Source organism: Paenirhizobium naphthalenivorans, assembly GCF_007992095.1.
GTDB lineage: Bacteria > Pseudomonadota > Alphaproteobacteria > Rhizobiales > Rhizobiaceae > Allorhizobium > Allorhizobium naphthalenivorans.
In genome coordinates this window covers 1-225,377 of the sequence record NZ_BJZP01000002.1, presented here as the reverse complement: position 1 = coordinate 225,377, position 225,377 = coordinate 1, and the positions used below count along the sequence as shown (strand labels likewise).

Sequence of the window (225,377 nt, the reverse complement as noted above, 5' to 3'; positions counted from 1 at the left end):
ATTGTGCGCGGTCGCGCCAATCTGCTCGAGGGTTTGGCCGGCTCCGAAGACGTCGATCGGCTGCGACTGCTGTTCGACGACCTGGAGCGTAAGGAGAGCCTGATTGAAATCCTCAATCTGGCCGAGAGTGGTCCGGGCGTGCGTATTTTCATCGGCTCGGAGAACAAGCTCTTTTCGCTCTCGGGCTCGTCGCTGATTGTCGCGCCTTATCGCGACGGCGAGGACCGTATCGTCGGGGCCGTGGGAGTGATCGGTCCCACCCGGCTCAACTATTCCCGCATCGTGCCGATGGTCGACTATACTGCGCAACTCATGGCGCGGCTTTCGCGTTCCGGGCTTTAGGTAGGCTGTGGCACGAGACTTCTTTTGCTCAAGCCTTGATTTTTCCACTTCAAACCCTGATATCGGGCACGAATTCCCAACACTGTCACTCGGAGGACGTCATGACCGACGAAGCCAACAACAACGGACCTGACGCAACGGCTGGCGATACTGCTGCCAGCGATGCGGAGCAGAATTCAGCAGATGTCGCGACCGAAGCGTTGGTCGACCAGTTGGAGGCGCTGAAAGCGGAAAATGCTGAACTGCGCGATCGTTTCCTGCGGCTTGCCGCGGAGATGGACAACCTGCGTCGCCGTACCGAGCGCGAGCTCAAGGATGCCAAGACCTATGCCGTCACCGGTTTTGCCCGCGACATGCTGTCGGTTTCGGACAATCTGCGCCGTGCGCTTGAAGCCCTTCCGGATGAAGCGCGTGGCGCGGCTGATGCCGGGCTTTCGGCTCTGATCGAGGGGGTGGAGATGACCGAACGTGGTATGCTTTCGACGCTTGAGCGTCATGGCGTCCGCAAGATCGACGCGGAAGGCCAGAAGTTCGACCCGAATTTCCATCAGGCCATGTTTGAGATCCCCAATTCGGAGGTACCGAACAATACCGTGGTTCAAGTGGTGCAGGCCGGTTACGCGATCGGTGACCGAGTTTTGCGTCCGGCCATGGTCGGCGTCGCCAAGGGCGGGCCGAAGACAGAGGCCAATGGCGATGCCACGGATGGAAATAAGACCTGAGACGCCGCTCGCTTAGTAATCGAACAAAAAAAAGCGCCCGATGGGCGCTTTTCCTTTGGCTGACTTACGCTGCCGTCATGCGGCGTTCGATGCCTGTTCCTCGTTAAGGAAGGCATAGATGGCCGAGGCCGAATCAGTTGCCCGCAACTTAGCCACCAGTTCCTGATCGCGTAGGATGCGGGCGATGCGCGACAACGCCTTCAGATGGTCGGCGCCGGCGCCCTCGGGGGCCAGCAGCAGAAAAACCAGATCGACCGGTTGATCGTCGAGAGCTTCGAAATCGACCGGTGTTTCCAGTCGGGCGAAGATCCCGGTTATGGAATCGATTCGATTGAGCTTGCCGTGCGGAATGGCGATGCCGTTACCGACGCCGGTGGATCCCAGCCGCTCGCGCTGCAGGATGACGTCGAAGATTTCCCGTTCCGGAATTCCTGTCAGCTTGGCGGCCTTGACCGCCAGTTCCTGCAATAGCTGCTTCTTGGAGTTCACCCGAAGGGCGGGAACGACCGCATCTTGTTGCAGTAAATCTGCCAAGGCCATTTCAAAATCCTTCATTCCGCCGAGACAAAGGTGGGGCGAGCGGCGGCGGACCGCCGCGCGCCGTTGGACGTGTCAGCCCTTGATATTGGCGGGATCGATCCATCCGATGTTACCGTCATTACGACGATAGACGATGTTGACTTCTTGGTTGCCGGGGCTGCGGAACAAAAGCACCGGCTCGTCCGTCATGTCGAGTGCCATGACGGCATTGGCTACCGACATGGTACGCAGCCACTTGGTGCTTTCCGCAACGATTGTCGGAGCAAAGTCCTCCGGCACTTCCTCATGTTCGTCCGGGACCGCGTCCATGACCGTATAGGCGATCTCGATCGACGCACTTGCCTGATCGTTTGCATGGTGGTCCTTGAGCTTGCGCTTGTAGCGGCGCAGGCGCTTCTCGATCCGGTCGGCAGCCATGTCGAAGGCGATCTGCGGATCGTTGGCAGAACCAGTCGCCTGCAAATTGGTTCCTGCGTCCAGGTGCACCATGCAATCGGCGACAAATGACGCGTCAGCAGCCGCCGACTTCGTAACCGTAACCTGCCCTGAATACCCTCCGTCGAAGTACTTCGTGACGGCCTCTTCGACCCGCTCACCGATCTTCTGCCGGAAAGCGTCGCCGATTTCCATATGTTTGCCGGCTACACGAACACTCATGGCGTTTCCCTTCTTATCATTGGTTGGCGAATAGCAGTTTACGCCAAGCCCTTCCCGCATCCAAGCTTTTCGAGCGCTAATGTCGGTTCGATTCCTCTGTGCCTGGCGTCGTCTGGGGATAAGTCGGAACGTCTGTGAACCTGTGTCGATCGGCGCGGGCTTCTAGCCCTGCCGCCCGCAAAAGTCAACGGTTTCTTAAGGTTTCCTCAACCTGCAGCTATATGGGCGATCCTAAATTGCAGGGATTTTGGCCCGCGCCCGCTTTTCGCGGCGGCGTTGGACAGAAGAGGGGATATTCATCGCCTCGCGGTACTTTGCAACAGTCCGGCGAGCGAGATCCACGCCTGTGGATTTCAGCGTGTGAACGATATCGTCGTCGGACAAAACGGCATCGGGGCTCTCTTGGGCGATCATCATGCGGATGCGATGGCGGACTGCCTCCGCCGAATGATTGTCGCCGCCTTCCGCGGAGCCGATCGAGACGCTGAAGAAATACTTGAGCTCGAAGAGGCCGCGCGGCGTCAGCATGTATTTGTTGGAGGTCACGCGGCTGACAGTCGATTCATGCATCTTGATCGCATCAGCCACGGTCTTGAGATTGAGCGGTCTGAGGTGATCGACGCCGTGCTTTAGAAAGGCGTCCTGCTGCCTCACGATTTCGCTCGCGACCTTGACGATCGTTCGCGCCCTCTGGTCGAGGCTTCGGGTCAGCCAGTTGGCATTCTGTAGGCATTCCGACAGGAAGGCTTGGTCCTTATCCGAGGCCTTGCTGCCTTTGCCGACTGCCGTCACGTAATCCTGGTTGACCAGTACGCGGGGCAGGGCGTCCGGATTGAGTTCGAGGCGCCAGCCTCCGTCCGGCGCCGGACGCACGACGACGTCGGGAATGATCGATTCCAAGATGGTATTTTCGTATCCGCTGCCAGGCTTCGGGTTAAGCTTGCGGATCTCGGCCAACATGTCGACCAAGTCTTCTTCATCGACGCCACAGAGCTTTTTGAGCATGTTGAAATCGCGCTTGGCGAGCAGTTCCAGATTGTCGACCAGGCTCTGCATTGCAGGGTCGAGCCGATCACGCTGTCTGAGCTGAATTGACAGGCATTCGCTCAACGAACGCGCAAATATACCGGGAGGATCCAGGGCCTGCAATGTCTCCAGCACGCTCAAGACGCGTTCAGCCGTTTCCCCCAGACGTTCGGCAATCTCGGCGAGATCGGCACGCAGATAGCCCGCCTCATCGAGGTGGTCGGTCAGGACCGCAGCGATCAACCGATCGGAGGGTTTGGAAAAGGCGAAGGGGATCTGCTGATCGAGATGGTCGCGAATGCTGACCTGACCCGCGACGAAATCGTCAAGATCGTAGCCCTCTCCCGTTTCCGCTCCGCCGCCCGGCATCGACTTCCACTGGCCGAGCAGTTCCGGCGCGTCCGCACGGCTGGCGGTCCCTTCGTCGGATAGGGCTGTGTCGAAATTGGTGTCGAGGCGCTCGTTGAGGCCGTCTCCATGGCCGGGCTCGTACCACTCGCTGTCAAGTGAGGCGCTCGGATGCTCCCCTTCATCGGCCGTATTGCCTTCCGTCTGGGCGCCAGCGAATGTCTCCTCGCTGCCGCCTGCCCGCGGCTCTGCCATGGGTTCACTGTCATCCGACGCCATTTCCAGAAGCGGGTTCTTCTCCACCTCCTGCGAGATGAAGCTAATCAATTCGAGATGGGTCATTTGCAGCAACTGTATGGACTGCATCAGTTGCGGCGTCATGACCAGGGACTGATTCTGGCGCAGGAACAGGTTGGCCGATAAAGCCATGGCGGACGCTATACTCCCTACATTCTCCAGGGCCGTCCCGGCGCGATGGCGCCGAAAAAGGTCGCGGAACTCCACTTGGCCCAAAAATTGCTTTTTTGAAGGATTTGGTCAAGTCGAACCGTGGGATGCGGTGAATTTCTTGAAATCAGGGTGTCAGAGGCTGAACTTGTCGCCCAGGTAGAGGCGGCGCACGTCGGGATTGTTGACGATGTCGTTGGCGCGCCCGTGGGTCAGCACCTCGCCGGCATGGATGATATAGGCGCGATCGATCAGGCCCAGTGTTTCCCGGACGTTATGGTCGGTGATCAACACGCCGATGCCGCGGGCCGTCAGGTGGCGTACGAGGTTTTGGATATCGGAAACCGAGATCGGGTCGACGCCGGCAAAGGGCTCGTCAAGTAGCATGAAGGTCGGATCGGTGGCGAGTGCGCGGGCAATTTCCAGGCGACGACGTTCGCCGCCCGAAAGTGCCACCGCAGGCGATTTGCGCAGTTTTTCGATGTGGAACTCGTCGAGCAGTTCGTCGAGTTTGGCCTCGCGCTTCTTGCGGTCGCTCTGGTGCAGCTCAAGCACGGCACGGATGTTGTCTTCGACCGTCAAGCCCCGGAAGATAGAGGCTTCCTGCGGCAGGTAACCCACGCCGAGACGCGCGCGCCGATACATGGGCATGCTGGTAACTTCATTGCCGTTGATGGCGATCGTGCCGGCATCGACCGGAACGAGGCCGGTGATCATATAGAAGCAGGTCGTCTTGCCGGCACCATTCGGTCCCAGTAGGCCTACGGCCTCGCCGCGGCGAACAACCAGCGACACGCCGTTGACCACGCGCTTGGTATCATAGCTCTTGGTCAAGCCGTGAGCAATCAGCGTGCCTTCGTAGCGCGTCTTGTCAAGGCGCGCCTCCGCAGCTGGAAGCTCCGGCGCGCGTTTCGCACCGATCAGTTTTGAGACGAAGGGAATCTTCACGTTACGGCCGATGCTGTTATTTCTTCTGCGACTTCGGGTCTAGCTGGATTTGCACCCGTCCGCCGCAGCTGTCGAGCTTGGCCTCTCCGGAATTCATCTGCACCGTCAGCTTGCAGCCGACGAAGACGTTTTGCCCTTCGGAGAGGACGACCCGGTCGCCTTCAAGGACGAAGATCTGGGAATCGAGATTGAATGTGCCTTTGTCCGCAGTCGCCTGCTGGGTTCCCGAAGACAGGAACACCTTGTCCGTCACATCGATCTTCTCGATATCGGCATTGCCGTTAGTGACGCTGGTTCCTTCTCCGCGATAGTGCACGGTCATATTGCCGGACTGCAACGTGGTCGTGCCCTGGACAACCTTGACATTGCCGGAAAACAGCGCGGTCTTGTCCTGCTCGCGGATCTCCAGCGCATCACTCTCGATCTGGATCGGCTGGTCATTCGACAGCTTCAGGCCGTTCAGGTTGCTCTTGGTTGCCTGCGCGAGCGCTACTGGAGATCCGGTCAGCAACATAAGGCCGGTTGCGACCAGCAGGCCGGCTTTCAAATGCGATATGCGGCGTTCGAAGTTCATGACTGGCCTGGCTCTCAATTGCCCGTTTTGCGAATGGCGGACGGTTCGATGTTCACTCGAACGGCCCCCTCAAAAGTAATGATGCGTCCCTTATCCGTTATCTTGAGGGACTGCGCAACAATGGACGCCTCTTGCGCTTTTATGGCGACTGGCTCGGTCGACTCCATCTTGCCGCCTTTGATGTCGAGATGGGCTGACTGAAAGCTCGCCTCAATCCCGGTCGACAGCTTGATGGTGAAAGGCTTGTCCATGTCGAGGAGGTCGGAAGACCGGTCGAACACACCGCTTAGTGCCTCGACCCGCGCGATGGTCTTCTCGTTTAGCGGCACGGCGGCGGTGATGGTCTCAAGCGCGATGATGTTCGGGTTCTTTATGTCCTGAAGTGCTCGCTCGGCTCGCATCGAATAGCTGATGCCGTCTCCGTTGCGCCCGGCAATCGCCGGCTTTTCCATCACGACCTTGCCGTTCTCGATCTTGGCGGAGGCGATCTGGAGGTTTTCCGGCAAATAGGCCCGCACCACCGACACGCCGGCGAAGGCAAGGGAGATGACGAAAGCAATGACGGGTAACAGGACTTTCAGTCGCTTAACGCGCGCTGAATGGCTGACAGCCAGGCGATAGGCATCGCCGCCCGGCGGGTTGTCAGCGGTCATCGTACCATTATCCACGCGATTCAGCATAAATGGGGCCTGTTGGTGTTTGCCCGCCCGGAAACGCTTTGGGGGCAATCCGGCCGACATCTCGCATTATTGCATTCGCTTGCCAATATGGAAATTGCGCATGCGAATACAAGCAGGGGTTCCTGCATGGGGCAGGGGTGTCCAATTGGCGCTCCCCCTCGCCTTTCCGCTTCGGATTGAACGCCAAAGCCGGTACAGGTTGATTATCGCGCCACATTGTGGTGTTTTACCGACGGCCGGGTGCAATGCCTCGTGCTGGCTAAGTTGTTTCTTGACGGTGCTTTTTTGGTTTGGCACGTTTGGAGCGGTCAAGGTTTCCTTCAATCATTCAGGGGGCGCGCGTGATCAAATCGGAACTGGTGCAGATTGTCGCGGCGCGCAATCCGCATCTCTATCATCGTGACGTGGAAAACATCGTCAATGCGGTTCTGGACGAGATCACCGACGCTCTGGCGGCGGGCAATCGCGTCGAACTGCGTGGTTTCGGCGCCTTTTCGGTAAAGAACCGACCGTCCCGGTCGGGGCGTAACCCGCGCACCGGCGAGACGGTCTTCGTCGAGGAAAAATGGGTGCCGTTCTTCAAGACCGGCAAGGAGTTGCGTGAGCGACTCAATCCGGGCATGGGCGACGAAGGCGACGAGTGAAATTGGCTATCCGCGTGCGTTTGAAACGCCCGCGGGCGGGAATAATTTGTGAATGCATCCGATGAGTTGGGCGGATGCAGGGCGACGAGCCGCCGAGGAGTAGTGCGCTATGATCAAGAGAGTCGTCAGCCTGGTTGTTTTCGTGCCTCTGGCAATCGTACTGATCGTGCTGTCTGTCGCCAATCGGCAGATCGTGACGCTGGCGCTCAATCCCTTCAAGCCGGACGACGCGCTGCTGTCGTTGTCTGCGCCATTTTTCGTTTTCCTGTTTCTGTCGTTGATCCTCGGACTGCTACTGGGCTCGGCCGCGACATGGCTCGCCCAGGGCAAGCATCGCAAGAAGGCGCGCGCTGAATCTCGCCAAGTGGTACGCTGGCAGGCGGAAGCCGATCGTCACAAGAGCCGCGCCGAGCAACTCGCCGGCAGTAGCCAGCCACAGATTTCGGCGAAGTGAGGCGCGTCAAGCGCAAAGGGGTGGCCGCTTTGTGAAAGCGCTTTTCCCTGCAGTGCGGGGGTGCTAAGGCGTTTCGCTCAGTTTCAGGACCGATAAGCAGGATCAGCGCGTGAAGAACAAGGAACGCCGGCCGATGCAGAAGGCATCCGCCGGAAAGGCCGGGAAGGTGACGAAACCCGTCAAGGCGGGGCCCCGCGAAGCGGACAGGGCGGCGCCCTACAAACCGCGCGGTAGTCGCCGGTCTGAAGGCGCGGCTCAAACGCCACGAGCGACCGAAGCGCCTTCGCCGGACGACAGCGCGCGCGCTCCCATTGAGCCGCAGCGTACGCTGATTGTACGGACCGGCGAGCGACCGGCCGAGCGCGTCCCACTCATCCTCGAGTCCCAGGGCGCCGGCGATTTTCATCTTATCGACAGTGGTGCGGGCGAAAAGCTCGAGCAGTATGGTCCGTATAGGGTCGTCCGCCCTGAAGCTCAGGCGCTCTGGCCGAAAGCTCTGCCGGCGCATGTCTGGGAGAAGGCGGATGCGATCTTCACCGGCGATACCGACGAGGATGGCATGGGTCGCTGGAAGTTCCCACGTGAGGCGCTCGGTGAAACCTGGCCGCTATCGCTGCTCGGCGTGGATTTCCTCGGCCGCTTCACCTCTTTTCGTCATGTCGGCGTGTTCCCGGAGCAGATCGCCCATTGGAGTTGGATGAAGGAGTGTGTCGAGACCGCAGGTCGCCCGCTCAAGGTGCTGAACCTCTTTGGCTACACTGGCGTTGCCTCGTTGGTCGCGGCCGCGGCCGGAGCCGAAGTCACGCATGTCGATGCCTCGAAGAAGGCCATCGGCTGGGCTCGTGAAAACCAGTCGCTGAGCCGCCTCGACAAGGCGCCGATCCGTTGGATCTGTGATGACGCGATGAAGTTTATCCAGCGCGAGGAACGCCGCGGGCATCGCTATGACATCATTCTGACCGATCCGCCGAAATTCGGCCGTGGCCCGAATGGTGAGGTCTGGCAATTGTTCGAGCACCTGCCGCTGATGCTCGACATCTGCCGCGAACTGTTGGCGCCGAAAGCGCTTGGCCTGGTGCTTACCGCTTATTCGATCCGCGCAAGCTTCTATTCGATCCACGAGCTGATGCGGGAGACGATGCGCGGCAAAGGCGGGCTGGTCGAATCAGGCGAACTGGTGATCCGTGAGGCCGGTCTTGACGGCAAGACGCCCGGCCGGGCACTTTCCACCTCTCTCTTCAGTCGCTGGGTGCCGAAATGAACGACGAACTCCGCAACGACGGCCCGCGCCGAGTCGGGCAGGTGAAGGAGATCACCAGCCTCGCCAATCCGATCATCAAGGACATCAAGGCGCTCACGCTGAAGAAGGGGCGCGATGCGACGAAGAGCTTCATGGCGGAAGGCCTGAAGCTCGTCATCGACGCGCTCGAGCTTGGCTGGACGATCCGCACGCTGGTCTACTCCAAGGCAGCCAAGGGCAAGCCGATGGTCGAGAAGGTCGCTGCCCGTACCGTCGCCTCCGGCGGCCTCGTTCTCGAGGTTAGCGAAAAGGTCATGTCGTCGATCACCCGGCGCGACAATCCGCAGATGGTCGCAGGGGTCTTCGAACAGCGATGGACCACGCTGAAAGATGTCCATCCAGCCGGAGTAGAGACCTGGGTGGCGCTTGATCGGGTCCGTGATCCCGGCAATCTCGGCACCATCATCCGCACCGCCGATGCGGCAGGCGCGTCCGGCGTGATCCTTGTCGGAGACTGCACTGATCCGTTCTCGCTCGAGACCGTGCGTGCGACCATGGGCTCGCTTTTCGCCGTACCCTTGGTCAAGGCCACACCCGCCGACTTCCTGCGCTGGAAGAAGGATTGCGACGCGCGCCTTATCGCGACCCATCTTGCGGGTGCGGTCGACTATCGCACGATCGACTATCGCAGCAAGCCCGTTATCCTGATGATGGGTAACGAGCAATCCGGCCTGCCGGATGAATTGGCGGGTGCAGCCGATGCGCTCGCCCGCATTCCGCAGGTGGGTCGGGCCGATTCCCTCAATCTCGCTGTCGCGACCGGTGTCATGCTGTTCGAAGTGCGTCGGCATTTGCTGAGCCTAGACGCCCCCAAATGAGTGAATTCCTTTCCCCCTTCAGTCGCCCTCTTCCGGCCGCCCTGTTCATTGTCGTGGCCCTTGTGCTCGATCAGGTGATCAAGCTCGCGGTCGAGCTCTATCTGCCGCTGCATGAGATCGTCCCGTTGACGCCCATGCTGGCGCTCTATCGCACCCATAATCTCGGCGTGGCCTTCTCGATGCTCGCCGATGCTCATGGCTGGTTCATCGTCGGGCTCAGGATCGCGATCGTCGCATTCGTTCTTTGGCTCTGGCGACGCACGGGGCCTGGCCACCATATTGCCCATCTCGGCTTCGCCATGATCATTGCCGGCGCTCTCGGCAATATCATAGACCGCTTCGTCTACGGCCACGTCGTCGACTACGTCCTTTTCTACACCCAGACTTGGTCCTTTGCCGTTTTCAACCTCGCGGATAGTCTCATCACCATAGGGGCGGGTTTGATCTTCATCGACGAGATACTGGCGCATCGGGCTTCGAAAGCGTAAACTATTATATGCCGCAGACTGGATGCTGAATGGCGCCCTTGAGAGGGGTGGAATTTGCCGCATGCGTGCTGCGGCTGCTGCGTGATCTGTCACTTTCTTGTCGCACAGCCATGGTTTATGGCCCTGAAACGCAACCGGACGAGTCGCTATGAGCATTGAACTTTTGGATCGAGTGTCCTCTGTCGATGGCGGCGCGCAGTCCACTGCGGCTGCGGGGCGTTCGACGCAAGGCCTGCTCGGCCGTATCGGCAATTTCGAGACACGGATCGCCCGTAACGAGCGCGAAGTCGACGCCGCGCAGGCGGTTCGTTATCGAGTGTTTGTCGAGGAGATGGGTGCACGGATTGCCCCGGAGGCGACACGGCGCAAGCGCGACATCGATGCTTGGGACGTGATCTGCGATCATCTGCTCGTGTTCGACCGCTCGGTCGAGGGCGACCCGGAGGACCAGATCGTCGGCACTTACCGACTGCTGAGGCACGATGTGGCACGGGTGAGTGGCGGTTTCTACTCGGCGACCGAGTTCGATGTCGAAGCGTTGATGGCGCGCCATCCGGAAAAGCGTTTCATGGAGCTCGGCCGGTCCTGCGTGTTGCCTGAGTATCGCACCAAGCGTACCGTCGAACTGCTGTGGCAGGGCTGCTGGGCCTATGCGTTGGCCAATCGCGTCGATGCCATGTTCGGCTGCGGCTCGTTCCCGGGCATCCGACCGGAAGAGCATGCGCTGGCGCTCTCCTTTCTCTATCACAATGCCGTTGCCCGTGGTGAATGGGCGGTCCGGGCGCTTCCGGAACTCTACCGTGAAATGGATTTGATGCCGGTGGAGGCGATCAACCCGCGCAAGGCGCTCGCCGCCATGCCACCGTTGATCAAGGGCTATCTGCGGGTTGGCGCGATGATTGGCGAAGGTGCCGTCGTCGATCACGCATTCAACACGACCGACGCGCTGATCGTCCTGCCGATATCCAGCATTTCTGATCGTTATCGTAATTATTACGGTGCGGACGCTGGCCGTTTCGCCAGCTGATATTTGCGTCTCGGATGCGTGACGCAAGAACGAAGCCCCCGTCCTTCCGGTCCGGGGGCTCTTTTTTGGGTGCTGGCGCCTTAATCTTTTGGCTTACTCGCCGGCATTGTAGGCAGCGATTGCCGCCATGTTGACGATGTCGGTATCCTTGGCGCCGTATTGGGCGATCTGCACTGATTTTTCCAGCCCAACCAGCATTGGCCCGATGACCGTCGAGCCGCCGAGTTCCTGCAGCATTTTGGTCGAGATCGAGGCGGAGTGGATCGCCGGCATGACGAGCACATTGGCGGTGCCGGACAGTCGGCAGAACGGATATTGTTCCATCCGGTGCGCGTTGAGAGCGACGTCGGCGCCCATTTCTCCATCGTATTCGAAATCGACGCGGCGCTTGTCGAGGATCTTCACGGCCTCACGCAGGCGTTCAGAGCGCTCGCCGGTCGGGTGGCCGAAAGTCGAGTAGGCGAGCAGCGCCACGCGCGGTTCATATCCGAGGCGGCGGGCAAGGCCTGCGGCCTCCTCCGCGATGTCGGCAAGTTCTTCCGCTGTCGGCATATCGTGCACGGCGGTGTCGGCGACGAGAACCGTGCGGCCACGGGTCAGAGCCAGTGATACGCCAATCACTCGGTGGCCCGGCTGCGGATCGATGCAACGGCGTACGTCTTCGAGCGCGGTCGAATAGTTGCGGGTCGTGCCCGTGACCATGGCGTCGGCATCGCCGAGCGCCACCATGCATGCGGCGAAATGGTTGCGGTCGGTATTGACGAGCCGCTGGCAGTCGCGCAGCAGGTAGCCTTTGCGCTGCAGTCGGGAGTAAAGATATTCGGTATAGGCCTCGACGCGGGTCGAGACACGGGCGTTGACCACTTCGATACCGGGGCGATCGAGGTCGATGCCGGCGCGTTCCGCGGTTTCCTTCAGCGGCGCGTCGCGGCCGAGCAGGATTGCGGTGCCGAGCCCCTGATTGACGAAGGAGATTGCCGCCCGCATGACTTGCTCCTCCTCGCCTTCGGCGAAGACGACGCGTTTCGGGTTCTGCCGGACGCGCTCGTAAAGCCTCTGTGTCGTGGCGGCGATCGGATCGCGGCGGGCGGAAAGCTCGCGGCTGTAGGCATCGAGATCGTCGATTGCCTTGCGAGCCACGCCGGTTTCCATCGCGGCCCTGGCGACGGCCACAGGAATGGCCGAGATCAGACGCGGGTCGAAGGGGACGGGAATGATATATTCCGGCCCGAAGCGCGGACGATTGCCCTGATAGGCGGCGGCGACATCATCCGGCACGTCTTCGCGGGCGAGGCTCGCGAGCGCCCGCACGGCGGCGATCTTCATCGCGTCGTTGATCTGCGAGGCGCGCACGTCGAGCGCGCCGCGGAAGATATAGGGGAAGCCGAGCACATTGTTGACCTGGTTCGGATAGTCCGAGCGCCCCGTTGCCATGATCGCGTCGTCGCGGATCTCGGCGACCTCCTCCGGGGTGATTTCCGGATCCGGATTGGCCATGGCGAAGATGATTGGATTGGCCGCCATCGAGCGGATCATGTCGGCGGAGAAGGCGCCCTTCTGCGACAGGCCGAGCACGACGTCGGCTCCCTTCATGGCTTCCTCCAGCGTGCGGTGGTCGCTCTTGACTGCGTGCGCCGATTTCCACTGGTTCATGCCTTCGGTGCGCCCTTGGTAGATGACGCCCTTGGTGTCGCATAGAATGACATTGGCCGGATTGAAGCCCATGGCCTTGATCAGTTCGATGCAGGCGATGGCCGCCGCACCTGCGCCGTTGCAGACCAGTTTGGTCGATTTGAGGTCGCGTCCCGTCAACTCGAGTGCATTGAGCAGGCCGGCTGCGGCGATGATGGCGGTGCCATGCTGGTCATCGTGGAAAACCGGGATGTCCATGATCTCACGCAGGCGGCTTTCGATGATGAAGCACTCGGGCGCCTTGATGTCCTCAAGGTTGATCCCGCCGAACGAGGGGCCGAGATAGCGCACGCAGTTGATGAATTCCTCAACATTCTCGGTGTCCACCTCAAGGTCGATCGAATCGACGTCGGCGAAGCGTTTGAACAGCACCGACTTGCCTTCCATCACCGGCTTTGCGGCGAGCGCCCCGAGATTGCCGAGGCCGAGGATCGCTGTTCCATTGGTGATGACGGCGACCATATTGCCACGGGTCGTGTATTCGTAGGCCATCGCCGGGTTGGCGGCGATCGCTTTGACCGGCACGGCAACGCCGGGCGAGTAGGCCAGCGAGAGATCGCGCTGGGTAGCCATGGCCTTGGTCGGGGTGATTTCCAGCTTGCCGGGACGCCCTTTGGAGTGGAAATCGAGCGCTTCCTGCTCGGTAACGGAGGTTTTGCTGCGCTCGTTGTGGTCCTTGCCTGCCATGTTCCCTCGACCTAGTTGTGGGCAGCCGTCGCTTGGCCGTCCTTCGTGGTTGTTTTTGTTTGGCATAAGTCGTTAGTGTTGCACGACTTCTTTTTCAAGAAAACACTAGACAGTGACAGTAAGCAGCGCCCCCATGAACGAGGTCCTGAATGCCGCCGAGCTTGCCTCGGAGGAAAGCCGCGCATCGGCGACGCCGATGATGGAACAGTATATCGAGATCAAGGCCAACAATCCGGGCAGTCTATTATTTTACCGGATGGGCGACTTCTATGAGTTGTTTTTCGAGGACGCGGTCGAAGCCTCTCGCGCACTCGGTATCACGCTGACCAAGCGCGGTCAGCATCTCGGTCATGACATCCCGATGTGCGGCGTGCCGGTCCATGCCGCTGACGACTATCTGCAAAGGCTGATCTCGCTCGGCTTTCGCGTGGCCGTCTGCGAACAGATCGAGGATCCGGCAGAAGCGAAGAAGCGCGGCTCGAAGTCCGTCGTGCGCCGCGATGTCGTGCGTCTCGTCACCCCCGGGACGCTGACCGAGGAGAAGCTGCTCTCGCCTTCGGAATCCAATTACCTGATGGCGCTCGCCCGCATCCGCGGTGGCGCCACGCCACAGCTGGCGCTCGCCTGGATCGACATTTCGACCGGCATCTTTCGTCTCGCCGAAACGGAGGAGGGGCGGTTGCTTGCCGACATCCTTCGGATCGAACCGCGAGAGCTGATTGTCGCCGATGCGCTTTTCTTTGATCCGGAGCTGAAACCCATCTTCGACGTGCTGGGCCGTGTCGTCGTGCCACAGCCGGCGGTGCTGTTCGACAGCGCGACCGCCGAGGGGCGCATTGCCCGCTATTTCGGCGTCAATACGCTCGACGGTTTCGGAACATTCAACCGAGCCGAGATCGCGGCGGCGGCGGCGGCTGTGGCCTATGTCGAGAAGACACAGATCTCCGAGCGCCCGCCGCTCGGGCTTCCCGAGCGCCAGAGTGCGGCCTCGACGCTTTTCATCGACCCGGCAACGCGCGCCAATCTCGAGCTGGTGAAGACGCTTTCGGGCGACCGCAACGGTTCTCTTCTTAAGGCGATCGACCGCACCGTCACCGGTGGCGGCGCCCGTCTCTTGGCTGAATGGCTGATGTCGCCGCTGACCGATCCGGAAGCGATCGCGCGGCGTCAGGACTCTGTTGCCTTCATGTTGTCCGAAGCTTCGCTCTCCGACCGGTTGCGCGATGCGTTGAAACGGGTGCCCGACATGCCGCGCGCCCTTTCGCGCCTGGCTCTCGATCGGGGCGGTCCGCGCGACCTCGGCGCCATCCTGCAGGGAATCGCCACTGCCGGCGAAGTCGCTGCTCTGCTGGGCGCTACGGCGCTGCCCGAGGAACTGGCCAAGGCCGTTTCCGATCTTTCGGCCCTGCCGGGGGGCGTGGCCGATCTCCTCGGCACGATGCTGGCGGAAGACCTCCCTCTATTGAAACGCGATGGCGGATTTCTCAAGCAAGGTGCCTCTCCCGAACTCGATGAAGTTCGGGCACTTCGCGACCAGTCGCGCCGGGTGATCGCCGGGCTTCAGCTGCAATATGCCGAGGAAACCGGTATCAAGTCGCTGAAGATCAAGCACAACAATGTGCTCGGTTATTTCATTGAGGTGACGGCGGGAAACTCCGGCACGATGACCGAGGGGGAGGTGGCCAAGTCCCGCTTCATCCATCGCCAGACCATGGCAAGCGCGATGCGCTTCACCACGACCGAACTGGCCGACCTCGAAACACGCATCGCCAATGCCGCCGGTCAGGCTCTGGCGATCGAGCTCGAGGCCTTCGAGCGTATGACGGCCGAGGTTGTGTCGAATGCCGAGCCGATCAAGGCCGCAGCGCGGGCTCTGGCGATGATCGATGTCGCGTCGGGGCTTGGCGCCCTTGCCGAGGAACAGGGTTACTGCCGGCCGCTGGTTGATGACAGCTGCATGTTTTCAATCGTTGCCGGCCGCCATCCGGTGGTCGAGCAGGCACTGCGCCGCCAGGCGGCCAGCCCCTTCATCGCCAACGACTGCGACCTTTCGCCGTCCGAGGCTGGAACCGACGGAGCGATCTGGCTTTTGACCGGTCCGAACATGGGCGGCAAATCGACCTTCCTGCGGCAGAACGCGCTGATTGCCATCCTGGCGCAAATGGGCTCCTTCGTGCCGGCGGGTTCGGCCCATATCGGGGTGGTCGACCGCCTGTTCTCGCGCGTCGGTGCCTCCGATGATCTGGCCCGCGGACGCTCCACCTTTATGGTCGAAATGGTCGAGACGGCGGCCATCCTCAATCAGGCGACCGAGCATTCTCTCGTCATCCTCGACGAGATTGGCCGCGGCACGGCGACTTTTGATGGCTTGTCGATCGCCTGGGCTGCCGTCGAACACCTGCACGAGGTCAACCGCTGCCGGTCGTTGTTCGCCACGCATTTCCATGAGCTGACCGTGCTTTCGGAGAAGCTTGACCGTCTTTCCAATGTCACCATGCGGGTCAAGGAATGGGACAACGATGTCATCTTCCTGCACGAGGTTGGGCCCGGCGCGGCCGACCGGTCCTACGGCATTCAGGTGGCCCGTCTCGCTGGCCTGCCGGCCTCCGTCGTGGCCCGGGCGCGTGATGTGTTGAGCCTATTGGAGGATGCCGACCGCAAGAATCCGGCAAGCTCGCTGATCGATGATCTGCCGCTGTTCCAGGTTGCTGTTCGTCGTGAAGAGGCGAAGAAGGCGGGGCCGTCGAAGGTCGAGGAAATGTTGAAAAGTCTCGATCTTGATGACATGACGCCGCGTCAGGCACTCGACGCGCTCTATGACCTGAGGAAACAACTTGGCAAGTCTTGACCGCTAATATCCTTGTCCAAGGCGCCTGAAAGGCGTTATAGCGCCATCCGTCGGTGGTCTCTGGGCGACCCGACAAGCCAGGAAAGCATGCCGCAACAATGGCCATGACCGAACTCGAATACGGCGAACTACTCGATGTTGCCGCCCTCAAGGCTGACTGCGAGGCCGTCGCTTTGGCGCATTCCGGCCAGTTGCTCGACATCCGCACCAATCTCTTGCCGATCCTGAAAAAGGCTAGCGCCGACGGACGCGAACTGGCCAGGGTCAAGCTCTTCGCCGATGGTAGTGGTATCAACTGCGCGCGGCGGATTTCCTGGATCCAGGATCAAATAATCTCGGTGGTCTTCGATCTCGTCGTCCGTCATGCTTATCGGGACAAAGCCGACAGGATCGCGGTTTCTGCCGTCGGTGGCTACGGCCGCGGCACGCTGGCGCCGGGTTCGGACATTGACCTATTGTTCCTGACGCCGCCCAAGTTGACCTCCGACATGCACAAGGCTGTTGAGTTCATGCTCTACCTGCTGTGGGACATCGGCTTCAAGGTTGGTCACGCGACCCGTACGGTCGATGAGTGCATGCGCCTGTCGAAGGACGACATGACGATCCGCACCGCCATCCTCGAAACGCGTTTCGTCTGCGGCCAGGAGGAGCTCGTTACCGAGTTGCAGCACCGCTTCGATCAGGAGGTGACCAACAACACAGCGCCGGAATTCATCGCCGCCAAGCTTGCCGAGCGTGACGAGCGCCATCGCAAGGCCGGCGATAGCCGTTATCTGGTCGAGCCCAACGTCAAGGAAGGCAAGGGCGGCTTGCGCGACCTGCAGACGTTGTTCTGGATCGCCAAGTACAAGTACCATGTCAGGGAAGCCAGTGATCTGGTTCGTCTTGGCGTGCTGTCGCGCCAGGAATGGCGCTTGTTCGAGAAGGCGGACGACTTCCTCTGGGCCGTACGCTGCCACATGCACTATCTGACCGGAAAGCCGGAAGAGCGGCTCTATTTTGACATTCAGCCGGAAATCGCCCGCAATCTGGGCTACCAGCCACGTCCCGGCCTTTCCGCCGTCGAGCGCTTCATGAAGCACTATTTCCTGGTGGCCAAGGATGTCGGCGACCTGACACGCATTTTCTGCGCGGAGCTTGAGGATCAACAGGCGAAAGCGGCGCCTGGTTTGAGTGGCGTCATAGGCCGTTTCGCCAACCGGCCGAAGAAGATCTCCGGTGCGCCAGAATTCATCGAGGATCGTGGTCGCATCGCTCTCGCTGATCCGGAGGTCTTCAAACGCGATCCGGTCTCGATCATGCGTCTTTTCCACGTCGCCGACCTCAAGGGGCTGGAATACCATCCAGACGCTCTGAAGGCGGTGACGCGCTCGCTGTCGCTGATCAACCACGAGTTCCGTGAGAGCGAGGAGGCGAACCGCCTGTTCCTCGCCATCCTGACCTCAAGACGCGATCCGGGCTTCGTTCTCAGGCGGATGAACGAGGCTGGTGTGCTTGGCCGTTTCGTTCCCGAGTTCGGCAAGATCGTCTCGATGATGCAGTTCAACATGTATCATCACTATACGGTCGATGAGCACCTGATCCGCACGGTGGAAGTGCTGGCCGAAATCGACAAGGGCAAGGCCGAAGACATTCATCCGCTTGCGGCCAAGGTGCTGCCGGGTATCGAAGATCGCCAGGCGCTCTATGTGGCAGTATTGCTGCACGACGTTGCCAAGGGACGCCAGGAGGACCATTCGATTGCCGGGGCCAAGGTGGCGCGCAAGCTCTGCCCGCGCTTCGGTCTCAACGCCAAGCAGACCGAATTGGTCGCCTGGCTTATCGAGCAGCACTTGCTGATGTCCATGGTCGCCCAGACGCGCGACCTGCACGACCGAAAGACGATCACCGACTTCGCCGAGAAGGTGCAGTCGCTCGACCGGCTGAAGATGCTGCTGGTCCTCACCGTCTGCGACATTCGTGCCGTGGGGCCTGGGGTGTGGAATGGCTGGAAGGGCCAATTGCTGCGCACGCTCTATTACGAAACAGAGTTGTTGCTGTCCGGCGGCTTCTCCGAAGTGTCGCGTAAGGATCGCGCCAAGCGCGCCGCCGAAATGCTGACTGAGGCGCTCGGAGACTGGAGCCAGAAGGACCAGAAGGCCTATGTGAGGTTGCACTATGAGCCCTACCTGCTCTCTGTGCCACTTGAGGATCAGGTGCGCCACGCCCACTTCATCCGCGAGGCAGACAAGGCCGGCAAGGCGCTGGCGACCATGGTGCGGACCCATTCCTTCCATGCGATCACCGAGATCACCGTGCTCTCGCCCGACCATCCGCGCCTTTTGTCGATCATTGCCGGGGCCTGCGCTGCTGCCGGTGCCAATATCGCCGATGCGCAGATCTTCACGACCTCCGATGGCCGGGCGCTCGACACGATCCTGGTCAATCGCGAGTTCCCTATAGACGAGGACGAGATGCGCCGCGCCGCGACCATCAGCAAGATGATCGAGGACGTCCTGTCGGGCCACAGGCGTCTGCCGGAAGTGATCGCCACGCGCAGCAAAGGCAAGAAGAAGAACAAGACCTTCCCGGTCCAACCGCATGTGACGATCTCGAACACCCTGTCCAATAAGTTCACCGTCATTGAGGTCGAATGCCTCGACCGTATCGGTCTGCTTGCCGAGATCACCGCTGTACTGTCCGACCTGTCGCTCGACATTCATTCGGCCCGCATCACCACCTTCGGCGAGAAGGTCATCGACACCTTCTATGTCACCGACCTGGTCGGCCAGAAGGTGACCAATGAGAACCGTCAGGCAAGCGTCGCCACTCAGTTGAAGGGTGTGATGGCCGAGCAGGGGGACGAACTGCGCGATCGGATGCCGTCGGGAATCATCGCGCCGCAGGTTCAGCGTTCCGTGTCGGCCCAGAAGAAGGCCAAGGTCTGACCATGGGGCTGATGAAGAAGTTCGTCACCGTCGGCGGTGCGACGCTCGGCAGCCGCGTCTTCGGCTTTGCCCGCGAAACGCTGATGGCCGCCGCGCTTGGTACGGGACCGATGGCCGACGTCTTCTACGCCGCCTTCCGCTTTCCCAACCTCTTTCGCCGGCTCTTTGCCGAGGGAGCCTTCAACGCCGCCTTCGTGCCGCTGTTTGCCAAGGAGATCGAGGCGAATGGTGTCGACGGCGCCAAGCGGTTTTCGGAGGAAGTCTTCGGCGTTCTGTTTTCGGTGCTGGTGCTGATCACCATCGTCATGGAACTCGCTATGCCGCTCATTGTGCAATGGGTGATCGCGCCGGGCTTCTCGGATGACCCCGTCAAATACTCGCTGACGGTGCGGCTCGCCACGGTGATGTTCCCCTATCTGATGTGCATGTCGCTGACGGCGATGCTGTCCGGCATGCTGAATTCGCTGCACCATTTCTTTGCCGCCGCGATTGCCCCGGTCTTTCTCAACGTGCTGATGATCGGCGCGCTGTTTTGGGCGCTCTATAGCGGCGCCGATCCGGCAACCACGGCCTGGTATCTGTCGTGGTCGGTTCTCGCAGCTGGTGTGCTGCAAATGGCTGTCGTCTACGCTGGCGTGCGCCATGCCGGAATGAGCCTCTCCTTCAAGTTTCCGCGCTTCACGCCGAATGTTAAGCGCCTGCTCGTTCTCGCCATCCCGGCGGCGGTGACGGGGGGGATCACCCAGATCAACCAGTTGATCGGTCAAGCGATCGCCTCGGGCAAGGAAGGCGCCATCGCGGCACTTCAATATGCCGACCGTATTTACCAGTTGCCGCTCGGTGTTGTCGGCGTCGCTGTCGCCGTCGTGCTGCTGCCCGAACTCGCCCGTGCGCTCAAGGCCAATCATATGAAGGAGGCGGGCACCATCCAGAACCGCTCGATTGAATTCGTGCTGTTCCTGACGCTGCCGGCCGCCGCAGCTCTCTGGGTTCTGTCCGACGAGATCATCCGTGTGCTCTACGAGCGCGGCGCCTTCTCCGAGCAGAATACCGGTGTCGTCGCGTCGATCCTCGCCATTTATGGAATCGGCCTGCCCGGCTTCGTGATGATCAAGGCGTTGCAGCCGGGCTTTTATGCCCGCGAGGATACCCGCACGCCGATGCGCTTCACGGGCATTTCCGTGGTGATCAATTCGGCGCTGGCGATATCGCTATTTCCGGTTCTTGCCGAGCGAGGCATCGCGCTTGCCGAAGCGACGGCCGGTTGGGTGAATACGGTTCTGCTTTTCGCCACGCTGCATCGCCGCGGTCATCTCGATTGGGATTGGGGCCTGTTCAGCCGTACGCTGCGCCTGATGGCGGCGGCGGGGATCATGGCGGTGATGCTCGTTTATCTGTCGGACCACTGGTCGTCCTGGCTGACGCCGCAGGCGCCGCTTCTTCGCCAGTTGACGGCGCTTGGCGGCCTGGTCGCTATCGCCATGGTCACCTACTTCGGCATCGCCTTTGCGATCGGCGGCGCCGATCTCGGCATGCTGCGCCGGAACCTCAAACGCAAGCCCAAAGGGTAAGCATCATTAACAATGGCTCCAGATCCGCTCGGGGGGGGGGGCGATGTCAGTGCGGAAAGGCCGTTGCAAGCGACCCCACTGCCGCCGGTGCCCGACGTGCTAATATCGACGCATAGCCGTCGCTGTGCTGTGATGCGCCCGAATGCGGGCGGTGCTCAATAATATGACCTTCGCTATGGAGTGGGATTTCTGCGGCGTTGATGCCTAATTTGGATTAGCCGTGGCAGGTGGCATGGTTTGCTCCACGGTGCGCCTCCGACCCGTACGCCGTGTACCGGGACGGTAAACTGGCCCTTGATTGTCGATGATCCGGGGTGCATAAGCCGCTGGCATATTTCGATCGACAGATCGTGCCCTCCACCAGCCTGTTGAGGACAAACATGGGTGAGTTCAAGCCACTGGTTTTTTCCGGCGTTCAGCCGACCGGCAACCTTCATCTCGGCAATTATCTCGGTGCGATCAAGAAGTTCGTGGCGCTGCAGGAAAACAACGATTGTATCTACTGTGTCGTTGATCTCCACGCGCTCACAGCCCAGCTCGTACACGAGGACATGCCGGCTCAGATCCGCTCGATAACCGCGGCGTTTCTGGCGGCCGGTATCGATCCGAGTAAGCATATCGTATTCAACCAGTCGGCGGTGCCGCAGCATGCTGAGCTGGCATGGATTTTCAACTGTGTCGCCCGCATCGGCTGGATGGAGCGCATGACGCAATTCAAGGACAAGTCAGGCAGCAAAAATGCCGAGCAGGTGTCATTGGGTCTGCTCGCCTATCCGAGCTTGATGGCTGCCGACATCCTCGTCTACCGCGCGACCCACGTGCCCGTTGGTGACGACCAGAAGCAGCATTTGGAGCTGACGCGTGATATAGCCCAAAAGTTCAACATCGACTTTGGCGGCCACATCCGTAAGGCAGGCCTCGGGGTCGATGTCACGGTGGGCGACGAACCTGTTCATGCCTATTTCCCGATGGTCGAACCGTTGATTGACGGGCCGGCTCCGCGCATCATGTCCCTGCGTGACGGCACCAAGAAAATGTCGAAATCCGACCCATCGGATCTTTCTCGCATCAATCTCATGGACGATTCCGATGCGATGTCAAAGAAGATCAGGAAGGCGAAGACAGACCCCGATGCGCTGCCAAGCGAAGTCGAAGGGCTGAAGGGGCGGCCCGAAGCCGACAATCTTGTCGGCATCTTCGCGGCCCTTTCCGACAAGACAAAGGCCGAGGTGCTCAGGGAGTTCGGCGGTCAGCAGTTTTCCGTCTTCAAGCCTGCACTAGTCGAACTCGTTGTGTCTAGTCTGGCTCCCGTCAATGGCGAGATGCGCCGTTTGATGGATGACCCAGGCTATATCGATGCGGTGCTGCGTGACGGTGGTAAGAGAGCGCGGGTTCGTGCCGAGAAAACCATGAAGGAAGTCCGCGACATTATCGGCTTCGTGCAGTAAAGTCGCGGCCGTTCGTTCGGCTGGAACAGCAATCCGGCCGCGAATGCGGCTAAGATCAACCATCCTGCGGCGGGGTACCTATGGTTTCAACACGCCTGTCACGTCTTGAGGGTCACCGTCGCAAGTTCATGGCGGTGATCGACAATACGCCCGAGTGTTCGCGCGCGGTACACTATGCCGGACGGCGCGCCAAGAATTCCAACGGTGGCCTCGTGCTAATCTATGTCATCCCGGAAGGCGATTTTCAGCAGTGGCTGGGCGTCGAGGAGATTATGCGTGCCGAGGCACGCGAAGAGGCGGAGGCCGTGATGGCCAAGGCTGCGCAGACCGTGCGTGAGACGATTGGTATCGAGCCGGAGATTGTCATTCGCGAAGGCAACGCCAATGCCGCTATCAATGGACTGATCGAGGAGGACCGCGACATCGCCATTCTCGTTTTGGCAGCGGGTTCGTCCACCAAAGAGGGCCCTGGACCGCTGGTTTCGATGATTGCCGGTCGCGGCGCGGCCTTCCCGATCCCTGTGACGGTCTTGCCGGATTCGCTTACCAATGAGGAAATCGACGCGCTCTGCTGATCGATACAGACGTCGAATATCAATGACGGCTTGAAGGTGCCTGCTTTCGCGCCTATTTTGGAAGAATTCTAAATCAAGCGGCAGCGGCCAGATCGCTGTTCGGAGGTTCCCATGTTCATTCAGACCGAAGCCACGCCGAACCCGGCGACCCTGAAGTTCCTGCCCGGTAAGGTGGTCATGGAAACCGGCACCGCCGAGTTTCGAGATGCCGACACCGCGGAAGTCTCCCCGCTGGCTGCCCGCCTCTTCACGATCCCCGGCGTGACCAGCGTCTTTTTTGGCTACGACTTCATCACCGTCACCAAGGACGGTCCTGAATGGCAGCACCTGAAGCCGGCGATCCTCGGCACGATCATGGAGCATTTCATGAGCGGCGCAAAGGTCATGGGTTCGGCCGCTACGGCCAATGACGAAGATGGGGACGAGGAGTTCTACGAGGATGGCGATGAAACCATCGTCGCGACCATCAAGGAGTTGCTGGAGACCCGCGTACGCCCGGCCGTCGCCCAGGACGGCGGCGACATCACCTTCCGCGGCTTCAAGAACGGCAAGGTCTACCTCAACATGAAGGGCGCCTGCGCCGGTTGCCCGTCCTCGACCGCGACATTGAAGCATGGTGTGCAGAATCTGCTGCGCCATTTCGTCCCCGAGGTCCAGGAAGTTGAAGCGGTCTGAAGCTGGTCGTGCAGGGAGCAGGGAATGATCGTACTGGCGATCGATACGGCCGGAGTCGATTGTTCCGCGGCGGTTTATGACGGAACCGCCGGGCGGTTGCTCGGCGAATGCTCGGAAATGATCGGTCGTGGTCATGCGGAAAAGCTGATGGCGACGATCGATGCGGCTCTCGACGCGGCGAGTATCGATCTCGCGGCTGTGGATCGCATCGCGGTGACCGTTGGCCCCGGCTCCTTCACCGGCATCCGCGTCGGCGTTGCTGCGGCTCGCGGCTTGGCTCTGTCGTTGGGCATAGAGGCAGTTGGCATCTCAACGCTTCCAGTTCTCGCTCACATGGCGGCGGACGAGGGAGCCCCTTTGCTCGCGGCCATGGACGCTAAGCGTGGAGAAATCTATTTGCAGCGCTTTTCTGCGGCGCGGGAGCCCCTTTCCACAGCCGAGATGGGCACCCTTGATGATTTCAAGGTGCTTGCCGCTTCGGGGGCGTGGCAGGTCACCGGCTCGGCCCGGCAGTTATTGTCCGATCCGGGCGCCGCGACGGAGACGGACCGCTTCGCGATCGCAGTTGTTGCCAAGCTCGGCGCGGAAGCGAAAGCTGCGGGCAAGCCGAAGCCGCTATATCTTCGCGGGCCCGATGCCAAGCCGCAGACGGGCTTTGCCGTTTCCCGAGCGTGAAAGTCGATGCTGGATACCTATCTCAAGCGCAAGCCAGAATTCGAGATCGTGCCGATGGCGGGCGAGCATTGCGCGCCAGTGGCTGAATTGCATGCCCAGCGGTTCTCCAAGGCCTGGAACGACGGCGAGTTCCTGAGCCTGCTGCTTCAACCGAACTCCTTTGGTTTCGTCGTCTGGCAGACCAATACGCTGATCTTCAGGTCGCCGCTCGCTGGTTTCGTTTTGGCACGTGAGATGGCAGGGGAGGCGGAAATCCTCACCATTGCCGTCGGCGAGAAGTTCGGCCGCTTCGGTCTCGGCTGGCGGCTGATGCAGGCGGCGATGCGCGAGGCCGGTGGCCGCGGCGGTGAAGCCATGTTCCTCGAGGTCGATGATGGCAACACGGCAGCCCTCGGCCTTTATCGCAAGCTTGGCTTCCAGAAAGCAGGCGAGCGGCCGGCCTATTATACTGACGCCAGCGGCCGTCGTTCCTCGGCGCTTGTCATGCGTCGCGATCTTCGATAGTTGCCTCTGTCATAAGACCGACACGCGCGGGAATACTCTGGTCATGAGCGAAGCACCCAAATCGCTGGAAGAATTGTGCGTCGAGCGCGGTATGCGCATGACAGAGCAGCGACGCATCATTGCGCGGATTCTTGAGGAATCTGCCGATCATCCGGATGTCGAGGAACTCTATCGCCGTTCGGTGACGGTGGATGCGAAGATCTCGATCAGCACTGTCTATCGTACGGTTAAACTATTCGAGGACGCTGGCATCATCGAGCGCCATGATTTTCGCGATGGCCGCTCGCGATATGAGACCGTGCCCGAAGAGCATCACGACCACCTGATCGACCTGAAGACCGGCGCGGTGATCGAGTTCCATTCACCTGAAATCGAGGCGCTGCAGGAGCGTATCGCCCGTGAGCACGGCTTCCGTCTCGTTGACCATCGTCTTGAGCTTTATGGTGTCCCGCTTACTAAGGACAAAGGCTGATCCATGCGTCCGTCTTCGGGAGCGAGTGCGTGATCAATTGGTTGAGGGTGGCGCTTGTCCTGCTCGCCATCGCGATCATGACGCTGTTCCTTGCTCCGCTTCAACTCTTGGCTCTCCGTTTCGACTGGCGGCTCCGCCGTCGGTTACCTCGGGTCTGGCACAGCGCCGCCTGTCGTCTGATTGGGATCCGGATCCGCTCGCATGGCCGTCTCGAGAGTCATCGTCCGTTGATGATCGCCGCCAACCACGCTTCATGGAAAGACATTCTGGTACTTGGCGCATTGGCCGATGTCGTGTTCATCGCCAAGACTGAAGTGGCCAGTTGGCCGGTTTTCGGATTGCTCGCCAGATTGCAGAAGAGCATTTTCGTGATGCGTGAGCAGAGGCGTCGTACTGGCGATCAGGTGAGCGAGATTGCCGAACGCATGGCCGATGGCGAGATCGTCGTTCTCTTTCCCGAAGGTACGACCTCTGATGGCAATCGCGTTCTCGACGTCAAGACCTCGCTCTTCGGTGCCGCAGCTGCTGCCCTGCCGCTGGCGCCGCAGGGTGTCGTCTATGTGCAGCCGGTGGCGATCGCCTATACGAGGGTGCATGGTATGCCGATGGGGCGCTATCACCGGCCGATCGCCGGGTGGCCCGGTGATGTTGGCATGGTGCCGCATCTCCTGGGGGTGCTGCAGGCCGGCGCGATCGATGTCGACGTCAGTTTCGGCGAGGCCGTAGAGTACCGCGAAGGGAGCAATCGCAAGCAAGTTGCGGGGCAGGTCGAGAAGCGCATGCGCTGCATGTTGCTCGACCATCTTCGCGGCCGGCTCTGGAGCTAGCCGTGCGCGGCATTTTTCGGTTTAATCTGCCGGGAAAAACCACTAAACAGCCCGCATGACACAGGACACCGCACCTCTTGCCGCCACGGACCTCCCGGAAGGCGCCGCTGCCCAGCGCAAGGTCTTCATCAAGACCTATGGCTGCCAGATGAACGTTTATGATTCCGGTCGCATGTCCGATGCGCTGGCCGCCGACGGTTATGTAACGACCGAGGATATGGACGATGCCGACCTCGTTCTGTTGAACACCTGCCATATTCGCGAGAAGGCGGCGGAAAAGGTCTATTCCGCGCTCGGCCGATTGCGTGAAACGAAGAAGGCGCGTGCCGCGGAAGGCCGCGAATTCATGATCGGCGTCGCCGGCTGCGTAGCTCAGGCCGAGGGAGACGAAATCGCCCGACGCGAGCCGGCGGTCGACGTGGTGATCGGCCCGCAGACCTACCATCGCCTGCCGCAGGCGCTTCGCCGTGCGCGAACCGGTGAACGGGTCGTCGACACGGAATACGCACTCGAAGACAAGTTCGAGCATCTGCCCGACCCGACCAAGGTCAAGGGCAGAGTACGCAGCGTGACCGCTTTCCTCACTGTTCAGGAAGGGTGCGACAAGTTCTGCACCTTCTGCGTTGTGCCCTATACCCGTGGCTCGGAAGTCTCGCGTCCTCTGGCGCAGATCGTCTCGGAGGCGGAAAAACTGGTCGCCGACGGCGTGCGGGAAATCACCTTGCTCGGGCAGAATGTGAACGCCTGGCATGGCGTTGACGGGACAGGACAGGCCATCGGTCTCGGTGAACTTTTGTATCGGTTGGCCGAAATCCGGGGCTTGGCGCGGCTGCGCTATACGACCAGTCATCCGCGCGACATGGACGACCGATTGATCGAGGCACATCGCGATCTTAAGATGTTGATGCCCTACCTGCACCTTCCGGTGCAGGCCGGTTCGGACCGGATCCTGAAAGCGATGAACCGCCGCCACAAGGCCTCGGAGTATATCGCGCTGGTCGAGCGTATCCGCGCGGCCCGCCCCGATATCGCCCTGTCGGGAGACTTCATCGTCGGCTTTCCCGGCGAGACGGAGGCGGATTTCCAGGCGACCATGGACCTCGTCGCGACTGTTGGCTACGCTCAGGCCTATTCGTTCAAATATTCGACCCGTCCCGGTACGCCGGGCGCCGATTTGCCCGGTCACGTGGCCGAGGAGGTCAAGGTTGAGCGCCTCGCGCGGCTCCAGGAATTGTTGCTGAAACAGCAGCAGAACTTTTCCCGCTCCTTGATCGGACGCGAAATCGACTTACTTCTGGAAAAGCCCGGTCGCATGCCCGGTCAATTGATCGGACGGTCTCCTTGGTTGCAGTCTGTGAATGTTGATGCAAACGACTCGAAAATCGGTGACATTATCAATGTACGAATCACCGCAGCCGGCCCGAACAGCTTGTTTGCCGAGGTGGCAGAGGGTTAGAGTGAGGGCCATAACCTGATCGAACAGGAGCCTGATCGCTTGAACGCACAAGACGTGGTTACTTCATCCTCGCGCAACAACCTTAGCGCCCCCGTGACCGACGCCAATCACTTCATCTTGACGTTTGAGAACAATCGGTTCGCCCGCGAGCTTTTCGGCCAGTTCGACCAGAACCTCAAGCTCCTTGAAGACCGCCTGCAGATCGAGGCGCGGGCTCGTGGCAATTCCGTTTCCATTTCCGGCGAGCTTCTCGCCACCAATCAGGCGCGCCGCGCCTTGGATTTCCTCTATGCGCGGTTGCAGAGCGGCGGTTCGGTGGAAGCCTCTGACGTCGAAGGTGCGATCCGTATGGCGGTTGCTGCGGACGATCAGCTGACGCTGCCGACAATGGAGCGCAAGGGCAAGCTGTCGATGGCGCAGATCGCCACGCGCAAGAAAACGATCTCGGCCCGTACGCCGACGCAGGATGTTTACATGCGGGCGTTGGAACGTTCCGAACTGGTCTTCGGCGTAGGCCCTGCTGGTACTGGCAAGACCTATCTGGCGGTTGCCCACGCGGCGCAGCTGTTAGAGCGCGGAGCGGTTGATCGTATCATTCTGTCTCGCCCGGCCGTCGAGGCCGGCGAACGCCTCGGCTTCCTTCCCGGTGACATGAAGGAGAAGGTCGACCCCTATCTCCGGCCCCTCTATGACGCGCTCTATGATATGATCCCGGGCGACAAGGTCGAGCGGGCCATTACCGCAGGCGTTATCGAGATCGCGCCGCTTGCCTTCATGCGTGGGCGCACGCTTGCCAATGCCGCGGTCATCCTCGACGAGGCGCAAAACACCACGTCGATGCAGATGAAGATGTTCCTCACCCGTCTCGGCGAAAACGCCCGGATGATCGTCACTGGTGACCCAAGCCAGGTCGACCTGCCGCGCGGGGTCAAATCCGGCTTGGTCGAGGCCTTGCAGATCCTGAAGGGCGTGGACGGTGTTTCGTTCGTGCGATTCAAGGATGTCGACGTCGTTCGCCATCCGTTGGTCGGGCGGATCGTTAAGGCCTACGATTCGCAATATGCGGTGCAGGATGAAAGCGAGCAGACCGACCGCTAGGCCGGAACGACGAATGATACAGAAGCTCGACATACAGATCGCCGTCGAAGCCGAAGGCTGGGCAGGTGAAGACGAACTCGAACACTTGGCAGGGCGCGTGCTCGAAGCCGCGGCCGAATATTTGCGCAGAGAGGAAGATCAGCCCTTTCCCGGTATGCCGATCGAGGTCTCACTGGTTTTTTCCGACGATGAGCAGGTGCGTGCGATTAATGCCGAATGGCGCGGGCAGGATAAGCCGACCAATGTGCTATCCTTCCCGGCTTTTCCGCTCGTGCCCGGCGGAAAGCCCGGGCCGATGCTAGGCGATATTATCGTGGCGCGCGAGACGGTGGAGCGTGAAGCGGCAGAACTCGACAAGAGTTTCACGGATCATCTGACCCATCTTATGGTCCATGGTTTTCTGCATCTCTTCGGTTATGATCATATGGTGGTCGAGGAAGCCGAAAGAATGGAGAGCCTTGAGACTCGTATTTTGGCCTCACTTGGCTTATCTGATCCCTATGCGGGCTAGGACCCGGTTTGACAGTTTGGAATAATGAGCGATTTTGCGACGAGAGTGGCCTCGGAGGCCAATGAGGGATCGGAAGGTTCCTCTTCGGAAGAAGGCGGAAGTTCTGCTAGGCCGGAGAGTTCCGGCCGAACACACACCTCCTTGTGGGCGCGGGCCGCCCGAATCCTGCGGCCGCCGCAGACATCGAGCCTGCGCGAGGATCTGCACGACGCCTTGAAGGCCGATGCCGGCACGAGTGAGGTGTTCACCCCCGAAGAACGCGCGATGTTGCACAATATCCTGCGCTTCCGCGAAGTCAGGGTGGAAGACGTGATGGTGCCCCGCGTTGACATCGAGGCGGTCGACCAGAGCATCAGCATAGGCGAGTTGATGGTGTTGTTCGAGGAGTCCGGCCGCTCCCGCATGCCGGTCTATTGCGAGACACTTGATGATCCGCGCGGCATGGTCCATATCCGCGATCTACTTTCTTATGTGACCAAGCAGGCGCGCAACAAGCGGCGCAGCGGGTCGCGTGCATCCCAGGCTGCTGCGGACAAGGCACAAAAGGCGGAAAAGCCCGCGCGGGCAGCCAAGACGGATTTCGATCTCAGTCGGGTAGATCTGTCGAAAACGGTCGCTGAGTGCGGTATTGTGCGTTCGATCCTTTTCGTGCCGCCGTCGATGCTCGCCTCAGATCTTCTCAGCCGAATGCAAGCGGCGCGAACCCAGATCGCGCTGGTGATCGACGAATATGGCGGTACTGATGGCCTGGTTTCGCACGAGGACGTGGTGGAAATGGTCATCGGCGATATTGAGGACGAGCACGACGATGAAGAGGCAATGTTCACCAGAATGTCGGACGACGTTCTGGTGGCGGATGCCCGCGTCGAACTCGAGGAGATCGCCGAGGCGATCGGCCCCGATTTCGATATTGCGGAGAAACTGGAGGACGTCGATACACTCGGCGGCTTGATCTTCGCAGCGCTTGGGCGCATTCCTGCGCGCGGTGAAGTGGTGCAGGCGCTGCCCGGTTTTGAATTCCATATTCTCGATGCCGATCCCCGACGCATTAAGCGGGTGCGTATCGTGCGTAAGCGGCCGCCGGCACGTCGCCGCGCGGCAAAGGGCGAAGCAGAGACGCCGGTCAATGCCGCAAAAATGCGGTCGACGCCGCCGGTCGCGCCCGTTGTCGCCGACGAAATCGCCGCGACGGATATCGACGGCAGCCCCTGAACTTCCGTCCCGTCAGTTCCTTTCCTAACCGCACGACAAGCACGGTGTTTTTTGGGACAGTGCTGTCGAATTGATTCGCGGAGCGGGAAGGGGACTTGGATGGAACGGCTGGCCGGTAGGATCATGCTGCTCGGGCGCGCGAGGCGCGCATGTCTAGCCTTCCTGGCTGGGGCGTTGGGCGCGTTCGGGTTGCCGCCTTTCGGTTTTTTTGCCGTGTTTTTCGTATCCTTTCCCATACTTGTCTGGCTTCTGGACGGAATTGCTGGAAACCCTGACAGAAGTCATACCCTCGGCCTACGTTCGGCCTTCTTTATCGGTTGGTTGTTCGGCTTCGGCTATTTTACCGCAGGGCTTTGGTGGATTGGCAACGCGCTGCTGTTCGAGGCCGATCAGTTCGCCTGGGCGTTACCGCTTGCGGTGCTGGGACTGCCGGCCGTGCTCGCCCTCTTCTATGGCCTGGCGACGATGCTCGCCCGGCTGTTCTGGTCGGATGGCCTTTCCCGTATCGCGGCGCTGGCTGCCGGCTTCGGTCTTGTTGAATGGCTGCGCAGCTTCGTTGCCACAGGCTTCCCCTGGAACGCGATCGGCTATGGAGCCATGCCGATCCCGTTGATGATGCAGTCGGCCGCGCCACTCGGCCTGTTTGGCGTCAGCACGCTTGCGGTACTCGTCTTCGCCATGCCCGCCCTTCTCGGAACACGCAAGGGAATGGTTTCCGGGTTCGCGCTTGCAGGGCTACTGATTGTCGCCCATCTTGGCTATGGCGCCCTGAAGCTTGTGGAGCCTTTGCCGGCCGGTGGAAAGACGCTGACGGTGCGGCTCGTACAGCCCGCCATCGACGAGGCCCGCAAGCTTGAAAATTCCGACCGTATCGAGATCTTCAATCATCATCTGGCGCTGTCGGCGCAGCCGGTCGAACCCGGCAAGCCCGAGCCCGACATCATCGTCTGGCCGGAGACCTCCATTCCCTTCATTCTGACCGACTATCCGGATGCGCTGGCAAGAATTGCCGATGTGCTGAAGGACGGTCAGGTCCTGGTGACAGGCGCGGTGCGCGCCGAGGAGCAGGGAGCCGGCCAGCCGCCGCGCTACTACAATTCGATTTACGTGATCGATGACAAGGGGCAGATCATCTCGGCCTCGGACAAGGTCCATCTCACTCCCTTCGGTGAATACGTGCCCTATGAAGGGGTGCTGCGGCGGATTGGTTTTGATAACCTTATCAGCCTGCCGGGCGGGTTTTCCCCGGCTGCGCAGCGTACACTTCTGTCCCTGCCGTCTGGCATGGGCTTTTATCCGTTGATTTGCTACGAGGCGATATTTCCCGACGAGATCCAGATCCCCAGTCAGGCAAATGCGATTGTCAATCTCACGAACGACGCTTGGTTCGGAATGACGCCCGGTCCCTATCAGCACTTTCTCCAGGCACGAATTCGTGCGGTGGAGGCCGGTCTGCCCCTCATTCGTGGCGCCAACAATGGCATTTCCGCCCTGGTCGATGTTCGCGGGCGAATTATTTCTGGTTTGTCTTTGAATGCCCAAGGGGTCGTTGATGCAACCATGGATATTATTCGTGTATCAAAATGGAACAATTCGGATCGGAAGCTAAACTTCTGGTTGGTTATGCTTGTCGTCGTATTGGCTGCGCTGATTTCACGCATGGGTTTTATTTTCAGGAAGAATTGACCAAAAACCCCTAAAATTGCATAGTGGAATGAACCATAGGTCCGTCGGTATGCTTAAAGTTCCTGAATGGCGTGTGCAACGCCACGTTATGGTCCGTGCGGAGCGGAGGGTTATGGTGGAATTGCCAACACTTGTCAGGATCGCAACATGATCGAGAATAAGAAGAAGCCGAACCCGATTGACATTCATGTCGGTAGCCGGATTCGCCTTCGCCGCACCATGCTGGGTATGAGTCAGGAGAAGCTGGGCGAGAGCCTGGGCATCACCTTTCAGCAAATCCAGAAATACGAAAAGGGCACCAACCGCGTTGGAGCCAGCCGTCTGCAGAACATATCAAGCATTCTGAATGTCCCTGTCTCATTCTTCTTCGAAGATGCACCGGGCGATCAGGCTTCGGGTGCGTCGGGCATGGCCGAGGCGTCGAGTTCCAACTATGTCGTCGACTTCCTGTCCTCATCGGAAGGGCTTCAGCTCAACCGTGCTTTCGTCAAGATCACTGATCCCAAGGTCCGCCGCAAACTGGTGGACCTGGTGAAGGCGCTGGCTGCGGAAGCCGACGCTGATTGACCTTCCCTATTGGGTGCCAGGGGGAAAAGCGGCTTCGGCCGCTTTTTTTCTGTTCTGAGTAAGGATGAAATGCCGACATAAAGATATATTTATGTCGTTGTCTGCTTGTCTTTTTTATGTGAACTGACTAACAAGGGCGAGGCCTGTTCTTTGAGGGGAATCCCGCATGCGCGCGAACTATCTTTTCACCAGCGAATCTGTGTCCGAAGGTCACCCGGACAAAGTCTGTGACCGAATCTCCGACGAAATCGTCGACTTGGTCTACCGCGAGGCAGCGAAGACTGGAGAGGATCCCTGGAACGTGCGCATCGCCTGCGAAACGCTGGCGACCACTAATCGTGTCGTGATTGCCGGCGAGGTTCGCTTGCCCGATAGCCTGATGAAGGTCGACAAGAACGGCAATAAGGTCATTAATCCCTCGAAATTCAAGTCAGCCGCCCGCAAGGCAATCCGTGATATCGGCTATGAGCAGGACGGCTTTCACTGGAAAACCTGCAAAATTGATGTTTTGCTGCATTCGCAGTCGGCGCACATCGCCCAGGGCGTTGATAATGCCGCCGACCACAACAACAGTGAAGGCGCAGGCGATCAGGGCATCATGTTCGGCTACGCGTGCCGGGAAACGCCGGATCTCATGCCGGCGCCGATCTACTACGCTCATCGTATTCTTCAACTGCTTGCCGCCGCTCGCAAGAAGGGTGAGGGTGAGGCCGCCAAGCTTGGGCCTGACGCCAAGAGCCAGGTGACCGTGCGCTATGTCGACGGAAAGCCCTTTGAAGTGGTCTCGATCGTTCTGTCGACCCAGCACCTCGACGAGAGCTGGGATTCAAATAAGGTTCGTTCTGTCGTTGAGCCCTATATTCGCGAGGCACTCGGCGATTTGAAGATCGCTGACGATTGCAAGTGGTACGTCAATCCGACAGGCAAGTTCGTTATCGGCGGCCCTGACGGTGATGCGGGTTTGACCGGTCGCAAGATCATCGTCGACACCTATGGCGGGGCGGCACCGCACGGCGGCGGTGCCTTCTCCGGCAAGGATACGACCAAGGTCGACCGTTCCGCTGCTTATGCCGCTCGCTATCTCGCCAAGAACGTTGTTGCTGCCGGACTCGCCGATCGCTGCACCATACAGATTTCCTACGCTATCGGCATTGCGCAGCCGCTGTCGATCTATGTCGACCTGCACGATACCGGCAAGGTCACCGAGGACGCGGTCGAGGCCGCGATCCGCAAGGTCATGGATCTTTCGCCATCGGGCATCCGCCGCCATCTTGACCTGAACAAACCGATCTATGCTAAAACGTCGGCTTACGGCCATTTCGGCCGGAAGGCTGGCCGTGACGGGTCTTTCTCGTGGGAAAAACTCGATCTGGTCAAGCCGCTCAAGGATGCTCTCAAGGCTTGATTGAATGACGGAAGCGGAACGCAGGACACGGTCGACCGAGGCTTTCTTCGGTCGGCGTAAGGGAAAGCCTTTGCGCGACCAGCAGGTCGAGCGCATGGAAACCCTCCTGCCCGAGTTGAAGATCGATCTGGCATCCGAAGCGCCCGGTGACATCAAGACGCTCTTTCCCTTGCCTGTGGATAGGGTCCGTCTCGAAATTGGCTTCGGCGGCGGCGAGCATCTGGTCCATCGCGCTCGTACCAATCCCGAAACAGGGTTTATCGGCGTCGAGCCCTTCGTCAATTCCATGGCCAAGCTACTGGCTGTGGTCGAGGCGGAGGGCTTGAGGAATATTCGTGTCCATGACGATGACGCCACGCAATTGCTGGATTGGCTTCCGGAGGCATCGATTGATCAGATCGAACTGCTCTACCCTGATCCCTGGCCCAAGAAAAAACACTGGAAACGGCGCTTCGTCTCGCAGGTCAATCTCGACCGCTTCCACCGCGTGCTGAAGCCCGGCGGACTGTTTTGCTTCGCATCCGACATCGACACCTATGTGAACTGGACGCTGCAACACTGCGGCCAGCATGGCGGGTTCGAGTGGACGGCGCTCAATGCGGCCGACTGGCTGACGCCGTTCGACGGTTGGCCGGGCACGCGCTATGAGGCGAAGGCGAAGCGCGAAGGCCGGTCCTCCGCCTATCTTACATTCCGCAAGCGATAATGACGTTGGTCAGTGCAAGCTGACCGTCTTGAGCTCGTCCTCGGCCGCCTTGTAGAAGGTGCTGGAACGGTTGTCGGTCAAGAGGATCGGCGTGCCGTCAGCCGCAAACAGGGCCCAGAGATCAAGGTTGGGATTAACATCCGGGGCCTCGGGAAAGCAGCGCGACACTTCGTCTGAGCGCATTTTTCGGATATATCCGACCTCCCCGGCGCCAAGATGTGCCAGTTCGGATTGGGTAAGTCGCGAAGTCACTTCTCTCATCAACATTCCGGTCCTCCACCAGTGAGGGAGCTGCGGCATGATCATGCCGTTAACTCTACTGTGCAGCGGAAATGTTAATTTTTCTCACCACTTGCGCCGATTGAGGACGGATCAGGTCGATCGAAAGAAGGCCATTGCGCAGGCTTGCGCAGAGAACGTCCATGCCTTTTTCCAGAAGAAAGACACGCTGAAACTGGCGCGCCGCGATACCACGAAAAAGGAACTCGGGTTCAACGCGCGCGGCCTGGCGACCACGAACGACGAGCTGTTCTCCCTCCACCGACACGTCGAGTTCGCCTTCGTCGAAACCTGCCACCGCAAGGGTGATGCGCAGGCGGTCGTTTTCCCCGGAGCCGATGGCGAAAAAACGCTCGATATTGAACGGAGGGTAACCGTCATTCGGCCGGGGATGCCGGCCGGGCGCTGGATCTGCCTTGTCTAAACCGACAGGCAAAGGGAAGCCAGGCGTCTTGCTGTTTCGCATCGAATGGTCCTGTCGCATGGCCGGTCCACGGGACGGCGGCGCGATTGTATCGACTGAAATATGGGATCGCCGGGCTGCTCCTGCAAGCAGGCGGATGCTTGACAAAAGGTGCCGGCAAGCTCAACTGACCCGCTCTTTGAACAGGACGGCAGGCATGACGGAACGCAGAAAAATTATCATCGACACTGATCCGGGGCAGGACGATGCGGCAGCCTTGATGCTCGCTTTCGCCAGCCCGGACGAAGTGGAAATCCTCGGTATCTGCACCGTTGCGGGCAACGTGCCGTTAAAGCTCACCAGCCGCAATGCGCGGATCATCTGCGAACTGTGCAACCGCACGGACATTTCAGTTTATGAGGGAGCCGACCGGCCGATCAAGCGGCAGCTGGTGACCGCCGAGCACGTGCACGGCAAGACTGGACTCGACGGCGCGGTGCTCGACGAACCGACAATGAAGGTCATGCCCCAGCATGCCGTCGATTTTATCATCGAGACGTTGCGCCGCGAGCCGGAAGGCAGTGTCACGCTCTGCACGCTCGGACCATTGACCAATATCGGCATGGCGCTCACGAAGGCGCCGGACATCGCACCGCGTATCCGCGAACTGGTGCTGATGGGCGGCGGCTTCTTCGAAGGCGGCAATATTACGCCGGCGGCCGAATTCAACATCTATGTCGACCCGCAGGCTGCCGACATCGTGTTTCGCGCCGGCATCCCGCTTATCATGATGCCGCTCGATGTCACCCATCAGTTGATGACCACCAAGGCGCGTGTCTCGCGGCTTGCCGCTATCGGCAGTCGCCCGGCCATGGTTATGGTTGACTGGCTGGCATTCTTCGAGCGTTTCGACGAGGAGAAATACGGCTCCGATGGCGGGCCGCTGCACGACCCGACGGTTATCGCCTATTTGCTTAAGCCGGAGCTCTTCTCCGGTCGCCACTGCAATGTTGAGATCGAGACGCAGTCGGAGTTGACGGTCGGCATGACGGTGGTCGACTGGTGGCGGGTGTCGAAGCGCGCGCCGAACACCCGTGTGATGCGCCACGTGGATGCGGACGGTTTCTTTGATCTTCTGATTGAGCGTTTCGCCCGTCTCTGAAGGTGGAAAGTGCAAAGGCCGCCGGATCGCTCCGACGGCCTTTGCACTGCGTCTTTCGGGACTACTCAGAATTCCTGCCAGTCGTCGACGGCTGGAGCGGCGCCGCCAGCGGCCGCTCGTTTCAATGCCGGTCGGGGTGTGGTGACCGGGCCCGGAGCGGCTGAGCGCATGGTGCGGGCGACTGCGGCAAGCGGCGAAGCCGATGCCGATGCCGGGGAGATGGCCTTGTGAACATTCGCCCCTGACGTGCTGAATTGCGACACCAGCCCCTTCAGGTTTTCGGACTCGTTGCGAAGCGTCATGCTGGCAGCGGTGGTTTCCTCGACCATGGCGGCGTTCTGCTGAGTCACCTGGTCCATTTGGTTGACGGCCGAATTGATCTCCTTCAGCCCTGAAGCCTGCTCGCTGGCCGAGGCGGAGATCTGTCGGATCAGATCATTGATCTGCATGACCTGGTCGGCGATCTTGTGCAGCGTCTGGCCGGCCTGACCAACCAGTTCGACGCCATCCTTGACCTGTGCGCCCGAGGTGTTGATCAATGTCTTGATCTCCTTCGCGGCATTGGCGGAACGCTGAGCCAGTTCACGAACCTCCTGGGCGACGACGGCAAAGCCTTTACCGGCCTCGCCCGCCCGCGCCGCCTCGACGCCGGCATTCAGCGCCAGCAAGTTGGTCTGGAAAGCGATCTCGTCGATGACGCCGATGATCCGCGAGATTTCCTGTGATGACTGGGCAATGCCGTGCATGGAGGCGACCGCCTTCTTCACCACTTCACCGGACTTCTCCGCATCCTGACAGGCGAGGTTGACGGTCGCGGCCGCAGTGTTGGCGTTGTCGGCGCTGGCGTTTACCTGCTCTGTCAGCTCATTGAGGGCGGCGGCAGTCTCCTCAAGGCTCGCCGCCTGTTGTTCGGTGCGCTTTGACAGGTCGGCGGCGCTGTCGGCAATCTCGCCGCTGCCGGCGCCGATATTGACCACGCTAGAATTGACCGCTGTGATCGTCGACTCGAGGCTTGCGAGCGCTTCATTGAAGTCGCGCTTGAGTGCGGCATATTCGCCCGAGAAGTCGTCGGAGATGCGGTAGCCGAGATTGCCCTGCGACAGTTGCGCCAGGCCGGCGCCGAGTACGCTGACGACATGCTGTTGAACTCCGAGCGACTCACTGCGTTCCTGCTCCGAACGACGACGTTCGGCATCGGCTGCGTTGCGTTGCTGTTCGGCCTCCCTCTCCAGCGCGCGGCTATTGGACAGCCGATGGCGGAACTCCTCAAGTGCCTGGGCAACGCGCCCAAGCTCGTCGCTGCGTTCCTGACCCTTGACTGCGGTTTCGTAATTTCCCTCGCTGAGTTGGCCGACATCGTTCAGCAAGGCTTGCAGGGGCTTCTGGGCAAAGGCGCGGACCGCGAAGAACAGGCTGGCCATCACGGCGCCGAGAACGATCAGGCCGGCGATGATCATGAGCATCGTCTGGGCTTCGACCGCGGCCCCGGTCGCGCTATGGGGAATATCGACGATGACGGACCAGGTGGCGTTCACGCCCGGTACCTCGAAGGGGAAAAGCAGACGATCGAAGCCACTGCCGTCTTTCTCTTCAAGATCCCTGACGAGGCTGCTCTTGCGGTTGGAAAGTGCCGTCTTCAGGGCGTCTGCGCCAGCCGCCTCATAGGGCTTCATCAACAGGTCGTCCGAAGGGGCGACCAGCCATTGGCTGTTTTCCGCCACGAGCATGACGCGGCCTGTCTCGAAGGGCCGAAGGGCCTTCAGCTTCTCCGACAGCGAAGCGAGCGAGATGTCTACCCCCGTCACACCGATCATCTTGCCACCCGAGACGACCGGATAGGCGATCGAGCTCATTGTGGTCGGGACATCGGTGCCGTCTGCGAGATAGGGAGCGGTGATCGCGCCCTTGCCGCTCTTGGCGACAAGCGCGTACCATTCGGCGGTATAATCATTGTTGAAGGTGGAGAACTGGATCTCGCCATTGCGGTCCTTCGACCAATAGGGTGTGAACACGCCGTTGGCATTGGCGCCCAGTTCGATGTTGTTGATGATGTCGTCCTTACGCCCATCGAAGGCCTTTTCTTCTTCGGCGAACCAACTGCCGAAGGCGAACGGATTCTGCTCGAGATTGGCCTTGAGAAGGTTCATCGCGCCTTTGCGATCGAACGACTTTCCTTCATGACCGCGGCTCAAGACGCCTGACATTGTTCGCGCGGCGCTTGCCAGCTCACCGATATCGCCTGCGATTTCCTCGGCGATGGCTGCCGCCTCTGCCGTAGCCTGCTGCATGGTCAGCGCCTGGACGCGGTCGCGTGTCTCAAAGATGAGAAAGACATTGGAGAGCATAAGGACGAAGGCGATCGCCACGCCTGTCACGACGAGCAGCTTCGCCGCGATGGAGCGCGAAATAAACTTCAACATGAAAACCTCGAAACGCATGGGCCATAGAGGAGGGCAAGGGATGCAATCGGGCGATCCGCGCCATCATGGTGCGTCAGTACATCCCCAGTTTCGTGCAGAGGGTGTACGCCAATTAACGCCAATATGGGGCCTAAGGTTTAACGAGATTTGAAGCCGCCGCGCTGTTTCTAGCGTGCTTCCAGTAACGCTTCTGGTGCGACTGTCGCAGGGCGAATTATGCCTGTCCTAAATGCGGCGTTCCACCTCATCCGCAGTCGGAATCGAAGGTTGAGCACCTGGCTTCAGGCAGGCGAGCGAGCCGGCTACGGCAGCGCGTCGAAGTGCCTGCTCGAAGGCTATTCCCTGGTCCAGGCTTGCTGCCAGGTAGCCGCAGAATGTGTCGCCCGCGCCGACGGTATCGACGGGTTCAATCGCCAAGCCTTCGGTTCGGAAGATTCGTGAATTCCGCGCGGCAATCACGCCATCTGCGCCGAGCGTGACGATCAGCGTCTGCCCCGTTTCCTTGTGCAACTGCATCAGTGCTTGCTCACGCTCGGATGTGCCCATGCCGTCATGGCCGGCGAGGCGCTCGAACTCGGTTTCATTGGCGATAACGATATCCGCCATCCGCCCGAGGCGGGCGGCGTCATCCGTCAGAGGCGCAATATTGAGAATGGTCGTTACGCCGCGAGCCTTGGCATCGGTTAGCGCGCGCTCGACCGCCGCGGACGGGACCTCGAGCTGCAGCATCAGCACGTCTCCCGGCTGCATGGCGGCGAGGCTTACGCCGGCGTCGCCATCGTCGATTGTACCGTTGGCGCCCGCCACGACAGTGATCATGTTCTCGCCATCGCCGCCGACCAGGATGAGTGCTGTACCGGTCGGCCCTGCGACATGGCGCACAGCGGAAAGATCAGTGCCTGCGTCTGCCAGCAGCGCAAGGGCGGGCGCAGCAAATTCATCGCGCCCCACGGCTCCGACCATGCGTACGTTTGATCCGGCACAACGCGCCGCGAGTGCCTGATTGGCCCCCTTGCCTCCGGCCGCAGTGGTGAAGTCGGTCCCTGCCACGGTCTCTCCGGGCTTCGGCAGCCGCGCTGTCGTGGCGATGAGGTCCATGTTAATGGAGCCGAAAACAGTAATCATGCGAAATTCCATCCTTGATCTGGACCATCCGGCCCTCTCTCAATCCTCGTCGACGATCCTGAGCTTCAGCAGCCCCGTCCGGCTCTCGACCACTTTCTCTCCCTCGTCAGGCGGCTCCGCAGCCGTCTGGAACTCGAGCGCTTCGATCTTGGCCCCGCGTCTCGTCAGCTTGTCGGCTGAGGTCAGGATCATGTCCACATCTTTCTGGGCGGCAAGGAAGTGGCCTTGCAGTTTGCGCGTCCGGTCATCGAGGCGGACGAGGTCTTCCATCAGGTGGACCACTTCGCTTTGAATCAGGTGCGCCTGTTCTCGCATGCGCTGGTCCTTCAATACCGCCTGGATGACCTGGATCGACAACATCAGCAGGGAGGGCGAGACGATCACCACCCGCAGGCGGTGGGCCTTTTGCACGATTGCCTCGAAATGCTCGTGGATTTCCGCGAAAATCGATTCCGACGGAACGAACAGGAAGGCCATGTCTTGTGTCTCCCCGGCGATCAAGTATTTCCCCGCGATGTCGCGGATATGGACCTCTATATCGCGGCGGAAGTTCTGGCCGGCGATCTTTTTCTCCTCCGCCGTTTGGGCGTCACGGATGGCGTTCCATGCCTCAAGCGGGAATTTGGCATCGATCACCAGCGGCGGCGAACCATTCGGCATGCGGATCGTGCAGTCCGGGCGCATACCGTTCGACAGGGTCGACTGGAAAGTATAGGCGCCCATTGGCAGCCCGTCGGCGACAATCGTCTCCATTCGCGACTGGCCGAAGGCCCCACGCGTCTGCTTGTTCGACAGGATCGCCTGCAGGCCGACCACGTCCTTCGCCAGCGACTGGATATTGTTCTGCGCGGCATCGATCACCGCTAACCGTTCCTGTAGGTGGCGCAGGTTCTCGTGGGTCGACTTCGTTTGCTCGCTGATCGTTGTTCCAAGGCGGTGGGTCAGTCCGTCAAGCCGTTGATTGATTGTCTGGTTGAGCTCTGATTGGCGTTTGCCGAAGACATCGGACATCGCCGCGAGACGTCCGTGCATTTCCGCCTGCGCCTTCAGCAATTCGGCAAGCCGCGCCTCCGCCATCGTCTCGCGGCGTGCCGCCTCCATTTCGAACTGGGCGCGGATCCGGCTGGCGCGGCGGATTGAAAGTAGAATGAGGGCAAGTGCGACGAGCAGCGCCGCGCCGAAGATGCTGGCAAGGGCGATCGCGGAGAGGCCCAGCTTGCCGGTGATGAGCGCTATGAGGTCGGTGCTGTTCATGGTGTCGGAGACTAGCAGATTCGCTTGTTCGCGATAGATCAAATCAGGAACATGGCTTCGTCGCCTCAACGAGGCGGCACCACGCCAGTATGTTTCGTAGAGCATGTAGGAAAACGAGCGGCGGGCGGTCCGACAATTTGTCCAATACCCTTTGGCGTATGTGGCACAACCAACTCCCCATGATCTGAAATAGGCGTAATTTTAAAATTAGTTAAATGAAATATTTACGCTTTTTCGAAGATTATCATGCACTAATTAGTGCGTCGCGAAAGCTAAGTACAGTCACGATCTCAATGCGCGGGGGCCAATGACACATCACGATGAAAAGAGCGAGCTTGGTGCCCGCCTTGACTTTCTTGGGCTCGATGAGAAGGGAAAGCGGATGCTGCGGGCGCTCGCGCCATCAGTCAGCAAGAATATCGGCGCGGCACTCGAGGTCTTCTACAAGAAAGTCCGTAGCACCCCGCAAACGGCAGCGTTCTTCCGCAATGAGGACCACATCCAGGGGGCCAAAAAACGGCAGGAGAGTCACTGGGGCGTCGTGACGACTGCGCAGTTCGATGAGCGCTATGTCGAAGGCGTGACAGCCGTCGGCAAAGCGCATGCACGTATCGGACTGGAGCCCCGCTGGTACATTGGCGGCTACGCCCTCCTCGTTGAGCAATTGATTCACGCCGTTGTGCGGGAACGCTGGCCGTCTCGCTTTGCCCGAAAGGAAGGTAAGGTTCTGGGTGAGGAAATCGGGGTGTTGGTCAAGGCTGCCCTGCTGGACATGGACTATTCCATTACCGTCTATCTCGACATTCTGGCCGCCGAGCGCAAGGCGGCCGAAGACGCCCGCGCCAAGGCCGAGCAAGAGCAGGCGGTCGCACTTGCGGCGCTGAGCGACGTTCTCAATAGACTGTCCGGTGGCGACCTCGAAGCGAAGCTTTCTCCCGAGCAGCCGGAAAACTTCGTCGGCATGGCACACGACTACAATTCCTCGGTCGAGACGCTGCGTGGGACGATCGGCACGGTCCGCAGCGCTGCCGAGGAAATTCTACGCTCGACCACCGCCATCTCAGAGGCGTCCAATCATCTTGCCCAGCGCACGGAGCAACAGGCGGCCGGGCTTGAGGAGAGTACGGCCGCTGTGCACGAGTTGACGCAGAACGTCGCGCTGACTGCGGACGGTGCTCATCGAGCGGCCAATGTGGTCAGTGTTGCCCTCGGCGAGGCCCGGGTATCAGGCGAAGTGGTAATGCGCGCGGTGACCGCCATGGGCGCAATTGAGAAATCTTCCGACGAGATCTCCAAGATAATTGGCGTCATCGACGAAATTGCCTTCCAGACCAACCTGTTGGCCTTGAACGCCGGAGTTGAGGCGGCCCGTGCGGGTGAGGCCGGCCGAGGCTTTGCTGTCGTTGCGCAGGAGGTGCGTGAGTTGGCGCAACGCTGTGCCAGTGCGGCGCGGGAGATCAAGGCCCTGATTTCGCAGAGTTCTGGACAGGTGCAGGCCGGGGTCGGCCTTGTGAATAATGCTGGCGAGGCACTCGATCAGATCATCAGTCGCATCGGCGAGATCAATGGTATCGTCACCGGTATAGCCAGCGCCGCATCGGACCAGTCCGTCGGTTTGCGCGAGGTGAATGCGGCGGTGGCCAGCATGGACACGATTACGCAGCAGAATGCCGCTATGGTCGAAGAGACCTCTGCGCAGACGTTGACCCTGCGGGACGAGGTCGAGCGCCTGGTGAATGCGCTGAGCGGGTTCAAGACGGGAAACACAGCGAGCATGAATGCGTCTTTTCACGAACGTCACATGCAAGATCCCACACAGAACCATCGCCGTGCCGGTTGAAACGACAATCTAGCCCGACGTGCGCCTTGGCCCCTTGTTGCAAACTGGGCCAAGGCGCTGCCAAATCTAGCAATGGAAGTTCATGTTCCGTTTAGGAATTTCAAGAATTGATACTCCCCTACTAATGATAGTATCGGGGACTCGCGTGAGTCTCCCTGGGGGAATTGCGAGAGCATGAGTGCCGAAGCTGACAAGAACCTGAGCGAACGTCTGGCGTTTCTTGAAATCGACCAGCAGACTTCCAAAACGTTGAACTCGCTGCGGCCGACCCTTGGCGAGATTCTTGGCGGCACGCTCGACAAGTTCTACGCTAAAGTCGGTTCCACGCCGCAACTCGCTCGCTTCTTCAGCAGCAAGGAACATATGGCGGGCGCGAAGCAGGCGCAGATGAACCATTGGGACCGGGTTTCCAAGGGGACCTTCGATCCGGACTACGTCAAGGGCGTTACCGCGATCGGCAAGGCCCACGCCCGCATCGGTCTTGAGCCGCGCTGGTACATTGGCGGCTATTCCAAGTTGATGACCGAACTGGTCGCCGGTGTACTCGTCAAGCATTGGCCTTTCCCTTTCGGCAAGCATCACGCGGAGGCGCTGGGTGAAAAGCTCAATGCGCTCATTAAGGCCTCCATGCTTGATATGGACTATTCCATCTCGGTTTATCTCGACGCTCTCGAGCAGCGGCGCAGGGACATGGAGGAGGAGCGCATTCGTATCGAGGCGGATCAGCGGGTCGCCATGGAGCACCTGCGCCGTGGTCTTGAAGCGCTTGCCCTTGGCGACTTCGAAAGCAAGATGTCGACTGATCTTCCGGATAATTTCAAGCAGATGGCCGTCGACTATAACGAGACGGTTGTACGGTTGAGCGAGTCTTTCTCTTCGATCCGCCGGGCGTCGGAAGAGATCCTCGATGGGACCGAGATGATCGCCAAGGCGTCCGACGACATCGCCATCAGCACAGCCAAGCAGGCGGCCGGCGTGCAGGAGAGCTCGTCCGCCCTCCAGCAACTTTCGGTGAGCGTCGGCCAGACGGCGAGCAATGCGGAGCGTGCCTCGCAGGCGGTGCAGGACACTCAGCAGCAGGCTCGCAGTTCGGGCGATGTCGTGTCACGCGCAATTGCCGCGATGGCGGAAATTGAAAAATCGTCGACCGAGATTTCCAAGATCATCGGTGTCATCGACGAGATCGCCTTCCAGACGAACCTCTTGGCACTCAATGCCGGCGTCGAGGCGGCGCGTGCCGGAGACGCTGGCAAGGGCTTCGCTGTGGTTGCCCAAGAAGTTCGCCAGCTCGCCCAGCGCAGCGCGGATGCGGCCAAGGAAATCAAGCGACTGATTTCCCAGAGCAGCAATCAGGTCAATGAGGGTGTTGGGCTGGTCTCGAATACCGGCACGGCACTGACTGACATGATCAGTCGCATCGACACGATCCACGCCATCGTCTCCGAGATCGCCACCGCGGCCAAGGATCAGGCGACCGGCCTCAAGGAGGTCAACCAGGCCACCCAGAGCATGGATACGCTCACCCACCAGAATTCTGCGATGGTGGAGCAGACTTCTGCCGAGACGCAGCGGCTGCGCAGCGAGGTCGTTGGTCTGGTGCAACTCCTCACTCAATTGAACACGCGCACGAACGCCGACGCGAGATTTGTCACCGATCATAGCTCTAAATCATCCAGACAAGCTGCGTGATCTGCCACTCGGCTGGCGACTTGTCGGAAACGCGGACCTTGTCCGCGTTTTTCGATTCCATCGCCGGAAAAGATGCGTTATGGGAGCCGCATGACGATCAAGCCTCTTATCATTCTTCCCGATCCCCTGCTGCGTCAGGTGTCCGCACCGATCGAACGCGTCGATGCGGAGCTTCAAAAGCTTGCCGACGATATGCTCGAAACCATGTATGAGGCGCCGGGCATCGGTCTTGCCGCCATCCAGGTCGGTGTCGCGCGCCGGCTGCTGGTCATTGACGTGGCCAAGGAGGGGGAGGGCAAGCGCCCGCAGGTCTTCATCAATCCGGAGATCATCACGTCGTCCGACGAACGTTCGGTCTACGAGGAGGGCTGCCTGTCGATTCCGGATTATTATGCTGAGGTCGAGCGCCCGGCCTTTGTCACGGTCAAGTCGTTGGATCGCGAGGGCAAGGAGCAGTTGACCAAGGCCGACGGGCTTCTCGCTACCTGCCTGCAGCACGAGATCGACCATCTGAACGGCATCTTGTTCATCGATCATATTTCCCGGCTGAAACGCGAGATGGTGATCAAGAAGTTCACCAAAGCCGCAAAGGCGAAGGTGCTCTGATCATTGGCCGGCGGTTCTCGCCGGCAGAACGAGGCGTGCTTCGCAGAAGGGGTGAATTCCATCATGGCACTTCGCATCATCTTCATGGGCACGCCGGAATTCTCCGTTGCCACGCTTGAGGCCCTGGTTGCTGCTGGCCACGAGGTCGTCGCCGTCTATACCCAGCCGCCGCGCCCGGGCGGGCGACGCGGTCTCGATCTGCAGAAATCCCCCATTCACCTCGCTGCCGAGCGGCTCGGCCTGCCGGTTCTTCATCCGCTCAATTTCCGCGCGCAGGAAGATCGCGTGCGCTTTCAGGCCTTTGGCGCTGATGTTGCCGTCGTTGTCGCTTACGGGCTGCTATTGCCGGAGGCGATCCTCAGCGGCACGCGACTCGGAGCCTATAACGGCCATGCTTCGCTCCTGCCGCGCTGGCGCGGTGCCGCTCCGATCCAGCGTGCCATCATGGCCGGCGACGCCGAGACCGGAATGATGGTGATGAAGATGGACAAGGGGCTCGACACCGGCCCCGTGGCGCTGGCCCGTACGGTTCCGATCGGGCCGGACATGACCGCCGGTGAATTGCATGATCGCCTGAGTACGGTGGGTGCTGAGGCCATGGTCGAGGCCATGTCCGCGCTTGAGGCCGGGATCCTTGAGACGGTGCCGCAGGCCGAAGAGGGCGTGCTCTATGCGGCGAAGATCGACAAGGCGGAAACGCGTATCGATTTCTCCCGCGACGCAGCGCACGTCCACAATCATATCCGCGGCCTGTCGCCCTTCCCTGGTGCATGGTTCGAGCTTGAGGTGAATGGCAAGCCGGAACGGGTCAAGGTTCTCGGCGCGACGCTGGCCGACGGCGAAGGCAGGGCCGGCGAAGTTCTGGATGATGCACTGACCATCGCCTGCGGCGGTGGCGCCGTTCGGCTGACCCGCCTCCAGAAGGCCGGCGGCAAGCCGCTTGACGCGGCGGATTTCCTGCGCGGCATGCCGGTCGTGCCCACAACGGTCCTGCGCTGATGCCGCGTTTCCGCATGACCGTCGAATATGACGGTTCGCCCTATGTCGGCTGGCAGCGCCAGACCAATGGAGCCTCGGTACAGGGTGCCTTGGAAAATGCCGTCCTGTCTCTGACCGGCGAGACCGTGTCGATACGAGGGGCCGGGCGCACCGATTCCGGCGTGCACGCCAAGGGACAGGTAACCCATGTCGATCTTTCCCGCGACTGGATCCCCCACAAGCTCCGCAACGCGCTGAACGCCCATCTGGCGCTCGCGGGAGAGCGCGTCGCGGTTTTGGACGTACAAGCCGTCGCTGAGAGCTTCGACGCCCGCTTTTCCGCCATCCGCCGGCACTATCTCTACCGGATCATCACCCGGCCGGCGCGCCTTGCGCTGGAAGCCGAACGTGCCTGGTGGGTGTCAAAGCCACTCGATCACGAGGTCATGCACGCTGCCGCGCAGCGGCTGGTTGGCCACCATGACTTCACCACCTTCCGTTCAGTCCATTGTCAGGCCAAGAGCCCGATGCGAACTCTCGACCGGCTGGACGTGTCGAGAACCGGCGACCTGATCGAAATCCGTGCCACGGCTCAGAGCTTCCTGCACAACCAGATCCGCTCCTTTGCCGGCACGCTGAAGCTCGCCGGCGAAGGCAAGATGACACCGGACGAGGTGCAGTCCGCTCTGGAGGCGCGCGCCCGCACGGCTTGCGGTCCGGTAGCGCCGCCGCAAGGTTTGTTCTTCATGCGGGTGGATTACCCCGGTGACGAGCAAGGCTGAGGATGGTTTCGTCGCTTGAGTGGCACTTGCCAGCCGCAGTGAAATAACATATCCACATTTCAAGAAATCTAGAAATGTGGAGAGTTCTGTGGCTGTCACCATTTATCACAATCCCGCCTGCGGCACGTCCCGCAACACGCTCGCAATGATCCGCCAATCGGGCGAGGATCCGGTCGTGGTCGAATATCTGAAGACCCCGCCGAGCCGCGAGCGGCTGGTCGAACTGATCGGCAAGATGGGTATTTCGGCACGTGAACTGCTGCGCAAGAAGGGCACGCCCTACGAAGAGCTCGGCCTGGATGACAAGAACCTCTCCGACGACCGGCTGATCGACGCGATGATGGCCCACCCCATCCTGATTAATCGACCGATCGTGGAGACGGACAAGGGTACGCGGCTGTGCCGTCCCTCGGAAGCGGTGCTGGACATTCTGGACAATCCGGTAAGCGTCTTCACCAAAGAAGACGGGGATGTCGTAAAGGCGGGCGGCACTGCCGAATGAGCGTCGAGGACACCGATACCCCGAACATCGACGACAGCCAGTTTCGCCTGGTTGACGAGGCGCGTCTCTTTCAGCCCGAGCGCATGATCCATCCGCCGCGCATCCTGATGCTCTACGGCTCTCTGCGGGAGCGCTCCTTTTCCCGTTTGCTGACGGAGGAGGCGGCTCGCATTCTGCGCCGTTATGGCGCCGAGGTCCGCATCTTCGATCCGCATGGCTTGCCACTCGCCGACGAGGTCGAGGCGGCCCATCCGAAGGTGCAGGAACTGCGTGACCTGTCGCTCTGGTCGGAAGGCCAGGTCTGGTGCTCGCCCGAACGCCATGGCTCCATGTCCGGAGCGATGAAGACGCAGATCGACTGGCTGCCACTGTCTATGGGGGCGATTCGTCCGACGCAGGGACGCACCCTTGCTGTGATGCAGGTCTGCGGCGGCTCGCAGAGCTTCAACACCGTCAATCAGATGCGCGTGCTCGGCCGCTGGATGCGGATGTTCACTATCCCAAACCAGTCTTCCGTGCCGAAAGCCTTCAGTGAGTTCGATGAGGCGGGACGAATGAGACCCTCGTCCTACTACGACCGTGTCGTCGACGTGATGGAGGAACTGGTCAAATTCACGCTGCTTTTGCGTGAGCGCTCCGACTATCTTGTCGAACGCTATTCCGAGCGCGTTGAGACGGCGGTGGAATTGTCGAAGCGGGTCAACCAGCGCTCGATCTGAGACTTTCAGCCCGGATAGACGCCGAGATACCGTTCTAGCACTTCCGAGAGGATCATCGTCGGAACGAGCAGTACCATCGCGACTGTCGCGATGGTCAGACTGTGGCCGCCAAGCACCATGCGCAGGATGCGGAACAGCGCGATGACCAGCGCTAGGGCCAGCGCAAAGGACAACAGGACGGCGAGCCCGGCCAGCCCAGGCATGAGCATCATCACGAGCAGAACGACGGCGTAGGCATAGGAGACCGGCAAGGTCAGCCAGTTGGCAATGACCACGATGGCGGAAAACCGTGCGCCGATCCCAACCATCCAGCACACCAGTCCGACGAGAACCAGCGGGACGATCCAGTTGGCGATCTCGACCAATCCAAGGCGGAAGAAGAACAGGAAGCCAATCTGCGTACCCTCGGGCAGGATCTGGAGATAGAGTTCGCGCCACCAAGCAAAGGTGAGAAGCATCGTCGGCAGGGCGAAGAATGCCGCCCAGAAGGAGCGCAATGCGCCCCTATCGGAGAAATCGAGATGGGCGAGGCCTTTCGGATCCTGTTTAAACAATAACCAAAGGCCGGTGAGATAGATCTCGACCTCTTTAAGCGTCGGCATTCGCAAACCACTGTTCGATGAAGGTCTTGTAGATCCGGGTCAGCGTTTCCAGATCCTCGACAGAAACCCTTTCGTCGACCATGTGCATGGTCTGGCCGACCAGGCCGAATTCCACGACCGGACAATAGTCCTTGATAAAACGCGCGTCCGAGGTGCCGCCGGTGGTCGACAGCTGCGGTGTGGCGCCCGTCACGGTCGCGATGGCGCCCGACAGGGAGTCGATCAGTGCGTTGTTGCGGGTGAGGAAGACGTGGCTTGGCCGTTCCGACCAGACGATGTCGTAGGCGATAGGTTCGCGACCGGGCCGTAGATGGCTTTCCGCTGCAGCTGTGTCCAGTCGATGCAGGATCTCGGCCTGCACGCTTTCCGCCGACCACAGATCGTTGAAACGGATATTGAATTTGAAATTTGCCGCAGCCGGAATGACGTTGGTCGCCGGATTGCCGACATCAATCGAAGTGACCTCTAGGTTGGACGGCTGGAAATTATCCGTGCCATGGTCGAAGGGTGGGTGCATCAGCGCGTCGGAAAGGCGGACGGCGCCGCGTACCGGGTTGTCGGCGAGGTGCGGATAGGCCGCATGGCCCTGCACGCCGCGCACGGTGACTGTCGCCGAGATCGAGCCGCGCCGGCCGATCTTGATCATGTCGCCGAGCTTGTCCGGATTGGTCGGCTCGCCGACCAGGCAGGCGTCCCAGTGTTCGCCCTTTGCCTTTGCCCATTCGAGCAGCTTGACCGTGCCGTTGACGGCCGGTCCCTCTTCGTCTCCGGTGATCAGCAGGGAAACGGAACCTTTCGGTGCTCCCTTTTCCTCGACCAGTCGAGCCATCGCGGCGATGAAGCAGGCAATCCCACCCTTCATGTCCACCGCACCGCGACCAAAGAGCATGCCGTTTGCGATCTCCGCCGCGAAGGGCGGGTGGCTCCAGTCTGCTTCATTGCCGACCGGAACTACATCGGTATGACCGGCGAACATCAGGTGCGGTCCGCTGTCGCCGATCCGGGCATATAGGTTCTCGATGTCCGGCGTGCCGGACTCGTGCATGGTGACCCGTTCGACCTTAAAGCCGAGCGGTTCGACAAGCGCCTGAAGCGCGGTGAGCGCGCCGCCTTCGGCGGGCGTCACGGATGGGCAGCGGATGAGGGCCTGAAGGACGTCGGCGGGATTGGTGCTGTTCATGGTCTCGGACACTGAATGAGGTCCGGCAGTTTTTGGCGCTGCCGTGACCGTCTGGGGTGGTGCAGGTTTAGCCGATCGGCCGGCACCTGTCACGTGGCGGGAGGGATCAGGTCTGCGGCCAGTCGGGTGCGGGCCCATACGAGTTGGCACCTGACTGGGATGGCCAGAGACACAGCACAAAGAGCATGACCAAGGAAACGGCCGGGATGAACAGGACGAAGACCAGCAGGCCCGGAAGACCCATGTCATGCAGCCGCTTGATGCTGAGCATGATAGTTGAGGCAGACGAGGCCGCGAGACCGGCGAAGAACAACAGGCTGAAGAAACGGAACAGCTCTTCGTCCTCCTGATGGAGGGCAAGCGAGGCGACAGTATAGCTGTTGATCGCCAGCCAAAACAGCCAGCCGAGGATGAACACTTGCCGTCCGGCGCGACCGGAAGGGCTGAAGAGTAGCCAGTTGACGGTCGGCCGCCGGGTGGGCGCTTGCATCCAGGTCAGTCCCGGAGAAGCTCGTTGATGCCGGTTTTCGAGCGGGTCTGTGCGTCGACGCGCTTGACGATCACCGCGCAGTAGAGATTGGGAGCCGGCTGGCCGTTACCCATCGTTTTGTCTGAGGCGAGAGAGCCGGCAACGACGACGGAGTAGGGTGGGACCTCGCCATAGGAAATCTCGCCGGTAGCGCGGTCGACGATCTTGGTCGACTTGCCGATGAACACGCCCATGCCGAGCACGGAACCTTCGCGGATGATGCAGCCCTCGACCACCTCCGAGCGCGCGCCGATGAAGCAATTGTCCTCGATGATGGTCGGGCCGGCCTGCATCGGCTCCAGAACGCCGCCGATGCCGACACCGCCGGACAGGTGGACGTGCTTGCCGATCTGGGCGCAGGAGCCAACGGTCGCCCAGGTGTCGACCATTGTGCCTTCGCCGACATAGGCGCCGAGGTTGACGAAGGAGGGCATGAGGATCGCGTTCGGGGCGATAAAGGCCGAGCGGCGGACGACCGCGTTCGGCACGGCGCGGAACCCGGCGCGCTCGAATTCATTGGTGCTCCAGCCGTCGAACTTGGAGGGAACCTTGTCCCACCATGTCGAACCGCCCGGACCGCCGCTGACCACTTCCATCGCGTTGAGACGGAAGGACAGGAGCACCGCCTTCTTCAACCACTGATGCACGGTCCAATTGCCGTCGTCGCCGCGCGACGCGACGCGCGCCTTGCCGCTGTCGAGCAGGTTGAGTGCCGTTTCGACCGCATCGCGGATTTCTCCGCGTGTCGTGGCCGTGACCATATCGCGGTCTTCGAAAGCCGCTTCGATGACGTGTTCGAGGGCGCTGAGATCCGTGGCGTTCATCTGAAATCCTTAAACTTCGTTGTCTATCGTTGAACCGGACGATATCCGCATTTGCAATCGGAAACTGGAGACTGCTCTAGCGCATTCGTCCGGGGTTGAAAACAGCCGCAGGCGCATTCGGCCCGTCCGATCGCGGCAAAGAAAGGCATGGCATATGGCAAAATCATCCAACGGTCGGGAACGCAGAAAGGGCGGGTCTTGGGGCGCACTCAAGGACAGCCAGACCGATCGCAGGCGTGCCGCCGAAGTGCCTCGCACGCCGCAGTCGGAATCGCCGTCCTATCGACTCGCCTATGCCGACGACGATTTCATGATGCGCGAGGAGCTGCGCCCGGTGCGGCTGCAGTTGGAACTGCTGAAGGCCGATTTGATGCTGACCGAGCGCGGTATAAAATCGACCGTCGTCATGTTCGGCGGCGCGCGGATTCCCGCTCCCGGAAAGGATGCCTGGGCGGCACGCAACGAGACGCAGCGCGCCAACCTCATGGCCGCCTCCGTCTACTATGAGGAGGCGCGCAAATTCGCCCGGCTCTGCGCCGAGTATGCGGCCACCCACGATCATCACGAATATGTCGTGGCGACAGGTGGCGGTCCGGGCGTGATGGAGGCCGGCAACCGCGGTGCTGCCGAAGCCGGTGCGCCGACTATTGGCCTCAATATCGTCTTACCGCACGAGCAGGCGCCGAACCCCTTCGTCACGCCAGAGCTCAGCTTTAACTTTCACTATTTCGCCATTCGCAAGATGCATTTCCTGATGCGAGCGAAGGCGATCGTCATCTTTCCAGGCGGTTTCGGCACGCTCGACGAACTGTTTGAATCGGTAACGCTGATCCAGACCAAGCGCATGGCGCCGATCCCGTTGATCCTGTTCGGCGAGGCGTTCTGGCGGCGCATCATCGATTTTGAGGCGCTGGCGGAATTCGGCACCATCGCCCCCGAAGATGTGCAATTGCTGCATTTCGTCGAAACGGCGGATCAGGCCTGGAAGATCATCGCCGACCACTACGAGCACTGAATGAAAAAGGCCCGCGACGGTGCCGCGGGCCTTGCTGTCTCTGACGCTTTCTGAGCTTTAGCGGCCCCACAAGCCGCGCTGTGGCAGATCGTCGGCAGTGATTGCGCCGTCCTTGTTGGTGTCCATCTGCGTGAACATCTTGTCGGCGAAAGCTGCAGCCTCGTCCTTGCTGATCTGACCGTTTTCATCGGTATCGGCCATCTGCATCATGCCGCGCGGTCCCATGCCACCCATGCGTTCGCCCCTCGGACCGTCACGTTCCATGCCGGGGCCACGATTGTCGTCGCGCATGCCGTGGTGCCTGCCCTGGCGCGGACCATCGTCATCGCCCCAGCCGCGCCCCATGCCGTACCGAGGACCATCACAATCACCGCGCGGACCGCGGTCGCTGTTCCGGTTCCAGCCGAACTGGTTTCCGGTGGCATCACGTGGCGGCTCCGCATTCATCGGACCTGTGCCATCCTGCGGGCCTTGTCCCTGGCCGGCGCCGGGGCCGTTGCCCTGACCCTGACCGCTCTGGACAGGCGCGTTGGCTTGCATTTCCGCCTGACGCGCGGCGCGCATCGCCTCGCGTTGCTTGCGGAACTCACCGGGTGTCAGGACGCCGTCGTTGTTGGCGTCGACGGTCGCGAACATCTTGTCACGCGCGGCGATGGCTTCGTCCTTGGAAATCTTGCCATCCTTGTTGGTGTCGAATTCCTGTAACATGTGCACGAACATCGCCGCGCCAGGGCCACGGTCCATGTCTTGCTGGGCGAGCACCGTTGTTGCCGAAGTGCCGATCAGGAGGCTGCCGACCAGGGCCGCGAGCGTGAGGGTCTTGCCGGTCATTGGTGTGTCCTTTCATCCTTGTTGATAAAAGGAATTTAGGACGCGGCATGGCGAGAGCCTACTTAAACATCGGTAAGCTGGGTGAAGCTTTGGTAATGTTCGAATTCCGTCAAGCCGCTGCGTCGATCAGACGGCCGAGGAAGCCGGAAAGGTCGTCGGTTACGAAATCGATGCTTGCCGGATCGCTATTGTCCGCCAGTTCCCAGCTTTCCAGAACGACATCGCCGAGATTGCGAGGCACCAGCAGGACCGTCTTCATTCCCAGTGTTTTCGGGACCATCAAATTGCGCGGCAGGTCCTCGAACATGGCCGCCTGGCGGGTGTCGATGCGGTTGAGGCTGGTGAATTTGTCGTAGGTGCTGCCGGCCGGTTTCGGCTGGTAATCGGCGGCAACGATGTCGAAGATATCGTCGAAATGATCGAGAATGCCGAGCGCCCTGGCGGCAGCCTCGGCATGTGCCACGGTGCCGTTGGTGAAGATGAACTTGCGGCCCGGCAGTGCCTTGATCGCCGCTCCGAGGTTATCGTCGGGCAAGAGCGCCGAATAGTCGATCGCGTGGGCCTTCTCGAGGAAATCGTTTGGGTCGACGCCGTGATGCTGCATCAGTCCGGCAAGCGTCGTGCCGTGGTCGTGGTAATATTTCTTCTGCAAGGCCTTTGCTTCGGCCGGGTCCATCTGCAGCAGTTGCGCCACATAGGCGGTCATATTGCGGTCGATCTGGGCGAAGAGGTTTATGTGATGCGGGTAGAGCGTGTTGTCGAGATCGAACACCCAGTCGCGGACATGGGCGAAATCGTCTTTGTGCGGGCCAAGAGCTTTGTCGGTCATAATGGCGTTATGACTACCATGACTGATTTCCGCAAGGGCGGAACAGGCCGCAATCAGTTGCCGACATACAGGTTGACCTGTCCAACGAGAGAAGCCCCTCGCAGCTCCGGCCGCGAGAGGGAATGATCTCGACCGATCAAGGCCGGGCGATCACTTCATTTCGTAGATGTCGATCGGGAAGTACTTTTTGTTAATCTCGGCATATTTGCCGTTGGCACGGATCGCGTCGATGGCCGCGTTCAGCTTGCCCAGCAGCTCGGCGTCTTCCTTGCGGACCGCAATACCGGCGCCTTCGCCGATGAACTTGGGATCGGCGATCGGCGCGCCGACCAGTTCGCAGCACTTGGCGCCGTCGCCCTTGGACAGCCAGTCCATCATCGGGAGCATGTCGCCGATCTGGATGTCGAGGCGACCGTTGATCATGTCCATGTTGACCTCGTCCTGGGTCGGATAGAGCTTGATCTCGAGGTCAGGATAGGTGGCGGTGGCATATTCGGCCTGCGTGGTGCCCGACTGCGCGCCGATCACCTTGCCCTTCAGGCCCTCGTTGGAGAAATCCGTGATGTTCGCCCCCTTCTGGGCGATATGGGTCATCGGCGCCTTGTAGTAGGACTTGGTGAACGCGACCTTTTCGGCGCGTTCCGGCGTGATGAACATCGAGGCGATCATGAAATCGAATTTCTTGGCCTGCAATGCCGGGATGATGCCATCCCAGTCCTGAGTGACGACGTCGCACTCGACCTTCATCTCGGCGCAGAGCGCCATGCCGATTTCGACGTCGAAACCGCCGACCTTACCTGCCGAATCGACGAAATTGAAGGGTGGATAGGCGCCCTCGGTGCCGATAACCAGCTTGTCGGCAGCCTGTGCCGAAAAGGCGGTGAGGGCGGTGAAGGCCAGAGCCAGAATGGTGTTCTTCATGGTCGTTCCCCTTGTTTTTGACACCTGTTGCGATGCCTTGCCGGCCAGTCTATGCAGCGCCGTGGCATCAGCGAAATAGATAGTTGCAATAGTCAATATCAACGTGATTTATTCTCTCTCGGACTTTCAACGGGATGCCCATGGCCAACAAACGGCTCGAACGCTTCGCCCACAATCTCGACTGGAACCTGCTGCGGACCTTCGCCGTGGTGGTGGAGGAGGGCTCGATCACGGCCGCCGCCAGTCGCCTGTTGTTGCAGCAGCCGGCCGTTTCCATGGCGCTCAAGCGGCTCGAGGAGACAGCCGGCCACCGGTTGATCGATCGCCGCCCCGGACGGTTTGAAATGACCGAGGCTGGCGAACGGCTCTATCGGCAGGCGCGCGATATATTCGCCGCTGTGATCCGTCTGCCCGATACCCTGGAAGGGGCCGGTGCCGATATCGCCGGCCATGTCTCGGTCCATGCCGTTTCGCATGTGCACCATCCCGGCTGGGATGAAAGGTCCAGCCGTTTCTTCACGGCCCATCCGAAGGTCACGATGAATGTGACGATTGAGACAACGGCGGACGTGATCAGCTCGGTCGAACGCGGGATTGCCAGCATCGGCATCTGCGATGGCATCATCCCCGATCATCTCACCAAGGTTCCCTACAAGCTCGAGCGCTATGCGCTCTATTGCGGAAGGGGTCACCGTCTGTTCGGTGTGGAGGGCGCATCGCTCAATGACCTGCGCGGGGACCCCTATATAGCCTTCACCGCCGATGTTCTGGGAGGCAAGCACATGAATGCGGTGACGGCGGTTCGCGCGATCGGCTCCTTCGGCCAGGAGGTGCGGGCGGTTTCCAGTCATGTCGAGGAGGTGATCCGCATGGTCGCCGCCAATATCGGCGTTGGCATGTTGCCCGCCCATCTTGCCGGCCCCTTTGTCGATGCCGGCAAGCTCTGGCAATTGCCCCCCTATGACAGTCTGCCGGTCAGCGAGGTCTTCTTGATCTCTAACCCCAACGCCATGCTCAATCCGGCGGAGCAGGCGTTCGTCACGATGATGGAGGGGCTCGACCTCTTCGAGGATTCGCAGAAACATCAATCTAATTGATGGCAATATTTGTCGTTATAAATTTGAATGCAGGTCGCCTTGGTGGCTAGCATGCGCCTTCGTTCAGGAAGATATGCATGCAGACCTATGACATTGCCATTATCGGCGGCGGCATCGCCGGACTTTCTCTCGCCTATTTCCTTGGTGCCGACCGCTCGGTGGTGGTGCTCGAACGCGAGGAAAGCCTCGGCTATCACTCGACCGGACGGTCTGCCGCGGAATTCGTCTTGCGCTACAATAGTCCAGAAGTCTGCAAGCTTGCAGCCATTAGCCGCGATTTCTTCGATCATCCGCCGGCGGGTTTTAGCGATGTCCCCCTGCTTTCCCCGCGCGGCGGATTGATGATCGCCAATGTGGAGAAACGCGAGCGCTTCGAGGCGCATTTCGCCGCAGAGCAAATGAAGACAGACGGCCTGCAGCGGCTGTCGGTCGATGAGGCCGTGACGATGATGCCGATCCTTGATCCTGCCTATGTCGCCGATGCTTACTACGACCCCGAATTCTGGGACATCGAGGTTGAATGCCTCTTGCAGGGCTATGGCAAGGGCGTCCGCCGTGCCGGCGTCGAGATCCGTCAGAAAGCCGGCGTGAACGCTGCCCGTGATGATGGCCGGCACTGGCGGATCGACACCGAAATTGGCTCGGTCGCGGCCCGGATCGTGGTCAATGCGACAGGCGGCTGGGTGGATCCGACGGCGCGCCTCTTCGGTCTGGCGCCACTCGGCATCATACCGCATCGACGCACCGCGATCCTGGTTGACCTGCCGGATGGCGTCGACGCCCGCACAATGCCGGAGATCAACGAGCTGGATGACGAGTTCTACATCAAGCCGGATGCGGGCAGGCTGCTGGTGTCTCCCGCCGATGAGACGCCCTGTGAACCTGGGGATGTCCAGCCGGAAGAGCTGGATGTCGCCTGGGCGGTGCACCATCTTGAAACGTCAACAACGATGGACGTCAGGCGGGTCGCCAAGAGCTGGGCAGGGATGCGCAGCTTCGCGCCGGATCGCCTGCCGGTGGTGGGGTTTGCCAAAGACCATGCGCGCTTCTTCTGGCTGGCCGGGCAGGGTGGCTACGGTATCCTGAGTTCGCCGGCGCTGGGCGCACTGGCGGCGGCCCTTTTGACCGCAAGCGAGGCGCCGGAGGACTTTGCCCGGGCCGGGCTCGCGCCCACGACCTTTTCACCGCAACGTTTCTGAACGTTTCGTCGCCTTCCTGAACATCGCCGGCTTTCGCTCCCCGCCGCTGGGTGCTAACAGCACCCCATGCCCGCCTGGATCCTCATCACTTTCGCCAGCGCATTTCTGCAAAATATGCGCTCCGTTCTGCAAAAATACCTGAAGGGCCGGATGGGCACGACGGGAGCGACCTTCGTTCGCTTCGGCTATGGCGTGCCCTTCGCGCTTGCCTATCTGGCGGTGTTGCACCTCGGCCTCGGGCGACCGCTGCCGGTGCCGAACAGTGCCTTCGCCTTCTGGGCGGTGATCGGCGCCTTTGCCCAGATCTCGGCGACCTTCCTGCTGGTACATCTCTTCTCGTTTCGTAATTTCGCCGTCGGCACAGCCTATTCTCGTACAGAACCCGCTCAGGCAGCGCTGATCGCTCTGGTGCTATTCGGCGAGACGATCACTTTGCCGACCGTGATGGCCATCCTTGTCTCCGTGTTTGGGGTGATGCTGATCTCGGTGGCGCGCACGGCGCTCAGCCTCTCGGCGCTCTTCACGTCGGTCGTCAGCCGAACCGCGCTCCTCGGCCTGCTTTCCGGCCTGTTCTTCGGTGTTTCGGGCATTTCCTACCGCTCGGCCTCGTTGGCGCTCCAGCCCAGCCTGCCGGCACCCGACAGCGTCATGCAGGCCAGCTTTACTCTGGTCGTCGTCATCCTGGTGCAGACTTTTGCCATGCTCATTTGGATGCTCTGGCGCGATCGGGCGGAGCTTCGACGCATCGGCGCCGCCTGGAAAATCGGCATTGCAGTTGGCTTCGTCGGCGCAACCGCCTCTTTCGGCTGGTTCACGGCGATGACCCTGCAGCAGGTGGCTGTGGTCAAGGCGCTGGCCCAGGTCGAAATGCTCTTCACCTTCGCCTCCTCGGTCTTCTTCTTCAAGGAGACGATCAATCGTCTGGAAGTGGCTGGCTGCTTGTTGATCGTTGCCGGGGTCCTGCTGCTGCTCGTCGTCTGATGGCCATCCGTCTACCGATGGTGCGCTCCGGTTGCGGCGATCGATAGAGGGTAATATCATCTGTCTTGGCGGCAGGCGGGAAGCATGAGGAGCGTGACGGAGGTGCTGTGTTGCGAGTGGTTCGATACGCCGGTCGGTGACCTGGTCGCGGTCGCCAGTGCCACGCATCTGCTTGTTTTGGGTTTCGAGGGTGACGGGTCACCGGACGAACGGCTGGAACGGCAACGCCGCCACCTCGGCCTGGATGTCATGCCTGGCGGCAATGCGATCACGGCGGCGACAGGCAGGCAGTTGAAAGCCTATTTCGCCGGCGAACTCTTAGACTTTACCGTGCCGCTCGCGCCGTCCGGTAGTGAATTCGAGCGGAAGGTCTGGGCGGAACTCCTCAGCGTGCCGCTTGGCGAAACCTGCTCCTATGGCGATATCGCGAGGAATGTCGGCGGCATGGAAACAGTGCGGGCGGTTGGCAAGGCCAACGGCGCAAATCCGATCGTCATCATCCCATGCCACCGTTGCATCGGCTCTGACGGCACGCTGACCGGATATGGTGGCGGGTTGTGGCGCAAGAAATGGCTCCTGCGCCACGAAGGGCAGATGCGGCCGGTCGGGCTCTTTGCCCTTTGAAACCGGCTTGGCTTTTAGCTGTCAGGGAACAATCAGCGTGCCGGCTCCACCTTCGGTGAAAATCTCGAGCAGGACCGCATGCGAGACCTTTCCGTTCAGGATGACCACGCCCTGCACGCCGGCTTGGATGGCCTCGATGCAGGTTTCAACCTTGGGGATCATGCCGCCGGAGATCGTGCCGTTCTTGATCAACGCGCGGGCCTCGGCGACCGAAAGCTCCTTGATCAGCTCGCCGTTCTTGTTGAGGACACCTGGAACATCGGTAAGAAACAGCAGGCGGGTGGCGCGCAGGGCTCCGGCAATCGCGCCGGCGAAAGTGTCGGCATTGATGTTGTATGTGTGGCCGTCGCGGCCTGGCGCAACCGGGGCAATGACCGGGATCATTTCCGACTTGGCAAGTAGGTCGAGCAGCGTGCGATCGACTTCGACCACCTCGCCGACGAAGCCAAGATCGAGCGCGCGCTCGATGTTGGAATCGGGATCGATGACTGTCTTCTTGGCCTTTTCAGCGAAGACCATGTTACCGTCTTTGCCGCACAGGCCGATCGCCCATTCGCCGGTCTGGTTGATGAGGGCGACGATCTCCTTGTTGATCGAGCCGGCCAAAACCATTTCAACGATCTCGACGGTTCTTTCGTCGGTAACGCGCAGGCCGCCTTCGAACTTAGATTCGATGCCCATCTTGGCGAGCATGGCACCGATCTGCGGCCCGCCGCCATGCACGACAATAGGGTTGACGCCCGACTGCTTGAGAAGCGCGATGTCAGCGGCGAAGGCCTTACCGAGTTCGGAATCGCCCATGGCGTGTCCACCGTATTTCACGACGATGGTCTTGTTTTCATAGCGCTGCATGAAAGGCAGAGCCTGCGCAAGAAGCCGCGCCTGGATTTCACTCTCGGAAGCCGTCATGGGGTGCCCTCGTCGTTGGTTCGCGGCCTTTTAGCGCAAGATTGGCCGGGATGGAATAATCCGGGGTAAAGATAAGCGCGGCTGATGATCCGTCATCGCCTGGAGGGCGTAGTGTTTATCAAAGACATAACGGAAATGGCGCCCGGGCTAGGGGCTGTCTGGAGGAGAGGGTCCGAAGGCCGATGCCAAGCGACGAAATTTCCATGCTGTTGAGTCGGGTGGCTCTGAAGGATCGCTCGGCCTTCTCCTTGCTCTATAATCGCCTGTCGCCGAAACTTTTTGTCATCTGCCTGCGTATCTTGCGAGACAGGGCCGATGCGGAGGAGGCGTTGCAGGACGTGTTCGTCAAGATATGGCAGCGCGCTGAGAGTTTTGCCGCCTCGGGAAACGGTGGGATGGGATGGCTTGCGGCAATCGCCCGCTATCATTGCATCGATCGGCTGCGGGCCAGACGTGCGCCGACGCAGGAACTGGAGGCCGTGGCCGACCTTACCGACAGTGCCGCCAATCCGGAACAGAGTGCTGTGCTGCGCTCGGAAGGAAAGCGGATTGACAGCTGTCTGCAAGAGTTGGATCCTGATCGCGCACGTGCCGTCAGGCATGCCTATGTGGAGGGCTTGTCTTATCAGGAGCTGGCTGATCGGTTCGAGGTTCCCCTGAATACGATGCGCACATGGTTGCGCCGCAGCCTGTTGAAATTGAGAGAGTGCATGAATGACGACGCCAGACCAGAGCAAGGGTGACCGGTCGCGGGACGAAGTGCTCGCCGGAGAATATGTGCTCGGTGTACTCGGTGTCGAGGAGCGCAAGCAGGTAGAGGAACGGCTGCGCCAGGACCGGTCCTTCGGGATCATTGTCCGGCGTTGGGAAGACAATCTTTCTCAGTTCAATGACGACTACGGCCATGAGCATCCGCCGGAAGCGCTGTTTTCCAGGATAGAAAACCGGATCTTTCCGCCGCTTCCGCAGGCTTCGCCCTGGGCGCCGCTTGGCAACTTATGGGCCTCGCTGGCGTTCTGGCGAGGGCTCGCCTTTGCCTGTGCCGCCGCAGTCGTCGTTCTCTCGGGAGGAGAGACAGGCTTGCTGGGCCGCCCGGCCGGGCCCCCGCCGCTCGTCGCAGAGCTTGCCGGCAAGGACAGCGTAATCAGTCTCGTTGCGCGCTATGACCAGGGTTCCGGCCGCCTGCAGCTCACCCCCGTCGCAACCGGCGAACAGCGGCAAAAATCGCTCGAACTCTGGCTGATCGAGGACGACGCGGCACCGCGTTCGCTTGGGGTCTTGCCACAGACCGGGGAAGGGGAACTCGTCGTTCCCAACGAGATGCGCTCTCTCTTTACCGAAGGTGCAATCCTTGCTGTCAGCCTCGAGCCCTTCGGCGGCTCCCCGACCGGGCAGGCGACCGGTCCGGTAATCGCACTTGGCCCGACACATCTTTGAACGGCGCATGTATTTGGTGCGCGCAACTCAATTGAAGTCAGCAAAATCAATAAAATAGACTTTCTTAGATTTTCTGCGGCCTAACTGAAACTTCTCTTGTCCCGCTCTCGTCCTTGTTGATGTTCCCCGCAAGGGATCGAAACAACCATCCCGGACGGCAATCACGCCGCCGAGGACGCATCGAGAACACCAGGACAGAGGAAACCGAAATGTTCAAGACCACCCTTCGCCCGCTTACCCTTGCCGTCGCACTCGCAGCTGGCACTGCCGCTGCCCATGCCGAAAACCCGATGGTCGGCGGTGCCGCCATGTATGAAGACAAGAATATCGTCGAAAATGCCGTCAATTCCAAGGACCACACCACGCTGGTCGCCGCCGTCAAGGCTGCGGGTCTGGTCGAGACCCTTTCGGGCGAGGGGCCGTTCACCGTTTTCGCCCCGGTCAATGCGGCCTTCGACGCACTGCCGGCCGGGACCGTCGACACACTGCTGAAGCCTGAAAACAAAGATCAGTTGACCAAGGTGCTGACCTGCCACGTCGTGGCGGCCGATGTCATGTCCGGCGCGATTGGCAAGATGATTGCTGATGACGGCGGTAGCCATCCGGTCAAGACCGTTGGCGGCTGCATGCTTCAGGCGAAGATGGACGGGGACAAGATCACCCTGACCGACGAGAATGGCGGTGTGGCGATTGTGACCATCGCCGACGTCAAGCAGTCGAACGGCGTGATCCATGTCATCGACAAGGTTCTGCTGCCGAAGGCCTGAACCACAGGGCTGCCCCGTCATCGGCGGGGCGGCCCATTACAGAATGTGGCGCAATGGGTCAGTTAGACTGGCTGATGGTCTCGAGGATTGCCGCGCGCAGATCGTCGAGGCCATTCCCTTTTTCCGAGGAGGTGGCGATGATGAAGGGATAGGCAGCCGGGCGCTTCTTGATCTTCTCAAGCGTTTCGGCAATTAGCCGCGGCACGCCAGCCTCTTTGATCTTGTCGGTCTTGGTCAGCACGATCTGGTAGGAGACCGCGGCCTTGTCCAGCAGGTCGAGCACCTCGTCATCGTTCTTCTTGATGCCGTGACGGCTGTCGATCAGCACGTAGACGCGTTTCAGCGTCGCCCGGCCGCGCAGATAATCGAACACCAGTCTTGTCCAGGCGTCGACATGTTCCTTTGGCGCCTGGGCATAGCCATAGCCGGGCATGTCCACCAGCGCCATCGGAGGCAGGTCGCCGGCTGCGCCGGAGTAACCGTCTGGAACGAAATAATTGAGTTCCTGCGTGCGGCCGGGCGTATTCGATGTACGGGCGAGTCCCCTCTGCCCGACCAGCGCATTGATCAGCGATGACTTGCCGACATTGGAGCGGCCGGCGAAGGCCACTTCGAGTGGGCCTTCCGGCGGTAGGAAGTCCATCGACGGCACGCCGCGGATGAAAATCCACGGACGTCCGAACAGGGGCTTATCGCCATCCGGCCGTGTCGCTGTCATGCTGTGGTCCTTTGTCGTTTGGCTCGGCCATCCCGGCCATTTTGCCACTGGATGTCAAGAGCATGGTCTTGCCCCGCAATCCGAGGGTCACGCGGGGGCAAAGAAATAAGCCCCGGCTAACCGGGGCTTATCTGGTTACTTCGTCTCAGTGGGCTTTCGCCGGAACATACGCTTGATGTTGTCGATCAACTCGATCTTGGCGCCGTGACGCTTCATGATGATCGACTGCTGCGTGATCGAAAGCGTGTTGTTCCAGGCCCAGTAGATGACCAGACCGGCCGGAAAGGAGCCGAGCATGAAGGTGAAGATCAGCGGCATCCAGTTGAACAGCATCGCCTGGGTCGGGTCCGGCGGTGTCGGGTTCATACGCATCTGAAGCCACATGGTGACACCCATGATGATCGGCCAGATGCCGAGATGCAGGAAGCTCGGGGCCTCGAACGGCAGCAGGCCGAAGAGATTGATGAACGTCGTCGGATCGGGGGCCGAAAGGTCCTGGATCCAGCCGAAGAACGGCGCATGGCGCATTTCGATCGTGACGTAGATCACCTTGTAGAGCGAGAAGAAGACCGGGATCTGCAACAGCACCGGCCAGCAGCCGGCGACCGGATTGATCTTCTCGGTCTTATAGAGCTCCATCATCGCCTTCTGAAGCGCCATCTTGTCGTCGCCATACTTGGCCTTCAGCTCTTCCATTTTCGGCTGCATGCGCTTCATGTTTGCCATGGAGGCATACTGCTTGCTGGCGAGCGGGAAGAAGATAGCCTTGACGACGATGGTGGTCAGCAGGATGGCGATGCCGAAGTTGCCAACCAGACGGAAGAAGAAATCCATCAGCATGAACATCGGCTTGGTGAAGAAGTAGAACCAGCCCCAATCGATCAGGAGGTCGAAGCGAGGCACTTCGTAATTCGTTACGGTTTCCGTCTTGCCGCCAACCAGGTTCGCGAAAACCTTGCCGAACCAGGAATTGTCACGTGCATACCCGTCAACGACGGGCACTTCCTTGGCGCCGGCGAAGACAAGCGTCTTGAGGCTTGTGGACTGGCCTGGCGCAATGGAAACGGCGTCGTTCTTGTAGTCTGCCTGGAAACGCGGCTGCCCATCGGTGAAGTGGGAGAAGCGGGAATCATAGGCGATCGCCTGCGGCGGTACGAGTGCTGCCGCCCAATACTTGTCGGTGATGCCCATCCAGCCGCCGGTCGCCTTGGCGTTGGTCATCGATTCCTTCTCGATGGCGCTGTACTTTTCTTCGACCAGGCCGCCTTCCTTGCCAATAACACCGAGAAAGCCCTCGTGCAGGACGTAGACAGATGCCGTCGTTGGCTTGTTGTACCGCGTGATGCGGCCGTAAGGTGCAATCGAGGCAGCGGCCGTTCCGGTATTGCTGATCGTGTCTTCGACGGTGAACATATAATGCTCATCGACGGAGATCTTGCGCAGGAATGTCAGTCCCGCGTCGTTGGTGAAGGAGAGCGTCACCGGTGTCGCCTGGGTCAGCTTGTCGCCGCTGGCCAGCGTCCAGACCGTAGCTGGACCGGGAGCCGTGCCGGCATTTTCGCCGGCAATGTAGCCGAGTTCGGTGAAGTAGCCGTCCGTGGTGTCGGCCGGGTTGAACAGTGTGATGATCGGGCTCGTCGGGTCGACGGTCTCCCGGTATTCCTTGAGTTTCAGGTCGTCAAACCGGGCGCCGGTCAGATTGATCGAGCCGACAAGCGCCGGTGTGTCGATCGCCACGCGGGCTGTCTTGGCGATCGCTTCGTCGCGGTTTGCTTCGGCGGCGGCCTGGGCGGTGCTGCCCGGCAAGCTGCCAGCGATGGTCCCGGCGGCCGGTGCCGCGGCGTTCGGTTGCGTCGTCGTGGCTTCCTGGGCAAGGCGAGCTTCTTCGGCCTGCCGCTGCGCTTCGATCCGCGGACTCATGATGAAGTACTGCCAGCCGAGAACGATCAGCACAGACAGGGCAATCGCGATGAAGTAATTGCGGTTGTTTTGCATCAGACTTTCCTGGAATCGGTCGCGGGGGACCGTGCGTTTTTCGGTCTGGCCTTGATCCGGTCGGCCAGTTGCGCGGCAAGCCGCGCAAAGGGTGCATCGAGCACATCCCTGCGGGCGACAATGACATAGTCGTGTCCGGGCTGCATTGCAAACGCCGCATTCAGTCGAACGGCCTCTTTGAGGCGGCGGCGCATGCGATTGCGCTCGACGGCGTTGCCATGCTTCTTGGTGACCGTGAAACCAACCCGGGGTTCGGTCTCGGGCGCCTTTCGATCGAGAACCTCGAGGAGGAACAGGCTGCCCCTGCGCTTTTCGCCGGCGCGAACGGCAAGAAACTGCGGCCGGCTTTTCAGCCGCCCGACAGTTTGTTTCTCTTTATCTGCATTCATTCGCCCGGTCTCGGGCAAGCCCGGCCTTTAGGCCGAGAGGCGGTTGCGACCGCGGGCGCGGCGGGCAACAAGAACCTTGCGGCCGCCCTTGGTGGCCATACGCGCACGGAAGCCGTGGCGACGCTTGCGAACAAGCTTGGAAGGTTGAAAGGTACGCTTCGTCATTTATTTAATACCGCGGTGTGCGGCCCTTCTTGGGTTTGCATTTCTGCAAGAGCGTTGGATTTGCGCACGGCTATCCACCCGTCATTGCGGGTTTTCGGTCCGGACGTGCGCGGCTTATACGGATCAAGGGCTCGAGAGTCAATTGTCCGGGTGATTTGGCTCGATAGAGCCGAGCATGCGGGGGCCGGGTGAGCGAAACTCCATTTCATCATTGGCCTCTTGCCGAGTGATGGAAAGCTGTCCGGACGTGCGGGATCCGCAAGAATGGGCGATCGCGATGTGATGCTCAATATTGGATGTTCCAACGAGCGAAAGGGGTGCTTGCGTCGTCTTTTTCAGCACAGACCGTCCTTGCTGGCGCCTCCTCTCCGTCGAGGCGTGGCATTGGCCAATTCGCGCCCGTGCGCTAATATAAAAGCCGATCCGGCTGACCGCAGGTGGCCGGATGTCCTCGGAATGATGATGGGAGCAGCCCATGTGGCAACAGAGCCAGGCCGGTTGGCAAACCGATACGGGGGCAGGTTCAGTCATGCAGCATCGCTTGCGCGGGCTGTCAGGCAAGCTTCTCTGGCTGACGATGGCCTTCGTGATGCTGGCGGAGGTGCTGATCTTCGTGCCGTCGGTCGCCTCGATGCGCTTGCGTTGGCTTGAGGACCGCTTGAATACGGCGGCGGCCGCAGGCGTGGTAATCGATGGGCTCCAGCCGGCAGAATTGCCGCGGGCGGTGCAGGACGATACACTCATGGCGACCGGTACGAAGGCCATCGCACTGCGCAAGGACGGCACCTCGCGATTGCTGGCGGCCGACCACATGCCGCCGCAGGTCGACGCCAAATACGATCTCTCCGACGTGCCTGCGTTCCAGTCGATCGGCGACGCGCTCTACACGCTGCTGTTCGGCGGCGATCGCATGTTGCGCGTTTATGGTCCGATCGGCGACAGCGATATGATCATCGAACTGGTCATGGAGGAAAAGGGCTTGCGCCAGGCGATGCTGGCCTATGCTCAGAGTGTCTTTTCCGTGTCGCTGATGATCTCTCTTATCACTGCCTCGCTGATCTACATTGCGATCAACCGTATGATGATCCGGCCGATGCGACGCCTGACGCATAGCATGCAGGTATTCGCCGAAAATCCCGAGGACCCGGCTCGCATCCTGCCTCCAGCGCCCGGCAACGACGAGATCGCGCTGGCCGGGCGTCACCTTGCCCTGATGCAGGAGCAGTTGCAGAAGACGCTGAAGCAGCAGCGCAACCTTGCCGACCTTGGCCTCGCCGTCTCGAAGATCAATCACGATATGCGCAATATTCTCGCCTCCGCGCAATTGATGTCCGACCGTCTCGTTGATGTCGACGACCCCATGGTGAAGGGCTTTGCGCCGAAGCTGGTGCGTACCATCGATCGGGCCGTTGGCTACACCAGCGAGGTGTTAGCTTACGGACAGGCATCCGAGGCTGAGCCCAAGCGCCGGCGCTTCCGTCTGGCCGAGCTCTGTCAGGAGGTGCGTGACATCCTGGCCATCGCGCCGGACAGCGGCATCGACTTCGTCGACTCGGTCGCTGCCGACATCGAGGTCGATGCCGACAGCGAGCAGCTTTTTCGGGTCGTTCACAATATTTGTCGCAATGCGGTCCAGGCGTTGGCGAATCACCGCCTCGACGATCCAGGGGCGCTGCGCCGCATCACGCTGTCGGCGCAGCGCATCGGCAGCGTGGTCGCTATCGCGATCGACGACACCGGCCCCGGCTTGGCGCCCAAGGCGCGGGAAAACCTGTTTACCGCCTTCCGTGGTTCGGCCCGTTCCGGTGGCATCGGCCTCGGCTTGGCGATCGCGCGCGAACTCGTGCTCGCCCATGGCGGAACCATCGCCCTCGTGGAAAAACCGGGTCCCGGTACCCTGTTTCGAATCGAGATCCCTGATCGTCCTGTGGCGTTGGGTGACTGGCGGGTGCGTGCGTGAAAAAAAGAATTGCCGCAATTCCGGGCTTCCAGCATTGATGTGACGGCAAAATGACTCTTTTTTCCGAAAGGTGCTTGCAATCCTTCGCGGCACGTTTTAGAGGATCGCCACGCCGCCGACGACAGTCGGACTGGCACGCACCCGTAGCTCAGCTGGATAGAGCACCAGACTACGAATCTGGGGGTCAGGAGTTCGAATCTCTTCGGGTGCGCCACTTCCCCTTCCTCCGAAATGTCCTTGCTTTCCAGTGGATCGCGTGTTTTTTCATTCAATCGACGTGAATTAACAAGCTATGTGCAAAAGGCATGGCAGCTAAGCGCGCAATGCGACGGAAGGATGATTGCGTTTCCTCTCCGCTGGCATTTAAGCCATGGCCCTGCCTGTCGGAAACCTGTCCGATGAGCGCGTTGTCTTAGAGGATAGATTATGCTGCGTGATCGGATTCGATTTAAGCCCCTGCTCGACAAACTGGTCAGCGCTGAAGAGGCCGCAAGCTTCATCAAGGACGGTATGACGGTCGGCATGAGCGGCTTCACCCGCGCGGGCGAGGCCAAGGCTGTGCCCCTGGCTCTGGCGGAGCGGGCCAAGACGGACCCACTGAAAATCACCCTTATGACTGGCGCGTCGCTCGGTAATGATCTGGATAAGACTCTGGCCGAAGCGCATGTGTTGGCGCGCCGCCTGCCCTTTCAGTCGGATCCGGGCTTGCGCAAGGCGATCAATGCCGGGGAGGTCATGTTCATTGACCAACACCTGTCCGAGACGGTGGAGCAATTGCGGACCCACCAGATCAAGCCGGTGGACATCGCCGTCATCGAGGCTGTTGCCATCACCGAGACCGGCGGAATCGTGCCGACGACCTCCGTCGGAAATTCGGCGAGTTTCGCCATCCTGGCCGACAAGGTCATCGTCGAGCTGAATCTTTCGCAGCCCGCCTCCCTCGAGGGCCTGCACGACATCTACATTCCGTCGCGCCGTCCGACCCGGATGCCGATCCCGATCGTGACGACGGAAAGCCGCGTGGGTCTGCCTTTTATTCCGATCCCGCCGGAGAAGATCGTCGCCGTCGTCGTCTCGGAAAAGCAAGACAGTTCCGCCACGATTCTGCCGCCGGACGACGATACCCGCGCAATCGCCGGTCATCTCAGCGATTTCCTGCTGAATGAAGTCAAACAGGGCCGTCTGGGCTACGAGTTGCAGCCGCTACAGGCCGGTATCGGTACGATCGCCAATGCCGTTCTGCATGGCTTCATCGATACACCGTTCCATGACTTGAAGATGTATTCCGAGGTTTTGCAGGATTCGACCTTCGAGCTGTTCGATTCCGGCAAGCTGACCTTTGCTTCGGGGTCGTCGATTACGCTGTCGGCAGAAATGTACCAGAAAGTCCTGCCGCGGCTCTCCGAATACAAGCATCAGCTTATTCTGCGCCCACAGGAAATCAGCAACCATCCCGAGGTGATCCGTCGCCTCGGTCTGATTTGCATCAACACGGCGCTGGAGTTCGACATCTACGGCAATGTCAACTCCACCCACGTCGGCGGTACGCACATGATGAACGGTATCGGCGGCTCGGGCGATTTCGCCCGCAATGCCTTCATGTCGATCTTCGTCACCAAATCGACCGCCAAGAACGGTGCGATCTCATCGGTCGTGCCGATGGTCAGCCATGTCGATCATACCGAGCATGATGTCGATATTCTGGTGACGGAAGTCGGTCTTGCCGACCTGAGAGGCCTGGCCCCGCGTGAACGGGCGGCAGTGGTCATCGCCAATTGTGTCGACAAAGATTATCGCGATCCGTTGCAGGACTATTATGACCGTGCGGTCAAGCGTGGCGGGCATACGCCGCACGTGCTCGAAGAGGCGCTCTCCTGGCATGTGAACCTGCGCGAGAAGGGAACGATGAGACCCGCCTGAGGCGGGTCAAGGCCTATGATGTCCGGGTGATCAGACGGGCCGTCGTGGTCTAGACGGAGCAGAAGCTGCCGTAGAGCGCGGTGATGACGTTGCGCGCCGGTTCGCTTTCGATGTGATACCAAATGGTCTGGCCGTCACGGCGGCCGGAGATGATCCGGTCGCGGCGCAGAAGCGCCAGATGCTGCGACACCGTCGAGTCGCGAATTCCGAGGAATTCCGCGAGCTGACCGACCGAGCGTTCGCCATCGATCAACTGACAGAGAATGAGCAAACGATGACGATTGGCAAGCGCTTTCAGCAACTCGCTGGCGTCGTCGGCGGCATCCTGCATGGTATCGGGGTCAACTTTCATTCTTGCGTATCTACGTTATTCCGAATATATTGTCAAGCTGGCTGCCCCGGATCTATGGGCGTGAACTCGTGGGAGTATGCAAGATGCAAAAAGACAGAAAGATTGTTTGTCCTCAGTGTTTTGCCGTCAATCGCCTGGCGGCTGAACGTCCGGTTTCCGAGGCGCGCTGCGGCAAATGTGGTCACGCGATGTTCGACGCGCACCCCGTCGATGCGGATGGAGCATCGTTCGAGAAGCATATCAGTCGCAATGATATCCCGGTTCTCGTCGACGTTTGGGCGCCGTGGTGCGGTCCGTGCCGGATGATGGCACCGGCTTTCGCAGAGGCCGCCGGTGTGCTCGAACCCGAGGTTCGGCTGATCAAGCTGAACTCGGAAAACGAGCCGCAGATCTCCTCCAAGCTCGGCATCCGCGGCATCCCGACCATGCTGCTCTATAAGGACGGTCGCGAAGTCGGCCGGGTCTCCGGGGCCATGTCGGCGCGTCAGATCGTCGACTGGGCGCGCGCGCAACTTGCCTCGGCCTGAGGTTCGTGGCGCCGGCTTTGGTCGAAAGAGCTGGAAAGCGCGTGGTAAGCCCGGTATGACGCCAGCAGTGACTGTCATCGTCCGGGCATTGGAGTAGCCGTGCATCCGAACCGCATCGACACCGCCGGATCGCGCCGGTTTTCCCTCCCGGCATCAGCGACGCTTGCGCGTTCAGCGGTGTTTGCTGGTCTGTTGCTGGTTCTTTCGGCTTGTGGCGGTCGACCGATCGGTGTCATGGAGCCGACCAATCACACGGCAAACGGTACGACAAAGGTCGAGATGATCGCCGCGACCACTCGGGCGCCGGCGGTCGACAAGGCCATCCTGTTCACTGGCGAGCGGGGTTCCGGTCTGATGCTCGACGCGGTTACAATCTCCATTCCACCCGATGCCGATCGCGAAATCGGCCAGGTTCAGTGGCCCAAGCGCCTGCCGGCCGATCCGCATCGCGCATTCACCACGGTAGCGGTCGATCCGATCGCTAGTAAAAAGGAAGGCGAGGCCTGGCTTCAGAGCCATGTGCGCAAGAGCCGACGGGTCCTTGTGTTCGTGCACGGCTTCAACAATCTCTACGAGGAAGCCGTCTATCGTTTTGCGCAGATCGTTCATGATTCCAAGGCAGATGTGGTGCCGGTGGTCTTCACTTGGCCCTCGCGCGGTTCGGTCTTCGACTACAATTATGATAAGGAAAGCACCAACTATTCCCGAGATGCGCTGGAGGATCTGCTGACGCAGATCGCGCGAAATCCGGCCGTCGGCGAAGTAACCGTCATGGCGCATTCGATGGGCACCTGGCTTGCAGTGGAATCGCTGCGTCAGATGGCGATCCGCCACGGTCGGGTCGATCCGAAGATCAGCAATGTCATCCTCGCCTCGCCCGATCTTGACGTCGATGTCTTCGCCCAGCAATACCAGAGCTTTGGCGGCAAGGCGCCGAAGTTCACCCTGTTCGTCTCGCGCGACGACCGGGCACTCACCCTGTCAAAGCGCATATCCGGCAATGTCGAGCGTCTGGGCCATATCGATCCGACCGTCGAGCCCTATCGCACACAGCTGGAAGCGGCGGGCATTACGGTACTCGATCTCACCAAGCTGAAATCGGGTGATCCGCTGAACCACGGCAAATTTGCCGAGAGCCCTGAGGTCGTTCGCCTGATCGGCGAGCGTCTGATCGCCGGACAGGCCGTGACCGATTCATCGGTCGGGCTCGGCGAGAGTCTGGGCGCGGTGGCGATCGGTGCAGGCAATACCGTCGGGCAGGCGGCCAGCACGGTCATCAGTGCGCCGATCTCGCTTTTCGATCCGCGCACCCGGCGCAGCTATAGCCAACAGTGGCAACTGCTCGGGAGCTCTGCCACCAACACAATTGGAGCGGCCGGGACCATATTCATCCCGTCCAGACCTTAGGGGCTTCTCCATCGCCGGGTGCTAGCCCGCTGAGGAGGCGCTAGGATTGGGACCGGTGGAACTCGAAAAGTGGAGTGCCGTAGCCGACCAACACGCCGTCGTCGACGAGGCGACGCGACAGCACGCCGTCCGACGGCGAAGGTGCGGGGCGCAGTAGAGGGCCGGCCTTGAGGTATCCGACAATCTCGCCACACCGGACGAGGCGGGGCAGGGCAGCGTCTTCGCCGTCCCGTGGATGGGCCGCTTGAAAGATCCCGATATGCGGCGCCACAAGCGTCTCGCAAGCTTGCGGCGGAGGCGTTGGTCGTCGGGGCGATCGGGTCGCTTCGGCAGCCACGCCCGCGCTGGTGATGATATGCCGATCGGCATCCTCATATTCGAACTCGGCGATGCCGTGGCGTTGCATCAGGTCCAGAATGGCTTCGATCCACTCGTTCCCCATCATGCCCTCCCGAAACCGTTAGCCATTAGCCGCTCAAGATGATGGATGTCGATACCACCGGCGGCAAAGCCCGGTTCGTCCAGCAGCGCTAGGTGAAGCGTGCTCGACGTCTCCACGCCCTCGATCGTCAATTCGCTGAGCGCCCGGCGCATACGGGCGACCGCGTCTGCGCGCGACGGCCCGTGAGTGATCAGCTTGCCAATCAGCGAATCGTAGTTCGGCGGGATCTCGTAGCCGGGATAGAGATGGGTATCGAGCCGCACGCCCGGACCGCCCGGAGCGATGAAGCGCGTGACCTTTCCGGGAGACGGCGTGAAGTTGAAAGCATGTTCCGCGTTAATGCGACATTCCATTGCATGGCCGTCTAAGCGTACGGCATCCTGCGCGAATGCGAGCTTCTCGCCCATGGCTATGCGCAGTTGTTCACGCACGATGTCGACGCCGGTGATCTCCTCTGTGACCGGATGTTCGACCTGGACGCGGGTGTTCATCTCGATGAAGTGGAATTCTCCATCCTCGTAAAGGAATTCAAACGTACCTGCCCCGCGATAGCCGATTGCCAAGCATGCGGCTGCACAGCGCCGGCCGATTGCGTCGATCGCGGCGGGATCAATCCCCGGCGGCGGCGCCTCCTCGATCAGTTTCTGGTTGCGGCGCTGGATCGAGCAGTCGCGCGCACCGAGATGGATGGCATTGCCGTGGTTGTCAGCGAGCACCTGGATCTCGACATGGCGGGGAAATTCGAGGAAGCGTTCGACATAGACCTCCGGATTGCCGAAAGCCCGGCCCGCTTCCTCGCGCGCCATCTGCACCGCGCTTGCCAGGTTTGCTGGATCGCGGACGATCCGCATGCCCCGGCCGCCGCCGCCGCCTGATGCCTTGACGATCAGTGGATAGCCGGTCTCCGCACCGATCGACACGATTTGCGCCGCGTCCTGTGGCAGGGTGCTGTCCGGTCCCGGTACGCAAGGGACGCCGGCCGCGATCATCGCCCGTTTGGCGGCGACCTTGTCGCCCATGGTGCGGATCGCCGAGGACGGTGGCCCGACGAAAACGATGCCGGCCCGCTCGACCATGTCGGCGAAGTCAGCATTTTCCGACAGGAAGCCATAGCCGGGGTGGATGGCGCCGGCGCCGGTCAACTGAGCGGCGAGCAGGATCTCATGACTGTCGAGATAGCTACGTGCTGCGGGAGCCGGCCCGATACACAGGGCCTGGTCGGCAAGGGCGACATGACGCAGATCGCGGTCGACATCCGAGTGGATGGCGATGGTCTTGATCCCAATATCCCGACAGGCCCTCAGAATCCTGAGAGCGATCTCCCCGCGATTAGCGATCAGAACGCTGTCGAACATGAGCGTCAATCCGAGGCGAGCAGGATGAGCGGCATGCCGGGTGTGACCGGCTCACCATCGGCCACGAGGATCGATTCGATGCGACCGCCACGCGTCGCCTCCACCGGATTGAGCATCTTCATCGCCTCGACCAACGCAAGCGTCTGGCCCTCCTCGATCAGATCTCCTTCTTTGACATAGGGGCGCGCCCCGGGGGCAGGCGCCCGATAGAACGTGCCCGACAGGCCGGAGACAATCACCGCTTGGTCGGTTTCGGCAATCTCCGGCAGCGCCATCAGTGTAGCGATTTCCGCAGCAGCCATTTCCTCCGGCGTCTCGTTCCTCGATACGGGTGTTGGCGCCCCGGCACCTCGGCCGGCAGTTTTGGCGAGACGGATACGCACGCCATCTTCGCTCACCTCAATCTCGTTGAGTGAGGAATTTTCCAGCATTTGCATCAATCGTTCGATCGTCGCGAGATCCATATTGCACCCTTCAGCGCAGGAAATTGGCAATGGTGACACCCTCGGCTTCCAGAGCATCGCGGATGGTCCGGGCGATGCTGACGGCCGAAGGTGTGTCGCTGTGGACGCAGATCGAGTCAACCGAGGTGACGATCAGTCGCCCGGTGACTGTCTCGATCGCACCGTTCTTCACCATGCGCACGACGCGGGCGGCGGCCTCGGCCGCATCGTGGATCACGGCGCCGGGTTTGCTGCGATGGACGAGGAAGCCTTCATCGGTGTAGGCCCGGTCGGCAAAGATCTCCGAACGGCAGGTTAGGCCCATTTCGCGCGCCAGCCGTTCCTGATGCCCAAGTGCGATGGTCAGGCAGACGAGAGACGGGTCGACCGCCTTGATGGCATTATTGACGGCTTGCGCTACGCCTTCGTCCTGCTGGGTCAGGTTGCCCAGCGCGCCATGCGCCTTCACATGGGTGATTGGATGGCCGGCATAGGTGGAAAGCGCCTGCGCAGCACCGATCTGATAGGCGACCAGCCGCTCGATCTCGCCGGCAGAGAAGGGAATATTGCGCCGTCCGAAGCCCCACAGGTCCGGGAAGCCCGGATGGGCACCGACGGCGACGCCCTTCGACCTGGCGACGGCGAAGGTGGAAGCCATGATCTCGGGGTCGCCGGCATGCAGGCCGCAGGCGATATTGGCCGAACTGACGATCGACAGCATGGCGTCGTCATCGCCCATGCGGTAGGCGCCAAAGCCTTCGGCCATATCGGAATTGAGGTCGACGCTGAGTGCCATGCCGCTTATTCTCCCTATGCTTCCGTTCGACCGGATTGTAGGTCTAGGCGAAGCCTATGCACAATGGTCGGGCGAAGAAATGCTTTGGGTCTCCATCGCATTCTGATATATCACGGTGCGAACGACAGTGATGAAGGCAGGCATGTTCAAGCACGGCGATAATCCGAGGATCAGCGCGGAGGGGGCGGGAGCGCTTCTCTTTGACGTGGCCGGCCCGGTTTTCGATCCGTTCGTGCAGGAGCGCATCTGGGTCTTTGCCGAAAAGCTGAAGACGTTCCCTGGTGTCGATGAGACCGCGCCTGGCATGAACAACCTGATGGTCGTGTTCGATCCTCTGCGTCTCGATCCGGACAGGCTCGAGGCCCATCTCGTCACGGAGTGGAAAGCGACGCTCGCAGCGCCGGCGACCGGCCGTCTGGTCGAGGTCCCCGTCGTCTATGGCAACGAGGGGGGGGATCTTGCCGAGGTCGCGGCCGAGAAGGGCCTAACGATCGAGCGCCTCGTCGCGATGCATTCCGCACCTGTCTATTCTGTCGCCGCCGTAGGCGCGATGCCTGGTTTCGTCTATCTCTCCGGGCTGGATCCGGTGCTCGCGCTGCCGCGGCGCGCCGTACCGCGCATGGGCGTACCCGAGGGCTCAGTCATTATCGGCGGCACGCAAGCCGGCATCATGCCACTCACCGCGCCCTCCGGCTGGCACATTCTTGGCCATACGGATTTTCGACTTTTCGATCCGATGCGGCAGCCGCCGGCCGCTCTGCACGCCGGTGATCGTGTCCGCTTCGTCGTCAAGGAGATCAACATATGATCGAGATCCTGACCACAGGCGCGGCCAATTCCGTGCAGGATGTGGGCCGTCTCGGCTATCTTGATGCCGGTGTCTCTCGCTCCGGTGCAATGGATGGCCCCGCCCTTGAACTTGCCAATCGGATGGTCGGCAATGATCCTGGCGCCGCCGCGATCGAAGTGGCGATCTTTCCGTTCCGGCTGCGTTTCGAGCGCGCAGCTTTGGTGGCCGTTACCGGTGCCGATGTTCAGATGACGGTCAATGGTGTTTGCTATCCGTCCTGGTGGGCGCTGCCTGTCCGCTCCGGCGATGTGCTGGAACTCGGCCTGCCGCGTCGGGGCGCTCGTGCCTATCTTTCCATTGCCGGCGGCATCCTTGTCCAAACCGTGCTCGGCTCGGCTTCCACAGACCTCAAGAGCCGTTGGGGCGGGTTGGAGGGCAGGGGGCTGCGCCGCGGAGACCGGCTGGAGACCGGCTTTGGTCCAGCGGCTCTGGCAGACCTGCCGAGTGGCTTCGGCCTCGATCCGCAGGAACTCGGCCGTGCTGCGGGAGATGTGGATGAGGATGCGCCGATCCGTGTATTGCCGGGCGCGGAATATGAGTTCTTCAATGAGGCAGCGGTCGCGGCCCTGGAAGCTGCCGCATGGCAGGTTACCGAGGATGCCAATCGCCAAGGCTACCGGCTGTCAGGACCCGAACTCAAGCTCATGCAAAGGCTTGAACTGCATTCGCATGGCATCATGCCTGGCACCGTACAGGTGCCGCCGTCGGGCCAGCCGATCATCCAGCTGGCCGAGGCCAATACCTGTGGTGGCTATCCGAAGATCGCCCACGTCATCGAGGCCGACCTTTGGCGACTTGGCCAGGCGGCGGTCGGCAGCCGGTTGCGCTTCACTCAGGTGAGCCGCAAGGATGCGGTGGCCGCGCTGAGAGCGCAGCGCTCGATGATTGACCGCGCCGCCGCCTCTGCCGCGCTCGCCCGCAAGGATGCCGCGAAATCCGAGCTTCTGGATGCGCTACGGTGCACCGAGAACTGAATTCCTGACTGACGGAGCAAGACCATGAGATGGAAACGTACCCTCCAGCTGATCGATGTCCATTGCGAGGGCGAGATCGGCAAGGTGGCTGTCGGCGGTGTGCCGAAAATCCCGGGTGAGACGATCGCCGAGCAGCTGCATTGGCTGAATAACGACCCCAAGGGCCAAGAGCTGCGCCGCTTTCTTGTCCTCGAGCCGCGCGGTGCTCCGATCGGATCGGTCAACCTGCTTCTGCCAGCCAAGAATCCGAAGGCCGATGCCGGCTTCGTCATTCTCCAGCCGGATCAGGCCCACGCCAGCTCCGGGTCGAACTCGATCTGCATCACGACGGCGCTGCTCGAAAGCGGTATCGTCGAGATGAACGAGCCGGAAACCACGGTTGTTCTCGACACCGCCGCCGGTCTCGTAACCGCGACAGCGACTTGCCATGATGGCCGCTGCGAGCGGGTCAAGCTCACTATGGTGCCCTCGTTCGTGCATGAGCTGGACGTCAGCCTCGAGACCGAGCTATGGGGCCGAATTACGTTCGACCTGAGCTATGGCGGCATCTTTTACGCTCTGGTCGATGTCAGTCAGGTCGGACTTTCGATAGACAAGGCCAATGCCCGTGGGCTGGTCGAAGCGGGTATGATCCTGAAGGAGGAGATCAATCGACGCATTCCCGTCGTCCACCCGGAAATTCCGGCGATCTCCGGCGTCGCCTATGTGATGTTCCGCGACGTCGATCCGGATGGCGCGATCCGCACCTGCACCACGATGTGGCCCGGCCGCGTCGACCGCTCGCCCTGCGGGACCGGCAATTCGGCCAACCTTGCGACCCTGCACGCCCGTGGCAAGGCGAAGGTCGGAGACGTGCTGAAATCGCGTTCGATCATTGGCTCCGAATTCGAGGTGGGGCTAAAGGAGGTAACGCAGGTAGCAGGGCGCCCCGCCGTCATCCCGACGATCAGCGGCCGCGGTTTCACCTTCGGCCTGCACCAGGTGGCGCTCGACCCCTTCGATCCGTTGGCGGATGGCTTTGCCCTTACCGACGTGTGGGGGCCGTCGGCAGGTTCGATCGGATAATAGATTCATTTTGCGGTTCGGCGTTAACCTGCCGGTAATACATCGGCAGGTTTCTTGGCTGCACCCGGCTTGCTCTTTTCATAGTTCACGGCTTAAGAAGCGATCGTATTCACCTCGCCATCATTGTCGCAAGAACAAGAAAAGTGAAACATCATTTGTCCGTGGGAGCCAATCCGCAGAATAACGCCCACAGTCTTTCCACGCTGCGCGGCACTTCGATATTCTCCAGCCTGAGCGTTGCCGAAGATAATGACTGGTTAGCGCGTTGTCATATGCGTAATCTATGCGCCGGCGAGACGTTGGTCGACTACGAGGACACGTCAAAGGACGTATTCATCGTGCAGAGTGGCGAGATTCGTGCCGTCTTGCGCTTTGCCGTTGGCAAGGAAGCAATTCTTGGCACCTTTCGGCGCGGAGATCTGCTGGGTGAGTTGTCGGCGATCGACGAAATGGCCCGCTCTGCGAGCCTGATGGCCGTCAGCGACGCGATCGTCACCGTTATTCCCTATGCCGTTTTCCACGACATCCTGAAGTCGCGCAGAGGGGTCTGCCTGTCCCTCATGCAGCTTCTGTCGCGTCGTATCCGGTCGATGAACGAGCGTGTCTCTGAACTGTCTTTCCTCGACACCAAGCACCGTCTCTATAACGCGCTGCTGCGCCTCTCGCGTCTGCGCGCTGATGGTGAGGGCGAGCGGATCATCTCCCCGCCGCTTGTCCATGCCGAGCTTGCCGAGCACATCGGCTCGAGCCGCGAGACTGTGTCGCGGGAAATGTCGCGGCTCATCCGGGAGCAGCTGATCGAGCGCACCAGCCGCGCCATCGTCCTAAAGGACCCGGTCGAGCTGTCGCGCCGCATCTCGCGCGCGCTTGAAGGCTGATCTGCAAGATCGCCAGTCGAGACGCGCATGGGCTTTCCCAAAGACGCCGTGGTGAACTGCTTTAGCCCCCGCTAAAAATTAAGAGGGATTTAAAGCCGCCGTCGGTAAAATTGATTCGAAATGGTTCAGCCTATTTCAGGCTCCCTTTGCTAAAAACTGTTGCAGGGTAAGCGGTTTGCAGTGAAGGAAGAGCGGATATGACCATCCTGATCGTGGAAGACAATCCGACGAACGCGATGATTCTCAAGCATCTCGCCAAGAAGGTGACTGAGGAGGAGATCAGGATCGAGGCAGATGCGTCTGCGGCGTTGAAGGTCTGTCACAACACGCTCTTCAGCATGCTAATCGTCGATCATATGCTGCCGGGCATGACGGGGCTGCAATTTGTCAAGGCCATCCGCATGATGGCGCGCTATGACAAGATCCCCGTCGTTATGGTCACTGCCGACCAGGAACCTGGCCTGCGCGATGCCGCCCGGGCAGGAGGCGTGACGGACTTCCTCACCAAACCTGTGGAGGCCGTTGCCTTCCGTTCGCTCCTTTCGTCCTATCTGGGCCAGCAGGCGCAGCCTTCTGCCAGGGCCAGCTGAGGCGTCGATCGTGATCACACGCGTCAAATGTCTCTCCCTTGTTCTGCTGGCCGCGATGCCCGGAGCCGCTCCGCTGCGGGCTCTGGAGATGCCACGAGGTCCCGTCATCCTGACGGTGGTCGGCGCCGTCACCGAACCGAATGGCGACAATCGTGCCGAATTCGATCTGTCGATGCTCGACAGGCTCGAAGGTCGAAAGGCGCTTATGGATACCCCCTGGACCCAAGGGAAAGTCGAGTTTTCCGGCCCGTTTCTGCGTGCGGTGCTGAAAGCCGCCGGCGCCAAAGGCAGCCGCCTGATCATCCGCGCGCTCAACGGCTATTCCGCCGAAGTACCTTTCTCCGACGCCAGCGATCTTGACAGCATCCTCGCCACCCGTCTCGACGGAAAAGTGATGACCGTGCGCACGAAGGGGCCGTCCATGCTGGTCTATCCCTTCGACCAGGATCCGACCCTCTACAGCGAGAGATACTTCAGCCGTTCGGTCTGGCAGATCAAGGAAATCGAGGTCATCCGGTGACAGGTTTGAGCGGAAATGACGGTATGATGCGAAAGGCGGGGAGCACCACCCTGATCCTGCAGGTGTTGTCGGCTCTTCTGCTGTTCGTGCTGATCGTGCTCTTCGTCGGCATCTCGCGCCAGTTTCGCTCTCTGCAGGACGGTATTCGTGAGAACGCTGTCTGGTCGGTTTACCAGCTCGATCGTGAGGCACGTGCGCTCGACTACAGCCTCGCCGAGTTGCGCCGCCAGGCACCGAGCAAGACGCTGCTCGACGAATTTTCGTTACGTTACGACATCCTTTACTCTCGCACCCGGTTGGCGAGGGAGACGAAATTCGGCGATTACTTCTCCGACGATCCGAAAGTCCTACGGTTGCTCGGCGAGATCGAGGCGATCGTTGCAGGCTATCAGCCGACCTTCGACGCCTATGCTGCCGGACGCATGCCGAACACAACCGAGCTCGATAGTCTTGATGCTGCGCTGGGAGTGCTCTCCAAGACGACCGAGGACCTACTCGTCCACACCAACATGCGGCTTAGCGCCGAAAGGGCTGACACACGCGCGACCATTCTGGAGCTCGAGCGCACCTCGGCAATCATGCTCGCTCTTCTCATGGTCTCGGTGGTCTTCCTCGTTGTGACTTTACGTCGGCAGCTGAAATCGGTTCGTAAGACCGGCCTCGAACTCGAGGGTATGGCTCAGCGCCTGACGGAAGCCTACGAGGCCGCAGATGCCGGTAACAGGGCCAAGTCCCAGTTCATGGCGACAATGGGTCACGAGATCCGCACCCCGCTCAATGCGATCCTCGGCATGTCGGAAATCCTGGAATTCTCCCAGCTCCCAGACGATGCGCTTTCCAGTGTCAAGACCATTCGGTCCTCGGGAGAAGCGCTGCTGGAGGTCATCAACGAGATCCTCGACTATTCCAAGATTGAGCACGGCAAGCTGGAGCTTGAGGAGCGCGCCGTGGATATTTGCGCGCTGGCGGAGACGACTGTCAGCATCATCCGCGGCCGCGCCGATGACCACGGCAACATCATCGTGCTCGACATTCCCGATTCGCTCGACGCCCTCTATGTGCGCACCGACCCTACGCGCCTGCGTCAGGTTCTGCTCAATCTCCTGTCGAATGCGGTCAAGTTCACCAACAAGGGTACCGTGACCCTTCGCCTTCGCGAATTCTACCGGCATGGCAAACTGATGCTGCGCTTCGAGGTCGAGGATACGGGCATCGGTATCGACGAGGCCGGGCTGGCCAAGCTGTTCAAGCCATTTTCACAGGTCGACGCCTCGATCACCCGCAAGTACGGCGGCACGGGGCTCGGCCTCACCATTTGCAAGCAGATCGTCGAGAAGCTCGGCGGCGAACTCGGGATGAGCAGCACGGTCGGCGTCGGCAGCATCTTCTGGTTCGAGCTTTGCGTCGTCGCCGTGGGCAAGGACGAAGTCCGTCGCCAGCTGGGTGGCCAGGACAACACGCCGTTACCACGGCTCAAGATCCTGCTGGTCGAGGACAACCACGTCAACCAACTGGTGGCGACTCGTTTCCTCGATCGGCTGGGGCAGGATGTGGTCGTCGCCAAGCATGGGGCGGAGGCTGTGTCGATTGCCAAGGAACAGGATTTCGATGCCATCTTGATGGACATGCAGATGCCGGTCATGGACGGGATCGAGGCGACGCGCCGTATCATAGCCGAAGGCGGTCGGTGCGCAGCTACCCCGATCATCGCCATGACGGCAAATGCTTCTGACGACGACCGCCGCCGTTGCATCGAGGCCGGCATGGCGGGCTTTGAATCAAAACCCGTGACCATGGAAAGGCTGCGCAACGTGATCGTGGCAATCGTGGAAGGACCCGCCGCTGTTCAAGGTGGGGCGACCGCAGACGACATCGGCCTGCCGGAGCCGATCATCATCGATAATGTGGATTTTCCCGCGCTGGCGATCGACGGCCTCGACGAGGCGCGTCAATCCGAGCTTGTCGATGCCCTGGGAGAGGACGTGTTCCGCGAGCTCGTCGAATCCTTCTTCAATGACGCGACGGGCCTGATCCAGGACCTGCATGTCGCGCTAGCCAATCATGATCCTGAAAAGATCGATCGTGCTCTGCACACGATCAAGGGCGCGGCGGTCAATGTCGGACTGAATGACATCGCTGACAGGGCTCATGCGCTTCGTAACGTAAGACCATCGGCCGCAGACGTCGACAGACTGAGCGGGGAAATCGAAACCCTGAAATTCAAACTGGTAGCTTGAGAGTGAAGGAGGCGTCTATGCGTATATTGCTGGTCGATGACAACAGCACCAACCTGAAGCTTTTGACGAAACTCGTCGGCAAGCTGGAGAACTGCGAGGCCCTCGCCTTCTCAAGCCCTGATGCGGTCCTGTCCGCGCTTCCTGAACTCGAATTCGACATTGCGATCATCGACTATCAGATGCCGGTCTACAATGGTGTCGAACTCTTTACCGAGATCGTACGTTTCGACAAATACGCTCAGGTTCCGGTGATCTTCGTTACCGCTGACAAGGACATGACGACGCGCATGGCGGCACTCAATGCCGGTGCCATCGATTTTCTGACGAAGCCAATCAATCCGGTCGAATTTCAGGCGCGCGTGCAGAATATCGTGTCGCTCGCCCGCGCCCGCCGGCAATTGGCCGATCAGGCCGAATGGCTGCGCCGCGAGGTGGATCGGGCCGTAATCGAATTGCGCCAGCGCGAGCAGGAAATCATCCACCGCCTGACACTCGCCGCCGGCTACAAAGACCCGGAAACCTCGCGCCACACCCTGCGCGTTGCGGCCTATTCCGAGGCGATCGCGCTGGAACTCGGCCTGCCCGAGCAGCTCTGCAACGATATCCGTCTTGCCGCGCCCATGCATGACATCGGCAAGGTGGCGATGCCCGACACCGTGCTCCTCAAGCAGGGCCGATTGACCGAGGCGGAATACCGGCAGATGCAGGCCCATGCGCAGATCGGTAGCGACATTCTCGCTCGGTCGCATTCCTCGCTGCTCCAGCTCGCCTCCGAGATCGCGGCCAGCCATCACGAGCGTTGGGACGGGCAAGGCTATCCCAATCGCCTCGCCGCGACGGCGATCCCCATCTCTGGCCGCGTCGTGTGCATCGCCGACAATTTCGACGCTCTGACGACGGAACGGCCTTACAAGCCGGCATGGTCGTTCGAGCGCACGGTCGAGCATATCCTCGGCCGTTCTGGAACCCAGTTCGATCCGGACTGCGTAGCCGCCTTCGAACGGGCCCTGCCGACAATACAGGCGATCATGATCAACGATCGCCGGGAGCAGTTGGAGGAAGCGGAAAAGACTCTCGCAACCCTTTCGAGCCAGGTCGCCTAAAGGCAGGTTTGACGGTCGCATGGAACGTGCTATCTGCGGGCTGAAGACCCATTGCCCGGAGGTTCCGCCATGCGTTCGCTCACCATCCGCCGTCCCGACGACTGGCATCTGCATCTGCGCGACGGCGCGATGCTCGAAGGTGTGATCGGCGACACCAGCCGGCATTTTGCCCGTGCCATCATCATGCCCAACCTCGTGCCGCCCGTCGTCACGACTGCGGACGCCGGCGCTTACCGCGAGCGTATCATGGCGGCGTTGCCGAAAGGGGGTCGCTTCCAGCCGCTGATGACCCTCTATCTCACAGAGGATACGAACCCGGACGATGTGGAGGAGGGCCAGAAGAGCGGCCTCATCACCGCCGTGAAGCTCTATCCGGCCGGGGCGACCACCAACTCACATGGCGGCGTGCGCGACATGAACAAGGCCATGCCGGTGCTGGAGCGGATGGCCAAGATCGGTCTGCCGCTTTGTGTCCACGGAGAGGTGACGACGCCGGAGGTTGACATCTTCGACCGCGAGAAGGTCTTCATCGACACGGTGCTCGATCCACTGCGCCGGCGCCTGCCGGAACTCAAGGTGACGATGGAGCACGTCACCACCTCCGACGGCATCGACTATATCCGTGCGGCCGGGCAGAACATCGCCGGCTCAATCACCACCCATCACCTGATCATCAATCGTAACGCGATCCTGGTCGGCGGGATCAAGCCGCACTATTATTGCCTACCGGTCGCCAAGCGCGAGAGCCATCGTCTGGCCCTGCGCGCGGCGGCGACTTCCGGCGATCCCCGGTTCTTCCTCGGCACCGATTCTGCACCACATGTCGATCCCTCGAAGGAATGTGCCTGTGGCTGCGCCGGCATCTACACTTCGATCAACACGATGAGCTGCCTGGCCCATGTGTTCGAGCAGGAGAATGCGCTGGACAGGCTCGAGGCTTTCGTCTCGCTCAACGGTCCGGTCTGGTACGGGCTTGCGCCGAACGAGGAGACAATCACGCTGGTGAGGCGCGAAGAGGCCATTTCCTTCCCGGGAAAAATCGAGACAGAGGCCGGGTCCGTGACTGTGTTCGATCCGATGTTTCCATTGTTCTGGGACGTGGAGTAACGGTGTGATCGACCAATTCTGACGTCATCACATCATTGTATTGTCGCGGATCCATATCTAACCTAAACGGAATTCTATTGTTGTTCGTCTACGCGGGGCTAAAGCCACATGGACTTTCAGGGATCCGTTCGCACCGTTCTGTCTAAATACGCCACGTTCACCGGTCGGGCTGCACGCTCGGAATTCTGGTGGTTCGCGCTGTTTGTCTTGCTGGTCAATATCGCCACTGGTTTCATCGACAGCGCTGTTTTCGGTGGGCAGGTGCTCAACACGCTGGCGGGGTTGGCTTTGCTGGTGCCGCAGCTTGCCGTCGGCGTTCGCCGTCTGCATGACATCGACCGCAGCGGCTGGTGGCTGCTTCTGGCTTTGGTCCCTGTGATCGGCTGGATCGTGCTGCTCTACTTCAACATTCAGCCGAGCCAGCCGGGTGACAATCGCTTCGGTCCGCAGCCGACGGCTTGATCCTTTCGGCGAACGAGGTCGGCCAGCTATACCAGCCAGCCGGTCGGCATCGCGTATTCCCTCGCGTTGGGGATTACGGCTTCGGCACGTTCAGACCCTGACCTATCCACTTGCCCTGTCCCATTCTCATACCGCGCCCCTGACCTTGGCCCTGACCGCCGCAATGTTCGAAAGCCTGCAGGTGTTTGAATTCCGAGGCGTCCCTGAGAGCACTGAACACAATCTGGATGTCCGGATAGTCTTGAACGGCTGGCATTAGCCTCTTGTCGTAGAGGTTGCGGTTCAACACTTCTGCGTCGACGCCCATCTTGCAGGCCTCAGCAAGCGTTTCGGGAACCGACGCGGTGATCGCGGGGTCAGCGAGATAGGGATTTGCTGGCTTCTTTAGCCCATATTTCGCCATTATCGCGCCAAGTTCAGACGCGTGCATCTGCTCGGCCCGAATGATGTTGCTGAACGGGCGAACCTGTCCGAATTCTGCAATGACTGCCGCATAAAAAGCCTCGGCGCGGTATTCATCATCGATCGCAGCCTCGACTGCGCTACGCGCACCAGCCGAAAGCGTGGCCGCCTTGGCGACTGTGCCGATTGCCGCCGTTGCCAGCAGGCCGACTGCGACGACCGATAGGATCATTCTGGACATGTCTCTCTCTTTCAGTGTTCCTGCGATTGCAGGGATGCCATGATCAGCGTCCGCTGTGCCCTCGCAGCCGGCCTTGCGACCGATTGCGGTTACGACCTCGCCGGCCGAGGGAGGGCATGAGACAAGTAAAGAACCTGCTGAACATGAATACCCCCTTGGCTTAAGCGACGTGCCGAGGACGCTTGGCCCGGCCCAATTTGTGACTTGTTGTCGACCTGGATATATATGGAAAATCATATCAAACAGATGGACAGCAGATTAAATCGCGGTAATCCAGAAATGGTTCGCGTTTTACGATTGCCCGGAAAGTCTCGCTTATTGGGCAGGGGGCGGCCCCCTTCGGTTTCATAGTGAGGAAAACGGGAGTGAAACGCGGCGTTTTCGATGTCGAATGTCTGGAAACCGGCACATCTTGCTGCTAAGCCGCGCGGTAGAAGTTGCTTGATTTTTGCCCCGTTGTCCCGAGAGCTTAAGCGACTGAACCAGGGTAACGCGAACATGAGGATCCGCCGATGACCACCACGAGCTTTCCCGAACCTGCCGTCATGGCGGAACTGATGGCGAAGATGTTGTGGGAGATCAAGGCGGTGCACTTCGCTGCCGACAAGCCCTACAAACTCTCTTCCGGCATGATGAGCCCGGTCTATATCGACTGCCGCAAGCTGATCTCCTATCCGCGTATCCGCTCGGCGATCATGGACTTCGCTGCGGCGACTGTGATGCGTAACGCCGGCTTTGAGCAGTTCGACGTCGTGGCCGGTGGCGAGACGGCCGGCATTCCCTTTGCAGCCTTCCTCGCCGAACGTCTTGGTCTGCCGATGATTTACGTCCGCAAGGCGCCAAAGGGGCACGGCCGCAATGCGCAGATCGAGGGCCATATGCCGGAAGGTGCGCGCGTCTTGGTGATCGAGGACCTGACCACGGCAGGTGGCAGCATGTTCAAGTTCATCGATGCCATCAGGGCGGCTGGCGGCACCGTCGATCACGGCATCGCGCTTTTCTACTATGGCATTTTCCCGGAAGCCGAGGAGCGCTTCACCAACGGGAATGTCACGCTGCACCATATCGCCACTTGGCGCAACGTGCTGGCCGTCGCGCGCGAACAGAAGTTGTTCGATGATAAGACGCTGTTCGAAGTCGAGGCCTTCCTCGATGCGCCACTCGCCTGGTCGGGCCGCAACGGTGGGGTCTCTTCGCTCTGAGGCGGCTCTGGCCTTTTCAGGCGCGATGGATTAAATCGATTGAAAGGCGACCTGAGCGTCGACGGGATATCGTGAGGAGGATCGTATGATCTTGTGTTGCGGAGAAGCGCTGATCGACATGCTGCCGCGGGAATCGGTGCGTGGCGAGCGGGCCTTTGCGCCCTATGCCGGCGGTGCCATCTTCAACACCGCGATCGCATTGGGTCGTCTCGGCATATCGACCGGCTTCTTCACCGGTCTATCCGACGATATGATGGGGGACATCCTGCGCGAAACCTTGACCTCGAGCGGCGTCGATTATTCGTTCAGCGCCACCCTCTCGCGCCCGACGACGATCGCTTTCGTCAAGCTGGTCAATGGTCACGCAACATACGCGTTCTATGATGAAAACACAGCAGGTCGAATGCTCTCGCAGAGCGACCTGCCGGCGCTCGGTGATGATTGCGAAGCCCTGCATTTCGGTGCGATCAGCCTCATTTCTGAACCTTGTGGCTCGACCTATGAGGCACTGCTGATCCGGGAGCATGGCAAGCGTGTCATCTCGCTCGATCCGAACATCCGCCCGGGCTTCATCAAGGACAAGGCCGCCCACATGGCACGGATTAACCGCATGGCGGCCAAATCCGACATCGTCAAGTTCTCCGACGAAGATCTTGAATGGTTCGGCCTTTCCGGCAGCCATGATGATCTAGCTGACCATTGGCTGAAGCATGGTGCCAAGCTCGTGGTGATTACCCGCGGTGCCGACGGTGCGACCGGCTATACCGGCCGCTTCAAGGTTTCGGTGCCGAGCCAGCGGGTCGAAGTGGTCGATACGGTCGGCGCGGGCGATACCTTCGATGCCGGTATCCTCGCCTCGCTGAAGCGCCAGGACCTGCTGACCAAGGCGAAGGTCGCGACCCTTGAGGAGACTGCAGTCCGCACGGCACTGGAACTTGGCGCCCGGGCGGCCGCCGTTACGGTTTCCCGCGCCGGCGCCAACCCGCCGTTCGCCTCTGAAATTGGCTTTTCCTGAGAAGGCGAACCGTTGGGTTCTGCTTGATCAAGCGCAAGAAGCTGTCACTCGCTCCGTGCTATAAGAGCTTTGCGCTTGAGCGCAGTCGGCGACGTTTTCCGTCAGGCTTTTATTGGCCGATAGAGCGAGGAGATATAGATGACCAAGGAATTTGCTGGAAAAGTCGCGCTGGTTACAGGTGGTGGATCGGGTATTGGTGCGGCTTGCGCAAGGCAGCTCGCCGACGAGGGCGCCAAAGTGGTTGTCGCCGACATGCATCTCGAGGGCGCGCAGCAGGTGGTCGAGACGATCAAGGCGGCGGGCGGCGAGGCTGCTTCCTACCAGATCGACGTCAGCGATCCGGTGGCGGTCGCGGCTATGGTGGATTTCACCGTTACGACCTTTGGCGGTCTGGATTGCGCGGTCAATAATGCCGGTATCGGCGGCCCGCTGAAGCCGATCGCTGAATATGAGATCGATGAGTGGAGGCATGTCATCGACGTAAACCAGAATTCGGTCTTTTATTGCATGAAGTATGAGTTGCAGGCGATGCTGCCCAATGGCAAGGGCTCGATCGTCAACATGTCGTCTATTCTGGGCACCAACGGCATCGCGGCAGCCCCCGCCTATGTGTCGGCCAAGCATGCGCTCGTCGGCATGACCAAATCGGCGGCTATCGCCTATTCGGCTCAAGGTGTTCGCATCAATGCGGTCGCGCCGGGCTATATCCACACGCCACTTGTCGAAAACAGCCTGGACGAGGAGAGCCTCAAGGCGCTGGTGGGGCTGCATCCGATCGGCCGTCTCGGCCGCGCAGACGAGGTCGCAAACCTCACACTGTTTCTGCTTTCGGACAGGGCGTCTTTCATCACCGGCAGTTACCACCTGGTGGATGGGGCCTACGCGGCTCAATAAGAGACAAGAAAAAATGCAAAAGGAAGGGCCGCCAGTCGCGGCCTTTCTTGTCCTTCGTGACTATTTCGCGCGCGATAGCAGCGTTGCGACGAGGCCGGCGGTCGAGCTGTCGTGGCCGGTCGCAGCGAGCTTGCCCTCGACAACCGGAAGAAGGCCGGTAGCCAGTTCCTTACCTAGCTCCACGCCCCATTGGTCAAAGGAATTGATCCGGAAGATCACACCCTCGACGAATACCCTATGCTCATAGAGCGCGATCAGGCGGCCGAGCGCATAGGGCGTCAATTGGTCGTAAACAAAGGTGATTGAGGGGCGATTGCCGGAGAAGACGCGATGCGGGGCGATGAAATCGGCCTGCGCCTCGTCCATGCCGCTGGCCGTCAACTGGGCCTTGGCCTCGGCGAGCGTCCGCCCCTTCATCAGGGCCTCCGACTGGGCGAGGCAGTTGGCGATCAGCAGTTCGTGCTGGTGCCTCAGATGCGACTCGAAGCCACGCGCGGCGATCAGGAATTCCGTGGGAATGATGCTCGTTCCCTGATGGATCAGCTGATAGAAGGCGTGCTGACCGTTGGTTCCGGGCTCGCCCCAGACGACCGGACCGGAACTGCCGGAGACGGGCTTGCCATCGACCGTCACGCTTTTGCCGTTCGATTCCATGTCGAGTTGTTGCAGGTAGGCCGGGAAACGAACAAGTCGCTGGTCGTAGGGCAGGATCGCTCGGGTCTGGTAGTTGAGCACGTTGCGGTGATAGGCGCCGATCGAACCGAGCAGCATCGGCAGGTTCTTCCGGAACGGCGCGCTACGGAAATGTTGGTCCATGGCGTGGCCGCCATCGAGGAAGCGACCGAAATTCTGCTCGCCGATGGCAATCATCAAGGGCAGGCCGATCGCGGACCAGATCGAATAGCGTCCGCCGACCCAGTCCCAGAAGCCGAACACGCGCTCGGAATCGATTCCGAAGGCCGCGACTTTGTCGAGCGCGGTCGACACCGCAGCAAAGTGCTTTCCAACGGCCCCCTCGCCGAGCGTGTCGGCGACGAAGCGGCGTGCCGTTTGCGCATTGGTCATCGTCTCGATCGTGGTGAAGGTTTTCGACGCGACGACGAACAGCGTCGTCTCGGCCGACAGGGGCTTCAGCGTGTCGGCAATATGGGCTCCATCGACATTGGAGACGAAGTGCAGACGCGGGCCGTCATGGAAGGGGGCGAGCGCCAATGTCGTCATTGCCGGCCCGAGATCGGAACCGCCGATCCCGATATTGACGACATCGGTAATCGACTTTCCGGTCGCGCCCTTAAGCTTGCCTGTGCGTATGCCCTCGGCAAATCGACCCGTGGCCGCAAGCACCGCATTGACGTCGGGCATGACATCGCGCCCCTCGACCAGCACCGGGGTATTGGTGCGGTTGCGTAGCGCCGTATGCAGGACGGCGCGGCCCTCGGTGAAGTTGATGGCCTTGCCGGCGAACATCGCATCGCGCTTTTCCGCGACGCCTGCGGTCGAGCAGAGTTCATCGAGCAGGGTCATGATCTCTTCGTTCACGGCGCATTTCGAATAATCCATCAGCAGATCATCGAGCGCGGCGCTGAAATGGGTGAACCGGTGAGTGTCAGCGGCAAAGGCGGCGCGCAGATCCTCGGCGCGCGTGGCCGCGGCGGTGCTCGTGAGCTTGTCGATGATTGCCTGCATCTTCGGTTTCCTGTGTGGCGGACGTGGATGCGACACTATTCTGGGGAGCGCAAGCGATCAAGCGCACGCAAACGCCCGGATTTCGTTGGTCGAAGTCCGGGCGTTTGCAAATGGCAGTCTGTAACGATTGTCTATTTGGCAGGTTCGCTGTCGCGCAGTTCGCGGCGCAGGATCTTGCCGACGTTCGATTTTGGCAGCTCGTTGCGGAATTCGATGTAGCGCGGCCGCTTGTAGTTCGTCAGATTGGCGGCGCAATGGGCCTTCACGTCGGCCTCGGTTAGCGCCGGGTCCTTTTTGACGATGAAGAGCTTCACGGCTTCGCCGGAGTGGGCGTCGGGGACCCCGATTGCCGCGCATTCGAGTACGCCCGGATGCATGACGGCTACTTCTTCAATCTCGTTCGGATAGACATTGAAGCCCGAGACCAGAATCATGTCCTTCTTGCGGTCGACGATCTTGACGTAGCCGCCCTCGTTCATCATGCCCATATCACCTGAGCGGAAGAAACCGTCATCGGTCATGACCTTGGCGGTCTCTTCCGGACGCTGCCAATAGCCGGCCATGACCTGCGGTCCGCGGATGCAGATCTCACCCACGTCGCCGACCGGCAGAGTGGCGCCATCCTCGTCACGGATTTCGATATCGGTCGAGGGTAGGGGCAGGCCGATCATGCCGCTGAATTCGGTGCTGTCCAGACGATTGACGGTGGCGACCGGCGAGGTTTCCGACAGGCCGTAGCCTTCGGTGATCGGGCAACCGGTCATCTCATACCAGCGCTCGGCCACCGGGCGCTGTACGGCCATGCCGCCACCGAGAACCAGCAGCAGTGAGGAAAAATCGAGGTTCTTGAAGTCCGGATTGTTCATCAATGCGTTGAACAGCGTGTTGAGGCCTGGGAAAATATGCGCCTTGTGGTTCTGCAATTCCTTGATGAAGGCGGGGATGTCGCGCGGGTTGGCGATCATCACGTTGTGGCTGCCGGTGGCGATGCCCATCAGTGAGTTCACGGTCAACGCGAAGATATGGTAGAGCGGCAACGCGCAGATGAAGGTCATCACATCGGGCCGGCCCTTGACCAAGAAGGCGGCTTCCAGCCACATGGCGATCTGCTGCTTGTTGGCCAGCAGGTTTGCATGGGTCAACGTCGCGCCCTTCGAAACGCCGGTGGTGCCGCCGGTATACTGAAGGAAGGCGACATCGCTGCCGGAGACTTCCACGGGCTTGAGCGTTTGACGGCCACCTTCGGCAATAACCCGTTTGAAGCTTATGTGCCCGGGAATGGACCAGGCTGGAACGAGTTTCTTCACTTTGCGGACGACGAAATTGACGATGTGTCCCTTGAGGCCCAGCATGTCGCCCATGGTGGCGACAATGACATGCTTGATCGGCGTTCTGGGCAGAACCTGTTGAACCGTACTGGCGAAGTTCTCCAATACGATGATCGCCTTGGCGCCGGCATCCTTCAACTGGTGTTCCAGTTCGCGCGGCGTGTAGAGCGGGTTGACGTTGACCACGACGAAGCCGGCGCGAAGGACACCGTAGACCGTGACTGGGTTCTGCAGGATGTTCGGTGTCATGACCGCGACCCGGTCGCCCTTCTCCAAGCCTTTCGACTGAAGCCAGGCACCGACCTTGCGCGATTCTTCTTCAAGTTCGCGGAAGGTCATGGCTCGACCCATGCTGGAGAATGCCAGGCGATCGGAATAGGTGGCGCAGCTGGCTTCAAACAGGGCGCCCAGGGATGTGTGGGCAAGGGGAGCGATGTCTGCTGGAACCACCGAAGGATATGAGGCAAGCCAAATCTTTTCAGCTGCCCTGCCGCTAAGGCGGCCTGTTGCGTCCGTCATGTAATCTCCCCTCCTGACGTCCATTGCGACATGCTCGCCGCGTGCGGCGGACCTGCGATCCTCCCAGATGCTTTGCGCGAGCTTATGCGATTGGCATTCCGGTGCAAGTGTCCAAGCTCTATATAACCTTGACGTAAGCGTCAATAATCCACGGAGGGCCGGCCTGTGCTTTATCTTTCCGTCCTGCAGGGGTGGTGTGTGATGGGGCGGTCGGCTTGAGCATGATACGCCGGCATCGGGGCAGCTGAAACGCCTATGACTATCGCAACGTCCTGTCCTTCCGGATTTGAGGGGCCGCACTCCGCATGTCTCGCTCCTTATAACGGCGGGGCTTTGGCTTTGAAGGGAGGGCGGTCTGGCGGAGGCGGATTGCGGCCGGTTGCTCTTGGATTCCGTTTTGCCATGCGATAAGTACTTTCTCGAAATCAATAGGTCTAAATTACGGTTTAGAATTCTGGAATTATTGATCTTTATCGACTAGTTGCACTTGTGTAGATCCGCGTGGGGTCGAGAGAAGATATTCCGATAAAATCGGCTGGATGGAGTCTCGCTGTGCGTATTGCGATCATTGGTACGGGGTATGTCGGGTTGGTATCCGGGGTGTGCTTGTCGGAATTCGGCCATGACGTCGTGTGCATCGACAAGGCTGCGGACAAGATCTCGCAATTGAACGCCGGCGAGGTTCCTATCTTCGAGCCGGGCCTGGATGATTTGATTGGCAAGAATGTTGCGGCCGGGCGCCTGCATTTCTCCACCGATATTGCCGAGCCGGTGGCTGGTGCCGATGTCGTGTTTCTCGCGGTTGGTACGCCGTCGCGCAAGAGTGACGGCCACGCCGATCTGACCTATGTCTTCGCTGCGGCGCGCGAGGTCGCCCAGGCCGTGCGTGGCTTTACCGTGATCGTCACCAAGTCCACGGTTCCGGTTGGAACCGGCGACCAGTTGGATCGCATCATTCGTGAGGCCAATCCGCAAGCCGATGTGGCGGTGGTTTCTAATCCGGAGTTTCTGCGCGAAGGGGCTGCCATCGACGATTTCATGGCGCCCGACCGTGTTGTCGTTGGCATGGATGATGGCCGCGCCCGCTCCGTCATGGCTGAGGTCTATGGTGCTCTCGATCCGGCCAAGTATCCGGTGGTCTTCACCTCGCGGCGCACTGCTGAACTGACCAAGTATGCCGCCAATGCCTTCCTGGCGCTGAAGCTTGCCTATATCAACGAGATTGCCGACCTGTGTGAGCAGGTCGGAGCCAACGTGCAGGACGTATCACGCGGCATGGGGCTCGACAGCCGCATCGGCTTGAAGTTCTTGAACGCCGGGCCGGGCTATGGCGGCTCCTGCTTTCCGAAGGATACCCTGGCGCTGGTCAAGACCGCGCAGGATCACAACGCCCCGATCCGCCTGATCGAGACGATTGTTGGCATCAATGAGACCCGCAAGCGCGCCATGGCTCGCAAGGTTGAGCACGCTGTTGGTGGCGAATTGCGCGGAAAGACGATTGGCATTCTCGGTCTGACTTTCAAGCCGGATACCGACGATATCCGCGAATCTCCAGCCCTGTCGATCATTCAGGCGCTGCTCGACAAGGGGGCCAAGCTGAAGGCTCACGACCCCGAGGGTATGCCGGCGGCTCGTCAGGTCATGCCCGAGCTCGATTACCAGGATAATGTCGAGGCGGTGGCGGCTGAGGCCGACGCGTTGGTTATCATCACCGAGTGGAAGCAGTATCGTTCGCTCGACTTTACCCGGTTGAAGAGCGTGATGAAGTCGCCGGTTCTCGTCGATCTGCGCAACATCTACAAGCCGGATGACGTGCGCAAGTTTGGTTTTGTCTATGAGAGCGTCGGGCGCGCCGACTGAGCGGTGGCCTGCGGCTTACGCCCGCGCAAATTTTTGACGGCATGTTTCCCGGATGTTTTGGCTTGCCCGGCATTTTGCGCGGCGTGTCGATCGTGCTGTTATGCTCCAACCTCACGTTCGCCGGATCGAGAAGAGCGTCATTCGTGCGTCCGCTTTAAATGGGGCGCTCAGATGGAGAATGTCATTTTTTTCGGGGGGCGTTAAAACCAAACAACGTCTGTGTCTTCAAGACGTCCGGCTTGTGCCCGCCATGCTTTAAGCTGTTAATTTAAGGAGAGAATGGTGCCGCTTGCAGGACTCGAACCTGCGACCCCATCATTACGAATGATGTGCTCTACCACCTGAGCTAAAGCGGCCAACGCGAACCGCGTCTGGCGCGGTTCGTTGATCTGTCGGCGCTGATACAGGCATCGCGCCGGAATTTCAAGCCGGGAATTTCGGCTCTTGTGGTTTTCCCGCTTCGGGGGCCTTTCGTCCCCCGAAACCAACCTAAAGGGCCAGGCGCGCGCGGGCCGCTCTGTATTCCGCCTCCAGCCGGTCGACAACGGTCGCGACCGGCTCGACGGCCTTGACCGCGCCGACGCCCTGGCCGCAGCCCCAGATGTCTTTCCAGGCCTTGGCGCCGGTGGTCGCCTTGTCGAAATCCATCTTCGACGGATCGGCAACCGGGAGGTGGTCGGGGTCCAGGCCGGCGGCAGCGATCGACGACTTCAGGTAATTGCCATGGATGCCGGTGAAATAGTTCGAATAGACGATATCGTTGGCGTGGGCCTCGACGATCGCCTGCTTGTAGGCGTCCGACGCGCGCGCCTCGGTCGTGGCGATGAAGGGCGAGCCGATATAGGCCATGTCGGCACCCATGGCCTGGGCGGCGAGAATGGCGCCGCCGGTCGAGATCGAGCCGGCCAGCAACAGCGGCCCATCGAACCATTCGCGGATTTCCTGGATAAGTGCGAAGGGCGAGAGTGTGCCGGCATGGCCGCCGGCACCGGTCGCCACCGCGATTAAGCCGTCGGCCCCCTTGCGGATCGCCGAATTGGCGTGACGATTGTTGATCACGTCATGCAGCACGATACCGCCATAGGAATGCACCGCGGCATTGACCTCCGGTACCGCGCCGAGCGAGGAAATGACGATCGGCACCTTGTATTTCACGCACATCATCAGATCATGCTCCAGCCTCTTGTTGGAGGTGTGGACGATCTGGTTGACGGCGAAGGGTGCTGCCGGGCGCTCCGGATTTTCGGCATTGTAACTCGCCAGTTCTTCGGTGATCTGCGCCAGCCATTCGTCCAACTGGGCCTCGGGGCGTGCGTTCAACGCCGGGAAAGCACCGATGATGCCGGCCTTGCACTGGGCGAGCGTCAGTTGGGGGTGGGAGATGATGAACAGCGGTGAGGCTACCACCGGAAGCCTGAGGTGATCGGAAAGGATCGGCGGAAGAGCCATTAGAAACCTCGCTGCATGTTACGTTTACGGGAACGTCAATTTTTTAGCAGAAGAGGCGGGTGAGGGGAAGACCGACGATGACGCCAAACGGCGCTTTGGTCCCTTCCTTGGTTTGCTATTCCTGCTCGCCGCGCAAGGTGTCTTGTGTCGCTTGCGCTCTTCCCGCTCGCCACTTTCTTCTGTGTATCCGGAACAAGCGCATCGGCGGGGCTTGCGGATCGCGTCTCCAGCCGTTACCGAATCGTTAAAAGCACAGCTAGAGGGCGGGGCAACCTCCGCCGGTAGGAGCAAGATCGCCCTTGAACGGATTGGAAACGGCAATCAGAAACGCTCTCGAGCGCTCGGATCGCACCAATGCGGAGACCCGCGCGCGCATCTACCAGTCCGCGCGTCAGGCGCTGGAAAGCGGGATGCGCAAGCAGGGCATCAATGACCCCGAGGCGGTTGCCCATCAGCGCCATCGCCTCGAGACCCTGATCCACGCCATCGAGCAGGAGGAGCGGGCGTACTTGGACCGTGACGTCGCTCCGGTTGAGGCACCGGGCCCGGTCTCCACAGAGACGACCTCTGATGCTGGCCCGGTTCCGGATGTCACTCCGCCTGTCGTCCCCTCGTCGCGTACCGCTCCGTATCTTGGCGATGATGGCCATGTGCCGGCACCGCTGAGTGAAGGCGGCGAGCGTTTGACTGCTTCCCGCCACGATCGGGTGACGCCGACCGCTGCCCGGCCGGATGGTCATCCGCGCGGTGAAGAGGTTGACCACGCGCTGGAGATTCGCGCTGAGACGCCAATGCGCCCGCGCAAGCCCCGGCGCGGTCTCTATTCGCGGATTTTCGTCTTTGTCATTCTTTTCGCCAGCCTCGGAGCCGGCGCTTGGTGGATCTATTCGACCGGGATGCTGCTGTCTGCCTCGGAGCGCGACACCAGCGTACCCAATCCGCCGCCGCGGGCCGAGGCGGAAGACTTCACCGGATCCGAACAAACCGCGCGGGAGCCGCGCGATCCGGCGGCCGAAGCGACGGCGGAGCCCCGGACGCTCGATAGCCTGAGCGGCTTCTCCGACAGTTGGATCGAGGTGTTCGAGCCGAAGCAGATTTCTGCGGTCCGTCCGCATGCCAATGCGCTCGTCGACGTGATTTCTGCCAGTGATGGCACGGCCCTGCAAATTGTCTCGCGCAGCGCTGATTCCGATGGCAGCGTCGAAATTGCGGTTCCCTCCGAGGTTTTGCGGGAGATGGCTGGTAGGGCCTCGACCATCGCCCTTACCTTGCAGTCGGCTGACGAGAAGCCGGTGCAGATTTCGGTCTCCTGCGACTTTGGTCGTCTTGGTGATTGCGCCCGCCACCGCTTCACGGCCAATCCGGAGAAGTCGGACGCCCTCTTTCGTGTATCCTTCGAGCGGGCCATGGCGCCGGGCACACCTGGCCGGCTGCTGCTGAATGGCGATCTCGGTGGCACGGGCCGCGGCGTGAACCTCTACTCCGTGCGCATCCTGCCGGGCGAATAGTCCGCCGGTTGATGGCTCAATCCTGTTTCAGGAAATCCGGCCCCGACCCGCTGATCTTCGGGTCGAGTTCGCCGACATTGCTGTCGTCCTTGCCGTCGTATTCCATGGAGCGCAGGATGTGGCGCACGACGTTGAGTCTGGCGCGACGTTTGTCGTTGGCCTTCACGACCGTCCAGGGCGCGTAGGCTGTGTGGGTTTCCGTCAGCATGCGATCGCGCTTCTCGGTGTAATCGTTCCATTTGCCAAGAGCGACGATGTCGATGGGTGACAACTTCCAGACCTTCAGCGGGTCGTGCCGGCGGTCGTGGAAGCGCTCGATCTGCATTTCCTGGCCGATGTTCAGCCAGAACTTGAAGAAGTGAATGCCGTCCTGTTCGATCAACCGTTCGAAGCGCGGAACCTCGGCCAGGAACCGTTCATACTGTTCTGGCGTGCAAAAGCCGTTGACGGGTTCGACGACGGCGCGGTTGTACCAGGATCGGTCGAACAGAACGAATTCGCCGGCGGTCGGAAAATGATTGATATAGCGCTGGAAGTACCATTGGCCACGTTCTGTCTCAGTCGGTTTTGACAGCGCGACGTCGCGGGCGTAGCGGGGGTTCATGTAGGTGAGAATGTTCTTGATCGTGCCGCCCTTGCCGGCGGCGTCCCTGCCTTCGAAAAGTGCCATGAGGCGATGGCCGGTCTGTTGAAGCCAGAATTGCAGCTTGACCAGTTCGATCTGAACCTTCTTGAGTTGGTCCGCGTAGTCCTTCTCGTCCATCTTCTTGTCGTAGGGGAAGCCATCCGAGGCGAGCGACTTGTCAGCGACCCATTTCGGCAGTTGGGGATCGTCGATGTCGAAGACGCGTTTCTCTCCGTCAAGCTTCAGTTCGATAGCCCGGCTCTCTGGTTTTGTATTCATCGCTTTTCTCCCGATCGCCGCGGCGAGTGCCGCGCAAGGCTAGTCAGGCCATATTTGCAACGTGAATTCAAGCTTTTGCTGATTTTGCCCCACGCCGTTCGATGCGGAAAAACACCGGCGAGCAGTGGTGCGGCTCGCAAACATCTGTCATGAAACATAGCTAAGAAGGCGGTTTGACAATCAGTCACGGACAGAAGGGTGCGGGCGTCTTGAGCGGGAAAATGATGGGTTGGCGAGCAGTGATGCGGCGTCTGGCGGCTGGTTGGGCCTATTTTGCCGCCGCCGTGCTGGTCTCGCTCGCGGCCTATCTGTCGGGAGCGCAACCGGCATTTGCGGCCATTCTGTTTGCTCTGTCGATGCTGGCCATCCTGTTGCGTGCCGGTGATGAAGCGCCGGCCGTCAGTCCTGAGGTTGCTGCCGTTTCCGATGCCAAGGAGAAGGTTGAGGGAACTGGGCTGATTGTTTCCGGCGTTCTCGGTGCAATCGATCTGCCGCTTTTCGTCCTCGATAGGCAAGGGGCGTTGCAAGAGCAGAACCGCGCTGCCGAGAAGGCGTTCGGCGCGCTGGAAGCCGGTTTGCATATTTCGGCGCGATTCCGTTCGCCAAGCATCCTGGACATGGTACGCGAGACAATTGCGACCGGAGAGCCGAACCAGATCGAACATTCGGAACGGTTGCCGTCCGAGCGCGTTTACATTGTGCGCATTGCGCCGATGCGCCTGGGTGGTGGGACGGAGGATCTTTTCCTCGTCTCGTTCAAGGATATATCCGAATTGCGCCGGATCGACCGGATGCGCAGCGATTTCGTCGCCAATGCCAGCCATGAACTGCGAACGCCGCTCGCCTCGCTACGTGGTTTCATCGAGACCATGCAGGGACCGGCCCGCAACGACCCAAAGGCGCAGGAGCGCTTTCTTGGTATCATGCTGGATCAGGCGAACCGCATGAGCCGCCTCGTCGACGACCTGTTGTCGCTTTCACGACTGGAGTTGAAGGCTCACATCGCGCCCGACCAGATGGTCGATCTCGTGCCGGTCATAGGCCATGTGCGCGACAGCCTGGCGCCCCTCGCCTCCGAGTTGCATGTGGAGATTCGCCTGCATGTGCCTGAAGAGAAGGTCGAAGTTCTGGGGGATCGCGACGAACTGGTCCAGGTGTTCGAAAATCTCATCGAGAACGCCTGCAAGTATGGCCAGGAAGGTGAGGTCGTGGACATCTATGTGCGCAATCCCGCCGGGGGCTCGGTGGAGGTCAGTATCGTCGACCATGGACCGGGCATTCCCGCCGAGCATGTGCCGCGTCTGACGGAGCGTTTCTACCGGGTGAGCGTGACCGACAGCCGGTCAAAGAAAGGCACCGGATTGGGGTTGGCCATCGTCAAGCACATCCTCACCCGCCATCGCGCGAGGCTTGTCGTGAAGTCGGAAATCGACCAGGGGACCGAGTTTACCGTGCGTTTTTGACATAAAACGCTGACCGTTTCGCGGAAATTCAAAATAGCCATTAATATTCAATAATTTAATCTGTCATAAATGTTTCATCGATCCGACATAAAAGCATGGGGGATCGGCCGCTAAGAACGGCGTGCTGATCTTCGGCAACGAACGCCGGTTTTGGTCGCATCGACCCACAAGCCCATTAACGGGAGAATTTACATGAACACTTTGAAACTTTCGGTAGCTGCCCTGGTAGCCTCTGTTGCCTTCGCTGGCGCGGCTGCTGCGCGTGATCAGGTACAGATCGCTGGCTCCTCCACCGTTCTGCCTTACGCGAAGATCGTTGCTGAAACCTTTGGCGAGACCTTCACCAACTTCAAGACCCCGGTTGTTGAGTCTGGCGGCTCCTCGGCTGGTCTGAAGGAGTTCTGCAAGGGCGTAGGCCCTGAAACCATCGACATCGCCAATGCTTCGCGCAAGATCAAGGACTCGGAAGTAGAGGCTTGTAAGGCTGCTGGCGTAACCGAGATTCAGCAGGTTCAGTTCGGCTACGATGGTATCGTCTTCGCTGCCGACGCTTCCATGCCTGACCTGGCTCTGGTTCCTTCGGACCTCTACAAGGCTCTGGCTGCTGAAGTTGTTGTCGATGGCAAGCTCGTTGCCAATCCCTACACAAAGTGGTCGGAAGTCAACAAGGACCTGCCGGACTCGGAAATCGCCGCCTACATCCCGGGCGAAAAGCACGGCACCCGCGAAGTGTTCGAAACCAAGGTTCTCGAGCAGGGTTGCAAGGACACCGGCGCTGCTGAAGTGATCAAGGCTTCGGGTGCTGACGACAAGGCGCTCTTCTCCAAGTGTGTTGCAGTCCGCAAGGACGGCAAGGCTGTTGATATCGACGGCGACTACACCGAAACGCTCGCTCGTATCGATGCCAACAAGACCGGTCTGGGCGTATTCGGCCTGTCCTTCTACGAAAACAACGCTGACAAGCTGAAGGTTGCGACCGTTTCCGGCGTCGTTCCTTCTGTTGAGACCGTTGCCAAGGGTGAATACCCGGTTTCCCGTCCGCTGTACTTCTATGTGAAGAAGGCTCACCTCGGCGTCATCCCGGGCCTGAAGGAATACGTCGAATTCTTCATCGACGACCAGATGGTTGGCCCGGACGGCCCGCTGGCTGCCTACGGTCTCGTTCCTGCTCCTGATGCAGAGCGTGAAGCAACCCGCGCCAACTTCGAAGCTGGCAAGTAAGGCTCAAGACTGGCGCGGCAAATCTGTCGCGCCAGTTTCTCTTTGTGACGCTTATGGGGGTCATTGCGTTGTGGGATCTGCACATCTTTCCCCGCTGGTTGTGACAATCAAGCTTTTCAAGAGTGAAAGTCTTTGCGAGACGGGTAAATGAGGCGGTTCATTATGAGCCTGTCATGCCGGGGGAAGTTCGGATGAGTACGTCAATATTGCTCCTGATCATTTTCGCGATCGGAATGGTCGCCTATATCCTGGGAGCGTCGCGCGCCAGTGGTCTGGCCGCGGGCAAGCCCTCAAATCTGCATTCTCGCTATGGTTATCACGGTGCCTTTGCCGCCATCAGTGCCATCCTGCCGGCTGTCTTGCTGATGGCTGTGTGGCTGGCTGTATCGTCATCCATTATTGAAACGAAGATTCGCAGCGACTTTCCAGATGATGTGAAAGCCCTGCCAGCCGCAACGCTCAATCTAAATTATGGCATGATCAACTCGATCTCCAACGGATTGCGCTTGCTGGGCGATGCGGACCTTGGGGCCATCGAAGGTATGGCGCCAGCCGATGTGCGTACCTTGCTGGCCCAGAATGGTGTGCCGCTCGCCGATGATCCGCAGCCCTACATGATGACGGCGGCCAAGTCGTTGATGGCTGCGAAGGATGCGGACAATGCGGCCCTGACGGTCGTCGTTCTGGTCGTTGCGTTTATTGGTGCCCTGCTGGGGCTTCGTGCGATCTCGCCGCGCTTTCGCGCCAGAAATCGTGTTGAACAGGTCATGTTGTCCGGTCTCATCCTGGCCTCATCCATCGCCATTTTGACAACGGTCGGCATCGTGTTTTCGATGTTGTCTGAGACGATTGCCTTTTTCCGTGCTGTCCCTGCATATGAATTCTTCTTCGGCACAGTGTGGGATCCGCGTTTTGCCAGCGCAGGGTCGACATCATCGGGCGGGCAGTTCGGCTTGATACCGCTCCTGGCCGGGACGCTCTATATCGCAACGGTTGCGATGTTGTTTGCCGTGCCAGTCGGGCTCTTTGCAGCGATTTACATGGCTGAATATGCCGGACCGAAACTAAGATCGACGGCCAAGCCACTGCTGGAGATTCTCGCCGGCATTCCGACGATCGTCTACGGCTTTTTCGCTCTTGTGACGGTTGGTCCGTTCCTTCGCGATATCTCGGCGAACATCAATGGCCTTGTGACCGGAAACTACCAGAATTTCATCCAGAGCCAGAGCGTTTTGACGGCCGGTATCGTGATGGGCATCATGCTGATCCCCTTCGTCTCGTCGCTCTCGGATGACATCATCACCGCTGTTCCAAAGGCGATGCGGGACGGCTCTCTGGGGCTGGGCGCAACGCGCTCGGAAACCATGAAGCGGGTCATCATGCCGGCTGCCTTGCCGGGTATTGTCGGAGCCTTGTTGCTGACGGCATCGCGGGCCATCGGTGAGACGATGATCGTGGTTCTGGCGGCCGGCGTGGCTGCGCGCATGCAGATCAGCCCGTTTGAGCCCATGACGACGGTCACGGTCAAAATCGTCAACCAGTTGACGGGTGACCTTGAATTCACTTCGCCACAAACCCTGGTCGCCTTTGCGCTCGGCATGACGCTGTTCGTCTTGACCTTGGGACTGAATGTTTACGCGCTCTATATCGTTCGCAAATACCGGGAGCAGTACGAATGACCGATATGACAGGTTCAACGGCCGGCCTTGCGGGTTCCCTGAAGAGCATGCCAAAGCGCGATATCGGCATTAAACGCCGCTACGCCGCCGAGCGTCGCTTCCGCGCCTACGGCATTGCCGCGATCGCCATGGGGATCTTCTTTCTCTTCATGTTGCTCTACACCGTGGTGTCGACCGGCTATACGGCGTTCCAGCAGACGCATATCAACATACCGGTTGAATTCTCGGAAAAAGTCATTGATCCCACCGGCAAGCGCCAAAGCAATCCGAACGTGTTGATCATGGCAAACTATCCGGTGCTGGCACGCAATGCCCTGGCCGGGATCTTGAATGTGGATCCTGCCGACCGCGCCGGGTTAAAGGCTGTCGGAGAAATGATCTCTGACAGCGCGCGGGTTCAGTTGCGTGACATGGTCATGCAGGATCCGTCGATCATCGGCAAGACGGTCGAGGTTTCGCTCCTTGCCAATGCGAACATCGACTCTGCCTTCAAGGGCCAGATTGACCTGTCCGTGGATGAGAGCAACCGTAAGGTCTCCAACGAACAGCTTGGCTGGATGAACACTTTGGCCGATAGCGGTGCTCTGAAGAAGCAGTTCAATACTGGCCTCTTCGTCAACGGGGCATCGAGCCGACCAGAGGCGGCAGGCGTTGGCGTGGCGCTGATCGGTTCGGCCTACATGATGCTGATTGTGCTGGTTCTCGCTTTGCCCATCGGCGTGGCCGCTTCAATCTATCTTGAGGAGTTTGCACCGAAGAACCGGTTCACCGACCTGATCGAGGTCAATATCAACAACCTCGCCGCCGTGCCCTCGATCGTCTACGGCCTCTTGGGTCTGGCAGTCTTCATCGGTTTCGCCGGACTGCCGCGATCTGCGTCGCTGGTTGGCGGGTTGGTACTGACTTTGATGACATTGCCGACCATCATCATTGCGACTCGCGCCGCCCTGAAGGCTGTTCCACCATCCATTCGCAGTGCGGCCTTGGGTCTCGGTGCTTCGAAAATGCAAATGGTGTTCCACCACGTACTCCCCCTGGCGATGCCGGGAATCTTGACGGGTACGATCATTGGTCTGGCTCAGGCTTTGGGCGAAACCGCGCCGCTTCTGCTGATCGGCATGGTGGCATTTGTGGCTGATTATCCGACAACGCCGCTCAACCCCGCAACCGCCTTGCCGGTTCAGATCTATATGTGGGCGAATGAAGCCGAGCGTGCCTTTGTTGAGCGGACGTCTGGCGCGATCATCATTCTTCTCCTGTTCCTTCTCGTCATGAATGTAGGCGCAATTCTACTTCGACGTCGCTTTGAACGTCGTTGGTAAAAGGGGTAAAGACATGAACATGATGTCGGAAACAGCAGTTGAAAAGGCGCTGGATCAGAAGATGACTGAGATGAAGTACAAGATGATCGGCAAGGATGTGTCGGTCTACTACGGTGAGAAGCGTGCGCTTTTTGACGTGAACCTCAATGTCCGGGAACATACCGTGACGGCCCTGATCGGTCCGTCGGGCTGTGGCAAGTCGACCTTTCTGCGTTGCCTCAATCGCATGAACGATACCATCGACAGCTGTAGGGTTACTGGCAAGATCACGCTCGATGAGATGGACATCTACGATCCGGACATCGATGTTGTGGAACTGCGCGCCCGTGTTGGCATGGTGTTCCAGAAACCCAACCCGTTCCCGAAGTCGATCTACGAAAACATCGCCTACGGACCGCGCATTCACGGTCTTGCCAGATCCAAGGCCGATCTGGACCAGGTCGTGGAGACGAGCCTTCAAAAGGCCGGCCTGTGGAATGAGGTCAAGGATCGTCTGCAGGAATCGGGCACCGGTCTCTCCGGCGGCCAGCAGCAGCGTCTGTGCATTGCACGCGCCGTCGCCGTCAGCCCTGAAGTGATCCTGATGGACGAGCCGTGCTCTGCACTCGACCCGATCGCGACCGCCAAGGTCGAAGAGTTGATCCACGAGTTACGCGCCAATTTTACCATCGTGATCGTGACCCACTCGATGCAGCAGGCGGCGCGTGTGTCGCAGCGCACCGCGATGTTCCATCTTGGTCTGCTGGTCGAGGAAAACGACACGGACAAGATGTTCACTAATCCGGATGACCAGCGCACCCAAGACTACATCATGGGCCGTTTCGGCTAAGCTGGCCTATCCTTCAGGGCGGATATCAATTTCAAGGACAACCAACATGTCGCCATCGCATATCTACACGGCCTATGACGAAGAACTGAAATATCTGATGCGTCGCATCACCGAGATGGGTGGCCTTGCCGAACAGATGGTCGGCGATAGCGTCCGCGCTCTGGTCAATTCCGACGCTGCTCTGGCCCAAAAGGTCATCTCCGATGATGTCGTCATGGATGCCGCGGAACGCGAGATCGGCGACAAGGCGATCATTACCATTGCGCGTCGCCAGCCGGTCGCCGCCGACCTGCGCGAGATCATCGGTGCATTGCGCATCGCCAACGATCTGGAGCGTGTCGGCGATCTGGGCAAGAGCAATGCCAAGCGCGTCATGGCCATCCAGGCGACGGGTGTGCCACGCAAGCTCGCTCGCGGGCTTGAACACTTGAGCGAGCTGGCTCTCATTCAGCTCAAGGAAGTTCTTGATGTCTACACCACCCGCTCGGCGGAAAAGGCCAAGTCGATCCGTGATCGCGACGAGGAGATCGACGCGATGTACACCTCGCTGTTCCGCGAACTCCTGACCTACATGATGGAGGATCCGCGCAACATTACGAGCTGCACGCATCTGCTGTTCTGCGCCAAGAACATTGAGCGCATTGGCGACCATGCGACCAACATCGCCGAAACAATCTACTACATGGCCACGGGCGCCCAGCCCGAAGGCGAACGACCGAAGGATGACTTGACCTCCTCCGTCGGCGCCGTCACCGAATAACACGACCGCATTCGAAAGGTTATCGACACTGATGCTGCCAAAGATAGCTGTCGTCGAGGACGAGGAAGCCCTGAGCGTCCTGCTGCGCTACAACCTCGAGGCCGAGGGCTACGAGGTTGAAACCATCCTGCGTGGCGACGAGGCCGAGCTTCGCTTGCAGGAGCGCGTGCCGGACCTCCTTATCCTTGACTGGATGCTGCCGGGCGTTTCCGGAATCGAGCTTTGCCGTCGGTTGCGCATGCGCCCCGAAACCGAGCGCCTGCCGATCATCATGCTGACGGCGCGCGGGGAGGAAAGCGAGCGTGTCCGCGGTCTTGCGACCGGGGCGGACGACTACGTCGTCAAGCCCTTCTCGACGCCGGAGCTGATGGCGCGCGTCAAGGCCATGCTGCGGCGTGCCCGCCCGGAAGTGTTGTCCAGCGTATTGCGGTGCGGCGATATAGAGCTCGACCGGGAGACCCATCGTGTCCACCGCAAGAGCCGCGAAGTGCGTCTTGGGCCGACCGAATTCCGACTGCTGGAGTTCCTTATGTCCTCGCCCGGTCGGGTGTTCTCGCGCTCGCAATTGCTGGACGGCGTCTGGGGGCATGACATCTATGTGGATGAGCGCACCGTCGATGTGCATGTCGGCCGGCTGCGCAAGGCCCTCAATTTCTCCAGCCTGCAGGATGTCATCCGCACGGTCCGCGGTGCCGGCTACTCTATGGAGGCCTGACGGCGCGCGCTCCTCGTGGTCAACTAAAAAACGGGCCGTATGGCCCGTTTTTTAGTTGCGGCAGATGCCTACCAAGAAGCTCTCAGCGCGGCGCGGAGTTGGCCGCCTTGCGGCGTTCGCCGACCGGCTGGTAGGCCAGCTTGGCATGATAGCTGCAATAGGGCGATGTCTCAGCGGATTCGCAACCGCAGAAGTGGAAGTCGTCTTTCATCGGATCGCCGATTGGCCATTTGCAGGTCCGTTCGGTTAGTTCGGTCAGGGCGAGCTTGCGAGAAATCGGCAGGATGAAACGACCGTTCGGAGCGACTTCGATCTCCTCGAGGCCGTCGATCTCAACCTCTTCCTTGAGCATGTTGGCTCCCACGGCGCGGACAACCGTCCGGGTCGCGGCGCGCGGAGCAAAGCTCGCTGTCCGCGGCGGCGCTGCCGCCGGGCGCTTGGCCGCTCGCGTCGCCGTCGTGTTGCCGCCCGCCTTGGCGCGGCCCGGCAGGTTCAATCGGTGAACCTTGCCGATCACGGCATTGCGGCTGACGCCGCCCAGTTGGGCCGCGATCTGGCTCGCGCTCAATCCTTCCGACCAAAGCCGTTTCAGTTTTTCGACGCGCTCATCAGTCCAGTTCATGCCGTTATCTCTCCGCCGCTCGCGATATGTGATGGCAGAATCGCTCACCGTTGCTTCGGAAAGATCCGAAACAAATCCGCCTCGATACTGTCGGTGACTATTTCCGCCGCATGCAGTTTCTTTATTGAGTGTTAACCTAGTGCCGGGCTGACTCCGTGACAAGAGTCGGGCGAATCATCACGAATCGATTTCGAGGTTTTCCCCAACTTGCTACCTTTCCGCGTTTTCGGCGTGGGGTGCGGAAAAACGTCGCGGTGTTACCGGGATGGCTGAAAATGCAAGCGTTCTGCGCTGTTTCGTTGACAGGCTGGAGCGAAATGTCGATAGTGCCACCGCCGCCGAAAGGCGGCATTTTTGATTTTTCAGGCCGCCGAGAAGGCGGAAACCCTGAACGTTCGTTGTCCCTCCAAGCTCTCCAGAAGGAGTGTTTTCGTCATGGCAGAAGCCTCGCACCTCTATCAGACCTATATGCGCGCGCCCTTGCGGTTCGAGCGAGGCGAGGGCGTGTGGCTGATCACCGAGGGTGGCGAGCGCTATCTCGATTTCGCCGCCGGTGTCGCGGTCAATGCGCTTGGTCATTCTCATCCACATCTGATCGAGGCGTTGACGACGCAAGCCGGCAAAGTCTGGCACCTTTCCAATCTCTATGACGTACCGGGCCAGGAAACTCTCTCCAACCGTTTGACCGAGGCGACCTTCGCCGATCGTGTCTTCTTCACCAATTCGGGAGCCGAAGCGCTGGAATGCGCGATCAAGACGGCGCGTCGCTATCAGTTTGCCAAGGGCCACCCAGAGCGCTTCCATATCATCACGTTCGAGGGCGCTTTCCATGGGCGGACGATCGCTACCATCGCCGCAGGTGGTCAGGAAAAATATCTGGAGGGCTTCGGTCCGAAAGCGCCGGGCTTCGACCAAGTGCCTTTCGGTGATCTGGAGGCCGTGAAGGCAGCGATCACCGAGGAGACGGCGGCGATCCTGATCGAACCGGTTCAGGGCGAGGGCGGATTGAGGGTCGCCTCCAACGAGTTTCTGCGGGAGTTGCGCAAGATCTGCGATGACAACGGCCTGTTGCTCGTCCTCGACGAAGTCCAATGCGGCGTCGGCCGCACTGGCAAGCTGTTCGCTCACGAATGGGCGGGTATCACGCCAGACATCATGGCGGTTGCAAAGGGTATCGGCGGTGGTTTCCCGCTTGGTGCATGCCTTGCCACCGAGGAGGCGGCCAGCGGCATGAAGGCCGGCACGCACGGTTCGACCTATGGCGGCAATCCGCTTGCCATGGCGGTCGGCAATGCGGTTCTCGACGTTGTTCTGGCTGATGGCTTCCTTGAGCACGCACGTGACGTCGCGCTGATCTTCCGTCAGGGGCTGGCCTCGCTCGCGGACCGCTATCCTGACATCATCGAGGAGATCCGCGGCGAAGGCCTGATGCTTGGCATCAAGGCCAAGGTGCCCAACGTCGACCTGTTGATGGCGATGCGCGAGGAGCATGTCCTCGGCGTTCCAGCCGGCGACAATGTCATCCGTCTCTTGCCGCCGCTTATCGTTACCGTCGATGAAGCGCGGGAAGGGTTGAAGCGTATCGAACAGGCGGCCGAGCACCTGCGTGGCAAGCTCGCGGCTGCATCATCGAACTAAGGCAGGTAAGCAAGAAATGGCATCCCCGAAGCATTTTCTCGATCTCTCCGCTGTTACGGCGCCCGACCTCCGCCTGATGTTGGAAGACGCCAAGACGCGCAAGCAGGCGACCAAGGCCGGTCACGCCGACAAACCGCTGGCCGGCAAGATGCTGGCGATGATCTTCGAGAAGCCCTCGACCCGCACACGTGTCTCCTTCGACGTCGGCATGCGCCAACTCGGCGGCGAAACACTGTTTTTGTCCGGCACTGAAATGCAACTCGGCCGCGCCGAGACCATCGGCGATACGGCCAAGGTCCTGTCGCGCTATGTCGATGCGATCATGATCCGCACAACCGATCACACGCGGCTCTTGGAATTGGCCGAACACGCTACCGTTCCGGTCATCAACGCGCTGACCGACAGCACCCATCCCTGCCAGATCATGGCCGACGTGATGACCTTCGAGGAGCATCGCGGCCCGATCGAGGGAAAGACGGTGGCTTGGACCGGCGACGGCAACAACGTCCTGCATTCGCTGGTCGAGGGCTCCGCCCGCTTCGGCTACCGCATGAACATGGCCGTTCCGCTAGGCTCTGAGCCGGATGCGCAGTTTCTCAATTGGGCCCGCAACAACGGCGGCGACGTCATGCTTTGCCACGAGGCGGAGCGGGCTGTGGCCGGTGCCGATGCGGTGGTGACAGATACCTGGATTTCGATGAACCAGGAGCACAAGGCGCGCGGCCACAATGTCTTCCAGCCTTTCCAGGTCAATGCCGCACTGATGAAACTGGCTGAGCCGAACGCGCTGTTCATGCATTGTCTGCCCGCCCATCGAGGCGAGGAGGTCACCGATGAGGTGATCGACGGTCCCCAGTCGGTCGTGTTCGATGAGGCCGAGAACCGGCTTCATGCGCAGAAATCGATCCTGGCCTGGTGCTTGGGCGCGATCTGATCGATCTGACGAATGTCGGAATGGGGCGTGGAACGAGCGGCGAGGCAGGTCTCTGGCTCGCTTGATCTTTTGTCGCCCGGTTCCCATTTGTGCCTGTGACAAAGAGGCGTCGCGCCTCGCTACGTTCAAGCGCTGAGGCGCCAGGAGTACAATTATGACGAACAAACCTGCCGAGCTGGGCGAATTTGGTTTCGCCGGCGATGATCGGGTTGTGCCCTTCCAGGTAGAAGGGCTCGACGTGCGCGGTCGCGCTGTGCAGATAGGTCCCCTGCTGAATTCCATTCTTTCTCGTCACGACTATCCCGAGCCGGTCGCCCGGCTGTTGGCTGAGGCCATCGTGCTGACGGTGCTAATCGGCACCTCGCTGAAATTCGAGGGCAAGTTCACGGTCCAGACAAAGAGCGACGGTCCGGTTGATTTGTTGGTCGCCGATTTCGCCTCTCCGGAGAATGTTCGCGCCTATGCCCGCTTCGACGAGGAGCGATTGGCCGAGGCCGTCGCTGCCGGCCGCACGTCGCCCGAGCAGCTGCTCGGCGCGGGCGTATTGGCGCTCACGATTGACCAAGGCAATTTTATGCAGCCTTATCAGGGCATCGTACCGCTTGACGGTGCCTCGCTGGAGGATATCGCCGGCGTTTATTTTCGCCAGTCCGAGCAGATCCCGACGCGTGTCCGCCTCGGCGCCGCCGAGTTCTTCGATCGCGACGAAGAGGGGCGCCCGCGCCGCAGCTGGCGTGCCGGTGGGTTGATTGCCCAGTTCTTGCCCGAGGCTCCGGAACGCATTCGCCATTCCGACCTACATGGTGGTGACGGTGACAGCGGTGAGCATCCACATTCGGAAGACGACGCTTGGGCGGAAGCGCGCATGCTTGTTGATACCGTTGATGCTGATGAGCTGACAGACCCTCAAATCGGCGCGGAGCGTCTGCTGTTCCGGCTGTTCCACGAACGCGGCGTCCGCGTCTACGACCCGCACGCGGTCTATGATCGGTGCAGCTGCTCGCGCGACAAGATCAAGGGTGTCCTCCAGGGCTTTTCACAGGAAGAGCTGGAGGAAAGCCAGACAGAGGGTGCGATCACAGTCACCTGCGAGTTCTGTTCGGCAAGCTACCGCTTCGAAGCAACGGAAATCACCGCCGGCTGATCATGGCAAAGGGGCGGGCGAGGCGGCAGGATCAGTGATTTTGCCGCTTTCAGTTCAGGATCCTGAGCATTCCCGGAGCGTCGAGGGAAAAGGCGGGGATGGAGACGTCGAATGTCTCGCCGTCATCGGTTTCCATCTGATAGTGGCCGAACATCAGCCCGGACGGCGTGTCGAGCGGGCAGCCTGAGGAGTACTCGTAGGTGTCACCAGGTCTGAGGTGGGGCTGCTCGCCGACGACTCCCGGTCCGGTTACCTCGTCCACTTGGCCGTTCTGGTCGGTGATATGCCAGTAACGCTGCATGAGCCGCACCGCTACAGAGGAATGGTTGGCGATCACAATGCGATAGCCCCAGACATAGCGGCTGTCTTCCGGATCGGATTGCTCTTCCAGGTAATAGGGTTCGACACCGACTTCGATGCCGCGTGTCACGGCGCGGTACATGCACGGGACCTTTTTTGAAGCTTCGCTAATTATCGGCTGCAGCATGGCGCGATGAGGAAAAAATACAAGCGCGCCCGCCCGCCAAAGCGCCCGGTCATATGCACATTTTGCTGTTAAAGCTAACCGTTGAGGTTAAGGCCCAGTCCGGGCATGTACACGGCATGCCCGGACTTCTTGGTCCTTGATACTCCTGGAAAGGGTCAGGCGCCGACGTTTGCGATGGCGCGAGCGAAGTCTTCCAGCAGGTCCTGGGTGTCCTCGATGCCGCAGGAAAGGCGCACCGTGCCCCCGGACATGCCGAGTTCGGCGCGTGCCTCGTCGGTCAGGTTCTTGTGCGTCGTGGTGGCCGGATGGGTGATCAGGCTCTTGGCGTCGCCGAGATTGTTGGAAATCTTGACGATCTCCAGCGCGTTCTGCAGCTTGAAGGCCGCGTCTTTGCCGCCCTTCATCTCGAAGGCGACCAGCGTCGACCCGCCGGTCATCTGCTTGGCGACGATGTCGGCCTGCGGATGGTCGGCACGGCCCGGATAGATCACCTTGGCGACCTGCTGCTGTTCGGCCAGGAAGTCGGCGATCGCCGCGGCATTCGCCGTCTGCTGCTTGACGCGCAGCGGCAGCGTCTCGATCCCCTTCAACAGCGTCCATGCGTTGAAGGGTGACATGGCCGGGCCGGTATGGCGGAAATAGTCCTGCAGGTTCTCGGCGATCCACTCCTTCGACGAGAGCACGACGCCACCGAGGCAACGGCCCTGTCCGTCGATGTGCTTGGTGGCCGAATAGACGACCACATGGGCGCCGAGTTCGAGCGGCTTCTGGAAGAGGGGGGTGGCAAAGACATTGTCGACGATCAGCGTGGCGCCGGCTTGATCGGCAAGCTTGGCGACGCCGGCGATATCGACCACCTCCAGCGTCGGATTGGTCGGGCTTTCGAGGAACATCACCTTGGTGTTCGGCCGGATTGCCGCTTCCCAGTTCTTGAGATCGCGACCATCGACCAGCGTGCACTCTACGCCATAGCGCGGAGCAAGCGTTTCGACCACGTAGCGGCACGACCCGAACAGCGCGCGGGCAGCGACGATATGGTCGCCGGCCTTCACCTGACAGAGCACGGCGGCGGCAACCGCTGCCATGCCTGAGGCCACGGCGCGGGCGTCTTCCGCGCCCTCGAGCAGGCACATGCGCTTCTCGAACATGTCGTTGGTCGGGCTGCCATAGCGAGCATAGATATAGCCCTCGGTCTCGCCTTTGAAACGAGCCTCGGCGGCCTCGGAGCTCTCATAGACGAAGCCCTGTGTGAGATAGATTGCCTCGGACGTTTCGCCGTAGGGTGAACGGAGGGTTCCGCCATGGACCAGTTGGGTTGCGGGGCGCCAGTTCTTGCTCATGCCACTCAGCCTTTTGAACACAAAAAAACCGGTCGCGATATCGGACCGGTTTCTAGCACCCGGTCTTTTTAGCCATTTGTTTAACGTGGCTGCAAGCCGACCGGCCAAATCACCACGGGATAAGCCTCCCTTACGCTTGTCGGGCCCTTGCGTCAATTCCTCGACTTTGGTTTTGTCGGACCCAAATAGGAAGAAACGACATGATCAGGACCACCGGCATTCTCTCCGACAGAGCCATCGGAACGCTTTTCGGCGACGGGCGGCTGATGAGCGAGATGATGCTCGATCATGACCAGATCCAGCCGGCAAGCCTTGATCTTCGCTTGGGCGCCAAGGCGCTGCGCGTGCGCGCGAGCTTCATGCCTGGCCGCGCCCATACGGTGGCGGAGAAGCTCGAACGGCTGACACTGCACGAGATCGACCTGGAGAATGGTGCTGTGCTCGAAACCGGCTGTGTCTACATCGTGCCGCTGATGGAGAGTCTCGACCTGCCAACAGAGATGTCGGCCTCGGCCAACCCGAAGAGTTCGACCGGCCGCCTCGACATTTTCACTCGCGTCATGGTCGACCACGCGCAGGAGTTCGACAAAATCCCGGCTGGCTACAAGGGGCCGCTTTATTTGGAAATATCCCCGCGCACCTTCCCGGTCATCGTGCGACGTGGTTCGCGCCTGTCGCAGATCCGTTTCCGTGTCGGCCAGGCGCTGCTCGGCGAACGCGAACTCCTCGACCTGCACGCCGCCGAAACGCTGGTCGCCAGCGAGGACCCTAATGTGTCGGGCGGCGGCATCGCCCTGTCGATCGATCTCAAGGGGACCGGTGAGGATGGCCTGATCGGTTACCGTGGCAAGCACCACACCTCGGTCATCGACGTCGACAAGAAAGCCGCCCACGACGTGCTCGATTTCTGGGAACCGATCTACAGTCGTGGCCGAAACGAACTGATCCTCGACCCGGATGAATTCTACATTCTCGTCTCCAACGAGGCCGTGCATGTTCCTCCGCTCTATGCGGCGGAAATGACACCCTATGATCCGCTGGTCGGCGAGTTTCGCGTGCATTATGCCGGCTTCTTCGACCCGGGTTTTGGCCATGCCGCGGCAGGTGGCGCGGGAAGCCGCGCCGTGCTTGAAGTGCGCAGCCACGAGGTGCCCTTCATCCTTGAACATGGCCAGGTCATCGGCCGTCTGGTCTACGAACACATGCAAGAGCGCCCGCAAGGCCTTTACGGCTCCGGCCTCGGCTCCAATTACCAGGCGCAGGGCCTCAAGCTGTCAAAGCATTTCCGGCTCGGCTGAGCCGCGCTCGCGGCGGATGGCCGCGAGTTCTCGCCGGAGTTCCCGCAACTCGGCCAGGACCTTCCGCTGTTCCTCGATGATCTCGTCCTGTCCGACCTGCGTCGGAATTTCATGCTCGAACTGCATCGACGAGACGATGATTCCGATGAATAGGTTGAGCACAGTGAATGACGTAGCAATGATGAAGGGGATAAAGAACACCCAGGCGAGCGGGTGGATTGCCATGATCGGCCGTACCACTTCCCCAGTCCAGCCTTCGAGCGTCATGACCTGGAACAGAGTGAAAGCCGAGGCGGCGATCGTCCCGAACAGCTCGGGAAAATCGGCGGCGAATAGCTTGGTCGCTGCAACCGAGGAAACGTAGAAGACCAGGCTCAAGAGCAGGAATATCGATCCCATGCCGGGCAGCGCGGAGAACAATCCGCCGACGACCCGCCGCATCGATGGAACTGCCGAGATCAGCCTGAATAGCCGGATCACGCGTAAGGCGCGCAGGATTGAAATGCTCTCGGTGCTCGGCACTACAGAGATGGCGATTACCACCAGATCGAAAGCGCGCCATGGCTCGCGGAAGAAATCCCGGCGGTAGATATAGAGCTTTGCCAGCAGTTCGAGAACGAATACGCCGAGTAGGGCCTGATCCGCGATGTGAAGTGTCAGGCCGAAATGCTGCATGATCACCGGAGAGGTCTCGAGGCCGAGGGTGACGGCATTGGCGAGGATCAATAAGGTGATGGCGGTTTCGAAACGTTGCGATTCAATAAGCTGGCGCAGAGGATGCATGGTGAGAGACCGGGAGACAATGGCGGGAAATATCCCGGCATTGTGCGAAGTGGAGGTTAACATCTTCCTTGCTGCCGGCGGGCTTTCAGCCTTGACATGGCGTCTCATCTGTTGGAATTGTGCGGGCCGCGCGCGGGTGTAGCTCAATGGTAGAGCAGCAGCTTCCCAAGCTGAATACGAGGGTTCGATTCCCTTCACCCGCTCCAGCCTCCATGGATATTAGAAAAGCAGGCCGCTCATTTCGCGGATGCGCTTCGCCGTCGTCTGGCTTCGAGTAGGAGGAGGCCGAAGAGGGTGATCACCGTAAAGCCCGCGCCTCCGAGAAATGTGCCGGAAGGTCCGGTCGCATCCCACAGCAGTCCGGCGATGATGCTCGCCGCGAGCAGCGCCATGCCAGTGATCAGATTGAACATGCCAAACGCCGTGCCGCGCAGTTCCGCTGGCGCGGTGTCGGCGATGAGCGTCGACAGCAGTCCCTGGGTGAAGCCCATGTGTAGGCCCCAGAACGAGGCACCAAGCGCCAGGCCAAGCGTCCCGGAGGAAAAGGCGAGCACGAGATCGGCCGCCAGCAGCAGGACGAGGCCGATGACGAGCAGTTTTGTCCGGCTCATCCTGTCCGAGAGTGCGCCCACCGGGTAGGCGGAGAGAAAATAGGCGACATTCATCACCACCATCACCGCAGGTACAAGCGCGGTCGGCAGACCGATGTCCTGTCCTTTGAGCACAAGGAAGGCCTCGCTGAACCGCGCCAGCGTAAATGCGGAGGCGACAGCGACCACCCACCAGTAGTCGGTACTCAGCCGACGAAGCTCACTCCGGCTGAGCGGCATGCGCACCTTGCGGACCGGTGCGTCGCGCTTGGGCTCCTTCACTGCGAACATGATCAGTCCGACCGAGACGAAGGCGGGGATGACGGCGATCCAGAAAACGAGGGTGAAATCGTTGCTGAAGGCCCACATGAAAACGATGGCAAGCAGCGGGCCGAGCAGTGCGCCGAGGGTATCGAGCGATTGCCGAAGTCCGAAGCTCGCGCCGCGCAGATCCGGCGGTGAGATGTCGGCGACCAATGCGTCGCGTGGTGCGCCGCGTATGCCCTTGCCGATCCGATCGATGAAGCGGGCGGTGATCAACCAGGTGACGCCCGGTGCCAGCGGGAATATCGGCTTGGTGAGGGCGGCAAGCCCGTAGCCGAGCGCCGCAAGGAGTTTGCGTTTTCCCAGCCAGTCGCTTAGCGCGCCTGAAAAGACCTTGGTGATCGCTGCGGTCGCTTCGGCGATACCTTCAATGATGCCGACTGTGAGTGTCGACGTGCCGAGCACTGTCACGAGGTAGAGGGGCAGGATAGCGTGGATCATTTCGGAGGAAATATCCATGAACAACGAAACGAAGCCGATCGCCCAGATCGCGCCGGGGAGCCTCAGCCAGTTGGCTGTCCCGTCCGGCTCCTCTTTCCGAACCAATGTGCGTCTCCTCAATGTTCTGGTGCTGCATCACCTTGGCAATTGAACGCGTAGTCCGTTGCCTGTTGTGAAAGCAGTGCCCCTTCTCCCGACCGGGGTCAAGGTGGGGCCGTGCCGGAGGCGCATAGCTCACATGCCTGCGGCGTCTCCATCTTTGTCGCGTCACCGGCTTGGCGCGGCTGATGCGGTGTCTTGTTCCAGAAGAAAGGGCTGTAACGGAGTTCGCTGACCGCTTTCCAGGCAGCATACGAGGTCATCATCCAGTAGAGCGGAACGCCCATCCAGCGTCGACCGATCCGCTCTCGCTCATAGGTGGTGACACTCGTCAAGCCGAGCGCGACGAAGGCGGCGTAGCTACCCAGGATATTGGTGATGTCGACCGCGAAGAGCAGGGTCTCCAGGGCCCCGATCGCCTCGGCTGGCTTTTGCAGCATCGCCACACATGAGGATACGAGGAAGACCAGAATGAGAGGATGGCTGAGTGCCGAGACCAGCATGCCGCCAATCAGCAATTGGAAAGTTGCAAAGGCCACCAGTCCCATTTCGTCGATCGTCCGGGCCGGATCGCGCATGATTACCAGCCATGTCTGGAGCCAGCCCTTGAACCAGCGCGTCCGCTGCCCCAACCAGACGCGGGTCGTCGTAGGCGCGTCCTCCAGCGTCTGGCGCCGGATCGTCGCCGAACGATAACCCATTCGGTAGAGGCGCATGCCAAGATCGGCACCCTCCGTCACATTGTGGGGGTCCCAGCCGCCGACCTCCTTCAGTGGGCCCATACGGAAATGGTTTGACGTGCCGCCGAGCGGTAGCGGCATGCGGAAACGGGCGAGCACTGGCAGCATGCGGCGGAAGAGGGCGGCATATTCGAGCGCGAACAGCGCGCTGGTCCAGGATTGATGCATGTTGGCGATGATCAGCGGCGCCTGCAGGCAGGCGAGGTCGGCGGGCGCGGAGCAAAAGGCACCGTAAGCCTCCCTCAACTGGCCTGGGTGAGGTCTGTCCTCGGCGTCGAAGATCGTGAGATAATCGCCGCGCGCACCCGCAAGCGCGTAGCTGAGAGCCTTTGGTTTGGTTCGCGGCATCATTGGCGGAACCTCGATGATCTCGATGTGCCGCTGCGGCGTGAGCGCCCGGATCGAAGCCAGTGTCTCGACATCGTCGGCCTCGCAGACCAGCTTGACATCAAGCCGCGTGCGCGGCCAGTCGAGCCGTTCGAGTGAGGCAAGCAACTGCGGTACGACCTCCGCCTCGCGATAGAGCGCGACCATCACTGTGTAGACTGGCAGAGCGTCTTCCGTCGCGATCATGGCCAGTGGATCTGGCGAATTCGCCTGTCGGGCGCGTCTCCCATAGGTCAGCGCGACTAGGCGCAAAGCGAGCGCGGCGAGATAGAGCAGGGAAAGCGCCACATGGAGCCACAGTGCTGTGAGCGTCGGAGCTACTGCGATTAGCGCGACTGAGCCGGTCGCAGCGCTCCCGGCCCAGAAACCCTGGTGTGCTGTGAGTACTCTGTGGGCCGAATGATCGGGACGCTCCTCGACAAGATGGCGGACCGTCGCGCGCACCCGTCGCTCCGCTCCCGCTCGCCAGGCTGCCTGCCGAATAGTCGTCGGTGAGGCGATGGCGATCGACTGGCGCAGACACTCATGGCGATCGAGGCTTGAGAGCAGCTGATCAATGCGTCTCGCCTCTGGTGCGATAACGGTAAGCGGTGGCTGGTTCCTGTCGTGGAGTCTGAGGGAGCAGGGGCGGGTCAGCTGGCTGTCCAGCCCCGGACCGTCAACCACCGAGCCCTCCGGAATTTCCTTGAGAAAGGCAAGGCCCGCCAATCGCGCCAAGGCGCCGTAATAGGCGTCCTCCTCGACCTGGCCGCTCGCCAGCAACTCCGCCTCGAGCGTCGTGCCGGAGGCCGCGGCTCGTTTTGCCATGTGGGCGATCAGCGGCTTTGAGAACCCGAGTGATTTCAACACGAGCGCTTCAGCGCGCAACGCATCAACGCGGGCACCGTCCTCGTCGGGTTTCCCGGGGACAGGTTCTCCATATGATGCAGCACTGGCTTCCCCGGTACTCGCTTGCGTGCGAGCACCATATTCCCCGATTTGCATGACTCTGTTACACCGTCATCGGATGATGACGTCCCAGCTGTCCCCGGAAATGGATCATAATGATACGCAAGCGAGTTTCATCCCTGTATTTGAAGGGGCTGCGCGTTTTAGTTGTGTCAGCTTGTGCTTTTCTTGCCGGCGCATTCTATCCGCGCTCGTCTCAGGCCGGCGATTTGCCAGTGCTGTTCGACGCCCGGGAGCGTCTGCCGCGGCCCGACCTGACCAGCCTGCTGCGGTTGCGCTTTCTGACGACGACGGATTTCCCCCCCTTCAACTTCGCCGATCAAACGGGTCGGCTGGCCGGTTTCCACGTCGAGTTGGCAAGGGCCATCTGCGCCGAGCTCAGAATAGAGGCAAAGTGCCAGATCCAGGCTTTGCCCTATACCGAGCTCGAGGCCGCCCTTGATAGTGGCCAGGGTGATGCGGTGCTGGCGGGTGTTGCTGTGACCGAAGAGCTACGCGATCGGTTCTTGTTCAGCCGGCCCTATATGTTGTTGCCCGCGCGCTTCGCGCGCAACAAGGAGGCGGTCCTTGGCGGGCAGAATGCCGATGCGCTGTTCGGCCGCCCCGTCGGCGTGGTCAGCGGCACTGCCCATGAGGCGATGTTGAAAGCTTTCTTTCCGGACATACAGCCGGTCGGCTTTGCAGACCGCGACGCGATGCTGGCCGATTTGAAGGCAAAGAAGATCGATGCGGTATTTACTGATTCCCTGCGCTTGTCCTTCTGGACGGCCGGCGAGGCGTCGGGCGGCTGTTGCGCGTTGTTCGGTGAGGCCTATGTTTCCGAGCGCTTCCTTGGCGAGGGGCTGACGATCATGGTGCGGCAGGACGACTCGACATTGGTCGCCGCTTTCGACAGCGCCTTGGCTGCTTTGTCGCGGAATGGCCAATTGCAGGAGATCTACCTGAGCTATTTTCCCTACGACCTGTTCCGTTAGTCCTTGCGCCGGCGAAGGCCGGCGCAAGAGATTTCCCATTCAGATTGGACGATAGCGGGCGATGGCGCTACGCTCGATTGCTGCGCAGGTCAGCTTGTCGAGGTTCAGTCGGTCGCGCAACAGTTGCAACAGCCGGATTTCCTCGGGCTTGACGGCCAGGTCGACTGCCATCACTTCGACCGCCATCGCATAGGCCGTGTCGTAGGCGCGCGCCGGCAGGGCATCGCGAATGACCTCGAGCGCGATGTCGAGACCTTCCGGTCCGGCCAGAATATCGGCGCAGCGCTGTGAAATTTCGATCAGGCGGTCCTTATCGAAGTCGTCAAAGATCGGCAGGGCGTCGGTCAGTTGGCCGATGCGGCGCAATTCCTTTTCGTTCATCGAATTGTCGACGGCGGAAGCCATGACCATGACGAAGACAAGGGCGTCGTGCGGCGTTACGGGCGTAGTCATCTGTCGGATATTCCTCGTTGATTTTCTGAATTCTATGGGGTGTCAGCCACGCTTTCAAGCCGGGCTGGGCTACCTTTGGTCATCGCCGAAAATGCCGCGGCGCTCGCTGCGCGCCCTTTCGCTCAATGAGCCGAGCGGCGAGCCGGGCGGCGTTTCGACCCACCCGTTCTCGGCGAGCCACGTCGCGATGTCGATTTCACCGACTTGGCAATGGGCTTCTATCGTCCCCTCCCAGTCGGCTTTATCGGCATCGCAAGCGATCGTCCGGTTGCGTAGGAACATCCGCTGTTGGGTACGCGCCACCATGCCGCACGGCCAGTTGCCGCCGCTTGCCGTCGGGCAAACCCGCATGCGGTCGGTGCTGGTAATGTCGGCGAGCTTGAGATTGCGTAAACCGAAGGCGATCAGCCCGGCCTCGACGGATTCCGGCCGAGGCAGTAGAACGAGTTTCACCCGCTGCGGCGCCGGGGTCTTGGTCTCGAGCGGCGCGACCCGCTCTAGCGGACCCAGCGCTTCCGTCAACGGTGATGCGAAGAGCTCCGGATTGACCGCGCGGACGCCGCGATTGCTGCCCTGCGTTGCTGTGGTGGTGCCGGCAGCAGCTTCCGCCGGTACACCGGTTTCGGTACCATCGCCGTCGCCCGACAGGTCGAGCGGTTTCAATGCCTCGGACGGTATCGCGGCGGGTGCCGGTTCGAGGGCCGGTGTGGCATCGGTTATGTCAGCGGGTTCGGCCCATTCCGTCGACATATCATCGATCTCGAACGTGTCGCTCTCGCGCGTGCCGATATTGCGGCCGGCAACGCTGAGCAATGCGGCCCAGAGCGCAAGGCCGGCCAGTCCGGTGACGAGGGTTCCCAAAGGGCGCATAGGCCGATTTTCCTACTGGCTGGCCCAGATGATCCGCGCGATCCACTCGACATCTGCCATGTCGAAGCTGCGGTTCGGATGCTCCGGATTGAGAGAAATCAGTTCGATCGACTTGGCCGATTGGCGGGCCAGGACCTTGGCCATGACCTCACCCTCGCGCGTCTTGACCACCACCCGATCACCGCGCCTTACCTGGGCGCCGGGCTCGACAAGCAATATGTCGCCGTCGCGATAGAGCGGCTTCATGCTGTCGCCCTGCACCTCCAGGGCATAGACACCCGACTTCTGGGCCGGTGAGGCCGGAAACTCGACCACGTCCCAGCCTTGACCGGCGGGAAAGCCGCCGTCATCGAAGAAGCCCCCCGCACCCGCCTGGGCGAAGCCAAGCAATGGGATCGATCCGCTCTGCTGCTGAAACGCACCATTCGATCCGGCATAGCCGGCGCCGGGCTCGATCAGATCCATGAATTGGTCGATGCCGGTGCCAGTTGCCTCGAGCACCTTGGAAATGGATTCCGTCGAAGGCCAGCGCATGCGTCCGTCAGGCCCGGTCCGCTTCGACTTGTTGAACGATGTCGGGTCGAGCCCCGCTCGCCGCGCCAGACCTGACGGGGTGAGCTGGTGACGCTCAGCGAGCCTGTCGATCGCGGCCCAGATCTTGTCATGCGAAAGCATCGTCGCTCATGCTCCAGGGCCGGCGACGACGGCAATTGATGCCTTGCCCCGGCAATATGGCGGAACATTAGCGAATCTGGTCCGATCCGTAAAGGTGAAAAGGAATAAAATCCTTGTTCCGGGTGTCTTTTTCCAGCCGGCGGATGTCAGGCGACCATGGCCATATTGATCTTGCCGAGCTGAATCACCGCCTGGGTGCGGCTATCGACCTTGAGCTTCAGTAGGATCGCCGAGACATGTGCCTTGATCGTCGCTTCCGATACGCCGAGCTCATAGGCGATCTGCTTGTTGAGCAGGCCTTCGCCCAGCATGCCGAGCACGCGGCTCTGTTGCGGGGTGAGCGTCCTCAGACGGTTGAGCAGGTCGGCGACGTCTGGATCCTGTTCCTGGCCCCCCTGGTAGAATTTCGGCGTCCATATGTCGCCCTCAAGCACCGACTGGATGGCGGCGCGAATGTCGTCGATGCCGGACGACTTGGAGATGAAGCCCGAGGCGCCCAGTTCAAGCGCGCGACGGATGGTCGTGGGGTCGTCACTGGCGGAGATGATGACGATCGGCAGGCTGGCGAATTCGGCTCGCAGTGCCATCAGACCTGAGAAACCGGAAACGCCCGGCATGGAGAGGTCGAGCAGCATCAGATCGGCGTCGTTATGGGCACTCGCCGCCTTGCGCGCGGCTTCGAAATCGCCCGCCTCAATGATTGCTTTCTCTCCGTCGATGCCGCTGACGGCTTGACGCAAGGCTCCGCGAAAGAGTGGATGGTCGTCTGCAATGATGAAGGTTGATAGCGTCATGTCGAAGCCCCCTCCCAAGAGCGATGCCTTTTTGTGCCGCATCCGCGGTTTCTTATCTATTTAGCGACTACGGCGAATATCTACAATAGTCTATGTTTTGTCGGGCGAGGTGCCTTCGTCCTTCTGTTTGAATTCCTCGACCAGTCCGAAGAAGCTGCGCATGAAGCGTTCCATTATGCCGATCGAACGCTCGACTTCCTCATCACTGGGCAGAGGCTCCGGCTTCAACAGCGGCTGGCCGGTGGCCATCGCGTGCTCGAGCGCATCGACGCGCTTTTCCAGTCGGTCGAGTTCCTCTTCGTAGGCCGCGCGCTCGTCAGCGGCCATCCGGCAGGTGAGCGTTCCGTCCTTTTCCCGGCAAAGCGTAAGCGCGCCCGTCTTGCGGTCGAGCCGCACGAAGCCATTTTCGGTCTTTTCAAGGGTGAAGCGCGCAAGGTCGGCATCCTGCGCCCGCGCGGCGAGGGGGTCGGCAAGGGGCGCGGCAAATCCTGCCATAACAATGAAGCAAACGGTGGTCGTCATCGGTCGCATTGCACTCTCCTCGAATTCGTCGCGGCCTGATCCCCGCCCAGAGCCGATATGCGCCGTCCCTGCATCAACCGTGGACAAGCCGCCCGGTTTGCGGCAAACCGCCAGCACGACGGTATTGCTGACGGAAGGACGAGGCCTTGGATCGGATCATATACAAGATTGTGCCGCGCGAATTATGGCAGGAGGCGCGCCGTGAGGGTGTATTTCGCGGGGCGACGATCGATCTTCAGGACGGCTATATCCATTTCTCCACCGCGGGCCAGGCGATCGAGACGGCCGGGCGGCATTTCGCCGGTATCGATAATCTGCTGCTGGTCGCCGTCGAGGCGGCGGCATTGGGCGAGGCATTGCGCTTCGAACCGTCGCGCGGCGGCGATCTCTTCCCGCACCTCTATGCCAATCTGCCGCTCGATGCCGTTGTCTGGGAAAAACCCCTGCCGCTCGGCGCCGACGGCCTGCATATCTTTCCGGAGATGGAACGATGATCGATGCCTTCAAGACGATTGCCCGTCGCGGGCTTTTTCTGTTCGACGCCGAAACCGCCCATGGCATATCGATCGCCGCACTGAAATCCGGCCTTGTGCCGGCCTGCCGGCTGAAAGTCGATCCACGTCTCGCGGTCATGGTGGCGGGACTGGCCTTCCCCAATCCGCTCGGCACGGCAGCCGGCTATGACAAGAATGCGGAAGTCCCTGATGCGCTTCTGCGCCTCGGCTTCGGCTTCGCCGAGGTCGGCACGCTGACGCCGAAGCCGCAGGCGGGCAACCCCAAGCCGCGCATCTTCCGGCTGGAAAAGGACATGGCGGTGATCAATCGCCTCGGCTTCAACAATGAAGGTCATGCCGCAGCCCTTGCCCGTCTTCTCGCGCGCCGGCCGGAGGGGCTCGTCGGCGTCAACATCGGCGCCAACAAGGACAGCGCCGACCGGATCGCCGACTATGTCGAGGGCATCCGCCGCTTCGCCGGGGTCGCCTCCTACTTCACCGCCAACATATCCTCGCCCAATACGCCGGGCCTGCGCGACCTGCAGGCACGCGAGAGCCTGTCGACGCTGCTGTCGGCGGTCCTTGCCGCGCGCGATGAAATTGCCGCGGCGACCGGTGTACGCCGTCCGGTCTTTTTGAAGATCGCGCCGGATCTTACTGAGGAAGGCATGGACGATATCGCCGCAGAAGCGCTCGCTCACAACCTTGACGGACTGATCGTCTCCAACACCACTCTGTCCCGAGGCGGCCTGTCTGATGCTCGCCTTGCCGGAGAGGCTGGCGGCTTGTCCGGCCGACCGCTGTTCGACAAGTCGACAGCGGTGCTGGCGCGTATGCGCAAGCGGGTCGGCCCCACCATGCCGATTATCGGCGTCGGCGGTATCTCGTCAGCTGAAACGGCGCTCGAAAAGATCCGTGCCGGCGCCGATCTCGTGCAGCTCTATTCCTGCATGGTCTATGAAGGCCCAAGCCTGCCGGGTCGCATCGTTCGGGGTCTGTCGAGCCTGCTCGATCGAGAGAAGGTCGCGTCGATCCGCGAGCTCCGGGACAGCCGTCTTGATTATTGGCTGGCGGCAAAGGTCTGATCGCGCTTGCCCCGCAAGAGCGACACCAGTAGCAGACCGCGCAAGGCGAGAAACAGGTTGAGCGCCAGCCACAGGCCGTGATTGCCCAACGGCGGGACGAGTGCCGCCAGCGCCACCAGATAGCCGCCGAAGGCTGCGAGCATCATGTTGCGCATCTCGCGCGACCAGGTGGCGCCGATGAAGATGCCATCCATCTGGAAAGCGAGCGCCCCGGTGACTGCCGTCAGCGCCGCCCAGGGAAGGTATTCGCCGGCAAGGGTCCGGACCTCCTTGGCTGTCGTCAGGACGGCGATCGCCGCATGTCCGAAGACAAGGAACAGCACGGCGGTGACGAGCGCCAGGCCGAACGACCACAGGGCTGTCAATTTCACCGCCCGGTCGAAAGCCTGTCGGTCGCCGGCGCCGATGGCGCGGCCGGCGATCTGTTCGGCGGCATTGGCCATGCCATCGAGATAGAAGCTCGCCACCATGAAAAAATTCATCAGCACGGCGTTGGCGGCGAGCGCCACCGGGCCAAAGCCGTTGCCGATCCGGGTCAGAAGGGTGAAGGCCCCGAGCAAGACGAAGGTGCGGATCAGCAGGTCGCGATTGATGGCGATCAGGGCGATCAGCCGGGATCGCGCGAATATCGCCGCGATCCGAGGCGCCTTTTCGCGGTCGAAACCAAGGACCACGATCGCAAGGCCGACCACAACCGCGACGCCTTCGCCGATCACCGTGCCCCAGGCGACGCCGGCAATCCCCCAGCCAAGCATCAGTCCGAGATAGACCGACAGCGCGATATTGGTGCCGTTGAGCAGCGCCTGGAGGAAGAGCCCGGTCGTGCCGCGTCCGCGCCCGAGCACGAAGCCAAGCAGGGTAAAGTTGATCAGTGAAAAAGGCCCGGCGAGAATGCGGATCGAAAAATAGGTGACGGTCGCTTCCGCCACTCGGCCTTCCGGTCCCAAAAGCGCGAGGCCAGCCGACAGGAGAAGCGGCGAGGCGAGAACGATGACGAGGCCGAAGGCGATGGCCAGCAGGAAGGAGCGCCAGAACACCGCCTGCTGTTCACACTGGTCGCCGCGCCCGAAGGCTTGGGCGACAAGCGCCGTTGTCGAGGCACGCAGAAAGTTGAGGCTGCCGAACAGCAGATCGAACAGCACGGCGCCGATGGCGAGCCCGGCGAGCGCCTCCGCCGATCCGGTGCGGCCGACCACCGCCGTGTCGGTCAGGCCGAGCAGCGGCGTTGTCACGAAGCCGATGGTCATCGGGATTGCGATCGAGAGCACCAGCCGATGCGTTACGGCGAAGCCAACGCCCGTGCGCCTGCCATCCCTCACAGTCGTCTCGCTTCTCGTATCCATTGCGCAGCCATCATCCAGGTTCACGCCGGGGCGGGAATCGCTCAGGCCGACAGCACCATGGCCCAATAAGGGCGGTTGGCGGAAGAGGGATCGCGCGCAACGGCGACGCCGAGGCCCTGATAACCGCCGAGCATGTTTTCGAGATGCTTCCTGGAATCGATCCAGGCCTGGACGGCGCGCTCGACGCTGTCCTGGCCGGTCGCGATATTCTCGGCGGCGGGCAGTGGCACGGCGGTCGCCTTCATGCGCTCGAGGAAGCTGTCGTTGAAGCCGATAAGGTGTGACATCTTCCCGGCCTTTGCCATGCGCTTCGCCTGCGCCAGCGCCGCCGTTTCGGCAGCCGGGCTCTTTGAAAGTGTCGAAAGCCCCTGGCTGGCTCGCAGGTCATTGACGATCGGCAGAGCGCCCTCGGTCTCGACTTCTGCGAGATCGTCACCGGTCGGCAGGATGTCGGTGCTGCGGCAGCCGGCAAGTGCGGCCAGCAGGCCTGTGCCTGCCAGAACGATCAGCCGGCGCCGCGGCACGGGTTTCAGCATGTCAGTTCCGTGCACTGATCAGCCTCAGCACGATGAACACCGGAACGACGACGGTCGCGCCGAGCAGCAGGTAATCACCGACCCGACCGAGCGCCGCGAAGCCGCGATACCAGATCTCGATGAAAAAGTGGCGGATGCCCTCGATGATGTCGACCGGATAGATGCCGAATATGGTCATGATAAAGCCGACGATCAGCGATACGACGACAAGTTTGATCAGCGTGCGGCCCGGGGTGTCGCCGAGAAATCTGTTGACCCGTTCGGTCATGGCAATCTCCTGTTTTTCTTCACATAGGAAGAGGCGCCGTTTCTCGCAAGCGAGGCCCGCAATCGCGGTCGCTCGCGCCGGACAACTTAGCTCTTGTGTTTTTTCGTCCCTTCGGTCAAGAGCCGCGTGATCCAAGGGATTTTATCATGCAACCGACCCAGTTCTCTTCCGGTGACGTCATTGCCGACCGTCGGGCCGACTATGCCCGCATGCTTGCTGAAAGTGGCGATCCTGCGGCGGCGGCCGAATTGATGGAACAGGCGCTGGAGCTGGCCCCCACCTGGGCGGCAGGCTGGCTGCGTCTTGGCGAGTACCGCGAAAAGGCCGGTCTTGACGGAGAGGCGGCGGTGGCCCTTGAGCGGGTGCTGGCGCTCGATCCGGAAGACATATTCGGGGCCAGCTTGAAACTGGCTCTTCTCGGCGCGGCCGAAACACCCGACAAGCCGCCGAGTCGCTATGTCGAAGCCCTGTTCGACGACTATGCCGATCGGTTCGAGGAGGTTCTGGTCGAGCGGCTCGACTATTCCGTTCCCGGCAAGCTCGCGGCATTGGTGCGAAGAGTGCGGGACGAGGGTGGTGCGTTCGACTGCGCGGTTGATCTGGGGTGCGGCACGGGACTGCTGGGCATCGAGATCCGCGGCATGGTCAAGCGGTTGGAAGGCTTCGATCTGTCGACCAACATGCTCGCCAAGGCCGAGGAAAAGGGTATTTATGATTTGCTGGCGCGATCGGACCTGTCGGTTGATGTCGATCTGTCGGGTGTCTTCGCCGGCGGCCTTGCGCGCGGACGTGCCGATCTTGTCGCCGCCGCCGACGTCCTGATGTATCTCGGCGACCTGTCGAACGCTTTCGCGCTCGCCGCCGCGCTTGCCTCTCCGGCCGCGCTCTTCGCCTTTTCGGTCGAGGATGCCGCTACGCCGGACGGTTTTCATCTCGCCCCCTCGTTGCGCTATGCGCATTCGGAACACTATGTCCGCGGTGCCCTTGCCGCAGAGGGTTTTGAAACGCTTGACATCGAGCGCACGACCATTCGCATGGATGGCGGAAAACCGGTCTTCGGCATCCTGTTTATTGCGATCCGGACCGCGTGATCGGAATGAAAGTTGCGAACTGCGCGATAGGTCAGCCTACCTTACCTATCGCTCTTGCGCTCGCGGGTTTCTGGGGTACTCTTTGCGTTGCGGGAGGCCTTTTTCGGAGACGTGTCATGGCGCATTTGACGAGCATGCTGGGCATCTGGAATTCCAATCCGACCCGCCATACTGCGGCTGAGGATCTGCAGGGTCTGCTCTCGGGGAGCATGATCGCCGCGCTCGGCCTCTATCTCCTTGCTAAAGTCGGCCTGCTGACGGGTGGCATGGCGGGTCTTGCCTTTGTTCTGCATTATTGGAGCGGCTTGAGCTTCGGTCTGCTTTTCTTCGTTCTGAACTTGCCCTTCTACCTCTTGTCACTACGCAGCGTCGGTCTCGATTTTACCGTGAAGACCTTTGCTGCGGTCGGGCTTACCTCATTCCTTGTCGAAATCGAGAGCCGGTTTCTGGTGATAGAGAGTATTTCTCCGGTCTGGGCTGCCATTTTGGGCGGTCTTTTGCTCGGCTACGGCCTGCTTGCGCTCTACCGTCATCGGGCCAGTCTCGGCGGGATCGGCATTCTCGCTATCTATGTGCAGGATCGCTTCGGTATCCGAGCCGGCCTTGTCCAGCTGTCCTTCGACCTGATCGTCATGGCCGCTGCTTTTGCCGTGGTTAGCCCGCAGGTGGTGGCATTTTCGGTGCTCGGCGCCGTCGTTTTGAATCTCTTCCTCGCCATCAATCACCGCTCCGATCGATACATCGCGCTGCGCTAGTGCGAATCCGGCGCCTGATGTAAGCTCCTCGGAACAACTGGCGACAGAGGAGACAACCACCATGGATTTGACCCCGTCACTTGTGGGTGCCGCGCGCGCCCTGGCGAAAATCGATCGTGAGCGATTGGCCGCGAAGGCCGGGCTGGAGGTCGGTGCGCTGGCAGGCTTCGAGGATGGTCTTTCGGACCTCGACCCGGCCGCGCGCGATGAGTTGCTCAAGGCGATCGAGCATTTCGGCGTGGAATTCCTCCCTGCGGACGATGCGGGTCCAGGCCTTCGGTTGAAATTCAACGCTCAGGAGACCGGGCAGCTTCTGGGATGGGAAGGTGAAGGCGGCACGCCCGGCGAGGACGAGGTTCCCTGATCCGGTCTCCCGCTGTTCTTCACGAGCATTCCTGGCTTGATGACACCCCGGCGCTGAGGCTATGGAGTGCATGCAAGACAGGTTCAATGACAGGCGGGAATAGGGAATGACCGAGGCAAGGACGAGCTTTGCGACACTGCTGACATCAAGCCCCGAGCGTCACTCGCTTGTCGACGACGTGCAGGGGCTGGCGGCCGGATCGATGATGGCGTCTCTGGGGGTTCTTCTCCTGTCGAGTGCCGGGCTGCTCACCGGTGGTACCACCGGTGTCGCCTTTCTCCTGCACTACGCCACCGGCTATGCCTTCGGCCTGATCTTTTTCGTCATCAACCTGCCGTTCTACTGGCTGGCATTCCGTCAGTTTGGGCTCGGCTTTTCGTTGAAGACATTCGCCGCCGTCGCCTTCACCTCCTTCCTGACGGAGGTGGTGCCGAAGGCCATCGGAATTGCGCACATCGACCCGCTGGTCGCAGCGATTTTCGGCGGGCTGGTCATCGGTGCCGGTCTTTTGGCGCTCTTTCGCCACAGGGCAAGTCTTGGCGGCTTTGGCATTCTCGCGCTCTATCTGCAGGACCGTTTCGGCTGGCGCGCCGGCCTCGTGCAACTGGTGCTCGACGGCACCGTCGTGCTCTTCTCCTTTTTTGTCGCCACGCCCTACATCATCGCCTGCTCGATCATCGGTGCTGTCGTGCTCAATCTGACGTTGGCCATCAACCACCGCAAGGACCGCTACATCGCGATGTGATGAGCGGATAGGGTCGTATTGAACGCGCCCTCCTTTCGGGGGGGGCGTGCCGCGCGCAAGGCGGCGCGGGCCGGCGGCGGCGCCAGCATGAGCTTTTGCCGACCGCCCTTTTCTTCCCGTCCGGCTTCGCTACCTTCAAGGCGTGCTGACATCTGATTCCATCAAGCCTGGCGAGGCCGTAATCACGCTACCCAAGCCCTTCCTTCGCTGGTTCGCGGAAAAGGGCTGGCAGCCGCGTGCCCATCAGCTGGAACTGCTGGCCCGTGCGCGCGGCGGAGAAAGCCTGCTCCTGATCGCCCCGACCGGCGCCGGCAAGACGCTGGCCGGCTTCCTGCCATCGCTGACCGAACTTGCGGAGCGCCGCCGTCCGGCGCCGGGCTCGCCCTTTACCGGTATCCACACGCTCTACATCTCGCCTTTGAAGGCGCTCGCCGTCGACATCGAACGTAACCTGATGAAGCCCGTCACCGAGATGGGCCTGCCGATTTCGATCGAGAACCGCACCGGGGACACGCCAAGCGGAAAGCGCCAGCGCCAGAAGCTCAACCCGCCCGACATCCTGCTCACAACGCCGGAACAGCTCGCCCTGCTGATCTCGGCCAATGACGCCGAGCGTTTTTTCAAGGACCTGCGCTATGTCATCTTCGATGAGCTGCACTCGCTGGTCACCTCGAAGCGCGGTCATCTCCTCTCGCTCGGTCTTGCACGCCTGAGAAAACTCGCGCCCGCCCTCAAGACCATCGGCCTCTCGGCGACCGTCGCAGCGCCGATGGACCTGCGGCGCTGGCTGGTCGGCCAGGCGGCACCCGACGAGCGTCAGGCTGGCCTGATCACGGTCGAGGGCGGCGCCAGGCCCGACATCACCATCCTGACGACCGAGGAGCGCATTCCCTGGTCCGGCCATTCCGCCCGCTATGCCATGCCGGAACTCTATGCCGTGCTGAAGGACTTCCAGACGACGCTGATCTTCGTCAACACTCGCTCCCAGGCCGAGATGCTGTTTCAGGAGCTCTGGACGATCAACGACGACAACCTGCCGATCGCCCTGCATCACGGCTCGCTGGACGTCTCCCAGCGCCGCAAGGTCGAAGCGGCCATGGCCGACAACAGACTGCGGGCGGTGGTCGCCACCTCGACGCTCGATCTCGGCATCGACTGGGGCGATGTCGATCTCGTCGTCCACGTCGGTGCGCCAAAGGGTGCCTCGCGTCTTGCCCAGCGTATCGGCCGCGCCAACCACCGCATGGACGAGCCGAGCAGGGCGATCCTCGTGCCGGCCAACCGTTTTGAGGTCATGGAATGCCAGGCCGCCCTCGATGCCAACTATATCGGCGCCCAGGATACCCCGTCGGTCGGCGAGGGATCGCTCGATGTGCTCGCCCAACATGTGCTCGGCATGGCCTGCGCCGGTCCCTTTCTGGCTGACGAACTCTATGCCGAAGTGATTAGCGCCTCGCCCTATGCCGGCCTGCAGCGAAACACCTTCGACCGCATCGTCGACTTTGTCGCGACCGGTGGCTATGCGTTGCGGACCTATGAGCGCTATGCCCGCATCCGCCTGACCAAGGACGGCCGCTGGCGGGTCTCCAATCCGCAGGTCATCCAGCAATATCGCCTCAACCTCGGCACCATTGTTGAAATGCCGATGCTCAACGTCCGCCTCGTCAAGCGCAACCATCTGGGCTCGCTCGGCCGTGGCGGCATGATGCTCGGCAAGGTCGAGGAATATTTCTTCGAACAGCTGAGCCCGGGCGATACCTTCCTTTTCTCCGGCAAGGTGCTGCGCTTCGAGGCCCTGCGCGACAATGAGTGCCTCGTCTCCAGCGCTTTCTCGCAGGATCCGAAAATTCCCGCCTATGCCGGCGGTAAGTTCCCGCTCTCGACCTATCTTGCCGAGCAGGTCCGCGCCATGCTGGACGATCCGCAGCGCCGCAGGGGCCTGCCCGATCAGGTGCGCGATTGGCTGGAGATCCAGCGTGAAAAGTCGATCCTCCCGAAGCGCGGCGAGCTGCTGGTCGAGAGTTTCCCACGCGGCAACCGCTTCTTCCTCGTCGCCTATCCGTTCGAGGGGCGCCTGGCGCATCAGACCCTCGGCATGCTGCTGACCCGGCGCCTGGAGCGCATGGGCGCCAAACCGCTCGGGTTCGTCGCCACCGACTATTCGCTCGCCGTCTGGGGGCTGGAGGACATGGGCACGATGATCGCCTCGGCGCGCCTCAGCCTTTCCGACCTGTTCGACGAGGACATGCTGGGCGATGATCTGGAAGCCTGGCTCGCCGAATCCTGGATGCTGAAGCGCACCTTCCGCACCTGCGCGGTGATCGCCGGCCTGATCGAGAAGCGGCATCCGGGTAAGGAGAAGAGTGGCCGCCAGGTGACGGTCTCGGCCGACCTGATCTACGACGTGCTGCGCAGCCACGAACCCGACCACATCCTGATGCAGGCGACGCGACAGGATGCCGCCGCTGGTCTTCTCGATATTGCCCGGCTTGCTGATATGCTAAAGAGAATCAAGGGTAACATCACCCACAAGCGGCTGGATCATATTTCGCCGCTTGCCGTTCCGGTGATGCTGGAAATCGGCCGCGAGCCGGTCACAGGCGAGGCCCAGGAACATGTGCTGGCGGAGGCCGCTGACGACTTGATCGCCGAGGCCATGGCCTAGAGGAATGGCCTGAAGGAAAACTGACCGCATGAACCGCCTGTCCCGCCTACAGGATCCCTCCGCCACCCACGCCCAATGCTCGGTTCGCTTCATCGTGCACGGCGTCGAGGCAATGGCCGATCCGTCCGGTGCGCTCGTCCTGCCTGACTTGCAGATGGTGGTCGTTTCCGATCTCCATCTTGAAAAGGGTGCCGCCTTCGCCCGCCGAGGGCAGTTCCTGCCGCCCTATGATACGCTGGCGACGCTGAAGATCCTGGAAGCGGTGATCGCTCGCCATGATCCAAAGATCGTCGTCAGCCTTGGCGACAATTTCCATGACCCGGTCGGTTCCGTACTGATGCCCGAGGCCTTTCGCGATCGCATAGCGCTCATGACCGCAGGCCGAGAATGGATCTGGATCAACGGTAACCACGATCCAGACGGCACGTCCAACCTGCCCGGCTTGTCGGTCGACGAACTCGCCTATGGTGGTTTGATCTTCCGCCACGAGCCGAGTCTTGCCGCCGGCCGGGGCGAGGTGGCCGGCCATTTGCATCCCTGTGCCACTGTACGCCGCCGGGAGAAATCCGTTCGCCGGCCCTGTTTCGCCAGCGACGGCACGCGCTTGGTGATGCCGGCCTTCGGCGTTCTGACCGGGGGGCTGGACCTGCGCCATAAGGCGTTCACCGGCTTCTTTGATCGCTCGGCCCTGGTCGCCCACCTGCTGGGCCGCGACCGGGTCTATTCGGTCCGCTTCGCCAACCTCATCGGCTGAGGTCAACCCGCCGGCGCAGGCGCATAGCGCAGGATCACCCCGCCGGTCTTCAGCGGCCGGGTCTCGAGCAGCGTGAACACCCTCGGCGTCTCGGCCGGCTTGAAATGCGGATTGCCGCCGCCGAGCACGACCGGCACGATGCACAGCCGGATCTCGTCCACCAGCCCGGCCTTGAGCAGGCTGTCCGAGAGCTCCGCGCTTCCGAAGACGAAGATGTCCTTGCCCGGCTGCGCCTTGAGCGCGGTGAGTTCGCCGACGATGTCGCGCACGATGCGGGTATTGTTCCAGTCCGCCCTGTCGAGGCTGCGGCTGGCGACGATCTTGGCGATCGCGTTCATGTAGTCCTTGATCTCCAGTTCTTCGGTTGCGTCGATCCAATAGGCCGCCATGCCCTCATAGGTATTGCGGCCGAAGACGAGCAGGTCCGCCTGCCGGCCGATCTCCAGTGAATAGGCCCTCAATTCCTCGCCCCAGGCGAGTTGATGATAGCCGAGGTCCCAGGGTGACTTGCCCTCGAAATAGCCGTCGAGCGTCATCAGGTTCCAGATGATCAGTTTGCGCATGGGGTCCTCCCTTTGAATCTCAAAACTGATTGCAATATGAAAGCGGTTGTCTTTTAGCTCAACTGATGGCAGATCGCAACTGGTCGAGAGGAGACGCCATGTCCGAACCCCACCGCTCGGGATGCCCGATCAATCTGACGCTCGAGGTTCTCGGCGATCGCTGGAGCCTGATCGTCATCCGCGACGTCATGTTCGGCAACCGCCGTCACTTCCGCGAGCTTTTGCAGAATTCCGAGGAGGGGATCGCCTCCAATATTCTCGCCGACCGCCTAAAAAAGCTGGTCGAGAGGGGACTGCTCAGCCGTGCCGACGATCCGAGCCACAAGCAGAAGGCTATCTACAGCCTGACCGACATGTCGATCGATCTTGTGCCGCTGTTCGCCGAAATGGGCGCCTGGGGCCGCAAATATCTCGACGTGTCAGAGGACCTGGCGATCCGCGCCGAACTTCTGGAACAAGGTGGGCGAGACCTCTGGCGGGATTTCATGGCCGAGCTCCGGGCACTCCATATCGGCACGCCCATGCCCGCCGGCACGCCGTCGGCGCTGGCCCTGCTGACCGCGGCCTATCTCGAGGTCAAGGCGAAGATGGAGAGGGCCGAACGGGCTTAGTCGCGGCGGAAGATCAGGCTCGCACCCCAGCCGATCCGGCCTATCCTCAGGCCCTCAAGGCCTGCGCCGGTGACTGGCGATAGGCGAGCAGGGCCGGCAGTGCCGAGAGAACTGCCGCGAAGACGACCATGCCGCCGATCTGCCAGAGATCCTGCCGGGCGAATTCGACCGGTAACGCGAAGCCGTTCTTGGTGGCGATAGTGCCGGAGATCCAGCGTGCTGCGAGAAAGCCGAGGCCCGTGCCGACGGCAATGCCTGCCGCGATCACCAGCATCAGTTCCGCCCAGACGATCAGCGAGACCGAGAGTCGCGGCGCGCCGAAGGCCCTGAGCGCGCCGATCTGCCGGCGCCGCTGGCCGATATGGATGACCGTCACCATCAGTAGTGCACAGGCTACCAGGATTTGAGCCCCGATTGCCACGGCAGACAGCACCAGCTTGGCATCGCCGAGCGTCGAATAGAGTTGGGTCAGGACCTCGCCGGGAAACACCCCGACCGTGTCGCCCTTGCGATAATCCTGCCGCAGCTTGTAGGCATCCCCGACGCTTCTCGGCTTTACCAGGATTGCCGGCAATCCCGGTGCGTTCGCGCTGAAGTCGTCGTCGATGGGCGCATCCGCGTCGATAGAGCCATGCTCGTGGCCCGTCTCGTCACGCGCGGCCACAACGGTCCCTGCCGCCTGCGGCGCATCGCGCTGAGCATCGTCGTGGTGTGCATCGGCCTCTTCATGTTCGTGCTCTTCCAGGCCGTGAATGTGCCAGACGGCCTGCACCGGAACGAGGATGGCGCGGTCCCATGCGGTGCCGGTCGCCTTCAGCTTGCCAGTCACCTTGTAGGCAAGTTCGGTATGGGTATGGCCGCCCTCGTCAGCGGTGCCATGCATCGGCTTCACCTCGTCGCCGAGCTTCAGCTTGACGCCCGAACCGACCACCGCTTCGCCTTCATGCGAAAACATTAGTCCCTCGGCAAAGCCGGGCGTTGTGTTCTCGATCAGCACGCGCGTCGTGCCGACGACCGGATACCCGGCGAAACTGTCGCCGAAGGCGACCGGTGCCGCCCAGGCGACGCGCGGATCTGCCAGAAGGTCAGCCAGCACCTTGCCGGAGGCAAGCGGCAAAGGTGCCGGTTGCAGGAAGACGGAGGAGAGCACCAGTTGCGTCTCGCTGCCGGCTGCCCCGATGACGAGGTCGAATTTGTCGGCGGCGCGAGCGCTTCCGAGGCGGAGCGCGCGTTCCTGCAGCGTCACAGTCATCACCAGCGCGGTCGATAGTGCGACCAGCAGACAGACCGTCAGCGAACCGGCCCACAGTCGGCGGAGATCGGAGAGGATGAAGCGGATCATGGCTGTACTCCGCTCGGACTGTCGGAAACGATGCGGCCCGCCGCCAGTGCCATGCGCCGGTCGAGACGCTCGATCAGATGCGGATCATGCGAGACGACGATCAGCGTGCTGTTTTCCTCTCGCGCTGCTGCGACGAGCAGGTCGCCGACGGCCGCGCCCGCCTCGCTGTCGAGACTGGCGGTTGGTTCGTCGGCGATCAGGATCGCCGGTTTGCGCAGCAGCGCCCGCGCCACGGCAACGCGCTGCATTTCTCCGCGCGACATGGTCTCGATCGACTGGTTGGGTCGGGCAAGGCCGAAGCGTTCGAGCAGGAAATGGCCGCGCTCGACCCGCTCGCGCGTGCCTGCGCCGGCAAGCCGAGCCGGCAGCAATACGTTTTCGATCGCCGAAAGGCCGGGGAAAAGATGGAAATCTTGCATAACCAGCCCTACGTGCTCGGCTCGCCAGCGGTCGCGGGCGCCTTCCGAAAGGCCGGCGAGATCCGTGCCATCCCACGCGATTTTGCCGCGGCGCAGCCGTTCCAGCCCGCTCAATAGATTGACGAGTGTGCTCTTTCCGGAGCCGGAGGCACCGGTGACGGCAATTCGCTCGCCATTTTCGATGTCGAGCCGGTCGATCGACAGCACCGGGGTCGGCAGGCCGGCGAAGCGGACTTCCACGGATTCCAGAGCAAGCGTCATGGTCAAACCACTTCGTAGGAGGCGTTGCGCAGCCTGAGCAGACTGACAAAACCGGTCTCCGGATCGGTCCAGGAGCCCATCTCAAGCGTCCCAGTCACTTCGATCTGCGAACTCGGCTGGACGAATGTCTGCTTTGCGTCGAGGTAGACCACGACGATATTGTCGGGCCAGTCGGAATCTGACGAGCAGAAAGGGCAAAGCGCCATTGGCACTTCGGTCAGGACGAAGAAGGCCGCCTCCGCCTTCAGCGGCGGCGCCATGAAGCCACGCATCGACACCGTTTGTCCGGTGAGCTGCTTCACTTTGTCGGAGAATTCCAGCCCGAGCACGCTGACCTTGCCGTAGAGTTCGTCGAAGGTCAGGACTGAGCCGGCCAGCGCATCGCCGCTGCCGCGCAGAAAAAAACTAGCCGCCAAGCCCGACATGAGGCTTCGGCGACTGACGAAAATGTCTTTCGGTATAGGTCTCATGAAAACCAGTCTCCGGTTGGCACGCGACTGCCGAGTGGCCGGTTGGAGAACCCGGGCGAAAAGCGCCCGGGTCCGATCCTTGAAATAGGCTTACTTGGTCTGTGTGGTGCCAAGAGCCATGACGTCGGCGAGAACCTTGTAGACGTCGCTTTCTTCCATGTAGCCCTTGAAGCCTTCGGCGCCTGGGCCGGCAGCCTGCAACACGACGTCATCGACCGTGTGCTGGCCAGTCGATTCGTCCTTCGGCAGGTTGCCTTCGACGAACATCGCGCCCGGCAGGTCCTTGTACTTCTCGTTGGCGACATATTCGCCCTTCTCGTTCTTGATGGCGGGCTCGTAGGGGCCGTCCATCTTCGGCGAGAAGGTCTCATAGTGGTCCGGATAGTTCGAGACGAACAGCGCGAGGCGACGATCGGCATCGATCTTGTCCGGGTAGCCGTCCTTGTCTGCGTCGGTGTAGGTCGGGAACCCGGCGGCCGAACTGACCTTCACGCTGTCGCGACCAACCTCACCCTTGGAGTTGTCGATCATGCCGAGCAGCGAGACACCGTGGGTGTGGTCGCCAGTGACGACGATCATCGTGTCCGGATGGGACTTCTGGAACTCGCGGGCAGCGGCGATCGCCTCGTCGAACTCGATGGTGTCGACGACGGCGCGCTCCATGTCGAGCGGATGGCTCATCTTGTCGATCGAAGCGCCTTCGACCACCAGAAAGAAACCGTCCTGGTTCTTGGAGAGCTCGTTGAGCGCGACATTGGTCATGTCGACCAGACCCGGCTGGTCAGGGAACTTGCTGACCGTGCCCTGCTTGAGGAAACTGCGGTCCAGTTTCGTGTCCATGTTGCCGGTGTGGAAAAGGCCGAGGATTTTGCCGGTGTTGGTGCCGGCAGCGGCGTCAAGCTCGGTCTTGGAGGTCGCGAGCGCGTAGCCGGCTTCCTGGAACAGCTTGATGTAGTCCTTGTCGTCCTTGCGCTTGGAGCCAGGAATATCCTTCGACAGGAAGTAGGCCGAGCCGCCGCCGAGAACAACTTCCGGCTTTACGTCAAGGATCATGCCGACGATATCGGCCTTGTCGTCACGCTTGCGCGTGTGGGCAACAACCGCTGCAGGGGTGGCGTCTTCGATTTCGGCGGTGGAAACGACGCCGATCGACTTCTTCGTTTGACGACGCAGCGCCTCGGCGATGGTCTCGACCTTCGGGTCGTCCTGGGTCGGCGGAGTACGGTCGGCATAGACGCCGAGCGCGTTGATTGCGGTCTTGTGACCGGTCATATAGGCCGACATCGTGTTGGCCGAGTCCGTGTCGATCGAATTGGTGGCCGAGGTGCCGATGAAGGCCATGCGGTCGAGATCGTCCATGGCAAGGCGCCCGTTGGCCTTACCTTCGGTCATCCCCTTGGACATGATGCGGGCGGCGGTGCGATGCGCGACCGAAAGGCCGTCGCCGAGGAAGAAGATCACATTCTTGGCGACCGGCGTGGACGGCGTGTTGTAGACGTCCCAGGTGACCGACTTCTTCTCGTCGCCAGCGGCGACTTCGACCGTGTAGGAACCTTCCGCCAGCGAAACGCCGCGCAGGATCAGGGCTGAACCAAGGACCTTGTCCTCCTTGCCCTTCTCCTCTGCGACGAATTCGGCCTCGGCGCCCAGCACCGACTTGTAATCCTGGCCGTTGACGGTGATCTTCACGTCTTCCGGCTTGACGACCGTTTCCAGTTCGACCTTGAAGTCGAACGGCGAGCCCGAGAGAATGGTGGCGCGGTCGAGCGGGTAAATGGTTGCGGCGTTGACGCTGGAAATGAGAGCCGTCGAGGCAATCAGTGTTGCAATGAGGGTGCGCATGGACTGTCTCCAAAAGGGTAAATGGAATGCGCTCACCCTCTAGACCCGCCGCATGACGGGTGCGTGACAGACGCGTGACATTTCGCCCACATGCCGCGCTGGTCGCCGTCCCCCCCGAGCTGTTTGGAGATTGTCCGGGTCAATCCCGCCGGAACATCAGGCTCGCGACCCAGCCGGTGATTAGTGCCAGCAGGACCGCAAACAGGCCGTAGGTCAGCGGGCTCTCGTGGGCGGCCCTGGAGATCGAGTCCTCAAGCCCGGTCTTGATCACTCTGAGTGGCAGCTTCTGCTCGGCGATGAAATCGCCGGTCTTGAACAGGTAGGCATGCACGACATGCACCCCGTCGGGAATGTTGGCGGGAAGCCTGAGCGTTGCCTTGAACAGGCTGGGACTGACGAACCGCACGCCGGCATCCTCGCCCTGGTAAAGGCCGCCGGTCTGCTTCAGACGCCGGAATGCCTCGCGGAAATCCTTCAGATTGGCGGCATTGCTCAGGTACCCGGTCGGGGTCAGCGCCAGGTGGTCGACGCCGATGCCGAGTTCGGTCAGCGTTTGCGGCTTGGCGATCTGTGAAAGCACCCGCGTGCTCGCCAGCGAATAGGAGGTCGGCATGCTCTCGAAGGTCATCGAGGTGCGGTTGACCCAGATGCCGAACAAACGGTCCTTGCGGCGTACCGTGGTATCGTCGCGCGGACCTTCCAGCGCCACCACCACGTCGTATTGGCCGATGGCGAGCAGTAGCGCGTCGCTGTTGGTGACGGATCCGAAGATGGTGAGGTCGGCGCCGCGAAAATCAGAGGTGATGGCGATTTCACTGGTCGAGGTGCCGATTTCCAGCCCCTCCTTGCCGGTCATGTCGTTCGCCAGAGGCACCTGTGCCTGTGCAAGGCCGGCCAGGAGAAGCGCCGTCACCATCGAGCTGGCATAGAGGAGGCCGCGCATCATCAGCCTCCGATCGCGATCGAGAAGAGGTCGTCTGGCGTGATCACCAGCTCGACCGCCAGTCTGAGACCAACGGCCAGAACCAGAAGGCCGAGCAGAGCCCGCAATTGCTCACCGCGCAGCTTTTGGCCGACCCGAACGCCATATTGTGCGCCGATAACACCGGCCAGCATCAGGATGAAGGCCAGCACGATGTCGACCGAATAGTTGGTCGCGGCCTGGACGATGGTTGTGTAGGCGGTTGTAAAGATGATCTGGAACAGCGAGGTACCGACGACGACGTTGGTCGGGATGCGCAGCAGGTAGATCATCGCCGGCACCATGATGAAGCCGCCGCCCACGCCCATCACCGATGTCAGGATGCCGATGGCGAACCCGAGCGCGATTATCGGCAGGACGCTGAGATAGATCTTCGATTTCTTGAACCGCATCTTGAACGGCAGGCGATGCACCCAGTTGTGCTGCCCCGGTCGTTTGAGGTTCGCGGGCTCGTTCCTCGCCGCGCGTCGCATGGCATTCAGGCTTTCCATCAGCATCAGGGCGCCGACGGTTCCGAGAAAGACGACGTAGAGCAGCGAGATCACCAGGTCGAGCTGCCCCTGTCGCCTCAGCCAGGAAAAGATCAGGACACCGATCGACGCACCGGCCAGACCGCCGGCGAGAAGGACGAGACCCAGCTTGATGTCGAGCGTGCCGCGGCGGAAGTGCGTGATTGCGCCGGAAACTGAGGAGGCGACCACCTGGTTCGCCCCGGTGGCCACTGCCACGACCGGCGGGATATTGTAGAACATCAGCAGCGGCGTGATGAGAAAGCCGCCGCCGACGCCAAACATGCCTGATAGAAAACCGACGGCCGCGCCCATCCCTAAAACGATAAAGATGTTCACCGACAATTCTGCGATCGGCAGGTAGATCGTCACGCTCGGACCTCAAATGCGCCGGCCCGCCGGAGCGGGTTCTAATAGGTGGTCAAATCGGGGGTGCCGCCTGTGTTCGGCAGAAAGCGAAACAGGCTCAAGCCCTTGAATGGACTTGACCTATGTCATCTCTTTCTTGCGCCCGCAGACTGGACGAGTCAATTCTGGAGCCTGCCATACGCTGGCTTTTTTCCATTTTTATGACGTCTGGCGTCATTTGTTACGCGCCAGAAGCTCATTGACCAGCTCGTCCGTCACCTGGCCGGTGGCTTCGTGACCGATCGAGGTCTGGAAGGCCTTGATCGCCGAGACAGTCTTCGCTCCCATCACGCCATCCGGAGTACCGGCCTCGAAGCCATTCCTGTTCAGGATGGCCTGAATGTTCCGGATCGCCTTTTTCATGTCGACGCTTGCGGTCTTGAGTCCTTTGCCGACCCATTCGTCCGGTACGTTGGCCGAATTGGCATCGACGTTGAGGGGCTTCGCCTTCCACAGGTCGACCTCGGCGCGCGCGCGCTCGAGCTGGTCCGGCTTCATCGCATTCGCCACTTCGTCGCGCTTTTGTGTCGCGTCCTTGTCACCGTTCTTGGCGACGATCGCGAACCACTTGTAGGAGCCTTCAAGGTCCTGTGGCACGCCGTTACCGCGGGCGTAGAGGATGGCGAGGTTGAACTGACTGTCGGAAACACCCAGCTCGGCGGCCTTGCCGAACCATTCAGCCGCCTTGGCGTAATCCTGCGCACCGTCGCCGCCGGAGGCGTAGAGAACAGCGAGATTGTGCATGGCGCTCGCATTGCCGGCAGTCGCGGCCTTGATGTAAAGCGCCATGGCCGTCGCGATGTCGCGCGGAACGCCGGTGCCTTTTTCATAAAGATTGGCGAGGCGATACTGGGCGAGGGCAAATCCCTTGTCGGCCGCCAGCTTGTACCACTTGGCCGCTTCGGCGAAATCGCCCGGCACGCCGCGACCATCGGTATAGCGCGAACCAATCTCGAAGAGGGCCAGTGGATCACCCTGCTTGGCGGCCAACACCAGCGACGGCGGTGTAATTTCAGCCGGCACGACGATCTCGGCAGGGCCGGTCGGCGAGACGGTAGCTTCACTGTCGGCTGCGGCCACGGCAGGAGTCTCACTCTTCGCTGTCGCACTCGGCGCGATTGCGAAACCGTCAGTCTGTTGCGTCGTCTGGTTGGAGCCGGCGGGTTCCAGGTGCCCCGGATCACCGGCATCAAGCGGCGCCCGCTCGACAAGTGCGGCGGCGGGTGCCGACGCAGAGCCGGCGTTCTGGCGGTTGATCTCTGACGCATCGGCGTCCGCCGTCTGCGTCGTGGGGTCCGGCGCCCTTGCGAGGGTAACGTCGTTGGCGGCATCTTCCTGGTCGCCAGTGGGAGCAAGGCTGCGCTCTGCCGGCTTCGACGCTTCGATAGCAGCCGGTGATTTTTCGCCGCGGCTCAGCGTGTTGACGAGCGGCATTGCCATGGCGGCAAGCAGGATCGCACCGACCGCCATGAAGATTGGACGGCGATAGCGGGCGAAGGCGGAGGCCTTCTCGCTTGCGTCCACCGGCCCGGCAGAGACGGTTCTCGGCGTCTGCTCCATCTCCAGCGCGGCAGCCTGTGCGGCGCGGCGTGCGGCCGCGATATAATCGGACCGGTCGCCGTTGTTTGAGGATGTGCCCGTGTCGGCACGCTGGCTGGCTTGGCTCGCCCTGACGCGCTCCAGGATCTTGCGAACGTCCGGCGCGCCGGAGCCCGGCTCAAGCAGCTCGTTGGCCTCTTCCGGCGGCAGGACATCGGTGGCGTCGATGGAGGGAGCCTGGTCGATATGGCGGCGACCGCTGACGGCTTGTTCGTCCTTTTTCTGACCGGGCAGCAGGCGCTTGCCGAGGCCGGCGAGCAGGCCCGGTTTTTCGGTCTTCTTCTCTGCGCGGGGGCTCTCGATCGCCGGCGCGGCGGTCGCAAGCGTGTCGGCCTGCGCGCGCACGGCGGCGTGCTCGTTCAACAGAGGAGGCTCCACCATCGGCGAAACTGGTTCTGCGACGACCTCGCGGGCCGACTGCGTTATCGGACGCGTTGGAGCGGGATTTTCCGGCGCTGCCGGCGGTTGAGCGCTTTCGCCGAGCTGGTCAAGCCGCCCGGCGATCTGCACCAGCGTGTCATGCAAGGCCTCGAAGGTGCGGTGGGTGCGTTCTTCCGAGTTGCGACTGAAGTCCTCGAGATGACGCAGATGGTCCGACAGGGCGGAGAAGGCTGCGACATCCGCGGTGTTCGTACCCTGTGAAGGAGCATGTCGAGCATAGCTTTCCATGACCGTCTCGGCCGCCTGGCGCGCTGCTTCGATGATATACTCATCGCTGGTCGCCATATAATCTTCGAGTGCCGAAATGCGGCCGGCGAACTGATTGCCGGAATCGGGGGCCGCGCTGGGGGTGCCGATCAATGCAGAGAGATGTGCAATCTGTTCCTCGAGGTTGCGCAGACTGGAATGGTCGCCAGCCGGGGCGACGCTTGTCTCCTCGATCCGGTCGACGACTGCATTGAGCCGTTCTTCAAAATGGCGAAGCACGCTGTCGTCGATGCGTCCCGGCATGGGTTCCGCGACATCGATCTCCTCGATGCGGCGTGCCAGCGCGTCCAACCTGTCGGCCAGCCGGTCGTTGACTGCGCCTTGGTCCAGCGCGTCGATCTTGCGGGAAATGTCGGCAAGATAGCTTGTCAGTTCCGGCTGCGGCACAGGATTTTGTGCCCGTTCCAGCAGTTGCTGGAGATGATCCAGTCGTTCTTCCAGTCGGCCGGCTGCCTGTTCGGCGGTCAGTTCCTCAATGCGCGCGGCAAGCGATTCGATCCGATCGCCAAGGTGTTCACCCGGATCTTCATCCGCATACGGCTGCTCCGCCAGCAGTTCGATCTGCCGGGCCAGGCCGCCGATGCGGTCCTCGATGCGCTGGAAACTGGTATTGTCGGGGCTGCTGGCGGCCAGGCGGCTGCCGGCGGCAATCGCGCGGGTGATCTCGTCGAGGCGCATGTCGATGCCGGCGAACTGCTCCTGCATCATCCGCTCGTTCGGATCGATATGGGCGCCGATATGTTCGAGTGCGGCGGCGAGCGTGACCAGCTTGTCCTCGAGCGCGTGGATGGCGCGATTGTCGCCCATCTCTCCAAGGTGGGCCTTGATATCGTCGAGCCTGTCGGCGAGCCGCACGAGTTCGTCGCGCAGCGCTTCCGGATCGACGTTATCCAGCCGCTCTTCGATCTGCTCCCATCGGCTTTCCATGTGGCGTACCGAATCTTCGCGCGCCAGGCCGTCCATCAGGGAACGCAGTTCCTCGAATTCGGTGCGCAGGCCGTCGGCGCCCGGCGCCTTGGCCTCACCTAGATGGTGAATGCTGTCGGCGAGACGGGCGATGTCCTCGCGCAAGTCCTCCGATGGGCGATGCTGTTCGGCAAGGCTGCGGATGCCGCGCATCTCGGTGCGCAGGCCGCTGATCTCGCGTGCCAGGCCCTCGGAAATGTCCTGCTTCAGTTCCTGGCGAAGGCCCAGCAGGGCCTGGGTGATCTCGCGCGTGATCGTTTCCGCCTGGGCTGCGGCTGGCGCTTGCGGCGCGGCGGCGCGTGGCTGCGGCGCGGTGGCGTGGGGCTCGGAGCGTTCGGCGATCCGGTCGGAAATGCGATCTGCAAGGCGACTGGTGCTGCGCGCCGGCGAGGCCGGCCGCTCCACAGGCCGCGAGCGGCTTTCCTCGAGGAGGCGCTGGCGTTGGCGAATCTCGGCAAGGGGATCGGTGCGCTGATCGCGCTCGGATCGTGAAAGGCGCTCCTCGACGCGCTCACGCACTCCTTCGCGTCTGGGCTCTTCCGGCAGCAGGCGCGGCCGCGCCGTCGTTCCCATGAGGCCTTCGATGCGTGCCTCCAGGCCCTCGATCGTGCGGTTCAGCGCATCGAGCGACGAGGCGCCGCCGGGGCGGGAAGGAGTGGATCGCGATCCGTTCATGGTCTTGCTCGCTTCGATTCTGGTCGTCCCGGACCGGATGTCGCGGGTAGTGTAAGGCTCGGTGACGACCGTCCAGACGGGCCTGCCCGGAACGCAGATTGCGCAAGAGCGTGGCCGGGAAAACCGGACGCCGCCGCGACGCAATACGGACCATCACCTTGTCACCGCAACAATTCACGAAACGTGGTAAACAAGCCGTTAACCGGACTGAAAAAACTTTTAACGTTTTCTGAAATAACATGAAGCTGGACGAGCCGTGGATGTGGTCGGGGAGGGAGGTCCTCGATGACGGCGCATAAAAAAATCCTTGGCCGCGCGGATATTGACGTTTACGCAAACGTCAATATTTTGTATATACCTGAACCCATCCGGACCCCGTCCGGCATCCAGTCTCGGAGGAAGATGATCAATGCCTGTCTACAAGGCCCCGGTAAACGATACCCTTTTCATTCTGAACGACGTGCTCGGTCTCGACCGCTATCATAATTTGCCCGGTTTCGAGGATGCGACCCCGGACATGATCGAGGCGATCGTCGGCGAAGCCGCCAAGCTGGCCGAGGAACAGCTCTTCCCGCTCAACCTGTCGGGAGACCAGGAAGGTTGCAAGCGCAACGACGATGCGACCGTCACAGTGCCGAAGGGCTTCAAGGAGGCCTATGACGCCTATTGCCAGGGCGGCTGGATCGGTCTCGCCGTACCACAGGAGTTCGGCGGCCAGGGCCTGCCCTACACGCTGCACGCCGCCGTCGGCGAATACATGTCGTCCGCCAACATGGCGTTGATGATGTATCCGGGCCTGACCCAGGGCGCGATCGCCGCCATTCTGGTGCACGGTTCGGACGCGCAGAAGCAGACCTATCTGCCGAAGATGGTCGAGGGCACCTGGTCCGGCACCATGAACCTGACCGAACCCCATTGCGGCACCGACCTCGGCCTGCTGCGCACGAAGGCCGTTCCGCAGGCCGATGGATCCTACAAGATTTCCGGCCAGAAGATCTTCATCTCGGCCGGCGAACACGGCATGACCGACAACATCATTCATCTGGTGATCGCCCGCATCGAGGGCGCTCCGGAGGGCACCAAGGGCATTTCGCTCTTCATCGTTCCGAAGTTCATGGTCAACGAAGACGGTTCGGTCGGTGCGCGCAACACCGTTTCCTGCGGCGCGATCGAGCACAAGATGGGCATTCACGGCAACTCGACCTGCGTGATGAATTATGACGAGGCGACAGGCTATTTGCTCGGCGCCGAAAACAAGGGCCTTGCCGCCATGTTCGTCATGATGAACGAGGCGCGCCTCGGCGTCGGTCTCCAGGGCCTGTCGATCGCCGAAGTCGCCTACCAGAACGCCGTGAACTATGCGCGCGAGCGCATCCAGGGCCGCTCGCTGTCGGGCGTCAAGGCGCCGGACAAGAAGGCCGATCCGATCATCGTCCACCCGGACATTCGTCGTGCGCTCTTGACCATCAAGTCCTTCACCGAAGCCGGCCGCGCCTTCACGCTATGGACGGCGCTGAAATCCGACATCGCCCATCGTTCGGGTGATGCGACCGAAAAGCAGACGGCCGACGATCTGCTGGGTCTGGCGACCCCGATCCTCAAGGGTGTGCTGACTGACAAGGGCTTCGACCACGCCGTCATGGCCCAGCAGGTCTTCGGTGGCCACGGCTACATCGAAGAGCATGGCATGAGCCAGTATGTCCGCGATGCCCGCATCGCGATGATCTACGAAGGTGCCAACGGCATCCAGGCGCTCGACCTCGTCGGCCGCAAGCTCGGCATGAACGGCGGTCGCGCCGTCATGGCGATGTTCAAGGAAATCGGCGATTTCTGCGAGGAGAACCGTGGTGACGAAAACCTGGCCTTCTTCACAAAGTCGCTGAAGAAGGGGCTGAACGACCTCCAGGCCTCGACCATGTGGTTCATGCAGAATGCCATGGCCAAGCCCGACAATGCCGGCGCCGGTTCGACCGACTATATGCACCTCTTCGGCCTCGTCGTGCTTGGCTACATGTGGGCGAAGATGGCCAAGGCCGCCAACGAAAACCTGGCCGCCGGCACCGGCGACGCCGACTACTTCAAGAACAAGCTGCTGACTGGCCGCTTCTTCATGGAGAAGATCATGCCGGAGACCGCGCTGCGCAAGGTGCGTATCGAGTCTGGCGCCGACAGCCTGATGGAAATGGCCGCCGAGGCATTCTGATTTTTCAGTCGAGGGGGCGTTCAGCCCCCTCGCGCATATTCCATATTTATTTTCCAGCGGCGACCGTGAGGCTGAAGCCGTAAGAAGGGAGAGAGAGAATGACCGACGTATTCATCTACGACCACGTGCGCACTCCGCGCGGCCGTGGCAAGAAGGACGGATCGCTGCACGAGGTGCCAACGCCCCGCCTGGCCGCCAAGGTGCTCGAAGCGCTGCGTGACCGCAACGGCCTCGACACCTCCACCGTCGACGACATCATCTTCGGCTGCGTCGACCCGGTCATGGAAGCCGGCGCCGTCATCCCCAAGGCCGCCGCCTTCGAGGCTGGCTATGCCTTCTCCGCGCCTGGCATCCAGATCTCGCGCTTCTGCGCCTCCGGCCTCGACGCCATCAACTTCGCCGCCGGCAAGGTCATGGCCGGCTCCGATGACATCGTCGTCGCGGGCGGGGTGGAGTGCATGTCGCGCATCGGCATGGGCATGTCCGGCGGTGCCTGGTACATGGATCCCTCGGTCAACTTCCCGTCCTATTTCATGCCGCAGGGTGTGTCGGCCGACCTGATCGCCACCAAATACGGCTTCACCCGTGACGACGTCGACGCCTATGCCGTCGAGAGCCAGAAGCGCTCCGCCGCCTCCTGGGAAAAGGGCCATTTCGCCAAGTCGGTCATTCCGGTGAAGGACCAGAACGGCCTGACCATCCTCGATCGCGACGAGCACATGCGCCCCGGCACCGACATGCAGTCGCTGGCAGGCCTCAACCCGTCGTTCCAGATGCCGGGTGAAATGGGCGGCTTCGAGGCCGTCGGCATCCAGGCCCATCCGGAAATCGAGAAGATCCGTTACGTTCACCACGCCGGCAATTCCTCGGGCATCGTCGATGGCGCCGCCGCTGTGCTGGTCGGCTCCAAGGCCGGCGGCGAGAGCATGGGCATCAAGCCGCGCGCCCGCATCCGTGCCTTCACCAACATCGGCTCCGATCCGGCGCTGATGCTGACCGGCCCGGTCGACGTCACGGAAAAGCTGCTGAAGCGTTCCGGCATGAAGATCTCCGACATCGACCTGTTCGAGCTGAACGAGGCGTTTGCCGCCGTCGTCCTGCGCTTCATGCAGCATTTCAACGTCAGCCACGACATCATGAACGTCGCCGGCGGCGCGATTGCCATGGGTCATCCGCTCGGTGCCACCGGCGCCATGATCCTCGGCACCGTGCTCGACGAGCTGGAACGCCGCGATCTCAACACCGCCCTCGTCACGCTGTGCATCGGCGCCGGCATGGGCACCGCCACCATCATCGAACGCGTCTGATTTCGGGAGGAAGAACAATGACCTACAAGAACTTCACCGTAGAGACCGACGCTGACGGCATTGCGCTGGTCACCTGGAATATGCCCGACAAGTCGATGAACGTCTTCACTCTCGAGGTGATGGACGAGATCGAGAAGATCGTCGACCAGACCGTCGCTGACGAAGCCGTCAAGGGTGTCGTCTTCACCTCCGGCAAGTCGACCTTCTCCGGTGGCGCCGATCTCACCATGATCAAGGGCATGTTCTCGATGATCGACGAGGAGAAGGCCCGCGATCCGGACAATGCCATCAAGAAGCTGTTCGACGCCGCCGGCCGCATGTCCTGGCTGTGGCGCAAGATCGAGACCAACGGCAAGCCCTGGGTTGCCGCGATCAACGGCACCTGCATGGGCGGCGCCTTCGAGCTGTCGCTCTCCTGCCACGGCCGCGTCGCCTCCAATGCCAAGTCGGTCAAGATGGCCCTGCCGGAAGTCAAGGTCGGTATCTTCCCCGGCGCCGGCGGCACCCAGCGCGTTTCGCGCCTTGCCGGCACGCAGGACGCTCTGCAGATGATGACCACCGGCCAGTCGCTGACCGCCTCGCGCGCCAAGGCGATGAACCTCGTGCATCAGGTGGTCGAGCCCGACCAGCTGATCCCGGCCGCCAAGCAGATGATCAAGGACGGCCTCAAGCCCGTCGCTCCCTGGGACGAAAAGGGTTTCAAGGTCCCCGGCGGTGGCATCTGGACCCCGGCCGCGGCCCAGCTCTGGCCGGCCGCTTCCGCCATCCTGCGCCGCGAGACCGCCGGCAATTATCCAGCCGCACTCGCCATCCTGAAAAGCGTCTATGAAGGCCTGCAGGTTCCCTTCGAGACCGGCCTTCGCATTGAACAGCGCTATTTCACCGAGATCGTCCAGACCACCGAAGCCTTCTCGATGATCCGCTCGCTGTTCGTTTCCATGCAGGAGCTCGGCAAGGGCGCCCGTCGCCCGGCAGGCGTGCCGAAGTCCGAGTTCAACAAGGTCGGCGTCGTCGGCGCCGGTTTCATGGGTGCCTCGATCGCCTATGTGACGGCCGCTGCCGGCATCCCGGTCGTGCTGATCGACCGTGACATCGAAGCTGCCACCAAGGGCAAGACCCATTCCGAAAGTCTGGTCGCCGGCGCCGTCGGCAAGGGCAAAATGTCCAGGGAAGAAGGCGAAAAGCTGCTCTCCCTCATCACGCCCTCGGCCGACTACGCCTCGCTCTCCGATGCCGACCTCGTCGTCGAGGCCGTGTTCGAGGACCGCGACGTCAAGAAGGCCGTCATCGAGGCGGTCGAAGCCGTGCTCCCGGAAGGCTCGATCTTCGCCTCCAACACCTCGACCCTGCCGATCACAGGCCTTGCCAAGAACTCCAAGCGTCCGGCCCAGTTCATCGGCGTGCATTTCTTCTCGCCGGTCGAGAAGATGATGCTGACGGAAGTGATCCTCGGCAAGGAAACCGGCGACAAGGCGATCGCGGTCGCCCTCGACTATGTCGCCGCGATCCGCAAGACCCCGATCGTCGTCAACGACACGCGCGGCTTCTATGTCAACCGCTGCGTCTTCCGTTATATCAACGAAGCCTATGACATGCTGATCGAAGGCGTGCCGGCGGTGATGATCGAGAATGCCGCCAAGATGGCTGGCATGCCGGTCGGCCCGCTGTCGCTCAACGACGAGGTCGCCGTCGATCTTTCCCAGAAGATCATGAAGGCCTCGATCGCCGATCTCGGCGAAGCCGCCGTCGTTCCGGGCCATATGACCCTGATCAACAAGATGGTCGACGAGCTCGACCGTCGCGGCCGCAAGAACGGCAAGGGCTTCTATGAATATCCAGCCAAGCCCGCCAAAAAATTCCTCTGGCCGGGTCTGAAGGATCTCTTCGCCCAGAAGAAGGCCGACGACGTCGACGTGAAGGTGATCCAGCAGCGCCTGCTCGTCACCATCGCGCTTGAGGCGGCCCGCACCATGGAAGAAGGCATCGTCACCGATCCGCGCGAAGCCGACGTCGGCTCCATCCTCGGCTTCGGCTTTGCCCCCTACACCGGCGGCACGCTGTCCTACATCGACGGCATAGGCGTCAGGACCTTCGTGGAACTCTGCGAGAAACTGGCCGCTGCCTACGGCGACCACTTCAAGCCGACCCCGTTGCTGAAGGAAATGGCCGAAAAGGGCGAAACCTTCTACGGCCGGTTCAATCCCTACGCGGAAAGCGCAAAGGCGGCGTAAGGCGTCAGGTGCCCTTCTCCCCGCAAGCGGGGGAGGTGCCCAAATGGCGGATGAGGGGGCGAGCGTAAGCTCTCATTTGCGAGACATAGCCGGCATCTGGCCCAGCGTCAGGTGCCGGTTTTTTTTGAAGGCAGGGGTCACGTCTCGCTGGACAAGGGGTATAGATACCCCCTCGTAAAAATTCGCCGGTTTCAAAATTTGACTTTGATTTCCAGTAGCCCAAGCAATGGAGCTGGGATAGGAACGTCAGTACATCAACCAAAAGCTCTATGGTGCTTCACAACTCCACGCGGGAGAAGTGTGGGAAGAACCGGTAGAAACGCTTGAATGACTGATATGGGTCTTCGCCCATGTCTGACTTAGGCAGCTTAAACCCTAGCTTCTCCTGAGGATTTTCACATGACTCCATGGTCAGTCGCTCAAGCGTAGACAGGGCTGGCATATCCACGACGAGCGGCACGTCTGGTGTTGAGCTATACTCCCATTTCTCAAGCAAAGGCTCGATTGACATATCGTTCTTGGGAGCGACCACGATAGTTGCAGTCACCATTGGCTGCCCGTCAGCGTAATGCGTCGCAAGCACCCAAGCGGCCCGCCTGTCTGTAAAGTTGAGAACCTCCTTCTCAACAGCGATGTGTAACGTCTTTAGTAGGCTATTTCCGTAGCGCTTGCGCGTCATATCCTCAGGTTTAAGGTCGCTCGGAAATAATGTTCCCAAGCGCTCACGCAACCGATCAAGACGCCACTCTTGTAACGTTTTCTGAGTTGACGACTTAACACCAGCCAATTGCACGGCAATCTCTCCGGCTTCCGGCTTTCCTAAGCTTTCTGGGTTGGCATTCAGGGTGATACGCAAAATGCTATTGAGCGGCACTTCAACAACGGTCCTGGCAAATCTCTCGATTTGTTCAGTCACATCCAGCGGAACGGTATAGTCAAACCAAATGATAACTGGCTTATCAAAGTCAGTTTCGTCGATGTAATCTTCGAGCGTACTGTGAACGCATTCGATACGATCAATAGGACGGTTGAAATTTTGCCTTAGATGGACACTCTCTTCCATCTCAACACTGACCAGATCGTTAATGCCCAGCCGCGCATGCAAGAGGCGAAAGTCTTCGAGGAAAGGCCCACCTAAACCAACGTAGCGGTAGTCTTCCAATTCCATGGATGGCGCAAGACGAGAAAGCAGGCCAAGAAACAGCTCGCGGTCAACGGCTTTGTTTGGCCTCAATCGATAAGGCAGAGAGGCACCCTTACTCATTGCCGCCCTCTTCGCTGGCATCTGCATTTTGCAGAGCGAGTTCGAAGCACTTGTCCCCCACAACCCCAGGCGCTTCGTCAGGGGTATCAAAGAGAGCCTTTGACACCAACCGGATCTCCTCAATGGGCCGTGAGAATACAACCCGCCGCGAAGAGGGCTTCAGCGTCTCAGGCTTCGGGATAACCCCCTTCTTCTGTGGGTTGTATTCAATGTGCCCGTCAGCCTTCTTCGCTGTGGCTCGCTCGGCCACCACATCGACAGTCCCCTTCAATGGCATAGGGATAGCGCCCTTCCAGAACTTTGTCTGATCGGATCTAGGATGGTTCTTCCAATTATTGGTGTAGCTGATCCAGATGCGCATTCCCTCTTTCATCTTTACGAGGGCCTGAAGCCAAACGTCTGAAGACGTATCGAGGGCGCGCTTTGTTGTTGTCACCGGCAGCTTTTCAGCATGTTTGGATCTGAACTCTACGATGCCTGTCAAGATAGAGAACTGGTAGTGATAAAGGGGGATACCATCGCCCCAACCAGTGAGACGGCTCTTATCACCAACAATGACAGCTCGATCGTTACAGAACACCGTCCAACCTGCTGTAGATACAGATCTGTCGCGTTCAAAATCTTGTCCGTCATCCTCGTCCGAAGCCAAACCCCGCCCAGTGTTGAGACCTACAGCGATTGATACGACAACATCATCAATCGTTTTCTGAAACACGAACGGTGCGGGTCCATCCTTATCCGTCGAAACCAGTAGCTCAACATGCACAGCTTCCACCTCTGTACCGTTGACTTCGACCTTAAGGCCTCGCTGTAGAAACAACGTGAAGTGCTCAGCAATCGAGATACGCAGTTCGTTGAGGAACCCATCGTTCATGAAATGACGTGAGACACCCGCATACAGGGTTGTAACGCTGACCTTCGTCCCCGGCTCGTTCAAGCGATCGGCCCCGGTCATATCTAGGATGGGCAGGGGCTCCCAACCTTTGTCATCCAACCAGTCAGACGTGATCGGCACCTCAAACGCATCCTCAAGATGGCGTGTGTTCACCTTTGCGGAACGCCCCATTTTGAAGATCGCGCGCTTCATCCCAACGCCGTACATACCGATTGTCTCGGTATCGGTATCGCGCTTATCATCGGGCTCACGCCCCATTTTGAACGCGTAGTTCTTTGCTACGTCCCGAGGAATGCCGCCACAGTTGTCTTCAATCTGGAAACTGTCTTTGCTCAGCGTGATTTTTACGAAGTGGCGGGAGTAGTCTACATCACCACCGTTTGCGAGCCGCAGCGCTCCGTCTAGGCAGTTATCAAGCAAATCGAGAATGGCATCTGCCAAAGTAATGTCGCGTGTTAGCATCGACACGAAGAACTGCTTCGTGGGAATTGCCACCGCAGCTTCGGTTATCGCGTTATCAGTTACATTCTCGTCCATTCTACCCCATCCAAACACAATTCAAAAAAGAAATTTTACTCGCCACAACTTAAGCAATTGTAGGCAAGTTTGTCAGCCTGTTAGACATTCAGCTCAGTGTCCATCTCGCCGCATGGCTTCTCTTCGCAAGCGTACAATATCGGCAATCTTGTCAGCGGCCTCTTGAGGGTTCTCGTGTTCCCAGACCCTCAACACAGTCCAGCCAATGCTTGCCAGACGTTGATCGGTGTCCGCATCTCTGGCACGATTTGCTTCTATTTTGGCTCGCCAGAAATCCGCGTTGTTCTTGGGCCACGAGCCATGGATTGGGCACCCATGCCAGAAACATCCATCTACAAATACGGCCACCTGGATCCTCGGAAACACGACGTCAGCTACTCGCCTCGGCTTGCTCAGTAGTGGCACATGCAGCGAATATCGGAGCCCTCTAGAATGCAAGGCTTTCCGCAAATTGAGTTCTGCTGTAGTCCCTTTTTGCCTGACTCTTGCCATACGCAGCCCTACCTCAGGCGACGCGGGAATGACGTTCTTCAGTTGTAGCCTCCTCGACAGAACCAAACACACAGTCCAAATGCGACCTGATACTTTTACCGATAACCTCGCCAAGAGTTACAGGCACAGCATTACCGATCATTCGTCCTAGGCCCTTGAAGCCCACCGGTTGCCCTTTCGGGACGAACGAATAAGTCTGTGGGAAGCCCTGCAAGATTGCACCTTCGCGAAGTGACAAAGCACGATCTTGTTCCGGATGGCCAAATCTTCCGTTTCCGAAGCCGAAGAATTGTGTCGTCAACGTAGGTGATGGCGTATCCCAGACCATTCGCCCGTACACACCCGGAAACGTCCTTCCAGTATCGCGCCTGTGGCATGCAGCAACAAGATGCTCGGGCCAATCCCGCCAAGTTCCTCCTGGCCGGGAAGCCCGTATTCTTTCCAAATTCAATTCCGAAAGCCGAGAAGCTGTATGAAGCAGATCAATCTCGCTGCTTGCCCCATGCTCGATTTCCGGAAGGGCGCCGATTGCTTCTCTTACTGTTGTCGCACGAGAATGCGTTGGGGCAACGATTGCAATAGGCTCGTATTTCGACGCCAGTAGCACCATACGCTTCCTGCTCTGAGGCAGACCGTAGTGGGTGCAATCGATGATCTGCTGGCTAATGTGGTATCCGAGCTCTTGTAATGCCTCGACGAAATGCGAAAAGACGCTGTGCTTCGCAACCGACGGGACGTTCTCCATGGTAACCAGCTCAGGACGCGTGTCCCTAATCAATCTGCTAAAATGATACAGCAGGCCCCACCGAGGAGTACCAGCGGTCTCGTAGCGATGCGAATATGTGGAAAAGGGCTGACAGGGCGCACAACCTGCAAGTATGCGTACGTCCGCATCACCAAAAAGACCACCTACAAACTCGGAGCTTAGTTTGGAGACATCACCATTGATGAAAGTCGCCTCATTGTTCGCCTCGAAGGGGTGCCGACAGGCTTCCTCAACATCAATGCCCGCAACGACGTTCACGCCCTCTAGTTTTAGCCCGTGAGTCAATCCACCTGCACCGCAGAACAGGTCAATGCATGCGATCTCGCTCATAGTTTCACATTCATTTCAGGCATGCGTTTCCACATAGCGGTAGACTCGCGACATATTAATAGTTGCATCTTATTCAACTGGACCTTGAAGGCAAGGAGGGCGATGCAGCGGATGCCAGCAACGTCCTAGGACAGCCTACCAGTTCAACCGTTTCGAAGCCATTGCCGTCCTTGAACAGTCTTCGGCTCTATGCGAAGAAGGCACACAAAAGGGGGACATCGTGTCCCCCTAGCCATCCCTGAAAGCCGGTTTCTAAGGCTTTTGAGCGATGGTGGGCGCTCCCTCCGCGACCACCATTCTGCAAAAAAATAAAAAAAATTTCCCCACCCGAATCATAACGATCCCAATCCCTTAGCCAAAAAACACCCCTTGTTTTCCCCGCCCGTATCCTTTGCGGCTACAATCTGCGTTGCCTCCGTCGCCGGATGTTGCGCGAGACGTTGCGGGACAGGCGGGGGCCGGTGCTTCGGGTTCGGGTTGTAACGTGCAGCCGGGGCCGGAGAGGCGGTTGGCGGGGCGGGCCTTTGGTCCGCGCCTCAAGCTCCCCCCGGGCGCAAGTCCGGTTTGGGTCGTCCATGGAGGGCCGGGCGCAAGTCTGGCCGCAGCGGAGCGAGCATGCCGTCTGATGGGGTGAAAGCCCCTGAGAACGCCGAAGGCCACGCAAAGGCGGTGCCTTGTTATTCACTAGAGCGGTACCGCCTTTGCGTGGGCCCTCCGATCTGACGAAAAACCCGGGTGCCGCAGGCAGGCCGGGCGGCAACGCTATGGAGACAGGGCATGGCCGGACGCAAGACCAGAAAGAAGCGCCGCAAGGCGCGCGTGGTGCCGACGGTCAACGGCCTGCCGTCGGATGCGTGGAAGGCCTATCTGGACGGCGGCGGGTGCGATCACCTGCCGCTCGAAGACGCGCCGGGGCAGATCCGCGCGGACTTCCTGCGCTGGACCTGGCTGTCCGTCGGCGCCAGCCTGTTCGGCTATTGGCGCGATTGCCCCTTTCCCGTCTGCCGCCGCCACCGGAAATGCCTGGCCGAATACTGGCCGAAGGACGAGCCCAGCCTGACCGAGCTCGTGCGCCCGCCATGCTGCCATGGCCAGGAAAACAAATACCAGCGCTTGATCACCTGGATGCACAAGCATCTGCCCGAAGAAGAGGACGACGCGGTGTGACGCACGCGGGCATGGCGGCGGATGCCGCAGGTGCGCCAAGGCGCAAGGCCGGTCATGCCGAAGGCCAGTGTTGCCGGGGAAGTGATGCCGGGGCAGGCCACGCCCGATGCCGGCGAGGCCCATGCCGGGGAGGGAGAGGGCGGAGAGAGGACGGGGGGATTTCCCCGCAGATGGACGGCGTTTCAGCTCCCGGCGCCATAGCCGCGGCGATAGCCGTTGCGGGCCAGCCAGTCGATCACCGCCTTGGGCTCGTCGGTCTGGATGATGGTCGCGCCGCGATCGATCCAGAAGCCGTAGACCGCCTGCGGATCGCCGCCGGCAAAGGCCAGCCCGTCGCCGCGCCCGCCGGCGACCATGCCCTCGGGTCGATCGGTGATCTGATAGGTGTTGATCCACATGTGGAAATTGCCGCGCACGGCCGCCGCCCGCGACTGGGCCGAGAAAAGCGGCCCGCCGGCCCCGGTCAACGGCTCGGAGGCCTGCCGGTGCCAGTGGATCATTTCGGCCGCACTCGGGCCAAAGGCCCTGGCTACCTTGTCGACGAAACCGGCATCGCGCACCGCGTCGTCGGCCAGGATCGGCATGAAGGCGACGTCCGGGCCGATCCGGTCGAGCACGGTCCGCGCCCGCGCCAGCCGCTCGTCGTTCCAGATCGGCGTCTTGATCAGAATGCCGTCCGCCATGCCAAGCCCGCGCGCGGTCGCAACGATCTCGACCAGGTCCTCCGGCTCGAGCTTGTTGTCGATATTGACGAGAATCCGGCCCTTCGCATGGGACAGCATGTCGACCAGCGTCGGCACCGGCTCGTCGGTGACGATCCCCGTGCCCTCGACGACAAGCCGGCAGGCCTTGAGCGCGTCGAGCATGAAATCGGCGACCGCACCCCGGCAGGTCGTCGTCCGCTCCAGCGTCGCGTCATGCATCACCACCAGCGCGCCGTCTCTGGTGCGGCGCACGTCGAGTTCGACCATCTCCACCCCGATCGCCGCGGCATGATCGATCGCCGCCTTCGAGTTTTCCGCCCGCACCTCCTGGCCGCCTTCCTTCCATCCGGCCCGATGCGCCACCACCATGACATGGTCGCGCCACCGGTTGGCGTCCATCAGCCGCGCGCGGACCAGCCCGGCATGGTCGGCTTGGGGGATAGAGGCGTCGGAGGGCAGGAGGGGGAAGAGAGCGAAAAACGCGGCAAGGATCGGGGCGGTCAGGCGCATGGTGGTTCCTGGTCGGTAGGTTTCCTTCGACCGCGATAGATCCGTGTCATCACAGGCTGATGAACAAATGGTGACGGATCCATGAAGGCGACAGGCCCGCCGCAACGTGTTGGCGCTTGCAAACCGCCCGGCGATCCGGCTCAATGGGGCGGGACCGGACTTGGCTTGCGGGGGCGACATGAGACAGTGGGGGAAGCGTGCCGTCGGCGCGCGATGCGCCACCGGCAGGCAGCACCGCCCGGCGTCCCTCGCGATGCGCCTTCTGCCATGCCTCTTGCCGCGTTTCCTCGCCGCCGGCCTGCTCGCCGTGATGCTGTCGGCCTGCCATGGCACAGCCTCCAGCGAAGGCGATCCCCCCGGTCTCCTGCCGCCGGGCCTGCGTTCCGCCGGTCTGGCGCTTCACCATCTGGGCATAGCGACTGGCCTCTATGTCCGCCGCGCCGAAGCCGCCGAAGGCCTGGTGCTCGACCGGAAACAGGCGCTGGCGGGCCTGCACACCCGTGGGGACACCGTCACCTGGCTTGGTCATTCGACCGTGCTGCTGCGGTTCGGCGGCGTTGCGATCCTGACCGACCCCGTTTTCCCTGTCGGTTTCTCGCTGACAAGTCCCCTGCCGCACCGCCACGCCGCCCCGCCGATTGGACTGGACGACCTGCCGCCGATCGACATCGTCGTCATCTCCCACGGTGATTACGACCACCTGCATACGCCGTCGCTGAAGGCGCTGGCCAAGCGGTTTCCGAAAGCGCGGATAGTTCTTCCGGACGGGCTGGAACGCTATGGACAGGATGCCGGTTTCGCCAGTGTGGAACACCCGGTGATCGGTGCGACGCTTGTCGCCGGCCGGGCGCGGATCACCGCGCTCCCCGCCGTGCACGGCACGCGCCGCAACCTTCTCGCCAAGCTCGACGGTGACGCTTATTCCTGGGACATCCGCGTCGCTGGTCGCGCTGCACTCTTTGTTGGCGACAGCGCCTATGGCCCCGTCTTCAACGAGATCGGCCGGACGCATGGCCCCTATGATCTGGCGCTGGTGCCGATCGGTGCCTTCGAGCCCTTGCCGCTGGTGGCCGACATGCACTCGACACCGGAACATGCCGCCGATATCCTGCGCGACGTGCATGCCTCCGTCGGCATTGGGATTCACTGGGGTACGTTTGCCCTGTCGCCCGAGCCGCTGCGCGCACCGGCCGAACGCTTTCTGGCCGCAACTCACGGGCAGGCGCGGGCGTCTGTTCTCCGGATCGGCGAGACCTTGCGGCTTGGCATGTAAATGGGAACCAGATCGGAGACCGGAGCGTTAGCCAGATAGTCCCCTCAAACGGAGGCAAACCGATGTTCCCGATCTCGGCTTTGCGCGCCCTCAAGAACCCGCAAGTGGACCCGCGCGCGACCTGGCTGCGGGGATCATCAAGATCCAGCGAGAGGGCATATCCCGATGAAGCAGCGTGTCGCTGATTTCCAGAGCAAATAGGAGCGTCATTGACCATGGACAGCAATTCGACTGCGGAGCCTGCGACGCTCAAGGTCATTCCCGCCGATCTTCCGGTGAACGCAACACTGCATCTTTGGCTGAAGGCGGTTGAGCCGGGCACGGCCGGTTCCGTTTCGCTCCACAGTGATGGCGGCAAGTTCGGCGAGGTGCATGCGGTCAATGCCGAGGAGAATTCCTTCCGCATCTATCATGTGTTCGGCGGTGGCCACCTCGAACTTCGCTATGACACGGCAGTCACCTCCGTCTCGGTCGCCTACTGGTTCACGCCGGCCGATGTGTTGGAAACGGGGATCACAGTCCTTCATACCAATCCGGTCAACGCTGCGCCGGACCTGCCGGCCTCCTATCATTTCCGCCCGCCCTTCGGTTGGATGAACGATCCGAATGGTTTCGGCCGTTTCGGCGGACGGCCCCATTTGTTTTATCAGCATTATTCCCATGGTCGGATGTGGAACAACATGCATTGGGGCCATGCGGTTTCGTCTGATTACTTGCGCTGGCGGCATCTGCCGGTCTTTCTCTTCCCCTCGGAAGATCTCTCTGCCCGTCCCGATAAACGCGGCGGCGCCTTCTCCGGCTCGGCCATCCCTTTGCCCAGCGGACCGGGTATCCGGGTCTTCTTCACCGACAAGGTGAGCGGGCGTCAGCCTGAACAGGAGATCCAGATGTCGGCGGTTTCCGCCGATCTCTTCACCGCCGGCGAGGCGACGGTAATCCTGCCGCACCGTCCGCAAGATGAGGGACTGACGCTCGATTTTCGCGACCCTTACGTTTTCAAGGGGCCGGACGGCCGGTGGAAAATGTTGCTCGGCAGTCAGAGCGACGAGGGTGGGGTGATCCTGCTCTACGAGACGGAGGACCCGCAGGCGGCCGGCGGCTGGACCTATGTCGGCAAGCTCTTGATCGAGACCCGCCACCGGACAACAGCGATCGAGTGCCCGTGTCTGCTGCCGCTTGATGGCGAAACGACGGACCCTGCGGCCCGCTGGGCGCTGATCTACGGCTTGATGAACAGTACAGACGAGCGAACGGGACGTCGCAACCTGACGATGGTGGAAGTCGGCTGGTTTGACGGTCGGAGCTTTTCCCGGGAGTTTAGCCGCGAGCTCGATTTCATCACCGACAACTATGCCTTCCAGGCCTTTGTCGATGGAGCCATACCGGTCGGCATCGGCTGGCTCGGCAATTGGGCCGATACCGGCCCCGCGGTTGATTTCCCCTCGGCCATGACCTTGCCACGCACACTGAAGCTCGAGGACGGGCAATTGTTGACCCCGCCGATCGGTGCGGCCGAAAGCCTGAGGAGCCATATTCTCGACCGCACCCGATTGGCGAAGGGTGAAGTGGTCACGTTCTTGAACGGGGCGGTGGAAATACTGTTCGATCTGAATGAACCGGGCCTGGCGTTCGATCTGACGCTCGAACATCCACATGTCGCTCTCGGCTTGGTCCAGGACGAAACGGGACTCTGGTTGCGTTATGGCAGTCCCGACCGGGCATCGCCTCGCTATATCGTGGAAGGCGCACAAGTGCAGCGCCTGCGCATCTTCCTCGATTATGGATCAATCGAAGTTTTCGCCGACGGTGGCCGGATCGCGGGAACCAAGCGCGTGGATGGCTTCGAGCCGGTCAGCTCGGCACGCCTGTCGGCTTCTCCCGACGCCATCCGCCATGCGACAATCTGGGCATTGCGCCTCTGAATGGCGAACCTGTTCCACCCTGACGCTTGCGGGACCGGTGCGGGTGATCCTGAGGGCGCCCAAACGGAGTTCGCGTGGGTTTTGCCCTTGGCGCCATCTGCCCGTAGAAGAAAGTACTCTTTCGCGGCTGGTCGACCTGTGCGAGTTTCGTCACATATCGGTCAAGTGCAGCGGTTAGAAAGGAAGACGGGCTCGCTCCGAAACTCCCATACCGACCGTGCGCACAGGGTGCCGGTCCCGTGGCAGGATAAGCCCGGGGCAGGAGATGTCGCGCATGAACATTCAGGAATTCCGTCATGAGGAACAGCAAGCCTCCGCTTTGCTCGATGACGTGCTGGCGCTTCGCGCTGCGGTCATTGAGGCTGCAGTGCCGTTGATCGCCAGCTTTGCCGGCGGCGGAGAGCCTGTCGACCCGGCGGTTGTCAACCTGGCCCACTATCTGTGTCTGCGCCATCATGACCTCCGCCCGCTCCAGCGGCGGCTGATGTCCCTCGGTCTGTCGTCGCTCGGACGCCTCGAAAGTCGGGTTTTGCCTACGTTGGACGCAGTGATCGGGGCGCTGGCGGCCCTCGCAGGCCGCAAAAGCCCGGTCGCCATGCCGTCGGAGGCGGAATTTTTCCGCGGCGAAGCCCGCCTTGATGAAGCGTCAGCGTCCCTGTTCGGTAAACCGCCAGCCCATCGGCGTACGCGGATCATGGTCACACTGCCAAGCGAGGCGGCGGAGAGCCCCGACTTCATTCTTGATCTTGCCCGTCGTGGCATGGATGTAGCACGCATCAATTGCGCCCATGATGGACCTGATGCCTGGCGCGCCATGGCTGGCTTCGCCCGCGCGGCCGCTGTCGAGACCGGTCGCGACATCACTGTGCTGATGGACATCGCCGGACCGAAGATCCGTACGACTGCCGTGGTCCTACCCGACAAGAAGGCCCGTCTCCAGGCGGGCGACCGGATCCGCCTTGTTGCATCGGGCGTACCGAGAACCTGTGCGGAGGTGCTCTATTCGGCGGGCGTGTCGCTGCCAGAGATGGTGACGCGCCTCTCGGTTGGCGATCGCGTGCGTTATGACGATGGCAAGCTGGAGGCGGTTGTGGAAAGCCTCGGGGACGGTGAGGCAGTGGTGCGGGTCGAACGGACAAAGGCGCGCGGCTCGAAGCTGAAGCCGGAGAAGGGCATCAATCTGCCGGACACCGCGCTTGGTCTGTCACCGCTCACTGCCAAGGACGAGTCTGATCTCGTCACCGTGATCGAGTGCGCGGACATGATCGGCTATTCCTTCGTTAGCCGCCCCGAAGACATCGATCTGCTCGACGCCATGCTGGCGCGTCACGGCATGGCCGACCGCACGCTTGGCGTGATCGCCAAAATAGAGCAACCAGAAGCGGTGCGGAACCTGCCGGCCCTGATCGCCCGGGCACGCCGACGCGGCCCCTTTGGTGTGATGATCGCGCGCGGCGACCTAGCCGCCGAGATAGGCTTCGAGCGGCTGGCGGAAATGCAGGAGGAGATCCTGTGGATCAGCGAGGCTGCGTCGGTGCCGGTGGTCTGGGCGACGCAGGTGCTGGAGGATCTGGTGCGCGAGGGTATTCCGACCCGCGGAGAAATGACCGATGCGGCCATGGCCGCTCGGGCAGAGTGCGTCATGCTGAACAAGGGGCCGGCGGTCGGTCAGGCCGTCGAACTGTTGGACCGCCTGCTCGCCCGCATGGACGAGCACATGCTCAAGAAGACCCCGACGCTGAGAGCTCTGAAGTCTTGGTGACGCTGCGGCGAGCACGGCGGATGTCAGGGCACCTGTCCAGCTGTATCACGGATTGATTTGCCTTCCGTCTCCGTTTAGTTATTTGCATAAATCGGAATAAAAGCTGCCGGCGCGGGATCGGGGTTCGCGCAGGGGGTAGGACAGGCTCGGCTTCTGCATGTTCATGAACTTACCGCGCCGCGTTTCAAGCGTGCCGCTTGCCAAGAGTCTGTCGGCTGTATCTCGACCGGCGTCGCAGTGTCTTTGGGCCACGCGCGTGGCCGTTCTCGCGCTTGTGCTGCTGGCATCGGCCTGCACGACGGTCACGAAGCCGCAGCCGGACGCTTCACGGCCCGGCAGCGTCGCGCTTAGCGATTGCTGCCGGCAGCCGGAACGCTATCCGAAAGGCCTCGTCGCCTTGGCCGAACCGTTCGCGCCGACGATCGGCAAGTTGATCGCGGCGGTGGTTTGGCGCAAGGGCTTTCTGCTGCGCCATGAACCGGCCCTCAACGCCATCCTGGCCGAACTTCAGCCGCTCGACGTCATTGCAGTGAACAACAAGGGGCGGCTATCGGGGCATGCGATTCCGGGCCATTTTGGCCATGTGGCCATCTATGTCGGAAATGAGCGCCAATTGCGCCGTGCGGGCGTCTGGGATGCGTCGGCCATCCGCAAGTACCATGAGGCGATCCGCAGCGGCGCCCTGTTCATCGAGGCGGACAACAAGGGTGTGCATCTGTCGACGGCTCCGCTCGCGCTGAATGCCGATGCCATCGTCCAGTTGCGGCCGACCGGCTTGAGCGCCGCGCGCCGTCGCCAGGCCCTGGGAGAGTTCTACAAGCGCGTCGGCATGCCGTTCGACTACTATTTCGATCTCGACACGCCGGCCTGCACTTTCTGCACCGAGCTGGTCAACATGGTCTTGCCGGAAATGCGCTTGCCGCCGCGTCGAGTCTATGGCCGGCGCCTCATCCTTCCCGACGAGGTCGTCGCCGCGACCATTCGGGGTAGAACCGCCTTTGCTTTCCAGCGTTATGTGAAGGCCGATCGGAATGGCTGGGAGATTCTGGGCCGAGACGCGGCCGTCCGAGACCTCGCCACCGCCTGGCCGCGCATGGACCGCCCCCCGCAGCTAACGGCCCTGAGCCGCTGATAAACCGCTGCCGTCTTGCCAAGTGGCAAAGATCTGAACCCCACCGGTCGCCGCCTTCAGGAAAGCGGCGACCTTCAAGCACTCAACGTCCCGGCACTTGCCTCAGCGATATGGGCTACGGCACCGGTGGTAGCGGCCGTCAAAGCCGAGATAGGTGTTAGTGCGTGGGTTGTAGGACCGATAGCGGTTCATGCACCAGCGCACATGAGCCGACGTCGTACCCCACACGGGCGGCGGTGGCGGGCGCCCCCAGACCGGCGGCGGTGGCGCCGGTCGCCAAACTGGTGGCGGTGGCGGAGGAGGCCTCCAACCTGGCGGTGGCGGTGGTGGCGGAGGTCTCCAGCCTTGAGGCGGTGGAGGTGGCGGCCACTGGGCCAGCAGCACCTCGCCGTCGCTGATGGCAGGCGAAGGCATAAATGCGCCGGTCGATTCGATTTGATTTGCAATGCGATCAGGGATCGGTGCGACAGCTGGGGTTGCCGAGGCCGGATTAATTGCACTCAGGCAGGCCAGTCCGAACATGACCATTCGCCAAGTCTTGCTATGCATCACATAGTCCTCCTCACGAGAACAGGCTAGTGCCGGTTACGGATCACGTCAGGCATTACGCCTAACATTATAAAGTATCGATCAATTACGATGCGGTCACATTGATGCAAGTCAATTCCGTGCGCACTTGCCTATTCGGCAGCGGTTTGCTTGACTGCCGAGACCTGGGTGATGAAAGCGCGGAGTGCCGCGGGCCGTACAGGTTTGTGCTGAAAGGCGATGTTCTGCCGCTCGGCTTCCGCCCGGACTTCCGCAGTCCGGTCGGCGGTAATGAGCAGGGCGGGAATGGAATCGCTCTTGTAAAGCGCCCGCAGGCGCAGAATCGCACCTATGCCGCTGCCGTCGCCGAGATGGTAGTCGGCAATGATGACATCCGGCGGACTCTTGTCCGTCGCAATGATCGCGTCGAGCGCCTCGACCGATCCGGCAGAGGTAACGGTGCAGCCCCAGCCGGAAAGCAGAAGCTCCATACCCTCGATGATCTTTGGTTCGTTGTCGATGCAGAGAACCCTCAACCCCTTGAGAGGTATGGCGGCCTTGGTGCCTGTCGGCATGTCCGACACCGTTGCCGCAACAGGTGCGGATTTGTCGAGCGGCATAACGACGCGAAAAGTCGTCCCCTTTCCCTGCTTGGAGGAAAGCTGCACCGGATGATTGAGGACGCGAGCGATGCGGTCGACGATCGACAACCCGAGGCCAAGACCGGAGGCCGTTCGAATCCCCTCTTCCAGTCGGGCGAATTCCTTGAAGACGGTGCGGAACTTCGACGGGGGGATGCCGATGCCGGAATCCATCACCTGGATGACGACTTCCTCGCCGTGCCGTCGCGCGCCGACCAACACGCGCCCGGACGGTGTATACTTGATCGCGTTGGAAACGAGGTTCTGCACTAGGCGACGCAAGAGGTTCGGGTCGGAGCGCACCGTCAGCGAGGTTGGCATGACGACCAGCTTGAGGTCTTTCTCACGTGCGATCGGCGCGAAGTCCGTTTCTATGCGTTGAAGCAATCCCTGAAGCGGCACCTGGGCCAGCCGTGGCTTCATTGCTCCGGTGTCCAGGCGGGAAATATCGAGCACGGCGCCGAGGATGATCTCGACTGATTCCAGCGCGGAGTCGATGTTGCGCACCAGCGAACTGTCGGATGAATCGCCAAGCCTTTCGACCAGCGAAGACGAATAGAGTCGGGCGGCATTGAGTGGCTGGAGGATGTCGTGGCCCGCCGCGGCAAAAAATCGGGTTTTTCCGATGTTTGCTTCGTCCGCCGCGGCGCGCGCCTCCGCGAGCGCATGGTTGACCCGCGTCAGTTCCACAGTGCGCTCGCTAACGCGCTGCTCCAGTGTTTCGTTCGCCTGCTTCAGCGCCTTGTCGGCGGCGACCTGGCTGGTGATGTCGGTGAAGGTCGCGACAAAGCCCTTGTCGGGCATCGGATTGCAGCGCGCCTCGATGATGCGTTCGCCCGCAGCCGTCACGAGGCGGAATGGTTTGTCGAATTGATGGAAGCGCTTCACCCAATGGGCTTGCTCTGCGGCAGGAACGTCGCCGCGCTGCGCGAGCAGCGCGATCATCTCGGCGAGCGGAAAACCCACCTGTCCGACATGCTCCGGCAGGTCCAGCAGACTGCGGAACCTGCGGTTCCAGATTGTCAGGCGGTTGCTTGCATCGAACACGGCGATGCCTTGGTCCATCTGCGACAGCGCCGTCTGCAGCATGTCCTGATTATATTGCAGCGCCTCACTCGCCTGGTCGAGCAGCCAGGCTGTATCGGCGGATGTGTCCTCCGCCTTCTGCAGGATCAGGGAAAGCACCAGACGGGCCGAGGATGAGCCAATGGCGCTGCCGAGCAATTGCTCGGAGAAATGAATGAAGGCCATGTCGGCGGGGCTGTCGTCGTCCAGCCGACGGCCGGCGGCCTGTTCGTAGGAGCGGAAGGAACGCATCATCCGTTCGTCGCCAAGATAGCGGGCGATCGCGGTTTTCAGGTCACCGACGCTGACGCGGGTCTTCCAGCCGCGGGTGGCGAACTGGGAGCGGGGATGGCGTTTGACGAAAATGCCTGATTGGATCCGCTCGACGGGGCGCGGATTGCGGCTGAGCGAACCGATGATGAATGCGGCGGTATTGATCAGCAAGCTCAGCAACGTGGCGTTGACCAAGGGATCGGCCTGCGCCGGACTGAATATGCCGATGCCGGGAAAGAGGAAGCCGAGAATGGACGAGGCGATTTGCGAGTTGTCCTCAGCGCCGAGGCTCGGCAGGAACAATAGATAGGCCCAGACGAAGACGCCTGTGCTCAGGCCCGCAATCGCGCCTCGGGCATTGGCGCGGCGCCACAACAGGCCGCCAAACAGCGACGGAGCGATCTGGGCGATCGCGGCAAAGGCGAGCAGCCCGATCGAGGCCAGCCCGGTCGTGTTGTCGGCCGAGCGGTAGTAGACATAGCCGAGGAGCATGACGGCGAAGATTGCCGAGCGGCGTATATGCAGCAGGGTTTTGGCGAAGTCGTCTCGATGGCTCGCCCGGGTAAGCAGGTTCTGCCGCAGGAAGATCGGCAGGATCATGTCATTCGACACCATGATCGCCAATGCGACCGAGGCGACGATGACCATGGCGGTCGCCGCGGAAAAGCCACCGAGAAAGGTGATGAGCGAGACGAATTTCATCTCGTTATGCAGCGGCAGGGACAGGACGTAGAGGTCGGCATCGCCACCGCCGTTGAAGGCCATGATGCCGCCCATCGCCGCCGGCAGAACGAAGATATTGATCGCCACGAGATAGAGCGGCATCAGGATGCCGGCGAGCTTCAGCTCACGGCTGGTCCGGTTTTCCACCACGGTGACGTGGAACTGGCGGGGAAGCATGATGATGGCAAAGGCAGACAGTGCGATCAGCAGGACCCATCGGCTGATCGGAGTCTGGTGCGACAGTGCCGTCATGACAGCCTGGTTCTCGCTCGCCTTCTGCCAAAGGTCGACCGGTCCGTTGAACAGAAAGAACACGACGTAGATGCCGAGTGTCCAGAATGCCACGAGCTTGACCACCGACTCCATCGCAATGGCGAGGATCAGGCCATCCTGATGTTCGGTGGCATCGGTGTGGCGAGTGCCGAAGACGACGGCAAAACAGGCGAGGAGAAAGGCCACGACCAGCGGCAGATCGATGAAATAGAGATTGCCCGTGCCGATACCATATGCGGTCGGGTCGACCATGGCGGAGACTGAACTGGAGACCGCCTTCAATTGCAGGGCGATGTAGGGAATCGTGCCGATCAGACAGATGATCGTCACCAGCATGCCGACGATCGGGTTCTTGCCATAGCGGGCGGCGATGAAGTCGGCTCCCGAGGTGAGTTTTTCTGCCTTGGCGAGGTCGATGATCCGTCGGACGATCGGCATACCGATCGTGAACATCAGGATCGGACCGATATAGATGGCTGTGAATTCGAGCCCGTGTTCGGCTGCCAACCCGACGCCGCCGAAATACGTCCACGAGGTGCAATAGACCGCAAGGCTCAGGGCATAGACGATCGGCCGGCCGTTCGTGGGTACGCCATGCGTACGGCTCTTGCGGTCGCCGTAACTCGCCACCGCAAACAGCAGCAGCAGATAGGCGAATGCCGAGGCGAAAATGACCCATCCTGGAAGCACGCTTCCTCCCTGTCGACGGCGTTCCATTGAAAGGCGAACCTTATGGGAAGTCGCCGCCTTTTGAAATCGTCTCGATCTCGACCTTAAGTCGAACGAGGTCCCGATTGCGATATGATTTCAGCGTTTCCGAATGATTGAACTTTCGTTAATCATGGTCTAGGCGATAGGCTGTGGAAAAGGCGAGCGTCGCTCGTCCGATGATCGAGGGAGACCGGAAGTGCTGAACGAGTTTAAGACCTTCATTGCGCGCGGAAATGTGATGGATCTGGCCGTCGGAGTGATCATCGGCGGGGCGTTCGGCCTGATCGTCAATTCGCTTGTCGAGGATATTGTTATGCCGTTGGTCGGCGTGGTCTTCGGTGGCTTTGACTTTTCCAATTATTTCTTGCCGCTCAGCTCCAACGTGACCGCGACATCGCTCGCCGCCGCCCGTGAGCAAGGCGCCGTTTTCGCCTATGGCAACTTCATTACAGTCATCATCAACTTTATGATCCTGGCCTGGATCATCTTTCTCATGGTCAAGGGTGTGAACACCCTGCGCGCCTCGCTGGAGAAGGACGAAAAGGCGGCGGCAAAGGCTGCTCCGCCGCCGGCCGATATCCAGTTGCTGACCGAGATCCGCGATTTGCTCAAATCGCGCTGACGGTTTCCTGCAGCGATCGCCAGCGGATCCGGGCGAAGTTGATCGTCATTCATCATCGAAATCGATTCCATCCTCACGGATTGTCATGGGATTTTCACGGCGCAATCGGCTAGATCTCGTCGTCATGAACAATCGTTGAATTGAAGAGGCTTGCCCATGTCGCTTGTGAAGGATCTCAGCCCACGCGCACTCGCGGCCCCGGAAAGCGGGATCGTCGAGATCATCAACTACGCGCGTGGACGGGATGATCTATTGCCGCTTTGGGCGGGGGAGGGCGATCTGCCGAGCCCAGACTTCATCAATCGCGCCGCAAGTGATGCTCTGCTCGGCGGAGAAACCTTTTACACCTGGCAGCGTGGCATTCCGGAATTGCGGCAGGCTCTGTCGCGCTACTATGCCCGCCATTTCGGACTGGAGCTTTCGCCAGAGCATTTCTATGTCACTGGTTCGGGCATGCAGTCTATTGCGCTCAGTGTTCAGGCGATCACTGAGCCGGGCGATGAGATGATCTATCTGTCGCCGGCATGGCCGAACATCGTTTCGGCGATCGACCTTGCCGGCGGTCGCTCGGTTGGCGTTCCGCTCACCTTCGCCAACGGTCGCTGGTCGCTCGATATGGAACGGCTGGAAAAGGCGATTACGCCGAAAACGCGCGGCCTGTTCATCAATACGCCCTCCAACCCGACCGGCTGGACGGCCACCCATGAGGACCTCAAGGCGATTCTCGAGCTGGCGCGCCGCCATGGTCTATGGATCCTCGCCGACGAGATCTACGCGCTTTACTATTACGGCGGCGGACATCGGGCGCCGTCCTTCCTCGATGTCATGGTCGAAGGCGACCGAGTGATCTTCGCCAACTCCTTCTCCAAGAACTGGTCGATGACCGGCTGGCGCGTCGGCTGGATCGTCGCGCCACCTGAGACGGGACAGATCTTCGAGAACCTGATCCAGTATTCCACCTCGGGCGTTGCACAGTTCATGCAACGTGGCGCCGTGGCCGCGCTCGACCAGGGCGACGGTTTCGTGCGCGAGAATTTCGAGCGTGCGGTAAAATCGCGTGACCTGCTGTGCGACGCCCTGATCGCCACCAATCGGGTTGAAACGCTGAAGCCGGAAGGTGCGCTTTATGCCTTCCTGAAGATTGACGGGATCATCGACAGCCGCCAGGCGGCGCTCGACATCGTCGACCGCACCGGCGTGGCGCTGGCGCCGGGGTCGGCCTTTGGTAAGGGCGGCGAGAGCTTCCTACGCGCCTGCTTCCTGCGCGATCCAAAGCAGATTGAGGAAGCGGCAGATCGCCTGTGTCGTTACATTCTGGCGCTCTGAACGGTTTTCATATGCTCAGCTGGAAGGCACGCGCAATCGATAGAATTTGAGCGGATTTCGGAAAACTGTATTTTTTATACTATGAGTTAAAATGCGGCTCATTCTAAGAATGAGGGGCGTTTTCAGGAAAAGTTAGAATCTGAATTGCTTGTGTTTACCCGGTCAATGAATTGCGGAAAGTGCGAGCATGGCGATCTTGGTAACGGGTGGTGCCGGGTACATCGGAAGCCATATGGTCTGGGCTTTGCTGGATGCAGGTCAGGACGTGGTGGTGGTCGATCGGCTGTCGACAGGGTTCCGCTGGGCTGTTGCGCCTGAGGCGCGGTTCTATCTGGGCGACATCGGCAATGCGGACCTGCTCGGGCAGATTTTCGCGGAGAATGAGATCGAGGCGATCATCCATCTCGCCGCGTCCGTCGTCGTTCCGGAGTCTGTGTCCAATCCGCTCAGCTATTACGAGAATAACACCGGGAATACCCGTATACTGCTGTCCGCCGCGATCAAGGCTGGCATCGGCAAGTTGATCTTTTCGTCGACGGCAGCCGTCTACGGCACGCCCGCGGTGGCCGAACCGGTCAAGGAAACCGCACCGCTACTGCCGGAAAATCCTTACGGCCAATCCAAGGTGATGAGCGAACTCATGTTGCGCGATACTGCGCATGCCCATGATTTCCGTTACGTCGCGCTGCGTTATTTCAACGTTGCGGGTGCCGACCTCAAGGGACGGACTGGTCAATCGACCGACCGGGCGACCCATCTGATCAAGGTGGCTTGCGAGGCGGCGCTGGGAAAGCGCCCTTCGGTTACGGTCTATGGCACAGACTACCCGACACCGGACGGCACCGGCGTGCGCGACTATATCCACGTGGCGGATCTGGTCGAGGCGCATATGTGCGCGCTTGAGCACCTCCGGCGCGGCGGTGCATCGCTGGTTGCCAACTGTGGTTATGGTCAGGGCTATTCCGTGCTTGAGGTGCTGGATTCGGTTGCCAAGGTCTCGGGGCGGCCGCTTTCGGTTGACTACGCGTCACGCCGCGCGGGCGATGCCGCCTTCGTTGTCGCCGACGCCACGCTGGCGCGTGAACTGCTCGGCTGGGAACCGCGCCACGCCGACCTCGACGCGATCGTCGAAACGGCGTTTGCCTGGGAGGCCCGTCTCAAGCAGGACGCTGCCCACCACATAGCAGTACGTGCCGGCGGGCTTTGATCGGCAGACGGCCGGCCGTCAAGTTTGACGACAGTTTCGTCCGCTAGCCTAGGCTCACGATGAAATATTCGTGGGGTGTGGGACGAATCATGGCTTTTGCAGCGGGATATGAGGAGTGGGGCATCATGTTGCCGCGCTCCGGCTTGATTGGCGGACTCTTGCGATGAAGGCTGTCATTCTCGCAGGCGGTCTTGGTTCGCGTATCGCCGAGGAAACCCACCTGAAGCCCAAACCGATGATCGAGATCGGCGGCCGGCCGATCCTCTGGCACATCATGAAGCTCTATCATGGGCATGGCATTCGAGACTTCATCGTCTGCTGCGGCTTCCGTGGTTATGTGATCAAAGAGTACTTCGCCAATTACGGCCTGCACATGTCGGACATGTCGTTCGATTTGGCTGAAAATCGTCTTCAATTCCACCGCAAGAGCGCCGAGGACTGGCGCGTGACACTCGTCGATACCGGCGAAAATTCGATGACCGGAGGACGACTGCGCCGGGTCGCAGATTATCTCAAGAACGAGGAAGCTTTCTGCTTTACCTATGGTGACGGACTGTGCGACGTCAACATCGGAGCGACCATCCGCTTCCACAAGAGCCATGGCCGACTGGCGACCGTGACTGCGGTGCGCCCACCTGCTCGCTTCGGAGCGCTGAAACTCGATGGCGACACGGTCGAAGGCTTCGTCGAAAAACCGGAGGGCGAGGGCGGTTTTATCAACGGCGGCTTTTTCGTTCTTGACCCGAAGTGCATCGACCGGATCGCCGACGATTCCGTCAGTTGGGAAGCCGAGCCACTGTCGGGTCTCGCCCAAGACGGCGAGTTGAAGGCCTTCTTTCATACGGGCTTTTGGCAACCGATGGACACCTTGCGGGACAAGACACATCTCGAAACCCTCTGGGAAAGCGGCAATCCGCCGTGGAAGACGTGGTAAACCATGGCTAATCCCGCTTTCTGGAAGGGCAAACGCGTATTGCTGACCGGCCACACCGGCTTCAAAGGAAGCTGGCTCGGCCTCTGGCTCGCCGAGATGGGCGCCAAGGTCACGGGTCTCTCCCTTCCGCCCGAGACCGAGCCCTCTCTGTTCAACCTGCTCAACGGCAGGCCGGCCGCCTCCGACATTTGCGACCTTCGCGATCGTCATGCGGTGGCGGCGCGCGTCATGCTCGCCAAGCCCGAGATCGTTCTTCATCTCGGCGCGCAAGCGCTGGTTCGGGCCGGCTACCGCGATCCGATCGGCACTTTTGAAACCAACGTACAGGGCACAGCGAACCTGCTTGATGCGCTGCGCATCGCTCCCGACCTGCGCGCCGTCGTGGTCGTCACCACCGACAAGGTCTATGAAAATTCTGAAACCGCGCGTCCCTTCGTCGAGAGCGACCCGCTCGGCGGACATGACCCCTATAGCGCCAGCAAGGCGGCGGCCGAGATCGTCACCGCCAGTTACCGGTCGTCCTTCTTTGTCGCCCGCGGCATCGGCCTTGCTACTGCGCGGGCCGGCAACGTGATCGGCGGCGGCGACTGGGCCGAGGATCGCCTGATCCCCGACGCGGTCAAGGCCTGGGGCGGCGGCGGCTCGTTGATGGTTCGGCGTCCGGAGGCGGTCCGGCCTTGGCAGCATGTGCTGGAGCCACTCAACGGCTATCTGATGATGGCCGAACGGCTATGGGGTCAACCTACGTTTGCCCACAGTCTTAATTTCGGACCCGATCATCGGGCCGCGGCGACCGTGGCGACCGTGCTCGGCAAGGCAGCTTCGGCCTTTGGCGGCGGCGAGGTCGTGCTGGGCGATGGTTCGGAAGGACCGCACGAGGCCAGCTATCTCATGCTCGATTCGTCGCACGCCCAGCAGTCGCTTGGGTATCGGCCGGCGTGGGACCTCGACGAGACCGTTACGCGGACCATGGCCTGGTATCACGCGCTCGCAGCGGGCGCATCTGCGATGGACCTTTGCATTGGCGACATCAGGGCCTTTGAGGAAACCCATGGTCGGCCCTTGAGTGAGGCCGTATGACGGTGCGCTTCGAGATTGAGACGACACCGATCGAGGGACTGCTCGTTCTGAAGCGGCGGCGTATTACCGACGAACGCGGGCATATTTCCCGTCTGTTTTGTTCCGATGAACTGGCCGAGATCGGTTGGCGCGGTCCGGTAGCCCAGGTCAACGAGAGCGCCAGTCGTTTTGCCGGAACTGTCCGCGGCATGCATTTCCAGAGCCCGCCGTTCAGCGAGATCAAACTCGTGACCTGTGTCGCCGGGTGCATTCTTGATGTCGCCATCGACCTGCGGCGGAACTCACCGACGTTTTTGAACCATGTCGCAGTGGAGCTTTCGGCGGACAACGCCTGCTCATTCCTCATTCCCGAGGGTTTTGCCCATGGTTTCCAGGCGCTCACGGATGACGTGCGAATGATCTATGCCCATTCCGCTCCCTATCACGCCGAGGCGGAGGGGGGCCTCAGTCCGACCGATCCCCGACTCGGCGTTGCTTGGCCTTTGCCGGTCCGGCACTTGTCGCCGCGCGATGCGGGCCATCCTCTGCTCGATGCCGACTATCAAGGACTAGCCGCATGAAGTGTCGTCACTGCCAGTCTGAGAACATGGGTCCATTTCTCGACCTTGGGACGGCGCCGCCGTCAAATTCCTACGTTCGGCAGGCTGATCTCGGAAAGCCGGAACTCTGGTATCCGTTGGTCATCCGGGTCTGTAACGAGTGTCTTCTGGTGCAGACCGAGGATTTTGCGTCACGCGAGACGTTCTTCTCCGAGAGTTACGCCTATTTCAGTTCGTTCTCGACCTCCTGGCTCGGGCATGCCGAGGCCTATGTAGCCGCCATGGCGGAGCGCTTCGGCCTGAACGCGGCTTCACGCGTCGTCGAGATCGCCGCCAATGATGGTTACCTGCTGCAATACGTGAAGGAGCGTGGCATCGCTTGCCTCGGCGTCGAGCCGACGACCAGCACGGCGACTGCGGCGCGGGCCAAGGGGATCGAGATTGTAGAGGATTTCTTCGGCGTCGAACTGGCTGGTCGCCTTGCCGAAAACGGCTGGTCGGCGGACCTGATGGCTGCCAACAACGTGCTCGCCCATGTGCCGGACATCAACGATTTCGTTTCCGGTTTCGCCCGGCTTCTGAAACCGACGGGCATCGCGACCTTCGAATTTCCCCATCTCCTCAATATGGTGGAGCAAGCGCAGTTCGACACAGCCTACCACGAGCACTATTCCTACCTGTCGCTGATCGCCGTCGAACGGATCTTCTCCGCCAACGGCCTGCGCGTCTTCGATGTAGAGACCACGCCATGGCATGGCGGAAGTCTGAGGGTCTTTGCCGATCGCGCTGACACGGCGAGCCATGCGGTTAGCGCCAACGTTGCGGCCATGCTGGCACAAGAAACGGTGGCAGGAATGCGCGAGCAGGCCTTCTATGCCGGATTTCAGGCGACTGCGCAGCGGGTGCGCAATGATTTTCTTAGCTTCCTGATCGATTGTCAGCGGCAAGGCCTGAAGGTCGCCGCCTATGGTGCTGCCGCCAAAGGCAATACGCTGTTGAACTTCGCCGGCGTGAAGCCGGATCTTCTCTCCTTCGTTGTCGATAAGAACCCTGCCAAGCAGGGCACCTTTCTGCCCGGCAGTCGGGTGCCGATCGTCTCGGAGGATGTCCTGAAATCGGAAAAGCCTGAAAGGGTGGTGATCCTGCCATGGAATCTTCAGACAGAAATCAAACAGCAGTTTTCGTCTATCAGCGACTGGGGTGGGAAGTTTGTGACGGCGGTGCCGAGGCTAGTGGTTCATCCGTGATCGAGGCGTCGAATAAGGACGAGGCTCCGGATGCCGGGGTGGCAGTCCGGCCTGTTCGTGCGCCGCTCCGTCCGGAGTAAGTGGTTGGGCGGCTAAGCATCGATCGACACAGGGAACTGGCAAGGAATGTGAAGCGGAGAATAGCATGACTCACAAGATGCGTCTTTCAATCTGCGTCCCGTCCCGCAATCGCCAATATTATTTCCAGAAGACTATCGAGAGTCTGACGGACACACTTCGCGATGACGTCGAATTCGTCTTCGTCGACAATTCCGACGATCCGTCAGTCATGAACGAATATATGCGGGCCTACAAAGACGATCCGCGTGTGACCTATGTGCCGTCGGCCGATCGCACGCTGTCGATGAAGGACAACTGGGAGCGCGCACTTGAGGCCGCAACCGGTGACTGGGTGACGTTCATCGGGGACGATGACTATGTCGAGCCCGAAGTCATGACGGTCATCAAGGAGATCGTGAAGATCCATCCCGAGATGGATGCCGTTTCCTGGGGTGTTCTGGGCTACAATTGGCCGACAAAGGATACAAAGCCCCATAGTATCATGATCCCCTTCAACGCTTTCATCGTGAAGCTGCCCCGGGATCTGTTGGTGAAAAAGATGTTCGGATGGCACGAGCCGGGCGTCGTGCCCACGTCAGGCTTCTCGATCTACCACAGCGCCATTTCCCGGACCCTGCTGGAGAAAATCAAAAAGATCGGCGGGGGAAAGTACTTCGAACACCCGGTGATCGACTACGATATGGGTATGAAGGTGATCGTCTATGGGCGGACGTTCAGCTTCTGCCAAAGGCCCTTCTCTGTTACGGGGAGTTGCCCACAGAGCAACTCCTACTCGATCGGTAAGCTCGAGGACACGAAGAGAAAGATGGATGCCTTCATGGAGGAGTTGGGTCACAACTTCGAGGATGATCCACTGCTGCGGGACTTTCCCTTCCATTCCTATCTTGGCGTCACGGCGACCGTTGCGACGACGCAACTCTGGTTCAAGAAGAAGTACAAGTTGCGCCACGATGGTTGGGAGAGGAACTTTGCCGTCGCCTGCGCGAAAAATGTCGAAAAGCACATTGATAGGGAGGCATTCGATGCCGTCAGGGATGCCTACGCGGCGGCCTTCCGTAAGTGGGAGAACGGCAAGTTTCTGGGAAGTTTCGCCCCCGTGTTCAAGGCCGACAGGTTCGGGACGTGTGTTACCGGATCGAGTGAGGCCGGCACTTATATACGGTCGGACATCGGTGGAGCCACTACGCCGCGGCAAATGTTCGATGCCGTGAACGCGATGACGAAGCCGGTGGATCAGATTGCCGTACCGCCGGAAGGACTGCGCTTCCCTTGGGAAGAGGAGTGCGTCGGTCTCGACGGCAAGGCGCGCATCATTCGAAGCCGAAGCTAGATCACTTTCCTGCTCGCTCTACCGCCCCGCGCATTTGCGCGTGGGGCGTTAATTCGTGAGGCCTGACCCAGGTTGCTCAGACCCGCTTCAAGAAGCCGTCGCGAGACACGGTGATCGCGATCTTGTTCTCGATCGTCTTGTCGTATGCGAAGTGAAGCGGTTTGCCGTCGGCGCCCTTGCGACCGTCGCCTTCCAGGCGTCTCATATACTCCCACACAGCCGTCTTGGGATTGTCGCCGCGGCTCCACGGGCGGTCCGGATACATGTCATCCGGCATATCCTCGATCAGCGTGTCCCAGACAACGCAGTAACAATCCTTCGAAACAAGCGGCGCATAGAGTTCCAGTTCGTCCAGAACGTGCTGGTGGGTGTGATTGGAGTCCAAGAATACCATAACGCGCTGGTGCCCTTCCGCGAGGGCCTTGACCTGGGCGATGACCTGTTTGTCAACGGATGAGCCCTGGATCATGGTGATCTTGTGGCTCATCGGATGCGCTTCGATCGCGGCGCGATTATGGGCCCGGATGTCGATATCAACGCCCACGACCTTGCGTTCGCTGGCTTTCGGGTCCAGCACCGTCCCGGCTTCCACTGCGTCGCAATAGTCGAGAAGCGCCAGAATCGAGGCGCTCATGATAAGCGACCCGCCGTGTGCGATGCCGGTCTCGATGATGAGATCAGGGCGGCATTTCCAGATCAGTTCCTGAATGGCGTAGCTGTCTTGCGGGATCTGGACGATCGGTCGACCAAGCCAGCTGAAATTCAGCATGTAGCCCAGCGGTATGCACTTCTCGATCCAGAGCGAAGAGAGATTCAGAAAATCCGTGTTCGCTCCGATTGATTGGACGCTGTCCGACACACGTTCCTGAAATTCCTCGATAGGGTTCATTTTTTGATCCTGAACTGGTTGCGCGGGTTCTGTCGTTCTTCGGCCATAGCGAAATAGACCTGCGCGAGACTGACCATCGCGGGCCATCTGCCGGGGACGAAGCGAGAGGAAGGCGGGAAGATCAGGCTCTTTGACATGTAAGCTCTGCGCAACACTCGTGACCTATAGGGATAACAGATTTGGGAAACTGGGGTCACGGGAATCACCGTCCCCGATGTGTGGAGATGTAGCGTGCGCAAATGCCCCCTTTGCCTTTCGGCGAATAACGTGGCCATCGTCGAGCGCGCGCGCGTTCCCGTGCTTCAGAATGTCATCGTCCGGACGCGGGCGGAAGCTCTGGAATTTCCTACGGGCCGACTGTCGATATGCGGCTGCCAGCGTTGTGGTTTTGTCTGGAATGACGACTTTGACCCTGCGGCCATCGATTATGGAGCGACCTACAATAATTCCGTACAGGCGTCCGGCGTCTATCTTGCCCACCAGGCGGCGATGGTCGACCGCGTCCTCAAGGAGAAGGGCGATCTTCATTATCTCGAGATTGGCTGCGGCGAAGGCGAATTCATCGATGCGCTGGAAAAGACCGGGCGCCTGAAAACTGCGATCGGTTTCGATCCTGCCTTTCACGGCAATTACGCCTTCGGACCCCACATCACCATCTTTCGCGAATATTTCGACGCTGATAGCGCCGTCAAAGTGCCGGACACGATCAATACCGTCTGCAGCCGTCACACCATTGAGCATGTGCCAGATCCTCGCGCCTTCGTGGCGGAGATCGCGAAATTCGTCAAAGAGCGCAAAGTCCGACTGCTGATGGAGACGCCCGATGTCACCTGGATTTTGCGAAGAGCCGCATTCGAGGACTTCTTTTACGAGCATTGCTCGCTCTATTCGCCGCGCTCCATCCAGTATCTGCTGGCGGAATTCGGACTGAAATGCACCGTGGATCTCGTCTACGATGGCCAGTACATGTGGATAGAGGCGTCGCCTGCCGATAATCCGCCACTGCCCGTGGCCGTGACGGATTTCGCCGATGGGGTTGCTGCCGGACTGGCGCAGGCGCTGGAGAATTGGCGCGCCGAAATCGACCGCCTGAGAGAGCGGGGACCGCTTGCCATCTGGGGCGCCGCTTCCAAGGGCGTGACATTCGCCCTGCTCCTCGAGGGTATCGACTATGCCATCGATCTCAATGTGCAGAAGCAGGGCGGCTTTCTGCCCGTGAGCGCCGTTCCCGTCGTGGGGCCGGAGGCGGCCCGGCACGCTGGTGTGTCGACGATCGTCGTCATGAACCCAATCTATGAGACGGAGATCCGGAGCAAGGTCGAGGAGATGGGCTGGAATGCGCTCGTTATCAGCCTGCGGGCAGAAGCACCGGGAACCTCGTTCTAGTCGCAAAACCTCTCGGGGCCGGTCCGGGGCCATGTCGCAAGCATCGGGGAGTAACCCATGAAGAAGATCCTTCTCACCGGCGCCACGGGATTTGTCGGGCGGCAGATCCACCGGGCCCTCACGCAGGCGGGGCACACCGTCGTTCCAGTGATCCGTCCTGGCACACAAGCGCGGCTCATCGAAGACCGAGGCGATGCGGCGCCAATTGTATCAGTCGATCTTTTCGCCGAGGATGCGTCATGGTGGTCGGGAACCTGCGGCGACATTGACGCTGTGGTCCATTCGGCCTGGTTTGTCGAGCCGGGCAAATATCTCGACTCGCCCTTGAACCTTGCCTGCGTCGCGGGCACGCTGGCCCTCGCACAGGGGGCTGCGGCGGCTGGGGTCGGTCATTTTGTCGGGATCGGCACCTGCATGGAATACAGACTCCCATCGGACCATTTGACGGTGGATGCACCGCTCGAGCCGAAGACGCTCTATGCGGCTTCCAAGCTCTCCGTTTATCAAATGCTCCAGCGTTATTTCGCTGACATGGCCACCGCATTCTCATGGTGCCGCTTGTTTTACCTCTACGGAGAAGGCGAATATCCAAACAGACTGGTGCCTTACGTTCGTGGGCAGCTGGAACAAGGACAGGTCGCCAAGCTCTCCAGCGGAACGCAGTTGCGCGATTTTCTCGATGTGCGAGAGGCGGGGGCATCTGTCGCGCAAGTCGTCGAAACGGGGCAGGAGGGCGCGATCAATATTTGCTCCGGCAGACCGACCACCATTCGCGAACTGGTCGAGGCGGTGGCTGATGAGTATGGTCGACGGGATCTTCTCGAATTTGGAACGGCGGCGATTCATTCCGCGGACCCGGCCGCGGTGGTCGGAGTCTGCAATCTGGTCCGTGGCACTTCGGTCGGCGAAACAGGGTCTGGTAAAACCGCATGAAGATGCAAGGGTGAGCACCTGAACGCAGTGACGAAGTCGGAAACGGCAAAGACACCTCTACTTGAATTGGTCCTCCAGCGCGATCAGATCCGTGATGACGAAGATGGGCGCGAGCATCGCGTCCACGACCTCGTAGAATTGCTGTGCTGTCGCGGCGTTGCCGATAAATCGATCGACCAGCAGCATCTGTCCATGGAGACCGCGCCGCGTATCCGCCGGCGGCTGTGGGAAATATTGCGGGCGAAACTGCTCGGAGAGCGCGACGCCGCCAGGCATGCGGCGGATCGCCTCAAAATAGGCCTGTCCCTTGCGCTCAAAAGCTGGCTCGTCATGTTCGCGCATGCAGTCGATCATGCACGCTTTGACGAAGTCCGGGTTGAATCCCGCCCAGTGGGCGCCGAGTTCGTGCAGCACGCGCGCCTGGATCTCGGCGATTGTCGCAGTGAGGCCGATGCGTGCATCGAAGGGAAAGCCTTCAAGTGCCGAGGGCATCGGCACTGGCTGGAACGGTGTCGCGTTGACGGCCGACAGCGGGCGGTTGGAGAGCAATAGCCCTTGCGAGAAGATCAGAACGCGGGCCGCCCATTCCCAGCGAGGCAGGGGAGTGAGCCAACTGAGCTGGCCGGTTGAGGACAGGATGGTGTCCAGCAGGGAGCGCCGTACCGCTCCATGGTAGAGACCGAAAGGCATGCGCGGCACATTCTGACTGCCGCTCCACTGAAAGAAGGCGTCCAGCATCCGGGGCTTCTCAATCTCGGTGACACTATGGGCGACCGGCACGGCCACCGCCATGCTGGTGGAGCGCGATGCATCGCGGGCGATGACGAAAGCATTCCAGCCGAGCGTGTCGGCTTCCGGATATTTCCCCTCAAGATAGCCGAGCAGCTTCGGCAATTCCGGCTGGATCATGTCCTCGGGCTCGATAAGGGAAATCCAGTCTCCTGTCGCGGCGCGGAGTGTGCCGATCCAGAGGTTGGCTGCGGAGAGACCGGCGGGCGCCGGTGGCAGCAGCCGCAGACGGGGATCGCTCAAGGCGCGGGCCTCGAGATAACGCCAGGCCGCTTCTGGTTCGCCGCCGGTCGCGACGACCACTTCAATGCTGGCTTCCTGCGCTTCTAGGAGGCGGTTGACCAGATACGTTGGCGCTGGCTGGCCGGGTTCGACAGGAATGCAGACGGACAGTTTAGGCATGGTGGCCTCGCAGGAATGTCCCTGCCGCGGGATCGTGCGCGGAAGGGGCTGAACAGGCGCTTCGGTTCGACCCTTCGACGAGCGAATTGCCGATAACCTGGCCGTCTCTTTCCTCTACCCCTCCGAACTGGCGCGAAGCTTGGCAGCCGCGGGAGCGGGCTGGACTCGTCTCAACCGCCGATCTGCTCGGCCATCTGATAAAGGCCGGCGCAACGGGCGCCCGAGGCGCAGAAAGCGAGGACCGGCCCTTCGGTTTCCTTCAGCAGCGCGCGCAGTTTGCGCGCCTGTTCCATCGGAACGGCAGAGCCGCCGACGGGCAGATAGTAGACTTTGAGGTTGGCGGCTTTGGCAGCTTCCTCGATGACCGAGAACTTCGGCTGCCCCCAGCCCTCGCCGTCCGGCCGCATGCAGATAACTGCGGTATAGCCGGCTTCGGCGACCTTGCTGAGATCTGTGGGCTTAAGCTGGCCGGTGACGTGATAATTGTGGGTGATGGGGCGGATATGCATCGAACTGGATTCCTTCCTGGAGCCGTCATCAAGCAGATGTTCGTCACCGGCTTCGGGCGCTCGCCCCCACCTGTCGATGATCGCATCATCGCTTTTGCGAGTGATACATAATGAAACGACTATGTTTATTCAAGCGCTTCTGTCGGCCTCACAGGGCAGAAGGCGGCACGGACAGCGCCGGCTTGGTTCCGACGACATGGGGCAGCAGATAGTCCGGCACACGGGCGATGACAGCGGGGAGGGGTAGCCAATCCTGGGTGGCGAAATAGGCGCGGCTGCGGTTGACGGACGCATCGTTTGACGTCGGCATCACAATAAGATTGTAGCTGTGCGGCGCGGTGAATTCATGGGTGAAGCGCAGGGAAATACCAAAACGAACAGCCGTGAAATCAGCAAGCGCTTTGGCGCTTTCGATCGCGGGCGCGAGATCCAGCCATCGCGCTTGTTCGATCAGTTGTTCCAGCGCCTTGACGAGCATGCGATGCACAACCGCGCCGTCAGCCGTCTCCGGCGCGACGAGCTTCATGCGGATCGATCCGACCTCGCCATCTGCCGTCCCCTTGACGATGAAAAAGAAGGACGCGTCCTGCGCTCCTTCCTGCGCCGCCGGCAGAAGGGTTTCGGACAGGCATTCATAAGTCTTGCCGCCCGCCTGGCTCGACTGCCAACCCTGGTTGTCGATGCCCGCGGCCTTGAAGGCGGCGCAGAGTTCCTCCCCCTTTGCCCGCACCTCTCGCACAAGAGATCCCAGTGACTCGGCCTCGGGCGTGGCAAAGAAACGGGCCGGGATCGCCACCTGAACAGGCGTCAGTCGACGCCCTTTCAGGGCGTGTGTCCCCGCCGGTTGCCGAGGGCTGTCGTCGATCAGCCGCTCGGGGACGTAGCGGTCGAGCAGGGCGCGCAGGTTACGCCTGTCGTTGGCGAGCAGCAACGTCGCAGCGATGGCGCAGACAAAGGCCACGAGCAGGAGTACGAAGAGAAGCATGGCGCTTTTCTTCGGCGGGACGGGCTTGGCGGTGGCTCTGCGGCGCGCGCTCGTATCCTTGTCGTCGTCCTTCGGCATGAGGACCTTTTTGCAGTGCGGTTGTGTTGTGCTTATGCCACGAAATCGTGTGGGACACGTATACTTATCCAGCGACTTCCTCGTTGGGCGCGAAGGGATGCGCTGGCGATATGCATCGGCGAGACGTGGCGGCGTGCTGCTCTAAGCGTCCATTTTTGGGCGCGACGCGGCGCTTGGTCCGCTGACGATTGACGATCCGGCTGGTGATTCCTTAGCTGCTGGCACATTTGGCTAGACCGGAGGATGCCCCGCCCATGTTCAAGATGATTGCTCGCCGCGCATGGCTTGCCGCCGCCACAGTATTGGCTACCATGCCGGCGCTTGCCGCCGAGCCGGAGGTCTGGACGATGACCACCCCGCAAGGAGTCTGCCGGCTGTCTTTCGAAGATGATCCGGTGGCGGATGGGGTTCGCGCGACGCTTTTCCATGACGAGGCTTGTTTCCAGCGTGCAAACCCGGTCACGGGCTATTCGATGAACAACGGCGATCACACCGTCATCCTCTATGCCACGAACGGCGGGCTGGCGATGGTCGGGCGTGCGGACATGGAGGAGCCGGGCCATTATGTCGGCGTCATCGATGACGGTGAGGAACTGACGCTGGACCAGGGCAACGCCGGCTCGGCCGGGACGCGCCCGCGCCCGGCTGCGCCTCCCATCGCGACATGCCTGCCCTATGTCGACGGCGGTTGCGCCCAGCCGAATGACATCGGAGCCCCGGACGTCTCTGCCGGGGTGACCTCAATCCAGTCGCTGACCCGCATGAACATCCGTGCCATGCCCGACAGGAGCGGTGCGGTGCTCGGCAAACTGGACAAGGGACAATGCGTGAGCGTGATCGGCTGCGTCGAGCAGAACGGCACCGTGATCTGGTGCGAGATCGAGATGGAAACTTATCGCGGTTGGGTGCTGAAACGGGACCAGAGCAAGATCTATACGCGCAACGCCTGCGGCACGGCAAGGACCGTCGATTCGAAGAAAGCTTCACGGCTCGGGCACATCGCCCGGGCCGTTCGTCCATCAGCCGCGCGCGAACGTCCGCCGGGGCGGTATCGAGGGTGATTTTTTGGGAAATCGCAAGAGAATGGTGCTGCTAGAGAGACTCGAACTCTCGACCTCTCCCTTACCAAGGGAGTGCTCTACCACTGAGCTATAGCAGCTTGTTAGGTCCGGCGCGTTTGCTCCGTCTCAAGCGAGCCGCCTATTGCCACAGCTTCCGGGGGGATGCAAGCCGCAAAACGAACTTCGTTTGAAGAAAACAGCGTTCGTTCGAGAACTCTTCCGCAAATCCGGGATTTCGGCTATCACCGCCGCATGAACAAAGAACTGGACGAAATCAGGCTGGAGGTCGCGGCGGGCGAGGGGAAAGGCCAAGCTGACCTTGGGCGCGAAGGTGCGCGCGTGCGCCACGCCGATATCGCTGCCGCGCAGCGCAAGGCGCGCGCGGCCAACACGCTGCGTGAAAATCTCATGCGCCGCAAACTCCAGCAGCGCTCGCGCCGCCAGGGGGCGGCCGACGAGACCGAAGGGTTGCCTGCCGCAAAATCGCCGGATCACGATGATTAACCGTTGCTGAACGGGCGAATTGAACCCGCATCGCTTTTCGTCTAAAGAGCCCACCCGACCGGGTGGCGGATTTCCACCCTTGATCAGGAAAGGCGGGTTTCAAACCCGTAACGTAGGCTTACATGGATCGTATCAGGATTGTCGGCGGCAACGAGTTAAACGGGGTTATCCCTATCTCCGGCGCCAAGAATGCCGCACTGCCCCTGATGATCGCCTCGCTACTGACCAGCGATACGCTGACGCTGGAAAACGTGCCGCATCTCGCCGACGTCGAACTCTTGCTCCGAATCCTTGGCAATCATGGCGTCGACGTCTCGGTCAACGGTCGCCGCGAGCGCCAGGACGATGGCTATTCCCGCACCATCCATTTCACCTGCCGCACCATCGTCGACACGACCGCCCCATACGAGCTGGTCTCGAAGATGCGCGCCAGCTTCTGGGTCATCGGCCCTCTTCTCGCCCGCGAGGGCAAGGCCCGTGTCTCGCTGCCGGGTGGCTGCGCCATCGGCACGCGTCCGGTCGACCTCTTCATCGAAGGCCTGACGGCGCTCGGCGCGACGATCGAGATCGATAGCGGTTATATCAATGCCACCGCGCCCAAGGGCGGCCTGATCGGCGCCAGCTATACCTTCCCGAAGGTTTCGGTCGGCGCGACCCATGTCATGCTGATGGCGGCTTCGCTCGCCCGCGGCACGACCGTGATCAACAATGCGGCGCGCGAACCGGAAGTGGTCGATCTCGCCAACTGCCTGAACGCCATGGGCGCCAGGATCTCCGGTGCCGGCACCGCGACGATTACCATCGAAGGCGTGCACAGCCTGTCGGGCGCGCGCCACCGCGTTCTGCCCGACCGCATCGAGACCGGCACCTATGCCATGGCGGTGGCCATGGCCGGCGGCGACGTCACGCTCGAAGGGACAGATGCCGGTCTTCTCGATCATGCGCTGGAGGCGATCCGCCGCGCCGGCGCCGAGATCACCACGACGCCTTCGGGCATCCGCGTCGTCGGCCATGGCAATGCGATCCAGCCCGTCGATGTCGTCACCGAACCCTATCCCGGCTTCCCGACCGACCTGCAGGCGCAGTTCATGGGCCTGATGACACGAGCTGACGGTGTCTCGCATGTCACCGAGACGATTTTCGAGAACCGCTTCATGCATGTCCAGGAGCTGGCGCGTCTCGGCGCCCATATCACGCTCAACGGCCAGACGGCGCGAATCGAAGGCGTCAGTCGGTTGCGCGGCGCACCAGTAATGGCCACAGACCTGCGCGCTTCGGTGTCGCTGGTGATTGCCGGGCTGGCGGCCGAGGGTGAGACCATGGTGTCGCGCGTCTATCATCTCGATCGCGGCTTCGAGCGGTTGGAAGAGAAGCTGACCCGTTGCGGCGCGGTGGTCGAGCGCATCACCGACTGAGTTTCTTTGTCCCTTGCATGTCTGTGACCGGTTGCCTCTTGCGTTGCGGCGACCTATGTCAAAAAGATGATTTCGCAAGATCAGCGCAGACGATACATCGGATCTCTGTCTTCGGTCGGGCGATCAAGCATGTGATGGACTGCCAATCGGACAATGGTGATATGACAAGCCTGAAGCTTCTCGCTCTCGATGCCGACGACCTCGCGGTCATCTCGGCCCACATGCAGGACGCCGTGTTCAAGGTTGCCGACATCACCTTTCAGCCTCGTCCGGGCCTGTTTGCGCTGGCTGTCAACCGCTTCGTCTGGGAAGGGGTCGGGGAGGCGCGAAAGAGCTACGAACGTCGTCGCGCCGTGCTCTCCTTCAAACGTGTCAATGCGGTTCGCTCCATGGGCTTTGATCGCCGTAAGGGGGATGACGTGCTGTCGCTGCTCGCCATCCGTTTTCGCGTCGAGGGCGAGGGGCCGGAAGGCGTGATGGAACTGGTTTTGTCGGGTGGCGGCATGATCGCTCTCGACGTTGAATGTATCGAGGCGCAGCTTGCGGATACCGGCGGGGCATGGGAAACCAACCGCAAGCCTGGTCATCCGGGTGATTGACCGGTTTCTTGCCGGGCAAGTGCGTAAGGCGGGGTAGGAAGGAAGCAGGGGACGTGGCGATCTGGTTGGATCAGGCATCGGAAGGTTTTGGCGAGAAGTTTGCCGCCTTCCTGACGACGAAGCGGGAAGTGTCGGACGACGTCAATGACGTTGTCAAAGCGATTATCGCTGACGTCAGGGCACGTGGCGACGTCGCGCTTGTTGACTATTCGCGTCGTTTCGACGGAATAGATTTTGCCGAGACGACAATGCGCGTCACGGCTGCGGAAATCGAAGAAGCGGCGGCCAAGGTTTCGCCCGAGGTCATGGATGCGCTGCGGCTTGCCGCCGAACGCATCGAAAAGCACCACGCCCGCCAGATGCCGAAGGACGATATCTACGAGGACGCGCTCGGTGTCGGCCTCGGCTCGCGTTGGACGGCGATCGAGGCGGTCGGTCTTTACGTGCCGGGTGGCACGGCGAGCTATCCGAGTTCGGTGCTGATGAATGCCCTGCCGGCCAAGGTCGCAGGCGTCGAGCGCATCGTCATGGTCGTTCCCGCCTCCGGCGGCTCGATCAATCCGACGGTGCTGGCCGCGGCCAAGATCGCGGGTGTCGAGGAGATCTACCGGATCGGCGGGGCGCAGGCGGTTGCGGCCCTTGCCTATGGCACGGAGACGATCGCCCCGGTCGCCAAGATCGTCGGTCCCGGTAATGCCTATGTGGCGGCCGCCAAGCGCCAGGTCTTCGGCACGGTCGGCATCGACATGATCGCCGGGCCTTCCGAAGTGCTGGTGATCGCCGACGCAAACAACAATCCTGACTGGCTGGCGGCCGATCTTCTGGCCCAGGCCGAGCACGACCCGGGTGCCCAGTCCATTCTGATCACCGACGATGCCGATTTGGGCAAGGCGGTCGAAGCCGCCGTCGAGCGACAGATCAAGTCCCTCGGTCGCTCGCAAACGGCGGCGGCCAGCTGGCGCGATTTCGGCGCGATCATTCTGGTCAAATCACTTGCTGATGCCATCCCTCTTGCCAACCGCATCGCGGCCGAGCATCTGGAACTCGCCGTCGATGATCCGGAAGCGCTGATGGCGGGTGTTCGTAACGCCGGCGCGATCTTCGTCGGCCGCTATACGCCTGAAGTGATCGGCGACTATGTCGGCGGCTCCAACCATGTGCTGCCGACGGCGCGTTCGGCGCGCTTCTCGTCCGGCCTTTCCGTGCTCGATTTCGTCAAGCGCACCTCGATTCTGCGGCTCGGGCCAGAGCAGCTGCGCAAGCTTGCGCCAGCGGCGATCGCATTGGCCAAGAGCGAAGGGCTCGACGCCCATGCGCGCTCAGTCGCGATCCGGCTGAACCTCGAAGGTTGAACGATGGCGAAGGGCGACTTTCGGCTCTGCGATGTTGTGCTGGACGAGACGATCGGTCGTTCGACGCCGGATGTCGAGCACGAGCGCGCCGTCGCCATCTTCGACCTGATCGAGGAAAACTCCTTCGAGCCAGTCGGCCATGCCGGAGGTCCCTACAAGCTGCTCCTGTCGCTGGTCGACAGCAAGCTGGTCTTCTCGATCAGGACTGAAAGTGACGAAGCGGTGGCGACCCATATTCTGTCGCTCACCCCGTTTCGCCGGATCATCAAGGACTACTTCATGATCTGTGAAAGCTATTACGAGGCGATCCGCTCCTCGACACCCTCGCAGATCGAGGCGATCGACATGGGGCGCCGTGGCATTCACAATGAGGGGTCGCAGACGCTGATGGACCGCCTGTCGGGCAAGATCAAGCTCGATTTCGACACCGCCCGCCGGCTCTTCACGTTGGTCTGCGTGCTCTATTGGCGCGGCTAGCCGGATGGCTCCGGAACAGGATCCCGGCACCCAGCGGCGCATGCCGGGGGCAATCTTGTTTGTCTGCGGCATGAACGCGATCCGTTCGCCCATGGCCGAGGTGATCGCCAGGACAATCCTGCCGACCGGCACCTACCTGGCATCGGCCGGGGTGAGGGCCGGTGAACGCGACCCATTCGTTGATGCCGTTCTAGATGAGATTGGTCTCTCGCTCGGAAAACGCCAGCCACAGACGCTTGACGATCTCGACGACGACTATTTCGACATGGTCGTGACACTGGCGCCGGAAGCCCATCATGCGGCGCTTGAACTCACCCGTTCCTCCGCCGTCGATGTCGTCTATTGGCCAATGCCCGATCCGACGGTCGCGACTGGCACACGCGAACAGATTCTTGGCGCCTATCGCGAGGTGCGCGACCGGCTGAAGCGCCTGATCGAACAGCGGCTCGCAAGTCCCGGAACCCCTGCTGGAACCGGTGTTTGAAACAAAATCGAAAAGCCCGATCTACAAGGTTCACAAAACCTTGGTGATTGTGTAGTTTCCGCCCACATTTTCGGGGCCCGGACGGGCATCCCGACCAACGCTCAAGAAAGACAATCGCTCAATGGCAAAAGAAGAAGTCCTCGAATTTCCCGGCGTCGTCACCGAATTGCTGCCCAATGCGACGTTCCGGGTGAAGCTGGAAAACGAGCACGAGATCATCGCCCACACGGCGGGACGCATGCGCAAGAACCGCATCCGCGTTCTCGCCGGCGACAAGGTTCTGGTCGAAATGACCCCTTATGACCTGACCAAGGGTCGCATCACCTATCGCTTCAAGTGATCGCCGATTGTCGGCGGAGGCTGCGAGAGGGGCGATGGAACTGAGACAGAAGTTGATACTGGCCTCCGGGTCGCCGCGCCGTCTCGATCTGCTGAAGCAGGTGGGGATCGAGCCCGCGCGCCTGATGCCGATGGACCTCGACGAGACGCCCAAGAAGTCGGAGCACCCGCGTTCCCTGGCGCGTCGCCTTTCGACCGACAAGGCTAAGGCCGCCTATGGCGAGATCCACCGCGACCCGGCATGGAACGGCAGCTACATCGTCGCCGCCGATACTGTTGTCGCGGTCGGCCGCCGCATTCTGCCGAAGGCGGAATATCTCGAAGAGGCCTCCTCGGCGCTGCATCTTCTGTCCGGCCGTAGCCACTGGGTTTTCACCGGCGTTTGCCTGATCACGCCCGGCGGCACTGTTCGCCAGAGGATCGTCGAGACCAAGGTGCGTTTCAAGCGGCTCTCGGGTCTCGACGTCGAAAGCTATCTCGCTTCCGATCAATGGCGTGGCAAGGCCGGCGGTTATGCCGTCCAGGGCATTGCCGGATGCTTTGTCCAGAAGCTCGTAGGCTCCTATACCAATGTCGTTGGCTTGCCCTTGTTCGAGACCCTGCAGATGCTGTCGGGGGAAGGCTTCGCGGTGCAGTCCGGCTGGACGGAGGGCTGAATTATGGCTGATGCAGGCAACGGCCACTCCGCCAAGGTGGAGCCACTGCGCAAGCCACGTCCCTGTTCGGAATGCGGCAGGCCCTCGCAGCGCGAACACTATCCCTTCTGTTCCGATCGCTGCCGTAATCTCGACCTGTCGCGCTGGCTCAAGGGCAGCTACGCGATCCCTGTGGTCGAGGATGACAGCAAGGCGGACGACGGATACGAATGACCGCCGTTTGACAAAGGTCATTCGCGTGCTAGTCTTTTGCGATGCAGCAAGAGACGGAGAAACAGTCGCCTGCGGGCCGCGGCGAAGACGAGGGGGCTCCTCGGCGCCTACGCGAGAGCCTGACGCTGCATCTGGAGAACATATATCCGGAAAGTGATGCCACCGATCTGGCTCGGCAAGTCATTTCCGCTTTCTGGCCCGACGGCATGCGACCGCGTCGACGCGGCCGCAGCCCCCTTCATCCGATCTGGAGCGAGCGCGATACCTATGTCATCACCTATGGCAACAGCCTGGTGGATGGGGAACACAAGCCGCTCGATCTTCTCTTTGATTTCTTCACCACGCGGCTGAAGGGCATTGTCAGCGGCGTCCACATACTTCCCTACTTTCCCTACACATCGGATGACGGTTTTTCCGTCACCGACTACCGAGCGGTCAACAGTATTCTAGGGGACTGGCAGGATATCGAGCGGATTGCGTCGCAATTCCGCCTGATGTCGGACCTTGTGCTCAATCACGGCTCCAGTCAGAGCGCCTGGTTTGCCGAATACCTGCAGGGCCATGCACCCTACGACAAGTTCTATTTCGAGGCATCGCCCGAGGATGATCTTTCGGCAGTGGTGCGGCCGAGGGCACATCCGCTTCTGCGCGAGGTCGAAACGGCGAATGGCGTCCGTCATGTCTGGGCGACTTTCAGCCATGACCAGATTGATTTCGATTTCTCAAATCCGGACGTGTTGCTTGAGTTTATCCGAATTTTCCGCTTCCATATCGCGAAGGGCGTTCGCACGGTTCGGCTCGATGCCGTAGCTTTCGTCTGGAAGGAGGTTGGCACCAATTGCATTCACTTGCCGCAAACCCATGAGATTGTGCGGCTTTTCAGATTGCTGGCTGACTATGCCGAAGAGCCGGTTGTGCTTATTACGGAGACCAATGTTCCGAATGTCGAGAATCTCTCCTATTTCGGCAACAGGAACGAAGCGCATGCCATCTACAATTTCTCCCTTCCGCCGCTAATTCTGCATGCTTTGTTGAACGGCACGTCGAAGCATTTGTGTTCGTGGCAGATGGCCATGCCACCGGCCCAGCTTGGCTGTGCTTATCTGAATTTCACCGCGTCCCATGATGGAATTGGCCTGCGCCCCGCCGAGAGTCTCCTGGAGGACAGCGAGATTTCCGACATGATTGAGACCGTGCAGGGCTTTGGCGGGCTGGTCAGCATGCGCAGGATGCCGGATGGCGGCTTCCGTCCCTATGAGCTGAATGTCACCCTCTTCGACGCCCTGAAGGGAACTGTGAAGGGCCTTGATGACTGGAATGTCGAGCGCTTTCTCTGCAGTCAGGCAATCGCCATGGCGCTGGAAGGTATTCCGGCGATCTATATCCATTCGTTGCTGGCGACGCCAAATGATCTGGAAGGTGTTGAAAAGGCCGGCTACAATCGCGCCATCAACCGCCATCGCTGGAACTACCCCGAGCTTCTGGCGCGTCTTGCCGACCCGCAAAGCCTTCAGGCGCGGGTGTTTGCCGAAATGAAGCGGCTGCTGGCGATCCGCATCCGCCAGCCGGCCTTTCATCCCAATGCGACGCAATTTACCCTGCAGCTTGGTGAAACGTTTTTCGGCTTCTGGCGCCAGAGCGCCGACCGGACGCAGAGCATTTTTGCCATCCACAACCTGTCGGATGAGATGGAGACCATTCCAGCCGTATCGCTCAACCTGATCGGTGGTGAGAACTGGCTGGACCTTCTGAGTGGCGAGTGCGTGCGCCAACATGGCGGCGTCATCGAGTTTGCGCCCTATCAGTGCCGCTGGATCAGCAACAGGCAGTGAGCGGGCTTTATTCCAAGGCTTGTTGCCGTCTGCGCAGGGATCCCCGTCGTCTATGTCACGCTCGCGTTTCGCGCACTATCGTGGTCAAATGGCAGTCACCATTCTGATCGGTCTGACGCGCCTGCGACGGAACTCCTTTGAATCGTTGGATTTTTCAGCTTTTTCGCAAAGCTGTCAAAAAAGTGGCTTTTGCCGCTGGACATGGCCGAACAAGATGTTATAACGCGCTCGCTTCCGGGGGAAACGCTTCCCCCATCGGCCGAAACACCACTCTTTGAGTGATGTTGAAAGCCCGGATGCCCGGATAGCTCAGTTGGTAGAGCAGCGGATTGAAAATCCGCGTGTCGGTGGTTCAAATCCGCCTCCGGGCACCATTTCTTCTAAGAAATTATTCAGTTGCCAAGAGCTTTCTAAGCTTGGTTTCGCTGGGGCTGCGCTAGCGGCATCTAGAGCAGCCGGAAATGCTCTTTTCCGCAAAGGACTTCCATGCCCGTCGCGGCTGCATGGTCGGCGCAGCTTTGCATTCACCCAGATCACGCCGGGCGGCGGAAATTGATCCCTACCAAAACGGTAGGGCTTGACGTCAGTTTTGGCAGAGCATGCATGTCATTTCTGGCAGATTGAAGCTGCATGCGCATATCGAGATCGGCTCCGGCTTCCGCTCGGTCCGGCAGGGTGGGTCAACGATTGGGATACGCGCTCCGGAGTGCTTTCGAGCGGGAAGGCGCGCGGGAGTCCAGCGGCCGCGATCCCGTTTGCCCGGATCGCGGCGGCGAGCGCATTTTAAGCTCTAAAGCGTTTCTCTGAGCGCAACTGCAGGCAATGGTTGTTATCCTGGGCCTGTGGTCGGCATGCCTACTTTTATTCTTTCGAAAAAGCGGATGGGGCGGTGACAAATCGAATATATTAAGAATAGTATGTGTGCACCGCGGCGATGGCGCGATCTTTTTCCACGAGGCCGGACGAAGATTGGACGGTCCTCGATCGCAGAGCGAGGCACACAGAAGACGGAGTCGATTCCGTGTCAACAACAGCGTCCGGACATCATCTATGAAAAAATCGCATATGAAACTGGTCGCAGGCCTCGTTTTCGTCGCCGCACTTGCCGCAGGCGGCTACATCTTCATGCAGAACCGGCCGCTCAATGTCGGTGTCGTGACGCCTTCCGAAACCGTGCCGATCCGTGTGTTTGGCCTGGGGACGGTCGAGGCGAGAGTTCTGTCGAACGTTGGGTTCGAGGTTTCCGGAACTGTCACGGAATTGCATGCCGATCACGGAGATCGGGTGGAGAAGGGGGCAATTCTCGCCCGGCTTGATTCCGCCGAACAGCAAGCGCGGCTTGAGCAAGCCAAGGCGACACAACTGGCAGCGCAAACGAGCATTCTCAAGGCCGAGGCGAATGTGCGGCGGGCTGAGGCCGTCTATGCGCAGCGCCTCGAAGACAGCAACCGCAAACAGTCGCTCGCCAGCCGCAACGCGATCACCGGGCAAGAGGCAGGCGAGGCGCTTCGAGACGAAAAAGTGGCTGCGGCGGATCTTTCCGTTGCCAAAAGCGAGGTCGAGGTCGCCAAGGCGCAACTGACCGATGCGATCGCCAAGTTGAGCTATGAGGAAACCATCCTCCAGCAGCATGTGCTGCGCGCGCCATATGATGGCGTCGTGATCGACCGCAGGAAAGAAGTCGGCTCTGTAATCAGTTCGGGAGAGGTGATGTTCACCCTCGTGCAGCCGGATACCATCTGGACCCTGGCCTATGTCGATGAGGAGCAGGCCGGCGCGCTTGAGGTCGGGCTGCCCGCCGAAATCCGCATGCGCTCACGTCCCAACACGGCCATACAGGGTCGTGTTGCGCGGATCGGCCTGGAAAGCGATCGCGCCAACGAGGAACGTAAGGTGTGGGTCAAATGCAACAACTGTCCGCAGCAACCCTACCTGGGGGAACAGGCCGAGGTCTGGATTACGGTTAAGACTCTTGCGCAGGCGCTGATGGTTCCGCAGAATGCCATTTATGACTTTGATGGTTTGACCGGCAAGGTCTGGGTGCTTGAGGACGGTCGGTTGCGGCGGATCAAACTAACGTTCGGATATCGCTCCGAAGATGCCCGCTATGAGGTCACGGGCGGCCTGCCGGAAGGGGCATCTATCGTCACTTCGCGAGGCCCGGGTCTCAAAGAGGGTCGATCCGCAACTGCTTTGCAGGGCAAGTCATGAACCTGGCCTATCGCGACGTTCGCCATAGCCTCTTCCGCTTCGTGCTCACTTGCCTAGGGCTCAGCCTGCTCATGGCTGTGGTCCTGGCAATGATGGGGATCTATAACGGCGCGGTCATCGATGCGCTCACGATCGCGCGGGCTCCAAAGGTCGATATTTGGGTGGTGGAGGCCGACACCAATGGCCCCTTCGCAGAATCGTCACGGGTGCCGGGAGCGACGCGCGAGGCTGTTGCCCGGCTGCATGGCGTAGCGGAGGCCGGCAGTGTTACCTACCAGAACGCCGATGGTGTCTATAACGGTATGAGTCGCCGTCTCTATATCATCGGCTATGAGCCTTCCCGGCTGGGGGGGCCGCAGGATCTGGTTGCAGGCCGGCCGATCACCCGCACGCACTTCGAGTTGATCGCTGACATGCGTACCGGTCTGGCGCTGGGCGACCGCGTGCGCCTGGGCCGCAACTATTTCAATGTCGTCGGCCTCGTGCGGAACCATGTGAACTCCGGTGGCGACCCGGCTGTCTATATTTCGCTCCTCGACGCGCAGACCCTTCAATTCGAGATCGATCCGGCCGCAGTGCGCGTGAAACGTGCCAAAGGCGAGGTCAGCGAGAACCAGGACAGTGTGAACGCGGTGATCGCACGTCTCCAACCCGACGCAGACCCGGAGCAAGTCACTGAAACCGTGCGCCGGTGGAAACACCTGTCCGGCTTGACACAGGCTCAGGAGGAAACGTTTTTGACGCGGTCGGTGGTCGACCGGCAACGCCGCCAGCTCGGCTTGTTCATGGCGATTCTGATGGTCGTGTCCGCCGTTGTGATCGCGCTCATCATCTACATGATGACGATGGAGAAACTGAAGCAGATTGCGACGCTGAAGTTGATCGGCGCACCCGATCGAACGATCATTGGGTTGATCGTCCAGCAGGCTCTCGCGCTGGGGGCGACCGGGTGGTTCTTCGGTCTCGGCATGCTGTACCTCATCAAGGATTTCTTTCCGCGGCGTGTTGTTCTCGACGCCCAGGATGCCCTGCTACTTGCCGGTATCATCGGAGTCGTCTGTCTGGCGGCCAGTGGACTTGGCATCCGTGCGGCGCTGAAAGCCGATCCGGCAACTGCGTTGGGAGGGTAGCCGATGGCCGAACAGGAGCGCGACGTCCTCGTCGATGTCAGCAATATTTCCAAGCATTTCGGGGAAGGCCAGACGCGCGTCGACGCCCTCAAAAATGTCAGCCTGCAGATCCGCTCCGGCGAAGTGGTGGCGCTGCTCGGCCCCTCCGGCTCGGGCAAGACGACATTGCTCAATGCGATTGGCTGCATCATGGAGCCGACCAGCGGGCGCATCACACTTGATGGCGAACCGGTCTACGAGGATCGCTGGCTGAAGGACGATCTGCGACGGCTTCGGCTCGACAAGGTCGGCTTCATCTTCCAGTTCCACAATCTCCTGCCTTTCCTGAACGCAGTCGACAACGTCGCGCTGGTGCTGGAGTTGGCGGGCCAGGAGCCGGACGACGCGAACCGGGAAGCCAGGCGTCTGCTCGACTATCTCGAGGTGGGGCACCGCAGGGATTCGATGCCGGCAAAGCTATCGGGCGGTGAAGCCCAACGCGTGGCCATTGCCCGCGCGCTTGCCAACCGACCTCGCATCATTCTCGCCGACGAACCGACGGCTGCGCTTGATTCCAAGCGCGCCGGCATTGTCATGGATCTTCTCCGCAAGCTTGCGGCGGACAACGATGCCTGCATCATCGCGGTGACCCACGATGAGAAAATCTTCAATCGCTTTGACCGGATCTTCAATCTGCGCGATGGCCAGCTGGAAACGGTCTGAGCCGGATGGGGCGCGGCGGTAGATAGGTTCCGGGAGAGGGCGGGTTCTTCGAGGCTGCGCTCCATCCTGTTTTCGACAGGCGGCACAGACCCTGCCGGCTGGCGGCGAAGGGCCGCCCGCTCGTAGCCCATCGGGTGGATGAGATGCGTCGCGTGGGGTGCGACGCGCTCCGTTGCTCTGAGCGTTATTGCGATCCTTCTTTGTCTGGATCGGCGGGCTGAGGGACGGCAGGAGGCAGTGGGTCCCAAGGGTTTGCTTGGCCACAGGCAGATGCAAACGGTCGTCGTGACATCCAGAAATGGAAGTCGCCATGACGGCCACAAATGCGCTCTGGCCCGGTGCGGCAGAGAAAGGGCCAAGTTCGCTGGGCCGTCCGCCTGTTCTGGTCCCGTGAGAACAGCGATGTGCGCCCTAAGGTGGCGTGACTGTCATGGTGTCAACACTTCGGTCAATGCCGCCCGGCACCCGGGCGTGACCGACGTCTCATGCGCCTGAAGGCACTTGGCGATGCGGCCGCCGCCATACTCAATGCCCCTGCAGAGTTGTTGGATGTCGGCCTTGCAGGTACGGAGCACCTTATAGGCCTTGGCGCGCAACTCGGGCGAGACCGGCGTTTGCGCATGAGCCGCAGGTATGGCCATTACAGCGAGGCCCGCGGCAAGCAAGGCAATAAAAGTGCGGTGGCGATGAAAGAAAGAAGGCATGGTTCGGTTCCTGTCTGTCCTGAGTGAAACGGGGGATCCGGCGGTGGGTGCAGGGAAGCGGAGAAGAGACCCACCGCCGGACATCATGAAGGCGGGTGGCGGTTACCAGTGGACCCCACCCTCACGATAGATCGTCCCGCCGTTCGGTCCGGTGGTGGTGCTGGAACTGGCGCAGGAACGGCTTGCCGGATCGCAGACAACAGAGCGGTTGCGGCTTGCCATATTGCCATACGGCCCGGTTCGGGTCACGCTGCGGCTGCAGCTATAGCCGACACAGGAGCCGCTGACGCTGAGCTGGGCGGTGCCTCTATAACCGGTCACTGTCCGGTTGCGGCTCCAGGCATGAGCCTCGGAAACGGTAATGACCGTAAAGGCGGCAGCGATCAGTCCGCTGGCAATCTGCTTCATCATGGTGTGTTCCTCTTGGTGCGAGCCGATCGAGTCGACCGGGGTGACGAACCAAGACTCGCAACCGAATGTAGGGCGGGTTTCGCGCGCGGATGTCGCTTCGTCACAAAAGATCGTCACCATGTTGCAATTTGTATCAACCGCCCGGAACCGCTTGATCAGGGCAGCGCTTACCCACATTCTGGCGATCATGACGAGCCAGCCGATCAGCCAGCCCCAGACCATTTTGATTGCCGACGACGACGCCGATATCCGCCGGCTGGTCGGTGATCTTCTCGCCCGCGAAGGCTATCGTGTCGAACGCGCGGAAGATGGTGCTGAGCTCGACGTCATATTGCGACGCACGCCGGTGGATCTTTTCATTCTCGATCTGATGATGCCCGGGGAAGACGGCTTGAGCATCTGCCGGCGCCTTCGGGCTGGAGACGACACGCCGATCCTAATGCTCACTGCCAAGGGTGATGAAACGGACCGGGTCGTCGGTCTGGAACTCGGTGCTGACGACTACCTCGTGAAGCCCTTTGGTACACGCGAACTCCTGGCAAGGATCCGTGCGCTTCTGCGCCGGGCAGGACAGAGGCCGCGTACCGCTGCCACACGGCGCTATACCTTCGATCGGTTCGTTATCGATCTGGATGCGCGTTCTCTGGTGATCGATGACGCGGATCCGGTTCCATTGACGAGCAGCGAGTTCGATCTGCTTGCCTGCTTCGTGACACGGCCGCGTCGCGTATTGTCGCGCGATCAGATCCTCGACTGGACCCATGGTCGGCTGTCCGATCCCTTCGACCGCACGGTCGACATTCTCGTTTCGCGGTTGCGCAAGAAGCTGGATGCGGCAGGCTCGGGGACAGGCCTCATCACCACGGTACGCAACAACGGCTATTTGCTGACTGCGATCGTCCGGCAGGTACCGTAATGGTCCGGCTTGGCCTCTCCGCACGACTCGTCGCCATTGCCGGCACGGCGCTTTTGGCGATCTGGGTTACACTGTTGGCGTCTTATTATCTGAGCAACGGGCTGCGTAGCGCGGCCTCTTTGCCCGCCCCGGGACAACTGGCGGCGATTGCCGACATTATCCGCGCGGCCGAGCCTGCCGCCCGGCCGCGGTTGATCGAGGCATTTGACTCGGCCATTTTGGCAGTCAGGATTGAAGATGGTCTGGCGGGTTCGAATGCTGGCCTTGAGGTGGACGTTATGTCCGATGCGCGCTTCGCTCCCTATGTCGAACGCCTCGGTGATGATCTGTTGGCCATCACCATGCTGGCGCGTAATGGCGAGCGCTCGCGCCTGCCGCTTTTGTTCGGCGGGCAGAACAACCCGGTCGAGTTTGCCGTATCAATCGACGCCGGCGACGTCCTCATCCTCGAGACCCGCACGCCTTTTCTGGTCACGCCCTACGGCTTGCCGGTCGGTCTCGGTGCCGGCTTGATGGGCACGTTATTCGCCTTGGCCGCCGTCGTCATTCTGCATCGAGAACTTCAGCCTTTGCGGCGTCTCGCTGCGGCTGTCGACGAGATGGACCCCGCAGCGACCCCCGTGCCGGTGCCGGACGTTCGTTTCAGTGCGCCCGAAACGCGCACGTTGGTCGAGGCTTTCGCGCGCTTGCAGACTAGACTGCACCAGATGCTCGCGGCTCGGCTCGCTTTGATCGGTGGCATCCAGCATGACGTCCGCACCTTTGCTACCCGTTTGCGCTTGCGTGCCGAGCAGATTCCAGACGAGGGCGAGCGCGAGCGCGCCATCGCCGACATAGGCGACATGATCCAGCTGCTCGACAATGCGCTCTTGGCCGGGCGAGCCGGAGTGGGCTCCCTTGATGAGGAGCTATTGGAAATTGCTCCCATCGTCGAGGCTGAAGCCGGGAACGATGGTTCCGCGATGGCTTCGAGAACCCTTGTTGTCTCCGGGTCCGCCGCCTCGGCCATGCTGATCGGTGATCGCCTGGCCTTGCGTCGGATCGTCTCCAACCTCGTTGACAATGCGGTCAAATACGGTCAGCGCGCGCATGTCACTCTCGATGTCGAAGACGGATGGATCGTGCTGATCGTGGATGACGAGGGAGCAGGGATTGCGACGCAAGATCGCGAGCTCCTATTCGAGCCTTTTGTCCGGCTGGAGGGCTCCCGCGCCCGTAAGACCGGCGGCGCCGGGCTTGGCCTGGCGGTTGTGCGCAATCTGGTCGAAGCCCAAGGGGGGAGAATTTCTGCTGGGGACGCACCAGGCGGCGGGGCACGTTTCACCGTCCGCCTGCCGATTTTCCTTGCCGCGCGCCAAGCGTTATGACGCTGCGCCTCCTGTTGCGTGTGGCGCGTAGGCGATCCTCGCCGCTTCGGCGTGTTTTGCCTTGCCTTTCCGGGCTTTATTTGTGTCGTTTTCGATTTGTTAACCTTCAGGCAAGAAACTCATCATAGAGACTACAGCCTACGTCGGAGTGGGATCTGTCCAAGGCAGACTCCCGTCGGGCATGACGCCGTCCCGCCGTACCGGTTTCAATCCGGTATGAGAGTGCATCAAGGGGTTCCGGGAACAGCCTTCGGTGAACGTGGATCTAGCTGTGCTGCCGACGAAGGCGCCTCTCTTTTTTCCGCGATCGCACCGACATTCCTGGAGAGTTTCAGCTTGCCGTCTTCCAACAAGGGGGCGGCCGCATGCGGGGATTGGCAGTGGGGCAGGTTTCGCCGGCAGATCGGGCGGCAAATGCACAGGCGGGCAGCTTGCACGACCGGCTGCGTTTTGCTGGCCTGAGCGAAGGCGATCGCGACTTGCTGCGCCAGTTTCGCCATCTCCTTGAACCGAATCTCAAAACCGGCATTCGCGACCTTTTCCAACGCCTCCAGACGTTCCCGGACGCGGCGCGAAATTTCACCAACGAGCGGCAACTCGACCGCTTGCATGACCTGCTCGCCTCCCATTGGGATGTCCTGACCGACGCGCGTTTCGATGCGCTCTACGCCGAGCGGGTGAAGGTCCTCTCCGACACCGAAAGCCGTATGGGTCTTGACCCGCGCTGGCATATCGCCGGCCACGCGGTGGTCATGGAGCACCTTTTGCAGGCCGTGATGGGCGACCTCTCCGGTCGCGGCCTTCTGCCAGGCAACCGCAAGCGCCAGCGCGAGATCGCTGACTTGGTCGGCGCGATCGTCCGGCTTGTCATGGTCGATGTCGAGATTGCCGTATCGCTCAGGTTCAACGAGTTGCGCCTGAAGCACCACCGTGACATGGCCGCCCAGCGGGACCGTGACCGACTGGAGGTCGAGGAGATCTTTGGCCCCGTCTTTCGTGCGCTTGCTGAGCGTGACCTGACCGCCCGCGTCGCGGGCGAGGTGCCGGAGCACTATACCGAACTGGCTGCCGGGCTTAACAGCGCGATCGAGCAGATGCAGTCCGCCTTCATTCTTTCCGAAGAGAAGACCAAGTCTGCAGAGACCGGAACGCAGACGTTTGCCAGCGCGGCGAATGACTATGCCGGTAAAGCAGAAAGCCAATCGACTCGTCTCGATGAAGCCGGCCGGTCGCTTGAGACTCTGACCGGAGGTGCGCGCGACAGCGCATCGAAGAGCCGCGAGGCCGAGGGGAAAGTCTCCGCGACGCAAGAGGCGGTAGAGGCAAGCGGTGCGATCGCTGGTCAGGCGATCGCCGCCATGTCCGACATCGAGGCATCCGCCGAGCAGATCGGCGAGATTATCGGCGTGATCGACGAGATTGCCTTCCAGACTAATCTGCTGGCGCTTAACGCCGGGATTGAGGCTGCACGCGCCGGCGACAGCGGCCGTGGCTTTGCAGTCGTGGCCCAGGAGGTGCGCGCGCTGGCTCAGCGCTCGGCCGATGCCGCACGCGAGATCAAGAGCCTCGTCGCCACCACCAAGTCGCAGGTCGATACCGGCGTTGATATCGTCGGTCGTACGCAGCGGGCGATTGGTGACATTGTCGTCCAGGTCGGTGGTATCAGCGAGACTGTGTCAAGCATCGCTCACGCGACGGACAGCCAAGCCAGCGAACTTGCCTCACTCACAGGCCTTGTCGCGGGCCTTGGAGGAGAGCTTTCCGACAGTGCCACCTTCGCGCGCCGTTCGACCGAGGGGGCGGACGAGCTTCATACGGTTATCCTTGAACTCGGCCGCACGGTCAGGGAGTTCCGCTTCGAGCGCCAATCACAGTCGGCCAGATCGGTCAGCCCGCAGGTCCGGATGTCGCCGGACAGGCCGCAGTCGGCGCCCGCACCCGTCATGACCTCGCCGGCCGAGCCCGAGGATTACGCCGTCAACGACGATTTCGGTTTGTCGGTGCGTATCGCGGGGCTCGGATGTTGAGGGGATTGTTTACCAAAGTCAGATACAGAGGATGTATTGGGGCGGGCAATACGGCCTTTTTGAAGATTGATGATGACACAGTCGTCGGAATTGAACGGCCGGGTTGCCGCGGGCCCGCAGGACAAGGAAAGAACTGATGGCAGCTAAGAAGGGCGAACAGAAAAGCTTGAAACTGTCCGCTGTACTGGATCTGAACGAGGCCTCGAATCTCAAGGCCAACCTCATGTCCATGCGTGGCGACGGTCTGGTCATCGACGCTTCGGGTGTCGAGCGTGTCGGTGCTCAATGCGTGCAGATCCTGATGGCCGGGGCCAAGGCCTGGGAGATGGACAAGAAGCCATTCTCCTTTGCGAAGGCCTCCGACGCCTTCCTCAAGACACTTCAACTGATAGGCGTGAGTGTAGATCATCTGCTCGCCAAGGAGATCCGGAAATGAAGAAAAAAGTACTCACAGTGGATGATTCCAGGACCATACGAAACATGCTCCTGGTCACGCTCAACAATGCGGGCTTTGAGACCATCCAGGCGGAAGACGGTATCGAAGGCCTCGAAGTGCTCGAAGAATGCAATCCGGATGTCATCGTTACCGACATCAACATGCCGCGCCTTGACGGTTTCGGCTTCATTGAAGGTGTTCGTCGCAATGAGAAGTATCGGGCCGTTCCGATCCTCGTGCTGACCACTGAAAGCGACGCAGAAAAGAAGAACCGCGCCCGTCAGGCTGGTGCGACAGGCTGGATCGTCAAGCCTTTTGATCCAACCAAACTGATCGATGCCATCGAGCGTGTAACCGCCTAATCCGGGAATTTCTTCTATGGATATGAACGAAATCAAAGAGATCTTCTTCCAGGAATGCGAGGAGCAGCTCGCCGAACTGGAATCCGGTCTTCTGAAAATGAATGACGGGGATCGCGACCCGGAAACGGTCAATGCCGTATTCCGTGCCGTGCACTCGATCAAGGGCGGCGCCGGTGCCTTCGGTCTCGATGACCTGGTGGCCTTCGCCCATGTCTTCGAGACCACTCTCGATTGCGTTCGATCCAACAAGCTTGAGCCTGGCCTGGAAGTCATGAAGGTCATGCTCAAGTCGGCTGACGTGCTGGCCGACCTGACCAATGCCGCCCGCGATGGCGGCAGCATCGATCCATCCCGCTCGAGCGGCCTAGTAAAGGAACTCGAAGCGCTGGCGAATGGCGAACTGCCTCAGGGCGGTGCCGCGGTGCCCAAGCCCGCGGCCGCTGCTGCACCGGCGTCAGCTCCCGCGCCCACCGACGAGAGCGGCTTCCAGCCGATCCCCTTCTCCTTCGATGACGATCTTAGTGACGAGCCGACGATCGTTCCCTCGACCTTCGACGTCACCTTCAAGCCGCGCCGCGAACTCTACGCCAAGGGTAACGAGAGCGCGCTTCTGCTGCGCGACCTGTCGCGCGTCGGTGAGATGAGCATCCATTGCGATATGGACAGTCTGCCGTCGCTCGAGAACATGGACCCGGAAGGCGCCTATTTCTCGTGGAAAATTCAGATCACAGCCGAGAAGGGCGAGGAGAGCATCCGCCAGGTCTTCGAATTCGCGGAATGGGATTGCGACCTAGACATCAAGCTGCATGAGGAACAGGCCGAAGAGGCCAAGGGTGAAGAACCGCCGATGGTTCCAGTCCCCTTCGATCTCTCGATCCTCGACGATGCCGGCGAGCATAACGGCGCTGAACAGGCTGCAGACGAAAACGTGGTGCAAGCCGTCGAGGCGGCTGGCGCTGCCAGCAATGTCGTGAAGCTCTCGGCTGGCGCTGCCAAGCAGGACAAGAAGGAAACCCCTGCAGCCGCCGCTGCGGCTGCTGCAGCTGCCGCCCAGAACAACGGTGCGGCCGGCCAGACCATACGCGTCGATCTCGACCGTGTTGACCGTCTGATCAACCTCGTCGGCGAATTGGTCATTAATCAGGCGATGCTCTCGCAGAGCGTCATCGAGAACGACAACAACGGAACCTCGTCCATCAACATGGGTCTGGAAGAACTCCAGCAGCTGACGCGCGAGATCCAGGATTCGGTCATGGCGATCCGCGCGCAGCCGGTGAAGCCGGTGTTCCAGCGCATGTCGCGTATCGTTCGCGAAGTGGCCGATATGGTCGGTAAGTCGATCCGCCTCGTCACCGAGGGGGAAAACACCGAAGTTGACAAGACGGTCATCGACAAACTGGCCGAGCCACTGACTCACATGATCCGTAATGCGGTCGACCATGGTATCGAAAGCCCGGAAAAGCGCGAAGCTGCCGGCAAGAACCCGGAAGGCACGGTCAAGCTGACCGCAAAGCACCGTTCCGGCCGTATCGTCATCGAGTTGGTGGATGACGGCGCCGGCATCAACCGCGAACGCGTTCGCCAGAAGGCCATCGACAACGATCTGATCGCGGCCGATGCCAACCTGACGGACGAGGAAATCGACAACCTCATCTTCATGCCGGGCTTCTCCACGGCAGACAAGATCTCCGACATCTCCGGCCGAGGCGTCGGCATGGACGTGGTCAAGCGTTCGATCCAGGCGCTTGGCGGTCGTATCTCGATCACCTCTCGCCCAGGTCAGGGCTCGACTTTCACCATGAGCCTTCCGCTGACGCTCGCGGTTCTTGACGGCATGGTGGTCACGGTCGCCGGTCAGACTCTCGTTGTCCCGCTCACCGCGATCGTCGAAACGCTGCAGCCGGAAGCCGAGAATATCCATTCCTTCGGTGCCAACCAGCGTCTCATCTCGATCCGCAACTCGTTCTGCCCGCTCGTCGATGTGGGTCGGATCCTCAACTTCCGGGCGACCCAGGCCAATCCGATCGACGGTGTTGCCTTGCTCGTGGAATCCGAAGGCGGTGGCCAGCGCGCTTTGATGGTCGATGCCATTCAGGGGCAGCGTCAGGTCGTTATCAAGAGCCTCGAGGCGAACTACACACACGTGCCCGGCATCGCTGCCGCAACGATTCTCGGGGATGGCCGCGTCGCGCTCATCCTGGATGTTGATGCGGTTGTCGCTGCCTCGCGTGGGCAGTCGTTGAGGCAGGAAATGTCGTTGTCTGTCGCAGGTTAGTTCCATGTCGTATGCGGTGAAAAACTTGGTCGAGGGAGGGCGCGAGCTGATCGCCTTCCGCGTCGGCGATCAGGAGTTCTGTGTGAACATCATGTCGGTGCGCGAGATCCGCGGATGGACTCCCGCGACTCCGCTGCCGCATTCGCCGTCCCACGTCATGGGCGTGATCAACCTGCGCGGTGCCGTCCTGCCTATCCTCAATCTGGCGGCTCGGCTCGGTATGACGCCTGTCGAGCCGGACGCGCGCCATGTGATCATTGTCGCGCAGGTCAAGGCGAAGGTCGTCGGGCTTCTAGTTGATGCCGTGTCGGACATTTTGACCGTCAGTGACGAGAACATTCAGCCGACGCCGGAGATTTCCTCCGACGTCGAGAAGCAATATGCACGCGGCATTCTCGCGATCGACCAGCGGATGATCTGTCTCATAGATCTGGAAGCACTGTTCCCTGACGCCGAAAGCGAGGCCGCATGACGCTTGCTGTGAATACATCCCGCCAATCCGATGACGACGTTCTGGCCAGCGGCGAATATCCGCTGACCCGGCGGGATCTGAATGAAATCGCGGCTATGATCTATGCTGATGCGGGAATTTCACTCAACGAGTCCAAGGCCTCACTCGTCTATTCGCGGCTGTCGAAGCACATCCGGAATCTCGGCCTGACAGGCTTTCGCGCCTACTGCAACCTGGTCGCCTCTCCCGAGGGCGCGCAGGAGCGGCGCGAAATGCTGTCGCATCTGACAACAAATTTTACCCGGTTCTTTCGCGAGAACCACCATTTCGACCATCTGCGCACCGAAGTCTTGCCGGGCCTGCTCAACCGCGCCCGTAGCGGCGGCCGCGTGCGCATCTGGTCGGCCGCTTGTTCCGATGGCCAGGAGCCTTATTCGATCGCGCTGACCGTCCTGTCGCTGATGCCGAACGTCGCCGACTACGACTTCAAGATCCTGGCGACCGACATCGATCCCAAGATCCTCGCGCTGGCCCGGGCCGGATGCTACGATGAAAGCGCACTGGAGACCGTCAGCCCTGCCATGCGCAAGCAATGGTTCAAGGACGTCGACGTCAACGGCCGGCGCAAGTGCCAGGTGGACGATCGTGTCAAACGGCTGATTACCTTCAATGAACTGAACCTGATGTCGCAATGGCCGTTCAAAGGCAATTTCGATGTCATTTTCTGCCGCAACGTGGTGATCTATTTCGACGAGCCGACCCAGCAGCGCATCTGGTCACGCTTTGCCGGGCTACTGCCGGAAGGTGGGCATCTCTACATAGGTCACTCCGAGCGCGTCTCGGGCGATTCGAAGGGCCATTTCGACAATATCGGCATCACCACCTATCGCTATACCGGAAAAACCGGAGGTGCGCGTTGATGAGCAGCCCTGCCCGAGTCCTCGTCGTCGACGATAGCCCGACCATGCGAGGTCTGATCACGGCCGTGCTTAACGCTGATCCGGAGGTCAACGTTATCGGCCAGGCCGGCGATGCCATGGAGGCACGTGCCGCCATCAAGCAGCTTAATCCCGACGTCGTGACGCTCGACATCGAGATGCCGAACATGAATGGCCTCGAATTCCTCGATAAGATCATGAAGTTGAGGCCGATGCCGGTCATCATGGTTTCCACCATGACCCACCGTGGCGCCGAAGCGACGCTGGCGGCGCTGGAAATTGGTGCGTTCGATTGTGTCGGAAAACCGCAACCGGGTGATGCCCGGCCGTTCGGCGATCTCGCCGAAAAAGTGAAGGCGGCCGCGCGTTCGCAGCATCGCTATGGAGGTCCTCTGAGGTCCAAAGTGGCACCGCCTGCGCCGGCGAACGATTTCCGCGTCGGCCGTAAGATCGTCGCGATCGGTTCGTCAACCGGTGGAGTCGAGGCATTGATCGCGGTCCTGCAGAAATTCCCGCGCAATTGCCCGCCGACGGTAATTACGCAGCACATGCCGCCGACGTTTACCAAAAGTTTCGCAGAACGTCTTAATCGTCTCTGCGCCCCGGTCGTTGAGGAGGCGACCGATGGAGCCAGACTTGAGATCGGCAAGATTTATCTCGCCCCTGGCGGCGACCGCCACTTGCAGGTGGTCAATGCCTCCGCGCCGAGTTGCCGGCTGGTCGACCGACCACCGGTGAACGGGCACCGTCCTTCGGTGGACGTGTTGTTCGATTCGGTTGCGGAATTGGCGGGACGAAACGCTGTGGGGGTAATCCTGACCGGCATGGGCCGCGACGGGGCTTCCGGACTGCTGAAGATGCGGCACGCGGGTGCGCGCACCGTCGGTCAGAACGAGAAGACGTGCGTTGTCTATGGGATGCCCCGCGTCGCCTATGAGTTGGGCGCCGTCGAGCAGCAATTGCCGCTGGGTTCCATTGGGGAGGAAGTCCTCAAACTTACTGCCGCCCGAAAAGAAGGTATCGAATAAATGTCTCTCGCCGAAAAAATCAAAGTTCTGATCGTCGACGATCAGGTAACGAGCCGTCTGCTTCTGAGTGATGCCTTGACCCAGCTTGGCTTCAAGCAGATCACCGCTGCCGGTGATGGTGAGCAGGGGATGAAGATCATGGAGCAACAGCCCCATCATCTCGTCATCTCCGACTTCAACATGCCGAAGATGGACGGATTGGTCTTCCTGCAGCACGTTCGCACCAACCCGACCACAAAAAAAGCCGCCTTCATCATCCTCACCGCGCAGGGTGACCGCGCGCTGGTGCAGAAGGCAGCGCAGCTCGGGGCGAACAACGTTCTCGCCAAACCCTTCACAATCGAAAAGATGAAGGCCGCCATCGAGGCGGTATTTGGAGCGCTGAAATGACAGAGGACAGTGCGGCTAGGCGCGTGCATATCATCCAGGGTGAGTACAAGGTGATCAACGATCCGAGTGTTGTGCTTTCGACCATTCTGGGTTCGTGCGTGGCCGCCTGTCTGCGGGATCCTATTGCAGGGGTCGGCGGGATGAATCACTTCCTGCTACCTGGCTCGGCCAACCCGGGAGCCGGGGGCGGGGATGCGACCCGCTATGGCGTTCATCTGATGGAACTTCTGATCAACGGTCTGCTGAAGCAGGGCGCCCGCCGTGATCGGATAGAAGCCAAGGTTTTCGGTGGGGCCAAGACAATCGCCACCTTCTCGAATGTGGGCGAACAGAATGCCGCCTTCGCCATGCAGTTTCTGCGCGACGAAGGCATCAAGGTGGTTGGTTCGTCAACTGGCGGAGAGCATGGCCGCAAGCTCGAGTTCTGGCCGGTCAGCGGGCGGGCAAGGCAGTATCCTCTGACAGGAGCGGAGACGCAGAAGACGGTGGCACTGGAACAGCGCCCTGTACCTGCATTGAAGCCCGTCGAAAGCTCAATCGAATTTTTTTAAGCACTGGAATCCGGATGCCAAACGAAAACAAAACGGGGACGGCCAACGTGGAAGAGGCACTGCCGGAAATCATGATGCGGGTCGTCTCGGAATTGCACGACGTCGCCTACTTGATCGAACGTATCGAACCGCAGCTTCTGGAGCTAGGCGGCACGAGCGTGCTGGAGCATCCGGACAGTGTAAAGGTCTTGCAGGGCATAGACCTTGCCGTGCAGAAGGCCCGTGGCCTGGCTGAGTTCATCGACACGATCACCGGCTCGATCCCGTCGGACTGGATGGTTGACATGAGCACGGCACTGAGTCTGGTCAAGCTCGCCGATATGCAAAAGGCACTGGGCGACAGTCTGCGCCATGGTCATTCGCAGCCGCTCAGCAAGGCGGCAGGGGACTTCGACTTCTTCTAAGGGCGGCGTCTCGCGCCACTCGAACAAGACGCTCAGGACGAAATGCCGCAATGACTGCGGTATTTCGCTGCCGCGAAACGTTCGCACAAGTTTCAATTTCTAATGTCGCGCCAAGGGCAAAAGCCCCAAGACCCTTCTTGATGATGGTGCGGGACAGAATGAATCTGTTAAATCAATTACTTCAAGTCTCTAAGAACTTGGCGTCACTAGGCCAGGCTCGGCTCCTGGCGATGGCCGGCGTTGGTATCGTTTCTTTCGCACTTGTCATCGCCGCAGCGATCTTCGTCAATAAACCGGCTTATGAAAGCCTTTATGTCGGTCTCGAGACCACTGACATCAATCAGGTCAGTATTGCTCTTGCGGAAGCTGGCATCGATTTTGAAGTTGGTTCCGACGGCAAGAGCATACAGGTTCCGGTCGGCATGACCGGCAAGGCGCGTCTGCTGCTCGCTGAGCGCGGGCTGCCCAACAGCACCAATGCCGGCTATGAACTGTTCGACAATGTCGGTTCTCTCGGTCTGACCTCGTTTATGCAGGAAGTCACGCGCGTTCGTGCTCTTGAAGGCGAAGTCGCTCGTACCATCCAGCAAATCAGCGGCATCGCCGCTGCCCGCGTCCATATTGTAATGCCGGATGTCGGCAACTTCCGTCGCGGCGAGCAGAAGCCGACGGCTTCGGTCATGGTTCGCGCATCGACCGAGACCGGCCGTAAGTCGGCTGCGTCGATCCGCCATCTGGTCGCCTCCTCTGTGCCTGGTCTCGACGTCGAAGATGTGACGATCCTTGATTCGACCGGCCAGCTTCTCGCCTCGGGCGACGAAAGTGGCGGCGCGGCAAACCGCTCGCTCGGCGTTGCCCAGTCCGTGCAGCAGGAGATCGAATCGAACATCGACAAGGCGCTCGCCCCTTTCCTTGGCATGGACAATTTCCGTTCTTCGGTCACCGCGCAGCTCAATACCGACACACAGCAGATCCAGGAGACCATCTACGATCCGGAATCTCGCGTCGAACGGTCCGTGCGTGTCACCAAGGAAAATCAGAAGTCGCAAAGCAAACAGGCTGACTCGGCCGCGACCGTCGAGCAGAACATTCCCCAGGGCGATGTACAGGGTACGGCCGGTGGTCCGCAGTCTTCCGACGAGCAGGACAAGAAGGAAGAGCAGACCAACTACGAGATCAACAGCAAGACGGTCGCGACTGTGAAAAACAGCTACACCATCGAGAAGATCTCGGTAGCCGTGGTTGTCAACAAAGGACGAATCGCCACCATGGTCGGCGAGCCTGTCGATCAGGCGAAGATCGATGCTTATCTGGCCGAGATGCAGAAAATCGTCTCGACAGCAGCTGGCCTCGATACAAACCGTGGCGATCTCGTCACTCTGACCGCGATGGACTTCCTTGAGAATCAGTTGCTCCAGGAATCCGCTTCCGGCCCAGGCGTGATGGATACCTTGAGCCGCAACCTCGGTGGCATCATTAATTCGCTCGCCTTCGTCGCCGTCGCCTTCCTGATTGTCTGGATGGGTATTCGCCCGATGGTCCGCGCTGCCGGAGGTGGGTCGGCTGCGATTGCCGGTGGTGTGGAAGAGGCAGCAGGCCTGGAACTGCCAGACTTCTCGCCGGCGCTCGGCGGCGCTGCCGGTGGCTCGCTGATGGATGGCTTTGGCGCGGACTTCGGTTTCGACAGCACCGACGACCTGCTGACTATGGACGACGACGCAAGCGGCGGCTTCAACCGCCGGGTCAAGGAAGGTCCAGAGCGCCGCCTGTCGCGTATGGTGGAGATCTCGGAAGAGCGCGCCGCCAAAATTCTCCGCAAGTGGGCCATCGAAAAGGCTGCCTGACAAAAATGAAATGCCGGACAGACAAAAGCCGCGTCGGGGTCTTCCCGATGCGGCTTTTGTCTGTCCGGTAACCGGCCCATGGCAGATGATGGGTGCGAATGCGGCAGCGGCATGCGACTGGTTGCCGCTTCGCATGGTCATCAATGTGCCGGAATTTGTAAGTTGGGGGCGCATTGATTCGGGCCTGTGATCTTTGGCTCTTTATCTTCTAGAATGACTATGATTCGTTAGCTGGCAAGAACGAGCGAAGCGGTATTCGAGAAGCGGCGTATTCCGTTTTTTTGGTGCGAACCTTCGCGATCAAAACGTTTCGTCCTTGAGGGGGCAACAAAATGGACGCGGAACTGTCCGAGGACAAAATCGGGAGCAAAAGGGCGCCTGCCGTGGCGGCTGATGTCACTCCTCGGCTTTCATCCCGCGATCAGTTGATCCGCAAGCTGGCGGTCGCATCGCAAGCTGGCCACATGAGCGCCAGTCTAGCCGTCCTTGGCGACTATGTCGGGGCGTCTCACTATCTGCTGGCGCGCTATGACCTCGTGCAAGAGCGTGGGCTTGATTTTGTCGTCTCGTCCAACTGGCCCTTCGACCTGGTTCGACGGCTGGAGAGCGAAATCTCGGCGGCTTATTCGCGATCGACCGAGCTCGAAAAGTGCCTTTCCGTCTTGCATCCGAAGTTCAACCTATTGCCCGACGACGCGCATGTACCGCCGGGGATCAGTCGCCAGTATTGTTCGTTGACGCTCGGCGTTGGGCGTACACGCTTGGCTTTGATGCTGCTGTTTGCGGATAATTTTGTCTTGTCGCCGGAACTTCTGCGTGAGGTCGGTCTGCTGACCGGATATTGCATCAGTCTGTCGACACGCAAGACCCAGAAGAGCGAACGCGATTTCGAACTGACCGAACGCGAACTCGAGTGTTTGTTCTGGATCGCCGAAGGCAAGACGAGCGACGAAATTGCCACGATTCTGGGAATCTCGCGCAACACCATCAACAACTACATCACCAGCGTGATGCGCAAAACGGCAACGAAGACGCGGTCCGAGGCGATCGCCTTCGCGGTCCGCAACAATCTCGTCTAGAAGAAAGAGTAGGGCAGGCATGGCATATCCCGAAGGGCCGTTTGAAACCGTACGGGAGGATCTGAAAGCCTCAATCTCCCGTCAGGTGACGTCCCGGTCGGACATATTCCCGAAACTGGTTTCTCTGCAGCGTGCGCTGCACGCGCGGGGGGTCGCCGTCTTGCGCGTGAGCGGTGCCGGCATGGCCGCGAAGCGCCGATTAGTGGCGGAATATGAGAGCTGGCCTGCAGCCCATGGAATGGGTTGCGACCCCTTCATCGCCACCTACGGGGAGATACTGCTCAACCATATCGAAGCGTCGATCCTGCCCATCCTATGGAGCGCCGAGGAAAGCGGGGCCTTCGCCGAAGCCTCCGATTTCGTGCCCTTCGTTGTTCAGCTGGAGCAGCGCGGGCTGGCCTATTCGGGCATCGCTTTCCCGGTACGCCTCGGGGCCTTCGGAAACGGCTATGTGATGTTTCCGACGACCGGAGCGGTCGACTTGCCCGGGGAACTGATCCTCGACGTGCACGGCCGCTGCTACAAGGTCATGACGGAAATACTGACGCTGGAGGAGCGCCGTGTCTTGCCGTCGGAAACCCTGAGCGAGCGGGAAATCGCCTGCCTGCAGTTGGCTGGCGACGGGCGGATCAGTGAGGAAATCGCCGAGCACCTCAAACTGTCGGTGCACACGGTCAATGCCTATCTCGGATCGGCGACGATCAAGCTCGATTCGGTCAACCGAATCCAGGCGATCGCCAAGGCGATTCGCCTCGGTTACATTACCTGAGCGGTGCGCTTCCAGGTCACATATAGAGTGAATCGCTTGGTGACTTGACGAAGCGAGCTTCGCGTAGCCTGCGCTCGAGCAGCCGTGTGTTCTCGTCCGGATCACCCGAGGGCTGCTGGAACGCGATGTGGTTGATCTCCACTCCCGCATGCTCGTCGGCGAGCGACAACTGCGCGTAGATCGTGATGTCCTTCGGCTTGATCTCGAGATCGAGAACAACCTCTGGAACGCCACCCCAATCAAGGCGATATTCGCCGCCGGCGCCGAAGATTACGGTGCCAGGGTGGAAGTAGAGCTCGGCCGCTGAGGAAACGAGGTCGGCGATGTTTCCGTATAGCTCGAAGCGCAGCATAGAAATCAGGTCCGCTGCGTCGAGCAACCGCAATTCGGTGGCAACGGGGCTGATTGCCTCGGCCACGATGCGTTCACGCTGGGTGGTGTAGGGGCATTTTTTCATCGCGTTAGCGCACCCGCCTCTTTTGCGCCTTCGCGGAATAGACTCGATGCACGAGTTCCGCGACGGCCTTGTAGAATATCGACGGAATGACACTATCCACTGAGACTTGCGCAAACATGGAGCGGGCGAGGGGCGGATCTTCGAAAATAGGGATATCGTTCTCGCGGGCGAGTTCGCGGATTTTCAGCGCGACCAAGTCCTGGCCCTTGGCGATGACTACCGGTGCCTCATTCTCTTCGCGTACATAACGTAGCGCCACCGCGTAATGGGTCGGGTTGGTGATCACGAGCGTGGCGCGCGGCACGTTGTTGATCATGCGGCGCCGTGCGCGATCACGCGCGATCGAGCGCTGCCGCGCCTTGATGATCGGGTCACCCTGTGATTGCTTGTGCTCGTCCTTGATTTCCTGCTTTGTCATGCGCAACTGGGTATGCCAGTGGTACCGCGTCCAGAAGAAATCGACGACTGCCAAGACGAAGGTGGCAAGCAGGATGACCACCATCATTTTCTTCAGAATCGTGGCAAACTTGACGAAGATCACCTGAGGATCGGAAAACAAGGCGTCGATCGTCCCGAAATACTCCGATTTGAGTGAGAAAACCATGATCGTCGAGACGATGACGATCTTGAAAAGCGACTTGCCGAACTCCACGACACCGGTAACGCTGAACAGCCTTTCCCAGCCCTTGGCCAGCGACACGCGCGATGCCTGCGGCCTGATGCGCTCGAGCACGAATGACGGAACGTTCTGAAGCACGTTCGAACCGACCCCGAACAGCATGATGAGTGCGACGGCAGGCAGGAGCAGCGCGCTGGCCTCCCAGCCCAGATGGACAAAAAGGGAGACGACGTCAGTCGCAGAACTGATTTTCCACTGGTCCGGCTGTTCGAACAGATCGCGCAACGTTTCGCCGATGCGTGCGATGCCGGACGGCAGGAAAAAGACGACATACAGATAGACGGCGAGCGCCGAGGCGAAGATTGGGACTTCGCGGGACGAGGGAGTATTGCCCTTCTCCACCGCGTCCCGCATCTTTTTCTCGGTCGGGTCTTCTGTTTTGCTGTCTTTGTCCTGATCGTCGGACACGGCCTTATCCCTCGGTTGTCAGGAACGCGCACAAAATCGCCGCCGTTCGCGTGCGACCGGTATCGGCCGAACCACTCTATGCCTAATCCGCCGCTACGTAGCGATCGAAAAATCCCGCGATCTTCCGTTGACGCTAAACGCCCGCCGATTGGCATTCAATCGGCGGGCGCAGCAAGTCTTCGGTTTTCAACAGTCGCTCGACCCTAGGCAGCCTGCTGGTCGCCTTCGGCTTCCTTGAGCTGGATCTGGCCGGCATTGGCGAGGCGAATCGCCTCTTGGGCCACGGCGCGGCGGGCGATGGCGATTTCGCGCGGGCTGATGCCGACCGTGCCGGAGCCAAGATCCGATTCGATCATGCGGCGCGAGCGTGGGCTGATGGCGGAGAGCACGCATTCCTTGATTTCCGCCGAGGCACCGCGCAACGCCATCGTAAGGATGTCGCCGGAAATGTCGTTGAGCAGCATGACGCGGCCGCGCTGCGGCATGGCCAGCAGGTCCTCGAACAGGAAGATCTTCGGGCGAACCTTGTTGACGGCTTCCTTGTTGATCGATTCGAGCGAGGTGAGCAGGGTATCGACTTCCGGCTTCTCCAGCTCGTTCATCAACTCGGCGACCTTTGCCGAGCCCGTCGAATTGCGTTCGGCCTCGATTTCGGCGATCAGATCGTGAACCCTGTTCTCGATGATCTGTGCCGCCTTCGGGCTGACGCTCTTCAGATTGACGGTTCGGTTCATGATGTCGGCGCGTCGGCTTTCCGGCAGCTTCAGCAGCACTTTGGCGCCAAAGGATGACGGCAGCATCGACAAGATGTAGGCAACCGTCTGTGGATGTTCGCGCATGAGGAACTTGGCGATGAAATCGGGATCAGCGTCCTGCAGGCGATCCCAGATCGATGCCTCGAAAGCCTGGAAGGCGGTGCGCCGACCGAGTAGGCCGTCGACCTCTTCCGGAGTGAGGCCCTCCTCGAGAATGCTCTCGATCGCCTTGGCGTTGTCCATAAGACCTGCGCCTTCGGTGAACAGGTCCTCGAATTCGTTAACGAGTATCTGCAACTCGTCCGGTGGAATGGTCCGCAGGGTCTGAGCCGAAGCGATGATCGTCTGCAACTCTGCCTGGGTGAAATATTTCAGTAGCTTTCCGGCCACACCCTTTCCCATGGCCAGCAGCACGGCGGCTGCTTTGTCTGCCTGGGAAAGTGGCTTGCCCGTCACTGGGCCGCCGAAATCGTCAAAGTCCATCATGGTCTTTCCTCTCTGGCCCTGGGAAGGGGTCAGGACATCTTGCTACCCATCACTTCGATCAGCTTGACGCCGAAGCGCGTGTCGTCATTCTCCAGTACGGTGATCTCGCCGCGTGCGATGCGGCGGCCGTTCACCATGATCTCGACCGGTTCGCCGATCTTCTTGTCGAGCGCGATGATGGCGCCTTCCTCGAGGTTCATCAGACCGGAGACCTGCATGCGGCTCGAGCCCAGGACGATCTGGACGTCGATCGGAATGTCCATGATCAGGCCGAGATTGGCGTTGAGCGCGCTGCCCGGTTCTGCGGGAGAAGCGCTGGATGTTGTACCGAAGGACGTGTCGCCGAAGGAGGTCTCGCCAAAGGTCTCTCCGCCGCCAAAGTCGGTGGATGGGCCGCTGAGCGCTCCACCGCCGCCGAAATCGCCCCCGAAGTCCGACAGTGGATCGGATTTGACATCGCCCATGGCGAAATCGTCGCCAAGTCCACCACCGAAATCGGAGCCCACATCGGGAAGCGTTCCTTCGGCATCGTTCTTCAGGACGCCGCGCAGGTCATCGATCGCCTGGTCGAAATCGGTGTCGCTGCCGGGCATCGCCAGCGCGTCGTCTTCAAGATTGGGGGTCTTCTTCGTAGCCATGAAATGATTATTCCCGTTGAAACTTGCCTCAACCTGCCGTGCCGCCACAGCAGGTCGGGTCGGCTTAGCCCATCAAATGTTTCAGTATCTCGTCTTCGCTGCTGACATTGTCCTTGACGCGCACCGTATAGTGCTCGCCGGCACGCCCGAATTCGCAGCGGTACATGTCCTTGCCGTTGGCGCTCACGTCGACCATGACATCGCTCTTGTCCCGGAAGGGGATGACATCGCCCGCGACGAGGCGGGAAATGGTGTTCAGCGTCAGCGTTTGCAGACGGACCCTGGCTTCGAGTGTGATCTGGGAGCGGCGCACCTGCTCAGCGATCTGCTCTGCCCATTCCTTCTTGTTGCGTGACATTTGGTTCTTTGATCTCGGCACCGTCACCACTGTCTTCAACAGCGCTTTTTGTGGCACGATAAGATAGAATTCCGAAGACACCGTTCCGAGATCGATGCGCATCTTGATGGCTGCTGCGAATTCGTCGACGTGGTCGGTCTCCGGCTTGCCGCGATCCTCCGCATTGTGAGGTTTCTCGATCAGCGGTTCGAAGCCGCCGGCCGCATTGACGCCAGAGCGCAGAACATTGGCGATCTTGTCGAAAACCATGGAGGAAAGGTCGAGCTCAATGCGCGACAGTGGCCTGTGAATGGGCTCCTCGATCGTCTCGGGAAGAGCGCCCAGCAGGTTCTCCATCAAGGTGATGACGAAGCTGTTGTCGCAGGCGAGAATGAAGTGCGGGGACCAGTTGCGCAATTGCGTGTCGGCCAGCACGACATTGTCGCCGAGTCCCGCGACGAGCTCGCTCATCAGGCCGGTCTCGTGGCCGGAATATGCGACTTCGATCGTCAACCCGGTTTCGCTGTGGAATATGTCCGGCAGAAATTCAGTATAAAGGTCACAGAAATCCGAGCAGAGCTTGGCGATGGTTGCCTTGTCACCCAGTGCGCCTGTCAGGCGGGCAAGGAGCGCGCGGTCCATGGCGGGGTCGGATTTGGTCTTGAGTTCGGTCATCGTCATGCCGCCTTGTTCTCACCGCCCGGGTTCATCATTTCCTGTTCAACGGCGTCGATCGACGGACGCTCGTAGGCGGAAATGGTTTTGCGTCCGTATTCGAGCGCGACCTGCGGAACGGAGCCATTCATGTAGGCGAGCAGGGTCTGTTTGACGATGATGTAAAGACGATGCTGTTTCGTGCGGACGACCTTGATCTGGGAGATCAGCGGGTTGCAGACCGAGTAGGACAGGAAGATGCCGAGCATGGTGCCGACGAGTGCCGCGCCGATCAGGCCGCCGAGAACCTCCGGCGATTCGTTGATCTTGCCCATCGCCTTGATAACGCCGAGAACGGCCGCCACGATACCGATCGCCGGGAAGGAATCGCCCATGGCCGTGATCGCGTGATAAGGCTTCATCTTGTCGTAGAGGATCGTATTGATTTCCTCGTCCATCAGCGCCTCGATTTCGTGGCTACGGGCATTGCCGATAATGATGAGGCGGACGTAGTCGCAGATGAATGACCTCAGTTCCTGGTTCTTCAGAACCGAAGGAGCCGCTTGGAAGATCGTCGATTCATCGGGATTGTCGATATGGGCTTCGATCTCGTTACGCGATTTCGTTCTCAGGTCGCGCATCAGCGAATAGAGCACACCGAGTACATCAAGATAAGCCCGTTCCTTGGGAACCGAGTGCTTGAAGGCTTCGGCGAGCGCCTTGCCTGAGTCTTTTACGACCTTCATCGGGTTGGCCATGATGAAGCCGCCGAGGCCAGCCCCGCCGATGATCATGAGCTCGAAAGGCTGCACAAGCACGTTGAGGTGGCCGCCCATAGCCATGAACCCGCCGAGGATACAGCCGAGGGTGATCACAAATCCGATGATGATATTCATTTTGTGCCCGAACCTAAACGTTGTTTATCACGTCAAGGGTTACGGACCTTGCCTTGCGTGAGGCTGAACCCCGCGCCTTTACGACTCGTGAACCTACAGACAGCTTCGCGCAAGCCTTTTGCCGCATGAAGAGCGATAACGGACGCATTTTCCGATTGTCCATATCGAAAGGCGCAACGACCGTGACGACGACTTACACGAGCTACCGACAGATTACGCAGAACATCGACAAATCGATCGAGCGCGTCGCCAAGGAACCGGAGGTGGCGCGCGAAACCGAATACTATTTGTCGAAGATCGGCGACATCAAGTCCGTCGACGAATTCATGGCCGATACCCGTCTTTATAATTACGCGCTGAAAGCGCACGGACTGGAGGACATGGCCTATGCCAAGGCCTTTATCCGCAAGGTCCTGACGGAAGGCGTCTCAAGTGACAAGGCGTTCGCCAACCAGTTGACCGACAGTCGTTATGCCAATCTTGCCACCTCCCTTAACTTTGAGGCTCAGGGCGCAGCCGCGACCTCCTTCGACAAGGCTCAACAGGGCGTGGTCGACCTCTACATGCACGAGGCGCTGGAGCAGGAGGCCGGAAACGACAATACCGGCGTTCGTCTCGCGCTCTATTTCGAGCGCAATAGCTCGAAGATTACTTCCGCTATGGACATTCTCGCCGACGATGCGCTCTCCCAGGTGGTTCGCACCGCGTTGCAGCTGCCAGACGAATTCGCTGCATCGGACATTGACCAGCAGGCGAGTTACCTCAAGCGGGTGCTCGATATCGAGGACTTCCAGGACCCCGAGAAGACCGGCAAGTTCCTGGAGCGTTTCACCGCGATGTGGGAAATTGGAAACCCCTCGGACAACTACGATCCGCTTGCGGTCTTCGGATCCTCGTCAGGTCACGGTATTTCGCCGGACCTTCTCATCTCTATTAATTCTCTAAAGCTCGGAGGCAGCTAAGTGCAATCCGGATTATACGTCTCGCTTTCCTCGCAGATGGCGCTCGAACGCCGCCTGACCACGATTGCCGACAACATGGCCAACGTGAACACCGTTGGCTTCCGTGCCACGGACGTCAAGTTTGACCAAGTGCTGAGTAAGACGCAGAACGACATCAACGCGAAGATCGCCTTCGTCAATCAGGGTAACGACTACCTGTCGACCAGGAACGGCGAACTCTCGCAGACCGGCAACACGCTTGATTTCGCAGTCAAGGGAGATGCCTGGTTCGCCATCAATACGCCGGTTGGCCAGGTGCTGACCCGTGATGGTCGTTTCACCATGAAGGAAACCGGCGAACTGGTCTCCGTGCAAGGCTATCCGGTTCTCGATGCCGGTGGCGCTCCGATCCAACTGAACCGCGCCGGTGGTCCGCCAACAGTTGGCGCAGACGGCAAGATCGTTCAGGATGACCGTCAGGTGGCGACTATCGGCCTCTTCTCAGCCGACATTACCAAGGGTTTCGTTCGCTTCGAAAACAGCGGGGTTTCCATGGTGGACCAGCCGAAACCGGTCGTGGATAACGCCGAGGTAGCCATCATGCAGGGTTACCTGGAGAATTCTAATGTCAACGGCATCGGCGAGATGACCCAGCTCATACAGGTTAATCGCGCGTTCGAAAGCATAAGCTCGCTGATGCGTGACAGCGAAAGCTCCCTCAGTGACGCGATCAAGGTTCTAGGCGGCTCCAGCTGATCCTGAACGTCCATTCCTCAAGACATGGCGGAAGAGATGTCCCAGATGCCTGCGCTGTCCCCCAAGTTGACCCAGATGGCCGGGCTTGCCGCCCGCTATGCCAATCCGGATTATTCCGTCACTCATGGCGGCCATGTCCGCACGATCGCCGCTGGCCACTATACGGTGTCGGGATTGTCACGCCATTTGCGCCTCGGTGAATTCGTCGCCCACCGCAGCCGCTCCGGCATCCATCTTGGAGAGGTCGTCCGGGTCGAGCCGGACCTCGCCTATGTCTGCCCGATCGAGCCGGGTGAACCGATCGGCATCCATGATGTGGTGATCCGCAAGGGTGCCTTCCGTATCGCTCCCGATGACAGCTGGTGTGGTCGCACCATTGATGCACTCGGTGATCCGATTGACGGTGGCCCCCCCTTGCATCCGGGTGCGGTCCGTCGCTCTATCTCCAACAGCGCTCCTCCTTCGATGACGCGTCGCCGCGTTGAGCAGGGCTTTCGCACCGGCGTGCGCGCAATCGATCTCTTTTCACCGCTCTGCCTTGGCCAGCGTCTCGGCATCTTCGCCGGCTCCGGCGTCGGCAAGTCGACGCTTCTGTCGATGCTGGCGCGCGCCGACGCCTTTGACAAAGTAGTCATTTCGTTGGTTGGCGAGCGTGGCCGTGAGGTGCGCGAATTCATCGAGGATACACTCGGTCCGAACATGGCCAAGTCCGTTGCGGTGGTGGCGACCAGCGACGAGAGCCCGATGTTGCGCAAGATGGCGCCATTGACCGCCATGACCATTGCCGAACACTTCCGCGACCGCGGCGAAAATGTCCTCTTTATTGTCGATAGCGTCACCCGCTTTGCCCATGCAATCCGCGAAGTGGCGACCGCCGCCGGTGAGCCGCCGATCGCGCGCGGCTATCCAGCCTCCGTCTTCACCGAGCTGCCGCGCCTGCTCGAGCGTGCCGGCCCTGGAGAGGAAGGCACCGGAACGATCACAGCCATCATCTCGATCCTCGTCGATGGCGACAATCACAACGACCCGATTGCCGATTCGACCCGCGGCATTCTCGATGGTCACATCGTGCTTGACCGCAGTCTCGCAGACGAGGGCCGTTATCCGCCGATCAATCCGCTTTCCTCGATCTCGCGACTGGCGCGCAAGGCCTGGACCGGAGAGCAGGAGAAGCTGGTTTCGCGGCTGAAGACGTTGATCCATCGCTTTGAGGAGACCCGGGACCTACGCCTCATCGGTGGCTATCGACCGGGGACCGATGCGGACCTCGACATGGCGATCAAACAGGTGCCGGTGATCTATGAAGTCCTGAAACAGACGCCCGGCGAAAAGCCGGCAGCCGATGCCTATGCAGACCTGGCGAATGCGTTGAAAGCTGCGCAAGGCGGTAATCAGCCGGCCGGGGCTGGAAGAACGAGAGGGTGACCGTGACCGATTTCGACGCCGACGAACCAGTAGCGCCGCTGAAGCCGAAGCCGCGCCGCCGCACATCCATAACCGATCGCGTGCTCGGCGCGACCGGAGTGGCGCTCGCATGCGCGGCCGCCTTCTTCCCGTGGTATGTCTTTTTCAACGAAGAAAAGTTCGGTGTGCGTGTCGCCGACTGGGAGCGCACCCGCGACCTCCCAGAGGGACCAGGCCGCAACGTCTTCAGCGTTTCTCCCCTGGCCATGGTCGACAACGACAACAAGAGCAGCGGGGAAACGACCGGGACTTCGGTCGATCCGCTGGTTACAGCCACAGTCTCCAAGCTTGGTGTGGAGAAGCCCGGGGCTGCGGACATGCCCGAGGCCCAACCCTTCCCGGGGCGAAGCGGTTTCCGCCTCCTGCATGTTGCCAATGGCCGAGCCCTCATCGAGGACACTTCTGGCATGTATATGGTCCGCGTGGGCTCTATCCTGCCGGACAACAGCCGCGTCGCCACGCTTGAGCAGCGCGACGGTAAATGGGTGATCGTCACCTCGACCGGTGAAGTCTACAAGAACAATTGATCGACAAAAGCGAAAAGGGCGCCGTGAGGTTCACGGCGACTTCAGCGCGGCTTCCGCCGCATCAAGCGCGGCGATCACGTCCGAGTCAGTCAGTTGCGGAAAATGCCGATAGCTGAAGCCGATCGCGCCAAGCGCGCTCAGGCTTTCAAGCACAACGATCTCATCGACTTCGTCTCTGAGCATGTCCAGCGCTTCCTCCGAGGCGACGGGCACGGCCAGAACGATTCTGGCCGGGTTCCTCGCCTTTAGCCCCTTGATGGCGGCCCTGACGGTCGCTCCGGTGGCAATCCCGTCGTCGACGACGATCGCAACCCGACCTGCCAGCGGAACCGGGCGACGCCCGCCGAGATAGAGTGCCTCACGCCTATGGATCTCAGCGAGTTCCTCAGTCGCGGCAGCGTCGAAAGTCGCCTGATCGACCGCCGAAAAGCCGATCACGCTTTCGTTCCGCACGGTGATCGGTTGATCACCGTCGATGATCGCTCCCATGGCGAGTTCGGGTTGGGTAGGCAGGCCAATCTTACGCACGAGCAGCAAGGTCATTGGCGCGCCGAGGTGGCGGGCGATAGGCAGCGCCACGTCGACACCGCCTCTGGGCAGGGCGATGACCACCACATCCTGTCCGCGAAACCTTTCCAGAGTGGCGGCGAGCCGCTCTCCGGCATCGATTCGATCTTTGAATGCCATGGCTGGTTTCGGCCTCCTCTTGCATTCTCAAGGCGAAATTCCCGGCTGCCGCTTCCGTAAGTCCCACGCAAGTTTACCGCTCTAGGTTCGAGACAGAAAATGGCGGAGAAAAGTCCATGCAACCCATCCAGCTTTTCGAACTGGCTGCTAGGCAGGCCGAGTGGCTATCTGTACGTCAGGAGGTCGTGGCGAGCAATATTGCGAACGCCAACACTCCGAAATACCTGGCCAAGGATATAACCCCTTTCAGCGCCGTATTGGACACCACGACCACGGCGCAGATGGCGCGGACCAATCCCAATCACATGGCGTTGAACGATCTCAGCGACGACGACATTGAGATCAAGGAATCGGAGCTGAACGACGAAATCGGCATGCAGGAGTCGGGCAATTCGGTTTCGATCGCCGAGGAGCTGACCAAGACCGGTGAAATCAAGCGACAGCACGAGCTCAATACGAACCTCGTTGCTTCCTTCCATCGCATGATGCTGATGACGGTGAAGAGATAAAATGACAGATCCATTGAGTGCAGCCCTTAAGATCGCCGGCAGCGGACTGGAAGCCCAGTCCACCCGCCTGCGCATCGTTTCGGAGAACATCGCCAATGCGCGTTCGACCGGAGACACCCCCGGCGCGGATCCCTACCGCCGCAAGACGGTGACCTTCGGGAGTGAACTCGACCGCGTCAGCGGTACGGATGTGGTCAAGGTCAAATCGATCGGTGTCGACGATTCCGACTATATCGAGGAATACGAGCCGGGCCACCCGGCCGCCGACGAGAACGGTGTCGTCAAGATGCCGAACGTCAACATCCTGATCGAGATGGGCGATATGCGGGAAGCCAATCGCACCTATGAAGCCAATCTCCAGACCATCAAGCAGACCCGTGAGCTGCTGTCCCAGACCATTTCTCTCCTGAAGGCCTCGCAATGATTGATCAAATCCAGAATCTGGGCTCGCTCTCCAAGGTCTCCGGCCTCGGCACCACCGACGCGGCGTCGTCCACGACCACGACAGTCGGCGCCACCCCCGGCAGCATGACGGGCATGAGCTTTGCCAGCGTCCTCGGCGATATGGCGAACTCGACTGTGAACAACCTCAAGCAGGCGGAAGCCGCCTCCTTCGATGGCATCACAGGCAAAGTCAGCACGCGCGAAGTCGTCGATGCGGTGATGGCGGCGGAACAGTCGCTGCAAACGGCGATTGCCCTGCGCGACAAGATCGTCTCGGCCTATCTCGAAATTACCAAGATGCAGATCTAGCGGATTAAGGACTGACACATGAGAGCGCTCGCCATTGCAGCCACCGGCATGGATGCCCAGCAGACCAATCTTGAGGTCATTGCCAACAACATCGCCAATATCAACACGACGGGTTACAAGCGAGCCCGTGCCGAGTTTACCGATCTGCTCTACCAGACCGAGCGCGCTCAGGGCGTTGCCAACCGTGCCAACCAGGCGATTGTTCCTGAAGGTGCGAACATCGGTCTCGGCGTACAGACCGCTGCCGTGCGCAACATCCACACCCAGGGTGAACTCGCCCAGACCTCGAACGAACTCGATCTGGCTCTCGTCGGTCGTGGTTGGTTCCAGATCGAATCTGCGGACGGCACGACGCAATACAGCCGCTCCGGCGCTTTCAACACCAATGCTGATGGTCAGTTGGTGACGATTGACGGCTATGCCGTGGTTCCGGCCATCACCATCCCCTCGGACGCCAGCGAAGTCGTCGTCTCACGGACGGGGCAGGTGCAGGTTCGCATCGGCAACAGCTCGGACTATACGGATGTCGGCCAGCTGACGATCGCCAACTTCGCCAACGAGGCCGGTCTGAAGCCGCTAGGCGACAACCTGTTCGCCGAAACCGCCGCATCAGGCGAGGCGATCGTGGCGGCTCCGGAAGATCCGGGCTTCGCCTATATCAAGCAGGGGTACCTCGAATCGTCGAATGTCGATTCCGTAAAGGAGATCACCGACATGATCTCGGCCCAGCGCGCCTATGAAATGAACTCTAAGGTCATCCAGACCGCCGACGAAATGGCTCAGATCGTCAGCAAGAATCTGAAGTAAGCACGGAGGCAGGCAAACATGACGTTTCGCCGGATCGCGAGTTATCTGGTAAGCACGGGAACCGCATTGGCCGTCGGCGCTGCCCTGTGGGCCGCGCCGGGCGCAGCCTGTGCGGAGGGTTTTGCGGTCGTCGCGACCCAGACGATCTACCCCGGCGAAACCGTGTCGGCCGCGCAGCTCAAAGAGGTAGAGGTCACCAATCCGAACCTCGCGGGCGGCTATGCAAAGTCGATCTCGGAGGTCGACGGCATGGTCTCCAAGCGCACGCTGCTTCCTGGGCGTACCATTCCCGTCGCCAGCCTCAGGCCACCCTACGCGATCAACCGCGGCGCCAATATCCGGCTGACCTTCACGCTTGGCAATATGACGATCTCCGCCTCGGGCACGCCGCTCTCCGACGCCTTGGTCGGAGATGTCATCAAAGTCCGCAATCTCGATTCTGGTGTCATCGTCACCGGGACCGTGCTGGCGGACGGAACAGTACAGGTGATGGCGAAATGAAGAGTTTCCGTTTCCCCGGCTTCGCGATGCTTGTTCTCGCCGCATTGCTTTGGCCCGAAGTCGGCGCGCAAGCCGCTGGGTCGCGCATCAAGGACATCGCCTCGCTCCAGGCCGGCCGGGACAACCAGCTTATCGGCTATGGCCTGATCGTTGGCCTGCAGGGCTCTGGCGACAGTCTGCGTTCGTCGCCGTTTACCGACCAGTCGATGCGCGCCATGCTGCAAAACCTCGGCATCTCGACGCAGGGCGGTCAGTCCAATGCCAAAAACGTCGCCGCCGTCATGGTGACCGCGACACTGCCACCCTTTTCCAGTCCTGGCAGCCGGATCGACGCGACTGTCAGCTCGCTCGGCGACGCGACCTCGCTGCGCGGCGGCACCCTAGTCATGACCTCGCTCACCGGCGCAGACGGCCAGATCTATGCCGTTGCACAAGGCTCGGTGATTGTCTCCGGCTTCAATGCTCAGGGGCAGGCGTCCAATCTTCAGGAGGGCATCACAACGTCCGGCCGCGTGCCGAATGGCGCGATCATCGAGCGTGAGTTGCCCTCGAAGTTCAAGGATTCCGTCAATCTCGTTCTGCAGTTGCGCAATCCGGACTTTACCACGTCGATCCGCATTGCCGATACGGTCAATGCTTTCGCTCGTGCGGCTTTCGGCGCGCCGATCGCCGAGGCGCGCGACAGTCAGGAAGTGATCGTGGAGAAGCCGCGCACGGCCGATCTCGCCCGTCTGATGGCTGATATCGAAAACCTCACGGTCGAGACGGATTCACCGGCCAAGGTGGTGATCAACGAGCGCACTGGAACGATCGTCATCGGGGCCGAGGTTCGTGTGTCGAAGGTCGCCGTCAGCTATGGAACACTTACTGTGCAGGTCACCGAGACACCGCAGATCATTCAGCCGCAGCCCTTCTCCAAGGGTGAGACAGCAGTCCAGCTACAGACCGATATCGTGGCTCAGAAGGCCGGCGGCAAGGTCGCTATGGTCGAGGGGCCGGACCTGCGCACACTCGTCAGTGGCCTCAACAATATCGGCGTGAAGCCCGACGGCATCATCGCTATCCTGCAAGGCATCAAGTCTGCCGGCGCCCTGCAAGCGGAGCTAGTACTGCAATGAAGCCCAGCATGACCTCATCGATCTTCTCATCCCGCATACGCGGCTTGGCCTTGGTTATCGGCGTGGCGCTTCTGCCGTTGGCATCAGGCAGCGCCCAGGAGCAGAAGCCGGCGCCCAACAGTGCGACGCAGGCCGAGATCCAGCAGTTCTGCACCAATATTGCCGAACCGGCGCGCGACCAGCGCTACCTCTTGCAGAAGCAGGAGTTAGAGAAGCTCCAGGCCGACGTCGATCAGCGCATCGCCGTGCTTGAGCAGCGCCGCGGAGAATACGAGGACTGGCTCACCCGCCGCAATGAATTCATGAAGCAGGCGGAAGACAATCTCGTCGAGATTTACAAGAAGATGAAGGCGGATGCTGCTGCGCCGCAGTTGCAAGAGATCAATCCGATTCTTGCGGCCGCGATCATCATGAAACTGCCGGCACGCCAGTCGAGCCTCATCCTCAGCGAGATGGAGGCCGGCAAGGCGGCCATGGTTGCGGCCATCATGTCGAGTGCCGCCGACCCGAACACTTCGAAGGACCCGTCATGATCAAGCGTTCCCCGGCTCTGCTGGCCGTGCTCCTGCTCGCCGGATGCGAGAGCCAGACCCTGAAGGAAATCGGCAACGCTCCTTCCATGAGCCCGATTGGCAGCGGCCTTCGTTACAGCCAGACACCGCAGATGGCGCTCTATCCGAAGCAGCCGCGCGCGGTCGCCAGCGGATATTCGTTGTGGAGCGACAGTCAGGCGGCCTTGTTCAAGGATGCACGTGCGCTCAATGTCGGCGACATTCTGACGGTCAACATCCAGATCAACGACAAGGCCTCGTTCGCCAATGCGACTGACCGCAGCCGCACCAATTCAAGCGGTATGAACTGGTCCACAGCTGCTAATCTGTTCGGTTACAAGCCGCCGGTCACTACCGGCGATCTTAGCTCGGGCTCGGACACCAGCACCGCTGGCAAGGGAACGATCGCACGTTCGGAAAAACTGACGCTGCTCGTCGCGGCTGTCGTCACCGGCATCCTCGAGAATGGCAATCTCCTGATCAGCGGTTCGCAGGAAGTGCGCGTCAATCATGAGATCCGTATTCTCAATGTTGCCGGTATCGTGCGCCCGCAGGATGTCGATGCCGACAACACGATCTCCTACGAGCGGATCGCCGAGGCACGTATTTCCTATGGCGGCCGCGGCCGCTTGACGGAAGTACAGCAGCCACCAGTCGGGCAGCAGGTCGTCGACCTCTTCTCACCGATTTGACGCGCGCAACCCGGCAAGCTGTAAGGAACGGCAGGACATATGGAACAGGTCGAAGGCACCGAGCCAAAGAAGAAGTCGGGGACCGTGATGCTGATCGCCGCGATCGCCATTCTGACGGTCGTCGGCGGAGCAGGGGGCTGGGTGATTGGCACCTTGATCTCGCCGAAGATCCAGGCAGTCGAGGACCAGAACAAGGCTGCCGCGGCCGAGAAGGCGGCTGCGGCGGGCGGCCATGGCGAGGCCAAGAAGGAGGAGGGGTTGCCGCATATCGCCACCGAGGCGAACGGCATCGTTCAGCTTGAGCCGATCACCACCAACCTCGCCTATCCCTCAGAGAACTGGATACGGCTCGAAGTGGCACTGATGTTCAACGGTGCTCCGGACGTGAAAATCGCCGAGGATATCCATCAGGACATCCTCGCCTATCTCCGGACCGTGTCTTTGCAGCAGATCGAGGGGGCACGCGGCTTCCAGTATCTGAAGGACGATATTCAGGAGCGTGTTGACCTTCGCTCTGAAGGGCGCGTATCGAAGGTAATGTTCAGGACTTTTGTAATCGAATGATTCGGTTCTTCCTTCTTGCCGCCGTTATGATGATGGTGCCGGGTCTGGCTGTTGCCCAGCAACTGCCAACGAGTCTCTTCAATGCTCCGATCGACGGTTCCGTCGCGGCTTGGATCATTCGCACGTTCGGCCTTTTGACCGTTTTGTCGGTCGCGCCCGGTATCCTCATCATGGTCACGAGCTTTCCGCGCTTCGTGATCGCGTTCTCGATCCTGCGGTCCGGCATGGGGCTTTCCTCGACGCCATCCAACATGATCCTCACCAGTCTGGCGTTGTTCATGACCTTCTATGTCATGGCACCGACCATGGACCGGGCCTGGACAGACGGTGTGCAGCCGCTTCTTGAAAACCGCATGACCGAGGCGCAGGCGGTCCAGTCAATCGCCGAGCCCTTCCGCGGCTTCATGACGGCCAATACCCGCGACAAGGACTTGAAGCTCTTTGTGGATCTCGCCAAAGAGCGTGGCCAGAATGCGATCGTTGACGAAAAGGTCGATTATCGAGTGCTGGTGCCTGCCTTCATGCTGTCGGAGATCCGCCGTGGCTTCGAGATTGGCTTTCTGATTGTCCTGCCCTTTCTCGTCATCGATATGATCGTTGCCACGATTACCATGGCGATGGGTATGATGATGCTGCCGCCGACCTCCATCTCTCTGCCGTTCAAGATCCTGTTCTTCGTACTCATCGACGGCTGGAATCTTCTTGTCGGCAGCCTTGTGCGCTCGTTCTCCTGATCTGCGCCTGCAGTCGCAGTGAGAGGGTAGCCAACGGCTACGCGATCTCGTTTCGGCACGCAGTGATTAACCATCCTGCGTCTGGCTTCTGTCCGAATCGTGGAATATATTTAATTAAATCAATGTGTTGATGGAATTTAGTGCTTTTCGCCAGATTTCTGCTCCGAAAACGTTTTTTTAACCATTTGCCTTCAGGCGACGTTAAAGTCCGTATTGTTTCTTAGGCGTCAGAGGCGGATTAATTTAACGCACCAATTAATTGACATGACGTCGACCACCTCTGCCGGTTCGAAAACCCGGCATGTCCCTCTCTCGTATTCAGTTTCCAAGGGGACACTCCAATGACTAGCATCATGACCAACTCGGCCGCTACGGCCGCTCTCGATACCCTCCGTTCGATCAACTCGAGCCTCGACAAGACGCAGAACCGCATTTCCTCCGGCTACCGCGTTGATTCGGCTTCGGACAACGCCGCCTACTGGTCGATCGCCACTACCATGCGTTCGGACAACAAGGCTCTCTCGGCTGTCTCCGACGCCCTGGGCCTCGGCGCTGCCAAGACCGACACCGCCTACACCGGCATGGAAGCCGCGATCGACGTTGTCACCGAGATCAAGGCTAAGCTCGTTGCCGCTCGCGAACCGGGTGTCGACAAGGAC

Annotated in this window: 221 protein-coding genes, 5 tRNA genes and 1 riboswitch (1 of these 227 running past the window's edge); of the genes, 148 read left to right on the top strand and 78 right to left on the bottom strand. The window is 60.7% G+C overall.

Translation table 11 applies throughout. The annotated features are described in order from the left end of the window. Positions 1-342: the end of a heat-inducible transcriptional repressor HrcA gene (hrcA, locus tag RNA01_RS02965; RefSeq protein WP_147178462.1), read on the top strand. The gene continues 747 nt to the left of window position 1, outside the view; 342 of the gene's 1,089 nt are visible here — the last part of the coding sequence; its start codon lies off the left edge, out of view; it ends in the stop codon at positions 340-342. Positions 343-401: 59 nt separating this feature from the next. Then, positions 402-1,064 carry a nucleotide exchange factor GrpE gene (gene grpE, locus RNA01_RS02960; protein WP_268906683.1) on the top strand — a complete coding sequence of 221 codons (663 nt, stop codon included), beginning with the start codon at positions 402-404 and terminating at the stop codon, positions 1,062-1,064. A gap of 75 nt (positions 1,065-1,139) precedes the next feature. Here grpE and ptsN read toward each other — a convergent pair whose 3' ends face one another. From ptsN to lptC, 6 genes are all read right to left on the bottom strand, one after another. After that, a complete protein-coding gene (ptsN, locus tag RNA01_RS02955; RefSeq protein ID WP_147178460.1) occupies positions 1,140-1,604 on the bottom strand; it encodes a PTS IIA-like nitrogen regulatory protein PtsN in 465 nt (154 codons plus the stop codon). A gap of 72 nt (positions 1,605-1,676) precedes the next feature. Continuing rightward, positions 1,677-2,261: a ribosome hibernation-promoting factor, HPF/YfiA family gene (gene hpf, locus RNA01_RS02950; protein ID WP_147178459.1), complete on the bottom strand. Its 585-nt coding sequence runs from the start codon at positions 2,259-2,261 to the stop codon at positions 1,677-1,679. Positions 2,262-2,492: 231 nt separating this feature from the next. After that, on the bottom strand, positions 2,493-4,064 hold the full coding sequence (gene rpoN, locus RNA01_RS02945; RefSeq protein WP_147178458.1) for an RNA polymerase factor sigma-54: 1,572 nt from the start codon (positions 4,062-4,064) through the stop codon (positions 2,493-2,495). Positions 4,065-4,217: 153 nt separating this feature from the next. Beyond that, positions 4,218-5,030, bottom strand: coding sequence for an LPS export ABC transporter ATP-binding protein (lptB, locus tag RNA01_RS02940; RefSeq protein WP_147178457.1), 813 nt, complete (start codon positions 5,028-5,030; stop codon positions 4,218-4,220). Between the two features lie 16 nt (positions 5,031-5,046). Continuing rightward, positions 5,047-5,604, bottom strand: a complete 558-nt coding sequence (locus RNA01_RS02935) for an LptA/OstA family protein (RefSeq protein WP_147178456.1) — start codon at positions 5,602-5,604, stop codon at positions 5,047-5,049. Between the two features lie 14 nt (positions 5,605-5,618). After that, positions 5,619-6,284, bottom strand: a complete 666-nt coding sequence (lptC, locus tag RNA01_RS02930; RefSeq protein ID WP_147178455.1) for an LPS export ABC transporter periplasmic protein LptC — start codon at positions 6,282-6,284, stop codon at positions 5,619-5,621. Between the two features lie 326 nt (positions 6,285-6,610). Between lptC and RNA01_RS02925 the strand changes: the two genes are divergently transcribed. The 6 genes from RNA01_RS02925 to olsB all read left to right on the top strand — a co-directional run bounded on the left by RNA01_RS02925 (position 6,611) and on the right by olsB (position 11,015). After that, the gene (locus RNA01_RS02925) at positions 6,611-6,928 is read left to right on the top strand and encodes an integration host factor subunit beta (protein WP_170253342.1); all 318 of its coding nucleotides are present in this window, start codon (positions 6,611-6,613) and stop codon (positions 6,926-6,928) included. Positions 6,929-7,037: 109 nt separating this feature from the next. Next, positions 7,038-7,382, top strand: coding sequence for a lipopolysaccharide assembly protein LapA domain-containing protein (locus tag RNA01_RS02920; RefSeq protein ID WP_147178453.1), 345 nt, complete (start codon positions 7,038-7,040; stop codon positions 7,380-7,382). Between the two features lie 133 nt (positions 7,383-7,515). Further along, positions 7,516-8,643, top strand: a complete 1,128-nt coding sequence (locus tag RNA01_RS02915) for a class I SAM-dependent methyltransferase (protein ID WP_147178581.1) — start codon at positions 7,516-7,518, stop codon at positions 8,641-8,643. Continuing rightward, complete coding sequence (locus RNA01_RS02910) at positions 8,640-9,500, top strand: TrmH family RNA methyltransferase (protein WP_147178452.1); 861 nt, start codon at positions 8,640-8,642, stop codon at positions 9,498-9,500. Before RNA01_RS02915 ends, RNA01_RS02910 begins: the two co-directional genes overlap by 4 nt. Continuing rightward, positions 9,497-9,988 (top strand): signal peptidase II, encoded by a 492-nt coding sequence (gene lspA / locus RNA01_RS02905; RefSeq protein ID WP_147178451.1) that lies wholly within the window; start codon positions 9,497-9,499, stop codon positions 9,986-9,988. Before RNA01_RS02910 ends, lspA begins: the two co-directional genes overlap by 4 nt. 148 nt (positions 9,989-10,136) lie before the next feature. Beyond that, positions 10,137-11,015, top strand: a complete 879-nt coding sequence (olsB, locus tag RNA01_RS02900) for a l-ornithine N(alpha)-acyltransferase (protein ID WP_147178450.1) — start codon at positions 10,137-10,139, stop codon at positions 11,013-11,015. Positions 11,016-11,108: 93 nt separating this feature from the next. Here the strand turns inward: olsB and RNA01_RS02895 are convergent, their stop codons facing one another. Further along, positions 11,109-13,394: an NADP-dependent malic enzyme gene (locus RNA01_RS02895; RefSeq protein WP_147178449.1), complete on the bottom strand. Its 2,286-nt coding sequence runs from the start codon at positions 13,392-13,394 to the stop codon at positions 11,109-11,111. Between the two features lie 133 nt (positions 13,395-13,527). Between RNA01_RS02895 and mutS the strand changes: the two genes are divergently transcribed. From mutS to trmB, 18 genes are all read left to right on the top strand, one after another. After that, positions 13,528-16,242 carry a DNA mismatch repair protein MutS gene (gene mutS / locus RNA01_RS02890; RefSeq protein ID WP_147178448.1) on the top strand — a complete coding sequence of 905 codons (2,715 nt, stop codon included), beginning with the start codon at positions 13,528-13,530 and terminating at the stop codon, positions 16,240-16,242. A 98-nt stretch (positions 16,243-16,340) separates the two neighbouring features. Next, on the top strand, positions 16,341-19,169 hold the full coding sequence (locus RNA01_RS02885) for a [protein-PII] uridylyltransferase (protein ID WP_147178447.1): 2,829 nt from the start codon (positions 16,341-16,343) through the stop codon (positions 19,167-19,169). 2 nt (positions 19,170-19,171) lie between these two features. Then, positions 19,172-20,740 carry a murein biosynthesis integral membrane protein MurJ gene (gene murJ, locus RNA01_RS02880; RefSeq protein WP_147178446.1) on the top strand — a complete coding sequence of 523 codons (1,569 nt, stop codon included), beginning with the start codon at positions 19,172-19,174 and terminating at the stop codon, positions 20,738-20,740. Between the two features lie 380 nt (positions 20,741-21,120). Beyond that, a complete protein-coding gene (trpS, locus tag RNA01_RS02875) occupies positions 21,121-22,188 on the top strand; it encodes a tryptophan--tRNA ligase (RefSeq protein ID WP_147178445.1) in 1,068 nt (355 codons plus the stop codon). Between the two features lie 80 nt (positions 22,189-22,268). Beyond that, positions 22,269-22,763, top strand: coding sequence for a universal stress protein (locus tag RNA01_RS02870; protein WP_147178444.1), 495 nt, complete (start codon positions 22,269-22,271; stop codon positions 22,761-22,763). Positions 22,764-22,874: 111 nt separating this feature from the next. Next, a complete protein-coding gene (locus RNA01_RS02865; RefSeq protein ID WP_147178443.1) occupies positions 22,875-23,438 on the top strand; it encodes a NifU family protein in 564 nt (187 codons plus the stop codon). Between the two features lie 24 nt (positions 23,439-23,462). Beyond that, positions 23,463-24,113 (top strand): tRNA (adenosine(37)-N6)-threonylcarbamoyltransferase complex dimerization subunit type 1 TsaB, encoded by a 651-nt coding sequence (gene tsaB, locus RNA01_RS02860; RefSeq protein ID WP_147178442.1) that lies wholly within the window; start codon positions 23,463-23,465, stop codon positions 24,111-24,113. 6 nt (positions 24,114-24,119) lie between these two features. Beyond that, positions 24,120-24,617 (top strand): GNAT family N-acetyltransferase, encoded by a 498-nt coding sequence (locus RNA01_RS02855; RefSeq protein WP_147178441.1) that lies wholly within the window; start codon positions 24,120-24,122, stop codon positions 24,615-24,617. Between the two features lie 43 nt (positions 24,618-24,660). Beyond that, positions 24,661-25,089, top strand: a complete 429-nt coding sequence (locus RNA01_RS02850; RefSeq protein ID WP_147178440.1) for a Fur family transcriptional regulator — start codon at positions 24,661-24,663, stop codon at positions 25,087-25,089. A gap of 29 nt (positions 25,090-25,118) precedes the next feature. Next, a complete protein-coding gene (gene olsA, locus RNA01_RS02845) occupies positions 25,119-25,916 on the top strand; it encodes a lyso-ornithine lipid O-acyltransferase (RefSeq protein ID WP_147178439.1) in 798 nt (265 codons plus the stop codon). Between the two features lie 55 nt (positions 25,917-25,971). Then, the gene (miaB, locus tag RNA01_RS02840; RefSeq protein WP_147178438.1) at positions 25,972-27,372 is read left to right on the top strand and encodes a tRNA (N6-isopentenyl adenosine(37)-C2)-methylthiotransferase MiaB; all 1,401 of its coding nucleotides are present in this window, start codon (positions 25,972-25,974) and stop codon (positions 27,370-27,372) included. 39 nt (positions 27,373-27,411) lie between these two features. Beyond that, positions 27,412-28,470: a PhoH family protein gene (locus RNA01_RS02835; RefSeq protein WP_147178437.1), complete on the top strand. Its 1,059-nt coding sequence runs from the start codon at positions 27,412-27,414 to the stop codon at positions 28,468-28,470. A 16-nt stretch (positions 28,471-28,486) separates the two neighbouring features. After that, positions 28,487-28,981, top strand: a complete 495-nt coding sequence (ybeY, locus tag RNA01_RS02830) for an rRNA maturation RNase YbeY (protein WP_147178580.1) — start codon at positions 28,487-28,489, stop codon at positions 28,979-28,981. Between the two features lie 24 nt (positions 28,982-29,005). Then, a complete protein-coding gene (locus RNA01_RS02825) occupies positions 29,006-30,193 on the top strand; it encodes a transporter associated domain-containing protein (RefSeq protein WP_147178436.1) in 1,188 nt (395 codons plus the stop codon). 99 nt (positions 30,194-30,292) lie between these two features. Beyond that, positions 30,293-31,879: an apolipoprotein N-acyltransferase gene (gene lnt, locus RNA01_RS02820; protein ID WP_147178435.1), complete on the top strand. Its 1,587-nt coding sequence runs from the start codon at positions 30,293-30,295 to the stop codon at positions 31,877-31,879. 147 nt (positions 31,880-32,026) lie between these two features. Then, positions 32,027-32,446: a helix-turn-helix domain-containing protein gene (locus tag RNA01_RS02815; RefSeq protein ID WP_115668639.1), complete on the top strand. Its 420-nt coding sequence runs from the start codon at positions 32,027-32,029 to the stop codon at positions 32,444-32,446. Between the two features lie 166 nt (positions 32,447-32,612). Next, the gene (gene metK, locus RNA01_RS02810) at positions 32,613-33,851 is read left to right on the top strand and encodes a methionine adenosyltransferase (RefSeq protein ID WP_147178434.1); all 1,239 of its coding nucleotides are present in this window, start codon (positions 32,613-32,615) and stop codon (positions 33,849-33,851) included. A gap of 4 nt (positions 33,852-33,855) precedes the next feature. Beyond that, on the top strand, positions 33,856-34,557 hold the full coding sequence (trmB, locus tag RNA01_RS02805; protein ID WP_147178433.1) for a tRNA (guanosine(46)-N7)-methyltransferase TrmB: 702 nt from the start codon (positions 33,856-33,858) through the stop codon (positions 34,555-34,557). Positions 34,558-34,566: 9 nt separating this feature from the next. On the opposite strand, the gene RNA01_RS02800 is transcribed toward trmB, so the two are convergent. Together RNA01_RS02800 and RNA01_RS02795 are read right to left on the bottom strand one after the other, a co-directional pair. After that, positions 34,567-34,824 carry a BQ00720 family protein gene (locus tag RNA01_RS02800; protein ID WP_147178432.1) on the bottom strand — a complete coding sequence of 86 codons (258 nt, stop codon included), beginning with the start codon at positions 34,822-34,824 and terminating at the stop codon, positions 34,567-34,569. A 49-nt stretch (positions 34,825-34,873) separates the two neighbouring features. Further along, a complete protein-coding gene (locus tag RNA01_RS02795; protein WP_147178431.1) occupies positions 34,874-35,302 on the bottom strand; it encodes an Hsp20 family protein in 429 nt (142 codons plus the stop codon). Positions 35,303-35,456: 154 nt separating this feature from the next. Between RNA01_RS02795 and RNA01_RS02790 the strand changes: the two genes are divergently transcribed. Then, positions 35,457-36,401, top strand: a complete 945-nt coding sequence (locus tag RNA01_RS02790) for a nucleoside hydrolase (protein WP_147178430.1) — start codon at positions 35,457-35,459, stop codon at positions 36,399-36,401. Positions 36,402-36,466: 65 nt separating this feature from the next. Here RNA01_RS02790 and RNA01_RS02785 read toward each other — a convergent pair whose 3' ends face one another. From RNA01_RS02785 to RNA01_RS02775, 3 genes are all read right to left on the bottom strand, one after another. Continuing rightward, positions 36,467-38,821: a methyl-accepting chemotaxis protein gene (locus RNA01_RS02785; RefSeq protein WP_147178429.1), complete on the bottom strand. Its 2,355-nt coding sequence runs from the start codon at positions 38,819-38,821 to the stop codon at positions 36,467-36,469. 225 nt (positions 38,822-39,046) lie between these two features. Next, positions 39,047-39,946: a ribokinase gene (locus tag RNA01_RS02780; RefSeq protein ID WP_147178428.1), complete on the bottom strand. Its 900-nt coding sequence runs from the start codon at positions 39,944-39,946 to the stop codon at positions 39,047-39,049. A 39-nt stretch (positions 39,947-39,985) separates the two neighbouring features. After that, on the bottom strand, positions 39,986-41,200 hold the full coding sequence (locus tag RNA01_RS02775; protein ID WP_147178427.1) for a DNA recombination protein RmuC: 1,215 nt from the start codon (positions 41,198-41,200) through the stop codon (positions 39,986-39,988). Between the two features lie 307 nt (positions 41,201-41,507). Here RNA01_RS02775 and RNA01_RS02770 point away from each other — a divergent pair, with 307 nt between their 5' ends. The 7 genes from RNA01_RS02770 to arsH all read left to right on the top strand — a co-directional run bounded on the left by RNA01_RS02770 (position 41,508) and on the right by arsH (position 48,316). Further along, positions 41,508-43,040, top strand: coding sequence for a globin-coupled sensor protein (locus RNA01_RS02770; protein ID WP_147178426.1), 1,533 nt, complete (start codon positions 41,508-41,510; stop codon positions 43,038-43,040). Between the two features lie 174 nt (positions 43,041-43,214). Beyond that, complete coding sequence (locus RNA01_RS02765) at positions 43,215-44,729, top strand: globin-coupled sensor protein (RefSeq protein ID WP_147178425.1); 1,515 nt, start codon at positions 43,215-43,217, stop codon at positions 44,727-44,729. A 90-nt stretch (positions 44,730-44,819) separates the two neighbouring features. Next, positions 44,820-45,335: a peptide deformylase gene (gene def, locus RNA01_RS02760; protein WP_147178424.1), complete on the top strand. Its 516-nt coding sequence runs from the start codon at positions 44,820-44,822 to the stop codon at positions 45,333-45,335. A 63-nt stretch (positions 45,336-45,398) separates the two neighbouring features. Beyond that, positions 45,399-46,334, top strand: a complete 936-nt coding sequence (fmt, locus tag RNA01_RS02755; RefSeq protein ID WP_147178423.1) for a methionyl-tRNA formyltransferase — start codon at positions 45,399-45,401, stop codon at positions 46,332-46,334. Continuing rightward, positions 46,334-47,095: a tRNA pseudouridine(38-40) synthase TruA gene (gene truA, locus RNA01_RS02750; protein WP_147178422.1), complete on the top strand. Its 762-nt coding sequence runs from the start codon at positions 46,334-46,336 to the stop codon at positions 47,093-47,095. The genes fmt and truA overlap by 1 nt, the downstream gene beginning before the upstream one ends. Before the next feature lie 88 nt (positions 47,096-47,183). Next, positions 47,184-47,597 (top strand): arsenate reductase (glutaredoxin), encoded by a 414-nt coding sequence (gene arsC / locus RNA01_RS02745; protein WP_147178421.1) that lies wholly within the window; start codon positions 47,184-47,186, stop codon positions 47,595-47,597. Continuing rightward, positions 47,594-48,316 (top strand): arsenical resistance protein ArsH, encoded by a 723-nt coding sequence (gene arsH, locus RNA01_RS02740; protein WP_147178420.1) that lies wholly within the window; start codon positions 47,594-47,596, stop codon positions 48,314-48,316. Before arsC ends, arsH begins: the two co-directional genes overlap by 4 nt. 5 nt (positions 48,317-48,321) lie before the next feature. On the opposite strand, the gene RNA01_RS02735 is transcribed toward arsH, so the two are convergent. The 4 genes from RNA01_RS02735 to dapD all read right to left on the bottom strand — a co-directional run bounded on the left by RNA01_RS02735 (position 48,322) and on the right by dapD (position 51,451). Then, positions 48,322-48,918 (bottom strand): hypothetical protein, encoded by a 597-nt coding sequence (locus RNA01_RS02735; RefSeq protein WP_147178419.1) that lies wholly within the window; start codon positions 48,916-48,918, stop codon positions 48,322-48,324. After that, positions 48,905-50,098: a succinyl-diaminopimelate desuccinylase gene (gene dapE, locus RNA01_RS02730; RefSeq protein WP_147178579.1), complete on the bottom strand. Its 1,194-nt coding sequence runs from the start codon at positions 50,096-50,098 to the stop codon at positions 48,905-48,907. Before dapE ends, RNA01_RS02735 begins: the two co-directional genes overlap by 14 nt. A 106-nt stretch (positions 50,099-50,204) precedes the next feature. Beyond that, positions 50,205-50,588 carry a DUF805 domain-containing protein gene (locus tag RNA01_RS02725; RefSeq protein WP_147178418.1) on the bottom strand — a complete coding sequence of 128 codons (384 nt, stop codon included), beginning with the start codon at positions 50,586-50,588 and terminating at the stop codon, positions 50,205-50,207. A 5-nt stretch (positions 50,589-50,593) separates the two neighbouring features. Next, entirely contained in the window at positions 50,594-51,451 is an 858-nt protein-coding gene (gene dapD / locus RNA01_RS02720; RefSeq protein ID WP_147178417.1) for a 2,3,4,5-tetrahydropyridine-2,6-dicarboxylate N-succinyltransferase, read from the bottom strand. A gap of 154 nt (positions 51,452-51,605) precedes the next feature. On the opposite strand from dapD, the gene RNA01_RS02715 reads away from it, so the two are divergent. Then, positions 51,606-52,466 (top strand): LOG family protein, encoded by an 861-nt coding sequence (locus RNA01_RS02715; protein ID WP_147178416.1) that lies wholly within the window; start codon positions 51,606-51,608, stop codon positions 52,464-52,466. A 57-nt stretch (positions 52,467-52,523) separates the two neighbouring features. Here RNA01_RS02715 and RNA01_RS02710 read toward each other — a convergent pair whose 3' ends face one another. The 3 genes from RNA01_RS02710 to RNA01_RS02700 all read right to left on the bottom strand — a co-directional run bounded on the left by RNA01_RS02710 (position 52,524) and on the right by RNA01_RS02700 (position 55,047). Further along, a complete protein-coding gene (locus RNA01_RS02710) occupies positions 52,524-53,297 on the bottom strand; it encodes an EF-hand domain-containing protein (protein WP_147178415.1) in 774 nt (257 codons plus the stop codon). A gap of 109 nt (positions 53,298-53,406) precedes the next feature. Beyond that, entirely contained in the window at positions 53,407-54,126 is a 720-nt protein-coding gene (locus RNA01_RS02705; protein WP_147178414.1) for a pyrimidine 5'-nucleotidase, read from the bottom strand. A 150-nt stretch (positions 54,127-54,276) separates the two neighbouring features. Then, the gene (locus RNA01_RS02700; protein WP_147178413.1) at positions 54,277-55,047 is read right to left on the bottom strand and encodes an ABC transporter substrate-binding protein; all 771 of its coding nucleotides are present in this window, start codon (positions 55,045-55,047) and stop codon (positions 54,277-54,279) included. Between the two features lie 140 nt (positions 55,048-55,187). Between RNA01_RS02700 and RNA01_RS02695 the strand changes: the two genes are divergently transcribed. The 4 genes from RNA01_RS02695 to RNA01_RS02680 all read left to right on the top strand — a co-directional run bounded on the left by RNA01_RS02695 (position 55,188) and on the right by RNA01_RS02680 (position 58,948). Further along, on the top strand, positions 55,188-56,144 hold the full coding sequence (locus tag RNA01_RS02695) for a LysR family transcriptional regulator (protein WP_147178412.1): 957 nt from the start codon (positions 55,188-55,190) through the stop codon (positions 56,142-56,144). Positions 56,145-56,221: 77 nt separating this feature from the next. Then, complete coding sequence (locus RNA01_RS02690; protein ID WP_147178411.1) at positions 56,222-57,343, top strand: NAD(P)/FAD-dependent oxidoreductase; 1,122 nt, start codon at positions 56,222-56,224, stop codon at positions 57,341-57,343. A gap of 66 nt (positions 57,344-57,409) precedes the next feature. Continuing rightward, positions 57,410-58,324, top strand: a complete 915-nt coding sequence (locus RNA01_RS02685; protein WP_147178410.1) for an EamA family transporter — start codon at positions 57,410-57,412, stop codon at positions 58,322-58,324. Positions 58,325-58,408: 84 nt separating this feature from the next. Next, complete coding sequence (locus tag RNA01_RS02680) at positions 58,409-58,948, top strand: methylated-DNA--[protein]-cysteine S-methyltransferase (protein ID WP_147178409.1); 540 nt, start codon at positions 58,409-58,411, stop codon at positions 58,946-58,948. 21 nt (positions 58,949-58,969) lie between these two features. Here RNA01_RS02680 and argB read toward each other — a convergent pair whose 3' ends face one another. Then, positions 58,970-59,857, bottom strand: coding sequence for an acetylglutamate kinase (gene argB / locus RNA01_RS02675; RefSeq protein WP_147178408.1), 888 nt, complete (start codon positions 59,855-59,857; stop codon positions 58,970-58,972). A 182-nt stretch (positions 59,858-60,039) separates the two neighbouring features. On the opposite strand from argB, the gene RNA01_RS02670 reads away from it, so the two are divergent. The 3 genes from RNA01_RS02670 (at position 60,040) to RNA01_RS02660 (ending at position 62,061) form a co-directional block, all read left to right on the top strand. Next, a complete protein-coding gene (locus RNA01_RS02670; RefSeq protein ID WP_147178407.1) occupies positions 60,040-60,600 on the top strand; it encodes a sigma-70 family RNA polymerase sigma factor in 561 nt (186 codons plus the stop codon). Continuing rightward, entirely contained in the window at positions 60,572-61,294 is a 723-nt protein-coding gene (locus RNA01_RS02665; RefSeq protein WP_147178406.1) for an anti-sigma factor, read from the top strand. The genes RNA01_RS02670 and RNA01_RS02665 overlap by 29 nt, the downstream gene beginning before the upstream one ends. 209 nt (positions 61,295-61,503) lie before the next feature. Further along, positions 61,504-62,061 carry a fasciclin domain-containing protein gene (locus tag RNA01_RS02660; protein ID WP_147178405.1) on the top strand — a complete coding sequence of 186 codons (558 nt, stop codon included), beginning with the start codon at positions 61,504-61,506 and terminating at the stop codon, positions 62,059-62,061. A 58-nt stretch (positions 62,062-62,119) separates the two neighbouring features. Here the strand turns inward: RNA01_RS02660 and yihA are convergent, their stop codons facing one another. The 4 genes from yihA to rpmH all read right to left on the bottom strand — a co-directional run bounded on the left by yihA (position 62,120) and on the right by rpmH (position 65,328). After that, positions 62,120-62,779, bottom strand: coding sequence for a ribosome biogenesis GTP-binding protein YihA/YsxC (gene yihA / locus RNA01_RS02655; protein ID WP_147178404.1), 660 nt, complete (start codon positions 62,777-62,779; stop codon positions 62,120-62,122). A 135-nt stretch (positions 62,780-62,914) separates the two neighbouring features. Beyond that, positions 62,915-64,774 (bottom strand): membrane protein insertase YidC, encoded by a 1,860-nt coding sequence (yidC, locus tag RNA01_RS02650; RefSeq protein WP_147178403.1) that lies wholly within the window; start codon positions 64,772-64,774, stop codon positions 62,915-62,917. Further along, on the bottom strand, positions 64,774-65,163 hold the full coding sequence (gene rnpA / locus RNA01_RS02645; protein ID WP_147178578.1) for a ribonuclease P protein component: 390 nt from the start codon (positions 65,161-65,163) through the stop codon (positions 64,774-64,776). The genes yidC and rnpA overlap by 1 nt, the downstream gene beginning before the upstream one ends. A gap of 27 nt (positions 65,164-65,190) precedes the next feature. After that, positions 65,191-65,328, bottom strand: a complete 138-nt coding sequence (gene rpmH, locus RNA01_RS02640) for a 50S ribosomal protein L34 (RefSeq protein WP_147178402.1) — start codon at positions 65,326-65,328, stop codon at positions 65,191-65,193. A 529-nt stretch (positions 65,329-65,857) separates the two neighbouring features. Here rpmH and RNA01_RS02635 point away from each other — a divergent pair. The 3 genes from RNA01_RS02635 (at position 65,858) to scpC (ending at position 69,208) form a co-directional block, all read left to right on the top strand. Next, positions 65,858-67,288: a sensor histidine kinase gene (locus tag RNA01_RS02635; RefSeq protein ID WP_235916397.1), complete on the top strand. Its 1,431-nt coding sequence runs from the start codon at positions 65,858-65,860 to the stop codon at positions 67,286-67,288. Between the two features lie 137 nt (positions 67,289-67,425). Beyond that, positions 67,426-67,502: transfer RNA gene (locus tag RNA01_RS02630), tRNA-Arg, on the top strand. Between the two features lie 212 nt (positions 67,503-67,714). Then, on the top strand, positions 67,715-69,208 hold the full coding sequence (gene scpC / locus RNA01_RS02625) for a succinyl-CoA:acetate CoA-transferase ScpC (protein ID WP_147178400.1): 1,494 nt from the start codon (positions 67,715-67,717) through the stop codon (positions 69,206-69,208). Positions 69,209-69,257: 49 nt separating this feature from the next. On the opposite strand, the gene RNA01_RS02620 is transcribed toward scpC, so the two are convergent. Then, positions 69,258-69,560: an ArsR/SmtB family transcription factor gene (locus RNA01_RS02620; protein WP_147178399.1), complete on the bottom strand. Its 303-nt coding sequence runs from the start codon at positions 69,558-69,560 to the stop codon at positions 69,258-69,260. 83 nt (positions 69,561-69,643) lie between these two features. Here RNA01_RS02620 and trxC point away from each other — a divergent pair, with 83 nt between their 5' ends. Together trxC and RNA01_RS02610 are read left to right on the top strand one after the other, a co-directional pair. Then, positions 69,644-70,087: a thioredoxin TrxC gene (trxC, locus tag RNA01_RS02615; RefSeq protein WP_147178398.1), complete on the top strand. Its 444-nt coding sequence runs from the start codon at positions 69,644-69,646 to the stop codon at positions 70,085-70,087. Positions 70,088-70,264: 177 nt separating this feature from the next. Continuing rightward, entirely contained in the window at positions 70,265-71,494 is a 1,230-nt protein-coding gene (locus RNA01_RS02610; protein ID WP_235916395.1) for an alpha/beta hydrolase, read from the top strand. Positions 71,495-71,534: 40 nt separating this feature from the next. Here the strand turns inward: RNA01_RS02610 and RNA01_RS02605 are convergent, their stop codons facing one another. The 4 genes from RNA01_RS02605 to RNA01_RS02590 are packed head-to-tail and all read right to left on the bottom strand — an operon-like array spanning position 71,535 to position 74,530. After that, positions 71,535-71,936 (bottom strand): hypothetical protein, encoded by a 402-nt coding sequence (locus RNA01_RS02605; RefSeq protein WP_147178397.1) that lies wholly within the window; start codon positions 71,934-71,936, stop codon positions 71,535-71,537. Next, positions 71,936-73,291 (bottom strand): acetyl-CoA carboxylase biotin carboxylase subunit, encoded by a 1,356-nt coding sequence (gene accC, locus RNA01_RS02600; protein ID WP_147178396.1) that lies wholly within the window; start codon positions 73,289-73,291, stop codon positions 71,936-71,938. Before accC ends, RNA01_RS02605 begins: the two co-directional genes overlap by 1 nt. Before the next feature lie 5 nt (positions 73,292-73,296). Next, positions 73,297-73,755, bottom strand: a complete 459-nt coding sequence (locus RNA01_RS02595) for an acetyl-CoA carboxylase biotin carboxyl carrier protein (RefSeq protein WP_170253334.1) — start codon at positions 73,753-73,755, stop codon at positions 73,297-73,299. Between the two features lie 10 nt (positions 73,756-73,765). Beyond that, positions 73,766-74,530: a LamB/YcsF family protein gene (locus RNA01_RS02590; protein ID WP_147178394.1), complete on the bottom strand. Its 765-nt coding sequence runs from the start codon at positions 74,528-74,530 to the stop codon at positions 73,766-73,768. Positions 74,531-74,672: 142 nt separating this feature from the next. Here RNA01_RS02590 and pxpB point away from each other — a divergent pair, with 142 nt between their 5' ends. The 10 genes from pxpB to RNA01_RS02540 all read left to right on the top strand — a co-directional run bounded on the left by pxpB (position 74,673) and on the right by RNA01_RS02540 (position 84,316). Then, the gene (gene pxpB, locus RNA01_RS02585) at positions 74,673-75,338 is read left to right on the top strand and encodes a 5-oxoprolinase subunit PxpB (protein WP_147178393.1); all 666 of its coding nucleotides are present in this window, start codon (positions 74,673-74,675) and stop codon (positions 75,336-75,338) included. After that, positions 75,335-76,354, top strand: a complete 1,020-nt coding sequence (locus tag RNA01_RS02580; protein ID WP_147178392.1) for a 5-oxoprolinase subunit C family protein — start codon at positions 75,335-75,337, stop codon at positions 76,352-76,354. Before pxpB ends, RNA01_RS02580 begins: the two co-directional genes overlap by 4 nt. Before the next feature lie 24 nt (positions 76,355-76,378). Further along, entirely contained in the window at positions 76,379-77,419 is a 1,041-nt protein-coding gene (locus RNA01_RS02575) for a 4-hydroxyproline epimerase (protein WP_147178391.1), read from the top strand. A gap of 143 nt (positions 77,420-77,562) precedes the next feature. Beyond that, the gene (locus RNA01_RS02570) at positions 77,563-78,297 is read left to right on the top strand and encodes a Crp/Fnr family transcriptional regulator (protein WP_147178390.1); all 735 of its coding nucleotides are present in this window, start codon (positions 77,563-77,565) and stop codon (positions 78,295-78,297) included. Positions 78,298-78,494: 197 nt separating this feature from the next. Then, positions 78,495-78,887 (top strand): response regulator, encoded by a 393-nt coding sequence (locus RNA01_RS02565; protein WP_147178389.1) that lies wholly within the window; start codon positions 78,495-78,497, stop codon positions 78,885-78,887. Between the two features lie 10 nt (positions 78,888-78,897). Next, the gene (locus RNA01_RS02560; protein ID WP_235916376.1) at positions 78,898-79,407 is read left to right on the top strand and encodes a putative pterin-binding protein; all 510 of its coding nucleotides are present in this window, start codon (positions 78,898-78,900) and stop codon (positions 79,405-79,407) included. A 23-nt stretch (positions 79,408-79,430) separates the two neighbouring features. Continuing rightward, a complete protein-coding gene (locus tag RNA01_RS02555) occupies positions 79,431-81,644 on the top strand; it encodes an ATP-binding protein (RefSeq protein ID WP_147178388.1) in 2,214 nt (737 codons plus the stop codon). Between the two features lie 17 nt (positions 81,645-81,661). Beyond that, positions 81,662-82,747 carry an HD-GYP domain-containing protein gene (locus RNA01_RS02550; protein ID WP_147178387.1) on the top strand — a complete coding sequence of 362 codons (1,086 nt, stop codon included), beginning with the start codon at positions 81,662-81,664 and terminating at the stop codon, positions 82,745-82,747. 69 nt (positions 82,748-82,816) lie between these two features. Further along, positions 82,817-83,854, top strand: coding sequence for a dihydroorotase (gene pyrC, locus RNA01_RS02545; RefSeq protein ID WP_147178386.1), 1,038 nt, complete (start codon positions 82,817-82,819; stop codon positions 83,852-83,854). A 108-nt stretch (positions 83,855-83,962) separates the two neighbouring features. Continuing rightward, entirely contained in the window at positions 83,963-84,316 is a 354-nt protein-coding gene (locus RNA01_RS02540) for a DUF805 domain-containing protein (RefSeq protein ID WP_147178385.1), read from the top strand. Between the two features lie 73 nt (positions 84,317-84,389). Here RNA01_RS02540 and RNA01_RS02535 read toward each other — a convergent pair whose 3' ends face one another. Continuing rightward, positions 84,390-84,959, bottom strand: coding sequence for a ferritin-like domain-containing protein (locus tag RNA01_RS02535; protein WP_210245725.1), 570 nt, complete (start codon positions 84,957-84,959; stop codon positions 84,390-84,392). A gap of 512 nt (positions 84,960-85,471) precedes the next feature. On the opposite strand from RNA01_RS02535, the gene RNA01_RS02530 reads away from it, so the two are divergent. The 3 genes from RNA01_RS02530 (at position 85,472) to RNA01_RS02520 (ending at position 88,070) form a co-directional block, all read left to right on the top strand. After that, the gene (locus RNA01_RS02530) at positions 85,472-86,161 is read left to right on the top strand and encodes an orotate phosphoribosyltransferase (protein ID WP_147178384.1); all 690 of its coding nucleotides are present in this window, start codon (positions 85,472-85,474) and stop codon (positions 86,159-86,161) included. Between the two features lie 85 nt (positions 86,162-86,246). Then, entirely contained in the window at positions 86,247-87,176 is a 930-nt protein-coding gene (locus RNA01_RS02525; RefSeq protein ID WP_147178383.1) for a carbohydrate kinase family protein, read from the top strand. Positions 87,177-87,314: 138 nt separating this feature from the next. After that, complete coding sequence (locus tag RNA01_RS02520) at positions 87,315-88,070, top strand: SDR family NAD(P)-dependent oxidoreductase (protein WP_147178382.1); 756 nt, start codon at positions 87,315-87,317, stop codon at positions 88,068-88,070. Positions 88,071-88,130: 60 nt separating this feature from the next. Here RNA01_RS02520 and pgi read toward each other — a convergent pair whose 3' ends face one another. Together pgi and RNA01_RS02510 are read right to left on the bottom strand one after the other, a co-directional pair. Beyond that, the gene (gene pgi / locus RNA01_RS02515) at positions 88,131-89,756 is read right to left on the bottom strand and encodes a glucose-6-phosphate isomerase (protein ID WP_147178381.1); all 1,626 of its coding nucleotides are present in this window, start codon (positions 89,754-89,756) and stop codon (positions 88,131-88,133) included. Between the two features lie 131 nt (positions 89,757-89,887). Then, complete coding sequence (locus tag RNA01_RS02510; RefSeq protein WP_147178380.1) at positions 89,888-91,603, bottom strand: long-chain fatty acid--CoA ligase; 1,716 nt, start codon at positions 91,601-91,603, stop codon at positions 89,888-89,890. Positions 91,604-92,155: 552 nt separating this feature from the next. Here RNA01_RS02510 and RNA01_RS02505 point away from each other — a divergent pair. Next, positions 92,156-93,463, top strand: a complete 1,308-nt coding sequence (locus RNA01_RS02505; protein ID WP_147178379.1) for a UDP-glucose dehydrogenase family protein — start codon at positions 92,156-92,158, stop codon at positions 93,461-93,463. A gap of 280 nt (positions 93,464-93,743) precedes the next feature. On the opposite strand, the gene RNA01_RS02500 is transcribed toward RNA01_RS02505, so the two are convergent. Further along, positions 93,744-93,819: transfer RNA gene (locus RNA01_RS02500), tRNA-Thr, on the bottom strand. A gap of 133 nt (positions 93,820-93,952) precedes the next feature. Beyond that, on the bottom strand, positions 93,953-94,912 hold the full coding sequence (locus RNA01_RS02495) for an NAD(P)H-dependent flavin oxidoreductase (RefSeq protein WP_147178378.1): 960 nt from the start codon (positions 94,910-94,912) through the stop codon (positions 93,953-93,955). A 299-nt stretch (positions 94,913-95,211) separates the two neighbouring features. On the opposite strand from RNA01_RS02495, the gene RNA01_RS02490 reads away from it, so the two are divergent. Continuing rightward, entirely contained in the window at positions 95,212-96,420 is a 1,209-nt protein-coding gene (locus RNA01_RS02490; protein ID WP_147178377.1) for a hypothetical protein, read from the top strand. 16 nt (positions 96,421-96,436) lie between these two features. On the opposite strand, the gene ppk2 is transcribed toward RNA01_RS02490, so the two are convergent. Then, positions 96,437-97,324, bottom strand: a complete 888-nt coding sequence (ppk2, locus tag RNA01_RS02485) for a polyphosphate kinase 2 (RefSeq protein ID WP_147178376.1) — start codon at positions 97,322-97,324, stop codon at positions 96,437-96,439. Positions 97,325-97,548: 224 nt separating this feature from the next. Here ppk2 and phoR point away from each other — a divergent pair, with 224 nt between their 5' ends. From phoR to phoB, 7 genes are all read left to right on the top strand, one after another. Beyond that, complete coding sequence (phoR, locus tag RNA01_RS02480; RefSeq protein ID WP_235916393.1) at positions 97,549-98,787, top strand: phosphate regulon sensor histidine kinase PhoR; 1,239 nt, start codon at positions 97,549-97,551, stop codon at positions 98,785-98,787. A gap of 192 nt (positions 98,788-98,979) precedes the next feature. Further along, on the top strand, positions 98,980-100,008 hold the full coding sequence (locus RNA01_RS02475; RefSeq protein WP_147178374.1) for a substrate-binding domain-containing protein: 1,029 nt from the start codon (positions 98,980-98,982) through the stop codon (positions 100,006-100,008). Between the two features lie 191 nt (positions 100,009-100,199). After that, positions 100,200-101,687 carry a phosphate ABC transporter permease subunit PstC gene (gene pstC / locus RNA01_RS02470; RefSeq protein ID WP_147178373.1) on the top strand — a complete coding sequence of 496 codons (1,488 nt, stop codon included), beginning with the start codon at positions 100,200-100,202 and terminating at the stop codon, positions 101,685-101,687. 5 nt (positions 101,688-101,692) lie between these two features. Then, positions 101,693-103,009, top strand: coding sequence for a phosphate ABC transporter permease PstA (gene pstA / locus RNA01_RS02465; protein ID WP_371864043.1), 1,317 nt, complete (start codon positions 101,693-101,695; stop codon positions 103,007-103,009). 13 nt (positions 103,010-103,022) lie between these two features. After that, the gene (gene pstB, locus RNA01_RS02460) at positions 103,023-103,838 is read left to right on the top strand and encodes a phosphate ABC transporter ATP-binding protein PstB (RefSeq protein ID WP_147178371.1); all 816 of its coding nucleotides are present in this window, start codon (positions 103,023-103,025) and stop codon (positions 103,836-103,838) included. Between the two features lie 46 nt (positions 103,839-103,884). Further along, on the top strand, positions 103,885-104,598 hold the full coding sequence (phoU, locus tag RNA01_RS02455; RefSeq protein WP_147178370.1) for a phosphate signaling complex protein PhoU: 714 nt from the start codon (positions 103,885-103,887) through the stop codon (positions 104,596-104,598). Positions 104,599-104,629: 31 nt separating this feature from the next. Then, complete coding sequence (phoB, locus tag RNA01_RS02450) at positions 104,630-105,313, top strand: phosphate regulon transcriptional regulator PhoB (RefSeq protein WP_147178369.1); 684 nt, start codon at positions 104,630-104,632, stop codon at positions 105,311-105,313. An 82-nt stretch (positions 105,314-105,395) separates the two neighbouring features. Here the strand turns inward: phoB and RNA01_RS02445 are convergent, their stop codons facing one another. Then, positions 105,396-105,935: a GcrA family cell cycle regulator gene (locus RNA01_RS02445; protein ID WP_147178368.1), complete on the bottom strand. Its 540-nt coding sequence runs from the start codon at positions 105,933-105,935 to the stop codon at positions 105,396-105,398. A 435-nt stretch (positions 105,936-106,370) separates the two neighbouring features. Between RNA01_RS02445 and RNA01_RS02435 the strand changes: the two genes are divergently transcribed. From RNA01_RS02435 to RNA01_RS02425, 3 genes are all read left to right on the top strand, one after another. Next, positions 106,371-107,573, top strand: a complete 1,203-nt coding sequence (locus RNA01_RS02435) for an aspartate aminotransferase family protein (RefSeq protein ID WP_147178367.1) — start codon at positions 106,371-106,373, stop codon at positions 107,571-107,573. A gap of 16 nt (positions 107,574-107,589) precedes the next feature. After that, positions 107,590-108,507: an ornithine carbamoyltransferase gene (gene argF, locus RNA01_RS02430; protein ID WP_147178366.1), complete on the top strand. Its 918-nt coding sequence runs from the start codon at positions 107,590-107,592 to the stop codon at positions 108,505-108,507. A 154-nt stretch (positions 108,508-108,661) separates the two neighbouring features. Next, complete coding sequence (locus tag RNA01_RS02425; RefSeq protein WP_147178365.1) at positions 108,662-109,651, top strand: Hsp33 family molecular chaperone; 990 nt, start codon at positions 108,662-108,664, stop codon at positions 109,649-109,651. 49 nt (positions 109,652-109,700) lie between these two features. Here the strand turns inward: RNA01_RS02425 and apaG are convergent, their stop codons facing one another. Continuing rightward, the gene (apaG, locus tag RNA01_RS02420; RefSeq protein ID WP_147178364.1) at positions 109,701-110,093 is read right to left on the bottom strand and encodes a Co2+/Mg2+ efflux facilitator ApaG/CorD; all 393 of its coding nucleotides are present in this window, start codon (positions 110,091-110,093) and stop codon (positions 109,701-109,703) included. A 200-nt stretch (positions 110,094-110,293) separates the two neighbouring features. Next, positions 110,294-111,478: an O-succinylhomoserine sulfhydrylase gene (locus RNA01_RS02415; RefSeq protein ID WP_147178363.1), complete on the bottom strand. Its 1,185-nt coding sequence runs from the start codon at positions 111,476-111,478 to the stop codon at positions 110,294-110,296. A gap of 47 nt (positions 111,479-111,525) precedes the next feature. Next, positions 111,526-111,604, bottom strand: a riboswitch (SAM riboswitch). A gap of 74 nt (positions 111,605-111,678) precedes the next feature. On the opposite strand from RNA01_RS02415, the gene RNA01_RS02410 reads away from it, so the two are divergent. Then, the gene (locus RNA01_RS02410; RefSeq protein WP_147178362.1) at positions 111,679-112,776 is read left to right on the top strand and encodes a 2'-deoxycytidine 5'-triphosphate deaminase; all 1,098 of its coding nucleotides are present in this window, start codon (positions 111,679-111,681) and stop codon (positions 112,774-112,776) included. Here RNA01_RS02410 and RNA01_RS02405 read toward each other — a convergent pair. Continuing rightward, positions 112,753-113,622: an ion transporter gene (locus RNA01_RS02405; protein ID WP_284728005.1), complete on the bottom strand. Its 870-nt coding sequence runs from the start codon at positions 113,620-113,622 to the stop codon at positions 112,753-112,755. The two genes, RNA01_RS02410 and RNA01_RS02405, sit on opposite strands and share 24 nt — an antisense overlap. Before the next feature lie 69 nt (positions 113,623-113,691). Between RNA01_RS02405 and RNA01_RS02400 the strand changes: the two genes are divergently transcribed. Beyond that, a tRNA-Gly gene (locus RNA01_RS02400) sits at positions 113,692-113,765 on the top strand. Between the two features lie 30 nt (positions 113,766-113,795). Here RNA01_RS02400 and RNA01_RS02395 read toward each other — a convergent pair. Next, positions 113,796-114,980, bottom strand: coding sequence for an MFS transporter (locus tag RNA01_RS02395; protein ID WP_235916391.1), 1,185 nt, complete (start codon positions 114,978-114,980; stop codon positions 113,796-113,798). Here RNA01_RS02395 and RNA01_RS24315 point away from each other — a divergent pair. After that, positions 114,931-115,065, top strand: a complete 135-nt coding sequence (locus RNA01_RS24315; RefSeq protein WP_268906684.1) for a hypothetical protein — start codon at positions 114,931-114,933, stop codon at positions 115,063-115,065. The two genes, RNA01_RS02395 and RNA01_RS24315, sit on opposite strands and share 50 nt — an antisense overlap. Before the next feature lie 52 nt (positions 115,066-115,117). Here the strand turns inward: RNA01_RS24315 and RNA01_RS02390 are convergent, their stop codons facing one another. Further along, the gene (locus tag RNA01_RS02390) at positions 115,118-116,947 is read right to left on the bottom strand and encodes a glycosyltransferase family 2 protein (RefSeq protein ID WP_235916375.1); all 1,830 of its coding nucleotides are present in this window, start codon (positions 116,945-116,947) and stop codon (positions 115,118-115,120) included. A gap of 236 nt (positions 116,948-117,183) precedes the next feature. On the opposite strand from RNA01_RS02390, the gene RNA01_RS02385 reads away from it, so the two are divergent. Further along, the gene (locus RNA01_RS02385; RefSeq protein WP_147178360.1) at positions 117,184-118,062 is read left to right on the top strand and encodes a transporter substrate-binding domain-containing protein; all 879 of its coding nucleotides are present in this window, start codon (positions 117,184-117,186) and stop codon (positions 118,060-118,062) included. A gap of 39 nt (positions 118,063-118,101) precedes the next feature. On the opposite strand, the gene RNA01_RS02380 is transcribed toward RNA01_RS02385, so the two are convergent. The 5 genes from RNA01_RS02380 to RNA01_RS02360 form a co-directional block, all read right to left on the bottom strand. Then, positions 118,102-118,515 (bottom strand): tellurite resistance TerB family protein, encoded by a 414-nt coding sequence (locus RNA01_RS02380; protein WP_147178359.1) that lies wholly within the window; start codon positions 118,513-118,515, stop codon positions 118,102-118,104. A 69-nt stretch (positions 118,516-118,584) separates the two neighbouring features. After that, positions 118,585-119,385 (bottom strand): thermonuclease family protein, encoded by an 801-nt coding sequence (locus RNA01_RS02375; RefSeq protein ID WP_147178358.1) that lies wholly within the window; start codon positions 119,383-119,385, stop codon positions 118,585-118,587. 12 nt (positions 119,386-119,397) lie between these two features. Next, positions 119,398-120,060 (bottom strand): S24 family peptidase, encoded by a 663-nt coding sequence (locus RNA01_RS02370; protein WP_147178357.1) that lies wholly within the window; start codon positions 120,058-120,060, stop codon positions 119,398-119,400. A 146-nt stretch (positions 120,061-120,206) separates the two neighbouring features. Continuing rightward, positions 120,207-120,854, bottom strand: coding sequence for a response regulator transcription factor (locus RNA01_RS02365; protein ID WP_147178356.1), 648 nt, complete (start codon positions 120,852-120,854; stop codon positions 120,207-120,209). A 90-nt stretch (positions 120,855-120,944) separates the two neighbouring features. Beyond that, positions 120,945-121,376, bottom strand: coding sequence for a hypothetical protein (locus RNA01_RS02360; protein WP_235916389.1), 432 nt, complete (start codon positions 121,374-121,376; stop codon positions 120,945-120,947). Between the two features lie 146 nt (positions 121,377-121,522). Here RNA01_RS02360 and RNA01_RS02355 point away from each other — a divergent pair, with 146 nt between their 5' ends. Beyond that, positions 121,523-121,870, top strand: coding sequence for a DUF952 domain-containing protein (locus RNA01_RS02355; protein ID WP_147178355.1), 348 nt, complete (start codon positions 121,523-121,525; stop codon positions 121,868-121,870). After that, complete coding sequence (locus RNA01_RS02350; RefSeq protein ID WP_147178354.1) at positions 121,867-122,955, top strand: quinone-dependent dihydroorotate dehydrogenase; 1,089 nt, start codon at positions 121,867-121,869, stop codon at positions 122,953-122,955. Before RNA01_RS02355 ends, RNA01_RS02350 begins: the two co-directional genes overlap by 4 nt. Here RNA01_RS02350 and RNA01_RS02345 read toward each other — a convergent pair. From RNA01_RS02345 to RNA01_RS02335, 3 genes are read right to left on the bottom strand one after another with little or no spacing between them, the layout of a single operon-like run. After that, positions 122,931-124,298: an MATE family efflux transporter gene (locus tag RNA01_RS02345; protein ID WP_147178353.1), complete on the bottom strand. Its 1,368-nt coding sequence runs from the start codon at positions 124,296-124,298 to the stop codon at positions 122,931-122,933. The two genes, RNA01_RS02350 and RNA01_RS02345, sit on opposite strands and share 25 nt — an antisense overlap. A 41-nt stretch (positions 124,299-124,339) precedes the next feature. Next, complete coding sequence (locus tag RNA01_RS02340; protein ID WP_147178352.1) at positions 124,340-124,834, bottom strand: CAP domain-containing protein; 495 nt, start codon at positions 124,832-124,834, stop codon at positions 124,340-124,342. Between the two features lies 1 nt (position 124,835). Further along, positions 124,836-125,102: a DUF6460 domain-containing protein gene (locus RNA01_RS02335; protein WP_147178351.1), complete on the bottom strand. Its 267-nt coding sequence runs from the start codon at positions 125,100-125,102 to the stop codon at positions 124,836-124,838. Between the two features lie 146 nt (positions 125,103-125,248). Here RNA01_RS02335 and RNA01_RS02330 point away from each other — a divergent pair, with 146 nt between their 5' ends. The 6 genes from RNA01_RS02330 (at position 125,249) to pdeM (ending at position 131,476) form a co-directional block, all read left to right on the top strand. After that, positions 125,249-126,193 (top strand): class I SAM-dependent DNA methyltransferase, encoded by a 945-nt coding sequence (locus RNA01_RS02330; protein WP_147178350.1) that lies wholly within the window; start codon positions 125,249-125,251, stop codon positions 126,191-126,193. Between the two features lie 116 nt (positions 126,194-126,309). Beyond that, positions 126,310-126,948 (top strand): YitT family protein, encoded by a 639-nt coding sequence (locus tag RNA01_RS02325; protein ID WP_147178349.1) that lies wholly within the window; start codon positions 126,310-126,312, stop codon positions 126,946-126,948. Positions 126,949-127,009: 61 nt separating this feature from the next. Further along, positions 127,010-127,312, top strand: coding sequence for a hypothetical protein (locus RNA01_RS02320; RefSeq protein ID WP_147178348.1), 303 nt, complete (start codon positions 127,010-127,012; stop codon positions 127,310-127,312). Between the two features lie 106 nt (positions 127,313-127,418). Continuing rightward, complete coding sequence (locus tag RNA01_RS02315) at positions 127,419-128,057, top strand: YitT family protein (RefSeq protein ID WP_147178347.1); 639 nt, start codon at positions 127,419-127,421, stop codon at positions 128,055-128,057. Positions 128,058-128,217: 160 nt separating this feature from the next. Next, positions 128,218-130,722: a ligase-associated DNA damage response DEXH box helicase gene (locus RNA01_RS02310; RefSeq protein ID WP_147178571.1), complete on the top strand. Its 2,505-nt coding sequence runs from the start codon at positions 128,218-128,220 to the stop codon at positions 130,720-130,722. Positions 130,723-130,750: 28 nt separating this feature from the next. After that, positions 130,751-131,476, top strand: coding sequence for a ligase-associated DNA damage response endonuclease PdeM (gene pdeM, locus RNA01_RS02305; RefSeq protein ID WP_147178346.1), 726 nt, complete (start codon positions 130,751-130,753; stop codon positions 131,474-131,476). Positions 131,477-131,478: 2 nt separating this feature from the next. Here the strand turns inward: pdeM and RNA01_RS02300 are convergent, their stop codons facing one another. After that, entirely contained in the window at positions 131,479-132,039 is a 561-nt protein-coding gene (locus tag RNA01_RS02300; protein WP_147178345.1) for a dihydrofolate reductase family protein, read from the bottom strand. A gap of 98 nt (positions 132,040-132,137) precedes the next feature. Between RNA01_RS02300 and RNA01_RS02295 the strand changes: the two genes are divergently transcribed. Next, a complete protein-coding gene (locus tag RNA01_RS02295) occupies positions 132,138-132,650 on the top strand; it encodes a winged helix-turn-helix transcriptional regulator (RefSeq protein WP_147178344.1) in 513 nt (170 codons plus the stop codon). A 46-nt stretch (positions 132,651-132,696) separates the two neighbouring features. On the opposite strand, the gene RNA01_RS02290 is transcribed toward RNA01_RS02295, so the two are convergent. The 7 genes from RNA01_RS02290 to RNA01_RS02260 all read right to left on the bottom strand — a co-directional run bounded on the left by RNA01_RS02290 (position 132,697) and on the right by RNA01_RS02260 (position 142,831). Beyond that, positions 132,697-133,992 carry an ABC transporter permease gene (locus RNA01_RS02290; RefSeq protein WP_147178343.1) on the bottom strand — a complete coding sequence of 432 codons (1,296 nt, stop codon included), beginning with the start codon at positions 133,990-133,992 and terminating at the stop codon, positions 132,697-132,699. After that, positions 133,989-134,672 (bottom strand): ABC transporter ATP-binding protein, encoded by a 684-nt coding sequence (locus RNA01_RS02285; protein WP_147178342.1) that lies wholly within the window; start codon positions 134,670-134,672, stop codon positions 133,989-133,991. The genes RNA01_RS02290 and RNA01_RS02285 overlap by 4 nt, the downstream gene beginning before the upstream one ends. A gap of 2 nt (positions 134,673-134,674) precedes the next feature. Next, positions 134,675-135,097 (bottom strand): hypothetical protein, encoded by a 423-nt coding sequence (locus tag RNA01_RS02280; protein ID WP_371864042.1) that lies wholly within the window; start codon positions 135,095-135,097, stop codon positions 134,675-134,677. A 135-nt stretch (positions 135,098-135,232) separates the two neighbouring features. Then, positions 135,233-136,984, bottom strand: a complete 1,752-nt coding sequence (locus tag RNA01_RS02275) for an alkaline phosphatase (protein WP_147178340.1) — start codon at positions 136,982-136,984, stop codon at positions 135,233-135,235. Positions 136,985-137,123: 139 nt separating this feature from the next. Further along, positions 137,124-137,930: a TIGR02186 family protein gene (locus RNA01_RS02270; RefSeq protein WP_147178339.1), complete on the bottom strand. Its 807-nt coding sequence runs from the start codon at positions 137,928-137,930 to the stop codon at positions 137,124-137,126. After that, positions 137,930-138,847 (bottom strand): sulfite exporter TauE/SafE family protein, encoded by a 918-nt coding sequence (locus RNA01_RS02265; RefSeq protein ID WP_147178338.1) that lies wholly within the window; start codon positions 138,845-138,847, stop codon positions 137,930-137,932. The genes RNA01_RS02270 and RNA01_RS02265 overlap by 1 nt, the downstream gene beginning before the upstream one ends. Positions 138,848-139,057: 210 nt before the next feature. Beyond that, positions 139,058-142,831, bottom strand: coding sequence for a peptidoglycan-binding protein (locus RNA01_RS02260; protein WP_147178337.1), 3,774 nt, complete (start codon positions 142,829-142,831; stop codon positions 139,058-139,060). A 409-nt stretch (positions 142,832-143,240) separates the two neighbouring features. Here RNA01_RS02260 and RNA01_RS02255 point away from each other — a divergent pair, with 409 nt between their 5' ends. The 3 genes from RNA01_RS02255 (at position 143,241) to RNA01_RS02245 (ending at position 148,572) form a co-directional block, all read left to right on the top strand. After that, complete coding sequence (locus RNA01_RS02255) at positions 143,241-145,034, top strand: acyl-CoA dehydrogenase C-terminal domain-containing protein (protein ID WP_147178336.1); 1,794 nt, start codon at positions 143,241-143,243, stop codon at positions 145,032-145,034. A gap of 98 nt (positions 145,035-145,132) precedes the next feature. After that, positions 145,133-146,341 (top strand): acetyl-CoA C-acetyltransferase, encoded by a 1,209-nt coding sequence (locus RNA01_RS02250; protein ID WP_147178335.1) that lies wholly within the window; start codon positions 145,133-145,135, stop codon positions 146,339-146,341. Between the two features lie 17 nt (positions 146,342-146,358). Beyond that, positions 146,359-148,572, top strand: coding sequence for a 3-hydroxyacyl-CoA dehydrogenase NAD-binding domain-containing protein (locus RNA01_RS02245; RefSeq protein ID WP_147178334.1), 2,214 nt, complete (start codon positions 146,359-146,361; stop codon positions 148,570-148,572). 277 nt (positions 148,573-148,849) lie between these two features. Here the strand turns inward: RNA01_RS02245 and RNA01_RS02240 are convergent, their stop codons facing one another. The 4 genes from RNA01_RS02240 to RNA01_RS02225 form a co-directional block, all read right to left on the bottom strand. After that, positions 148,850-149,836 carry an O-methyltransferase gene (locus RNA01_RS02240; protein ID WP_147178333.1) on the bottom strand — a complete coding sequence of 329 codons (987 nt, stop codon included), beginning with the start codon at positions 149,834-149,836 and terminating at the stop codon, positions 148,850-148,852. After that, the gene (locus RNA01_RS02235; protein WP_147178332.1) at positions 149,829-151,268 is read right to left on the bottom strand and encodes an ATP-binding protein; all 1,440 of its coding nucleotides are present in this window, start codon (positions 151,266-151,268) and stop codon (positions 149,829-149,831) included. Before RNA01_RS02235 ends, RNA01_RS02240 begins: the two co-directional genes overlap by 8 nt. A 93-nt stretch (positions 151,269-151,361) precedes the next feature. After that, positions 151,362-151,760, bottom strand: a complete 399-nt coding sequence (locus RNA01_RS24400; protein WP_147178331.1) for a DNA mismatch endonuclease Vsr — start codon at positions 151,758-151,760, stop codon at positions 151,362-151,364. A gap of 13 nt (positions 151,761-151,773) precedes the next feature. Then, positions 151,774-152,856, bottom strand: a complete 1,083-nt coding sequence (locus tag RNA01_RS02225; protein WP_147178330.1) for a DNA cytosine methyltransferase — start codon at positions 152,854-152,856, stop codon at positions 151,774-151,776. Between the two features lie 777 nt (positions 152,857-153,633). Here RNA01_RS02225 and RNA01_RS02220 point away from each other — a divergent pair. After that, complete coding sequence (locus RNA01_RS02220; RefSeq protein ID WP_147178329.1) at positions 153,634-154,023, top strand: hypothetical protein; 390 nt, start codon at positions 153,634-153,636, stop codon at positions 154,021-154,023. 182 nt (positions 154,024-154,205) lie between these two features. Here the strand turns inward: RNA01_RS02220 and RNA01_RS02215 are convergent, their stop codons facing one another. Further along, positions 154,206-155,237 (bottom strand): glycerophosphodiester phosphodiesterase family protein, encoded by a 1,032-nt coding sequence (locus RNA01_RS02215; RefSeq protein ID WP_147178328.1) that lies wholly within the window; start codon positions 155,235-155,237, stop codon positions 154,206-154,208. Between the two features lie 253 nt (positions 155,238-155,490). Between RNA01_RS02215 and RNA01_RS02210 the strand changes: the two genes are divergently transcribed. From RNA01_RS02210 to RNA01_RS02195, 4 genes are all read left to right on the top strand, one after another. Next, on the top strand, positions 155,491-156,510 hold the full coding sequence (locus tag RNA01_RS02210) for an MBL fold metallo-hydrolase (RefSeq protein ID WP_170253333.1): 1,020 nt from the start codon (positions 155,491-155,493) through the stop codon (positions 156,508-156,510). A 215-nt stretch (positions 156,511-156,725) separates the two neighbouring features. Then, positions 156,726-158,432, top strand: a complete 1,707-nt coding sequence (locus RNA01_RS02205) for a glycoside hydrolase family protein (protein ID WP_147178326.1) — start codon at positions 156,726-156,728, stop codon at positions 158,430-158,432. A gap of 274 nt (positions 158,433-158,706) precedes the next feature. After that, entirely contained in the window at positions 158,707-160,194 is a 1,488-nt protein-coding gene (locus tag RNA01_RS02200; RefSeq protein ID WP_147178325.1) for a pyruvate kinase, read from the top strand. 256 nt (positions 160,195-160,450) lie between these two features. After that, positions 160,451-161,326 (top strand): YiiX/YebB-like N1pC/P60 family cysteine hydrolase, encoded by an 876-nt coding sequence (locus tag RNA01_RS02195; protein WP_170253332.1) that lies wholly within the window; start codon positions 160,451-160,453, stop codon positions 161,324-161,326. A gap of 102 nt (positions 161,327-161,428) precedes the next feature. Here RNA01_RS02195 and RNA01_RS24310 read toward each other — a convergent pair whose 3' ends face one another. Further along, positions 161,429-161,740 carry a BA14K family protein gene (locus tag RNA01_RS24310; protein ID WP_210245724.1) on the bottom strand — a complete coding sequence of 104 codons (312 nt, stop codon included), beginning with the start codon at positions 161,738-161,740 and terminating at the stop codon, positions 161,429-161,431. Positions 161,741-162,006: 266 nt separating this feature from the next. Then, the gene (locus RNA01_RS02185) at positions 162,007-165,519 is read right to left on the bottom strand and encodes a hybrid sensor histidine kinase/response regulator (protein ID WP_147178322.1); all 3,513 of its coding nucleotides are present in this window, start codon (positions 165,517-165,519) and stop codon (positions 162,007-162,009) included. Positions 165,520-165,736: 217 nt separating this feature from the next. On the opposite strand from RNA01_RS02185, the gene mscL reads away from it, so the two are divergent. From mscL to RNA01_RS02145, 8 genes are all read left to right on the top strand, one after another. Continuing rightward, on the top strand, positions 165,737-166,162 hold the full coding sequence (mscL, locus tag RNA01_RS02180; protein ID WP_147178321.1) for a large conductance mechanosensitive channel protein MscL: 426 nt from the start codon (positions 165,737-165,739) through the stop codon (positions 166,160-166,162). A 156-nt stretch (positions 166,163-166,318) separates the two neighbouring features. After that, positions 166,319-167,488, top strand: coding sequence for a pyridoxal phosphate-dependent aminotransferase (locus RNA01_RS02175; RefSeq protein WP_147178320.1), 1,170 nt, complete (start codon positions 166,319-166,321; stop codon positions 167,486-167,488). A gap of 187 nt (positions 167,489-167,675) precedes the next feature. After that, a complete protein-coding gene (gene galE / locus RNA01_RS02170; RefSeq protein ID WP_147178319.1) occupies positions 167,676-168,695 on the top strand; it encodes a UDP-glucose 4-epimerase GalE in 1,020 nt (339 codons plus the stop codon). A gap of 163 nt (positions 168,696-168,858) precedes the next feature. Then, on the top strand, positions 168,859-169,629 hold the full coding sequence (gene rfbF, locus RNA01_RS02165) for a glucose-1-phosphate cytidylyltransferase (protein WP_147178318.1): 771 nt from the start codon (positions 168,859-168,861) through the stop codon (positions 169,627-169,629). A gap of 3 nt (positions 169,630-169,632) precedes the next feature. Then, entirely contained in the window at positions 169,633-170,709 is a 1,077-nt protein-coding gene (gene rfbG / locus RNA01_RS02160) for a CDP-glucose 4,6-dehydratase (protein ID WP_147178317.1), read from the top strand. Then, positions 170,706-171,269, top strand: coding sequence for a dTDP-4-dehydrorhamnose 3,5-epimerase family protein (locus tag RNA01_RS02155; RefSeq protein WP_147178316.1), 564 nt, complete (start codon positions 170,706-170,708; stop codon positions 171,267-171,269). The genes rfbG and RNA01_RS02155 overlap by 4 nt, the downstream gene beginning before the upstream one ends. Next, positions 171,266-172,495: a class I SAM-dependent methyltransferase gene (locus tag RNA01_RS02150; protein WP_147178315.1), complete on the top strand. Its 1,230-nt coding sequence runs from the start codon at positions 171,266-171,268 to the stop codon at positions 172,493-172,495. The genes RNA01_RS02155 and RNA01_RS02150 overlap by 4 nt, the downstream gene beginning before the upstream one ends. Before the next feature lie 145 nt (positions 172,496-172,640). Then, entirely contained in the window at positions 172,641-173,906 is a 1,266-nt protein-coding gene (locus RNA01_RS02145) for a glycosyltransferase family 2 protein (RefSeq protein WP_147178314.1), read from the top strand. Between the two features lie 76 nt (positions 173,907-173,982). Here the strand turns inward: RNA01_RS02145 and RNA01_RS02140 are convergent, their stop codons facing one another. Then, positions 173,983-174,795, bottom strand: coding sequence for a cephalosporin hydroxylase family protein (locus RNA01_RS02140; RefSeq protein WP_147178313.1), 813 nt, complete (start codon positions 174,793-174,795; stop codon positions 173,983-173,985). A gap of 231 nt (positions 174,796-175,026) precedes the next feature. Between RNA01_RS02140 and RNA01_RS02135 the strand changes: the two genes are divergently transcribed. After that, positions 175,027-176,181, top strand: a complete 1,155-nt coding sequence (locus tag RNA01_RS02135; RefSeq protein WP_147178312.1) for a class I SAM-dependent methyltransferase — start codon at positions 175,027-175,029, stop codon at positions 176,179-176,181. A gap of 57 nt (positions 176,182-176,238) precedes the next feature. Further along, entirely contained in the window at positions 176,239-177,114 is an 876-nt protein-coding gene (locus tag RNA01_RS02130; protein WP_147178311.1) for an NAD-dependent epimerase/dehydratase family protein, read from the top strand. A gap of 57 nt (positions 177,115-177,171) precedes the next feature. Here RNA01_RS02130 and RNA01_RS02125 read toward each other — a convergent pair whose 3' ends face one another. The 3 genes from RNA01_RS02125 to RNA01_RS02115 form a co-directional block, all read right to left on the bottom strand. Beyond that, on the bottom strand, positions 177,172-178,305 hold the full coding sequence (locus RNA01_RS02125) for a glycosyltransferase family protein (protein ID WP_147178310.1): 1,134 nt from the start codon (positions 178,303-178,305) through the stop codon (positions 177,172-177,174). Between the two features lie 170 nt (positions 178,306-178,475). Then, positions 178,476-178,814, bottom strand: a complete 339-nt coding sequence (locus RNA01_RS02120; protein ID WP_147178309.1) for a protein tyrosine phosphatase family protein — start codon at positions 178,812-178,814, stop codon at positions 178,476-178,478. A gap of 148 nt (positions 178,815-178,962) precedes the next feature. Further along, positions 178,963-179,877 carry a DUF6030 family protein gene (locus tag RNA01_RS02115; RefSeq protein WP_147178308.1) on the bottom strand — a complete coding sequence of 305 codons (915 nt, stop codon included), beginning with the start codon at positions 179,875-179,877 and terminating at the stop codon, positions 178,963-178,965. 254 nt (positions 179,878-180,131) lie between these two features. On the opposite strand from RNA01_RS02115, the gene RNA01_RS02110 reads away from it, so the two are divergent. Beyond that, entirely contained in the window at positions 180,132-180,938 is an 807-nt protein-coding gene (locus tag RNA01_RS02110; protein ID WP_147178307.1) for an SH3 domain-containing protein, read from the top strand. A gap of 23 nt (positions 180,939-180,961) precedes the next feature. Here the strand turns inward: RNA01_RS02110 and RNA01_RS02105 are convergent. Then, positions 180,962-181,036, bottom strand: a tRNA-Thr gene (locus RNA01_RS02105). 64 nt (positions 181,037-181,100) lie between these two features. On the opposite strand from RNA01_RS02105, the gene RNA01_RS02100 reads away from it, so the two are divergent. The 14 genes from RNA01_RS02100 (at position 181,101) to RNA01_RS02035 (ending at position 192,852) form a co-directional block, all read left to right on the top strand. Beyond that, positions 181,101-181,442 carry a hypothetical protein gene (locus RNA01_RS02100; protein WP_174824533.1) on the top strand — a complete coding sequence of 114 codons (342 nt, stop codon included), beginning with the start codon at positions 181,101-181,103 and terminating at the stop codon, positions 181,440-181,442. A 122-nt stretch (positions 181,443-181,564) separates the two neighbouring features. Next, positions 181,565-182,857: a UDP-N-acetylglucosamine 1-carboxyvinyltransferase gene (gene murA / locus RNA01_RS02095; RefSeq protein WP_147178305.1), complete on the top strand. Its 1,293-nt coding sequence runs from the start codon at positions 181,565-181,567 to the stop codon at positions 182,855-182,857. A gap of 161 nt (positions 182,858-183,018) precedes the next feature. Next, on the top strand, positions 183,019-183,456 hold the full coding sequence (locus tag RNA01_RS02090; RefSeq protein WP_147178304.1) for a DUF2948 family protein: 438 nt from the start codon (positions 183,019-183,021) through the stop codon (positions 183,454-183,456). A 53-nt stretch (positions 183,457-183,509) separates the two neighbouring features. Then, positions 183,510-184,808: a histidinol dehydrogenase gene (gene hisD / locus RNA01_RS02085; protein ID WP_147178303.1), complete on the top strand. Its 1,299-nt coding sequence runs from the start codon at positions 183,510-183,512 to the stop codon at positions 184,806-184,808. 3 nt (positions 184,809-184,811) lie between these two features. Next, positions 184,812-185,285, top strand: a complete 474-nt coding sequence (locus RNA01_RS02080; protein ID WP_147178302.1) for a UPF0262 family protein — start codon at positions 184,812-184,814, stop codon at positions 185,283-185,285. 4 nt (positions 185,286-185,289) lie between these two features. After that, entirely contained in the window at positions 185,290-185,769 is a 480-nt protein-coding gene (locus tag RNA01_RS02075; protein ID WP_147178301.1) for an arsenate-mycothiol transferase ArsC, read from the top strand. Positions 185,770-185,890: 121 nt separating this feature from the next. Next, on the top strand, positions 185,891-186,109 hold the full coding sequence (infA, locus tag RNA01_RS02070) for a translation initiation factor IF-1 (RefSeq protein ID WP_004435948.1): 219 nt from the start codon (positions 185,891-185,893) through the stop codon (positions 186,107-186,109). Between the two features lie 34 nt (positions 186,110-186,143). Then, the gene (locus RNA01_RS02065) at positions 186,144-186,764 is read left to right on the top strand and encodes a Maf-like protein (protein WP_147178300.1); all 621 of its coding nucleotides are present in this window, start codon (positions 186,144-186,146) and stop codon (positions 186,762-186,764) included. Between the two features lie 3 nt (positions 186,765-186,767). After that, a complete protein-coding gene (gene yacG / locus RNA01_RS02060; protein ID WP_147178299.1) occupies positions 186,768-186,977 on the top strand; it encodes a DNA gyrase inhibitor YacG in 210 nt (69 codons plus the stop codon). 41 nt (positions 186,978-187,018) lie between these two features. Beyond that, positions 187,019-188,809 (top strand): sugar phosphorylase, encoded by a 1,791-nt coding sequence (locus RNA01_RS02055; protein WP_147178298.1) that lies wholly within the window; start codon positions 187,019-187,021, stop codon positions 188,807-188,809. A 298-nt stretch (positions 188,810-189,107) separates the two neighbouring features. After that, positions 189,108-189,183: transfer RNA gene (locus tag RNA01_RS02050), tRNA-Phe, on the top strand. Positions 189,184-189,631: 448 nt separating this feature from the next. Next, positions 189,632-191,020 carry an efflux RND transporter periplasmic adaptor subunit gene (locus RNA01_RS02045; protein ID WP_235916370.1) on the top strand — a complete coding sequence of 463 codons (1,389 nt, stop codon included), beginning with the start codon at positions 189,632-189,634 and terminating at the stop codon, positions 191,018-191,020. Beyond that, positions 191,017-192,150, top strand: a complete 1,134-nt coding sequence (locus RNA01_RS02040) for an ABC transporter permease (protein ID WP_147178297.1) — start codon at positions 191,017-191,019, stop codon at positions 192,148-192,150. The genes RNA01_RS02045 and RNA01_RS02040 overlap by 4 nt, the downstream gene beginning before the upstream one ends. Before the next feature lie 3 nt (positions 192,151-192,153). Continuing rightward, a complete protein-coding gene (locus RNA01_RS02035; RefSeq protein WP_147178296.1) occupies positions 192,154-192,852 on the top strand; it encodes an ABC transporter ATP-binding protein in 699 nt (232 codons plus the stop codon). 428 nt (positions 192,853-193,280) lie between these two features. On the opposite strand, the gene RNA01_RS02030 is transcribed toward RNA01_RS02035, so the two are convergent. Together RNA01_RS02030 and RNA01_RS02025 are read right to left on the bottom strand one after the other, a co-directional pair. Next, positions 193,281-193,556 (bottom strand): cysteine rich repeat-containing protein, encoded by a 276-nt coding sequence (locus RNA01_RS02030; RefSeq protein WP_147178295.1) that lies wholly within the window; start codon positions 193,554-193,556, stop codon positions 193,281-193,283. Positions 193,557-193,658: 102 nt separating this feature from the next. Further along, positions 193,659-193,967, bottom strand: a complete 309-nt coding sequence (locus RNA01_RS02025; RefSeq protein ID WP_147178294.1) for a hypothetical protein — start codon at positions 193,965-193,967, stop codon at positions 193,659-193,661. Between the two features lie 187 nt (positions 193,968-194,154). On the opposite strand from RNA01_RS02025, the gene RNA01_RS02020 reads away from it, so the two are divergent. From RNA01_RS02020 to visR, 15 genes are all read left to right on the top strand, one after another. Continuing rightward, complete coding sequence (locus RNA01_RS02020; protein ID WP_147178569.1) at positions 194,155-194,883, top strand: response regulator; 729 nt, start codon at positions 194,155-194,157, stop codon at positions 194,881-194,883. Next, a complete protein-coding gene (locus RNA01_RS02015) occupies positions 194,883-196,250 on the top strand; it encodes a sensor histidine kinase (RefSeq protein WP_147178293.1) in 1,368 nt (455 codons plus the stop codon). The genes RNA01_RS02020 and RNA01_RS02015 overlap by 1 nt, the downstream gene beginning before the upstream one ends. Before the next feature lie 365 nt (positions 196,251-196,615). Beyond that, positions 196,616-198,277 carry a globin-coupled sensor protein gene (locus RNA01_RS02010; protein WP_147178292.1) on the top strand — a complete coding sequence of 554 codons (1,662 nt, stop codon included), beginning with the start codon at positions 196,616-196,618 and terminating at the stop codon, positions 198,275-198,277. A 136-nt stretch (positions 198,278-198,413) separates the two neighbouring features. Beyond that, positions 198,414-198,713, top strand: coding sequence for an STAS domain-containing protein (locus RNA01_RS02005; RefSeq protein WP_147178291.1), 300 nt, complete (start codon positions 198,414-198,416; stop codon positions 198,711-198,713). Further along, on the top strand, positions 198,710-199,075 hold the full coding sequence (gene cheY1 / locus RNA01_RS02000) for a chemotaxis response regulator CheY1 (RefSeq protein WP_075641521.1): 366 nt from the start codon (positions 198,710-198,712) through the stop codon (positions 199,073-199,075). The genes RNA01_RS02005 and cheY1 overlap by 4 nt, the downstream gene beginning before the upstream one ends. A 16-nt stretch (positions 199,076-199,091) precedes the next feature. Beyond that, positions 199,092-201,350: a chemotaxis protein CheA gene (locus RNA01_RS01995; protein WP_147178290.1), complete on the top strand. Its 2,259-nt coding sequence runs from the start codon at positions 199,092-199,094 to the stop codon at positions 201,348-201,350. A 4-nt stretch (positions 201,351-201,354) separates the two neighbouring features. After that, a complete protein-coding gene (locus tag RNA01_RS01990) occupies positions 201,355-201,822 on the top strand; it encodes a chemotaxis protein CheW (protein WP_147178289.1) in 468 nt (155 codons plus the stop codon). Further along, positions 201,819-202,721, top strand: coding sequence for a protein-glutamate O-methyltransferase CheR (gene cheR / locus RNA01_RS01985; RefSeq protein WP_147178288.1), 903 nt, complete (start codon positions 201,819-201,821; stop codon positions 202,719-202,721). The genes RNA01_RS01990 and cheR overlap by 4 nt, the downstream gene beginning before the upstream one ends. After that, positions 202,721-203,767, top strand: coding sequence for a protein-glutamate O-methylesterase CheB (gene cheB / locus RNA01_RS01980; protein WP_147178287.1), 1,047 nt, complete (start codon positions 202,721-202,723; stop codon positions 203,765-203,767). The genes cheR and cheB overlap by 1 nt, the downstream gene beginning before the upstream one ends. Continuing rightward, positions 203,768-204,157, top strand: a complete 390-nt coding sequence (locus tag RNA01_RS01975) for a response regulator (RefSeq protein WP_147178286.1) — start codon at positions 203,768-203,770, stop codon at positions 204,155-204,157. It begins immediately after the preceding gene. Beyond that, positions 204,154-204,708, top strand: coding sequence for a chemoreceptor glutamine deamidase CheD (gene cheD, locus RNA01_RS01970; RefSeq protein WP_147178285.1), 555 nt, complete (start codon positions 204,154-204,156; stop codon positions 204,706-204,708). The genes RNA01_RS01975 and cheD overlap by 4 nt, the downstream gene beginning before the upstream one ends. A 14-nt stretch (positions 204,709-204,722) precedes the next feature. Then, on the top strand, positions 204,723-205,112 hold the full coding sequence (cheT, locus tag RNA01_RS01965) for a chemotaxis protein CheT (protein ID WP_147178284.1): 390 nt from the start codon (positions 204,723-204,725) through the stop codon (positions 205,110-205,112). 158 nt (positions 205,113-205,270) lie between these two features. Further along, a complete protein-coding gene (fliF, locus tag RNA01_RS01960; RefSeq protein WP_170253330.1) occupies positions 205,271-206,956 on the top strand; it encodes a flagellar basal-body MS-ring/collar protein FliF in 1,686 nt (561 codons plus the stop codon). A 332-nt stretch (positions 206,957-207,288) separates the two neighbouring features. Then, positions 207,289-208,035, top strand: coding sequence for a transcriptional regulator VisN (visN, locus tag RNA01_RS01955; protein ID WP_147178282.1), 747 nt, complete (start codon positions 207,289-207,291; stop codon positions 208,033-208,035). A 19-nt stretch (positions 208,036-208,054) separates the two neighbouring features. Next, positions 208,055-208,804 (top strand): transcriptional regulator VisR, encoded by a 750-nt coding sequence (visR, locus tag RNA01_RS01950; protein WP_147178281.1) that lies wholly within the window; start codon positions 208,055-208,057, stop codon positions 208,802-208,804. A 16-nt stretch (positions 208,805-208,820) separates the two neighbouring features. Here the strand turns inward: visR and RNA01_RS01945 are convergent, their stop codons facing one another. The 6 genes from RNA01_RS01945 to motA form a co-directional block, all read right to left on the bottom strand. Next, complete coding sequence (locus RNA01_RS01945) at positions 208,821-209,261, bottom strand: BspJ family T4SS effector nucleomodulin (protein WP_147178280.1); 441 nt, start codon at positions 209,259-209,261, stop codon at positions 208,821-208,823. A gap of 4 nt (positions 209,262-209,265) precedes the next feature. Further along, positions 209,266-210,348 carry a flagellar biosynthesis protein FlhB gene (gene flhB / locus RNA01_RS01940; RefSeq protein WP_147178279.1) on the bottom strand — a complete coding sequence of 361 codons (1,083 nt, stop codon included), beginning with the start codon at positions 210,346-210,348 and terminating at the stop codon, positions 209,266-209,268. 203 nt (positions 210,349-210,551) lie between these two features. Further along, the gene (fliG, locus tag RNA01_RS01935; protein WP_147178278.1) at positions 210,552-211,589 is read right to left on the bottom strand and encodes a flagellar motor switch protein FliG; all 1,038 of its coding nucleotides are present in this window, start codon (positions 211,587-211,589) and stop codon (positions 210,552-210,554) included. A gap of 29 nt (positions 211,590-211,618) precedes the next feature. After that, positions 211,619-212,227, bottom strand: a complete 609-nt coding sequence (gene fliN, locus RNA01_RS01930) for a flagellar motor switch protein FliN (protein WP_147178277.1) — start codon at positions 212,225-212,227, stop codon at positions 211,619-211,621. Between the two features lie 64 nt (positions 212,228-212,291). After that, complete coding sequence (locus RNA01_RS01925; RefSeq protein WP_147178276.1) at positions 212,292-213,245, bottom strand: FliM/FliN family flagellar motor switch protein; 954 nt, start codon at positions 213,243-213,245, stop codon at positions 212,292-212,294. Further along, a complete protein-coding gene (gene motA / locus RNA01_RS01920; RefSeq protein WP_147178275.1) occupies positions 213,242-214,114 on the bottom strand; it encodes a flagellar motor stator protein MotA in 873 nt (290 codons plus the stop codon). Before motA ends, RNA01_RS01925 begins: the two co-directional genes overlap by 4 nt. Positions 214,115-214,296: 182 nt before the next feature. Here motA and RNA01_RS01915 point away from each other — a divergent pair, with 182 nt between their 5' ends. The 4 genes from RNA01_RS01915 to RNA01_RS01900 are packed head-to-tail and all read left to right on the top strand — an operon-like array spanning position 214,297 to position 217,802. Then, the gene (locus RNA01_RS01915) at positions 214,297-215,076 is read left to right on the top strand and encodes a DUF1217 domain-containing protein (protein WP_147178274.1); all 780 of its coding nucleotides are present in this window, start codon (positions 214,297-214,299) and stop codon (positions 215,074-215,076) included. Next, positions 215,077-215,811, top strand: coding sequence for a flagellar basal-body rod protein FlgF (gene flgF, locus RNA01_RS01910; protein WP_147178273.1), 735 nt, complete (start codon positions 215,077-215,079; stop codon positions 215,809-215,811). A 24-nt stretch (positions 215,812-215,835) separates the two neighbouring features. Next, complete coding sequence (gene fliI, locus RNA01_RS01905) at positions 215,836-217,236, top strand: flagellar protein export ATPase FliI (RefSeq protein ID WP_147178272.1); 1,401 nt, start codon at positions 215,836-215,838, stop codon at positions 217,234-217,236. A gap of 2 nt (positions 217,237-217,238) precedes the next feature. After that, positions 217,239-217,802 (top strand): flagellar protein, encoded by a 564-nt coding sequence (locus RNA01_RS01900; protein WP_147178271.1) that lies wholly within the window; start codon positions 217,239-217,241, stop codon positions 217,800-217,802. A gap of 30 nt (positions 217,803-217,832) precedes the next feature. Here the strand turns inward: RNA01_RS01900 and RNA01_RS01895 are convergent, their stop codons facing one another. Further along, positions 217,833-218,489 carry a phosphoribosyltransferase gene (locus RNA01_RS01895; protein ID WP_147178270.1) on the bottom strand — a complete coding sequence of 219 codons (657 nt, stop codon included), beginning with the start codon at positions 218,487-218,489 and terminating at the stop codon, positions 217,833-217,835. 116 nt (positions 218,490-218,605) lie between these two features. Here RNA01_RS01895 and flgB point away from each other — a divergent pair, with 116 nt between their 5' ends. From flgB to RNA01_RS01840, 11 genes are all read left to right on the top strand, one after another. After that, positions 218,606-218,998, top strand: a complete 393-nt coding sequence (flgB, locus tag RNA01_RS01890; protein WP_147178269.1) for a flagellar basal body rod protein FlgB — start codon at positions 218,606-218,608, stop codon at positions 218,996-218,998. A 1-nt stretch (position 218,999) separates the two neighbouring features. Further along, positions 219,000-219,422, top strand: coding sequence for a flagellar basal body rod protein FlgC (gene flgC / locus RNA01_RS01885; protein WP_147178268.1), 423 nt, complete (start codon positions 219,000-219,002; stop codon positions 219,420-219,422). Next, on the top strand, positions 219,419-219,751 hold the full coding sequence (gene fliE / locus RNA01_RS01880; protein ID WP_147178267.1) for a flagellar hook-basal body complex protein FliE: 333 nt from the start codon (positions 219,419-219,421) through the stop codon (positions 219,749-219,751). The genes flgC and fliE overlap by 4 nt, the downstream gene beginning before the upstream one ends. An 18-nt stretch (positions 219,752-219,769) precedes the next feature. After that, a complete protein-coding gene (flgG, locus tag RNA01_RS01875) occupies positions 219,770-220,558 on the top strand; it encodes a flagellar basal-body rod protein FlgG (RefSeq protein WP_147178266.1) in 789 nt (262 codons plus the stop codon). Positions 220,559-220,576: 18 nt separating this feature from the next. Continuing rightward, on the top strand, positions 220,577-221,059 hold the full coding sequence (flgA, locus tag RNA01_RS01870) for a flagellar basal body P-ring formation chaperone FlgA (protein ID WP_147178265.1): 483 nt from the start codon (positions 220,577-220,579) through the stop codon (positions 221,057-221,059). 26 nt (positions 221,060-221,085) lie between these two features. Continuing rightward, positions 221,086-222,177 (top strand): flagellar basal body P-ring protein FlgI, encoded by a 1,092-nt coding sequence (locus tag RNA01_RS01865; protein ID WP_371864041.1) that lies wholly within the window; start codon positions 221,086-221,088, stop codon positions 222,175-222,177. 8 nt (positions 222,178-222,185) lie between these two features. Beyond that, on the top strand, positions 222,186-222,710 hold the full coding sequence (locus tag RNA01_RS01860; protein WP_235916368.1) for a MotE family protein: 525 nt from the start codon (positions 222,186-222,188) through the stop codon (positions 222,708-222,710). Further along, the gene (gene flgH / locus RNA01_RS01855; protein WP_147178262.1) at positions 222,707-223,420 is read left to right on the top strand and encodes a flagellar basal body L-ring protein FlgH; all 714 of its coding nucleotides are present in this window, start codon (positions 222,707-222,709) and stop codon (positions 223,418-223,420) included. The genes RNA01_RS01860 and flgH overlap by 4 nt, the downstream gene beginning before the upstream one ends. A gap of 39 nt (positions 223,421-223,459) precedes the next feature. Continuing rightward, positions 223,460-223,984 (top strand): flagellar basal body-associated FliL family protein, encoded by a 525-nt coding sequence (locus RNA01_RS01850; RefSeq protein WP_147178261.1) that lies wholly within the window; start codon positions 223,460-223,462, stop codon positions 223,982-223,984. Next, positions 223,981-224,718 carry a flagellar type III secretion system pore protein FliP gene (fliP, locus tag RNA01_RS01845; RefSeq protein ID WP_147178260.1) on the top strand — a complete coding sequence of 246 codons (738 nt, stop codon included), beginning with the start codon at positions 223,981-223,983 and terminating at the stop codon, positions 224,716-224,718. Before RNA01_RS01850 ends, fliP begins: the two co-directional genes overlap by 4 nt. A 341-nt stretch (positions 224,719-225,059) precedes the next feature. Continuing rightward, on the top strand, positions 225,060-225,377 hold a 318-nt coding region (locus tag RNA01_RS01840), incomplete at its 3' end, for a flagellin N-terminal helical domain-containing protein (RefSeq protein ID WP_443092643.1).

What these genes read in the sequence shown, in the direction of transcription:
- ptsN (WP_147178460.1), bottom strand. Translation starts at nt 1,604, where the DNA reads ATGGCCTTGGCAGATTTACTGCAACAAGATGCGGTCGTTCCCGCCCTT.
- hpf (WP_147178459.1), bottom strand. Translation starts at nt 2,261, where the DNA reads ATGAGTGTTCGTGTAGCCGGCAAACATATGGAAATCGGCGACGCTTTC.
- rpoN (WP_147178458.1), bottom strand. Translation starts at nt 4,064, where the DNA reads ATGGCTTTATCGGCCAACCTGTTCCTGCGCCAGAATCAGTCCCTGGTC.
- RNA01_RS02935 (WP_147178456.1), bottom strand. Translation starts at nt 5,604, where the DNA reads ATGAACTTCGAACGCCGCATATCGCATTTGAAAGCCGGCCTGCTGGTC.
- lptC (WP_147178455.1), bottom strand. Translation starts at nt 6,284, where the DNA reads ATGCTGAATCGCGTGGATAATGGTACGATGACCGCTGACAACCCGCCG.
- RNA01_RS02920 (WP_147178453.1), top strand. Translation starts at nt 7,038, where the DNA reads ATGATCAAGAGAGTCGTCAGCCTGGTTGTTTTCGTGCCTCTGGCAATC.
- RNA01_RS02915 (WP_147178581.1), top strand. Translation starts at nt 7,516, where the DNA reads ATGCAGAAGGCATCCGCCGGAAAGGCCGGGAAGGTGACGAAACCCGTC.
- RNA01_RS02910 (WP_147178452.1), top strand. Translation starts at nt 8,640, where the DNA reads ATGAACGACGAACTCCGCAACGACGGCCCGCGCCGAGTCGGGCAGGTG.
- lspA (WP_147178451.1), top strand. Translation starts at nt 9,497, where the DNA reads ATGAGTGAATTCCTTTCCCCCTTCAGTCGCCCTCTTCCGGCCGCCCTG.
- olsB (WP_147178450.1), top strand. Translation starts at nt 10,137, where the DNA reads ATGAGCATTGAACTTTTGGATCGAGTGTCCTCTGTCGATGGCGGCGCG.
- RNA01_RS02895 (WP_147178449.1), bottom strand. Translation starts at nt 13,394, where the DNA reads ATGGCAGGCAAGGACCACAACGAGCGCAGCAAAACCTCCGTTACCGAG.
- mutS (WP_147178448.1), top strand. Translation starts at nt 13,528, where the DNA reads ATGAACGAGGTCCTGAATGCCGCCGAGCTTGCCTCGGAGGAAAGCCGC.
- RNA01_RS02885 (WP_147178447.1), top strand. Translation starts at nt 16,341, where the DNA reads ATGGCCATGACCGAACTCGAATACGGCGAACTACTCGATGTTGCCGCC.
- murJ (WP_147178446.1), top strand. Translation starts at nt 19,172, where the DNA reads ATGGGGCTGATGAAGAAGTTCGTCACCGTCGGCGGTGCGACGCTCGGC.
- trpS (WP_147178445.1), top strand. Translation starts at nt 21,121, where the DNA reads ATGGGTGAGTTCAAGCCACTGGTTTTTTCCGGCGTTCAGCCGACCGGC.
- RNA01_RS02870 (WP_147178444.1), top strand. Translation starts at nt 22,269, where the DNA reads ATGGTTTCAACACGCCTGTCACGTCTTGAGGGTCACCGTCGCAAGTTC.
- RNA01_RS02865 (WP_147178443.1), top strand. Translation starts at nt 22,875, where the DNA reads ATGTTCATTCAGACCGAAGCCACGCCGAACCCGGCGACCCTGAAGTTC.
- tsaB (WP_147178442.1), top strand. Translation starts at nt 23,463, where the DNA reads ATGATCGTACTGGCGATCGATACGGCCGGAGTCGATTGTTCCGCGGCG.
- RNA01_RS02855 (WP_147178441.1), top strand. Translation starts at nt 24,120, where the DNA reads ATGCTGGATACCTATCTCAAGCGCAAGCCAGAATTCGAGATCGTGCCG.
- RNA01_RS02850 (WP_147178440.1), top strand. Translation starts at nt 24,661, where the DNA reads ATGAGCGAAGCACCCAAATCGCTGGAAGAATTGTGCGTCGAGCGCGGT.
- miaB (WP_147178438.1), top strand. Translation starts at nt 25,972, where the DNA reads ATGACACAGGACACCGCACCTCTTGCCGCCACGGACCTCCCGGAAGGC.
- RNA01_RS02825 (WP_147178436.1), top strand. Translation starts at nt 29,006, where the DNA reads ATGAGCGATTTTGCGACGAGAGTGGCCTCGGAGGCCAATGAGGGATCG.
- lnt (WP_147178435.1), top strand. Translation starts at nt 30,293, where the DNA reads ATGGAACGGCTGGCCGGTAGGATCATGCTGCTCGGGCGCGCGAGGCGC.
- RNA01_RS02815 (WP_115668639.1), top strand. Translation starts at nt 32,027, where the DNA reads ATGATCGAGAATAAGAAGAAGCCGAACCCGATTGACATTCATGTCGGT.
- metK (WP_147178434.1), top strand. Translation starts at nt 32,613, where the DNA reads ATGCGCGCGAACTATCTTTTCACCAGCGAATCTGTGTCCGAAGGTCAC.
- trmB (WP_147178433.1), top strand. Translation starts at nt 33,856, where the DNA reads ATGACGGAAGCGGAACGCAGGACACGGTCGACCGAGGCTTTCTTCGGT.
- RNA01_RS02800 (WP_147178432.1), bottom strand. Translation starts at nt 34,824, where the DNA reads ATGTTGATGAGAGAAGTGACTTCGCGACTTACCCAATCCGAACTGGCA.
- RNA01_RS02795 (WP_147178431.1), bottom strand. Translation starts at nt 35,302, where the DNA reads ATGCGAAACAGCAAGACGCCTGGCTTCCCTTTGCCTGTCGGTTTAGAC.
- RNA01_RS02790 (WP_147178430.1), top strand. Translation starts at nt 35,457, where the DNA reads ATGACGGAACGCAGAAAAATTATCATCGACACTGATCCGGGGCAGGAC.
- RNA01_RS02785 (WP_147178429.1), bottom strand. Translation starts at nt 38,821, where the DNA reads ATGTTGAAGTTTATTTCGCGCTCCATCGCGGCGAAGCTGCTCGTCGTG.
- RNA01_RS02780 (WP_147178428.1), bottom strand. Translation starts at nt 39,946, where the DNA reads ATGATTACTGTTTTCGGCTCCATTAACATGGACCTCATCGCCACGACA.
- RNA01_RS02775 (WP_147178427.1), bottom strand. Translation starts at nt 41,200, where the DNA reads ATGAACAGCACCGACCTCATAGCGCTCATCACCGGCAAGCTGGGCCTC.
- RNA01_RS02770 (WP_147178426.1), top strand. Translation starts at nt 41,508, where the DNA reads ATGACACATCACGATGAAAAGAGCGAGCTTGGTGCCCGCCTTGACTTT.
- RNA01_RS02765 (WP_147178425.1), top strand. Translation starts at nt 43,215, where the DNA reads ATGAGTGCCGAAGCTGACAAGAACCTGAGCGAACGTCTGGCGTTTCTT.
- def (WP_147178424.1), top strand. Translation starts at nt 44,820, where the DNA reads ATGACGATCAAGCCTCTTATCATTCTTCCCGATCCCCTGCTGCGTCAG.
- fmt (WP_147178423.1), top strand. Translation starts at nt 45,399, where the DNA reads ATGGCACTTCGCATCATCTTCATGGGCACGCCGGAATTCTCCGTTGCC.
- truA (WP_147178422.1), top strand. Translation starts at nt 46,334, where the DNA reads ATGCCGCGTTTCCGCATGACCGTCGAATATGACGGTTCGCCCTATGTC.
- arsH (WP_147178420.1), top strand. Translation starts at nt 47,594, where the DNA reads ATGAGCGTCGAGGACACCGATACCCCGAACATCGACGACAGCCAGTTT.
- RNA01_RS02735 (WP_147178419.1), bottom strand. Translation starts at nt 48,918, where the DNA reads ATGCCGACGCTTAAAGAGGTCGAGATCTATCTCACCGGCCTTTGGTTA.
- dapE (WP_147178579.1), bottom strand. Translation starts at nt 50,098, where the DNA reads ATGAACAGCACCAATCCCGCCGACGTCCTTCAGGCCCTCATCCGCTGC.
- RNA01_RS02725 (WP_147178418.1), bottom strand. Translation starts at nt 50,588, where the DNA reads ATGCAAGCGCCCACCCGGCGGCCGACCGTCAACTGGCTACTCTTCAGC.
- dapD (WP_147178417.1), bottom strand. Translation starts at nt 51,451, where the DNA reads ATGAACGCCACGGATCTCAGCGCCCTCGAACACGTCATCGAAGCGGCT.
- RNA01_RS02715 (WP_147178416.1), top strand. Translation starts at nt 51,606, where the DNA reads ATGGCAAAATCATCCAACGGTCGGGAACGCAGAAAGGGCGGGTCTTGG.
- RNA01_RS02710 (WP_147178415.1), bottom strand. Translation starts at nt 53,297, where the DNA reads ATGACCGGCAAGACCCTCACGCTCGCGGCCCTGGTCGGCAGCCTCCTG.
- RNA01_RS02705 (WP_147178414.1), bottom strand. Translation starts at nt 54,126, where the DNA reads ATGACCGACAAAGCTCTTGGCCCGCACAAAGACGATTTCGCCCATGTC.
- RNA01_RS02700 (WP_147178413.1), bottom strand. Translation starts at nt 55,047, where the DNA reads ATGAAGAACACCATTCTGGCTCTGGCCTTCACCGCCCTCACCGCCTTT.
- RNA01_RS02695 (WP_147178412.1), top strand. Translation starts at nt 55,188, where the DNA reads ATGGCCAACAAACGGCTCGAACGCTTCGCCCACAATCTCGACTGGAAC.
- RNA01_RS02690 (WP_147178411.1), top strand. Translation starts at nt 56,222, where the DNA reads ATGCAGACCTATGACATTGCCATTATCGGCGGCGGCATCGCCGGACTT.
- RNA01_RS02685 (WP_147178410.1), top strand. Translation starts at nt 57,410, where the DNA reads ATGCCCGCCTGGATCCTCATCACTTTCGCCAGCGCATTTCTGCAAAAT.
- RNA01_RS02680 (WP_147178409.1), top strand. Translation starts at nt 58,409, where the DNA reads ATGAGGAGCGTGACGGAGGTGCTGTGTTGCGAGTGGTTCGATACGCCG.
- argB (WP_147178408.1), bottom strand. Translation starts at nt 59,857, where the DNA reads ATGACGGCTTCCGAGAGTGAAATCCAGGCGCGGCTTCTTGCGCAGGCT.
- RNA01_RS02670 (WP_147178407.1), top strand. Translation starts at nt 60,040, where the DNA reads ATGCCAAGCGACGAAATTTCCATGCTGTTGAGTCGGGTGGCTCTGAAG.
- RNA01_RS02665 (WP_147178406.1), top strand. Translation starts at nt 60,572, where the DNA reads ATGACGACGCCAGACCAGAGCAAGGGTGACCGGTCGCGGGACGAAGTG.
- RNA01_RS02660 (WP_147178405.1), top strand. Translation starts at nt 61,504, where the DNA reads ATGTTCAAGACCACCCTTCGCCCGCTTACCCTTGCCGTCGCACTCGCA.
- yihA (WP_147178404.1), bottom strand. Translation starts at nt 62,779, where the DNA reads ATGACAGCGACACGGCCGGATGGCGATAAGCCCCTGTTCGGACGTCCG.
- yidC (WP_147178403.1), bottom strand. Translation starts at nt 64,774, where the DNA reads ATGCAAAACAACCGCAATTACTTCATCGCGATTGCCCTGTCTGTGCTG.
- rnpA (WP_147178578.1), bottom strand. Translation starts at nt 65,163, where the DNA reads ATGAATGCAGATAAAGAGAAACAAACTGTCGGGCGGCTGAAAAGCCGG.
- rpmH (WP_147178402.1), bottom strand. Translation starts at nt 65,328, where the DNA reads ATGACGAAGCGTACCTTTCAACCTTCCAAGCTTGTTCGCAAGCGTCGC.
- RNA01_RS02635 (WP_235916397.1), top strand. Translation starts at nt 65,858, where the DNA reads ATGCAGCATCGCTTGCGCGGGCTGTCAGGCAAGCTTCTCTGGCTGACG.
- scpC (WP_147178400.1), top strand. Translation starts at nt 67,715, where the DNA reads ATGCTGCGTGATCGGATTCGATTTAAGCCCCTGCTCGACAAACTGGTC.
- RNA01_RS02620 (WP_147178399.1), bottom strand. Translation starts at nt 69,560, where the DNA reads ATGAAAGTTGACCCCGATACCATGCAGGATGCCGCCGACGACGCCAGC.
- trxC (WP_147178398.1), top strand. Translation starts at nt 69,644, where the DNA reads ATGCAAAAAGACAGAAAGATTGTTTGTCCTCAGTGTTTTGCCGTCAAT.
- RNA01_RS02605 (WP_147178397.1), bottom strand. Translation starts at nt 71,936, where the DNA reads ATGGGGAACGAGTGGATCGAAGCCATTCTGGACCTGATGCAACGCCAC.
- accC (WP_147178396.1), bottom strand. Translation starts at nt 73,291, where the DNA reads ATGTTCGACAGCGTTCTGATCGCTAATCGCGGGGAGATCGCTCTCAGG.
- RNA01_RS02595 (WP_170253334.1), bottom strand. Translation starts at nt 73,755, where the DNA reads ATGGATCTCGCGACGATCGAACGATTGATGCAAATGCTGGAAAATTCC.
- RNA01_RS02590 (WP_147178394.1), bottom strand. Translation starts at nt 74,530, where the DNA reads ATGGCACTCAGCGTCGACCTCAATTCCGATATGGCCGAAGGCTTTGGC.
- pxpB (WP_147178393.1), top strand. Translation starts at nt 74,673, where the DNA reads ATGTTCAAGCACGGCGATAATCCGAGGATCAGCGCGGAGGGGGCGGGA.
- RNA01_RS02580 (WP_147178392.1), top strand. Translation starts at nt 75,335, where the DNA reads ATGATCGAGATCCTGACCACAGGCGCGGCCAATTCCGTGCAGGATGTG.
- RNA01_RS02575 (WP_147178391.1), top strand. Translation starts at nt 76,379, where the DNA reads ATGAGATGGAAACGTACCCTCCAGCTGATCGATGTCCATTGCGAGGGC.
- RNA01_RS02565 (WP_147178389.1), top strand. Translation starts at nt 78,495, where the DNA reads ATGACCATCCTGATCGTGGAAGACAATCCGACGAACGCGATGATTCTC.
- RNA01_RS02555 (WP_147178388.1), top strand. Translation starts at nt 79,431, where the DNA reads ATGATGCGAAAGGCGGGGAGCACCACCCTGATCCTGCAGGTGTTGTCG.
- RNA01_RS02550 (WP_147178387.1), top strand. Translation starts at nt 81,662, where the DNA reads ATGCGTATATTGCTGGTCGATGACAACAGCACCAACCTGAAGCTTTTG.
- pyrC (WP_147178386.1), top strand. Translation starts at nt 82,817, where the DNA reads ATGCGTTCGCTCACCATCCGCCGTCCCGACGACTGGCATCTGCATCTG.
- RNA01_RS02540 (WP_147178385.1), top strand. Translation starts at nt 83,963, where the DNA reads ATGGACTTTCAGGGATCCGTTCGCACCGTTCTGTCTAAATACGCCACG.
- RNA01_RS02535 (WP_210245725.1), bottom strand. Translation starts at nt 84,959, where the DNA reads ATGTCCAGAATGATCCTATCGGTCGTCGCAGTCGGCCTGCTGGCAACG.
- RNA01_RS02530 (WP_147178384.1), top strand. Translation starts at nt 85,472, where the DNA reads ATGACCACCACGAGCTTTCCCGAACCTGCCGTCATGGCGGAACTGATG.
- RNA01_RS02525 (WP_147178383.1), top strand. Translation starts at nt 86,247, where the DNA reads ATGATCTTGTGTTGCGGAGAAGCGCTGATCGACATGCTGCCGCGGGAA.
- RNA01_RS02520 (WP_147178382.1), top strand. Translation starts at nt 87,315, where the DNA reads ATGACCAAGGAATTTGCTGGAAAAGTCGCGCTGGTTACAGGTGGTGGA.
- pgi (WP_147178381.1), bottom strand. Translation starts at nt 89,756, where the DNA reads ATGCAGGCAATCATCGACAAGCTCACGAGCACCGCCGCGGCCACGCGC.
- RNA01_RS02510 (WP_147178380.1), bottom strand. Translation starts at nt 91,603, where the DNA reads ATGACGGACGCAACAGGCCGCCTTAGCGGCAGGGCAGCTGAAAAGATT.
- RNA01_RS02495 (WP_147178378.1), bottom strand. Translation starts at nt 94,912, where the DNA reads ATGGCTCTTCCGCCGATCCTTTCCGATCACCTCAGGCTTCCGGTGGTA.
- ppk2 (WP_147178376.1), bottom strand. Translation starts at nt 97,324, where the DNA reads ATGAATACAAAACCAGAGAGCCGGGCTATCGAACTGAAGCTTGACGGA.
- phoR (WP_235916393.1), top strand. Translation starts at nt 97,549, where the DNA reads ATGGGTTGGCGAGCAGTGATGCGGCGTCTGGCGGCTGGTTGGGCCTAT.
- RNA01_RS02475 (WP_147178374.1), top strand. Translation starts at nt 98,980, where the DNA reads ATGAACACTTTGAAACTTTCGGTAGCTGCCCTGGTAGCCTCTGTTGCC.
- pstC (WP_147178373.1), top strand. Translation starts at nt 100,200, where the DNA reads ATGAGTACGTCAATATTGCTCCTGATCATTTTCGCGATCGGAATGGTC.
- pstA (WP_371864043.1), top strand. Translation starts at nt 101,693, where the DNA reads ATGACAGGTTCAACGGCCGGCCTTGCGGGTTCCCTGAAGAGCATGCCA.
- pstB (WP_147178371.1), top strand. Translation starts at nt 103,023, where the DNA reads ATGAACATGATGTCGGAAACAGCAGTTGAAAAGGCGCTGGATCAGAAG.
- phoU (WP_147178370.1), top strand. Translation starts at nt 103,885, where the DNA reads ATGTCGCCATCGCATATCTACACGGCCTATGACGAAGAACTGAAATAT.
- phoB (WP_147178369.1), top strand. Translation starts at nt 104,630, where the DNA reads ATGCTGCCAAAGATAGCTGTCGTCGAGGACGAGGAAGCCCTGAGCGTC.
- RNA01_RS02445 (WP_147178368.1), bottom strand. Translation starts at nt 105,935, where the DNA reads ATGAACTGGACTGATGAGCGCGTCGAAAAACTGAAACGGCTTTGGTCG.
- RNA01_RS02435 (WP_147178367.1), top strand. Translation starts at nt 106,371, where the DNA reads ATGGCAGAAGCCTCGCACCTCTATCAGACCTATATGCGCGCGCCCTTG.
- argF (WP_147178366.1), top strand. Translation starts at nt 107,590, where the DNA reads ATGGCATCCCCGAAGCATTTTCTCGATCTCTCCGCTGTTACGGCGCCC.
- RNA01_RS02425 (WP_147178365.1), top strand. Translation starts at nt 108,662, where the DNA reads ATGACGAACAAACCTGCCGAGCTGGGCGAATTTGGTTTCGCCGGCGAT.
- apaG (WP_147178364.1), bottom strand. Translation starts at nt 110,093, where the DNA reads ATGTACCGCGCCGTGACACGCGGCATCGAAGTCGGTGTCGAACCCTAT.
- RNA01_RS02415 (WP_147178363.1), bottom strand. Translation starts at nt 111,478, where the DNA reads ATGAGCAAGAACTGGCGCCCCGCAACCCAACTGGTCCATGGCGGAACC.
- RNA01_RS02410 (WP_147178362.1), top strand. Translation starts at nt 111,679, where the DNA reads ATGATCAGGACCACCGGCATTCTCTCCGACAGAGCCATCGGAACGCTT.
- RNA01_RS02405 (WP_284728005.1), bottom strand. Translation starts at nt 113,622, where the DNA reads ATGTTAACCTCCACTTCGCACAATGCCGGGATATTTCCCGCCATTGTC.
- RNA01_RS24315 (WP_268906684.1), top strand. Translation starts at nt 114,931, where the DNA reads ATGAACAACGAAACGAAGCCGATCGCCCAGATCGCGCCGGGGAGCCTC.
- RNA01_RS02390 (WP_235916375.1), bottom strand. Translation starts at nt 116,947, where the DNA reads ATGGCAAAACGAGCCGCGGCCTCCGGCACGACGCTCGAGGCGGAGTTG.
- RNA01_RS02385 (WP_147178360.1), top strand. Translation starts at nt 117,184, where the DNA reads ATGATACGCAAGCGAGTTTCATCCCTGTATTTGAAGGGGCTGCGCGTT.
- RNA01_RS02380 (WP_147178359.1), bottom strand. Translation starts at nt 118,515, where the DNA reads ATGACTACGCCCGTAACGCCGCACGACGCCCTTGTCTTCGTCATGGTC.
- RNA01_RS02375 (WP_147178358.1), bottom strand. Translation starts at nt 119,385, where the DNA reads ATGCGCCCTTTGGGAACCCTCGTCACCGGACTGGCCGGCCTTGCGCTC.
- RNA01_RS02370 (WP_147178357.1), bottom strand. Translation starts at nt 120,060, where the DNA reads ATGCTTTCGCATGACAAGATCTGGGCCGCGATCGACAGGCTCGCTGAG.
- RNA01_RS02365 (WP_147178356.1), bottom strand. Translation starts at nt 120,854, where the DNA reads ATGACGCTATCAACCTTCATCATTGCAGACGACCATCCACTCTTTCGC.
- RNA01_RS02360 (WP_235916389.1), bottom strand. Translation starts at nt 121,376, where the DNA reads ATGACGACCACCGTTTGCTTCATTGTTATGGCAGGATTTGCCGCGCCC.
- RNA01_RS02350 (WP_147178354.1), top strand. Translation starts at nt 121,867, where the DNA reads ATGATCGATGCCTTCAAGACGATTGCCCGTCGCGGGCTTTTTCTGTTC.
- RNA01_RS02345 (WP_147178353.1), bottom strand. Translation starts at nt 124,298, where the DNA reads ATGGATACGAGAAGCGAGACGACTGTGAGGGATGGCAGGCGCACGGGC.
- RNA01_RS02340 (WP_147178352.1), bottom strand. Translation starts at nt 124,834, where the DNA reads ATGCTGAAACCCGTGCCGCGGCGCCGGCTGATCGTTCTGGCAGGCACA.
- RNA01_RS02335 (WP_147178351.1), bottom strand. Translation starts at nt 125,102, where the DNA reads ATGACCGAACGGGTCAACAGATTTCTCGGCGACACCCCGGGCCGCACG.
- RNA01_RS02330 (WP_147178350.1), top strand. Translation starts at nt 125,249, where the DNA reads ATGCAACCGACCCAGTTCTCTTCCGGTGACGTCATTGCCGACCGTCGG.
- RNA01_RS02325 (WP_147178349.1), top strand. Translation starts at nt 126,310, where the DNA reads ATGGCGCATTTGACGAGCATGCTGGGCATCTGGAATTCCAATCCGACC.
- RNA01_RS02320 (WP_147178348.1), top strand. Translation starts at nt 127,010, where the DNA reads ATGGATTTGACCCCGTCACTTGTGGGTGCCGCGCGCGCCCTGGCGAAA.
- RNA01_RS02315 (WP_147178347.1), top strand. Translation starts at nt 127,419, where the DNA reads ATGACCGAGGCAAGGACGAGCTTTGCGACACTGCTGACATCAAGCCCC.
- pdeM (WP_147178346.1), top strand. Translation starts at nt 130,751, where the DNA reads ATGAACCGCCTGTCCCGCCTACAGGATCCCTCCGCCACCCACGCCCAA.
- RNA01_RS02300 (WP_147178345.1), bottom strand. Translation starts at nt 132,039, where the DNA reads ATGCGCAAACTGATCATCTGGAACCTGATGACGCTCGACGGCTATTTC.
- RNA01_RS02295 (WP_147178344.1), top strand. Translation starts at nt 132,138, where the DNA reads ATGTCCGAACCCCACCGCTCGGGATGCCCGATCAATCTGACGCTCGAG.
- RNA01_RS02290 (WP_147178343.1), bottom strand. Translation starts at nt 133,992, where the DNA reads ATGATCCGCTTCATCCTCTCCGATCTCCGCCGACTGTGGGCCGGTTCG.
- RNA01_RS02285 (WP_147178342.1), bottom strand. Translation starts at nt 134,672, where the DNA reads ATGACGCTTGCTCTGGAATCCGTGGAAGTCCGCTTCGCCGGCCTGCCG.
- RNA01_RS02280 (WP_371864042.1), bottom strand. Translation starts at nt 135,097, where the DNA reads ATGTCGGGCTTGGCGGCTAGTTTTTTTCTGCGCGGCAGCGGCGATGCG.
- RNA01_RS02275 (WP_147178340.1), bottom strand. Translation starts at nt 136,984, where the DNA reads ATGCGCACCCTCATTGCAACACTGATTGCCTCGACGGCTCTCATTTCC.
- RNA01_RS02270 (WP_147178339.1), bottom strand. Translation starts at nt 137,930, where the DNA reads ATGATGCGCGGCCTCCTCTATGCCAGCTCGATGGTGACGGCGCTTCTC.
- RNA01_RS02260 (WP_147178337.1), bottom strand. Translation starts at nt 142,831, where the DNA reads ATGAACGGATCGCGATCCACTCCTTCCCGCCCCGGCGGCGCCTCGTCG.
- RNA01_RS02255 (WP_147178336.1), top strand. Translation starts at nt 143,241, where the DNA reads ATGCCTGTCTACAAGGCCCCGGTAAACGATACCCTTTTCATTCTGAAC.
- RNA01_RS02250 (WP_147178335.1), top strand. Translation starts at nt 145,133, where the DNA reads ATGACCGACGTATTCATCTACGACCACGTGCGCACTCCGCGCGGCCGT.
- RNA01_RS02245 (WP_147178334.1), top strand. Translation starts at nt 146,359, where the DNA reads ATGACCTACAAGAACTTCACCGTAGAGACCGACGCTGACGGCATTGCG.
- RNA01_RS02240 (WP_147178333.1), bottom strand. Translation starts at nt 149,836, where the DNA reads ATGAGTAAGGGTGCCTCTCTGCCTTATCGATTGAGGCCAAACAAAGCC.
- RNA01_RS02235 (WP_147178332.1), bottom strand. Translation starts at nt 151,268, where the DNA reads ATGGACGAGAATGTAACTGATAACGCGATAACCGAAGCTGCGGTGGCA.
- RNA01_RS24400 (WP_147178331.1), bottom strand. Translation starts at nt 151,760, where the DNA reads ATGGCAAGAGTCAGGCAAAAAGGGACTACAGCAGAACTCAATTTGCGG.
- RNA01_RS02225 (WP_147178330.1), bottom strand. Translation starts at nt 152,856, where the DNA reads ATGAGCGAGATCGCATGCATTGACCTGTTCTGCGGTGCAGGTGGATTG.
- RNA01_RS02220 (WP_147178329.1), top strand. Translation starts at nt 153,634, where the DNA reads ATGGCCGGACGCAAGACCAGAAAGAAGCGCCGCAAGGCGCGCGTGGTG.
- RNA01_RS02215 (WP_147178328.1), bottom strand. Translation starts at nt 155,237, where the DNA reads ATGCGCCTGACCGCCCCGATCCTTGCCGCGTTTTTCGCTCTCTTCCCC.
- RNA01_RS02210 (WP_170253333.1), top strand. Translation starts at nt 155,491, where the DNA reads ATGCGCCTTCTGCCATGCCTCTTGCCGCGTTTCCTCGCCGCCGGCCTG.
- RNA01_RS02205 (WP_147178326.1), top strand. Translation starts at nt 156,726, where the DNA reads ATGGACAGCAATTCGACTGCGGAGCCTGCGACGCTCAAGGTCATTCCC.
- RNA01_RS02200 (WP_147178325.1), top strand. Translation starts at nt 158,707, where the DNA reads ATGAACATTCAGGAATTCCGTCATGAGGAACAGCAAGCCTCCGCTTTG.
- RNA01_RS24310 (WP_210245724.1), bottom strand. Translation starts at nt 161,740, where the DNA reads ATGCCTTCGCCTGCCATCAGCGACGGCGAGGTGCTGCTGGCCCAGTGG.
- RNA01_RS02175 (WP_147178320.1), top strand. Translation starts at nt 166,319, where the DNA reads ATGTCGCTTGTGAAGGATCTCAGCCCACGCGCACTCGCGGCCCCGGAA.
- galE (WP_147178319.1), top strand. Translation starts at nt 167,676, where the DNA reads ATGGCGATCTTGGTAACGGGTGGTGCCGGGTACATCGGAAGCCATATG.
- rfbF (WP_147178318.1), top strand. Translation starts at nt 168,859, where the DNA reads ATGAAGGCTGTCATTCTCGCAGGCGGTCTTGGTTCGCGTATCGCCGAG.
- rfbG (WP_147178317.1), top strand. Translation starts at nt 169,633, where the DNA reads ATGGCTAATCCCGCTTTCTGGAAGGGCAAACGCGTATTGCTGACCGGC.
- RNA01_RS02155 (WP_147178316.1), top strand. Translation starts at nt 170,706, where the DNA reads ATGACGGTGCGCTTCGAGATTGAGACGACACCGATCGAGGGACTGCTC.
- RNA01_RS02150 (WP_147178315.1), top strand. Translation starts at nt 171,266, where the DNA reads ATGAAGTGTCGTCACTGCCAGTCTGAGAACATGGGTCCATTTCTCGAC.
- RNA01_RS02145 (WP_147178314.1), top strand. Translation starts at nt 172,641, where the DNA reads ATGACTCACAAGATGCGTCTTTCAATCTGCGTCCCGTCCCGCAATCGC.
- RNA01_RS02140 (WP_147178313.1), bottom strand. Translation starts at nt 174,795, where the DNA reads ATGAACCCTATCGAGGAATTTCAGGAACGTGTGTCGGACAGCGTCCAA.
- RNA01_RS02130 (WP_147178311.1), top strand. Translation starts at nt 176,239, where the DNA reads ATGAAGAAGATCCTTCTCACCGGCGCCACGGGATTTGTCGGGCGGCAG.
- RNA01_RS02125 (WP_147178310.1), bottom strand. Translation starts at nt 178,305, where the DNA reads ATGCCTAAACTGTCCGTCTGCATTCCTGTCGAACCCGGCCAGCCAGCG.
- RNA01_RS02120 (WP_147178309.1), bottom strand. Translation starts at nt 178,814, where the DNA reads ATGCATATCCGCCCCATCACCCACAATTATCACGTCACCGGCCAGCTT.
- RNA01_RS02115 (WP_147178308.1), bottom strand. Translation starts at nt 179,877, where the DNA reads ATGCCGAAGGACGACGACAAGGATACGAGCGCGCGCCGCAGAGCCACC.
- RNA01_RS02110 (WP_147178307.1), top strand. Translation starts at nt 180,132, where the DNA reads ATGTTCAAGATGATTGCTCGCCGCGCATGGCTTGCCGCCGCCACAGTA.
- RNA01_RS02100 (WP_174824533.1), top strand. Translation starts at nt 181,101, where the DNA reads ATGCAAGCCGCAAAACGAACTTCGTTTGAAGAAAACAGCGTTCGTTCG.
- murA (WP_147178305.1), top strand. Translation starts at nt 181,565, where the DNA reads ATGGATCGTATCAGGATTGTCGGCGGCAACGAGTTAAACGGGGTTATC.
- RNA01_RS02090 (WP_147178304.1), top strand. Translation starts at nt 183,019, where the DNA reads ATGACAAGCCTGAAGCTTCTCGCTCTCGATGCCGACGACCTCGCGGTC.
- RNA01_RS02080 (WP_147178302.1), top strand. Translation starts at nt 184,812, where the DNA reads ATGGCGAAGGGCGACTTTCGGCTCTGCGATGTTGTGCTGGACGAGACG.
- RNA01_RS02075 (WP_147178301.1), top strand. Translation starts at nt 185,290, where the DNA reads ATGGCTCCGGAACAGGATCCCGGCACCCAGCGGCGCATGCCGGGGGCA.
- infA (WP_004435948.1), top strand. Translation starts at nt 185,891, where the DNA reads ATGGCAAAAGAAGAAGTCCTCGAATTTCCCGGCGTCGTCACCGAATTG.
- RNA01_RS02065 (WP_147178300.1), top strand. Translation starts at nt 186,144, where the DNA reads ATGGAACTGAGACAGAAGTTGATACTGGCCTCCGGGTCGCCGCGCCGT.
- yacG (WP_147178299.1), top strand. Translation starts at nt 186,768, where the DNA reads ATGGCTGATGCAGGCAACGGCCACTCCGCCAAGGTGGAGCCACTGCGC.
- RNA01_RS02055 (WP_147178298.1), top strand. Translation starts at nt 187,019, where the DNA reads ATGCAGCAAGAGACGGAGAAACAGTCGCCTGCGGGCCGCGGCGAAGAC.
- RNA01_RS02045 (WP_235916370.1), top strand. Translation starts at nt 189,632, where the DNA reads ATGGTTGTTATCCTGGGCCTGTGGTCGGCATGCCTACTTTTATTCTTT.
- RNA01_RS02040 (WP_147178297.1), top strand. Translation starts at nt 191,017, where the DNA reads ATGAACCTGGCCTATCGCGACGTTCGCCATAGCCTCTTCCGCTTCGTG.
- RNA01_RS02035 (WP_147178296.1), top strand. Translation starts at nt 192,154, where the DNA reads ATGGCCGAACAGGAGCGCGACGTCCTCGTCGATGTCAGCAATATTTCC.
- RNA01_RS02030 (WP_147178295.1), bottom strand. Translation starts at nt 193,556, where the DNA reads ATGCCTTCTTTCTTTCATCGCCACCGCACTTTTATTGCCTTGCTTGCC.
- RNA01_RS02025 (WP_147178294.1), bottom strand. Translation starts at nt 193,967, where the DNA reads ATGATGAAGCAGATTGCCAGCGGACTGATCGCTGCCGCCTTTACGGTC.
- RNA01_RS02020 (WP_147178569.1), top strand. Translation starts at nt 194,155, where the DNA reads ATGACGAGCCAGCCGATCAGCCAGCCCCAGACCATTTTGATTGCCGAC.
- RNA01_RS02015 (WP_147178293.1), top strand. Translation starts at nt 194,883, where the DNA reads ATGGTCCGGCTTGGCCTCTCCGCACGACTCGTCGCCATTGCCGGCACG.
- RNA01_RS02010 (WP_147178292.1), top strand. Translation starts at nt 196,616, where the DNA reads ATGCGGGGATTGGCAGTGGGGCAGGTTTCGCCGGCAGATCGGGCGGCA.
- RNA01_RS02005 (WP_147178291.1), top strand. Translation starts at nt 198,414, where the DNA reads ATGGCAGCTAAGAAGGGCGAACAGAAAAGCTTGAAACTGTCCGCTGTA.
- cheY1 (WP_075641521.1), top strand. Translation starts at nt 198,710, where the DNA reads ATGAAGAAAAAAGTACTCACAGTGGATGATTCCAGGACCATACGAAAC.
- RNA01_RS01995 (WP_147178290.1), top strand. Translation starts at nt 199,092, where the DNA reads ATGGATATGAACGAAATCAAAGAGATCTTCTTCCAGGAATGCGAGGAG.
- RNA01_RS01990 (WP_147178289.1), top strand. Translation starts at nt 201,355, where the DNA reads ATGTCGTATGCGGTGAAAAACTTGGTCGAGGGAGGGCGCGAGCTGATC.
- cheR (WP_147178288.1), top strand. Translation starts at nt 201,819, where the DNA reads ATGACGCTTGCTGTGAATACATCCCGCCAATCCGATGACGACGTTCTG.
- cheB (WP_147178287.1), top strand. Translation starts at nt 202,721, where the DNA reads ATGAGCAGCCCTGCCCGAGTCCTCGTCGTCGACGATAGCCCGACCATG.
- RNA01_RS01975 (WP_147178286.1), top strand. Translation starts at nt 203,768, where the DNA reads ATGTCTCTCGCCGAAAAAATCAAAGTTCTGATCGTCGACGATCAGGTA.
- cheD (WP_147178285.1), top strand. Translation starts at nt 204,154, where the DNA reads ATGACAGAGGACAGTGCGGCTAGGCGCGTGCATATCATCCAGGGTGAG.
- cheT (WP_147178284.1), top strand. Translation starts at nt 204,723, where the DNA reads ATGCCAAACGAAAACAAAACGGGGACGGCCAACGTGGAAGAGGCACTG.
- fliF (WP_170253330.1), top strand. Translation starts at nt 205,271, where the DNA reads ATGAATCTGTTAAATCAATTACTTCAAGTCTCTAAGAACTTGGCGTCA.
- visN (WP_147178282.1), top strand. Translation starts at nt 207,289, where the DNA reads ATGGACGCGGAACTGTCCGAGGACAAAATCGGGAGCAAAAGGGCGCCT.
- visR (WP_147178281.1), top strand. Translation starts at nt 208,055, where the DNA reads ATGGCATATCCCGAAGGGCCGTTTGAAACCGTACGGGAGGATCTGAAA.
- RNA01_RS01945 (WP_147178280.1), bottom strand. Translation starts at nt 209,261, where the DNA reads ATGAAAAAATGCCCCTACACCACCCAGCGTGAACGCATCGTGGCCGAG.
- fliG (WP_147178278.1), bottom strand. Translation starts at nt 211,589, where the DNA reads ATGATGGACTTTGACGATTTCGGCGGCCCAGTGACGGGCAAGCCACTT.
- fliN (WP_147178277.1), bottom strand. Translation starts at nt 212,227, where the DNA reads ATGGCTACGAAGAAGACCCCCAATCTTGAAGACGACGCGCTGGCGATG.
- RNA01_RS01925 (WP_147178276.1), bottom strand. Translation starts at nt 213,245, where the DNA reads ATGACGATGACCGAACTCAAGACCAAATCCGACCCCGCCATGGACCGC.
- motA (WP_147178275.1), bottom strand. Translation starts at nt 214,114, where the DNA reads ATGAATATCATCATCGGATTTGTGATCACCCTCGGCTGTATCCTCGGC.
- fliI (WP_147178272.1), top strand. Translation starts at nt 215,836, where the DNA reads ATGGCGGAAGAGATGTCCCAGATGCCTGCGCTGTCCCCCAAGTTGACC.
- RNA01_RS01895 (WP_147178270.1), bottom strand. Translation starts at nt 218,489, where the DNA reads ATGGCATTCAAAGATCGAATCGATGCCGGAGAGCGGCTCGCCGCCACT.
- flgB (WP_147178269.1), top strand. Translation starts at nt 218,606, where the DNA reads ATGCAACCCATCCAGCTTTTCGAACTGGCTGCTAGGCAGGCCGAGTGG.
- flgC (WP_147178268.1), top strand. Translation starts at nt 219,000, where the DNA reads ATGACAGATCCATTGAGTGCAGCCCTTAAGATCGCCGGCAGCGGACTG.
- fliE (WP_147178267.1), top strand. Translation starts at nt 219,419, where the DNA reads ATGATTGATCAAATCCAGAATCTGGGCTCGCTCTCCAAGGTCTCCGGC.
- flgG (WP_147178266.1), top strand. Translation starts at nt 219,770, where the DNA reads ATGAGAGCGCTCGCCATTGCAGCCACCGGCATGGATGCCCAGCAGACC.
- flgA (WP_147178265.1), top strand. Translation starts at nt 220,577, where the DNA reads ATGACGTTTCGCCGGATCGCGAGTTATCTGGTAAGCACGGGAACCGCA.
- RNA01_RS01865 (WP_371864041.1), top strand. Translation starts at nt 221,086, where the DNA reads ATGCTTGTTCTCGCCGCATTGCTTTGGCCCGAAGTCGGCGCGCAAGCC.
- RNA01_RS01860 (WP_235916368.1), top strand. Translation starts at nt 222,186, where the DNA reads ATGACCTCATCGATCTTCTCATCCCGCATACGCGGCTTGGCCTTGGTT.
- flgH (WP_147178262.1), top strand. Translation starts at nt 222,707, where the DNA reads ATGATCAAGCGTTCCCCGGCTCTGCTGGCCGTGCTCCTGCTCGCCGGA.
- RNA01_RS01850 (WP_147178261.1), top strand. Translation starts at nt 223,460, where the DNA reads ATGGAACAGGTCGAAGGCACCGAGCCAAAGAAGAAGTCGGGGACCGTG.
- fliP (WP_147178260.1), top strand. Translation starts at nt 223,981, where the DNA reads ATGATTCGGTTCTTCCTTCTTGCCGCCGTTATGATGATGGTGCCGGGT.